We start from the raw sequence: 224333 nt of genomic DNA, 5'->3' as shown, positions 1-224333 counted from the left end.
CTGGTTCAACTTGAATTCTTCCTTGAGCAGGTAGCGCAAGCCGTCGAGCAATTTGCGTTGCAGCGCATGCTTGGGCGCCGCCAGCGCCTTGCTGGGATCGCCGCCGAGTTCTTGGGCGACCGATGCCTGGTCGGCCTGCACGACCAGCTCGCCGAGCGTGCCGGCGTGCTCGTACTGGCCGGCCAGCACGTACAGCAGCGCGGCCCAGAGGTCGGGATAGCCGCTGAGCCAGTCGAAGATGTCCCGATCGAGAAGGCGCGCGTAGAGCAGCCCGGTGGCGGCGCTATGCAGGCGGTACTCGCGCTCCTTTCGGTAACGGAAGCGGTAGGGCTTTCGCAGCGGGCCGTGCCAGGGATGCCAGACGCTGCCGTCGGCATGCTCGACGTGCAGATCGACCGCAATCTTGCCGATGTCGTGCAGCAGGGCCGCGTAGGCCGTGCCTGCGGTCCAGGCTTCGGCCTGGGCTGCCTGTGCCTCCGGCGTGACGCCCGCAGGCAGCAGGTATGACTGCCGCAGCTTCAGCGCATAGGCGACGATCTCCAGGCCGTGGTCCAGCATGCCGCCCGGATAGGCATGGTGGTGGTTCTCGGAGGCCGGGAACTGCTGGACCAGCTCGGCGTAGCGCTCCAGTGGGGCGAGGTAGAGCGTGGCGAACTGCCGGCGCGAGAGCGATGTGCGCTGCCAGATGTGTTCCAGCAGTTTCTGCCGGCGCGGCGTGGCCAGCAGCGATGCGGCCGACTCCGGCCGCATCGACCCTTTCGGAGTTTCGATGGCGGAGGTGGGCGGCGTGCCGGCGGTGGGTGGCACCCTTTTGCGCTGGAACAGCGAGAGCATGGCGAACCCCGGATGACGGGCTGCTCGGGGGCGCCTTTTGGCCTTTTCAGGATAGGGCCTTTCCCCTTGGCGCCCTTCCTTTGCCCCTTCCCAGCCCTTTGGCCTTTGTCGGAAGCCTTTGGGTATAGGGCCGCTGCTTCGTGGATGCCACGATGAATGCGGCATGGGGCAATCCCGGCAAGTGGGGCGCTGCGGGATGTTCGTCAGCTCTGGCCCAAGCCGGTGTCGAGGGCGGCGGATTGCGCTGCGAAGTCGTCGGGACGGCGCTTGCGGAAGGTTTCGAGATTGGCGAGCTTCCAGCGCAGTGCCGGCAGTTGAGCGGCGTGCTGGCACTGCACCAGCGACCAGTCTGGTTCTGCGCGCGCCAGCCCGCTCAGAAACTGCTTGTGCGCGGTGCTCAGTCGCTGTGGCAGTTCGCGCCGCAGCCTGGCGCGAGCATCGAGCAGCATCTCCAGGGAGCAGTCCACTTCGGTCATGCCGACAAAGGCCCGCTCGTACTCGCCGGCGATGTCCTTGTCGTTGCCGAACAGCACTTCGTGGGGCGGCCGGTTGTGGCCCGCCAGATAGATCACGAAGCACTCGACCATGCCGTCGCTGATGTCGCCCGATTCGTAGAGCTGCCACACGTCGAACAGGTCGCGGGGGTGCTGTCGATCCAGCGCGGCCACCAGCTTGCTGGCGTACAGCTCGTCCGGTGCCAGAACCGGCAGCTCGAACTCGACGCCGAACAGATCGCTGGTCTTGACGCTCAGCGGCCGCCGCTCGACGGGCAGCACGCTGCCGCGGAACACGACATTGACCTCGATCTTCACCTGGCTGGCGTCGTTCTCGACGATCAGCTTGGTGTCTCCCAGGTCCTTGGCGCGAACCAGGCGTGTCTGCACGCCCAGTGGCGCAACGCGCGTGGCGATGGCGGCCAGCTCCTGGTTGATGGCTTGCAGCGCTTCGTCGCGCGGCGAATGCCAAGGGAGGTACACCACGTCGATGTCCACCGACAGGCGCGGCATGTCCCGCACGAAGAGGTTGATGGCCGTGCCGCCCTTCATGGCGAAGATGTCGTTGGCGAACACGTCGGGCGCGACGGCCAGCAGCAGGCGAACGGTGTCCGCGTAGGTCTTATCCATGAGGTCGGAGGCTTAGCAGGGTGCCGTCGTCGAGCCGGCTCATCCAGCGCGTGTTGCTGCCGGTGCGAACCGGGTACTGCTCCAGCAGGGCATCGACGTCCACGAGGATGGTCTCGCGCGCCCAGGTGAGGAACAGGCGCACGGCCTTCACGCTGGTGCAGCAGGAAAGCAGTTGCCCGAGCAAGTCCTTGCGGGGGGAACGCAGTCCGTCAAAGAGATTGCGGGCCTCTTCGAGGCTCTGCCTGACGCCGGCTTCGTACAGCAGCTCCAGCACGGCACGCTCGGAGGTGGCCACCTGCAGATCCTCGGGCAGGCCAGGCGGCGTGCTCAGGGTCTTGCTGGCCAGCGCCGTGTCCGGCCAGTCGAACAGGCGGGCGTGGACGTAGCGGGCCGGGAAGCGCGCGGTGAACCAGGCCGGCAATGCGAAACGACCGTCGCCCCACAGCACCAGCGTCTCCCGGCTCCCCAGGTTGTGGCGCACGCCCTGCAGGGCCAGGGCGCTCTTGCCGCCGATGTGCAGGCCGGGCACACGCTGTTGCAGGAACTTCAGCGCACCGTAGACCCCGAACTCATCGTTCGGGAAGGCATAGACGCCATGGGCCAGGCGCACGAGCCACCCGGCGTCGGCATAGTGGGCGGCGAGCTGGGGCGACACCCCGAACTGGCTCAGGGTGGCAAGGTCGAACGGCGCCCCGCGGGGGAGTCCCGCCTGCAGCCGCTTGATTACCTGGTGCCTAGAATTTCCATCCATGTTATAAAGATAGCACGGAATCAAATCAGCCCTTAGAGCTATCGCAAGAGCGCGCAGAGAAAGTAGCATGAGGTTTGATTTTTAATGCACAATCTAATCATCCTGCGACCCAAGCCAACCCGGCTCGGCCAGCCGCAACTTCTTCGAACGGGGGCCTGATGCCTGAGCCGCTGTGCGCAATCTTGCTGGCATCGCTCCAAGGGCCGGCGCTCCCAGTCGAGGGGCGCGATGAGTAGCCTTGCCGATGGATATGGCAGCTATGCCGACTTGGCCAGCGCGCAAGCCGAAGGAACGGACTACAGGGTGCATGTACGCCCGTTCGCCGGATCATCCATCGCCGTCATCGCACCGCATGGCGGAGGTATTGAGCAGTTCACGTCGGACATCGCGCGAGCCGTCGCTGGCACGGACATCAATCTCTATCTGTTCGAAGGAATTCGTCAGGCTGGCAACTACGCTGCACTTCATCTGACCAGCCACAAATTTGATGAACCGCGCTGCCTGGCACTGCTATCCGCCTGCGACCACGTGGTCGCGATCCACGGCTGCGGCGGCAAGGCACAGCGCGTCCTGATGGGCGGCCTTGACTACCCATTGAAGATATCCATCGGACAAGCCATTGCTCGGCTTGGTGTGGAAGTCGATCTGAAGGGGCACTCGTTCCCGGCAACCGATCCGAACAACATCTGCAATCGGGGACGGCGCGGTGTTGGCGTGCAAGTTGAATTGACCCTCGGTCTCAGGCTGGATGGGCCGCGTGATGCGGTGTCCGCAGCTATCCGCTCCGTACTCTTGAACTTGCCAAACGAACTGCCAGGGGGAGATCAACGCCGATGATTCTGACCGACAACGAAACCCGGGTCGACCTGCTGAACAACGAGGCCATCGCGACCACGATCATCGAGTTGCTTCGCGCCAGGCCCGACCATCCGGTGACGATCGGCGTGCATGGCGACTGGGGTGCGGGCAAGTCCAGCGTGCTCGAAATGATCGAGGCGGGGTTCGCCGACAAGGACGAAGTCCTGTGCCTCAAGTTCAACGGATGGCGCTTTCAAGGCTTCGAGGATGCCAAGATCGCCCTGATCGAGGGGATCGTCACGGGCTTGGTCGAGAAGCGTCCGGCCCTGAACAAGGCCGCGGCCGCGGTCAAGGATGTCTTCCGGCGCATCGACTGGCTGAAGGTGGCGAAGAGAGCCGGCGGCCTCGCCCTGACCGCGTTCACAGGCATTCCGACACCCGATCAAATCGGAGCCATCGTCGGCTCGCTCGAAGCGGTGATAGCGGATCCTGCCAAGCTCGCCACGAAAGAAACCCTCTCGACGGCGATCGACGAGGTGAAGGCCGTGCTGAAGCCGGGCGAAACAAAGAATGTGCCCGAGGAAGTGGAAGCGTTCCGCAAGGCCTTCGACCAGCTCCTGAAGGACGCGGGGATCAAACAGCTCATCGTCCTGATCGATGACCTCGATCGCTGCTTGCCAGACACCGCCATCGAAACGCTCGAAGCGATCCGGTTGTTCGTGTTCACCGCCCGGACGGCGTTCGTCGTCGCGGCCGACGAGGCGATGATCGAGTATGCGGTGCGCAAGCACTTTCCCGATCTGCCGGACAGCACCGGACCGCGGGACTACGCACGCAACTACCTCGAAAAGCTCATCCAGGTCCCATTCCGTATCCCGGCGCTGGGCGAGACCGAGACACGGATTTACGTCACGCTGCTGCTGGCCGGCGCCGAAATCGGTGAAAACGACGCCGACTATGCGAACTTGATTGGAGTGGCGCGTGAGAAGCTGAAGCGTCCTTGGACCAGTGGCGGTTTGGATGCGGCGACCGTCAAGACGGCGCTCAGCAAGCAAGCCGAAAAGGCGAACAACGCGCTTGCCCTCAGTGACCAGATTGGCCCCATCCTGGCGAGCGGTACGAAGGGCAACCCGCGTCAGATCAAACGCTTCCTCAACACGCTGCTGCTGCGTGAGCGTACTGCGGCCGCGCGCGGATTCGGGGACGATATCAAACTGCCCGTGCTCGCGAAGCTCATGCTCGCTGAGCGCTTCATCCCGAGGCTGTTCGAGCAGATCGCGTTTGTCGCCGCGGTCCACCCGCAGGGGCTATGCGAGGACCTCGATACGCTTGAAAAGGGGCTGGCGACGGCCGACGGTAAGGAATCGCAGGCCGGCGAGCGGAAGGGACAGAGAGCCGGCGAGCCAGGGCCCGCGCTTGACAACGCCGTATTGGCTGAATGGCGGTCGTCAGAGACGGTATGCGACTGGGCGCGCCTGTCACCCAAGCTCTCGGGTCTCGATCTACGCCCCTACTTGTTCGTGACGAAGGACAAGAAGGACTACTTCGGCCCGGTGTCCGTGCTGGGTCACTTGGCCGGCGTGGTGGAGAAGCTGTTTGGCGGCAAGATGACCGTCCAGGGCTACGAGGCCGAGTTGAAGCAGCTCGTGCAGCCCGAAGCGGAGAAGGTGTTCGAGGCCGTGCGCACCAAGATCATGAGCACGGGCACCTTCGACACCAAGCCAGCGGGTGTTGATGGGCTTGTCGTCCTCGTGAAGGCGCAACCTGGCTTGCAGGGCCGGTTGATGGATTTTTTGGAAGCATTGCCAAGTGGCAAGTGTGGCCCATGGACTGTCAGTGGCTGGCAGGGTGTCATCAAAGATGCCGAATGCGCCACTCGTCTGACAAAGCTGCTGGGCGAGTGGAGCAAGGTCGCCAATAACCCCGGCCTCAAAGCAAGCGCCGAAGCGGCCCTCAAGGACGTAAAGGGAGGACGCTGATGGGGACTTCGACGGCTTACGGTGGCCCTGGCGGCGGTACTCCGCTTGTTCCGTCATGGCTCGGCGGCGCTGATGGCGGTGAGGCTCCCGCTGCTCCCGCAGGCACGGGAGCTGGGCCGGACGGCCAGCCGCCGGCCGACGGCGGCGCGCCGCCTGTGCCGCCAAATCGCCTGCCCATTCCAAGAACGGCAGACCCGCAGCGTTTCTCCGGAGCCCGCAATTGCTTCACGCGATTTGCTGGTTCCGGCGGCACTGACAGGGCCAACCTTGGCCGAGCCGTCTCAAGATACGTCTCCACATCCGCCGGCGGTGCCCGGCAGGCAGCCCAGCGAATGGGAGCCTCTCGCAGTGCCGGCGCGCGCCTTCTCGGCTTCCTGGTTGACGCGCAGGCGCGGGGGGTGCGCGAGGCCTTGCGCGCGCTCGACTTGGAGTCCCTGGCAGGTCGCCCGATCACCGAGATTTTCGTGGGCCTGGCCGACTACATCTGCCCAGGCGCAGGCACCGTCGATGAAGGCATCGCCCGTGAGGCTTACATCGAAACCGTCGTTGAACTGGCCAGCGAAGGGTTGACTGACCTGACCACCTTCACGCCGGATCAGATGCAAACGGTCTTCGAGCTGTACGCCACGCATGCGATCGAAGCGCGGATCTGCAATGACATCGGCACCAAGGCCGTGACCATGCCAGTGGACGCCCAATCGGCACACCGCGTCGAACAGCAGTTGCGCGACTTCATTCGGGGCGGGGTGAGCGACGCGCTGACCCGGGCCCGGGCGGAGTCACCGAATCTCACGCCCGAACGGATTCAAACCTTCGTGGACACCGTGTACGAGTCCGCGTTTGCGATCCTGCAGACCCTGGGGGATGCGGAGGCCAACCAATGAAGCGACAACTCTTGGCGGGGCGCTTCGGTCCCGATGACCACGTTGACGTTCCGGTCGGTGTGGATGAACAGAGGACCTACTTGCAGCTCGTCGCCGGCGAGAAGTCCCTGGACCATGGCATCGGTGGTGCGCTAACCAGCTTGAAGAAGATCGGCGTTTTTCCCTCGGAGATTGGCGTCGACCTGCTAGTGCTGGCTGCTCACGTGCATGCCGCGGACACGCGCATCTCGCGAGCTGAGCAATCGCAAGACTCCTGGACGCGCGAGATTCGTCTGGTTGTTCCGGTCAGTGATCCGGTTCGTTGGGGAACTGCGACAGCGACGCTGAAGAAGTCGCTGGATTTCTTGACGGGAGATCAATGGACGATCGGGTTCAGGGCGCGTCCGGCTCGGTTCGAGACGATCGCTGAGGAGGCGCCCCCGAGTCTTATCTGTCCACCCTTCGACTCCCTGAGCCTCTTTTCGGGCGGGCTTGACAGCCTTATCGGCGCCATAGACCTCTTGGAGGACGGCGCGACCCCATTGCTGGTCAGTCACTTCGGTGAAGGCGCCACCAGCGACGCGCAGGGCAAGTTGCTTACGGGCTTGAAGAAGCACTACGACAGGTCATCCTTCGAGCGGCTACGCGTCGGAATGACCTTCGACGATGGCCTCGTGGAAGGAGTCGGCTCGGAGAACAGCACGCGGGGAAGATCGTTCCTGTTCCTCGCGCTCGGGGTGTTCGCTGGTACTGGACTGGGACGACGCTTCACGCTGCGGGTTCCCGAGAACGGGCTGATCGCTCTGAATGTGCCTCTGGACCCACTGCGGCTGGGCTCGAACAGTACCCGCACGACGCACCCGTACTACATGGCAAGGTGGAACGACCTGCTCGGCGCACTCGGCATAGACGGGGAGATCCTGAACCCCTATTGGGACAAAACGAAAGGGGAGATGGCCGCGGGCTGTCGCAACCCAGCACTCTTGAAGAAGTTGGCGACGGACTCTCTGTCGTGTTCCTCCCCCACCAAGGGTCGGTGGCAGGGACTCGGAATCGAGCACTGCGGGTATTGCTTGCCGTGCCTGATTCGCCGTGCGGCGCTGATGGCGGCATGGGGTAACGGAAACGATGCGACTACGTACACCGTGCCGGACCTCCGCGCGCAGCCACTGGACACGCGCGAGTCGCCCGGAAAGCAGGTCAGGTCGTTTCAGTACGCAATCGAGCGCTTGAAAGGGCGACCGGAGCTTGCGAACCTCTTGATCCATAAACCCGGCTCGCTTGCTGACGAAGCCGCGCACCTCGATGAACTCGCCGATGTCTACCGGCGCGGCCTTGATGAAGTCGCCCGGCTCATCGATGGCGTCGAGGCGCGGCCGAGTTGACTAGGGTGCGCGCATGATCGCAACAATCGGTCTCGTGGACTTTCACTGCCACTTGGACCTTTATCCGGACCATGCCGTGGCTGTTCGGAACGCGGACGCGGCCGGGGTGTTCACGCTTGCGGTGACGACGACACCTCGCGCCTGGCCTCGCAATCACGAACTCGCACAGTGCACGAAGCATGTTCGAGCGGCGCTCGGGCTGCACCCCCAGTTGGTCGCAGAGCGCGAGAACGAAATCGAGCTATGGGACCGGTATCTTTCAGAGACTCGCTATGTCGGCGAGGTCGGGTTGGACGCCGGTCCTCGGTTCTTCAAGTCGCTCGATGCCCAGAAGCGCGTGTTTCAGCACGTGTTGCAACGTTGCGCTGAGGCGGGTGGCAAGATCATCACGACCCACAGCATTAGGTCGGCCAAGGCGGTGCTCGATCTTGTCGAGGCGCATCTGCCGCCGGAACGTGGCAAGATCGTTCTTCACTGGTTCACGGGAACGCAAAGCGAGGCGAAGCGAGCGTTGGAACTGGGTTGCTACTTCTCGATCAATGCGGGAATGCTGGACAAGGAGAGACACGCCGCGATGGTTCAGACCATCCCCTTGGATCGGATACTGACTGAGACAGATGGGCCCTTCACCCGCACCGGCGAGCGACCCTCGCAACCGGTCGATGTGGCAATCGTGGTGGAAGCTCTAGGCCGGTTGCGCGGTATGCAAGCGGCCGAAATGGCGGACGTCATTCGCGGCAACCTTCGAGCCCTTTTGGCATAACCCTGGTAGTCATCATGAAACCCGTTGTACAGACAACTTTCGCGGAACGCCTGGGCCGGATGTTGGGTCGGGCATGGCGAGGTTGCGTGGGTTTGGATCGCCGGGCGAATGGATGGCTGGTGGCTCAAGGATGGACGCCGAACGTTGCCAAGGTCGTTCTCGCGGTACTCAAGCTCACGGCGCTCGGGATACTGCTCTACGTCGCGTTCTGGCTGGCGTTGCTGATTGGGGGCATCTTGGCTGCGGCTTGGATCGCAAGGCAAGACAACACGGAAAGCGATTCCGATTTTCTCGGTCGCAAGGCAGAGGAGCGCGATCACCGCGAAGGTCTGTTCTATCACCCAACGATGCACAACGACGATCCAGACCCGCGGTTTGAAGACGACTGATGTACGGCAAGCTACTTTTTGGCAGCGCTGATCAATAGATTCGATCCCTTGCCACCTGCTTGCCCTGCGTCCCTGGTCCCGTTTGCCAAACCTTGAAGCATGCCGCCAGCACGAACACCTACCCAGCCTAGTGCGGTAACCCACAAGCTCGGCAGTACGAGGAACATTGTCGCCATGACGAAGTTCAGCAGCATGTCCCCGAAGGCGTTGTTCAGGCCGATCAGGGGATCGAAGTTGGTGTGCGGCCGATTTGCCCCGAATCCCCAGCCATAGAGGGCATCGAGGATCGTGCTGTCGATCCAGCGCGCGAGCTGGAACCAGAAGTCCACGAAGAACAGCGCGAACTGGACGCAGCTCACCGTCATCACCGTCTTCAGGTCGTAGGTGCCGATCAGCAGCACCAACGGGATGCAGATGACGAGCGCCATCTTGAGCATCGTCAGCACCATCGGCAGCGCCTGGCGCACCACGTCCATCGCGGGAAAGAAGGCCAGCGAGCCCACGGTCAGCCCCAGGTCGCTCGCGCCGCGCGTGACGATGTTCGGCAGCGTCTTGTCGATCTGGCCGCCGTAGTCGGTGTAGACGGCGCCCTGGTTCATCTTCTGCTGCCGCGGTGAGACGACGGCGCGGATCACCGAGTCATTGACCTCGCTCTGCGACAGGAAGCCCACCCAGCGCCCGATGCGGGTCAGCAGATCCGGGGCGACCTGTGCCAGCAGCCGGCTGCGCAGTCCGTGGTCGCCATCGGCCCACCACTGCCGGCAGGACGGATAGCCGCCGCCGCTGTTCACCTGAGCCAACCCCGCATCGCGGGTCGCGTCGTAGGGCCAGGCCGTGCGTGGGGTCTTGGAGCGATAGGTGTCATAGAAGCCGGGCGTGTCGAGGAAGTAACTCGATCCGATCCAGGTGACGTCGTTCATCTGCTCATCGGAGAGCGTCGGCCGGCTCATGAACAGCTTGGCGCGCGACGGCCCGTAGCAGTCATGCGTGAAATCGGCGACCTCCTGTGCCAGCACCGGATCATCGATCCGCGTGGCATCGACATCCATGCGAATCTGACGCAGGTCGTTGCCGCAGGGAATCGCTGCCACCGCGGCGCCCGTGACCGCCTTCGAGACGGAATGCATGAAGAACCACCACACCGGCACCAGTGCACTCTGGTTGTCGAGCGTGGTGTAAACATTGGCCCAGCCCGTGTCATTGGGTAGCGGGACGCTGACCTGACATTGCGCGGAGCGCGTGGTGTCGAACTTGATCGTGGCGAGATCCACCGGGACGAACGGGATGCCGGCGAACAGGATGACCACGAACGCCACCCACACCCGGTTCTCGATCCGCATCGACGACAGCACGCCCTTGTTCCCCTCATCCGCGCCTTCGCTGCGGGCCTTGAGCCATTCCTGGATCACGATGGCCACGAAGGGCAGCGCGAACACGCCGCTAGCCACGAGGATGTTCCAGATACCGTTGCTGACCACCCAGGCCAGCAGGGTCAGGTAATACTCCAGGTAGTCCGTGGTGTAGAGCGTCATGCCCGCCTCCTGCTCTCAACCGTGCCGCAACGCTTGGCTGGCTTCCAGTGCGACCACGGCAATCACCACAGCGATCTCCGTCCGGAGCAGGCGCTGATGCGTCTCGCGGGATGGCTCCCGCCGCAACAGGCGCCGACGCATCCACCACCAGCCGTACGCCGTCGCCCCGTAGAGGCCAAGCCGCCACACGAAGAAGTGGCCGGTGTGCGCCTGCAGCCAGTGCTGCCAGTCCTCGACACCGCCAATCATGTGGATGCCGGCGATGTTCACCGCCGCCGCAACAGCCACCACCAGCAAGGTCCACAACAGCGCCACGCCGACGCGGCGGTTGAACAGCCATGGCAGCCGCAGCCAAGCCAGCCGGCTCATGGCGTACCGCTCCGCGGCTTCTGGACTTCCCGCAGACGGTCGCGCGTGGTGTCGCCCTCGAAGATGCCGCGCGAGCCGGCGGCGCGGGTGCTGTGGCGCTGGATGATCGCCATCGCCGAGTTGCCGGCCAGCGTGCGCCGCAGCTCCAGCTCAGTCTTGAGGTTGTTGATCTCCTGCTCCAGCGCGCTGTTCTCCTGGTCGACCGCCCGCACGGCCAACTCGTTGGCGGCGACGTTCGGCTCCTTCTTGCCGGTGAGCAACGTGCGTTGCAGCAGCAGAGCCTTCTCCAGCACGCTGGACAGCGCCGCCTCGGACGCCAGGCGCTTGCCCAGCACGTCCTGGTCGGGTTCATCACGCAGGGCCTCGATCACGCCGCGGGTGATCGGCAGCGAGCTGCTGCCGGCCGCGTCGAGATTGGCCGGCGTCGTCGGCCGGGTGCCCGTCACCAGCTCCTGCAGCACCTGCAGCTTGGTCTCGTACTCTTCCTGGATCACTGGCGTGAGCCCGACGCCAGGCGTGGTCTGGGTCTTCGTGCAGTTTTCGCAGGTGCGTTGCTCGCGTTCGCCCAGCACGCGGTTCGCAAAGGCCGCGGCCGCGCCAGGCGACGACCAGGTCTGGCAGGTCAGGCGGTTGCCGCAGGCGCTGCGCGCGATCGACGAGGTATCGGTGACGCTGCGCCCGTTGAGCAGGTTGTAGCCCGCTCGCGTCACATCGCCGACCACCTTGATCGAACTCTGGCCGGAGCCGCCCGCGTTGCCGCCGCCGACCCATGGCACGCCGTTGTTCCCTTTGTTGGACTCGGCCTGCTCGATGGCGGAGACGGCATCGGTGCTGCTGACCGCATCCCGCAGCGCCATCCCTTCGGCGAGCTGGTCCCAGCCGGCCTGGCCGCCGGCCATGTCCGCCATGCGATTGGCGATGGCGCGGCAGGTCATCTTCGAGCGGTCGAAATCCAGGCGCGCCTGCAGGATGCCGTTGGTGAGCAGGTTGTACAGGCCCGGGTCGGCGCGCTGGATGATCAGGGCCGGCAGCGAGGCCACGGCGCTGGTGGCGTTCTGGATCACGTTGCTCATGATCGTCTGGAAGCCGTTGGTGATGCCGTTGAGCTGGTTCTGCAGCGTCGTGGTGATGCTCATGTCGCCGCAGATCAGGTTGCTGTTCCAGCCGACGCCGACGCCGATGCTCTGCATGTTGCCGGCACCACCCATCGACACGGCCCGGCCGCCGCCGATGCTGTAGAGCACGTCGTCGCCGATCACGCTGCCGCTGACGTTCACGCCATTGGGGTCGATGCGGGTCTGCGCCCAGGCGACGCCGACGACCAGCGTGATGGCCGGCACAAGCAGCGTGGCCCGCAGGGGCGACTTCGCCCGGCGCAGGAAGTCAGGGAGGGAGGCGTTCATCGTGGGTTCCTCACATGAAATCGACGCTGCCGAGGAAGACCTGGCCACGGCGCCGGCAGCAGGAGTACGGCCGCCACAAGGCCCAGGCGTAGTCGCCCTGCTGGGCCTGCACGCGGGTGCGGCTGTGCGGGAAGACCACGCAACTGTTCGAGAGCGTGGGCGTCAGCTCCTGCCACTTGCCCGTCGAGGCGTCGGTCTCCATCAACGCGCCGGCCGGCCAGTACCCGTCGCGGGCGTTGGCCAGCAGTGGCTGGTACACGTGAATCTGGTTGCGGCGCGTCACGATGTCGCCCGCGCGCTGCGCGACCACGGCGCCGCTCTTGTGATCGTCGGTCTGGTGCAGGAAGCCACCGCGGGGATACACGTTGCCCCAGAGGTTCAGGCCGGTGCGCGTACCGATTTCGCGCCGGCCGGGGATGAGCGCTTCGGGGTAGAACGCTTCCGGGATGTTGTAGCGCCAGGCGATCGTGTCGAGCGTGCTCAGCAGATACGGCATGAAGGCCGTGCCAGCGCCTTCGCAGGTGTAGCCGGAGGCGCTGGCGAACTGGCTGAACACCATCCCGGCCGGATGGCCGATGACATCGGCGTTCTTGAACTTGGCGACGTTGTTCTCGTTGTCGTGATTGGTCGTGCCGTCACCGCCAGCCTTGGCGGTCGGGTTGGGCATGCTCATCGCCCTGACTTCCAGCCACGGGTTTTCGCCGGTGTTCGAGTAGCTCGACACCACCGCATCGGGGACGTAGTGGCGCACCTTGACGGAAGTGCGCACCGAGCAGCCGAAGGGCGTGCAGTACAGCCAGTAGCAGATTCCGACCACGCGGTATTCGAGGCAGTCGGGGGACATCGCCGACGAGACGATGGTGGCGGTGTCCAGGGCGAACGTCGACGTGGCCGTGCCCAGCAGCAGCGAGGCGGCGGTGGCGCGCAGGCGCCGGCGTGCCAGCGGGAGGCTCATGGCTGCGTGCTCCGGTAGGCATCGATGCGCGCGACGGCACGGGACACGTCGGGCTCGCCATAGACCACGTAGCGTCGATCGACCACCACGGCGGGAATCTTGGCGATGCCCAGTCCCCAGGCATCCGCGACACCCTGATAGGCATGGCCGATGCGGCGCTGCAGGGCCTCGCCGCCGTCATGCAACCGCTGCCGCACCACGGCTGCGGCCTGTTGCGGGTCGGCCGGCAGGTGCGCGGCGAGTTCGACCTCGATGCGCGTGGCCTGGTCAAGCTCGATGACCCGCACGCCGGCCGGGGCCTGCACCGGATGACGGCTGTCGGTGACGACGAGCACATCGGCGGCCGCCGCGATGGGACCGAGCAGCGCGGCGCACAGTCCAGCGGCCAGCCTGGCGGCCAGGGGGCGCCGCGAGACAGCAGGAAGGTTGAGGGAATGAGCCGGCATGTCGCGCCTCCGCGGAGTCGATGCAGACTCGTAGTCGAGCGCAACGCAGATCAGGGAACGACAAAGAAACCGAAACCGGTCAGTCCCGATTTCCTGCGCACCGGCGAAAAGAAACGGGAGCCAAGGGCTCCCGTGGTGATGAAATGAATGCGCATGGGGTGGTGCTGCTACAGCAAGCCGGCTTCGGCGAACGAGTACGGGCTGCCCTTGCCGACGATGAAGTGATCCAGCACCCGGACATCGACGGTAGCCAGGGCACTCTTCAGCCGCTCGGTTATCGCACGATCAGCGGCCGAGGGCTCGGTGTTCCCCGAGGGGTGCTGATGCGCCAGGATCAGCGCCGAAGCGTTGAGCGCCAGCGCACGCTGGACCACCACCCTCGGATACACGCTGGTCTGGTCGACCGTGCCCTTGAACAGCGGTTCATAGGCGAGCACCTGGTGCTGGTTGTCGAGAAACACGACGGCGAAGATTTCGTTCGGCTCCGCGACCAGTTTCAGGCGCAGGTAGTCGCGCACGGCGGCGGGACTACCCAGCGCCGGACCGGCCTTGAACACGCGGTTCTCCAGCAGGGTGATGGCCTGCCGGATGATCCAGTCTTCATGCTGGGCGGCGATCAGGGTGAGCGACTCCGGGCAGGAGTCGGCGATGACAAGAGACATGGCGAACCTCCAATGGATGAGATCGGAGGGCGCCTGCCCCTGGAGGGCAAACCCTCCTGGGGACGATGGGGATGGAACGGGTGACGAGCGGGCATCCACCACCGCGGATGCGGTGGCTGTTCGCGTCAAGGGATGCGATGCGAACGGGTTTCGATCAACGCGGACAAGCCGCGCCGCAGCCTTGAAGATCGATGGCTACCTGGGCATGTCACCGGCAACGCCGGCGGGCATGTCTGGGGAATGGGCGGGTTCGGCTACGGTCGTGCTGCCGGCGGCGAGCAGGTCGATAGCCGACAGCAAGGCATCGCCTTCGACGGGACCGTGCAGCAGGAGGGTCTTGCCGGACTCGCGGTCGCGCAGTTGCAGGGCCGGCGTGGCCGCGATGCCCTGTTGTGCTGCTTCCACCGCCTGGGCACGGATGACGGCATCGGGGCGCTCGCTGTCGAGACAACCCTGCATGGCTGGTGTGAGGTCGGGATAGCGCAGGCCTTCCGGCGGGCCCTGGCCGTCGCCACGGGTGTTCGAGTAGAGCCACGCCACGGCCTGCCAGAACGTGGCATGTCCGCCCGTCTCGCCCGCGCACTCGGCCAGGCGTGCCCCGGCAGTCGCGGCCGGCTCGTGCATGGACAGCGGCAAGTGATGCCACTGCCAGTTCACCTCGGGATGGGCGTCGATCCAGCGCTTGAGCGCGGGGAAGTAGGCCCGGCAGTACGGACACTCCAGGTCGGCGTACCCGACCACCGTGAAGCGCGCATCGGCACGGCCATACAGCCAGGGCGGGCCGGCCGGTTTCGGCGCTTCGGACCCGGCGGCGGCCAGGGGCATGGGCTCGGTCGCCGGATGCGACACACGCAGCAGCATCCACGAGGCCACCGCAATCGTCACCACGATCAGCAAACCGATCCAGGGATGACGGCGGGCGAATGAAGGCATGCGCATCGCGTCGCTCCCGTCAGGCCAACGTGTCCAGCGCCAGAGGTTCGATGCCCCGCGCTCGGTCGATCTTGTCGGCCACGCGGAAGGCGGCATCCAGCTCGCTGATGCCGTGCTGCTGCATCAACTGGAAGCGTTCGGCCTTCTCCTCGGGCTCGGTCATCGCCATCGCCAGGTAGAGGCTGGGCGGCACGGCGCGGAACAGCACTTCCATCGACTTGGACAGGATGACGCCCTCGCTGAACTTGCCGGTCTCCTTGCGGGCGGACAGCATCAGCGCCTTCTGCGAAGCGTTGAGTTCGCGGAAGCGCGCGATCTTCTCGACTTCATCGGGCGGCATCGACAGGCAGATCCACCACTCGATCATGTTGAGCATGGGCTCGGCCGCTTTTGGCAGGTCGTCCAGGTTCTGCGTAGCGAGCCAGAACCAGGCGCCGAGCTTGCGCCACATCTTGGTGATCTTGACCACGTAAGGCGCGAGTAGTGGGTTCTTCGTGATGATGTGGCCTTCGTCCGTCACGTTGATGATCGGGCGACCCAGGAACTGGTCGCGCTCGGCGATGTTGTTGACGGTGTTGATGAGCGAGATGTAGGCAATCGAGAGTTGGGCGTTGTAGCCCTCGCGCGCGAAGGTGGCGAGGTCCACGATGGTGATGTCCGCCTCGGGCCACGGCGTGCCGGACCGGTCGAACATCTCGCCGTCCACGCCCTGGCAGAACATATCCATGGCGTCGGCCATCTCCAGCAGCCGTGCGCGCCGCATCTCCGGCAGCGTGGCGTCGCGGGCGCGCTCGCGCAGCGCGTCGCGCACATCGCGCGTGAGCACCGTGCGCTTGTCCGCCACGCAATGCTGGGCCGCATCGAGAATGCACTGACGGATCAGGCTGCGGTCGGCGCGCGTCATGCGCGCCTCCTCCTTGTCCTCGCCGCCGGTAATCATCAGCCGTGCAGTGATCTCCAGCTCGCCGAGCACGTCGCGCTGCTCGTCGCCTTCCACCGCCATGCCGGCATCGGTCTGCTCTTCGTCGAGCGCATCGGCGTCCAGCGTCTGTACCTGGCTCGGCGTATCGACTAGGCGCCAGGCGTCGGCGAACGGCGCCAGACTGACGCCCGCGCCCGGCGCGAGCTTCACCCGATGCACGGTGAGGCCCAAGCGTGCCGCGAAGTCGCCGAACAGGCCGAAGCTGTTGCCCGCCTCGACGATGAACAGGCGCGGCCGATAGATCGCCGTGACTTGGTTCAGGATGTTGTTGAGTGTCGCGCTCTTGCCCGAACCCGTGGGGCCGAACAGGAACAGGTGCGCGTTCATCTGCCGGTCGAGGCGGTTCAACGGATCGAAGGTGATCGGGCCGCCGCCGCGGTTGAAGAACGTGATGCCCGGATGCCCCGTGCCCTGACTGCGGCCCCAGACCGGCGCCAGGTTCGCCGCATGTTGCGCGAACATGAGCTGGGTGTACCACTGGCGCTTGTCGGCCGCCGGATCGAACACGCACGGCAGCCAGCGCAGATAGCTGTTCAGCGGCGCCACCTCGTCCTCTTCGCGTACCGGTTGCAGACCGGCGTTGAGCATCACGTTGACGAGCTGCAGGCCGCGCGCATCGAGCTGGGCCAGGTCGCGGCCGCGCAGGTAGAACGCCAGCGTGCCGCGGTAGAGCTTGTGCGCGCTGCCGATCAGGCCGCGCGCCTGCTGCACGTCCTGCCGGGTCTGCTCCGAGGCCAGGGTCTCGCCGACGGCCTTCCTGGCGAGGTGGTTGAGGTGCGCCTCCAGCACGTCCTGGGGCGTGGCGACCAGCGTCAGGCACATCACCGTGTCCTCGGGCATCTGGTCGAACAGCGCGTTCATGGCATCGCCGCCCTTGCGCGTCTCGCCCGTCAGATGGCCCGTCACGGGTGGCGTGCGCAGACGATCCATCACGATCACCCGATGCGGCATGCCGTCGAAGAACCACAGGCCGTTGGGCACGTCCGAGCGCGGTTGGCCGAAGAACAGGCGCTGCGCGAAGTCGGTGCCGCTGGCGAGTTCGATCTCGCCCTCCTCCCGCTCTTCCGGGTAGCGGGTCAGCGCGTAGAAGCGTTCCCGATCTTCGGCGGTGGCGCCGAGCAGGGTCGGATTCGGGTTGAACCAGCGCAGCAGCCAGGCGTGGATGTCCGCCGCGCCGAGACGCCGAGCCTTCACGCCGGCATTCGCCAGCCCGCCGGCGAGGCGGTCGCAGATCGTCGTCAGCGCCTGCTCGGGCAACTGGCCGCGCCGCGGGGTCGGGGCCGCGGACGTGCGGCGGTAGACCACCATGCGCACGCGCCGCACCTGGCCGCGCCACGGCAGGCGCGTCACCGTGGTGTCCTCGAACAGGCCACCCGGCTTGGCGATGGCCCGCAGGTGATGGGCGAAGAAGCGCAGGTAGAAGTCGCTGAACGCGCTGCCCTGCGCACGCGGCTGCAGATAGTTCGCCAGGGAGCGCAGATAGTTGTCCCAGTCGGCCTCGTCCTGGGCGTAGAGCTGCACCACCCAGGGGTTGTCGTCCAACTCGTCGAAGGAGTCCTGCAGGGCGTTCTCCAGCGCATCGCGCGCCTGCCATAGCCAGGCCATCTCGCGGCCCTCGGTGCCGACCGGCGCCAGTTCGAAGAAGGCCGCCACCGACTGGCCGTCTTCCAGCAACATGCACTTGCTGCCGGGCAGGTACTCGACCCAGGGCAGCAAGTCCGCGAACGACGGCGCGACGCCATAGAGCGCATCGTGGTCGGCCTGGGTGGCCGGCCTGCGCCGGCCCCGGCCGAGCGCGCTGCCCGGCTCGGCGACACCCTGTGCCGCCAGCGCCGTCACGTGCCGTGTCCAGGCATCATCGGCCGCATCCACGGCGTCAGCGTCGGGCTTGCGTGACCACGGCAGCGACCAGGCCATCAGTAGTCCTCCACGCGCTCGCCCGGCATCGCGTACTGCACGCGCTGGTAGAGCGGGAATACCGTGCTGTAGCCGGGCACCGGCACCGGGTCGGTGCCCGCCAGGTGCGGGAACACGTACATCACCAGGTCGGGGTTCGGCAGACGGTAGAACTGGCGGTAAATCTCGTTCTGCGCGGTACGGGTGTAGCGCGCCTGCACGCCGGGCGCCGCCTGCCCATCGGCCTCGGTCAGCGGCCGGCGCAGGCCCTGGCGCGCATCGAGCAGTTGCCGCGCGGCCTGGCCGCCGCCCGCGCTGCCGCCGGTCTCCTGATGCCAGATGTCGAGCATGGTGCTGTCGCCGTGCAGCAGCAGCTTCTCCTTGCTGGTGGCGCAGCCGCCGAGCAGGGTGGCCGCCAGCAGCACGGCGGCCGCGTCAATCCAGATCCGAGGCATGGGCTTCTCCGGTGCGGTGGTGGACCCGACGCCCCTTGGCGTCGTAGTCGATGTCGAGCGGCTGCTCCAGATGCACGGCCACCTTGGCGCCGGGCTGCACGTAGACCGCCGCGAAGGCCTGGCCGTAGAGCTTGTTGACCCAATCGGCCATGTCGCGCACGCCGCCCGCGAGGATGCGGCCCATCGCTTCGTTGCCGCTGATGCCGACGGTGCCGAGCGAGCCGTTGCTGTTGGCGACCACGGCCACGCTGCCGCTGTCGGACTTGATGAGCGAGGCCGCGCCGGCACCGGCCGCGGTGATGAGCGCCTGGCTGCCCAGGTACTGCTGGGCGTTGCTGCGCCGCTCGCCGCTGACGCAGGGGATGCCGTAGGGGTCGCTGATCCAGCCCAAGCCGCCCTGGATGCTGGCGCCGTTGTGCCCCGAGTTGCCGCCGCTGCTACTGCCCTTGCTGCTGTCCTCCGGCACCGTGCGGATGGTGCCGTCCTGGAACACGAACGTGACCGAGCGGATTTGCCCGCGCACGCACGAGAGCGTCCAGTCGCCCGAGGCCGTGCCGCTGACCACGGCGCCGGCCACGTCGGGGATGTCGATGCCGTTGGCCGTGAGGTTGTCCGGGCCGATCAGCACCTTGAACGGGTACGGGTCGTTGACGGTTCCATCGATCGGCACGCGCCCGATCAGCGCCGTCATGGCGATCGACCCCATGAGCGTCGAGTTCGACGGCACGGTGTAGACCGCCTTCGTGGATGCGCCCACGGCGCGGCTGCCGACGTCGGCGACGGATTCCACTGCGGCCGACAGGCTTTTCTGGGCCGGCCCGAAGCTCAGGGGAAAGCTCGGCTCCTTGCTGGCGTTCTTGGCGTCGACCTTGGCATCGTCGGGCTCGACCCACTGCGTGCCACCGACGCCGCGGTTGAAGCGCTTGCCATCACCCTCTTCCAGCCCCAGCCCGACGGGCAGGTCGGACGGGCCGCCCTTGCCGGAAAGGCCGTCCAGTTGCCGCTGCAGATCCTGCAGCAGCCCCTGGGTCTGCTGCCTGTCGCTGGCCACCTGATTGCGTTCCTGCTCCAGGCGGTTGCGTTCGCCTTCCAGCGCGCTCTGGATGCGCTGGTCGATCGCGCTTTCCCGCGCACGCAGGCGCTCGTTCTCGGCCTTGTGCTGCTTGTTGTCGCCGAGCGCGCTCTGCAGCTCGGTGCGCAACTGCTTCACCTGGGCCACCAGCGTGGCAACGGTATCGCGCGGCGTGTCGCCTGCGATGCCCAGGGCTTTCATCTCCTCGGGCGTGAGCGTGCTGGCCGCGCCCTTGGGGGCGGGCTGGCCGCCGGGGGCGCCGGAGAACAGCTTGATGCCGACGAACACTAGCAGCAGCGCCATCGGGATCAGCAGCCACTTGAGCAGCGGATTACTTTTCATCGCGCGCTCCTCCGGTCGAGCCGGCCGCGGCGGCCGGCGGCAGGTTCACGCTGGCGTCGATCGGGCTCAGCGCCGGCAGCAGCGACTCGGCCAGGCCGTGGCCGCGCGTGACCAGGTAGAGCACCGTGGTGTCGGACGCGGTGCCGGCCGGCCCCAGGTTCGGATGCTGGAAGGTCGCCGCCACGAAGTTCCCCTGCAGGGCGCGCGGGTCGAGGTCGAGCCAGCGCGCCGAGGTATTGGTGAGTCGCACGGCCGTCACCCACTGGTCTTCCAGGCGCCACGCGGCCAGTGCCCGCGCGTGCACCGGCAACGTCGGCAGCAAGGTGTCCAGCGCGAGGCCGCGGCGCAGGTTCACGCGCCCGATGCCGGCGACCGGCTCGACGGTGCGCAGTGGCGCGTACAGGTTCTGTGCGGCATGGCGCGTCAGCACGACCGGTACCGGCGTTTCGCGCCGGGGAACGGATTTGTCCGCGGGCGCATCGGCCTGCTCGTCCGCGCCGCTTGCTGCACCGCCGCCGTAGCGCTTCGCGGGGGCTTCCGCTTCCACGATGCGCACCGGCTCCAGCGGCGCCTGGCCGTCCTTCGCCGGCTCGGCGGCGATGTCGAGCAGGATCAGCGCGCCGGATTCCACGTCCTGCAGTTGCAGCCGCGTGGGCGGAATCGGCTCGCTCGCCCGCAGGTAGATCGCGCCGCCCGCACTCTGCACGCGCAGATGGTCGCCGACGCTGGCCGGCACGCCGACGCGCACATTGCGGTCGATGAAGACCACGCGCTCCTGGCCGACCACCAGCGGCACCGGCAGGGGCAGCCGCTCCCAGCGCAGGATTTCCACGGCCTGGCTGGCCGGCACGAAACCGAGGATCAGCAGGACGGCGGCCAGGGCCGACCAGTTAACGGGCTTCATGGGGAGTCTCCCTGCAGATGGCCGGAGGCATTGGCGGGCACGCCGGCCTGGGTCGGCGTCGGCGACGGTTCGATGCGCTGGGGTGCGCTGGCGTAGCAGTCCAGCGCCAGGCCGAAGGGGTTGTGCTCGGGGTCGATGTCCAGCCGGACGACCTTGATGGGGTAGCGCACCAGGGCGCGCTTGACCTGCTCGGAGCCGTAGTATTCGTCCGCGCTCACGTCGAGCGTGACGATCCAATCGCGGTCGGAAACCACCTTGACGCGCGTGGCCGGATCATCGCCGTAGCCGCGGCCGGGAATCTCGTAGATGCCGCGCACGCGCTGACGCAGCTCGCCACTGGCACGCCGGTACTCGTAGTCCTGCTGCAGGAAGGCCCGGCAGCTCGGCGTCAGGTAGGCCGACAGCGCGCGCAGGTTGCGCGGGTAGTCTTCTTCGCCGTTCGTGGGCCAGCGCTGTACCTGCTGCCAGATGTAGAAGGAGAAGGCATACACGCTCTCGGGCGGCACGTCCCACCACTTGCGCGTGCTGCCCGAGCGCAAGTCCGGCGGCACATGGATGGTCAGACTCTTCGGCGCACTCCACCAACCGAAGCCGAGCAGCAGCGCCACCACGAACAACGCGCCGGCCCCCAGACGCAACGTCTTCACGTGCGCCTGCAGGTGCGCAACCTCGTTCTTGAAACGGCTCATGGCGTACCTCGATCGGCATTGCGCCGGGTAGTCCAGTAGCCCGAGCGGGTGATGAGGCGCTGGCCGCCCAGGAGCGCTGCCAGCGCCGGGTGCCGCAATGCCAGCCGCCACTGGAGCTGCCGGTAGAGCCAGGTGTCGGGCCGGCCGCGCTTCTGCGCGCGCAGGAAACCACCGCCGACGAAGACGCCCAGCGCGATGCCGGCGACGATCAGCGTGGGCACCATGGCGATGCTGTGCGTGAGCCAGGCCAGCGGCAGGCCGAGCGCGAACCCGGCTGCGGCCGACAGGCCGGCGCAGATCCACAACTCGTCGGCGGTCAGCCCGCGCACGACCACCGGCTGGCGGTTCAGCCGGTGCGGCAGGAACGTCACCAGCGTGTCTTGCGGGGTCTCCGAAGGGACGGCCATCGCTTGCCGCCCTCACAGCACGCCGGTGGCCTTGGTGAGCAGCCAGATGCCGACCACCAGCAGGATCGCGCCCACGGCGACCGTCAGGCCGAACTGGCCCCAGGTGGCGCGGCCGGTGTGGATCTCCGAGTAGCGCGTGTAGGCGTGATAGCAGACACCGACGAACATCGAGGCGACCACGAGCAGCGCGATCAGCAGCACGATGTCGTAGCCGTAGTTCTGCAAGGTCTGCAGGATGCCGCTGCCCTGGCCGCGCGATGGGTCTTCCATGGTCGGCAGGCCCTGCGCGAAGGCCGACAGCGGCAGGCCTGCGAGCGCCAGCGGCAGCAGCGGTGCGGCGATGCGGGACGAAATGCGATGGGGTGTCGGTGGCATGTTCATGGCGTATGGCCTTTCGTGACGGTCAGGAGAGGAGGAAGAAGGTCAGCACCAGGTACATCGCCACGAAGCGCACGACGACGGCGAGGAACTGACGTTCAGTGATGCGGTGCTCGGCCCAGCCGACGTAGGCGGTGCGCATGGCCCACACGCCCCACAGCAGCAACACGGCGAACACGAAGCCCAGCACCACGGCAGAGACGGCCGAAGGCGCAAAGCCGCCGTTGGCCTGGAAGGCGGCGACCTGATCGGCAGAGGGCGTCATGGCGACGGCTCCTCGTCGTCGGCGCGGTCGCGGTGGACGTAATCGCCGGCCAGCGGGACGGGATCGCGCGGCTGGGCGCGCTGGGGCACGAGGTAGTCCTGCAAGCCGGCGCGAACGCGCTTCAGGTCGGCGCGCAGTCGGGCGTAGTCGAAGTGGTAGCGGGCGCGTTCCTGCGGAGCGGTATTGGCGGCGTGCTCGGCGAGGCGGTCGATCAGGTCGAGTTGGCGGGCGAGCGCGGTGAGCTGCTCACGCTCCATGGCGACGCCGTCGGCGGCGACGGCAGGCTGCAGGGCCGAGAACGACACGGCCAACAGCACGGCCAGCGAAGGCCATGCGGATGCGCGGCGTTTGGTCTGTCCCATCGTGCCATTCCCCGTTGAAGCGGATGGCCAGATGCTGTGGCGCGCTCTCGCTTTGCGCCGCAGGGAATGGGAACTCCGGCATGACCGGATTCCCGGGGCGAGCTGGCGATCAACCGTGCAATGCTCCCGGGATTGCGGAGTTGGCCAGCGCCTACCGCAGCTTGGTAGAATTGGCTAAACTTGGCAATCGTAATCTACGAAAGGCCAGATCGGATGGTTTCCGGATGACTGAAGTCGAGAGCGAGATCCTCACGCTTGAGGAGGTCGCGGCCTACCTCAAAGCCGGGAAACGGACGGTCTATCGCCTTGCCCAGAAAGGCGAGATTCCGGCGTTCAAGCTTGGAGGTACCTGGCGCTTCCGCCGCTCGGAGCTGGATCGGTGGATCGCCGAAAGCATCAGCAAGAAGAAGCCGGAGGCAGAGTGAGCGTGCACCAAATCGGCAACCGAATCACGTTCGGGAAAGAACCAAGGGGAGGATTGCTGGCGTGCCAGTTCCCATAATTGATCTTTTTGCTGGCCCAGGAGGGCTCGGGGAAGGATTTGCTTCCCTGCAGGGCCACAAGCGGCAGCCATTCTTCGAGATCGCCCTTTCCATTGAAAAGGATGCTGTCGCACATCGCACGCTGACGCTCAGGGCAGTGTTCAGGCGTTTGCGTGGCACCAAGGACGTCAAACACTACTACAGCTACATACGGGGCGAGATCGATGAGGCCGCTTTCCGCAGGATCCCTGCCGTGGCCAGCGCCTTCGAGCATGCTGCCGCCGAGGCGAGGTGCCTGGAGCTTGGCAAGTCCGACGAAGCCAGTATCGACAGGGAAATTCGTGCTGCACTGAAGGGGCAGGAAACCTGGGTGCTGATCGGCGGCCCGCCCTGCCAGGCGTATTCGCTGGCGGGGCGCTCCAGACGCGCCAACGACAAGGACTTTCACAAGGATGAAAAGCACTTCCTCTACAGGGAGTACCTGAGAATCATCCAGGTGCACAAGCCCACCATCTTCGTGATGGAGAATGTCAAGGGTCTGCTTTCCTCGAAGCACTCCGGCGACCCGATGTTCGAGAAGATCATTGCGGATCTTTCGATGCCGACCGAGGGGCTCGAATATGAGATCCGATCCTTCACCAAGAAGGGCGACGGCAGTTCGCTGGAACCCACCGACTACCTAATCCATTCTGAGCGCCATGGGATCCCGCAAAGCAGGCATCGCGTGATTCTGCTCGGAGTGAGAAAGGGGCTGGACATGCCTCAACACCAGTTGCTGGCACCAGTAGCAAGGCCTGTCACGGTCAAACAGGCCATTGACGATCTTCCCCGAATTCGCAGCAAGCTGTCGCGTGGCGATTCAGTGGACGCATGGCGCAAGGCTGTTCAGGCTGCCCCCTCTTACGTCAAGGGATGGGGGACAGAAAACGAGTCCGTCATGATCGGGACAATGCGTGCCTTTGCCGCTGCGGCAACCAGCACCACGACCGGTGGCGCCTTCATTCCACGAGGCTATAGAAGGCCGAAGAAGCCGACCGAGCTTCAGCAATGGCTTCACGACCGAAGCCTGGGTGGTGTCTGTCAGCATGAAGCGCGCGCGCACATGGCATCCGATCTTGCTCGCTATCTTTTCTCGGCCAGCTTCGCTCATTTATGGGGATATTGCCCACGGCTGGATGTGTTCCCTCCCAAGCTGCTTCCCGATCACATCAATGTGCATGTCGATCGGGAATCCGAAGCGATCCCGTTCAAGGATCGGTTCCGCGTGCAGTGCAGGAACGAACCGTCCACCACGGTGGTGGCTCACATTGCCAAGGACGGGCACTACTACATCCACTACGACCCCTCCCAATGCAGAAGTCTCACGGTCAGGGAAGCAGCACGGCTCCAGACGTTTCCCGACAACTACGTCTTCGCGGGCAACCGCACGGAGCAGTACACCCAGGTCGGCAATGCGGTGCCTCCGTTGCTTGCCCACAAACTGGCCAAGATCGTTCGTAGTCTTCTGAACGAGATGAGCAGGAGAAGGCGGAGGCAGGCTAGTGATGCCGTACAGAAGAGGCCGGCGGGAAGCGTGCCGCGAAACCTGCCAGAACAGCGTCCGGTGCTTGCCGAAGCGGGCTAGTCAATGCTCTGACCAATCACCAAGACATCTTCATCGCCATGCAGCCACTCCTCAACCGCTTGCGCAGTCTCCTCGACCGAGTGCCTCAAGGCGCACTCCCAGACGACCGCCACGCGCCAGCCGAGAGCATGGAGCATCTCCGCATGGCGCCTGTCGCGAGCGACATTTCCCTGGAATTTCTGCCGCCAGAAATCTTCATTGGTCCTGGGAGTGGTTGTGTAGCGGCAGCCTTCATGTCGGTGCCAGAAGCAGCCATGGACGAACACCACTGCTCTGCGCTTCGGGAACACAAGGTCGGGGGAGCCGGGCAGCCCCCGCACATGAAGTCGATATCGAAAACCCCTGGCGAAAAGGAGGGAGCGAAGTATCCGTTCCGGCCGGGTGTTCTTTCCGCGAATGCTCGACATCATGCGGCTACGTTGCGGAGTGGTAGGAACGCGCATGGTCTTGAGCATCTTCCGCCTGAATGTCTGCAGAAATGGCAGCTCCGCGCTTCCACTTGGTAATGCGAACGGATGAAGACGACACCCGAAGCAGCAATTCGGAGCTTACCATGCACGTGACTCACGAGAAGACGCAAGAGGAAGCCGATGGCTCGTGATCGCAGTCATCCGCCGAGCGCGGCCTGCCTTTCCGAATCGATGCGGGACCTTGGGTACTCGCTCGAAACTGCGATTGCCGATCTGATCGACAACAGCATTTCCGCTGGCGCGGACACCATCGACATCATTTGCGATGTGTCCGGTGAGCATCCTGTGATGGTCATCCTCGACAACGGCAGGGGGATGACGGAAGACGAGCTGCTCGATGCGATGCGTCATGGGACCGGCAACCCCAGGCAGCATCGGTCGCCGAAGGATCTTGGGCGCTTCGGCCTTGGCCTGAAGACAGCCTCGTTTTCCCAATGTCGCTCGCTGACCGTTGTGAGCACGCGCGATGGAACTGTCTGCGGAGCCGAATGGAATCTGGATCGCATCGATGCTGCCGACGACTGGATTCTTTCCATCCTGGATGATGCGGACATCCATGGCTTGCCTTATGTCGAACGGCTCGGCGCCCGGGGCACGGCCGTCATCTGGCGAGAGCTCGACCGATTGATGGAGGACGAGGCCGGGGATCGTCGAGACGAGATCGTCAATGAGAAGCTTGAGGTGGTGGGCAGACATCTGTCACTTGTCTTCCACCGGTTTCTCTCGGGTGAGATCAAGGGACATGCCAAGATTTCTCTCACCGTCAATGGTCGTCCGATTACGGCATTCGACCCCTTCTGCAGGAAGAATCCTGCCACCCAGGTGCTTCCGGAGGAGATCGTCCGCATCGGCGAGGCCGAGGTGCGCCTGCAGCCTTACGTGCTTCCACACCACAGTCGTCTGTCCGCGTCCGAGTACGACTACTACCAGGATCGCAGTGACTTCATCTCCAATCAGGGGGGCTACGTCTATCGAAACGGCCGCCTGATGGCCTGGGGCGACTGGTTCAGACTCGTGCCGAAGGGTGAGGCCACCAAGTTGGCGCGGGTACAGATCGACTTTCCCAACAGTCTGGACGAAGCCTGGACCATCGACATCAAGAAATCGCGTGCCCGCCCGCCGCATGCGGTGCGGGAGCGCCTGCGTCAGATCATCAACAGGATCACTGCCCGCAGCGTGACGGTGCATCGGGGACGCGGGCAGAGGCTTTTTCAGGAAAGCCAGGCCCCGTTCTGGGAGCGCTACGCCGATCACGGCGGCATCCGTTTCGCAATCAACGAGCAGCACCCGCTCATCGCATCCCTGGGCACAAGACTCTCGCCCGAGAATGCGGATCTGCTTCGTGTCCTGCTGGATTCGATTGCCGCCTCCCTGCCGGTGGAGATGATCTATTCCGATTACTCGACCCATCCGCGCGAGATCAACCAGAGGGCGGTGGATGAAAGTCAGACTTTGGAGCGCCTGAAGAGTCTCAGGAAGGTGCTCTACGGCGACGGGCCGGGCGATCCGAATGCCTTTCTCCAGATCGTGCGCTCGACGCACCTTTTCGATGGCCAGATCGAACTGGCCGAAAAATTCATCAGCGAGACCTTTGCATGAGCCTCACAGTCATCACGGAAGAACGGAACATCGCCAACGCGCTCATCTCGGGCCTTGCCAACATGGCCGAGACGCCGACGCGCGAGCAGGTGGAGGAGAAGGCGAGACAGATCGCCGCGATCTTCGGCTATATGGGTGATCTCCGCAATATCGTCACCGAGGCGATGATCTCGGTCGACACGCGCATGGGCGCCGGTGTTTCGCTGGTGGATGTCACTGCGAAGCATGATGATCAGTGGGTCCACAAGCGTGAGGATGTCGCCTGGACCTATGCGGAATCCTATGGAAACTTTCTTCTCAAGGAAGGTTGGCCACCGCAGATGGTCCAGTCGCTGAGCGATGTGACGACCCGCATTCTCGGCCACCTGCAGGACCCGTTGAGCGAGGGCACAACTTGGAACCGTCGCGGACTTGTCATCGGTCATGTGCAGTCGGGCAAGACGGCCAACTACACCGGCCTGATAGCACGCGCCGCCGACGCTGGCTACAAGTTCATCATCGTCGTCGCCGGCATTCACAACAATCTGCGCAAGCAGACACAGCAGCGCATCGATGAGGCTTTCATCGGCCGATCCAGCGATCCCGAGGATCGTCGCAACATCGGTGTCGGCCTCGCGCCGGGCTATCCGCATCCGGCCACCCTCACCAACATCAACGAGGACTTCAACAAGAACACGGCGGAAAAGAGCGGCTGGAAGATCAACGACTTCAGCAAGCCGATCATTCTGGTCATCAAGAAGAACGTCACGACGCTCACGGCTCTTCACAAGTGGCTGAAGGAGCTGAACGCCGAGGGCGATGGCCGGATTTCCGACGTGCCGATGCTGCTGATTGACGACGAGGCCGACAACGCGTCGATCAACACGAACAAGGAGGATCTGGATCCGACCCGAACGAATGCGATGATCCGGCGCATCCTCGGGCTGTTCGCGAAATCGTGCTATGTCGGCTACACGGCGACACCGTTCGCCAACATCTTCATCAACCCCGACGCCTATGGCGATGATGTGCGTGAGGAGCTGTTCCCGCGCGACTTCATCTATTGCCTGGACGCGCCAACGACGTACTTCGGTGCCGAGAAGGTTTTCCTCGACGAGGCGACCAGTCAATCGATCGTGAGGCCGATCGACGATTGCGAGGATCTCATCCCGTACGCCCACAAGCGTGACGATCCCGTCCACGAGTTGCCCCCCAGCCTCTATCGCGCACTCGACGAATTCATCGTCGCCCGCGCCATCCGGAACCTGCGTGGGCAGACCAGCAAGCATTGCTCAATGATGGTCAATGTGTCGCGCTTCGTGCCCGTTCAGAAGGCCGTGCGTGACTTCCTGAGTCTCAGGGAGAAGAAGATCAGGGAAGCGGTTCTCGCCAACTACGCGATGCCGGAAGAGGTTTCCTCAAGAAACGCGTACATGCAGGGCCTGAAGCATGCCTTCGATGCCGAGTATGCCGATGCTGGATTTACCTGGGCGGAAGTGAAGACTGCCCTCAGCGGCGTCTTCGAGCACCTCCACCTCTATGTCATCAACAGCAAGAGTGACGAGGTGCTCGACTACGCCCGCTACGCGAAGGAAGGAGTCGGGTTGACCGCGGTCGCGGTCGGTGGTCTGAGCCTCTCCCGAGGCCTGACCATCGAGGGGTTGACCGTCAGCTACATGTACCGCAATACGAAGATGTACGACACCCTCATGCAGATGGGCCGCTGGTTCGGCTACCGGCCGGGCTTCGAGGACCTCTGCCGCGTCCATCTCTCGCGCGACTCGATCAACTGGTACTCCCACATCGCCGATGCCGCCGAAGAGCTTGTACAGCAGGTCAAGCGCATGCGGCGCGATCGCCTCAGCCCGAAGGATTTTGGCCTGTACGTCCGCTCGCATCCGGACAGCCTGCTGATCACGGCGGCGAACAAGATGCGATCGGGCCAGGAGGTCACGGTCGAGCAGAGTTTCAGTGGGCGACTGCGGGAGAGCTACATTGTCTCCACCGACCCCGACGTGAATGCCAGGAACCTTGCGCTGATCGCCGATCACTGGCGGAGTGGATTCGGCGGACGACCGGAGGAGTCCACCGAAAAGGGCGTCATCTTCAGGGACGTGCCCGTCGAGGTGATCGACGACTTCCTCACCCGGTTCGAATGCCATTCGACCTTTGCCGGACAGAAGTCGGACGTGGTGAGCTATCTCGAACGGATTGCGACAAAGCGCCCGCTGGCCGATGTTCTGCTGATTTCCCCTTCGGGTGGCTCAGGCGGTGAAAACCCGTTCACCCTGAGGAATCAGGTGCGCGTCGTCGGGAAGGATCAGCCGAACGGCACTTCGTGGCGCCTGAACAAGGACAGGGTTGCCTCGCGTGGCGACGAGAAGCTTGGGCTCAGCGACGCACAACGCAATGAGGCCAGGACGCTGGCTGGCGGCGAAGATGGCTCAGGAGCGGTATCCGACACACATTACCGTATGGTCCGGAACAAGCCGCTCCTCATGATTCACAGCCTGGAGCCCAAGGGCGAGGCCGTGACGGGACCGATCGCCGCCTTCGGCGTCAGTTTTCCCTACGGGGACTATTCGACGACCATCAATGTCGTCGTGAACAAGGTCTGGCTCCAGCAGATGCAGGGTTACGCCGACGATCCTGACGAGGAGGATGACTACGATGCCTGAGTCCTCTCCGTGGGATGACATCGCCGTTCCGGGAGCGGACTTCAATGTCCGCCAGGTTGCGGCGGGAACGGCCGTGCCCTGTTTCTGGGGACGCGATGCCAGTGGCGCCTGCCTGTTCATCGTGGAGCTTCAGGGCGACCACGCAGCCCAGTACCGGATGAACGCGGTCACGGTGAACGGCATCGATGTCGATCTTCGTGCCGGAGATCAGGGGCAGCAGCACTTGGTCCTCGCTCTTGAAAGGCAGGTCGACCGCGATCTCTTCGAAGGACTGTGCCGCACCCTTGCATCCTCGCTGGAGCACGCCACCGACTCGGCGAGTTCTCTCGCGGTCTCTCTGGCACACATCCGCCGTTGGAAGACCTTCCTGTCAGGCCGGAGTCAGCACCTGTCCATCGAGGAAGTCCGCGGTCTCTTCGCCGAAATCGTCTTTCTGACGGAACTGATCGATCGGCAGATGTCGAGCAGTGACGCCGTCGAGGCCTGGCTCGGTCCGGAACGATCACATCAGGATTTCATCTTTGGCAACACAGCCGTCGAGGTCAAATCGCTCTCTGGCGCAGAGCGGAGCAGCGTCCGCATTTCATCGGAAGACCAGCTCGAATCCCTGAACGATGCGCTGTTCCTGCGCGTGTACCGGCTGAGCAGTCTGACCGACGCGGCAGGAGCTCGATCGCTCAACGAGATCGTCACTGCAGTCCAGGCACGGCTCGGCGAGGCGGACGCCGTCGATGCCTTTGACCGGAAGCTGGTTGCGCACGGCTATGCGCCGCTCCCTGACTACGATGAGCCTCGCTTTGTCGTCAGCGACGTGCGCAGCTATCGTGTTGGTGACGGATTTCCGCGTCTGATGCGGTCGCAACTGCCGCCAGGGATTGACAACGTGGCCTACGACATCAGGCTGGAAACGATTGCTCCGTACAAGTGTGACGAAGCATCCATCTTCGGGGAGGATTGATGGAGCAGACCGACGAAGAGTTCTTCCACGACTTCCGACAGGAACTTTTGGCGGGCGCCGAAGCCAATGGCAGCTTCCAGCTCTCCGAATTCATGGAGGCCATCGCGAACGACCTTGTCGAGACAGGCTTCACGGAAGGGTTCGAACTCTGCCATTTCCGGGCGCAGCGTGGTATGCGCGTGGACGGCTACTGGTTCAATGACGAAGGAGTTCTGGACCTCTTCATCGCGGACTTCGACTCCCGAAACGAGCTGGCATCGCTCACCAGAACGGAAGTGGCCGCGGCATTCAAGCGTGTTGCCAACTTCTTCGAGGCCAGCGCCAACAAGGGCCTGGCCGGCGAACTGGAGGTCACATCGCCGGAGTACGGCCTTGCCAGGCAGATTGCGGATCGCAAGGACGCCATTCGGCAGGTCAACCTGGTTCTCTTCTCCGAGCGCACGCTCAGCGAGAAAATCCAGGCCCTTCCCGATACGGAAGTGGCAGGTGTTCCGGTTGCTCACCACATCTGGGACATCTCACGACTTCATCGTCAGCGAAGCTCCCGCAGCCACAAGGAGCCACTCGACCTCGACTTCGAGCAGATGTTCGGCAAGGGCATCGCCTGCCTTCCCGCACACCTGGGGACCGATGCCTATCAATCCTATCTCATGGTCATGCCTGCCGAGGTGCTGGCGACCCTGTACGAAAGATTCGGAGCGCGTTTGCTTGAGCAGAACGTCCGTACGTTCCTGCAGGCGCGCGGCAATGTGAACCAGGGAATAAGGGCGACGATCCTGAACGAACCTGGGATGTTCTTTGCCTACAACAACGGGATTACGGCTACTGCACAGAGTGTCGAGACAGGGATGACGGATTCCGGTCTGGCGATCACGAGGGTTGTCGATCTCCAGATCGTCAATGGTGGCCAGACCACGGCATCGCTGTTCCACACACGGAAGCGGGACAAGGCCGATCTTTCCCAGATATTCGTCCAGTTGAAGCTGTCCGTCATTGACAGCCTGCAGAGCGAAACGGTCGTTCCAAGGATATCGGAGTATGCGAACACCCAGAATCGGGTGAATGCCGCCGACTTCTTCTCGAACCACCCGTTCCATGTGCGGATGGAAGGGTTTTCCCGACGGATCTGGGCACCCGCGCAGAAGGGCGCCCCGCGCGAGACGAGATGGTTCTATGAGCGCGCGCGCGGCCAGTATGCTGATGCACAGTCGAAGCTCACACCCGCGGAGCAGCGTCGCTTCAAGGCGGAGCATCCCAAGCCACAGATGTTCACGAAGACGGACCTCGCGAAGTTCGAGAATGTCTGGGATGACCACCCCAGGTGGGTGAATCTTGGCTCCCAGAAGAACTTTGCGCGCTACGCCGCCCGAATCGGCAGCGAGTGGGAGAAATCATCCGACGCGTTCAACGAGTTCTATTTCAAGAGGGCTGTCGCACGTGGTCTGATCTTCCGCGCCACGGAGCGCATCGTTTCTGCGCAGCCTTGGTACAACGGCGGGTACCGAGCAAACATCGTGGCCTACACGCTGGCGGTACTCGGTGACATCACGAAGCGCAGGAAGGAGAGCATCGACTTTCTGGGCATCTGGAATGCACAGAAGGTCGATCCGGTGCTCGAAAGTGCCATCGCTGTCGTGTCGGGGGTCGTGAACGACGACATCATCAGACCACCGCAAGGCATTTCCAACATTTCCGAGTGGTGCAAGAAGGAGGCGTGCTGGACGAGGATACAGGCTCGTACCGACGCCATTGCCAATCTCCTCCCGCCCGAGTTCTACGATCGACTTGTTCCGCAGGATGATCAGGCAGCGATCGTGAAGACTGCGAAGCAGACGCAGAGGATCGACAACGGCATCGAGGCGCAGCGAAAAGTGCTGGCTGTTCCCGCTGCGGAATGGGCTCGCATCCATCAGTCGCTGCTTGAGAAGGATCTGCTCACGCCGAAGGAAGACGGCGTGCTTAGGGTCGCCATGCAGATTCCCTCCAAGCTCCCGACAGAAAAGCAGAGTGTGGTGTTGCTGGATATTCTCGACAAGGGGCGTCTCGAAGGCGTGGTTGTGAGCGAACCCTGAGCGCCCAAGATTGGCGGTCACAAGTTCTTGAAGCGCCCCGCCGAGAAGTTCGATTCGGACACCGAGCGGCGCTTTGCCATCATCCTGGAGCGCGACGGAGGAACAAGAAATGCAGAAACCCGCCGCACAGCAAAAGACCGTCCTGGAAACGATTCTGGACTGGTCAAAGGATCGTCCACTCTGGCAGCGTGACGCCCTGCGCCGCATCATCGCAAACGGCCGTCTGACGGACGCCGATATCGGCGAACTCGTGGACCTTTGCAAACAGGGCAAAGGTGCCCCCGTAGGCGCGCTGAAAGCGGTACCGCTGGAGAAGGCCCACCTTCCGGCCAACCCCGGTCAGACCGCCGCGGTATCGCTTCTGTCGATCGCCGACGTGACCGGCGTGAACAACCTTGCCGCCGGTCAGACCCTCGGCTTCGAGCCGAATGGAATAACGATCATCTACGGCGACAACGGTGCGGGCAAGTCCGGCTACGCACGCATCCTGAAGCGCGCATGTCGTGCAAGGCATGCCGGAAAAATCGAACCCAATGTGTATGCCGATCAGCCCCCGAAGCGCGTCGGCGCGAACATCGCGTACGGGGTCGGCGGTGTGCCGCAGCCGGTCGAGCAGTGGCAGAACGGCGCAAATCCGCATGCAACGCTGTCTGCAGTGAGCGTGTTCGATAGCGACTGCGCCTCCGTGCATATCCGCGAGAAGAACGAAGTTGCATTCCGGCCCTTTGGTCTGGACGTACCGGATGAGCTTGCTGCAGCCTGTCAGGCGGTGAAGGATGCCCTCGCAGCTGAACAGAAGCAGCTTGAGAAGGCCCGCAATCCGATCTTTGCGGCGCCGACCTGGAAGGCCACCACGGCCGTGGGGAAGACGCTTGCCGCGCTGAACGCCAATACTGACGCAAAGAAGATCGAAACCCTGGCGGCGCTCTCGGCAGACGAAAGCGCCCGTCTTGAGCGTCTGCGGGCAGACCTGTCGAAGAATCCGACCAAGGCAGCGGCGGAACAGACCGTCAAAGCCGACAACGTCATGCGGCTGATTACCGCGGTGAACAGCGTTGCAGCCAAAACCACCGATGAGGAACTGCTGGCAGCCGCTGCCCTCGCCAGGGACGCACGGTCGAAACGGGGCGCCGCACGTCTTGCCGCGGAGAAGGCCTTCACGGGGGAACCCCTTGCCGGCGTCGGCGGCGAGACATGGCGGGCGCTTTGGGATTCCGCCCGACGCTACTCGACGGAGATCGCATACCCCGGACAGCCGTTTCCGCCGTCGGCCGAAGACGCGCATTGCATGCTTTGCCAGCAGCCATTGGAAGCTGAGGCACGTGCACGGATGGTGCGTTTCGAGGATTTCATACAGAAGGACACGGAACAGCTTGCACGCGAGGCAGAGAAGGCAGCTCAGACCGCACGTCAGACCATAGCTGCCGGGGCAATCGGCACGCGGGCGGTGAAGGCCAGTCTTGACGAGCTGGGCCTTCAGAATGAAGTGCTGCAGCAGCAGACGCGCCGCTTCATCGCCGCAGCCCGGCTGCGGCGCCACGTTCTGCTCAAAGCCCTGGGCGGAAACGGCGAGGTACAGCTTCCGCCCGTTCCACCGTCGCCGCTGCCTGATCTCGGCCAGCTTCAGACTACGATCCGCGACTACGCCGCGGAGCTGCGCAAGTCGGCTGACGCAGATGAACGCAAGAAGCTCGAAGCCGATTTCGCCGAGCTGAGCGACCGGGCGCTGCTCGCCGGCATGCTGCCGGTCGTCACTGACGAAATCCAGCGGCTGAAGACCATCCGGTTTCTGACCGAGTGTGCGGGCGACACGGCGACGAACACAATCACCAAGATGGGCAATGACATTGCCGACACCGTGATTACGCCTCGGCTGCGCGACAGATTTCAGGAAGAGATTGTCAGGCTTGCGGCGTCGAAGGTTCGCGTCGAAATCGTGCGCTCCGGCGGCAAGTACGGCTCACCGCAGTATCAGGTGCGCCTCTTCGCCAAGCCGGATGCCAAGGTCCACGAAATCCTGAGCGAAGGGGAAAAGACCTGCGTGGCGCTGGCCGCCTTCATGACCGAGCTTGCCACCGCGATGCACCGCTCTGCTCTGGTCTTCGATGACCCGGTGTCCTCGTTGGACCATCGCTGGCGTGGGCAGGTGGCCAAGCGTCTCGTGGAAGAAGCGGAAAACCGTCAGGTCATCGTCTTCACGCATGATTTGGTGTTCGTGAACGATCTGAATGACCACGCGACGAAGACCGGGCGGGCAGTGCGACTCACGACGCTCAGTCGTGGCGCCGCGGGAGCCGGTATGGTGGCCGACGGCCTGCCCTGGAAGGCCCAGAGCGTCGAAGATCGCATCGACAAGCTGGAGAAGGCGGCACGTGCGGCAAAGCTGCTGCATGACAACAACCAGGAAGACGAGTACGCCGTTGAGGTGGCAAAGCTCTACAACGCGCTGCGCGCCACATGGGAGCGCGGCCTGGAGGACATCGCTTTCGTCCGCGTTATTCAACGCCACAGGGACTACATCAACGCCAAGGACCTGAAGAAGGTCAGTGCGCTCACCGAGGCTGACTGCGATGCTTTCGCCGCCGGATTCAAGAAGTGCTGCGACATTGTTGACGCACACGATCCATCCAGCGGTAGGAATGCCGCGCCGCCACCACCTACTGATCTCTTTCAGGACATTCAGGCTTTGAAGGACTGGGCCGCGTCTCTGCGAGACAGGCAAAAGAAGATTGCTTGAAACGTATTTGCTATGGCTTCGTTCACCTGACCTGGCGCAGGGCAGCTACAGATACTTCTTGAACGTCGCCGCCGCAATGCACACCGCCACGCCGAGCAATGCGGCACTGGGCAACAGGATCAGCAGCGGGTTCACGCTGACCGGCAATGCCAGGTAAGTCACCCACGGCAGCACGGCCAGCGGGATCAGGCTGGCCCTGGCGCGGTGATAGATGAACCCCGACTCGCGTCCCGCGCCGAAGCGGCGGATGTCCCGGCGCACCAGGCCGTCCACCAGCCCGACGAAGGCGGCCATCAGGAACAGCGGCAGGGTCAGGCACAGCACCAGCAGCCGCACGAGGAAGACCAGCGTCGTATAGGCCGCCGCGATCAGGTAGCTCTCCACGTTCACATAGACCAAGCCGATGTAGTAGCGGAAATCCTTGGTCGGACGATGGCTGCCGGCGCTGGCCTGCGCCGAGGCGTCGCGTATCCAGTCCAGCAGACCGCTTTTCACGAACAGCCAGTCGTAGCCCTGCTCGACCAGCCGGTGCGCGGTGCGCCCCGGCTCCTGCACCAGCGCGCTGCGGGTGAAATGCGTGGAAAGCTGATCCAGCTCGTAGTGCAGCATGCCCTGCGCGTGGCGCCAGCCCTGCTCGGGCCAGAAGAAGTGCATGCCGACGCATTCGATCAGGATGCACAGCAGCAGCGCGCCGCACAGCACGCCGAAGAAGCGGAACGGCAGCGTGACCAGGCCGGCGATCAGGCCTTGCTGTCGTTGCTGCTGGCGTTGGGCCGCGACGGCCGGATCGCTCATGCTTCGGCCTCTTCAGCCGCGGCCATCTGCTTGAAGTCGTCCAGCAGGTCGTCGGGCAGCGCCTTGTCCTGCAGGCCGGGGATGCCTTGGTTCTCCCACCAGTCTCCTGCCTCGACGTAGTGCTGTCGCATGTAGCCGGCCAGCTCCTGCAGATCCTTCGGCATGGCTTCGTCGGGGTCGGGCGCAGGCAGCGGCATGCGGACTTTCCAGAGGTTGCCGCCCTCGGTCAGCGCGAAGCACTGCCCCTTGGGCAGCGCCACCACATGCGCCGGCTCGATCAACGGCACGCTGTTGCTGCTGATGCGGTCCTGGGTGTTGGACGTGAACGCGGTATTGCCGTGCGGATCGGAGCTGTCGGTGGCGCCGCTCATCAGCGCCGTGGCGTACACCTCGACCTTGGGCAGTTGTCGCGTCAGCAGCTCGGCGGTGGCGGTCTCGCGCACGCGCAGCATGAACAGGTTGTTGAAGTTGCCGACCACCTGGCCGGCCTTGGCACGATTGCCGATGCGGGCCTCGATGTCGCTCAAGGTCTGCGTGTAGGCCGTCACCTGCACGCCGGCACCGCCGCCCTTGTTGACCATCGGAATGAACTCGTCGCCCATGAGTTCGTTGAATTCGTCGGCGTGGACGTTGATCGGAATCTTGGTGCCCGCCGCGGCGCCGGGTAGCCCGTCGTCGATGCCGAACTTGTAGATGTGGCCGGCGACCGAGACCAGATCGCTGAACATCGAGTTGCCCACCGCCGCCGCGACTTCGGCGTCGGACAGCGCATCCAGCCCCACGTAGACCACCGCGCGTTTGCGGATGACCTGCATCCAGTCGAAGATCGGTCGCGGGTCGGACAGGTCGGAATAGTTCGGTGCGAGCAGTTGCGCGATCTTGCCGGTGGTGAGCTTCTCCAGCAGCGGCAGCAGCGAAGCGACGATCTTGTCGAAGTAGGTCCGGTCGTAGCGCACGGCGCTGCGCAGGCCGTCGAGCACCGGGTCATAGATGCGCACTTGGGACAGGTACTGTTCGAGGGCCACCACGCGCTTCTCGCGCCCGATCATGTTGCGCGGGATGTTCTTCTCGTTCAGCTTCGCTTCGAGCTGGACGATGACCTCCCAGGCCTTCGGCTCGTTCTTGGCGAAGTAGTGCTGGGCGTACTCGATGAACAGCGCGTCGATGTTGATGACGTGGCGCTGGATCAGCAGGTAGTCCGGCCGCTGCCCCAGCTCGACCAGGGCGCGCGCGATGATGTTGACGAAGCGCCAGGCGAATTCGCGGAACGCGGCGCTGTTGCCTTCGCCCGAGAGCTGTCCGGCGATGCGCGTGGCCACCTCGGAGATCCGCCCGAACCGGCCCACCGCGTTGTAGCGCGCCGAGATGTCCGGCCAGCCCAGATGAAAGACGTAGAACTCGCCTTCGCGCCCGGCGCGCTTGGCTTCGACGTACATGCGCTTCAACAGGTCGGCATCGCCCTTGGGGTCGAAGACGATGACCACCTCGTGCTCGCCGCGGACCTTGCGGCGGATGTCTTGCATGACGAACAACTCGGCCAGCCGCGTCTTGCCCACGCGCGTGGTGCCCAGCACCAGGGAGTGGCCGACGCGCTCGCCCAGCGGCAGGGTGACGTCGACCTCGTGCGGCTCGATGCCATGCAGGCGTGGCAGTCCGCCGACCGGCGGCAGCGGCCGCGCCGGGTTGAGCGGGCTGTCCCAGGCCAGCGCGCGCGCCAGCGTCGAGACGGGAAACGGCGCGAACTCCAGCCGCTCCTCCAGCCGCCGGGCGGCCCGGTAGATCGCCGTCGGCTCGACATAGCGGCGGAACTCCGGCCGGTAGGTCTGCATCAGCCGGTGCGTGTGCCGCTGCTCCCAGCGAAAGCCCCGGCCGACGAACAGCCGTTGCTGACTCACCGGTACGTCGCGGCTGGTCATCACGTAGCGCGGCAGGCGGCGGATGTTGCGGCGATAGCGCAGGATCGCCCAGGCATCGCGCAGGCGAATCGCGCCGAAGGTCAGGAAGGCCAGCGCCGAGCCCAGGCCGAGCAGCGGGTTCAGCGCGAGCGACCACGGTGCCACCAGGCACAGAATCGCGGCGCCGGTGCAGACCGCCACGGTGTAAAGCTCCACCGCTGGCCGCAGCAGCACCTCGACCGCATGCGGTTGGGCCATTTGCGCACCTACTGCTCGATGCCGGTGGACGTGATGAGCACCGGGTAGTGGCGCAGGCCCAGGCGCTGGGCCAGGTCGTCGCCGGAGGCCGGCGAGAGGGTCAGGCCGGGAGCCAGCCTGCGCAGCGCCGTCAGCGCGGCCATCGACTCCACGTTGACCACCAGGCCCACGGCCTGCAGCTCGCGCAGCGCCGCCTGCCGCTGCCGCAGCCAGGCGCGCGAACGCTCGTCGTCGCCGATCAGGAACAGCGCCGTCAGGCCCGGCGCCCGGATGACGCGGCGCTGCACCTCGCCCGGCGACAGTTGCGTCGAGCGCACCGGCAGCATGGCGGCTTCGGCGTCGGCCGCGTTGCCCACGCGCGGGGCTGGCATCGGGGCCGGCGGCGTGGCCTGGTCCGGCTGAGGATTCAGCGACTGGTAGTACGGCAGCGCGGAGTCGCCGCCGCGGTCTTCGACGACGATCAGCGGCGCGGAGGCGATCTGGGCGAAGACCGTGGTCGTGGGCAGCAGCGCGATGGCGGCGATGAGGACGATGTGGTTCATGGCGTGGTGACCTGAAGGGTTGGAACGGGACCGCCGGGGTCGAGCACGCGGTTCAGGTGCCGATGCACACTGCGCCGGTAGCGCGCCGCGGGTGCCCCGCCGGCGGGCCGGTGGTAGCGGCCGATGGCAAGCAGCCAGTCCTCGCCCGGCGTGTGCTGTTCGCGCAGGATTTCCGCAGCGATGGCGAGGTTGCGGTACGGGTCCAGCAGCTCGCACGGCTGCGTGTAGCGATGCGTGTGGTAGCCGAGATTGACCTGGCCGAGGCCGGCGTCGATGCGATTGGCCGGCGTGTGGGCGAGCGCACGGTGCAGCCCCGCGCAGGCCTCGGCGCGGGTGGCGTAGCGCTGCGGCGTGCCGGCGACGTTGAGCGTCCACGGCCAGGGGATCAGGCGCCCGCGCAGCATGGCGCCGCTCTCCTGCAAGGCCACCGCGTAAAGCACCGCCGCCGGCACGTCTGCACGATGCGCCGCCAGTCGATAGGCCGGCGGCGGCACTTCCCGCGCCAGGGCGGCCAACGCCCAGCCGCCGGTGGCGAGCAGCAGCGCGACGCTGGCGCAGCGGATGGCGACGCGGGATGGCCGACGCTTCCGGCCCGGGGTACCTATTGCCGCTGCCATCGGCCGTTCACCTCGCGCACCACGGCCGGCAGATCGCCGGACAGGCCGAGCGACAGCCAGCGCCCCGCATCGTGGTTGAGCGTGATGGTGCGGGCGCGCACCCTGGCCGGGTCGATGCCCGCCTGGGTGGCCCACTGCCGGATGCGCGCGTCGTCCTGACGGCTGCCGACCATGTAGAGATCGAAGGCCGTGCCGGCCGCCTGCAACTGCTGCACGCGCTGCGCGCACGGTGCGCAGTCGGCCTTGACGAAGACCGCCAGGCGCCCGGAGCCGGTGTTGCCGGCACCCTGCGCCTTGGCGCCGGGCAGGCTCACGCGCGGCTGGCCGGGAAACAGGCGCTGCCACGCCGCGTCGTAGGCGCGCTGGTAGGCCAGCGTCTTGCCGACGCGCTGGGCCTCGGCCTGCACCTGCAACTCCGCGTAGCGCCTGCGCTCCTCGTCGCTGCGGGCCTCGATGCCCAGCGCCGTGAGCGGATCGAGCTGGGGCGAATAGACCCCGAGCGGCCCCTGCATCAGTTGCCGGTAACGCGCCCACTCCTCGGAGCGAAGCCCCCACTCCCGCGCCTGCCTCTCGTCGAGCGCGGCATCAGCGCCCGGCTGCACCTGGGCGGGCACCATGCGCGAGTTCGTCACCGGGGCCGGCTGGGCGGATGCGCCGAAGGCGGCGAACAGGACGACGGCAGCGAGCAACGACCGCAGGATCATGGTCAGCCTCCGCCGAGCCGCCTCAAGGAGGCTGAAGCCCCCTCGGGGGGCAGCGAACGAAGTGAGCGTGGGGGTCATGACACCTCCTACGGCACCGCGATGCGCTGCGTCTGGCCGTTCACCTGGAACACGCCCGCCTGCGCCTCGATGGACTGCAGTTGCCAGCCGCCCTCGGCATCGCCCTCACGCAGCAGCCGGGCGCCCGCGAGCGAGGCCGCGGCGGTGGAGGTGATCGACAGAAAGCGCTCGCCTCCCCGCAGCTCCACGCCGAGCACCCGGAACGGCGGCTCCGGCACCTTGGGCTTCGTCGCAACCGGAGCGCGCGCGCGAGCGGCGGATGCCACCTGCCGGGTCTTCTCCAGGCGGGTTTCGATTCCGCTCACGCGCGCCTGCAGCGTCTGCAGGACGACGGCCAAGGCCCTCGTCTCGTCGGCCTCTTCGAGGCGCGTCATCCGCTCGTCCAGCGCCTGCCGCGCGTTGGCGAATTCGGCCTGGCTGATCGGCACCGGCCGGCGCTTGTCCGCATTGGCCTGGTGTTCGAGATCGGCCACGCGCAGGCCCAGCGCCTTGACCTGCGCATCCTGTGCGCTGCTCTGGGTCTGTTCGGCGAGCCGAGACAGGCCGACGCTGTTGATGAGTGCCACGGCACTGATGAGCAGCAGCCAGAAGGCCGCGGCGATCTTGAGCCAGCGCGTGCGGGAATTGCGCTCGGATGGCGCCTTGGGAAAGGTCATGGCTGCATCTCCTCGGGCCGGTCGGCGTCCGGCACGGGCGTGGCGGTGCCGGGCGGGTTGGCGGAAAGGAAGGTGGGAGTACCGTGCCGGCTGAAGCAGACCTGGCGGGTCAAGTCATCGACCGACAGCTCCCAGGCGGGGCCGGCAAGGGTCAGCAATGCATCGCGCAGCATCAGCGGGCCCAGGCGCAGGTGTGCGGCAGGCAGCGGCAGCGCGTAGAGGGTGGCGGCCTCGGCCGCATCGCAGAGCCGATAGCCGGAGCGCAGCAAGACGTGGCGCATGGCATCGCCCACGCTGGCATCGAGCATGGGCGGAATCGAGACTTCCACCGCCTGCTGCAAGAGATCACGCTGCGCAGGTTCCGGTACCAGCTCGACCAGGGTGTAGCGGCCGTAGCGGGCCACCGGAACCAGCCCCTGGTCCACCACCGAAGCTATCTCGTCGGGTGGCGCTTCTAACTGATCAGGGGTGGCCGGTGTCGTCGTGCAACCGGGCAGTAGGCCGCTGAGCACGGCGAAGATGCAGAGGAAACGAGGCAGAGACGGCAGCATGTGGCACCCCACTGTGACGGGATGCCTTCACCTTTGCAGAAACGTGCTGCGCGGGATGCCGAAAATCCGAAACGCGCGGCGCCCCATTTCCCAAGGGAGGGGCACATATCAATCAGCCAGCGTGACTGGCTCGCTGCTGGGCCGGAACTGCGACGATGGATCTATAGAGGCTGGAAAGTGCTGCCGGGGCTGGCAGCTCGGTGGGAGGCAGGGCAACGCTCTTTCTCACATGGACGGAAGACAGGGGTCATCGAATCATCGCCAAGAGGCCAATTGCGACAACAACGCCAATGACACCGGAAGCGGCAACAGCCCCCCATGTTCCCAGCTTTGGTTTCAGCCAGTAATAGCTGCCAAAGGCAACCAACCCGCCGACAAGGCCAAACAGCTTGACGATGATAACGGCCAGAATGGACGGCCAAAGCCAGTCCCATGAACCAGACTTTTTCTCGGTCGTAGCTGGTGCTGGCGTAGCCGCTGGCGTCGTTGTGGGCGCCGGCGCAGATGACGGTGCGTTCGGATCTTCGTAAGCCATTGTCTTCTCCTGTTGTGGTTATCGATTTCCTACGGCGTTCAATGCGCTCATCAAAATCAGCACAGCAAAGACGGCGGCGGTACACACAAGCGCGCGAACCACCCCCCATTTTTTGTGGAGTACCACTGCGCCGGCAGATGTATCCCACAACGTCGTGCCCGTTTTCGTGAGCCGCCGATACGCAAACAGTTGCGTGAACAATGCGACGAACGGAATGCCCAGACCGACACCCTGAATAAAGACAAGAAATGAGCGGTTCAGCGCCTCTGAAAAGTTCAGCAGGTCGCCGCCCGGATGTGCGACCCTGATGCCAAACAGCCACTTCGCCGGAGTCGTCCCGAACAGCGAGAGAAGCAGAGCCTCGGCGGGCAGCCAGATCAGATACAGCACGACACTGGCGATAATGGGATTTTCGATTGCCTTTGCGAAGCCCGCTGCCTGTTCGGGCATCGTCGCTCCGAAAGCAAATATCAAAAGAAGGAACAGCACGAAGCCCGCGGTGCAAATGTCGACCGTGCGCGCAAACAGTCGCCGCCACGGGTGATGCTGCCCTCCAAGAAAGGTCTTGCTTTGATCGACGGGCGAGGTTGATTGTTGGGCGTAGCCGCTGGTGGCAGGCGACGGGGCGTTGGGGTCTTCGTAGGCCATTGGCTGTTCCTGTTCTTCTTATCGAATCACGATGCTGCTCTTCAATCGGTTGTGCGCCGCCGTTGCCTGCGGATCGCCCTCAATGTACGAAAGCGTGATCAGGGCTTTCTCAGCGCCCAGCGGCACATGGTATTGAGTCACCCGCATCGTCTCTGCCGAGTTGGCCGACGATGTGCGTCCGTAGCGAATGATCAGGGCGGTCTGGCCTCCAATTTGTTCGACGGCAAAGCTCGGGCGTCCAACTTCCTTCATGCCGTACTTCGCCATGCCCGCCCACATCGTTGGGGACTCCTCGCGCCACACGTCCGCCAAGTCCTTGAGCACCTGCTGCTTGTTGGCCAGAACCTCCTGCCGGACATCCGCTTGAGTAAGCGGCGGCTCCATCGGGATGAACGACACCCGGACAAAGACCCGCGATGGTGCTGGATAGGACTGCGCCGAAAGCGATGCCACATGCTCAGTGGCAACCCCGGTGACCTTCTCCGCAAACTCCTTGACGCGCCTGCGCTGTTCCGCATCGCTGATCGTCCAGTCGCTCGGAACCTCAAGCTGGACTCGGCCTTTGACGTTGAGCTTGGTGTAACCGGCCGACTGCGCGGCAACCGACAAGGCGACCGAAGCCAACAAGCAGAAGCACAGGGCGGAGAATATTGTTCTTACTTTGTTCATCATCAGTTCTCGGTGAGGAGGCTGTTCAGCAGCTCCTGCTGGACAGCTTGCAACTGACCACGGCTCTGCGGCGAGCCGGTACCTTCGTAAACATTGATCGAGAGCGGGAGGGAGTTCAGGAGCGTGATCCCGCTGATCCCCGTGACCGGTCGGCTGGTTTCCCCAACGCTCATGTTCATCCGCATGGAAAAATAGACCGCGTTCCCGTCCCGCCCAATCGGCTCAAACTTCATATCAGACAGGCTGATGTCGCTGTTCTCGAACGACGCTTTCAACCGTCGATTGAGTTCGGCTGCGTTCACCCGCGGACTCGACTTGGAAAGACTGGAAAGGAATGCCTCTCGTGGCATTTCGATTCGCTGGAAATTCCCCTTCGGGCCGATGAGCTGGATCTGCAGCCAGTGATCCAGCATTTCCCTCCGGCCCTCGCGGTAGTCCTCCAGCTCGGTACAGCGGACTGCCGCATGCACGAGGCGGGAACCTTCTCCGAGGGAGCGTCGTGCCAAGTCCATCAGATCCACTTCGCGCGCCGATTTTCCTGGCGTGCAATAGCCACTCGGATTTGAGAACACGATCTGCTGGCCGAGCACGTTCACGGATTCCGTGGCTGCGTTCCGGTGGCTGAATGCCTCCGGAGCAGGCTGCTGTCTCGGTGTGACTGGCGCAGCAGTCGGCGGTGGATAGGCGGCGACAGCCGTGGTGGGTGCTTGCGCAACCGGAGCCGTCGTCGAAGGGGTGGACTCGTTCTTGGTCGCGTTGACGAAGATGATGAGCAGAAGCCCGATTCCCAACCCGATGCCGACCATCCACTTGCCGGTGGTCACATCGGAAGAAGTGTCGCCCTTTCCCGTTGGCGGCTGAGGCGTGGCGGAAGCAGCCGGGCTTGCCTCGGCCCGCATGGGAGGGGGCTCTGGAGGTGGTGGGGCGCTCGGCGGCGGGGCGACTTCCGGAACAGGTTTGCTGGCAGGACGATCCTCTTCTACATCCGAGACGAGTGTCGAGAGGCCGGAGAAGCCCGTGGCGTTTCCTTGTTGTTTGTCGTCAGCAGCAGCCACGGCTCCTCATCTCCATCTCATAGCCGCAGCTTGGTGTAGACGCCTTCGACCATGCAGTCGTCGCCATCCTCAAACCGCAGCCTTCCGGAACCGGAAGGCGAAATCGTCAGGTATGCCTCCTCGCCGAGCGCGAGGGACAGGCAACTCGATGTCTTGATGTACGAGTTCGTCCCGAAGACCTCATACCAGTCATCGTCCTCGTGACTGACCGTCACCACGTATTTCCCCGGCTCCTGCTTCGACAGACCAAAGACCGCCTTCACATCGCACTTGTCCTTGCTGTCGAAGAAGATGACCTCGCCGCCATAGCCTGACGTCTTGAGGATGGCTTCCTCGGAGTAGGCGTAGACATAGCAGTAGCGCGTCTGGATGATGATGTCCTTGCCGTCGATCTTGTAGACGTTGCTGCCCTTGCGGGTCAGGTTCACCTCGTAGTTCTCGGCCAGAGCAGGCGCTGCCTGAAGGCTCATCAATGTCGCGAGCGTCGCCAGAAGTGACTTCTTCATCGGCGTCACCTATTGGGATTGGACGCTCGACAAGCGGCTCTTCACGAGGTCGAGCTTGGCCTTGTGGGCCAACGGCCTGTTGAAGACACGGTTCTGGATTTGATCCGACACCTTGCTGATGGCGATGTACGCCATGCTCAGGCCCGACTCGCGCTCGGACGCCTTCTTCTCGATGAAGTCGTAAGGGAAGTTCTCGCAAAACTTGTGGAAGCCGGAGAACTGGGCGACTTCCTTCGTGAACCGAAAGCCGTCCGGGGTGAGGCGCGAGCGCCGGGGATGGTAGAGGTCGACGAACAGGATGAACCACTCGGCTCCGTTGAACGACACGGCCTCGAACACGTCCACCGTGCCGATGGCTCCGAGGCGGTGGAAGAGGATGCGCTGTCCGGACTGGGTTTCGAGTCTGGACAGATACGCCAGTTGGCCGATTGGCCCGTTGACGGGGATGGGATTGGTTTCGGTGAAGCCGAACGGGCCGGTGCCGTTCGGGTCTCTGTCGTAGGCCGGAGCGGACTCCAGCATCGCCTTCATTGCCGGATGCACGAGTTCCAGTTGAAACGCCTCGTCATCGAGGATGCGGTGGATGTGGGCCAACGCCTCGCGCAGCGCCTTGTCCTCCTTGTTGCCTCCGAATAGGTTGGAAAGAAATCCCATATCGCTGCTCCGCTGAATTCTTGGACTAAATCACTGCAACAAATCGCTCAAACGGCGCATTCCCGGCTTCTTGAAAGCCATGCGAATGAGCTGCTCCAGAATGTGCGTGTTTGCGACGTGAATGTAGGAAATGCCGACATTGGTTTTCTTGTCGTCCTTGGACCCGATGCAGAACGATCCATCAGCATTCCATATCTGCACCTGCCCCCACGTGCACCGCACCCTTTCATTGGCACCCAGAAATTTGTGCCTCACCAGGGTGATGCCATCGTCGTGAAGGAGTGCGTCGCCGAAGTACAGGTCCCGCCCATCCTTCAGCGCTTCCAGCATCTCACCCAGCAGGCGAACGCACACGGCTCGCCAGAGCTTGTCGATAAACTTGCTGTAGATGTCCTCTTTCTTTAGCTCGACAACCGCCTCCGAGCGCTTGTCTCCGAAGGCAATGGTGTAGGTCGTCCCCGTCGGCACGCCGTTGACGGAGTGGCGCACACCACCCCAGCGAACTCGAGTGATCGAATCCAAAGAAAAACTCTGCCCTTTCCATGAGATTCCATCGGGCGAAATGCTCAGGGTGTCCTTGAACATCACACCAATTTCAGCGCGATAGGTGATCTCACGCGCCCATTCGTCTCTGCGTGCTACCGCCTGCTTCCGCTCATGGAAGATATCGGCAAGCGCATCCGCATCCTGCTCAACGCGCTCAGATACTTCAGGTAGCTCGGCAAACAACTCTTGAAGCAGGCCAGTCAGCCGTTGGGCCTGCGTCAACATGTCATGCGTGTTGAACAGGTCGATGGCGAGGCTACGTATCTCGTAGGCCAGGTCACGGCTTGCTTCATGATCGATGCCGCGCGCTTTGGCACTCAGCTGGATAGGCTGTGCGACCTTGTCCCAATTACGTGCCACGGCATCAAGCTTGTCCACATACGGCTTGACGGCTGCTTCACCCGAGTTCGCCGAGTCACGGGCGGCTTTGATCAGCTTGTGGACGTTCTCAGCTTCCTTCTGCAGAAAGCCCTGGGTTTCCACTTCGTAGCTATCGACGAGGTCATCGATCAGTTCGGGCGCGTGATCCTCGCCGCCCAACGTAACCCCCTCCACTGTGTCCGTCATGACCTGGACGAGCGTCGTAGGTGGCAACCTGTCGAGGGCGTCCTTGATGGCGCTGCGATAGTACCGTTTACGTTCCGCCAGTTCGGCTTCGATTTGGTCAAGTGCCCGGACCTCCGGGAAGCCGGAGACGGCACGGTCTTCATTGATGTCGCGCAAGACATCTTCGGGATCGATCTCATCCACGAGGTAAGCAACCTCCTGAATGAAGCTCGCCAGATCTTCCGCATCGTGTTCGCTATCCACCGCCTCGAAGGCGGCGGCAAGCAAATTCAAGTGTGCAAGCGTGGGCAAGCCAGACTCCTCCCTGACCGTCATAGGATCATGGAGCAGGTTTTCAACGAGCTGGGATGCCTTTCGCGGAGAAACGCCGGGAAGCCATGCGATCTCCGCGCTCAACCTGGTGCGTGGATTCGTTAGATCAGAGCGTGCCTTCTGGCAGACATCGTGGTCCAGCTCCAAAGACTTCTCTTCAGCCAATTCAACGATGCGCCTGCGGTCGTCGCGGGTCGTCACGCCCAAAACCGCGAATGCCGACTGATGCAGCGCGGTCGTGGTGAGACGGGGTTCCGGTTTGACCGGCGGTGGTGGTGGCGCAACCCGCTGCGGGGCTGCCGGAGGAATGGGCGGATGCTGGCGAACCGTTGCGGGTGCTTGCGCAGGATCTGCTGGTTGGGGCTGCGCACCGAGCATCGCCAGAAGTTGCGGGTCTTTCAGCGCATCAAGCGCCTGCACGAGTGCTTCACGCGGCACGGACAGCTTCTTGCCATTGCGCAACTCGTGGCTGTATTGCGCGAGTTGATCTTTGGACGACACGTGATCGGACAGGGCGAGCGAAACGGCGTACTCGCTGTTCGCGCGCGGGGCAGCATTGCAGCTCCGGCAGGCAACCAGTGCGCCGGACTTCGCGGAACCACATTTGAAGCAGATTGCCATTGTCATATCGAAGCTCTATCACCTGCCTAATGCGCGAAGCTCCGCGACTACACATTTGTTGTAGCTAGCGGCGCCATTGGATTTTTTCAGGATGCAAGCCTGCTGTATCGCAGATCGTTCTGCATAGGCCAATTTCGACAGATCTGGCAGCCGTGGCGCGTTGGCCAATTCATTGAGTTGAGCGGCTACGCATCTGTTGTAACTGGCAGCACCATCAGACTTTTTCAGGATGCACGCCTGCTGTATTGCAGATCGTTCTTCATAGGCCAGTCTCGACAGGTCTGGCATCCGTGGCGCGTTGGCCAATTCATCGAGTTGGGTTGTTACGCATCTGTTGTAACTGGCGGCACCATCAGACTTTTTCAGGATGCACGCCTGCTGTATTGCAGATCGTTCTGCATAGGCCAATTTCGACAGATCTGGCAGCCGTGGCGCGTTGGCCAATTCATTGAGTTGAGCGGCTACGCATCTGTTGTAACTGGCAGCACCATCAGACTTTTTCAGGATGCACGCCTGCTGTATTGCAGATCGTTCTTCATAGGCCAGTCTCGACAGGTCTGGCATCCGTGATGAATTGGGTAGTGCCGGCGGAGAAGATTGCGTCGAAGGAGTGGTCTCGGCCGTGGTTTGGCGCGAAGGCGCACGCTGGAGCTGAAGCAGCAACGCTTGATCTGCCACGCCGGTCGCGGCCAAGCCTCTGTCCTGCTGGAAGGCAATGACGGCGGCACGAGTGCCCCTTCCCATCAGCCCATCGGCGGGGCCGGCGCTGTAGCCAAGCTCATTGAGCTTCTGCTGAACCGCACGTACCGTCTCATCCGCAGCAGGACGCGCTGGTGCTGGTGCCGACAGGGAGCCCGTGGATGGACTGCGAGCGAATCGGCTCCGGCCTTCTGCCTGGAGTTGGCTCCGGTACGGCTCAACGTCGCGGCGCGCGCTTTCCAGTGCGCCGCTTCTATAGCGGAAACTGCCGCAGCGGCTGTTGTAGTCCGCCACCATGGCGTTGAAACGATCGACATCGGAGTCGCTGTAGTTGTTGACAGCGGCCTTCGCGCCCTCCATACGGATGTCTTCGGCCAAGCAATACCGAATCTGAGCCGTTGAAAACACCAAGTCCTGACCAACTGGCGGCTTTGATTCTTGTGGCCCGGAGGGGGCTTGCGGTGGAGCAGGCGGCGAATAGCTCGGCGCTGCACTCTGCGCGGGCGGTGAGTAGGCGGGAGCCGGTGACGGAGTGTTCTTATCGGACTGGCCGATGAGCCAAAGCAGGCCAACGACGGCAGCTATGCCCAGTATCCATTTGCCCCCAGACGAGCCAGAAGACGGTTGCGGAGGCTCTTGATACGCCTGACGCTGAGTCGGCTGCTGCGATTGCGGTTGAGCAGCCTGCGAGGCTGGGCGTCCGGTGGATGTCGTAGAGCCGGCGGATTCCGTCTTGGGCGCAGGGGGTGGCGGTGTCGTGTCCACGTCGGACACGAGCGATGAAAGGCCGGCGAAGCCCTTGCCTTCATTTTTCTTGTTGTTTTCTTCCTCCGCTGCCACCAGTGTCTCCCTTAGATAAATCCTATGCGCCGCTTTTCGCCGCCTTCACGTTCCCGTGCAGGTGTCGTGCGCAAAGCCGCCAGCAGACTGGCCTGGTCCAGCCTTTCCTTGCCAGAGCGTGCTGCGAGCCTTGCACCTTCCCGCACAACGAAAGCAACGTCGGACAACGGTCGTCCAGCGAGTTCTTGCGCCAGCGGCTTGGAGTCCACGTCTGACTCCTTCGGCAAAGCTGACAGCAGCTTGTCCAGCAGCGACAGCACCTCGAGCTCGCTAGCAAAGTCCACCTTGATGACATGATCGAAGCGTCCCCGGCGCTGGATGGCGGGGTCGATCATGTCAATCCGGTTCGTCATCGCGATGATCAATACCTCGTTCTTCACAGCCTCCGGGATGCGCCGCAGGAACTCAGCCACCTCTTCGACGCGGTGATGGCCCGATCCCATTTCGCGGTCAGCAAGAAACGCCTCCATCTCGTCGATCACGAGCACTGATGGCGCGTTTTCCATCGCTTTATCGAACACCTGGGCGACCTTCTTGCTGGTCTCGTGGATGTACGGGCTGGCCACGCTGGATGCGTCGATCTGGAAGCTCGGCCACCCGAGGAAATCAACCAGTCGCTCGACCGCAAAGGTCTTGCCGGTGCCTGGAGGGCCGTACAGGATCACGGCTGATGGGAATTCGATGCCAAGCGCCTTGTAGCGGTCGCGGTGCAGAATGATGTCAACGATGTGCTCGTTGAAGAAGGTCGCCAGTTCGGGACGCCCCGCGAGTTCGAAGACCTTGTTGGGCTCCGGCTCGGCGCGCTTGACTTCCTCCACCTTCTCGGCAGGAGCAGCTTCCGTTTTCTCGGCAGGCGCCGCTGGCTTGCGCTCCAACGGAATGATTTCCGCGACGTCGAAGCCCGCTGCCTGCACGACATCCTTCAGATGGCTCGCGCCCAGCCAGCTCATGGTCTGGCGGAGACGGCGGAAGGACGTGGCCGGAATGCTGGTGCCGCCCGTCAGCCAGTAGCCGAGTACGACATCATCGCCAGTTCTGGAGCTGATGCTGTAGGTTGGCAGCAGCCGCGTGATCTTCTCAACGTAGAGCGCATCCTGAAGCGCCGAATCCGCATCGATATCGCGTGTTGCCTTCAACGCAAGAGCAAAGGCGAGCGCCTCAGCCTTGGTGTCGGGTGATTTCGCCTCGCTGACCGGGCACAGCGTCTGGCTCGGACCACACGAGATGGACCGAAGCTGCTGATCGCCGAACAGGAAGACGTTGAAGGTCCCATCATCGATCAGCCCGGCATCTACCCAATGCTGAGCTAGCGCCTCGCGTACAACGAGCGCCCGCCCACCACCCTGGGTCTCAAGGATCTGCCAGTCCGCCCCTTCAAACAGGGCGACGCGCGCCTTCGCACCGTCGGGCAACGTGAAACCGATGGGAAGCCACGCGTCGAGTGCCATGGGTCAACTCCGCACGATGTTCGCGCCAGCAAGCATGTCGTCCTCACCCGCAGAACCGATGCGGATGGAATCGAGATGGGCTACTACAGCACGAAGCTTGTCGATGTCATTGGCCTTCAACGCCTCCGCTCCCGCAGCCACCAGCTGGGCATGCTCGCGGGCATCTGGGAAGAGGTAGGTATCCTCGGCCAGCCACTTGAAGCGCTCGATGACGAACCAATCCTGACGCCACAGGATCATGAAGTTGCGACCGCGCAGATCATCCAGGTGCGACTCGAAGTCGCCACTGTTGTTGTCAATCGCGAGCTGCGCCGTCTTGACCAATTTGTCGAAAGACGAGGCTTCGGTGGGTCTGGCGTGCTGGCGCACCACCTTGTCGAAGAAATCGACTGCCTTGTCCAGTTCCAGCTGGCGAATGTCCTTCAGATGCTCCTTGCGGGTCAGCGCCAGCAGCCGTTTGGCCTCCTGAACGTGATCCATCGCCTGCTTGGCCGTCTCGGGGTCGGCTTCGTCAGTTTTGATAGTGCCCGCCTGCTCCAGCTTCTCCCGAGCCTGCTCCAGACGTGGGTCATCGACCTTGGATGCCATCTCGTCAAGCCGCTGCAAGGTGTGGTCCGACTGCTCCTGGATGTTCTTCGCCTGGTTGGTGTAGTCGACCTTGCCTTCCTGGCTGGAGTAGAAGTTACGCCCGCTCTGGAACGAACCGCTGATTGAAGGGACTGAAACCTCCAGAACGATGTTGCCGGAGTCGAGCACTTCGTACTCGCAGATCAGCTCCGCGCCAGCGGCGATGACACCGTCGTCGAAATCCGTTCCCTTGATCTCAAACATGCCGATGAATCGGTTGTCGTTGATGGGGTCGGAGATGTCGCCCTCCCACAACTTGAACTTGATCGACCCAGCACTTCCAGCCTTGAGAGACTCGCCCGCCTTGAAAGTCTTCTTGCCTTTCTTGGGTAGCTGATCGCCCTCCCGAACGAGATAATCCAAGCTCAAGCGACCACCCACCTTGTCGCGCGCTTCCACGCCGACGGAATGCGATGCCGGGATCGCATCGATGCTGGAGGCGGTGCGTGCGATGACAATCTTGTCTTCACGCAGCGATACGGGCCCGCCGTTGGAATCGAACACAAACACCTTGAAGGTGTTGTCGCCAGGCTTGGTCAGGTTGAGTTCGATACCTGCGCCATCCTTCAGGGCGATGCGTCCGGAAGACCACCCGGTGTCCAGACTGTCAATCTGAAACTCGACTCCAGCCGGAGCAGAACTTCCCAGTTTGGCGACGATCTTTGCCTTCGAGTCCGGCGTGCGCGCGATGTAGTTGAACGACAGATCAAGCGCGCCACCGGCGCTGATGGCTCCTCGGGCGCTCTTGCGTCCACGGCTTTGCGACGCCCAATCGATGGACTCGGCGAAGACCGCTGCGCCTTCCGCAACGGCGGTCATCGGGTTCACATCGGTGGACGGCGCGATACCGAGCTCGAAGGCCACCTTGTCACGCAAAGGCTTGTAGTGGGTTGGGCCACCCACAAAGACAACACGCTCGACGTCGTGTGGGCTCAATCCAGCCTTTTCGAGGGTTTCGCGGGCGGACACTATGGTCTCTTCCACCTTCGGCCCGATCAGACCGTCGTATCGTTTGCGATCAATGGTGATATCGATGTAAATCTCCTCACCCGCCTGATCGCGGACACCGAGTTCGGTCTCGGGCAGACTGACGACGGCCTCTTCCTTCTGCGACAACTCGATCTTTGCCTTCTCTGTCGCCCATGTGGCCATACGCAGCAGGGACTTGAACTGTGGATTGGTCGTCAAGTCTTCCGGAAGATCAAAGTTTTCCAGCAGCCACGGCTTCACGATGTTGTCGAACAGAATCCGGTCGAAGTCGCGACCGCCACACATGGCGATGCCACCGTGCGCGAGAAGTGTCACGCGACCGGAAATACTCTCTGCAATTGCGATGTCGAGCGTTCCACCGCCGAGGTCATAAACGACAAACACGCCGTCATTCTTTCGCTGCCGCATGACGCTCATCACGGCGGCCACCGGTTCTTGCATCAAGGCCACTCGCCCGAGCCCAGCCGCATCAGCGGCAGCCATCGTCGAGTCCTTCTGCATCTGGTTGAACGCGGCTGGAACCGTAATGACGGTACCGGTGTCGCCATCGCCCCGGATCTCTTCCGGCAGGTAGCCGTACAGCGCACGCAGCACCTCGGCAGAGCATTCCTCTGGTGTCATGGTGAGGTTCACCGCCGGCAGCTTGACCGGCGTGCTCGTACCCATGAGCCGCTTGAACAGCACCGCCGCGTTGTCGGGGTTGCGGGCAGCATTGTTGTAGGCGCGCGAGCCGACGTACTTGTTGCCACGCCGGTCAATGAAGATGGCCGACGGCGTGACGTCGTGCTGTTCTGGACTCTTGTAGAGCCGGATCGACTCGCCGTCGAAAGAGCAGATGGCACTGTTGGTCGTGCCCAGGTCGATACCGACGTACTTCATGCTTCCACCTTCCTGAGCATTACCGTGCCTTGTTTGCGCAGGCCGTTCGGCCCCATGATGATTGGCTCCACCATCTGATCGACGAGTAACACGTCGTCAGGGCCGAAGTCCCCGAGGTTCAAAGCAGATGCCGCCATACCCGCGTCGTAGTGCTGCCCCTCGACGTTGACCAGCTTGAGGCCACTCGAGTCGAGGCTCTCCTCGACCTTCTTCTGGAAGTAGCGGAGCTGATTGACATAACGGCCCGACTCACCCGCATCGAGTTTGCTGACGACCTTTCCGAACAGACGCGAGAAACGCCAACTCTCGACAGCGATGTCGATCAGGGATTGCTCCATCTGCTCACTGCTTTCGGCCTGCTGGGTCATCAAATCCTCCTGTGGTTACGTCTTATCGGCTTTTCCGCCCTGCGTTTGCTGCTGAATCCATTCAGTGATCTCCGCCTTGGAGAACCGCCATGTCCCACCAACCTTGAACGCGGGGATCTTCTTGGCTGCGGCCAGCCTGTAGATCGTCCGGTCCGTGACCTTCAGGAACTCTGCGACCTGCTTGAGGGTGAGGATCTCGCCCTCGCTGGTACTTGTAGGCATGGTGATGGCCAGTCTAGGTAAAACTATGACAGAATAGTGCAGAATTTTCAGGGCAGCAATGACATACGTCACGGCGGTCACCCCGCTGTGTGCTGCCCGAGGGCTTTGCTGTAAAAAGGAAGCGGCCCCCGAAGGGGCCGCCAAGTTCAGCAACGCTCAATGCACCAACTGCCGGGCCAGTGCCACCTCCACCGAGTCGCCGTCCTGGTTCAGGACATCGAGTCCGGATTCGGGCACGTCGCCCGATGTGCTCTGCGACACCATGATCTTCTTGGCCATCAACCCCAGGCAGGTCATCTGCGAGGAATTGGCGTAGCCGAGGTAGACCACGCGCACCGGCTGCTTCTGGCCGATGCGCCATGAGCGCCGGGCGGCCTGCTGCAGCGAATACACGTTGTAGCCGGACTGGAGGAACACGATGGTCGGGAACTCCAGCAGGTCCAGGCCGGTTTTCACCAGCTCGGGATTGGTTATGAGCACGTCGATGCCACGGTCCAACTGCTCGGCGATCCAGTCTTCGCGGCGGGAGGCATCCACGCTCGCGCGCAGTACCGCCACCTTGAAGCCTTCCTGCTCCAGCAGCACCTTCAAACGCGACGTGGTATCGCGGGTGCCGGTGTAGACCGAATAGACCAGGGTCTTGCGACCTTCTGCTTTCTCCTGCTTGCAGATCTCGATCAGCTCGCGTTCCTTGGGCATCACCTCCAGCTCGTTGAACTGAGCCGGGACGAAGGCCAAGGTGTTGCGCGTGCGCGGATGCACCACCGTTTCCGACCGGAAGCAGCAGTCCGGCCAGGCCAGCAGCACGTTGAGGACCACACCGAGCAGCGTCGTGTCGCGCTTCGCCAGGGCCTGCTTCAGCTCCTGGGTCAGGCGACCCGCCAGATCGCGGTAGGCCGCGGCTTGCGCCGTGTCCATCGCGACTTCGCGGAACTCCTCGTCGTAGGGCGGCAGCACGTTGCCACCGATGTCCTTCAACTTGAGGAAGACCGTGAACGGCAGGACGCAACGCAGTACGCCCTTGGGACCGAAACCCGGCGCCTTGACCGTGCGCACCGATACCTTGGTGCCCTTGGCCGTCTTGTGCGCCGTGCCGGTGCTCTCGGAGTAGATGTCCTTCAAGACACCGTGATCGCGCATGAACGCCATCGCGGCCGAGGTCATGCTGCCGCTCTTCGTCGGCCGGTAGCCGTCTTCGATCATCCGCCCCGGCAGGGCGCGGAACAGCAGGTGGAACAGGTCGTCGCCGTAGCCGCCCATCAGCGTGCCGGTGAGCAATAGCGTCTTGCGCGCCTTGGCCGCCAACACCCCCATGGCCTGGCCCTGTGCGGAGCCGCCGTTCTTGTACTCGTGCGCCTCGTCGGCGATGAGCAGGTCGAACGTGCCTTGGGGAAGCTGCCTCTTGATGAACTCGGACGGCTGGTAGCCGCCCTCGCCGAAGCCGAACTCCATGTTGGCCATCGCGCGTTCCATCCGGTGGGCTTGCCGGTCCGAGAAGACCAGCTCGCCGTTGCCATCCATCAGGTTGATGAACTCGTGGATGTTGTCCCCGAGCATCGACGCGAGGAAGGCGTCACCGAACTTCTGCATCAGCTTCTGCGCGGTGACTTCGCCAATGGTTGGAATGCGCTTCAGTGCCTTGAGCACGGTCGAGGACTGGTCGCTGGCGGACAGGCCTCTGGGACGGATCAACGACCACAGCGGTGCACGGCAGTGGCTGCACTTGCGGCGGGACTCCTCGGCTTCGAGCGCGACCGGGTTGATCGGCTCGCCGTCGAGGTCGGTGATGACATGCCCGCAATCCGGGCAGGCCCCCACGTCGCCGTGAGGCGTGCGCCGCCGAACGAAGACAGGCTTCCAGTGGAACCCCATCCGCATCCGCACGCGGCCCAGGACGAAGAACTCCTGGCCCTGGGCCGGCACGCCCAACTGCTCGCGCAGTTTCAGCAGCTTGACCAGCGTGTCCGGGCCATTGAGCACCCAGACCTTGGCACCGGCCACCGTCTCCTGGATTTCGCGCCGCCACTTGTAGACCAAGTGGGGTGGCGAGAGCACCAGGGTGCGGCGGTAGCCCTCGGCGTTGAGCACGGCGGCCGTGGCGATGCCGACGGTCGTCTTGCCGCAACCCATCTCGCCATTGACGATCGCGGCGCGTTCGCCGCGGTCTACCAGTAGCTCGGTGACGGCATGGACCACATCGGCTTGCGCCGGGAACAGCTTGCGCTTGAGCGCGGCGAGGATCAGTTGCCTATGCACCCGCACCTGGCCAGTGTAGACCGGAGGATTGGCGCGGTTCAGCGAATCGAGCAGCTCGTCGCCGAACTCCGATACGAAGTCCTGCAGGCTGAGCGTGAGGGGTGAAGCAGCCGTTTCGAGCAGGTCGCCCTGCACAGCGGTTTCGGGAACGGTTTCGAGATCGAGGGACATGGTGATGCTCCAAAGCAATGGGGCATGCACCTCCCCCACGGGGCGGTGACATGCCCCTGGGTGGGAAGAAAGAAGCGGCGCGAGGCCGCTGGATGTGGATCAGTATTCGCTGGGCAACAGCAGCGTGGTGACGCTGCGATCCCATTCGGTGATGATCCAGAGCTTCAGGTCGCGCGTGACCTGGTAGGACGAGAACAGACGATCCTCGCCGGACTTCAGCGCGGCGTCGTTCTGCCGCCGATCGCTGTCGCTCAGATCGCCCCATTCGCCATGAAGATGGCGGCGCAGGTACGGCGTGGGGTTGAGCCGGCCCTGTCGGACCAGCTCGTCGACGCCGGCGGTCATGACCACCTGCCCGGGCGAAAAGCGTGCTTGTGACGCGAGGTTGAGGACTGCGAGTGCCATGGTGGTATCTCCTTCTGGAAGAAGGGGCCACGGCACCCCATCGGGGCAACGTGACCCCGGTGGGTGGATGAAAGCGACGGCGAACCGTCAGGGAACAGCGATCAGCGGATGGTCAGCACTTCGCCCCACGTGGGCGAGCCCAGCGTCAAATCCCATGCACGAATGACCGGCACGAACTTGTCGGTGAGGATGCGCGTCTCGGCCACGGAGCCGTCGTCGCGCTCGGTGTACTCCGTCTGGAGGGTCTTCTCCTTGTGGGTATCACCTTTGACGACCAGCACGCGCCCGCTCTTGGACGTCACCACGCCGGAGATCGCGCCTGCGGCCAAGGCCAGGGCGAGATGCCAGTGCGACAAGGCCCGCGCGGGCGGACGCAGCGACTGCTGCGCGGCCCCCAGGTGCGTATCGAGCGCCGGCCAGAGTCCTTGCAGCCGGCCGACTTCATCGGCGAACTGCTCGGGCTCCATCGTCACGCGATAGAAGTGCTCCGGCTCGGCCGGGCTGGCAGGGACGGTGTACGGCAGGAACGGCCATTCGAGCGGCAGCTCCTCGGCTTCGGCGTCGCCCTGTCCGATCTGCAGCAGCAGACCACGCACGGCCTTGACCGACTCCGACGCCTGGTCGCGCTGACGAATCCTGCGGCCGAAGATCACCACCTGCTTGAACTGCGTTTCCACCGCACGGTAGATGCGTAGGTCGGCGAAGTGGCGCGTCAGCCATCCGACCAGCTCGGCGTCGAGCACGTAGTGCGGCACGATGAAGATCAGCACGCCACCGTACTGCAGCAGCGGCAGCGCGCGCTGATAGAACAGCTTTTCCAGCCGCGCACGGCCCTGGCCTTGATAGCCGATGTTGCCGTTCACGTCCTTGCTCAGGTCGCCATACGGCGGGTTCAGCCACAGCAGCCCGAATGACTGGCGCGAGATCAGCGTGTCCATCAGGTCACCGTGGATGCAGCGATCGACCAGTTGCCGTGCGTGGCGGGCACGCTCGGCGTCGTACTCGACGACGAAGGCCTGGACCTGCTCGCGCCCGAGGGCGTGGGCGGCTTCGGCAATCGCCACGCCTTCGCCGGCGCAGGGATCGAGGATGGACATGGAGCCGGGAGACGGCGCCAGTGCGGACAAGGCCCGCTCCAGCGTCGGTTCGTCGGTGGGGAAGTAGCCGTTACGGATGAAATTGCGCGCCAGGCGCGGAAACATGAGTGCCATGGATTTCTCCTGATGATGGATGAGGGAAGGCGGGCACGCGCGGCGCGCATGCCAGTGGGGATGGCTCACGCCACACGCCGAAGCGGTGCGTTCGCGGCCAGTTCGTACTGCGTGGCACCGAGGGTGCCGTTGCGGATCAGCTCGCCCAGCGCCTTCGTCAGTGCCGGGACATCAAGGGCCAGCCGAAGGCCTTCCAGCGGCCCGAGGGCCAAGGGAAGACCGGTCAGCATCCGCCGTGTCTGCAACAGCTCCAGCACGGTGTCGCGCCAGTGGTCGAGCAGTGGCAGCGGGCAGGTGTCCTGCACCAGCGTCCACAGCCGGTCGAGCCGGTGAGCGGAATCCCTGGGCAGAAGCGCCAGCGCGCTGGCGTTGGCCTTGTCTGGCTTCACGCAGCGACGATCGAACAGCCACACATTCGTCAGCGAACCGAACAGCGTTCGCCGATAGGCGCGGGTGATGCGCTTTTCCAGGTTCTCGACGTTGCCGACGAAGACCGGGATGGATGCGCCCTGCTCGGTGATGACGTGGAACTGATCCAGTCCCTGTTCATCCCGGCCGAGGGTCAGGCGGGCGAGGAACTCCTGAACGGCGGTGTCGCGCGCCCAGATCGAGAGAAAGACGAGATTGCCCTGCTCGTCACCGACGCAACCGTCGGCCATGAGGTCGGGGCATTCGTCGATGCGGTACAGCGGTTTCGCGGAAGAAGGTGCAGGCATGGTGATGTCCTCTTGGAAAAGAAGGAGCAACCACAGCCCGCGGGGCCGTGCTCGCCCCGGTTGGGTGAAGGAAGATGCGTGCCGCTAGACAGCGCGCCCCGCGTGGAAGCGGTGAACCCGCTCGCGCCACTCGGAGCTTTGCACCGGCGCCATGTCGAGATAGCGCAGCGGGCACGAGTAGTAGTACGGATGCACGGACTCATCGAGGGACTTGTAGCCCCAATCGCCGCCCGAGCTTTCCAGCAGATGGCAGCCGATGTAGCAGACGGACTCACCGGCCGTGAGGCCCATGACGCCCGCCTGCCTGGCGGTGACGCGAACCACGGTCCACAGAACGTCGCCGTCCAGCGTGTGGTCGATGACTTCGCAGCAAGCGCGTTCGGACGCCTGCGGAGCGATCAGCTCGCGGATCAACTGATCGCGCGTCTGACGAACGAAGGTCCAGCCCATGAGGGTCTCCTTGAAGAAAAGGCCGGAGCCCTCCCCGTCGGGGGAGAACCCCGGCGGGTGGCGGAATGCCGCGCAAGGCGGCGGATGGATCAGGCAGCTTTGAGGTGCCAGTCCTGGGACAACGGAGCGAACTCGTAGCCCAGCTTGTCGAGACGGTCGCGCTGCTGACGCAGCACACGACGATCCACGGTCGCATCGAGCTTTACGGTCTCGCCCAGGGGCCACAAGGCACCGAACAGCGGCGCGTCGTCTGCCTCGGCCGAGGCCGCAGCGGACACGGGAGCCGGTTCGCTGCCGAACGGCGTGGTATCGACCAGGGGATCGCGCGGACTGCGCGGCTTCGCCTTCGGCTTGGCCGGGGGCGTTGCCGGCGCGGGCGCCTGCGCTTCCTCGTCGATCGGATCGACTTCCTGCGGACTCAGCCGGCGGGCTTCGTCGCGGCTCAGGGCGTCGATGTTGGACAGCGTCATCCCGCCCAGATGGGCGCGGATCTCGATGACCATGCGGCCGTTGGCGTTGTACGTGGAGGGGCGAATCTCGACGATGACGAAATCACCGTCGTACTTGCCCTCGCGGTACTGATCGAGTTCGGCGTTCTTCACGACGAACTCGCCGATCGAGGTCGCCAGGCGGCCGACGTTGAAGTCGCCGTTCCTGCCGTGGATGGTCTTGATGGCCAGTTGGCCGGGGATGGTGATCATGAAGGTCTCCTGCGGACGAAGAGAAGACAAGGCCCCGGGGATGGGGCCTTGCGGATCAGAACGACTCGGCAACGGCCAATGCGGGGGCATCGGCAGCGTCGTCGGCAGCATCGGCGACGGGCCTGGAAGGCTCCGGTGCCGAGGCTTGCTGCGCGGCGGGCGCGTCGGACGTCACAGGGACTTCCGGCTCCCGCTCGTCGGTCTCGGTCGGCTTGGGTTCGGCCTTGTAGACGAGCTTGCCGTCGACCTTGATCCAACTGACGAACAGCAGGCGGGCCTTGAGGCTCACACCCTGCTCGCCGGCACGCTTGCCCTTGGAGTAGGTGAAGGTGTCGGTCCACAGGTCGCCCAGGCGAAAGCCGATCATCACCTTCTTCTCGGCGTCGACCGCCTGAATGCAGCGGCGCACCAGGTGCTGCGCTTCCGAACCCGATACGCGCGTGTCGAAGCGCACATACGAGACGTCATCGCTGGGACCGTTCAGGGCTGCGATGTCGCAGGCCAGGAACGCATCGCCTTTCTTGGGCTTCACTTCGCGGATGCGATTGAGATACCCGAGGCCGGTGATGTGCAGATCGAAGTAGGACTTTTCGGTGGAAGTGGTCATGGTGAATCTCCTGGGAACAATGAGGCGGAGACACACCCGACCCAAGGCGGGGAAGGTGTGGAACCCCCGCGTGGGTTGATGGAACAGCTTGGAGGCATCGCCATCGAGAACCGATGGCCGTTCGCGCATGGATGCCGGTGCGAACTGGAGTGATCAACGCGGTCGGAACCGCGTCGCAGCCTTGAAGATCGTGGCTGCCTGGGCATGTCGCTGACGGACGTCAGCGGAACATGGCCGGAAGCGTGGCGCCAGGACGGCGCGCATGCGAGCGGCAATCGGCACTCCCTGATGCCCGCATTGCAGGAGAGGTGCCCAGCCGCACGCTCACGCTCGACGGCGCACGCGCCTGAAACGGTGGCACGACTCGCCGAGCTGCGCTCACCGGCCAATCAGGGGCGGCCGGGCCGGCCGTGCTGACCTGTCCTTCAAGGTGCCACCCCCCACGCCGTAGCTAATTGGTCTTGACTTTGGAGTGCACTCAAAGGTCTAGCATGAAATCGTTTCCGGCAGATCGCGAGGGCGCCATGCAGACATTGACCTGGAAGATCGACGGCATGCACTGCGGCGGCTGTGCGCAGACGCTGCAGGCGCTGCTCGCCCGCTTGCCTGGCGTGCGGCGCGTCGAGGTTTCCTGGCCGGACGCGCGCGCGCGGTTGCTCCTCGATCCGCAGGAAGCTTCGCCCGAGCGGGTCGTCGAGCTGATCGAAAGTGCGGGCTATCGGGTCGTCGCCGGAGAGCCTTGAGGAGATCGCTATGAACCAAGCCACAACGCCCGAAGCATTGAAGCTCTGGAGCGAGGAGCCGGCCGCCCGGCCGGACCGTGCGCGCATCCGGGCACGCATTGGCGGGCTGCATTGCTCGCTGTGCACCGGCACGATCGAGCGGGCCCTGGGCCGGCTCCCCGGCGTCGAGAAAGTCGCCGTCAGCCTCACCCATGAGCAGGCGCTGGTGGAATACGACCCGCAGCGCATCGAGCCGCAGGCCGTCATGCAGACCTTGCGCGATATCGGCTACACCCTCCACGACCCGCGCAAGCTCCGCGCCTTCGAGGAGGAGGAAGCCGAATTGGTGCAGGAGGGGCGGCGCTTCGTCTTCGCCGTGATGCTCAGCCTGGCCGCCATCGCCCTCATCGCCGATTGGAGGAACGCCTGGTCCGTCGCCATTGCCGGTACGGCGACAGTGAGCCTGATCGCCTTCGTGGCGCTCACCCTGTCGTCCCGGGGCCGCCGCATCGCCTTCGGGACGGCAGCGGCCCTTGCGGGCACGGTCTTCGCCGTCGCCGCCGCCCGTCAGTCGGGCATGCTGGCCGGGAGCGTCCCGCTGATCGTCGCCGGGCTGGCGCTGGCCACGGTGTTCGGCTGCGCGCGCCACATCATGTACATGGCCGGCCAGTCACTGCGCCGGGCCATCCTCAACCAGCACGTGCTGCTCGCTTTCGGCGCCTTCGCCGGGCTGGCCGGCGGTGCGATCGGGCTCGCGCTGGACCGGCCGGGCTATCCGACGGCACCCTTCTTCGCGGTGGCGGTGATGGTCTCCACCTACCACCTGTTCTCCGAGTGGCTGTCACTGATCGTCAAGACCCGCAGCTCCCAGGCAGTGAAACGCCTGCTCGACCTGCAGCCGGACACCGCGCGGGTCGTGCGTGAGGGCGGCGAGACCGAGCTGCCGATCGAGGCAGTGCGGGTCGGCGATCTCGTGCGCATCCGGCCCGGCGAGCGCGTTCCCGTGGACGGCACGGTGATGGAGGGGCACTCGGCGGTGGACCTCTCGCTCGTGACCGGCGAACCGATCCCGGTGGAGCGTGCAACAGGAGATACGGTGATCGGCGGCTCGATCAACGGGTTGGGCACACTGCTGGTGCAGGTGACCCGCGTCGGCGAAGAGAGCTTCCTTGCCCGCGTGGCGCGGGAGGTGGAGGACGCAAGGGCGCTCAAGCCAGGCGTGCTCCACCTGGTTGATCGCGTGCTGCGCGTCTATGCGCCCGTGGTGGTCGCGGCGGCGATCCTGGCCGGCCTTCTCTGGGGCGTGGCTGCCCCGCTGCTCGGGTTCGGCGGCGGGCTGGAGCGTGCGGTGTTCGCGGCGCTGTCCGTCCTGGTGATGGGCTATCCCTGCGCGGTGGGGATTTCGGCGCCGCTTTCCATCGTGCGCGGCGCGGGCGAGGCGGCCGGACAGGGCATCCTGATGCGCACCGGTGAGGCCTTCCAAACCCTGCGGCTGGTACGTACCGTGGTGTTCGACAAGACCGGCACCTTGACCGAAGGCCGCCCGGTGCTGTTCGAAATCGATCCGTTGGAAGGCACGGAAGATGAGCTCCTGGCACTGGCGGCGGCGGCCGAGGCGGCTTCCGAGCATCCCCTGGCCGGCGCCATCGTCGATGCCGCCTTCGCTCGCGGCCTGGCGTTGCCCCAGGTGGCGAGTTTCGAGGCGGTCGCCGGCCGGGGAGTCGTGACCCACGTCGAGGGCCAGGCGATCCTGGTCGGCAGCCCGCACTTTCTCGTCGAGCGGGACATCACGCTCGGCCCGCTCGAATCCCGCGTCGCGGCTCTCGAAGGCGCCGGCCGCACGGTGGTCGGCGTGGCCTCCGAAGGACGGCTGCGGGGTGTGCTGGCGCTGGGCGACCGGGTGCGGCCCGAGGCCCGCGCCACGGTGGAGGCGCTCACCCGCGCGGGGGTGACGAGCGTGCTGGTCACCGGCGACAACGAGCGCGCTACGCGCCGCATCGCCGAAGAGGTCGGCATCACGGAGCTGCGTGCCGGGCTGCTGCCGGGCGAGAAAGCCGAGTTGCTTCGCGACCTGCAGCGGCAGGGCAAGGTCGCCATGGTGGGCGACGGCATCAACGACGCCCCCGCCCTGATGCAGGCCGACGTGGGTATCGCCATGGGCGGCGGCACCGACATCGCCATCGACGCGGCTGATGTCGTGATCCTCAACAACCGCCTCGACGCGGTCGTGACGGCGCGGGAAGTGAGCCGCTGGAGCTACCGCAAGCTCTTGCAGAACGTGGCGCTCGCCTTCCTGTTCAACGGCGTCGGCATCCCGCTGGCGGCCACCGGGCTGCTCTACCCGGTCTGGGCCATGGCGGCGATGGCGATCTCCGTCACCAGCATCTTCTTCAACTCCCTGTGGGGGCGGCCGCGCCTGTTTTTCGATGCGGTGGTGAGCGTCGGCCGCGGCGTTCCTCCGCGCCCTGCCGCAGCCGCCGCGAGGTAGCGATGGGCGCCGTGCTGCGGGGCATGCGCAATCCGTTTCGCCACCGGGCGCGGGCCGTGGTGGTGATCGCGCTGCTCGCCCTGGTCATCAGCCTGCTCGCCCTGCTAGTCCAGGCGGCGCTGGCCGGTCGCCAGCAGATCGCGGGGATGGAGGCGCGCGTGCGTACCCTGATCGAGCTGCGCGAGGCGGGGGCCTTCGGCACTGGCGGGTTCGGCGGAGACAAGCCGGTCGGGGAGGAACATTTCTCGGTCGATACGCTGGCGAACGTGCGGAGCATCCCCCACGCGCGCCACCTCGCCCGGGTGGACGAGTACGTCTACAAACCCGACATCGATCCTTCGCGGCGCAACGCCTACGCGATGGTGATCGGCTTGCACCCCGGCGCCGCACTGCGCGCCATCGGCGAGGTGGATTACGAGAACGCGCGGATCGTTGCAGGTCGCGCATTGAGCGCAGCGGATCAGCACGAGCGGGTCGCCGTCGTCGGGCGCCTGTATGCGCGGCAGCGTCTCGGCATCGATGATCCTGCGGTGTTCGCCCGCACCGAGCGGCAGGTGGTTCTCAACGGCCAGCCCTTCCGGGTGATCGGGATCTACACCACCGGCAACGACTTCGGCGACAACCATGTCTTCATTCCGATCGAATCCTTCCGCGCGCTCTACCGGCCTGGCGGCAAGCTCTCGAAGATCTTCGTCACGGTCGATTCCGTCGCCCATGTCGAGGCGGTGGTCGCTGACCTCAAGCGTCTGCCGGAAGCGGACGTAGTGACGACACCGGAGGCGGTCTCCACCGCCCGCACGACCCTGGGCGGGCTGGCGGCCACGAGCGCCTACGCCGCCGCCCTGCTCTTCGCGGTGGGGGCGGTACTGGTGGTATTCGTGATGGTCCTGAGCCTGCGCGAGCGGGTGCGCGAAATCGGCACGCTGAAGGCGCTGGGCGCCTCGACCGCGGAGGTGGTCGTCCAGTTTCTCGCCGAAGCCGCCACCGTGAGCGGCCTTTCCGCCTTGGGCGCGCTGCTGCTGGCGGCCCCGATGGCCGGGACGCTGGCCCGCCTCCTCGATCTGCCCGTCTCCTTCGATGGGCGGGCGATCGTGCTCATCCTGGGCGGCGCGGTCGTCTTCGCGGCGCTCGCCAGCCTCTATCCGGTCATCGGCGCGGCGCGCCTGTCCCCGGTCGAGGCGATGCGGAGGCAAGCATGATCCGCCTGGGCCTCAGGAATCTGCTGCGCAGCAAGACGCACCTCGTCCTGGTGGCGGTGCTGATCGGCATGCCGTGCTTCCTGCTGCTCATGATGCAGGCCATCGGCAGTGCGGTGGAGAAGCAGACGGCGATCCTGCAGCAGAACGTGGATAACACCCTGCAGCTTCGCGCCCGCGGTTCGATGGGGCACGTGAACATGGTGGGCAACGAGGACATCCTGCCCCAGGACGCCCTGGAGCAGGCCCGGGCGATCGAGCACGTGGCTCGGGTGGAGCCCTATCTGCTGGCCATGACGCCCACCGAGGGGCACAACTTCGCAATGGTGGTCGGGGTCGAGCCGGGCGACGCGCGGCGGCTGGAGTCCCACGGCGAGGCGGGCAACCCGCGGATCATCGCGGGGCGGGATCTCACCGAGGCCGATCGGGGCCAGCGCGTCGCCATCATCGGCCAGGGCTTCGCCCAGTGGGTCGGCATCACGGCGGACAAGCTCGACGGCGCGACCTTGACCCTCGATCTCAAGAAGACCCACCCGGTCATCTTCGCCCTCGACCGCCCGAACGCCACGCTCCGGATCGTGGGCATCTACGCCAGCGGCTACGTCTTCGGCGACATGCAGCTTTTCATGCCGCTGGACACCTTCCGCGACATCTACGGAGTTCCGGCGGGCATCTCCTGGCTGTTCGTCCGGGCGGACTCGGCGGCACATCTGCCACGGGTCGAACAGGCGCTGCGCGCCCGGCTGGGCGATACCGCCGACATCATCGCGCCCACCAATGTCGCCGAGTTTCAGAGCACGGCCACGCGCGCCGTGCGCATGCTCGCCGCCGGCGGTATCGCCCTGTCGGCCGTGCTGATGGCGGTGATCGTCTTCTTCGTCATGCTGCTGCTCGTGCGTAGCCGCGCGCGGGAGATCGGCACGCTGAAGGCGCTGGGCGCATCCGACGGGGGCATCGTCGCTGGATTCCTCACCGAGGCGGTGGCCCTGTGCCTCGCCGGGGCGCTGCTGGGCACGCTGCTCTTTGGTGCAGGCGGCGGTGCCGTCCTCCAAAGGGCCTTCGGGCTGGGCGTGGCGCCCTTCCTCCCGGCCCAGTACAAGGACACGCTCCTCGACGCGCTTGCCCTTTCCCCGGATCTCGGTCCCGGCACCCTCGCGATGCTGATCCTGATCAGCATCGCGGCGGCGTTGGCCGGAAGCAGCTGGGGCATCCGGCAGATTCTGCGGCTCTCGCCCATGGAAGCCATACGCAATGAATGACCGCAGCGAATTGATCACGCTCCACGGCGTGAGCAAGATCTACCGCAAGGGCCACGAGACCGTCGTTGCCCTGGATGGCATCGACCTCGTCCTGCCCGCGCAAGGCATGTTCGCCATCGTCGGCCCCAGCGGCAGCGGCAAGTCCTCGCTGCTCCACATCGTGGGCGCGATGGATCATCCGACGGAGGGCGAAGTCGTGGTCGCCGGTCAGTCGTTGAATACGCTCCCCGCGGCCGGACTGACGCGCTTTCGCCGCAAGACCGTGGGCTTCGTGTTTCAGGGCTTCAACCTCATCCCCAACCTGAGTGCGCTGGAGAACGTCATGCTGCCGATGGAATTCGACGGTGTGGCGGCCGCCGAGCGAAGACAGAGGGCGGGTGCGCTGCTCGACCGGGTGGGCCTCGCCGCGCGGCTCGCCCACCGGCCGGGTGAGCTCTCCGGTGGCGAACAGCAGCGCGTGGCGATCGCCCGGGCCCTGGCCAACGATCCGCCGCTGGTGCTGGCCGACGAGCCGACGGGCAATCTGGACTCCAAAACCGGCGGCATGATCTACGAACTGCTGAAGGCGATCTCCCGCGAACGCACCGTGGTGGTGGTGACCCATGCCGAAGCGCTGGCCGCCCTGGCCGACGGCATCCTGCACTTGGCGGACGGCCGACTCGCCGCGAACGACCTCAGGAGGACGAGCCATGTCTAAGTTGATTGCAGTCGGGGGCATTGCGTTGGGGGTGCTCCTGGTGATCGCCCCTGCGCCGGGATTCGCGCAGCAGGCGCTCGAAGGCAAAGTGGTGGGCAGCAAGTTGACCCATTGCGACTTCAAGCCGGGCGGCTGTGCCGGCAGCTTGAAGCTGCAGACTGCGACGGGCGAGGTCGAGATCGACGTCCCGCTCGGCACTCCGATCCGGCAGGGCAGCGAATACGTCTACCTGCCGACCCTTCGGGGCAAGGTGGTCAGCGTGGTCCTCGCCGCGGACAAGCCCGGGAAGACGGCCCGCTCGATCGATGTGAAGGCAGTGAAACCATGAAACGCGCGCAGTGAGAGCCGTTGCGCCAGGAAATGGGACGCCCCCGGAGCGGGGGCTGGGAATGTGGGACGGTCAGGTGCCTTTCCGCGTCGGCGTCACTGCCCGCAGCGACAGGTGCGTTGCAGTGGCGGACACATCGAGGTCGCCCTCGCCGCTCAGGATGAGCGCGAAAACGCCATCGTGCGGATCGAAGAACTCGCCGAAGTCATCGCCGCCGAACTCGGCGCGCGCCAGCTCCCACCAGTCATCGAACGCATCGACATCCGGGTTGCAGCCGGCGGCATAGGCGATGGTCTTCTGGCGGCCATCGGGCCGGCGCTCGCCGCGCTCGGCCAGGAAGTACACGCCCTGATCCTTGACCAGGATGACGCGGCATTGATTGACCACCGCTTCGGCGAGCACGGGCCGCAGGTCGGTGCCCTTGAATCGAACAGACATGGATGTGATCTCCAGGGAGGCAAGAAGAGAGGCTTCCCGCCGCGAGGGCGGGAAGCTGCTGGGAGGTCAGTGCCGGACAGCCTTGCGACCCGACAGGCACTGCACGCGGATGCGTCTCCAGCTCCCGTCGTCGATCAGCCGTTCCAGCGTCTCGCCGAGGGTGTCGAAGAACACATCGTCGACCCGTTCGATCGGCTCGCCGTCGCGGTGCAGCTCCACCGCGTAGAGGTCGAGGCCACGCTCATACAGCACGGTGACGCGACCCTGGAACTTCGTCGTGGCGACGGTGAAGCCGAGGGCCGGCGGCGTGCGGATGATGTCGGCGGGCAGCGGATCGACCCAGGTGATGTCCCGCGCACCGGCATCCACCAGCATGTGGGTGATGCGCCGGAAACCATCGGGAGCGGGCAACTGCTCCAGTTGGTCGACCAGCTCCTGCAGCTCGGGGCAGCGCGGCTCGGGGATCGGCAGCTTCGCCGGTGCGGACCCGAGCACGAACCGCTTCACCGTGTAGGGCTGGCCGTAGCCGGTGAACTCGGTGTGCTCCTCGGGCGTGTCCGCTCGCTGACCGTCGAAGCGGCGTCTGACATAGGGTTCGACCTGCACCTTGGCGCCCTCGTCGGGCACCTCAGTCACGAGCGCCCGGTCGAGCACCGCGAACTCGGCCCGCCCCGTCTTGACGACGATGGCCTCGTCGGTGGTGGCGATGACCTTGCCCTCGAAAGGCTTCGGGTCGATGTGAAAGCCCAGCATCGAAACCTTGGGCTGGCCGTCGAAGATGTTGAACTTGAACGAACGGACGTTGGAAGGCACATGACCGACGACAAGCGTTGGCATCTGTGCACGGATGGCTTGGGTATCCATGGGGAGACTCCTTGTGGCAACCAAGGGACTCCCGCCCGCAAGGGAGGTCTGTCCCTTGAGGGTGAGGTGGATGGACGCGGGTGCGCCCGGAGAACGAAACAACCAGCACGGCGAACCGCGCCGCAGTCTCGAAGGTCTCGACTGCCTGGGCATGCTGCCGGCAACGCCAGCGAACATGCGGGAAGCGTGCGGCAGACGTGGGAGCCCGTCGTCCGGGAATCGGCGACGCGCCGTCACCGCCTTCCATGAAAAGGAAGCGTCCCGCGGGGGGCACGCAACGGGGGGCTACTCGCCTTCGTACAACGGCAATCCGGGAACTGAACCCACGTTCGCGCCAATCCAGACGGTATTCCTCGACCTTGAAAGCGTGGATTCGATGATGCGTCCGACCGTTCTGCTTGACTCTTGAGTGCACTCCAAGGTTTATCCTTAAGTCGTGGGGTAGTACGCATCCGCGTGGCTGCAACGCATCACGAACATCAACAGGAGCCTTGAAATGACTGCCAAACGCAAAGTCGAGGTGTTCAGCGCCGGCTGCCCAGCCTGCACCGATGTCGAAACCCTTGTAAAAAGCCTGGCCTGCTCCTCGTGCGAAGTCGATGTGCTCGACATGCGCGACTTGGCCGTCGCACAGCGCGCAAAGGCGCTTGGCGTGCGCTCGGTGCCGGCAGTGGCGATCGACGGCCGGCTCGCCGGCTGCTGCACTGATCGCGGTGTCGATGAGGCGAGCCTGCGCGCCGCCGGCCTCGGCCAGCCCTGATGCTGACCATCGGCAAGCTGGCAAAGGCCGGGGATATCAGCCCCGACGCGCTGCGCTATTACGAGCGCGAGGGGCTGCTCGCCCCGGCGAGCAAGACCGACGGCGGCTATCGCCTCTATGGCGAGGATGCGGTGCGGCGGGTGCGCTTCATCCAGCACGCCCAGGCTTGCGGCTTCACGCTCGCGGAGATTCGCGAACTCTTGCATCTGCGCCAGGCCGACGGCGCATGCTGCGATGACGTGAAGAGCCGCGCCGTCGAGAAGAAGCTCCAGCTCGCCGCCAAGATTCGCGCCATCCAGGCGATGTCGGCGGCGCTCGACGTGCTGATCGCCGAGTGCGCCGGAGGGGCACTGCCGGTCGATGACTGCCCGATCCTGGCGGCCCTGGAAGCGGTCAGCGGTGAAGCGGAGCGCATGCCATGAAGATCGAGCTGTTCTACACGCCTGGCTGCGCCAAGTGTGCCGGGACGACAACGGCGCTCAAGGCGGCTGCGGTTGTCGCCGTGCCCAGCGTCGAGTGGTGCGAGGTCGACGTGCTCGATGATCTCGACCGCGCGGTCGATCTGGGCGTGCTGACGCTGCCGGCGCTCGCCATCGATGGCGAGTTGGCGTTCGCCACGCTGCCGACCGTCGAACAGCTCATTGCCGAACTCCATCGGCGCAATGAGGGGCGTGGCCATGGAGCTTGAAACGCTGGCGCAGCTCGCGTCCCGAAGTGTAGGTGTCGCCAGCGGCATCAGCCTGCTGGCCGGGCTGCTGTTCAGCGTGAGTTCCCTGGCAATCGCTGCGCTGCCGGTGTCGCTCGCCTATGTGACCCGCGCCCGCGAGCCACGAGAGGCCGTCCGTTACGGCCTGGCCTTCCTTGCAGGGCTGGTCGCCGCCCATGCGATGCTGGGCGCCGTGGCGGGACTGGGCGGTCAAGGGGTACAGCAACTGGCCGGACGTTGGTGGGGGCTGCTGCTCGGCCCCTGGCTGATCGTTCTGGGACTGCTGTGGGCAGGGTGGATCAAGCTGCCCTTGCCCAGTATCGGGTTCAGAGCCAAGCGCGTCGGGAGTAGCTGGGGCGCGTTCGCGCTTGGCATCCCGTTCTCGGTCGCCGTCTGCCCGTCGTGCACTCCGGCGCTTGTCGTGCTGCTGGGCGCGGCGGCGGCCAGCGGCTCGCCGTTGTTCGGCGCGGCGATGTTGACCAGTTTCGCCATTGGTCGCGCCATTCCCCTGGCCCTGGCGGCAGTCGCGCTGGAGTGGATCGAGGAGATGAAGCCGCTCGGGCGGTTCCGCCGCGCCTTCGAGCTAACCGGCAGCCTGCTGCTGGTCGTCTCCGGCCTGTATCTGCTCAATGGCTACTTCGCCTTTTTCCCCTGGCTCACCTGGTAGGCGCACGCGATGAAGACCGATTCGTCGCAGCTTCGGCAAAACGCCGTCAGTTGGCTGACGCTTTTCACCTCAGCCGGCACGCTGGTCTGCTGCGCACTGCCGATCGTGTTCGTCATGCTGGGCCTGGGCGCCGCCGTGGCGGCCGTCACGAGCGCCGCACCGTTCCTGGTCACGCTGGCCCTGCACAAGGCCTGGGTGTTCGCGGGTTCCGGACTGATGCTGCTCGTTTCCGGCTGGCTGCTCTACCGGCCTGGGCGAGCCTGTCCGAGCGATCCCGAGTTGGGGCGCCTGTGCGAGAGCGCCCAGCGCTGGAACCGGCGGATTCATGGGGTCTCGGCCATCCTTTGGGGCGTCGGCTTCTTCGCCGCCTATCTGGCGCTGCCGATCCGCATCTGGCTCGGGGTCTGAGCGTCCCATCATCGAAGGAGATCATCGTGATGCAAAGATATCTGAAACACTTGGCAGCAGCTTTGGCGCTGTGCCTGCCACTGATGGCCTTCGGCGCGGAGCGCCTGGTGGTGGACATTGCCGTCAAGGGCATGACCTGCCCGTTCTGCGCCTACGGGCTGGAGAAGAATCTCGGTAAGGCACGCGAGGTCGATCATGCGAGCGCGAGCCTGAAGGGGCAGAACGTCCGCATCGTGCTCAAACCCGGCGCGCAGGCCGATCTCGACCGCTACAAACAGCTCATCCATGATGCCGGCTTCACGCCCGGCGAGGCGAAGGTATCCAAGGAAGAAGCCAAATGAACGTCCCGCCCGGAAACATCCTGGCGCTGACCATGCTGTGCGCCTGGGCGGGGGCCGCCAATGCCGCGCCGCTGACCTTCAATACGGCCTTGCCCATCTCCAAGGACGAGTGGATTCTGCGCGAGCAGTTCGTCTACATGAAGAGCACCGACGACCCATCGTCGATGAACCGCCGCATGGAGGTTTCCGGCCTGATGTCCGTGCTGGGTTACGGGGTCAGCCGCGACTTTGCGGTCTTCGCCGTGCTGCCTTATGCCGACAAGCGGCTGTCGATGAACATGGGCGGGGCGGACGTGACACGCAGCCAGGCGGGTTTCGGCGATGCGACATTCATGGGCCGCTACACGGCCTTTGAAGTCAACGCGACAGGGCATACCTTCCGCATCGCGCCGTTTCTCGCCGTCACGGCGCCGACCGGCGATGACCGCGCAACCGATCGCCTGGGACGGTTGCCGCCGATGCTCCAGCCAGGCTCCGGCTCATGGGACTGGCTGGGCGGCGCGGTGGCGTCCTTTCAATCGCTGGACTGGGGCGCGGATGCCCAGCTTGCCTATCAATCGAATGGCGAAGCCAACGGCTTCCGGGCTGGTGCGGTCACTCGCCTCGACCTGTCGGTTCAGCGCCGATTGTGGCCCGGCACGCTGGGCGAAGGTGTCCCCAGCTTTCTTTACGGCGGGCTGGAAGCCAACCTCATTCACGGCGCCAAGGATCAGGTCAACGGGACTGACGATCCAAACTCGGGCGGCACGACGCTGTTCCTCACCCCCACCGTGCAGTACGTAACACGCAAGTGGGTGCTCGAAGCGGGCATTCAGATACCGGTCTCGCAGCGCCTGAACGGCAGCGCGCTCAGGAACGACTACATCCTGACCACCGGCTTCCGGCTCAATTTCTAGCCGGCGCAGCAGGACAACGCCTTCACATCCTTCTTGAATGTCTGCGCCGCCAGCTTCAGCCCCTCGACCATCGTGAGGTAGGGGAACAACTGGTCGGCCAGTTCTTCCACCGTCATCCGGGCACGGATCGCCAGCGCGGCCGCCTGGATCAGTTCGCCCGCCTCTGGCGCGACCGCCTGCACGCCGATCAGCCGACGCGTGCCTTCCTCGATCACCAGCTTGATGAAGCCGCGGGTATCGAAGTTGGCGAGCGCGCGCGGCACGTTGTCGAGCGTGAGCGTGCGGCTGTCGGTCTCGATCCCCTTGAGGTGGGCCTCGGCTTCGGACAGCCCGACGGTGGCGACCTGCGGGTCGGTGAAGACCACGGCCGGCATTGCGGTGAGATCGAGCGCCGCCTCCCCGCCGGTCATGTTGACGGCGGCGCGCGTGCCGGCCGCCGCCGCGACATAAACGAACTGCGGTTGGTCGGTGCAGTCGCCGGCGGCATAGATATCCGGCGCGCTGGTGCGCATGTGGTCATCGATCACGATGGCGTCCTGCTTGTTCACTGCCACGCCGGCCGCTTCGATGTTCAGGCTGCGCGTGTTCGGGCTGCGGCCGGTGGCGATCAGCAGCTTGTCGGCGGAGAGCTCGCCGTGCCCGGTCGTGAGCACGAATTCGCCATCCCGATGAGCGACCTGACTCGCCTGCGTGTGCTCCAACACCTCGATGCCCTCGGCACGGAATGCCGACGTCACCGCCTCGCCGATGGCCGGGTCCTCGCGGAAGAACAGCGTGCTGCGCGCCAGGATCGTGACCTGGCTGCCCAACCGGGCGAAGGCTTGCGCCAGTTCGACGGCCACCACCGACGAGCCGATTACCGCCAGCCGCACAGGGATCGTGTCGCTCGCCAGCGCCTCGGTCGAGGTCCAGTACGGCGTGTCCTTCAGGCCGGGGATCGGCGGGATCGCCGGACTCGCGCCGGTCGCGATCAGGCAGCGGTCGAAACTCACTTCGCGCGTGCCGCCGTCTGCGGTCGCCACGGTCAGCGTGCGCGCGTCCTTGAACCGGGCCTCGCCCGCCAGCCGCGTGATGGATGGATTGCCGTCCAGAATGCTTTCGTACTTGGCTTGGCGCAGTTCCTCGACGCGCGTTTGCTGCTGGGCAAGCAGCCGCTCGCGCAGGATGGCCGGCGTCGCCGATGCGATGCCGTCGTCGAACGGGCTCGCCGCGCGCAGATGGGCGATGTGCGCGGCGCGGATCATGATCTTGGACGGCACGCAGCCGACATTGACGCAGGTGCCGCCGAGGGTGCCGCGCTCGATCAGCATCACCCGCGCGCCCTGCTCGACGGCTTTCAGCGCCGCGGCCATCGCCGCCCCGCCGCTGCCGATGACGGCGATATGCAGCTTGCCGTCGCCGTGGCCGGTCTTGTCCATGCCGCCAACCCATTCGCGCACCTTGTCGAACAGCCCGCCACGCGGCGGCGCAGTCGGCGAATCAGCCAGCGCGGCCCGGTATCCGAGTCCGGCGACGGCGGCGAGCAGAGCGTTGGTCGAAGTCTCTGTGGTCATGGCCAAGGTTGCATTGCCCTTGGCGTAGGACACCTCCGCCGAACGCACGCCGGGCACCCGCTCCAGCGCTTCCTTGACATGGGCCGCGCACGATTCGCAGGTCATGCCGGTGATTCTCAGTTGTGTCATGGTCGCATTTCTCTTGTCGTGACCGCTTCATCCGTGTTTAGGGGGGAGTGCGCACTCTTCCGGCCCGCAGCGGCGGTTGGCCGGTGACACCAGATCCCAGATCGACACACCGACCATCAAGGCATTCCCGTGTAGACCAGGGGCCGCATCCACGCGGTGCCAAGCAGCCAGACCGTGCCGACGATGACGATGGCTGGGCCGACCATGCCGAGCAGACTGCGGTGCCATTGCCGGTGGCGCAGCCAACCCAGCGCGTTCGCCACCAGCGCCAGGGCGGCGAACAGCGGCAGCAGCCGTGAAATGAACAGGCCTTCGTACTGCTGGAGGAAGCCCAGCCCGATGGCCGCACCCAGACTGGCGAGCGCCGGAAAGCAGGCCGCGCAGCCCATCGCGGAAACGACGGTACCCAATGCCCCGGCCTTGTTGGCGATACGCGCAATCGGTGTCATGGGGCTACTCCATGCTCAACGCTTGACGCTGGACGGATAGCCGGCGTTCTCGGTGGCCTGGGTCAGTTTCCGCACGGAGGTCTTGGCGTCGTCGAACGTCACGACCGCTTCGCGCTTGTCGAAGCTCACGTCGACCTGGCTGACGCCCTCGACCTTGGAGAGCACCTTCTTCACCGTGATCGGGCAGGCAGCGCAGGTCATGCCGGGCACGGCGAGCGTGATGGTCTGGATGGCGGCCCAGGCGGGCGTGGCGACGATGGCGGCCAGGGCCACGAAGGCGGCAAGTTTCTTCATGATGATCTCCTGTCAGTAGAACAGCGGAAGGACGTAGGGGAAGGCGAGCGCGACCACCACCAGCGCGGTCACGATCCAGAAAATGAGCTTGTAGGTCGTGCGGACCTGCGGAATCGCGCAGACCTCGCCCGGCTTGCAGGCATGTGCTGGCCGGAAGATGGCGCGCCAGGCGAAGAACAGCGCGACGAGCGCCGAACCGATGAAGATCGGCCGGTACGGTTCCAGCACGGTGAGGTTGCCGATCCAGGCGCCGGAAAAGCCGAGCGTGACCAGGACGAGCGGGCCGAGGCAGCAGGTCGAGGCGAGGATGGCGGCGAGGCCACCGGCGGCCAAGGCGCCGCGACCGTTCTTGGGTTCAATCATGGAAATCCTTCCGGGTCTTGGTCTGATGCGATAACGTTACTTCCGTAGTCAACTACGGAATCAAGCACCATGAACCATGATCCTGAAAGCCTGACCATCGGCGCCTTCGCCAGGGCGGCCGGGGTCAACGTCGAGACGATCCGCTTCTATCAGCTCAAGGGGCTGCTGCCGAAACCGGACCGGCCTTACGGCAGCATCCGCCGTTACGGCGAGGCGGACGTGGCGCGGGTGAGGTTCGTGAAGGCCGCCCAGCGGCTGGGCTTCAACCTGGACGAGATCGGGCAGCTTCTGAAACTGGAAGACGGCACCCATTGCAGCGAGGCGGCGGAACTGGCTGCCTTACGGCTGGACGACGTGCGCGCCAAGCTGTCCGACCTGACCCGGATCGAGGCAGCCTTGTCCAAGCTGGTCGGCGAGTGCCATGCGCACCAAGGCAATGTGTCCTGTCCGCTGATCGCCGCCCTGCATTGCCGATAGGTCGCGGATTGGCCTGGGCATCAGGGAAGCGCCATGGACGTCAGATATCTCGTCTTCTGAAAACGGCGGCCGCCACCGAGTTCGATGAAAAGGAAGAGCCCCGACATGGGGGCTCGAATGGGTTGCGGGTTACTCGTCGTCGTAGAGCGTCAGCCCGTCCAGCACGGGCGCGTCGGCATCGAAGATCAGCAGGCGCACGTCGGCGAGCGCAGCCAGGTGGAGCACCTCGACGAGGGACTCCGGCATGCCTTTCCGGCGATGCTCTCGCCGCAACCGCTCGGCGGTGATGCCTTCGACCCGTTGCAGGTTCTCGTCCGTCCAGGGCGTGGCGATCAGCTTCACGCCGACCGCCGGGCTGTAGGGAATGCGGAAGGCAACGAACAGGAAACGGGTCGGCGTGTCGATGTCGGCCAGGTTGGCCAGATAGCGGCCGGCCTCCTCGGTGATGTGCGCCGAACTGATTTCCCAGGCACGGCTGTAGAAGCCGGTCTCGAAGCGCAGGCGGCGCACCACCTCGCGCGCGGCTTCCTCGGAGTAGGTATCGCCGACGTGCAGCGGCTTGCCGGCTTCTTCGGCCATGACGGCGTAGACGAGGTTTCGGGCGATGCCGTGGCTGCGGCATTGCGTGTCCAGCTCGGGCGGCACGTTCTGGCCCTCGGTGATCAGCGCGAAGTCGTCGCAGAAGATGCAGGCATGGCGCTCGACCTGGCTGTCCGGCAGGTGCGACTGCGAGGCGTGCAGCGGGAGGTAGCTCAGCGGGCAGTCGTCGTCGTAGGAAATGGCGAGGAGCCGCTGCACGGACAGGCCGTCGTAGCCGCGGACGAAGGGGTTGTTGGAATGGGACATGGGATTCCTCCAGCAGAGGATGGCCGAGGCAATCCCCTGCCGGGGATTGAACCCCAGCGGGTGGATGAAGTGGCAGCCGGTCAGCCGGCTGCGGCGTCGGACCGCCCTGGTGGCGGGCGGTGCAGGTCAGTGGAAGATGTTGATTCGGGACATGGCCGCTCCTGCGAAAAGAAGGAGGGACATGGCCCCGAACGGGGACGCATGTCCCTCGTGGGGTGGGATGAAAGGACGGTGGGTTGCCAGGGCGCGGCTCACCAGCCGTTGTAGTGCAGCGTGAGGTCAGCGATGACCTGGCGCCGTTCCAGATCGAGGCCGCCGAAGTCGGACAGCCCCTCGAAGCCGCAACGCTTGAGCATCGCGCCGCCCTCGCGGGAGTTGTAGAAGCTCACCATCGCGGACAGGAACATGCGTTGACCGCTGCTCAGCACGCCCAGGGCGTCGTTGAGCATCAGCATGTTGGGCCGCAGGTCCCACTTGGTGGTGGCACGCTGCAGACCTTCGCGTGTGCCGTCGCCGAACCACTCGTGGCCGGCGATCTGCGCGCCGCGCTTCCAGGCCTCGAAGAAGGCCTGCGGTGCAGCGTCGAAGTGCGCCTGTTCCAGCGCCATCTGATCGAGCACGTCTTCGGGTAAAGACAGATTCATGAGAGAACTCCTTGAAGGGTGGGAATCAGGGGTGAGCGCGCTGTGTCCAGGCATGGGTATCCAGGGCGCGCTGTGCTGCGAGGTGGTTCGGGAAATACTCGACGGACTCCCGCGATACCGGGCCTTCGTCGTCTTGCGTGCCGATGTAGTGGCCGGCCGCGCTGCGCAGCACCTGTAGCGGCAGACGCTTGCCGGTCCAGGCCAGCGCACCACTGCGCACTGCGGTTGCAGAGGAAGATGCGGAAGGTTCAGACATGCCGTGCTCCTTGGTGGGTCGGGGAGCACGCATCCCGCAGGGGATGGGGTTCCCCTCGGGTGGTTGAGAAAAGTGCATCGTCGCCAGGCCGGCGAGCGTCCGCGGTGGGCGATGCGAAGCGGACTGGATCGGTCAACGCGGCGAACCGCGTTGCAGTCTTGAAGACCGAGACTGCCAGGGCATGCCGCTGACGACTGTCAGCAACGCATGGCGTGAGGATGGGCGCGAGGCATGGCTGCCGTCGCAGGGAAAACCGAATCGCGGACGGCCCGCTTTAGGGCAGGCCCGCGTCACGGGACAAGGCAAGGACCAGGGCGCCGAAGGCCACGCGGGCCTTCGGCTGGAGAGGAAGGAAAACCACCTGTGGGCTGCGTCAGCGCAGGCCGTCGTCAAAGCCGTTCGCTGCGTCAGCAATCGCACCCGGCCCGTTTCGTGGCTGGGGCCGGAAACCTCTGGCGTGCATCCACACACAAAGGGAGCCCGTTGTTCCGCCGGCGGGCACCGGCACGGAATACCCTCGGCCCAAGGGGCCTCCTCACGGCTCGCGCGGCGGCAAGGCGTCAGGAAGCCCCTCGTGGCCGAGGCAAGGCACACCGATCAAGGGAATGGCGGCGGGCGCGATTCGTGGAGCAATGACCTTCTCGCCCCGTCGCCCGATGGCGGGCAGACGGGGCGCGCACACCGTTGCAGAAGGAGACGCGCGCTTTGGAGTCCCGCGCGGTGCGGGACGTTTGCCTCGCCGCCAGTGAAGTGGCCGGCGCGGCAGGGGGGAAGCGAGGATCAGGACGCCTTGGAGGCAGCGCGCCGCTTGCGCGGTGCGCTGCGCCGGCCCGTCGGGGACTCGATCGGCAACGTGCCCTTGCAATCCGGGTAGCGCGAACAGGACCAAAACGCGCCGCTCTTGCCCGTGCGCTGCTGCATCGGTGCGCCGCACTGCGGGCAGGCCGGCGCCGGCGGCAGCTTGAGCGAGAGCGTCGCGCCGCGGTACTGCTGCACGAGCTGACCGACCCACACGGACTGCTTCTCGATGAAGGTGTCCAGCGCCATCTGGCCGGCCTCGATCATGTCGAGCGCCTGCTCCCACACCGCCGTGGTGCCGGGGTCGGCGATGGCCGAGGGCACCGCGTTGATGAGCGTGAATGCCGTGTCGGAAGCGCGGACGGCGCGGCCTTTCTTGACCAGGTAGCCGCGACCGATCAGACCGTTGATGATGTTGGCGCGTGTCGCCTCGGTGCCGATGCCGGTGGTATCTCGCAGCTTCTGTTTCAGCCGCGGGTCGGTCACGAACTTGGCGACGGTCTTCATGGCCTTGATCAGCTCGCCCTGCGTGTAGGGCTTGGGCGGCAGGGTCTTCAGTGCCTTGAGATCCACCTTTCCGACCGGGCAGGACAGGCCCGCATGCAGGGCGGGCAGTAACTGACTGCGCTGCGCATCCTCGCCATCGGCATCGTCCGGCCCCGGCGTCGCCAGCACCTCGCGCCAGCCGATGACGGCGATCTGCTTGCCCACGGCCGCCAGCGACTGACTGCCGCACGAGAACTGCGCCACCGTCCGGTCGAACTCATGGTGCGGGAGGAACTGCGCGAGGTAATGAGCGCGGATCAGCCGGTAGACGGCCAGTTCCTTCTCGTTCATGGCCGACAGGTTGGCGGGCTCCAGCGTCGGGATGATGCCGTGGTGAGCTGATACCTTGCCGTCGTTCCACGCACGCGAACGCTGGTTGCGGTCGAGGCGGTCGATCAAGGGGCGCAGGCCGGGATCGGTCTTGGCCAGACTGTCCAGCACCGTCGGCACTTCGGCAAGCATGTTCTCGGGCAAGTAGCCCGAGTCAGAACGCGGGTAGGTCGTGGCTTTGTGCGTCTCGTACAGCGCCTGGGCAATGTCCAGCGTCTCCTGTACGTCGAGGCCCAACTGCTTGGAGCACACCTCCTGCAGCGTGCCCAGGTCGAACGGCAGCGGCGGTGCCTCGCGCACGCGCTCGGTGTCCACCGACACGACCTGCGCATCGCGTGCCGCGCGAATGCGATCCGCAGCCTGCTGCGCCACCGGCTGCTGAAGGCAGCGACCCGTTGCATCCGTGCTGCCTTCGGGCGGTATCCAGCTCGCGGTGAAGGACTGGCCGGCATGGGATAGCAGCACGTCCACGGCCCAATACGGCACGGAGACGAAGCGCGCGATCTCGCGATCACGATCCACCACCAACTTCAGTGTCGGCGTCTGCACGCGCCCCACCGACAGCACGCCGGTATAGCCGGCCTGGCGCCCCAGCAGTGTGAACAAGCGGCTCAGGTTCATCCCGATCAGCCAGTCGGCGCGCGATCGGGCGAGTGCGGAGAAATACAGCGGCAGCGTCTCGGCGGACGGCTTGAGCGCACCCAGCGCTTTGCGGATCGACGCATCGTTGAGCGCCGACAGCCACAGGCGCTGAATCGGCCCGCGGTAGCCGCATAGGTCGATGATCTCGCGGGCGATCATCTCGCCCTCGCGGTCGGCGTCGGTCGCTATCACCAGCTCGCCCGCCTTGGCGACGAGCTGCTGCACGACCTTGAATTGCGCCGCGGTCGCCGCCTTGGGCTCGACACGCCAACGCTCAGGAAGAATAGGCAGTTGCTCGATGGCCCAGCGCTTGTATTGTTCGCCGTAGCCTTCGGGCGGAACCGCCTCCACCAGATGACCGATGCACCAGGTCACGACGACACCCGCGCCGCTGTAGCAGCCGTTGCCGCGTTGGCCGGCGCCCAGCACACGGGCGATGTCCTTGCCCTGGGACGGCTTCTCGCACAGAAACACGCGCATGAAGCCTCCTTGGAAATGTGCGGTTCATCGGATGGGCGTCAGCTTGGCGGGGCCAGGAGATGCCGGCAGCAAGGAAGCCGATTGATGCAGACACCGCTTTGTGATCGGCAGGCGGTCCGTTGCCGCAGCGGTGTGCATAGATCGCAGGAGCTGGCACAGCAAGAGCGTCGTTTCGGGAGGGCGGCTGGAACGCTGTGGACGACCTTGGAGCTATCCCCTGGGGATAGCTCGCTGGTGCATCGCGGGCGTATGACGGTTGCTACAGCCGCCCTCGGGGGAACGGCGATGGGCGAATTACTGTCCGCCGGCCGGCTTGGTGCTGAGCGCCACCGACTCGATGCGGTACGGCAGGATGCCCACGCGCCGCGCCTCGACCTTGAACGTCACGCGCTCGTTCTCGTCGGCGTCCTCCCATTCGTCGCGCACGGTGCGGCCCTCGACCAGCACCCGCATACCTTTCTGGTACAGCGTCTTCCAGTGCTCGGCATCGCGGTGCCACAGCTCCACGGGCGCCCAGAAGCCACCGCGATCTTCGTACTCGCCGTCCTTCTTCGGGATCGGGTTGTCGAAGTAGACGTTCAGGCGAAGCAGCCGGCGCGGCTCGTCGTTGCCGTTCGGAAATTCGCGGTAGTCCGGCGCAGAACCGATGTTGCCCTCGCCGACGAAGTGCGTGCTCATGGTGACTCCTTGGTGGTGGGTGGAACGGCCGCGGTATGTCCGTGGACACGTCGCAGGTAGGCCGCTTCGGCCTGGGCGGCCTTGCTGGCGCATTCCAGGGCTTGGCGAGCGATGCTGTGGGTCAGGCTGATCTGCATGTTCAGCACGATGCGCTGCAGTTCCATCGCGTACAGCTCGTCGATCAGCGAGGCCGGCGTCGCGGGGTTGGCAAGCAGGGCCTCCCACAACGCCACGCCCATGGAGGAATGGTCGAGGTTGCGCCAGCGCAGGAAGGTCGTCCCTGCGCCAGTGGCCTGCTGGGCCAGTTGCACGTCGAGCAGGCTGAAGGGGTAGGCGCGCGCCTGGGGCAGCACGCGCCGCTGCGCCAGGCCAATCACGTCGTCGCGCAGCGCTGCGCACTGGCTGGCCCAGGCCTCCAGACTCCCCTTACCCTTAAAAGGCTGTAAAAGGCCTTTTAGGTAGCCTGCGTGTTCCAGCCGCTGGAAGTCCGCCTGTTCCAGCGCCACGAAGCGCGTGGAGTGGCTGATGGGGGGCGATGCCGTCATGCGTCAGCACCCTCATTACCCGTCGCTGGATTGGCTGCGCCATCCGTGTGAGCCGGCGCGTCGGGCTCGATGGCGGGCGAAGCAGGCGGCGTGCCGGGCTTGGTCGTCCGCCGCGCGATCGGTGGCGCGAAGCGCGAGCGACGCGTGCCTTCCAGCACGTCCTGCGGCAGCTCGCCGAACTTCTCCAACGCCGCTCGCGCCGCGGCGTTCTTCGCCGCGAAGTCGTCGCGCGTCGTGCCCGAGTAGCGGTACTGCTGGGCCAGCGAGAACAGGCTGCGCAGCGCGTGCGCGCCATCATTGAGCCAGCGCTCCAAGGTGCTGCGGTCGATCAGCGCCGTGTGGTGCGCCAGGATGAGTTTGCGCGCCAGGTCGTCGTAGTCGGCCAGCAGGTACACCGCCATGAAGCCGAGCTGCGCATTCACGAACAGCGGCAGCTTCACCGGCTGCACATTCATGTTCTCGCCCAGCGATAGCGCCGGTGGCACGTCGGCCAGGGCCTGATCCACCTGGTCGCGCAGGGTCTGCAGGCGGGTCTTGGTGTCGGCGAGCTTGTCCTCGATCCGCAACATCCACCAGTCCGAGTACGGGTCGTCCTGCTCGGCGCCGCGCTTCATCTTGTTCATGGCGCCGATGAAGCCGTTGAGACCGATGATGCCTGGGCGCCCCTCGGTCGGCGCGCGGCCGTGCCAGATGCGCGAAGCGTGGTGCGTGTGCAGCGTCAGCGACATCGCGCTGCGCAGCGATCCGAGATTCAGTTGCAGGGGTTCTGTGCGTTCGTTGGCCATGGGAGCGACTCGCGGTGAATTGGCGAGTCGCCAGCATCGGCATCGGCCGGAAGGCTGTCAGTCAACAAACCGCAGCCCATGCGCGCCCGGTTTGTTCCGCGCGGAAGGTTGTGTGTGCCGGCTATCCCCTGGGGATAGCTCGGCGGATGTGTTCGCGGCTCGCGCGGAGGTGAGACCGCGTTGCGGGGCTATGCTTCGCGAGGTCTGTACCAGGCGGCCCGTTGCCCCTCCACCTCACGGTAGCGAAGCTCGAACAGGCGGCACTCATGCACCACCTGCCGCCAACTGCTGCAGCCGTACTTGGCTGGAAGCTGCTCGGGATGCCGGTCCGCGATCCAGCGGCCAGCGGCGGCGATGGGTGTCCAGCCCTCGACGGCCAACTGCGCGGCGGCCTCGCGCAGCGCGCGGACGATGCCGGCGGCCGGCCAGTCCACCGTGCCGTCCGGCGCGATGCCATTGACCACCAGGTCGTGGAACACATCCGACTGGACGAACTCCGCTGCCAGGCGCCGCGCCTGATCCATGTGCTCGGCCCAGCCGCGCAGCTGCTCGAAGTGTTGATCGATGCGCGTGTAGGCGGAACCGAGTTCGTCCTGTGCAACGCGGCACCCGTCCACGGTCCATAGATCGTGCTGATCGATGAAGTGGTGCACCAGGGTGTTGCGCAGCGATACCAGGTCTTTGAGGTCGGCCTGGGTGTTGGCGTAGTCCTGCGCAGACAGGCTCAGTTGCACGCGCGTGCGAAAGGAAATCACGTCGCCGGGAAGAGCGTCGTCGCGTTCCTCGCCGCCATTTCCATCGGTGACGACATACGAACCAAACAGTTGTCCGACCAACGTGCCCAGGGTCTTGGTCGCGGCATCTTCAATCCGCGCTGCGCGAATGGCCTCCAGCGAATGCGCCGGGCCTGAAATCTCGTGGTGGGCCACGATGGCTTTCATGAGGCGCTCGTATTGTTGAAGGCGCAGCAGGCATCTGCCCAGCAAGCGCTGAACGTCTTGCTGTAGTGGTTGCAGTGCGTTTGTGGCGGGGGAAGTCGTCATGTCCATCGTCGGCCGGGCTCGTGCGTGGCTGTCCTCGTCTGATTCACAGGCGACAGTTTCGCCTGTCATTCGGCGGGCGACAATCGAGCGCGGCGGAAAGATGTCTGTTCCAGCTATCCCCTGGGGATAGTCAACATCAGCGATCACGCAAGGCTTCTCGGAGCTGAGCCAGGTAGGCTCGTGCGACCTCGGGGTCAGCCGCACGGGATGCCGGCGGTGACGAGGGCGCAGGTGACGGGGGCGCTGGCGGTGCCGATGCACTTTCTCCGGCCCAGGCCTTGAACTCCCCGCGGATCGCCTTCTGGATGATGCCAAACAGGTAGCCGGCTGGGTTGCGTACCGCGCTGTTGTGGCAGCGTGCCGCCCACTCGTCGAGAACGGCCTGCCTCTGCGCCTCGTCCACCTGCTGCAGCGCCACCAGCGCGCCGGCCTGCTGCTCGTCCTTCAAGCGCAGGAAACGGTCCGGCAGCCGCAGGTTCTGCAAGGCCCTCGCGCGCGGTACTGTACGTACTTCATTTATACGATCATTACGTACTGTACGGTCCTCCTTCGGAATCCGAAGGGAGCCGTCCGGCGCGGGTTTCGGCCCTGCTTCGGATTCCGAAGACGGGCGCGCAGCATTCCGAAGAAGGGCTTCCTGGCCTTCTTCGGATTCGTGGTCCGCACCCTCCTGTGGATAACCTGGCGTCGTCCAGCCATGCCGCGCCATGCGCTGCGCCAGCACTTGCAGGCGGGTCGGCAGCGTGCGCCCGCTGAGCAGCGGGTCTTCGGCGATCTCCCGCAGCGTGTTCATGCCCACGACCTGCACCGCCTTCGCCGCGTGCGTGAGCGCCTGACTGACCAAGCCCAGGTAGTCCGGGTCGAGCTGCATCGCCTCGAAGGGCGACAGCGGTTCGTCGTGCAGCACGTAGAGGTTGCCTTGGATACGGCCGGTCCTGGGATCGCGCCGCCGCCGCACCAGGCTGAGCCAGCGTGTCAGCCGCAGCAGCGTCAGGGCGCGCGCCACGGTCTCGTGCGAGGCTTGTGCCGCGCAGGGCATCGAGGCCAAGTAGGGGCGCAATTGGTCGTAGGTGGGAAAGGCGGTCACGCCGTCGTCGTTGAGCTGCAGGCGGAACACCTGCCAGGCATTGCGCTCCAGCGGCGTCAGGCGCCGGTCGAGGAACAGCGCGCGCGGGACGCTCTCGTGCCGGTTGCCGCTGTAGAGAAAGCAGTCCTGGCTCGGCGCCGTGCCCTGCGCCGGTTCCTTCGGCTCAAGGTGCCGCAGCGCCTCGTCGAACAACGCCGACAGCGCAACCGGGCCATCGCGCCGTGGTGCGCTGCCCGTGGTCATGGCTACACCAGCCCCTGGTCGATCCAGTTCCGTATCGCCGACCAGATCACCGACATGGGCAGGGTCATGGCCTCGGCCAGGTCCATGGTCAGCGCCAGCATCGCCATGTCGTCGGTCAGGGCGATATGGCGCTCGGTGACGCCGGCCTTCCAGCGCTCCCACAAGGCCACGTCCTGCGCCTCGTCGAGTACCGGATGCCGGCCCTTGCGCTTGGGCAGCCCGAGGATGTCGCGGCGCAGCGCCACTTCCTGATGCGTGAGGCCGTAGAACTTGCTGACCATCTCCGTGCTCGCCCCCAGGCGCAGCATGCGGTCCACCGTGGCGATCTCCCGCTCCACGTCGTGCACCTGGCTCAGCAGCCGCTTCAACACTTCCCGGTTCACCGACACCGAGCACCACGACACCGTGGCATTCACCAGCATGCTCACGAGTTCGGGGTGCTTTAGCGCATCCAGCTCCTCCTCGCCGAAGCCCATCGCCTTGCAGCGGCGCAACTGCCCGTTGCGCAGGTCATGCAGCGCCTGGGCGATCACGGCCTGGTTGAGCGGGTGCGGTGCCGACATACGGGAGCCTCCTGCGCTCAGGAATCCTGGCTCGCTACGCCGGCTTCCAGATCCAGCAGCCGGCGCGCCAGGCGCAGCAGACGGAACAGCTTCACCAGCGCAGCATCGCTCAGGCGTGTAGCCGAGCCGCCATGGCCATGCAGCAGCGCAGCCAGCTCGTCGGCCAGCCGCGCGCGGTCCACTCCGTTCGCGGAGGGCGGCGCCGCACTCAGCACATGCAGCAGGGTCAACACCGCCCGCGCGAACGCCGGCAGCGCCTGCGCCTGACCCACGGCCGGCGCCACGCAGACGAAGCCGATGCCGCCGTCGATGGCCTCGATGTGGTCGGCCACCGCCGCGTCCCCGGCAATCTCGCGCGCGAACTGCGCGATGTGCACGCGCAGGCGATCCGGCGCGTCCAGCCCCGGCTCGATGTACCAGACGTCCGAGATGGGATAGAGCCCGCCAGCCTGCACGGGGATCGCACGCAGCGCGTCGACCTCGAAGTCGGGCAGCTTGTCGCCGAGCTGGTCCGCGACCATCCGCTGGATGGACTGCAGGCGCTCGGTGGTCGGTGCCGGTGTCACGATGTGCCCTTGCAGGCGCTCGTCGCGTTGCCCGTGCTGGTCCTCCGGCGCTTCGGGCGATGCAAGCGGTGTCGCTGCTGGCGCCGAAGGCGCGACCGGCGTGGTGTCGCGCGGCACAGACGAGGCGGGTGGCTGCCGAGGCGCGGAGACCGGCGGGGGAGGGCCAGCAGGCACGACAGGCGCTGCCGGTGGCGTCGGTGCCGCCGGTTCGCTGGTCAGCGCACGCTGGCGGCTTTCGCTGTCGTTGATCTCCAGCGCCAGCGTGTCGTAGTCCGCCTCCAGCAGCTCGGCCATCTGGCCGACCAGCTCGTCCTGCACCCGCTGCGGCGAGAAGTCGTCCGGCTGTGTGTCGAACTGCGTCAGCACGTCCTGAAACAAGGTGGCGAAGTCCACAGTCACGGTGCGGCCCAGCGCACGCCGCTCCCAGGTGCGCTCGCACGCCTTGCGCAGCACCGCGAGCCGGTCCACCTGATGCCGGCCCAATCCGCCGTACAACAGCGTCGGGATCGCCGGCAGTAGATAGCGCACCGCATCGTTCATGCGGCTGATGTGTGACTGCGGCACCGGATAGCCGTCGGCAGTCAGTCGCCGCGCGAGTTCGCTCTGCGACAGCGCCTGGCCGCTTTCCTGCTCGTAGAACTCGCGCGCCTTCTCGATGCCCAACGCCCGCTCGATGAAGGTCAGCCCGCCGCGCAGCTCGTTCTCGGCCAGATGCCCGGTCAGCGCCACGATTTCGCCGCGCGCCGGCCACGGGCGGAACAGGCACGCAATGCGGAAAAAGCGCTCCTCCTTGGTCTCGCTCCACAACTCGCGCAGGATCGCCAGCCGCGTGTTGCCGCCGTTGCGAATGATGTAGTGCGCCTCGCCCGGCCTGCGCGTGATCGCGGGGGGCGCGTCCAGCCCACGTTCGCGGATGGACGCCTTGATCTCCGCATAGGCCGGGTTGCGCGTCACGCGTGGGTCGTGGTCGTAGGGCCGCAACTGGTCCAGCGTCACCACCATCGGCGTGTCGGCGATGGGGTCGCTCAAGGTCGCGGCCGAAGGGCCGCTGCGCTCGAAGCCGGTGGCCAGCAGCTTGGCAGCCATGTCCTGCGGCGTCAGCTCAGCCACGGCCATTCTCCTGCGCTTGCCGGTCGGCGCGGCGAAGCTGTGCGCGGGCATTGCGGTCGGCACGGTTGTCGCTCGCCGTCGAGCTGGTGTAGATCGACGCGCAGCCTTGCTTCGTGAATTTCAGGTGCCCGCCGGACGTGCGAACCACGCGCCAGCCTTCGCCCAGCGCGAACTCGATCAGCGCGCGCAGCCGTTCGCGGCCGCGCGCCAGTTCATGCGCGCTCGCCATGGCCGGCCCCTCCCGCATCGGCCCGACCGGTGACCAGCGCGAAGCGCTCCCGCCACACGGGGAACAGTTCGCCGGCCAGCGTGCGCATGGTCTCCAACGCCGCGGGCGCCGTGCGCCCAGCCGGCTGCCGGTACTCCACCCGGTGCACCGGCAATCCTCGTGTCGCAGCGCGCGGATAGGCTTCGATGGCCGGTACGTCGGTGCCCAGCACCTGCACGCCGGCCTGTTCCTGAAACACCTGTCGCAGCGCCTGCTGGACCAGCCGCGCATTCGACGACACCGGATGCACACGGTTGATGAGCAGACGCAGCGGCGGCGGCTCGATGCCCAGGTGCCGATACGGCGCGATGTCCTCGATCAGCTGCAGCGTGCCGCGCCGCAGCTCGCGCGCCGCGAGGATCTCCGGCGTCACCGGCGACAGCGCCAGGTCGGACGCCAGCACCGCCATCTCCAGCAGCACGCTGCGCGCGCCCTGGGTGTCGACCAGCAGCAAGTCATAGTGCGTGCGGAAGACGGGAAGCAAATGGCGCAGTCGCAGGCGCCCATCCGGTGCGTGCAGCAGCAGCGTGTTCAGTTCGCCGCGGTCGTCGTTGGAGAGCACCAGGTCCAGGCCCGCGATCGCGGTGCGCGACACCAGTTGCTCGATGCGCCGTTCGTTGAAGGCCAGCATCTCGTAGATGCCGCCGGGCGCGCGCACGTCCAGCGTGAAGTAGCTCGACAGCGTGGGCTGCACGTCCAGATCCAGCAGCAGCACGCGCAGCCCGGCATCGGCGATGAAGCCGCCCAGGTTGGCCGCCGTCGTGGTCTTGCCCACGCCGCCCTTGGTCGAAATGATGGACACCACCTGCATGAGCTTCTCCTCGTCGAATGGCATGAACCGAGAAGAAGCGTCAGGCGCGTTCTTTGAGGCGATCAGCGATCCACTGTTCGATCTCCACCGAGTCCCAGCCCACCGCGCGCACGCCCAGGCGCAGCGCCTTGGGGAACTTGCCTTCCTTCATCAGGCTGTAGATGTGCGCGCGCTTGAAGCCGGTCTTGGCTTCGACCTCGGCGCGGCGCAGGATGCGGTGCTCGGGCGGCAAGGCCGGCGCGATGGTCTGCGAAGACATGAGAGGCACTCCTTGACGCTCGATGGCGTTGTTCAGAAAGTGCCTCGCATTCCACATGCTGCTGCTGCGGAATTCACTGCAACTGCAGAACACGCAACTGCAATTGCAGTCTGCTGTTACAGGCTCAGCGCGATGCCTCCAGGTGGCGACGCGCCTGTGCCAGCTTGCTCCACAGCGTCCGCTCGCTGATGCCGGGCCGCCCTTCATGGTGGGCCAGTAGCGCACTGACCACCGCATCCATGTTGCGGAAGGACGAGTAGGCAGAGCCCGCGGGGGACTTGCCCAACAGCAATGTCAGCAGGCCGCCGATGATGTTCAGGTAGGTCGATTCGCTGCGCAGGCCCGGCTCACGCGCATCGCCCTCTCGGATGCGAATGGCATGCTCCTTCGCCAACGCTTCGTGCTGCGCCTTCAGCGCCGTATGCAGTTGTGCGAGTTCGGCAAGCTGCAGCTTGGCGGCCTCGCGATCGGCCAGCAACACGTTCAGCATGGCGACGCTCACCGCAGGGTGCAGTTCGCGCTCGATGCCGTCGAACAGGAACGGAGGCCGCTCACCGGGGTAGTAATGCGACATCCACGCCTTCAGGTCGACGTGGCGCACGATCAACGCAGGATCGTCGAGTGCGGGGCGCTGAGATTCCTGCGCCATGCCTGCCTTGCCATAAGAAAGTTCATCGTGTGCCAGTGCGTCGAAGATGCGCTCGGAAAAAAGGCGCAGCAAGGGCCAGCGCGGAAAGTCGTTCGGCTCGGGCATGGCCCGTGGCCCGAGCGTTTCAAGAATCCGCGGCTCAAAGCGCAACAGGCCCGCCCAACGGATGGCCGCCTCGATCGGGCGGTAGTAGATCCTGGCGCCAAAGGCAAGGCAACTCGATTTCTCCATGTCGCGTGCGTCCCATCGTCGGATCGAACTCCGGCAGACGCGCACCGCCCAAGTGGGCGAGGCGATTGCCCAGAAATCCGGATGAAGCGCAGGGCCGGCCGGCATCGTGGAAGGAGGCGTTGCATCGGCGCTGACGGCCGGCCAAGGGCAAACTACATCTTGCTACGCTTGAAACTCCTCAACCATAATGCGGGCGCTTTGCCTTTGGACCGGCACGCGGCTTGGTGGTCGCGCTCCCCTGGAATCAAGCATGGGTGCCGCGCTTTACCCGAAACCTGGTCAAAGTTTTCCGTAGGAATTCCAACGGCGTAAAGTGCCAATGCGTCAATCGGATGAGCCGGTTTGCAACCAGCAAAAGCTCATGCGTTCCGCGTCAGTGAAATGACCGCGGCGGCGAGCCCGCAGGCGGGTGCTGGAGTACAGAAGGGCGCAGCAATTGCGTCGAAACTGGAATCAGTACAGCGCATGAGCCATGCAGATCGGGTCAGCCGCAAGACCAAAAATGAATCGCGCAATCCGAGAAAACTAGCCGCGCACCTTCCGATAGATCCGCGTCAGATCGCGCGTGATGTGCTTGCGTCCTGATGGCATACACGTTCGGCGCGTTCGATGAACCGCTGCAACGGCTCCGTCATACCACCCTCGGTTCGTAACAGATAGGTGGTTATCGATGCGCTCTGATCGGCCAACGGGCGGACAACAACATCCGCCGGCTGGCAAGTTGCCAAGTGCGCGGCAGTGGAAAAACCTAGCCCGTACCCTGCGGCCACCAACGTCAGCATCAGCCCGTGAGAAGCGGCGTACTCGGCCACAATCGGTTGGACATCGACAGAGCGGAACAGTCGTTCGCTCTGCCGACCGCAACCTTGGCATGCCCGTGGATCACAAAGTACCAGCGGATAGCTCACCACTTCCTGCAACGGCACTTCCTTGAAGGCTACAAGCGGGTGCCGTGCGGGCAGGAGCACTACCAAGGGGTCGGCCCACAACGGCTGAGCAATGATCCCGGCCTCCACTTCATCGACCATTGCAAAGCCGGCGTCGAACAGATCCGCGTTCAGCCCCTGCACGAGTTCGGTCAGCGGTACTTCGGAGAGCCGGATGTTTACCTGCGGCGACTCTTCGCGGCACAGCGCAAGCAGTGCTGATAGCCTCGCCCGCCCTATGTCTCTCGACAGCGCGATGCGCAAAGTGCCCTGAAAACCGGATGCAGCAGCCTTCGCTCTGGCCACTGCCTGCTCAACGCTCAACATGACGCGGCGGGCGTCCTCCAAGAAGACTCGCCCTGCCCAGGTCAGGGTTGCGCCACGCGGCGTGCGACTGAGCAACGTCACGCCTAGAGTTGTCTCCAGCTTGCGGATCGTGCGTGATAGGGGAGATTGTTCTATGTGCAGCCGCCGAGCGGCTCGACCGAAGTGCAGTTCCTCGGCTACAGCAATGAAACAGCGAAGATGACGTAAGTTCATGCGCAGTCCCTCGTGACGTGACCAGTCCTTATGATCGTAGGGAGCCGCATGCGTGCGGAGAAGAGGCCGGCATGTCTTGCAGCGGCTGTCGTCGCCGGCTCACAGCACGCGGGCAATGGTGTCCGGAGTTATTGCAACGCTGCTTGAACGCGGGCGGCGGTCATGGCGGATGGCTAGCTAGAGCACTCGCGCCAGCGCGCCTCGGCTAGTCTTCTGTGGCCGCAGCGACCCGAGGAAGACAGTCGCGGCGTCTTACGTCACTCCCCGAGGGCGAGCGATTTGGTCTGTCGACACGGGCGGCGGCGCAGCGTCTGAAGCTCGCGCCAGCGGGCATCGCGCCGGATGAACTGTCGATGGGCATGTTCGGCGACTTCGAGATCGCCACCTGTAACCGCGCTGCTGAAGCACTGCGACCGGAGCAGCCGCAGCAAGCGGCTGACGCGGGCGGACAAGCAATTCCTGGAACATGTGCCGCGCATCTTCACTGCCTTGCAGCAAGCCCGCGACAGCGTGAGGGCAGCGGCCAACGGCTTTCACGGTCAGCAACGCATTGCGCTGTCCGATGGCATCACCCCGTCGCGCTTGCCGACCTTGCTGGCGCTATGCCGGCAGGAGGAGCCCGAAGTCGAGTTGCGCCTGTTCGAGGTGCCACTGTCGCAGCAAATCAAGGGGCTGCATGACGATCTGTATGACCTAGGGCCCAGTCTGGTGAAGTGGGTGACGGCATCGTGGCTAAGGTGCTTTGGAGCGACCCCCTCATGGTCGCGGTGCCGGCATGGCATCCGCTGCTCAAGCACAAACGTATCTCACTGGACGAGGTGCTGCGTTATCCGATGGTGCCGTGTGACCCACATGCATGCGGGAGTCATGCACGTCAGATCCAACGAGTGCTGCGGCGGGTGAAGCAGGAACCCGTGATCGCTGAACGGGTGGCTTCTTGGGAACCTGGAACTCGTCGAGGTATATCGATTGGATAGGGGCTAGTCTTCCGTCAGCAGGTGTAGCCATCCCCTGCTAGCGACTTCCATAGAACTTTTCCACGAACGAGCGACGGTAACTCTGGTGGCAGGCTAGGCAGCTTTGCTGGGTCTTGGAGAAAGCCGCGATGACTGCTTGGCCGTCACTCCGCTTTGCGGCCTCGCCCATGGCGGTCGCGGCGTCATGCACCTGTCCATCAAGACCCCGAAACTTTCCAGCGTCTGCCCCAAGCCAGGCAAGGATGCGCATCTTTTCCGACATGGGCGGCTCGGCATGCTTGGCGATTCGTGGTGCTAGCTCGGCGACCAGTGGCCAGTCTTCTTTGGAGATCGCGCCCGTGACGACTTGCATGTCGCGCCCGAGTCTTTCCATTATGGTACGAAGCGCCATTGGCTTTGCCGCCTCTGCGGACTGCGCACCGAGTGCCGTGGCGAAGGTTGCCAAGAGCACGGACAGCGAGACTGTGAAGAACGATCTGGGTTTCAAGGGCTGGTTCACGAATTTCTCCATTGATGTTGTGACGAATGCTTTGGGTCTAACGAATGGTTGCAGGTGTCCTCAAAATTCCAAGCTCAGCGCGATCGATCCGAATGCGTGATGGCCCGCCTGCTGGTCGAACTCGCGGGTTCTCCAAACGCGCATCACGGCAAGCCGCACGCCACGTCCAGCAACGATCCATTGGCTGCTGATGCCGAGAGCTGCTTGCGCGACCCAAGGCCGCCGGCTGACATGGTGGCTATTCCGGAACATGTTTCCGTCGAGTGAGAAGTCCCAGGCGACGGCTTTACCCTCCAGGTTCAGGAAGACATGTGCCCCAGGTTTGGGCGCCAGGACCGATTGCGGCGTTGTCGTGCGCAGATCGGCAACACCAGAGGGCGGGCGGTTCTCCGCGCCAGGGCGGATCGGATAGCTGCCGAAGTCGTTCGGTATGTTCCAGCCCGCGCGAAACTCCACGCCGGTACTGGCGGCGGTTTCGATGTTTCCGACCCGCAGGGCATAGCTGCCGATCACGTCGCTGCCCCATCCAGGGCGGACCGCACCCTCCGTGTACGGCTTGAACTTGCGTTCCATGGCCATCTGAAATGCCGGCTCGTTGCGCAACTGGTTGTCCCAGCCGCGAAATCGCTCGATGCCACGCACCCGATGCACCAGATCCTGCGACTTCTCTGCCAGCGACCAGTGGCCGATCAAGCCCAGGGTTAGTTCGCGTACGTCCAGCATTTCATAGCTGGCAGCCTGTGGGTGGATTCGGCGATTCCACGCCAGGCTCAGGTAGACCAGGCCAGCGTACGGCCGATCGTCGGGAATCAGATCGGTGCGCGTCTTGTCCTCGGGTGTGTACATAGACTGGCCAAAGCGAACGACGAGGTTCTGCGATGCCGGTTGGTCGCCGGTATCGCGCCAGAAGCCGGGATCGGCCCAGCCGATGAAGCGGGCGTACAAACCAATCGGCTGTGGCAGGCACTCGGGACGGAGCTCGCCTTGCAGATCACGTGAGACTGCTGTTAGCGCGACACCGTTGGTGTAGTTGCGGTCGGAGCCGGTGAATAGATCGTTCTCCAGGCGCAGGGTGCCACCCCGCCAGCGCAGGGATTGCCCTGGCGAGCAGGAGGGAGGATCTGCAGAGAGCGAGAAGTCGGAACCGAAAGCAGAAATCGGGCTGAACAATGCACAGGCAATCAACAAGGTGGCGCACTGCATCGACTGCTGCACCTTGGTGCCGCACAGGCTCCGGCAATACCCGTCGACGCCGATCATGTCGCCCCATCGCCTGCTGCCCTGTTGACGTAAAAGCGTTCGAGGGCACTGACGATTTCCTCGGCTTCGTCTACGCAGGTGAACAAGTCGAGATCGGATGGAGAGACATAGCCTTCGTCGAGCAGAAGATCGAAATCAACTACGCGACGCCAGAATGCACGGCCGACCAGCACCACCGGAATACGCTGCATCTTTCCGGTCTGGATCAAGGTGAGCACCTCGAACAGCTCATCGAGCGTTCCATAGCCACCGGGGAAGGCCACCAAGCCCTTGGCGTGCAACAAGAAGTGCATCTTGCGCAGCGCGAAATAGTGGAATCGGAACGCCAAATTTGGGCACATGTAGGGGTTGGGTGCCTGTTCGTGGGGCAGCGTGATGTTGAGGCCAATCGAACGTGCGCCGACCTCGAAAGCACCGCGGTTGGCGGCCTCCATGATGCCGGGCCCACCCCCGGTGACGACGACGAAATCACGGCGGTTTTGCTGCTGGAAACGCGCCGAAATAAGGCCCGAGAAACGCCTCGCTTGCTCGTAGTGACGTGCCTGTTCGACCCGGCGATTGGCTCGGGCAAGCTCTTGCCTCAGCCCGACATCCTCCGGAGTGACGCGCGCCTGACGCTCCAGCGCGCCAAGACGGGCTTCTGCCGTCTCGGCATCGCTCACGCGTGCGCTGCCGAAGACTACTACCGTCGAGCGAATGCCTTGCTCGTGCAGGATGCGGTCAGGCTTGAGCAGTTCGAGCTGCAGTCGCAGCGGCCGCAGTTCTTCCTGGCCAAGCAGCTCGATGTCTTCGTACGCAAGACGGTACGTTGGCGACTCGCGGATGGCGCGCAGGCGTTCATCGAGATCTTCGGCGGGCTTCATCACTCGTGCGCCAGAAAGTCCGGCCAGCGCAGCGCATGACCATACTCAGGCACCGTGACCTGCCAGCCGAGTTGCTGTTGCAAGAGTTCGGCGAAGGTCTGGGCGGCGGACAGTTCCCCATGCACCACGAAGGTTTGCGCCGGGGGGTGAATAAAACCCCGAGCCCAATCCAGCAACGCCTTTTGGTCGGCATGCGCCGAGAGGCCATCCACGCTGTGGATCGCAGCACGTACCGGAATGTCCTCACCGAAGATGCGCACGCGTTCGGCCCCCTCGATCAGGCGCCGGCCAAGCGTCCCCTGCGCCTGGAAACCGGGAAACAAGATGCTGCATTCGCGGCGTGGCAAGTTGTGCCGCAGGTGGTGCCGGATGCGTCCCGCATCGCACATGCCGCTGGCAGAAATGATGATGGCTCCGGAGCGGATCCGGTTCAGCGCCATGGACTCCTCAGCGCTCGCTGTGAAACTCAGGTATGGGAGGTTCTCGCCGCGCGCGTGCCAGCCGGCCAACCGCTTCGCCTGTTCGTCGAACAATTCGAGATGCTCGCGCGTGATGCGCGTGGCCTGCGTGGCCATCGGCGAATCGACGAATACCTTCGGTTGCCGCAGCCGCCCCTCGCAGGTGAGTCGGTGCAGGTGATAAAGGATTTCCTGGGTTCGGCCGACCGCGAAGGCCGGCACGATGACATTGCCGCCGCGTTCGAACAATGTCTTTTCGACGATGCCGATCATTTCCTCTTCGGTCGCCGAGAAATCCTTGTGCTGGCGGTTGCCGTAGGTGGACTCGATGACGAGGATGTCGGCGTCCTCGATGGTTGTCGGGTCGCGCAGTATCGGGCGCCCCGGCTGGCCGAGGTCGCCACTGAAAACGAGCTTTGTCGGGTAGCCATATTCGGTGACCCAGACCTCGATGATGGCCGACCCAAGAATGTGCCCGGCATCGCGGAAACGGGCGCGCACCCCGACGCGGGGCGCGAACTCCCGGTCGTATTCGATGCCTCGCACCTGCTGCAAGCAGTCGCTGGCATCCTGCAGCGTATACAGCGGCGGCAGTGCGTCCTTTCCGCGGAGTCGCTGCGCATTGCGTTTTGCATCGCTCTCCTGGATGTGGGCACTGTCGGGCAGCATCACGCCCAGCAGATCAACCGTGGCGGGAGTGGCGTAGATGGCCCCCTTGAACCCGGCGCGCGTGAGTTTGGGCAATAGCCCACTATGGTCGATATGGGCATGGGTCAGGAGCACGAAATCAATCGACGCCGGGTCGAACGGGAATGGCTCATGGTTGCGCGCCGCCGCCGTGCGGCCGCCCTGAACCATGCCGCAATCCACCAGGAAGCGTACGTTGAGCGCTTCCACCAAGAAACACGACCCGGTGACTTCGCGCGCAGCGCCCAGAAAATGCAGTTTCATGGGATGCTCACTCCGGTTTTTTCTTTTGTATCGGGCAAGTGCTCAGGCCAAGCAGACGGTAGCCCGGACAGCGGCCAGCCAGGCCGGTGATGAGGGGCATGATTCCGATGAGTCCCAGCCAACGCCAGGATGAATCCAGCCACAGCGGGAGGCTGAGCAGAACCAGTCCGACGACGATGCGGACAATGCGGTCGAGACTTCCAACGTTGATTTGCATTACGGTCTCCTTGTGTTGAGTCAACGGCTTGAAAACGCGACGGGGGCGGCAGCGCCCCGCAGCGGATGGGTTGCGGTCGATGCCGTCGTGGATACGTCCCAGCCGCCACCAAGGGCCTTGTACAGCGCCACCAGTTGCACGGCGGCGTTGGTATGCGCGCGTGCGGCTGCGGTTTCGGCCTCGTGCAGGCTGCGCTGGGCAGCCAGCAGTTCGACCAGCGCAATGTCGCCTGCCGCATAGCGCGCCTTGGCGTGGCCGTAGCTGGTGCGCGCGGCATCCAGTGCCATACCGCGGCGCTCAAGCGTGTCCAGCCCGCCGTGGTAGTCGCCCAGCGCGCGCTCGGCGTCGCCCAGCGCCGTCAGCACCGCCTGCTCATAGGCCAGCGCGGCCTGCCGCTCGGCCGCCTCGCGTGCCCGAATTTCGGCTCGCACACGGCCACCGTCGAACAGGCGCCAGGAAATCAGCGGCAGGATGGAAAAACGCGAGCTGGATGCATCGAACCAATCGCCCGTACTGAGCGCTTGGAACCCGCCGCCGACACCGATGGAGAGTTTGGGGAACAGTTCGGCCGTGGCCACGCCGATGTCGGCGGAACTCGCTGCCAGGCGACGTTCCGCAGCCAGCACGTCCGGGCGCCGGCGCAGCATCTCTGCGCGCTCGCCCACCGGCAGCACCGGCAGCGCCCGCAGCGTGCTCGGCGTCAAGGGGCCATCCAGCAGTGCCAGCTCCCGCTCCGGCGGCGCGCCCAGCAGCACGCCCAGGCTGAGTATCGCGGCGCGCTGTCGCGCCTGGATATCCGGGATGAGCGCGTTGACTGCTGTCCATTGGGCGTACGCCGCGTCCACGTCGGCGGCCGACGCGTCGCCCAGCGCATGCCGCAGGCGCACCAATTCCAAGGTCTGCTGCAGCGTATCCAGTGTGGCCTGTTGTGCGTGCAACTCGTAGCGGGCGCCGACGGCGGTGAACCAGGTGCGCGCGACCTCGGCCACGACGCGCATGCGTACGCCCTGTGCCTCGGCTTCGGTCGCCTGCAGGCGGGCGCTGGCGCCTTCCAGCGCGCGCCGCCTGGCCCCGAACAAGTCAGCCTCCCAGGCCGCGTCGAAGCCCGCGTCGTAGATGGTCTGCGTGGCGTCAAGGCCGGGGATCGAGCCTACGGGCAGGGGTCCGTTCTCGCTTTGACGGCGCCGGTTGACGCTCGCGCCAGCGGCGGCGGTGGGCAATGCCTCGCCGGCCACACGATCGCGCAGGGCGCGTGCCTCATCGATGCGTGCCGCAGCCTGGCGCAGATCCAGGTTCTGTGCCAGCGCCGTGGCCATCAGGCGATCGAGGATGGGATCGTCCAGTGCAGACCACCATTGGCTCAAGTCTGCGGACTGGGATTCGCTTGCCAACGGCAAGCTCCAGCCGCTGCCGACGTCGACCGGCGGCGGCTCGCGGTAGTCGGGGCCCACGCTTGCGCAGGCAGTCAGCAGCACGCAGGACAGGGCCAGCGCGAGCGGACGCGCGCGCCCAGGGGTCAGGCCGGTGACGGTTGCGCGAAGAAAGGGAGTGCGGGGCTTGGATTTCATTGCAGGCGTCCTCGGACGAATACGGTGGCCATCGTCAGCGTGGCCAGGGCGATGACCGCCAGCGGCCACAGGCTGGCGAGAATGTCACCGGGCGGCATGGCCTTGAGAAAGCTGCCTTCGACGATGATGAGGAAATGGGTCAGTGGAATGGCCTGAGCCAGCCATTGCAGGACGACAGGCATGTTTTCCACAGGCGTCGCAAAGCCGGACATCAGCACCGCCGGCACGCCGACGGCGAACGCCCCCAGGATGGCCTGCTGCTGCGTCATGCTGACCGCGGAAATCATCAGACCGATGCCGACCACCGACAGGATGAACAGCACCAGACTGGCGAGCAGGAGCGCAAACGAGCCCGTAAACGGGATGCCGAACAGGAATACGCCCGCGCTGATCATGAACAGGCCCAGCGCGGTGCCAATTGCGAGTGCCGGCAGTGATTTGGAAATGATGATCTCTGGCGTCGAGGTGGGCGACACCAGCAACTGGTCGAAGGTGCCGAGTTCACGTTCGCGCGCAATCGACAGCGAGGTGATGAGCAGCGCGCTGAACAGCGCCAGGATGCCCGTCAGGCCGGGCACGATGAACCAGCGGTAGACCAGATTCGGGTTGAACCAGTGGCGCACGACCACGGGCGTTGGTGCCTGGGCGTCGGGCACGACCTCGGCGCCGACATCGGCGGCGATGGTGGACAGATAGGCCACGGTGATCTGCCCGGAGTTGCTGCGCCGGCCATCGACCAGTACCTGCACGCGGCCGCTGTCACCGGCGGCGATGGCGCGCGAGAAATCGACGGGAATAGCGAGCGCGGCGATCACCTCGCCACGGTCGATCAGCTCGTGCAGCTGCTGCTGGCTGTCGACATGCCGGACGTGGGTGATGAAGCGGGCGCTGTCCAGGCGCTGTACCAACTCGTGCGACCACCGCCCCGCATCCTGATCGTAGACGGCGATATCGACGTTGCGCACTTCCAGCGTCGCGGCAAAGGCAAACACCAGCAACTGCAGGATCGGCGGCACGAACACCACCATGCGGCTGCGCGGGTCGCGCAGGACGCTGAGCACTTCCTTGATGAACTGGGCGCGCAGGCGGGTGAACGAGAATGCGGAAGTCAACATCGCGTCACTCCAGGTTCTTGCGCGTGGCGCGCTTGGCGATCACGAAGAACAGCCCCCCGATCGCCGCCATGGCCGCCAGGTTGGGCAGGAACACGGCCCAGATGTCGCCGGCCAGGAACACCGTCTTCAGCGAATCGACGAAGTAACGCGCCGGAACCAGCCGGGTGATGGCCCGGATCGGCGCGGGCATCGCGTCGATCTCATACAGAAAGCCCGACAGCATGAAAGCCGGCAGAAAACCCGTGAACAGCGCGATCTGCGCTGCCAGGAACTGGTTGCGTGCCAAGGAGGAAATCAGCAGACCCTGACCCAGCGCCGGCACCATGAACACCGCCGACAGCAGCAGCAGCGCCGCCAGCGAGCCCCGCATCGGGACCCCGAACACGAACACCGCCAGCGCCGCCGCACCCAGCGTGGACAGCATGCCGAGCACGAAGTACGGCAGCAGCTTGCCGATCAGGATTTCGGCCACCGAGGCCGGCGTGGACAGCACCGCCTCCATGGTGCCGCGCTCCCATTCACGCGCCACCACCAGTGCAGTCAGCATGGTGCCGATGATGGTCATGACGATGGCGATGGCACCGGGAATCAGTGCGCGGCGGCTTTCCAGCTCGGGGTTGAACCAGTAGCGCGGTTCCAGCATGACGGCCTGCGCTGGTGCTCCGACGTCCAGTCCGGCACGCCAGGACTGGACCACGCCGCGGGCGTAGTTCTCGACGTAGTTGGCGGTATTGGGGTAGGAGCCGTCGGTGACGATCTGCACCAGCGGCTCGCTGCCACGCTGGGCCAGCCGCTGCTCGAAGTCCTGCGGGATCACCACGTAGCCGCGCAGGTCGCCTGAGACCAGCTGGTCGGCCACTTCGCGCCGGTCATGGGCGAAGTGGGCATCCAGGAACTTTGTGCCGGCAAAGGCCGCCGCAAGCTCCTGCGCTGCAGCGCCGGGCGACTCCAGCACCACGCCGACGCGGACATCCTTCGCATCCAGCGACACCGCATAGGCGAACAGCAGCAGCAACACCACCGGCAGCACGAACGCGATCAGCAGCGTCGAGGGGTCGCGCAGCGCCTGGTAGCTTTCCTTGGTGACCAGGGCGATCAAGCGCCGCAGATCAAAATGGCGCAGGTCGGTCTGCTGTGGTCCATTCCCGTCCTTGTGCTTTGTGGTGCCGTTCATGTGGCGGCCTCCAGCTCGCGGTCCGCCGACTCCACCAGGTGAATGAAGGCGTCCTCCATCGTCGGGTCGGGTCGTTCGGGGCTGACCGCCGAACGTTTGAGCGCGTCGGGCGTATCCAGCGCAATCAGTTGCCCACGCGAGAGTATGGCCACGCGGTCGCAGTATTCGGCCTCGTCCATGAAGTGGGTGGTGACCACGATGGTCACGCCCTTGCGGGCCAGTCCGTTGATGTGGGTCCAGAATTCGCGCCGGGTGATCGGGTCCACGCCCGAAGTGGGTTCATCCAGAAACAGCACGGGCGGCCGGTGCATCAGCGAACAAGCCAATGCCAGGCGCTGCTTGTAGCCCAGCGGCAGGGAATCGGGCGTGGCGGACAGCCAGTCGCCCAGATCGAAGGTTTCGATCATCTCGGCAATGCGCTCGCGCCGGGTGTTGCCTTCCAGTCCGTAGACGCCGGCCGAGAATTCCAGGTTCTGCTGCACCGAGAGCAGGCCGTAGAGCGAAAACTTCTGCGCCATGTAGCCGAGCCGGCTCTTGGCTGCGCCGGTGGCGCGGCGCAGATCATGGCCCATCACATGCGCTTCGCCAGCAGTTGGTTTCAACAGGCCGCACAACATCTTGAAGGTGGTGGACTTGCCGGCGCCGTTAGGGCCGAGCAGGCCGAAGATTTCGCCCTTTTGCACCTCGAAGCTGACGTTGTCGGTGGCGGTGAACTCGCCGAAGCGCTTGGTGAGGTTTCGGCACGACACGGCAATGTCGGAACCCAGCTCAACCGGCGGCAGACGCTCGGCCAGCGTCGAAGTGCCGCCGGGGCCGCCACCGAGCAGATCGATGAAGGCGTCTTCGAAGCGCGCGGGCACCTGCGCCAGCTCCACTCGCGTCTGATCGGCCAGGGCCTGGAGCTGCTCCGCTTGAGCGCCCTCGCGCAACACCACGCGCACGCCGGCGCCCTGGATCACGCCATCGCTCACGCTGGGCAGGTCGAGTGCCTGGGTCAGGACCGCTCGGCGCTCGGCACCGACGTCTTCCAGACGGAAACTGCGGCCTTCGAGCTGTGCGGTCAGCTCCTGCGGCGGGCCATCGAACAGGAGCTGCCCTTGGTTCAGCAGCAGCACGCTCTCGCAGCGCTCGGCTTCGTCGAGATAGGCGGTGGACCAGACCACGGCCATGCCTTCATCGGTCAGCGCCTGCACCATGCGCCACAAGTCCTGGCGGCTGACCGGGTCGACACCCACGCCCGGCTCGTCCAGCAGCAGCACCTTCGGCCGCGCCATGAGCGCACAGGCAAGGCCCAGCTTCTGCTTCATGCCGCCGGAGAGCTTGCCGGCCAGGCGTTTGGTGAAGGGTCCGAGCCGCGTGAAGTCCAGCAGCTCAGCAAACAGATCGGCGTTGCGGTCCGCATCCATGCCGCGCAACTGCGCATACAGGCGCATGTTCTCCATCACCGTCAGGTCTTCGTACAGTCCAAAGCGTTGCGGCATGTAGCCGCTGACGACGTGAATGGCGTCGTTGTCCTTGACCACGTCATAGCCTGCCAAGGTGACGTGGCCGGCGTTCGGCACCAGGAGGCCGGCCAGAATCCGCATCAGCGTCGTCTTGCCAGCGCCGTCGGGGCCGACCAGACCGGTCAGCCGCCCATAGTGGATGCGCGCGCTCAAGCCCCGCAGCGCCTTTATGTCGCCGAAATGCTTGTCCACGCCCTCGATGACGACGGCAGCGTCTTCGCCCGCACCCGCAGGCACGGCGGCGATAGCAGAGCTTGCCTGCATTTCAACGCTCCCCCGCCGGGATACGGGTGCCGGCTTTCGTATCGACCTCGATCGTCACCGGCATGCCCTGGCGCAAGGCACTGTCGCTGTCGGCTTCGTCGATGACGATGCGCAGGCGGTACACCAGATCCGTGCGCAAATCCGTCGTCTCCACCGTCTTGGGGGTGAACTCGGCGCGCGGCGAGATGAAGCCGATCTGGCCGCGATAGACCTTCTCTGATGAATCGCTTTTGACGCGTACCACAGTACCGGGCGCGATGCGCCCCAAGTCCGACTCGCCCACGTAGGCGCGCACGTAAACCGGCTTGTCCAGGCTCAGGCTGTAGACCGCGCTCTGGCTTGCAACCATGCTGCCGGGCTCGCGCACCCGTGCGATGACGGTGCCACTACTGGGCGCCACCAATTCGGTGTCCGCCAAGGCTGTCGTGGCTTGCGCTGCGGCAGCCTGTGCGGCCGCAAGGCGAGCTTCTGCCGCGGCGATGTCTTCCTTGCGAAAACCTTCTAATGCTTGCGACAGGGCCGCCTTGGCCGCTTCGACGCCAGCGGCTGCCTGGTCGCGCGCCGTGCGGGCGGCATCGACCGTGCGCTGGCTGCTGGCGCCCGATGCCAGCAGGCGACTCTGGCGCTGGAAATTGCGCTCGGTCTCGGTGGCGAGCGCCTGGGCCTGCCTGAGGGCTTCGCGCGCCTGGGTGATTTCCTGCGGTCGCAGGCCGCGGCGCAGCTTGGCCAGTTCGGCCTGCGCGACCTGCACTTGGGCTTGCGCGGCGGCCAGCGCATCTCGGTAGGGCTGCGCGTCCAGCGTGGCCAGGCGATCGCCGGCGCTGACGGCATCGCCCTCATCGAAAAACATTTGCATCACGCGCCCGGGCTGACGGAAGGCCAGTTGCACCTCGCGGATTTCGACGTTGCCGTAGAGGCGCAATACATCTTGTTGTCCATGGTCGCGCGACAACCAGAACGCCAGTGCGCCGCCAAGAGCGAGCACGACGACGGCGATCACGACCCAACGGGTTTTCTTGAAGAGGAGGTTTGGAGTTTTCATCGATGGGTTTCCGCTGGATAAAGGTGCTCAGTGCTCGCGTGCGACCGGCGCATTCGCCGCTGACCGGCGCCAGGCGATGGCCGCTATGCCAGCCCACACCAACGTGCGCAGCGTCATGGCGACCACCGTGCGTCGCTCCCAGGCGCCACCCAAAGCCACATGCACTCCGAAAGCGAGGAACACGAGTGCGGTCGCCACCGTGATGACAATCGCCAACCACGCGGCCCAGCGCCGGCGCATCCACAAGCCGACGCCGGCGACGATGTAGGCGAATCCGGCCAGAAAATTGAACCAGAGCACGAAGGGCACATAGTGGCCGGCGGCTTGGCGCGCCGCGCCGTCGACAAACAGAACGGCGCCGCCCTCCCGAAGAGTGAGCAGGCCGAAGCCGATCGCGAGCGGGGAGATCAGCCAGTGCCAGATGCTGCGTTGTGGATGAGTGGTCATCTTCATGGCCTTTACTTGATCGCGGAAACTCCCAAGCCTTCGCCGTCGTCGCGGTGTGCGTGTGCGTTCCGCCGGGCGGTCGGGCTGAGTGTTGAATGACGCGGATTCGCGCTGGAGGCGCAACGCGATCGCATGACCGTGGTGTGCCTCTCGGCCGACCGGGCAACTGCGTGGCGGCAGGATGGAAGGCGTTTCATCGGGTGTGCGTGATGCCACGGAGATAGATGGCAAACACGGCTGGCGCGTCGCGGCGGATGCGTGCTACATCGCCCGCCAGCAACGACTGCATCACCAGCCCTTGAATTGTGCCGATGAACAAGACGACGGCCGCGTCCACATCCAGTTCTGAATGCAGCTCGCTTCGCGCCTTACCGGCTTCGAGCAGTCGACGCAACCGCTCACCATATTGACGGGTCAAGGTCTGCACCATTTGCTTGGGCAGGGTCTCCCCCGGCCGCTGTAATTCGCCGAAGAGCATCCTCGGCACCCCCGGGTGCTCGGCCACGAAGTCGATGTGCGTCTTGAAGATCGCTTCAAGAGCTGCGAGGGGGGACGTAGCACCTTCTGCGGCCTTGTCTACTCGAGCCAGCAGGCGTTCCGTAACCCAGGACATCACCGCCTGCAGGATTGCGTCCTTAGTCGGGAAGTGACGGAACAGTGCTCCCTGGGTCAACCCCATGCGCTGCGCGATGGCCGTGGTCGTGATGTCGCTGGGGTTCTGTTCGGCAGCCAAGTCGACCACTGCCTCGACGGTGGCCGCGCGCCTCTCATCAGCCGGTAGATGCCTGGAGTGTCCGCTCATTGCTTGCATCCCAAAAAGTGAGTAATCTATTACTATCTTACCACTGTGCAGCCAGACCGCAAGAGGGGAAGCACGAAAAAGAGGTCTCGATGAACAGCAGAACTGCTATCTCAGACGGCTGCCAACGGTCGATTTCTGGCGGGCGCAAACGTCGCCCTCCGCACCTCATTGGCGGAAGGGCGCCGGCACATCGCAAGCCTGGCGGGGCGTAAGTGGGCGGGATGTGGATGGAGATGCTGGCGCCCGAGAGGCCGAACCAGAAGAAGACGAACAGGAGGTGGCCTTGGATTTCAGATTGCTACGCTATTTCGTTGCAGTCGCGGAAGAGCTGCATCTCGCCCGCGCGGCCGAGCGTCTCGGGATCGAGCAATCTCCCGTATCGCGAGCAATGCGCGACCTGGAAAGCCAGCTTGGCGTGCAGTTGTTCGACCGCAGCACCCGCCTGACGCGGCTGACCTGGGCCGGCCAGGTGTTCCTAGGCGAATGCCGACGCGTGATGGCCACCGTGGAGCAGGCAGTCAAGAGTGCCAAGGCGGCGGCACAGGGCTACCAGGGCCATCTGCGCATCGCGATCTGCGACGGCCTGGCGCAGCCCCGCATCGCCACCTTGCTGGCACGCAGCCGCGAGGAGGAGCCCGAGATGGAGATTCGCGTCTTCGAGCTGCCGTTCGCGCAGCAGCTCAAGACGCTGCACGACGATCTGCTGGACATCGGCTTTGCGTTGTCAAACGCGGTACATGATGGCCTCGTCGCCGAGCCGGTGTGGACCGATCCGCTGTCGGTGATCGTGCCCGCACGCCACCCCTTGCTGGCACACGTGCAGGTGCCGCTGGCCGAAGCCCTGAAGTTCCCGCTGGTTCTGTGCCATCCCGAATCGGGATCGGGCTGCCGCCATCAGATTCAAGCGCTGCTGCAGGACGCAGGCACGCCGCTCAAGCTGGTCGATGAAGTGACCAGCCTGGGCGTGATGCTGACCCTGGTCGGTGCCGGCTACGGCATCGGCTTCGCCATCGCCTCGCAGGTGCAGACGCTACAGCGCCCGGACATCTCCATTCGTCCCTTGGCCGGCAGCCCACCGGTGCTCTCTACCTACCTGCTGCGCCGCCGGGGCGAACCCTCGGAGCCCATGAAGCGGTTCATCGAGCGGGCGAAAGGCGGGCGGGACCGGGCCTGTCGATGATGAGTCAATCCTTTGAGGACGCAGCTCACCTGTCCGTAGCGGCCTGTGGCGTGATGTGCCAGTGGACAGATAGACTTCGGTATGAAATCCGATGCTCTGGCTGTTGATGGATGTGCTTGGCTCGCTTTGGATCACCCGCAACGGCCTGCGTTGACCAGGCCGAAGACTTGAGTCCACAATCGAGTCCATTCCGTGACGCTTGGATCGGAAAAAACGTTCGTAATAAACGAGTTAGCGACCGGGTGCTGTTCCCTTCACCCGCTCCAGCCCCATTCCTGCACAAGGCCAGTCCCGCACCGGACTGGCCTTTTTGCTTTTGCACGCCCGCCCTCGCTCACAGCTCGGGCGGCAGGTAGAGCGACTCCTTCACCTCCTCCATCACCACGTAGCTGCGCGACTCGGTCGCCGAGGGCAGCTTGAGCAGGATGTTGCCGAGCAGGCGGCGGTAGTCGCTCATCTCGGCGATACGCGCCTTGATCAGGTAGTCGAAGTCGCCCGACACGAGATGGCATTCCATCACCTCCGGCACGAAGGCGAGCTCCTTCTTCACCCGGTCGAAGGCATCATTGGACTTGGCCGACAGCTTGAGCTCGACAAACACCAGCAACGCCCGGCCGAGCGCGTGTGGATCCACGCGCGCGTGATAGCCCGTGATCACACCCTCGCGCTCCATGCGCCGCACGCGTTCGGTGCACGGGGTCGCCGACAGGCCGACGCGCTGCGCCAACTCGGTCATCGAAAGGCGCCCGTCCTTTTGCAGAAGATCGAGGATTTTCAGGTCGATACGGTCGAGTTCGCGCATTTCACTCCCATCCCTACCAAGGCACCACCTGATTCAGGCGTTATCGCTATTTAACCGCCAATAATAGGTGACTTTCTCTGCACAAGCATTCCTACACTGCCGATATTCAACCTATATCCGGCAGGAGACCTGAAATGCACGTCATCGTACTCGGCAGCGGCGTCGTCGGCACCACGACAGCATGGTATCTCGCGCAGCAAGGTGCACAGGTCACCGTGATCGACCGCCAACCTGGTGCAGCCCTCGAGACCAGCTTCGCCAATGCCGGTCAGGTATCACCCGGCTACTCCACGCCCTGGGCCGCACCCGGCATCCCGCTCAAGGCGCTCAAGTGGCTGTTTCAGCGCCACGCCCCACTCGCCATCCGCGCCGATGGCAGCCTCTTCCAGTTGCGCTGGATGGCGAAGATGCTGGCCAACTGCTCAGGCGCACGCTACGCGGTGAACAAGGAACGCATGATGCGCGTCTCGGAATACAGCCGCGACTGCCTGCGCACGCTGCGCGAAACGACCGGCCTGCACTACGAAGAGCGCAGCCGCGGCACCTTGCAAGTCTTCCGCACCCAGGCGCAGCTGGACGCGGCGGCACGCGACATCGCCGTGCTCGATGAGTGCGGCGTACCCTATGAACTGCTCACCGGCGATGATGTGGCGCGGGCGGAGCCGGCGCTGGCGCAGCGTCCCAGCAGGCTCGCAGGTGGCCTGCGTCTGCCCAACGACGAAACCGGCGACTGCCGCCTATTTACCGAGCGGCTCTCACAGATGGCAGAGCAGGCGGGGGTGCAGTTCCGTTTTGGCGTGGAGGTGCGCGAGTTGGTGCAGCGTGGTGGCCACATTGCGGGCGTACGCATCGCCGGCAATGACGCTCAGGCGGAAAACGAGCTGCTTACCGCTGACCGCTACGTGCTCGCCTTCGGCAGCTATTCGCGCCCAATGGCTGCCAGCCTCGGGCTGGATCTCCCGGTGTACCCGGTGAAGGGTTATTCGCTGACCATTCCGCTCATCGACGCAGCCCGGGCGCCGGTATCGACCGTGCTCGACGAAACCTACAAGGTGGCCGTGACCCGCTTTGACGACCGTATCCGCGTCGGCGGCATGGCTGAGCTGGGCGGCTTTGATCTGCGCCTGAACCCGCGCCGCCGCGAGACCCTGGAATTGGTGGTAAGCGACCTCTTCCCGGGCGGCGGCGCGGTGGACAAGGCCGAGTTCTGGACCGGCCTGCGTCCGATGACGCCCGACTCGACACCAATCATCGGCGCCACGCCCTTCCCGGAGCTGTTCCTGAACACTGGGCACGGTACTCTGGGCTGGACCATGGCCTGCGGCGCCGGCCAGCTCGTGGCCGATCTGGTCACCGGCCGCCAGCCCGCAATCCGTCACGAGGACCTGGGCCTCACCCGTTACCACGGCGGGAACGCCGGACGGCAACCCCGGACGGAAGGCGGCCGCATGCTAGGCACCGCCTGATTCCGGGCGCCCCGCCCCAGCGGCATTGCAGGCGAGCGCGTTTCCCCGCACCATCACGCGTTTACCCGTATCGCCCCGCCCCCGGAAGCCCACATGCGACCTGCACGCGCCCTCGTCGACCTCGCTGCGCTACGCCACAACTACCGCATCGCCCGCCACCTGCATGGCGGTCGGGCGCTTGCCGTGGTAAAGGCGAACGCCTACGGCCATGGGGCCACGCGCTGTGCGCAGGCGCTTGCCGATGAAGTGGACGGTTTCGCGGTGGCCTTTCTAGACGAAGCCCTCGCGCTGCGAGAGGCCGGCGTCGTCGCTCCCATCCTGCTTCTTGAGGGGGTCTTCGACGCCGCTGAGCTGACGCAGGCGGCCGCACACCGACTCTGGATCGTCGTGCACCACGAAGCACAGCTGCGCATGCTGGAGACGACGCCGCTCGACCATCCGCTGCAGGTCTGGCTGAAGGTGAATAGCGGCATGAACCGCGCCGGCTTCACGCCCGAAACCACCTCGGCCGCCTGGCAGCGCCTGCGCGCCTGTGAGCGGGTGGGCGAAATCACGCTCATGACCCACTTCGCGCGCGCCGATGAGCCTGGCGAGCAGGCAACGCTGGAGCAGATCGCACGCTTCGACGCGGCGACAGCCGGCCTGCCCGGCGCGCGCAGCCTAGCGAACTCTGCGGCCGTCCTGGGCTGGCCGCAGGCAAGACGCGACTGGGCGCGACCCGGCATTTTGCTCTACGGTGCCGACCCGATGCCCGACGCCGCACACGGCCTGCAGCCGGTGATGACGCTCGAGAGCGCAGTCATGGCGACACGGGAGATCGGGTCGGGCGAGCCGCTCGGCTATGGCGGGCGCTTCGTGGCCCAGCGACCGACCCGCATCGGCCTGGTCGCCATGGGCTACGCGGACGGCTATCCGCGCGTGGTGCCGGACGGCACGCCGGTCACGGTGGACGGACGGCCGTCTCGCGTGATCGGGCGGGTGTCGATGGACATGCTTACGGTCGACCTCACGGACCACCCCGGCGCACGCATCGACAGCCGGGTGGAACTATGGGGCAATGAGGTTGCGGTCAACACCGTGGCGCAGGCCGCAAGCACGATCGCCTACGAGCTGCTGTGCAACGTGAAGCGCGTACGCTTCGAGTACCGCGACTGAAGGTATTCCGGAATGACCGTGCCGGCGACGGCGCGGCCATCCCGGCAGGCATCACTGCCGCACGCGGTCGATGACCACCGTCACTCCGGAGGCGTCGGGGGCAACCGGCGCACTCTCCCCTTCGAGATCACCCGCACGCGCAGTGGCGTCACCGCCCTTGGCCACCCGCGCCGCGATCACCACGCGCTCGGGCACCGCTGCATCGCCCATCATGAGTGTGGCGCCGTCGAAGTCGAACGCCAGGGGCAACTCCCCGCCGGTGAAGCGCAGCGCAGCCAGCGGCGGACCGCCCGCCTCGCCGCGCACGAAGACGAACACTGTGTCCCCAGCCGCAACCTGGTCCGCCAGCGCCCCGGCGAGTTCGAGCCGTCCGGCAACTCTGAGCGCGGAGGCACCGACCGCCGCCGGCGCTGTACCTTCGTTCTCACCCAGCGGCGGCATCCCGGCCTTGGCGCGCGCGTCGTTGATACTGGCACGCACGCCAGCCGCGGCTTCGTCACCGGAGGGGATCTGAACCAGGATCCGCTCCCAGTACTCCGCCGCCCCCTTGAAGTCCTTACGCTGGTAGGCGGCCGTGCCGGCCAGTGCGAGCGCCTTGGGATGGCCGGGAGCGGCCGCAAGCGCGCGCTGAACCAGTTCGGCCGCCTTGCCATCGAAGCCTTCCATCGCGGCCACCACGTCCGCCCAGTCGGCGAGTACATTGGGATTGTTCGGCACCACGCGGTCGAGCTGCTCATAGGCAGTGGAGGCTTTGGGCAGGTCCTCGAGCACCAGATAGGTGCGGGCGAGCATGGCCCAGCCTTCGGCGTTATCCGGCTCTTCCTTCAGGCGCGCCTCGAGCGAGCCCACCATGTCCTGGATCTGGTCCTGCGTGAAGCCTTGCTGGGTGGCGACGTTCTCGGGGTTCAGCGCATCGGGCTCGCCGATCACCAGGTAGGCGCCGATGGCCGCAGCAGGAATGGCCAGGCCCACCATCACCGCCCAGGCGCGGCTTGGGCGGGTATCTGCGGCCTCCGCTACCTCGACCGCGGCCTCACCCTCTTCCAGCGCGCGGCGCTCGAGTTCCTCGCGGCTCTTGGCGTGGCTGGCGGCATCGATTTGTCCTGCGACCAGTTCGGCGTCGAGTTCGGCAAGCTGCTCACGCAGCACCCTGAGCGCCACGGTACTCTGGCGCGCCTCCTCGCGGCGGCGTCGCGCGCCCACGCCCAGCAGCGGCGGCAGGACCAATAGCAGAGCGCCGGCCAGGAGCAGGCCGGCAAAGACGATGAAAGCGGTCACGAACGGGACTCCGGAGATGCGTTATCTTGCTCGTCGGCGCGCTCGAGCAGCGCACGCGCGCGCTCACGGTCGGCTGCCGACAGGCCGCGGTCGGCCGCAAGCTCGACGCTACGCCTACGCAGCCGGTACGCCAGCCAAGCGGCGCCGCCGATGAGCAGCGCGAGGGGACCAAGCCACAGCAACAACGTGGTGCCCTTGAAAGGCGGCTCGTAGAGCACGAAGTCGCCATAGCGCTCGACGAGATACTCGACCACGTCATCCTTGCTCTTGCCAGTGGCGAGCTGTTCACGCACCTGGTTGCGCAGATCGACGGCGAGCGGGGCGTTGGATTCGGCGATGGACTGGTTCTGGCACACCAGGCAGCGCAACTTGTGCGACAGCTCCATGGTGTCTGCTTCCAGTTGCGGATCGGCAGCCACCGTAGGCGCTACCGAGGGATCAGCGTCGGCCGCGTGGCTCGCGGGAGCGAGGCCCAGCGCGGCGCCCAGCATCAGCCAGGCGAGGGAACGACGCAGGAAGGACGGCATGTGCTCAGCCCGCACGGCGCAGCTCCTCGATCTTGGGCATCAACACGTTCTGTAGCGAATCAGGCGTGATCGGACCGATGTGCTTGTATCGGATGCGACCTTCGCGGTCGATGAGGAAGGTCTCGGGCACGCCATAGACGCCAAAGTCGATACCGACCCGGCCATCGATGTCCATCACCGAGACCATGTAGGGATTGCCGTGGTCGCCAAGCCAGCGCTGCGCGCGCTCCACGGCCATGGAGGTCTCGGCCTCGAGCGACAGACCACGAGCGTTGATCGCGCCGTCACCGCGCACCTCCTTATAGTTCAGCCCCACCACCGGCACGACCTTGTCCTGCGCCATGCGCACCAGCAGCGGGTGCTCCTGCCGGCAGGCCACGCACCAGGATGCCCACACGTTGAGCAGCCACACCTCGCCGCGCATCTCCTCGAGGGAGAACTGGGTCTCGGGGGCATCGAGGCGTGCGAGGCTGAATTTCGGTGCAGGCTTGTCGATCAGCGGCGAGGGCACCTCGCGCGGATTGAGGGTGAGGCCGAAGGCGAGGAAACCGGCCAGGCCGAAAAAGAGCAGCAGAGGAACGAGAAACTTGGCTTTCATGGAAGTCCTTGCAAATCGCGCTCAGGCCGAGGCCGCAACGCGTTGTCCCGCAACCGCCCCTGCATCACGCGCGGCAAGGCGACGGTAGCGGACGTCCGCGGCGGCGAAGATCCCGCCCAGACCCATCAGCACGCAGCCCAGCCAGATCCAGCTGATGAAGGGCTTGTAGTAGAGGCTGACGATCCAGGCGCCGTCCTCGAGCTGCTCGCCGAGCGAGACATAGACGTCGCGGAAGGGACCAATGTTGAGCGAGGCCTCGGTCATCGGCATGCCCTGCGCCCAGTACAGGCGCTTTTCAGGCGTCAGGGTGTCCATGACCTCGCCGTCTCGCACCAGCTCGATCCGCCCGCGCGCGGCGGTGTAGTTCGGCCCCTCGATCTCCTCGGCGCCGCGGAAAACGAAGGTATAGCCAGCAAGTTCGGCATGCTGGCCTTCGAGCATCTTCACGTCGATGTGACGATCCAGGCTGCCGACCATCGTCACGCCGATGATGAACACGCCCACACCCAGGTGCGCCAGCCACATGCCCCACCACGACGCGGTGATCAAGCGCAGGCGCACCCCGGCGGATGCGCCGGCGCGGTCCTTGAGCCGGCGCGCGAGCAACTGGAGGCTGGCAAGCACGACCCAGGCCGCAAGCGACAGGCCAAGCGCCGTGCGCCAGGTCAGATGATCCACCGCCACCGCCGTGCCGACGCCGATGATCACGCTGGCGATGAATGCCGGCGCCACCTTGCGCACGGCAGCAAGCAGGTCGTCGTCCTTCCACCGCAGGAAGGGGCCGAACATCATCAGCACCACCACCGGTGTCATCAGCGGCACGAACACCGCCTCGAAATAGGGTGGGCCGACCGAGATCTTGCCGAGGTTGAGCGCGTCAAGGAAGAGCGGATAGAGCGTGCCGAGCAGCACCGATGCCGAGGCCACTGTGAGCAGCACGTTGTTCGCCAGCAGCGAGGTCTCTCGCGACACCAGGGCGAAGCTGCCACCGCCGGTCAGTTTGTTCGCGCGCATCGCGTACAGCAGCAGCGAAAAGCCAATCACGATCACCAGCAACGCGAGGATATAGAGGCCACGCTTGGGGTCGGTTGCGAAGGCATGCACGCTGGTGATGACGCCCGAACGGACAAGGAAGGTGCCGAGCAGCGACAGCGAGAAGGCGCCGATCGCCAGCAGCACCGTCCAGCTGCGGAAGGCCCCGCGCTTTTCGGTGACGGCGAGCGAGTGCATCAGCGCGGTGCCGAGCAGCCAGGGCATGAAGGAAGCGTTCTCCACCGGATCCCAGAACCACCAGCCACCCCAGCCGAGCTCGTAGTAGGCCCAGCCGGAACCGACCGCGATGCCGGCGGTGAGGAACACCCACGCGATCGTGGTCCACGGCCGCGACCAGCGCGCCCAGGCGGCGTCGAGCCGGCCCGAGAGCAGCGCCGCGATCGCGAACGCGAAAGCCACCGAGAAGCCGACGTAGCCCATGTAGAGCAGCGGCGGGTGGATGATCATCCCCGGGTCCTGCAGCAGCGGGTTGAGGTCGCGCCCCTCGCCCGCACCCGGGAGCAGGCGGTCGAAGGGGTTGGAGGTGACCAGCGTGAAGGAGATGAAGCCCGCGCTGACCCAGCCGAGCACGCCGAGCACGCGCGCCATGAAGGCTTCGGGCAGGTGGCGTGAGAACACCGTCACCGCCACCGTCCACAGCGCCAGCGACATCGCCCACAGCAGCAGCGAACCCTCGTGGTTGCCCCACACGCCGGTGATCTTGTACATCAGCGGCGTGGCGCTGTGCGAGTTGGTCGCCGCAAGCTGGACCGAGAAGTCGCTGGTGATGAAGGCCCAGGTCAGGCAGACGTAGCTGAAGACGATGAAGAAGAACTGGCCCTGCGCTGCCGGGCGACCGACAGCCATCAGGGCCATGCTGTTGCGATGCGCGCCGACCAGCGGCACCACCGCCTGCACCAGCGAGAGCACCAGCGCGAGGATGAGGGCGAAATGTCCGAGTTCGGGAATCATGTCACTGGCTCAGCGTCTGTGCGGCTTTCTGCGCCTGCTCCACGGCGTGCGCAGCTTCGGGCGGCATGTAGTTCTCGTCGTGCTTGGCGAGCACCTCGCTGGCGCGGAACACGCCGGCCTCGAGCTTGCCCTGCACCACGGCGCCCTTGCCCTCCTTGAAGAGGTCGGGGAGCGTGCCCTTGTAGGTCACCGGGATGACCTTGGCAGTGTCGGTGATGGCGAACCGCACCGTGACGCCATCGGCCTCGCGTGCGATCGAGCCATCCTCGACCATGCCGCCGATACGGAAGGTCTTGCCCACCGGCGCCTTGCCTTCGGCAACCTCGGACGGCGTATGGAAGAACACCAGGTTCTGCTGGAAGGCGCTCAGCACGAGGGCCACCGCGGCGACGAGCAGTGCGACGCCTCCACCCACGAGCATCAGACGCTTGCTACGAGCTTTCATTGTTCCGACTCCATGGCGGGCACGAGGCCTTCGCCGTTACGCTTTGCTGAATCCTTGCCGACCGCACGCCGCCAGCGCAGCAGGCGGCGAACCGTGTCCTTCCGACGCTGGAACACGAGCACGAGTTCCAGCGCGATCAAAGCAAAAGTGACGCCATAGCTGCCCCAGACGAAAAAGGCGGCGCCATCCATGTCCCAGAACGCGGACCAGCTCTCCCACTGCCACTGCATCAGGCACGTCCTCCGCTGTTGAGGGCACCGGCCGGCGCCAGCCTGTCGAGCTCGGTCGCCACCCATTCGGTGTGGCGCTCACGCTCGAGGATCATCGGCCGCACCCGCCACAGCACCACCGCGATCGTGTACATCCACGAAGCGATCGCCATCACCAGCATGCCGGCAAGCATGGTCGCGGCCATCGACGGCGCCTTGTTCAGGCTCACCGAGGCGCCCTGGTGCAGGGTGTTCCACCACTGCACCGAGAAATAGATGATCGGCACGTTCACCGCACCGACCAGGGCGATGATGGCGCCAGCGCGGTCGCCGCGGCGCGGGTCCTCGATGGCACGCGTGAGCGCGATGAAGCCGAAATAAAGGAAGAGCAGCAGCAACTGCGAGGTAAGTCGCGCGTCCCACACCCAGTACGCGCCCCAGGTGGGCTTGCCCCACAGCGCTCCCGTCCATAACGCGACGAAGCAGAACATGGCCCCGGTGGGCGCCAGCGCCTGGCTCATCACGAAGGACAACCGCGTGTTCATGATCAGCCCCACCGCCGACCAGAAGGCCATGATCAGGTAGATAAACATGGACATCCAGGCCGCCGGCACGTGGATGAAGATGACGCGATAAACCTGCCCCTGCGTCGCATCGGTGGGAGCGACGAAGAACCCCAGCCACAGACCCACGAGCGTGAGCGCCACCGCGAGCGCAGCGAACCAAGGCGCGAGACGGCCCGCGAGGGGATAAAAGTGTTGCGGCGCGGCGAAGCGCCAGAGGCTGCGGCCGCGTTCGGGTCTTGTCATGCTCGGATGCTTCGCTCACTCGGTCGGTCGGGCCGCCTCGGCGCCCCGACCCAGTCGTCAATCGGTCGATATTCTCAATGCAGCGGCACAGGCTAGCGGTGCCAGTGCCAGCGCACCCGCAAGTCCACCTCCCAAGAGCAGCAGGTGTGCCGCCGCGCCCGTACCGGAAAGCTCCGCCTCAACCGCCCCAGCGCCGAAGATCAGCACTGGCACAAACAGCGGCAGCACCAGCAACGCCAGCAACATGCCGCCGCCACGCAGGCCCAGGGTCAGCGCCGCGCCCACCGCACCCAGCAGTGCGAGGATCGGCGTACCGAGCGCCAAACTTAGTACCAGCACTGGCAAACCGCCTTGCTCCAGGTCAAGCAGCAAAGCCATGCCCGGCGCCACCGCCACCACCGGCAGCCCAGTGCTGACCCAGAAAGCCAACACCTTGGCCATCACCCACAGGGCAGCCGGTTCCCTGGACAGGAGAAGTTGCTCCAGAGTTCCGTCCACGTAGTCCTGGGCGAACAGCCGGTGCAGCGACAGCAAGCAGGCGAGCAGTGCAGCAACCCACAGCACGCCCGGCGCAATCGCGCGCAGCTGGTTGGGCTCGGCGCCCACGCCGAAGGGAAACAAACACACCACGATGACGAAGAAGGCCAGCGTCACCAGCACGTCGGCACGGCCGCGCCAGGCGAGCAGTAGGTCGCGGCGCAGCACCGCAAAGAAGGTGCTCAGCATGCGAAGGCCCCCACGTCGAGCACCTCGGGCGGGCGCGCGAAGGGCGCATCCTGATGCGTGGTGAGCATCACCATGCCACCCGCAGTGCAGTGATCCGAAAGCGTCGCGGCAAGGTCGGCCACCGCATGGACGTCGAGTGCGGTGAAGGGCTCGTCGAGCACCCACAGCGGACGGCGGGCGGACAGAAAGAGTCGCGCCAGCCCCACGCGCCGGCGCTGGCCTTGAGACAGCACGCGAGCGGGCAGGTCGAGCTGGTCCTCCAGCCCGATGCGCACCAGCGCGTCGATGCAGGCCTGCGCTTCGACCCGGTCACCCGATGCGGCACAGGCAAAGCGGAGGTTCTCGAGCGGAGTCAGCAGGTCGTTGAGCGCGGGCGCATGTCCGAGATAGAGCAACTCGCCATGAAAGGCCTCTCGCTCGCGGCGGATCGAAGCGCCACGCCAGCACACCTCCCCCGCCTCAGGCATTGCGAGCCCGGTCACCAGTCGCAACAGACTGGTCTTGCCGACGCCGTTGGGACCGGCGACGCGCAGCAACCCGCCCGCCTGCAGGCGGAAGGCGAGTTCGCGAAACAGCAGGCGGTCACCCTTCAGGCAGGCGAGATCAGCGACTTCGAGCATGGGGACGGATTGAACCACAGGCGTGGCCGGTCGCGCCATCCTGCCGGCCCTGCGGGGAGCGGGAACATGGCCTCACACCCGCATCCGCTCCACGGCCCACACCGCCGCCTCCACGCGCGAACGCAATGCCAGCTTGCGCAGGATGTGCTTCACATGCACCTTCACTGTGCCCTCGGTGATGTCGAGTTCGCGGCCGATCTCCTTGTTGGACAGGCCCGTGGCGATTTTCTCGAGGATACGCGTTTCCTGCTCGGTGAGACCCGCAGCCTCGGGCGACTGCGGGCGCGATTCGCTGCGCAGCGCGGCAACGAGAAGCTGATTCAACTGCTCGGGAATCACCACCCGCCCCTCAACTATCGCCCGCAGCGCCTCAAGCATGGCTTCCGGCGCCATGTCCTTCAGCAGGTAACCGTCCACTCCGCAGCGCAGGGCCGCAACCACGTCCTCACCCGAGTCCGAGGCGGTAACGATTACGACCTTCGCCCTCAGTCGCGCTGCGCGCATGGCCCGCAGGGCCTCGAGACCGCTCAGTTCCCGCATCGCGAGGTCGAGCAGGACGAGATCCGGATCCAGAGACAAGGCAAGGTTCAGGCTGTCCGTACTGCCGGCGGCCTCGGCCGCGACATGCATGTCAGGAGCCTGATGAAGGAGTTGCACCATGCCCTGCCTGAACAAGGGGTGGTCGTCGAGGATCAGCACGCTTCTGCAGCGGAGCATCAGGCGAGGCCTCCAGCGTCCATGGAACGACGGCCGGTACAGGACGGGACCTTCGCGCAGTGGCATACGACCCTTTTTGCTGGCGCTGTAGACATACCCCTTTCACCTGTTCAGGCCGGCTCATGCGCCTGCCAAATTGTATAAACGCCAATTATTCATAGTCTTGACTTTACATATACATACCTCCAAAGAGGTATGCATTACATCACGCTCTGCTTTTATACCAATCGCATTTGACGTACACGCAAGCGATGGTCGTCTAATCTACAGAGAGTTCGTAGCCGTCCGCAGGAGACCCGCATGGCACAGACCGTCCCCTACATCGACACGACCGACCTTCTCGCACGCTGCGCGCCCTTCAACATGCTCGACAGCCAGGAGCGCGCCCGCATCCAGGCCGCGACACGCCCGATTCATGCTGCGCGCGGCGAACTGCTCACCCAACAGGAGTCCTGTCCGCGCGGCATCCACATCGTGCTTTCCGGCAGAGTGAAATGCTTCATCCTGTCACCGTCCGGTGGCGAGAAGATTGTTCGCCTCGCTGAGCCGGGCAGCTTTTTCGGCGAGGAGGCGGCGTTGCTCAACCGTCCACACCTCGCCAACGCCCAGGCCATGTGCACAAGCGAGCTTCTGCTCGTACCTACCGCATCGCTGAGAGAGGCGATGGTGACCTCGACGGCCTTCTCGGTGTCCATGGCGGCTCATCTCGCCGCTGCGAGCTACGACCTCATGTCCACGATGCAGGTTCAGTTCCAGCTCAGCGGCACACAACGGGTAGCGCACTACCTGACCCGGCTGGCCCCGGACGACGCTGAGTGCTGCGAGATCCGGCTCGACACCGACAAGCAGACCATCGCCGCGCAGCTTAACCTGACCCCGGAGACCCTCTCGCGCATCCTCGCCCAGCTCGCGCGCGACGGCATGATCCAGCAGCGCGGTCGACGCAGCATGGTCCTCAACAAGTTGTCGGCGCTGCGCGACTGCGCGGCACACTGAACGACAATCTGGAGCACAGCACGCCTCAGCGCGCCACCGCGGACGGCTCGAGCGGCCGGACCTGAGCCAGGTGTGCCGGCACGGCGAGCCAGCGAGCAAACATGCGCCACAGGTCGACATCGAAGCAGCGCGGCGTGGTGACAGCGCGCTCGCGTAGTGCGACTTCGCCCGCTTCGGCATCCACGCTGCCCAAGTGGCACCAGCGGTCGAACAACTGAAGTCGGTGCCGCCCGCTCACTGCATGCGTCTCCTCGACCGCCACTGCTCCACCCCACGGCCAAGCCCTCGGCCCGACCCCTTCGAGGGCACCTGCCAGGCGCGCGTCGTGCTCGGCGGCGCTTTCACGCCGTGCACAAACGCCCGCACAGCGCCGGGACCCGTGCGCGGAACACGGCCCCGTCCCGCCCTCCAGGCCCAGCCTTTGCGGGCACAGGCGGTACAGCATCGCAAGCTCGCGCAGCACATTGTCCGCTTCGCGCCGATTGCGGAACACACCATATTGACCACTCCATGCGGCCGGATCCGTGCCGGCCACCGGCACGGCCTCGAAGATCGGCGGACGCTTCCGGTTGGGCAGCAGGCGAAGCGCAAAAGCGCCATCCGCGGGCTCATGCGGGCGGTTGAAGCGGGGCTGGAAATTGCGCAGCAGAGCTGCTTCGCGCAGCGACGTGTCGAGCTCGCCGGCCGTCTCGACCCACTCGACGCGACGCACCCGCGCAGCCAGTTCCGCGTCCCGACCCTTGCGCGCCGCCGCACCGAAATGCTCGCGCACCCGTGCGCGCAGGCTCTGCGCACGTCCCACGAACAGCGGCACCTCGCGCCGCCCGGCCATGGCTTCAGGCTCGGCGTAGAACAGGTACAGCCCGGGCACGTCGGGTATGGCCTCCAACTCGCCTTCGGCCAGCCCCGGCGGCTGGGCAGGCGCCTTCATGGCTCGCGCCACTGCACGCGCGAGGATCTCCTCCGGAAACGCCGCCTGCACCTGACGGACGAACTGCCACAGCACATCCACATCGCCCATCGCACGATGGCGGATCGTACACACCAGCCCGTGACGCTCGATGAGTGCGTCCAGTCCGTGCTTGTGATGCTGTGGGTATAGCGCGCGCGAGAGCTTCACCGTGCACAGCACCTCGGCGTCGAAGCTCCGACCGATGCGCTCAAACGCGTTCTTGATGAAGCCAAAATCGAAGCGTGCACTATGGGCGACAAAGACGCAGCCCTCGAGTAGTCCTGCAACCTTGTCCGCCACCGTATCAAAGGTCGGCGCATCGGCGACCATGGCATCGGAGATACCGGTGACTTCCTCGATCAGTGGCGGAATCGGCTGGCCGGGCGCGATCAGGCTTTCCCAGCGCGCACGCACCTCTCCGTCCTCCACGCGCAGGATGGCGATCTCGGTGATGCGGTCGCGCACCGGATGCGCACCGGTGCTCTCGACATCGATGATGGCGAATCGCCGCGGCAGACTCATGCGTCAGGGCCGCAGACGGAATCGAACAGCCGCAAGCGAATCCTTCAGGCCGCGGCTCAGTGGTTGGCGTCGTAATAGTACGACTTCACCGGCACACGCGCGGCCGCCAGGCGCTCCTGCTCCTCGACGCTCTGCGGCTTGTCCCACCACAAGGCACGGCCCGTCTTCTGCTCTGCGCGCTCTTCGGGATGCTTCTCCATCCATTCGCGCATGAATTTGGTGTGCTCGGATTCGTACATCGCCATGATCGGGTCCTCGAGGTTGGACCGCGATTTTAGCAGCACGCAGAAGGCAGGGCACGGGATACCGGCTTGATGATAGGCTAGTTATATTCGACCCAGCGCATACTGCGCCGCCACGCGGACAGCATGCTCCAGCGCCACGCCTCACGGACCTGGCCGGATCCAACAGCGCCCGTCACGCCACAGACTTCGCATACATGAACCTGAGAACCCGATTCCTGCTGCTTACCGCGCTGCTCATGCTGACAGCGTCAGCCGTAGCCTTCGCGTTGTTCCAGCGCGCGGCCGAGCGCATCATCGAGCACTGGGGCGTCCGCCTGGCCGAGACCCAGGTGCGCTACGACAGCGCGCGCCTGCTGCAGCCGATCGGGCGTGAGATTGCGCTTGCCCGCCAGATGGCGCACTCACAGGTGCTGCGCCGCTGGGCGCAGAATCCGGACGATGTCGCGCTATACACCGAGGCTCTGGCGGAGATGGAGAGCTTCCGCAACAACTTCCAGGACCGTAGCTATTTCGTCGCCCTGCGCAAAACGGGGGCTTACTACCACAATAATGCGGCCAACGAATTCGGGGAGGCGCCGCTGCGCTACCACCTCAAGGAGAGCGAGCCGGCCGACGCCTGGTTCTTCACCCTGATCCGCGAACAGCGCGACTTTCACCTCAACATCAATCCGGACGTCCCGCTCGGCGTCACCAAACTCTGGATCGATGTGCTGATCCGCGGCGATGACGGCCACATTCTCGGCGTGGTCGGTACGGGCCTGGAGCTCGACGGCTTCATCCGCGATGTGATCGACGTCTCGCCTCCGGGCGTCAGCACGCTCTTTGTCGATCATAGCGGGGCCATCCAGCTCTTCCGCGACCGTGAGCTGATCGACTACGCCAGCATCGTCAAGCAGGCAGCAGAGAAGAAGACGGTGGACCGGCTCCTCGAGCGCGAGGAGGACCGCGCACAGCTGCGTGCGATGATGGCGCAGCTGCGCGCAAGTGGAGCCCTGCCCATGACCGTCCTGAGCCACTTCGTCAAGGTGGGTGGCGAGCGCAATCTGGCGGGGATCGCCTACCTTCCCGAGCTCGACTGGTTCGAGATCACGCTGCTCGACCTCGACGTACTGATGCCGGTCAGCAGCCTGAACGTGGCGGCGCTCGCCTTCAGCGCTGCGCTGCTGGTAACGCTGGCCATCGTGCATCTGAGCATGACCCGCCTGATCTTCAGACCCATCGGCGCACTCGAGCGCGCAATCCTGCAGGTACGCGACGGCGACCCGGACCCCGTCGCCCTTCCCTCGGGCAAGGGCGAGGTCGGCAAGCTGATCCAGCATTTTGAGGCCATGGCCAACGCGGTTCGCAGCACCCACGCCGAGCTCGAACACCGGGTGCAGGAAAGGACCGAGGCGCTCAACCGCCTTGCGCGCATCGACGACCTCACCGGCCTGACCAACCGGCGCGGCATGACCGAGCTGATCGTCGAAGAGCTTAGCCGCAGCGCTCGCCAGCACAGCGCGCTCGGCATCATCTGGATCGACGTCGACCACTTCAAGCAGATCAACGACATGCTGGGCCATGCAGAGGGTGATCGTGCGCTGACCAGCGTCGCCCAGCTCCTGCGTAGCCAGATCCGCCCCTACGACAGTGCGGCGCGTTGGGGTGGCGACGAGTTCCTGGTGCTGCTGACGCCCTGCGATCGTACGGCGCTGGTCACGTTGAGCGAACGCATACGCGCCGAGGCCGAGCACACATTGAGCCTGGCCAATGGCCGGCCAATCACGCTCAGCATCGGGGCCTATCTGGCCCAGCCGGGTGAAAGCGACGAACACGCCCTGCTCCGCGCCGACGAGGCCTTGTACCGGGCAAAGAATCAGGGACGCAACCGGGTCGTGGTCAGCGGCTGAAACAGCCGACGGGGACGCTCGCGCAGGATCAGCCCACGCGACCGTCGCCCTTCACCCTACCGATTCGCACCACATCCGGCAGCCGCCGCACCTCGCGCATCACCCGCGCCAGGTGCATGCGGTCGCGAACCTGGACGGTAAAGCTCAGCGCCGTGTAGTCGCCCTGCTCGCTTTCCATGGACACGCCCTGGATATTGCAGTCTTCCTCGGCGATGGCGTTGGCCACGCGCGCGAGCACACCACGCGCATTGCGGCTGAGCACCCGGATGCCGACGTCGAACAGGCGGTCGTCGGTCAAGTGCTCCCATTCGACATCGACCCAGCGTCCACGGTCGCCACGCAGGCGCGCCACATTGGGGCAGTCGTGCGTATGCACCTCAAGGCCCTGCCCCTTGCGCAGGGTGCCGATGATGGGATCTCCCGGGATCGGATGGCAGCAGCGCGCCAGCTGAACAGCCACCCCTTCCGAACCACGGATGGTGATCGCCCCGGCGGGCTTGGGCTTGACGACGTCCGGGCGCCCCGACTCCATGTCCTGCGCCTCGGCAAGGCGGCGGGCGATGATCGCAGGCAGGCGCTTGCCCAGACCGAGATCGGAGAACAGGTCACGCTTGTGCCGTACGCCCCGGTCGCGCAGGAAGCGGTCCCAGGCAAAGGTGGAAATCTGCCCCAGCGTAAGCCCATGCGGACGCAGCGCCTGGTTGAGCAGGCGCTCGCCAAGCGCAACCGCCTCGTCCTGCTGCGCGTTCTTAAGGAAATGGCGGATCTGCGCGCGCGCCTTGCCGGTACGGGCATAGGCCAGCCAGGCCGGGTTGGGGTTGGCATGCGCTGCGGTGATGATCTCGACCTGGTCTCCGTTGCGCAACTCGCTGCGCAGGGGCATGAGGTCGCCGTTGACGCGACAGGCCACGCAGCGGTTGCCCACGTCGGTGTGCACCGCGTAGGCGAAGTCGACCGGGGTCGAGCCCTTGGGCATGGAGAAGATCTTGCCCATCGGCGAGAACACGTATACCTCGCCCGGGAACAGGTCGATCTTTACGTGCTCGAGGAATTCGGTGGCCTCGCCCGACGTGGACTGCAACTCGAGCAGGGACTGCAGCCAGGAGTGCGTCTTCTGCTGCAGTTCGGTGAGGGTTTTCTCGTCTTCCTTGTACAGCCAGTGCGAGGCCACGCCGGTCTCTGCGATGTGGTGCATCTCGCGGTTGCGGATCTGCACCTCGACCGGCATGCCGAAGGGGCCGATCAGTGTCGTGTGCAGGCTCTGGTAACCGTTTGCCTTGGGGATCGCCAGGTAGTCCTTGAACTTGCCCGGCACCGGCTTGTACATCGAGTGCAGCGCGCCCAGCGCCAGATAGCAGCTGGGCACATCATTGACGATGACGCGGAAGCCGTAGATGTCGAGCACCTGCGAGAAGGACAGGTGCTTCTCGACCATCTTGCGGTAGATGCCATAGAGGTGCTTCTCGCGCCCCTGCACTTCCGCGGCGATGCCCCACTGCGCGAGGCGCTCCTCGATGCTGGAGAGGATCTTGCCTACCACTTCTCGGCGGTTGCCGCGTGCGGCGCGGATCGCCTTGGCGAGCACCTCGTAGCGCAGCGGGTACTTGTTCTGGAACGACAGTTCCTGGAGTTCGCGGAAGAGGTCGTTGAGGCCGAGCCGGTTGGCGATCGGCGCATAGATCTCGAGCGTCTCGTTGGCGATGCGGCGACGCTTGGCCGGACGCATGTGGTCCAGCGTGCGCATGTTGTGCAGGCGGTCGGCGAGCTTGATGAGGATGACGCGCAGATCGCTCGCCATCGCCAGCAGCATCTTGCGGAAGTTCTCCGCCTGCGCCTCCTCGTGCGAGCGAAACTCGATCTTGTCGAGCTTGGAGAGCCCATCGACCAGTTCGGCGGCGATCTTGCCGAAGCGTTCGGCGATCTCGGCCTTGCTGATGTGCGTGTCCTCCATCACGTCGTGGAGGAGCGCCGCAATCAGCGCCTGCGAGTCGAGGTGCCAGTCCGCCACCAGCGAGCACACCGCCACCGGGTGGCTGACATAGGGCTCACCGCTGACGCGGAACTGCCCGGCATGGGCATCGGCGGAAAAATGATAGGCCGCTTCGACCCGGCCAACGTCCTCGGGCTTGAGGTAGGTCTGCAGCTTGGCCTTGAGTTGCTGGAAGTCGAGCGCGAGCACGCTCGACACCGGCGGGCGGAAGGATTGGGGGGCTGGGCTCGCGTCTGCGGCTTTCATGCAACCCCCGGGCGGAATCAGGCCTGACCGCGGTTGAGCATCTCGAGGCCGACCTTGCCTGCCGCCACTTCACGCAGTGCGACGACGGTGGGTTTGTCCTTGTCCTGCGGGTCGAGCTCGATCTGCGGCGTGCCGCCGGCGGTGAGCTGGCGGGCACGGTAGGTCGCCGCCAGCGTGAGCTGGAAGCGGTTCGGAATCTTCTTCAGGCAGTCTTCTACGGTGATGCGGGCCATGTTCAGTCCTGTTCGAGAAAGGCGAAATATTCGGGATGCCGCAAATGCTGGTTCGCATAACGCAAACGCGCAGCGCGCACTACGGCGACCAGATCGTCGAGCGCGGCATCGATTTCGTCGTTGATTATAACGTAGTCGAATTCGGCGACATGGCGCATCTCTCCGCGCGCACCGAGCAGGCGGCGGCTGATGACCTCGTCGCTGTCGGTGTTACGCCCGCGCAGGCGGGACTCGAGCGCCTCCATCGACGGCGGCATGATGAACACGCCCACCGCATCGGTGAAATGCTTGCGAACCTGTTGCGCTCCCTGCCAGTCGATCTCGAGCAAGGTGTCACGCCCCGCCGCGATCTGCTCCTTCAACCAGACCTTCGACGTGGCGTAGTAGTTTCCGTGCACCTCGGCCCACTCGAGGAACTCCCCGCGATCGCGCAGGCTGCGGAAGGTCGGCACATCCACGAAGTGATACTCGCGCCCATCGTGCTCGCCCGGCCGCGGTGCGCGCGTGGTGTAGGAGATGGACAGCTGCACGCGTCGATCGCGCTGCAGCAGGCCGCGCACCAGCGTGGTCTTGCCGGCGCCCGACGGTGCGGTGACGATGAAGAGGGTTCCCGGCATGGTGCGTGTCCTCGTTTGGCTTAGGGCGGTCGCCCGCGCGCGCTGTGCGGCGCGGTCTGGCTGGAGCGCGAGCGCTCACTCCAGGTTCTGCACCTGCTCGCGCATCTGCTCGATGAGCACCTTCATCTCCATGGCGATGCCGGTGATGTCGGTCGCAGGCGATTTGGAGGCCAGGGTGTTGGCTTCGCGGTTCAGTTCCTGCATCAGGAAGTCGAGCCGTTTGCCGGCTGCGCCGCCAGCCTTGAGGATGCGCTCAACCTCGTCGAGATGCGTCGCAAGCCGGGTCAGCTCCTCATCGACATCGATACGCTGGGCGTAGAGCGCGACCTCCTGGCGGACACGCTCCTCGTCCAGGCTGGCGACCGCGTCGCGCAGTCGTGCGGTGAGGCGCTCCTGGTATTCGGCGACCACGGCCGGCATGCGCGGCGTCGCCTGGGCGACCAGCTCGCGCATGCGCGCCACCCGCTCACGGATCATGTCAGCGAGCTTCTCGCCTTCGCGACGACGCGTCGCCACCATGTCGTCGAGCGCGGCTTCGACGAGTTGGACGATCGCCGGCAGCATCTCGTCGAAGCCGAGGCTGTCGTCAGCGAGCATGCCAGGCCAGCGCAGCAGTTCGTTTACGCTGAGCGGCGCGGCGTCGGCGAAGCGCGCGCGCAGGGTCGCCTGGGCCTCGGCCAGTTGATCGAGGAGCGCGGCATTGAGCGCCATGCTGCGCGGCGCACTGTGCCCGGCCTGGAGATTGAGCCTGCACTCGACCTTGCCGCGCCCGAGGCGGGCCGTGATCCGCTCGCGAATGGCCGGCTCGGCCGCACGCAGATCGTCTACGATGCGGAATCCCAGGTCGAGATAACGCGAATTGACGCTGCGCAGCTCGAGATGAAGGCTGATACTGCCCAAGTCTCGCGTCTGAACCGCGAAACCTGTCATGCTTTGGACCATTGAAGCGCTCCGGGAACACCGCCCCATCGATTAAACTGGGCGTTCCTCTGTGAAATGAAACCGCGAAGGTTCCGATTCTAGCGCCCCCGAAGATGCCGCCTCAAGCCAATTGCGCGCTGCCACAGGGCTTCCAGCTCGACCAGTACCGCATCGAGCGACAACTGTCGCTGGGCGGGTTTTCCATCGTCTACCTCGCCTACGACACCGAAGGCACCCCGGTCGCGATCAAGGAATACCTACCCAACTCCCTTGCGCTGCGCAAGGAAGGCGAGACCGAACCGCAGGTCCCGGAGGAGCACCGCGCGGCCTTCCGCTACGGCATGAAGTGCTTCTTCGAGGAAGGCCGCGCCCTCGCCAAGCTGATGCACCCCAACGTCGTACGCGTGCTCAACTTCTTCCGCGCCAACGGCACGGTGTACATGGTCATGCAGTTCGAGCGCGGCCGCACGCTGCACGAGTACATCCAGAAGCACCGCGGCGAGATCAAGGAAGGCATGCTTCGCGCGGTGTTCGCGCGCATGCTTAACGGCCTGCGCGAGGTGCATTCGCACAAGCTGCTGCACCTGGACATCAAGCCTTCGAACATCTACCTGCGCACCGACGGCACCCCGGTTCTGCTCGATTTCGGCGCCGCCCGCCAGACCCTGCTCACCGACCAGCCCGTCCTCAAGCCGATGTACACGCCGGGCTACGCCGCGCCCGAGCAGTACGAGAAGGGCGCCCAACTCGGCCCCTGGACCGACATTTACAGCGTGGGTGCCAGCCTGTACGCCTGCGTCACCGGCAGCGCCCCGCCGCGCGCCGACGAGCGTACCCAGCACGACACCTTGCAGCCCCTGGTCCGCACCCACGCGGGCCGCTACCAGAACCAGCTGCTCGAACTGATCGACTGGACCTTGCTGCTTGATCCGCTCAAACGCCCGCAAAGCGTATATGCGCTGCAGAAGGCACTGGTTCACCGTCAACGCGGAGCGGACCGGCCGGAGAAGTGGTTTTCGGACCTCGGCAGCCGCCTGAAGTCCTTCATCGCCCGCAACTGAGGCCGTGTAACCATGCGCTTCACCATCTATCAGGAAAGCCGAGTCGGCCAGCGCAGCAACAACCAGGACCGCATCGCGCACTGCTATTCGCGCGATGCGCTGCTGCTGGTGGTAGCCGACGGCATGGGCGGACACCAGCACGGCGAGCTGGCCGCCCACGTCGCGGTACAGCACATCGCGCTCGCCTTCCAGCGCGAAGCGCGGCCCATGCTCGCCGACCCCTCGCTGTTCCTGTCACGGGCGCTCACCAACGCGCACCATGCCATCCTTGACCATACGCTCGATCGCGGCCTGGCCGAGGCGCCCCGGACCACCATCGTCGCCTGCGTGATCCAGCACGGTGCGGCATTTTGGGCGCACGCGGGCGACTCCCGGCTGTACCTGCTGCGCCGCGGCCACATGGTCACACGCACGCGCGACCATTCGCGCACGCAGATGCTCGTGGATCAGGGTTTGCTGCGCCCCGAGGACGCACAGCACCACCCGGGCCGCAATCGGGTCTACTCCTGTCTGGGCGGCACGCACCAGCCCCAGGTCGAGCACTCGCCGCGCACGCCACTGTGCGATGGCGACATCATCGCCCTGTGCAGCGACGGCGTGTGGGGGCCCGTGGGGGACGACCGCCTCGTCACCGGGCTCACCAATGGCCCGCTCGGTCAGGCTGCACCTCAGCTCATGGACCAGGCTGAGCATATCGCTGGCCCGAGTGCAGACAATCTCTCCATGGTGGCGATGTGCTGGCACGACGAGAACAACCTCGGCCCGGCAACGGTAGACGCAATTTCCACGCGCACCATGGAGATGGACATGTTCAGCACCCGCCTCGGCTCGGGCAGCGCCAGCAACGGCGGCGCCGATCTCGACGAGGACGAGATCGAGCGCGCCATCCGCGAGATCAACGAAACCATCCGCAAGTTCGACCAGAATTGACAGGAATCCCCATGCGACCCAGCCAGCGACACCCCGACCAGCTCCGCGACGTCCGCCTCACCCGCGGTTTCACCTGCCACGCCGAAGGCTCGGTGCTGGTCGAGTTCGGCGCCACACGCGTGCTGTGCACCGCCAGCGTCGAAGAGAGCTTGCCCCCCTTCCTGCGCGGCAAGGGCCAGGGCTGGGTAACCGCCGAATATGGCATGCTGCCGCGCGCCACCCACACCCGCAGCGCGCGCGAGGCCGCCAAGGGCAAGCAGAGCGGGCGCACCCAGGAGATCCAGCGCCTGATCGGTCGCAGCCTGCGCGCAGTGGTTGACCTGGTCGCGCTAGGTGAGCGTCAGATCGTCGTCGACTGCGACGTGCTGCAGGCCGACGGGGGCACCCGCACCGCCGCCATCACCGGCGCCTGTGTAGCCGTACATGACGCGCTCGTCGGCCTGATCACCGCCGGCAAGCTCGCCCACAACCCGATGCGCGAGCTCGTCGCCGCAGTGTCGGTGGGCATCCACCAGGGTGTGCCCGTGCTCGACCTCGACTACGCCGAGGACTCCGACTGCGACACCGACATGAACGTGGTGATGACCGAGAGCGGCGGCCTGATCGAAGTCCAGGGCACCGCCGAAGGCGCGGCCTTCTCGCGCACCGAACTCAACGCCCTGCTCGACCTCGCCGAACGCGGCGGGCGTCAGCTTTTCGAACTGCAGCGCGCGGTGCTGCACGCCGCCATCCCCAAGGCCTGACCCCCTCGCGCCAGGAGCACCATCGCATGAGCAAACGACTCGTCCTCGCAAGCAACAACGCCAAGAAGGCCGCAGAGATGCAGGCCCTGCTCGCCCCGCTCGGCATCGAGGTCGTCCCGCAGTCCGTGTTCGGCGTGGGCGAGGCCGAAGAGCCGCACCCCAGCTTCGTCGAGAACGCACTCGCCAAGGCCCGCCACGCCGCGTCCACCACCGGCCTGCCCGCGGTGGCGGACGACTCCGGCCTGTGCGTCGAGGCGCTCGGCGGCGCGCCGGGCGTGATCTCCGCCCGCTTCGCCGGCGAGCCCAAGTCGGACGCGCGCAACAACGCCCTGCTGCTGGACAAGCTCGCCCATCTCACCGAGCCCGCCCAGCGCCGCGCCTACTTCTACTCGGCGGTGGTGCTGGTGCGCCACGCCGAAGACCCACGCCCGCTCATCGCCGACGGTGAATGGCATGGCGAGATCCTCACCGCCGCGCGCGGCGAGGGCGGCTTCGGCTACGACCCACTGTTCTGGGTCCCCGAACTGGAGCAGACCGCTGCCGAACTCGACTCCGCGCTCAAGAACACCCTCAGCCACCGTGGCGCCGCCATGCGCCACCTGCTCGACCGCCTTGCCGCACATCCGCTCTGACCCCGCCGCCGTGACCACCCGCCGCACCATCCCGCTGACGCCACTCACCACGCCGGCGCGCGCCCTGCCGCTGCCCGAACGCCCACAACTCGAGGCACCGCCGCCGCTGTCCTTGTACGTGCATTTCCCCTGGTGCGTGAAGAAGTGTCCCTACTGCGACTTCAACTCGCACGCTCCACGCGAGGGCGGCATCCCCGAACAGGCCTGGCTGGACGCAGTGCTCGCCGACCTGCAGCACGCCCTGCCCCAGGTGTGGGGCCGACGGGTGCACGGCGTCTTCATCGGCGGCGGCACGCCCAGCCTGATGTCGGCGCAGACACTCGACGGCCTGCTCACCGGCATCCGCATGCTGTTGCCGCTCGACCCGCTCGCCGAGATCACCCTGGAAGCCAACCCCGGAACAGTGGAAGCCGAACGCTTCCGCGACTACCGCGCCGCCGGCGTCAATCGCCTGTCGCTCGGCGTCCAGAGCTTCGACGACACCATGCTGGCAAAGATAGGCCGCATCCACGGCGGCCTTGATGCGCGGCGTGCGATCGACGCGGCGTGCACCCACTTCGAGCGCGTCAACCTCGACCTGATGTATGCCCTGCCCGGCCAGACCCTGGACAGGGCGCTCGCCGACCTGGAGACCGCGATCAGCTTCGGCGTGCAGCACCTGTCCTGCTACCACCTCACCCTCGAGCCCAACACCCCCTTCGCGCACAACCCGCCACCGCTGCCCGACGACGACAGCGCCGCCGACATGCAGGAGGCGATCGAAGCCCGCCTGGCCGAGGCCGGCTTCGAACACTACGAGACCTCCGCCTTCGCCCGCCCGCACGAGCAAAGCCGCCACAATCTCAACTACTGGGCCTTCGGCGACTACCTCGGCATCGGCCCCGGCGCCCACGGCAAGCTCTCCAGCCACGAGGGCATCCGCCGCGAGATGCGCCACAAGCACCCCGGGCGCTACCTCGAAGGCGCGGCGCGCGGCGACTTCATCCAGGAAGCGCGCGAGGTGTCGGTGGCGGAGTTGCCCTTCGAGTTCATGATGAACGCGCTGCGCCTCACTGAAGGCGTGCCGGCGAAGCTGTTCGCAGCACGCACCGGCGTGCCGATCGAGGCGATCGCCGACGAGCTCGCGCAGGCGCGCGAACGCGGGCTGCTGGAGAGGGTGGCGGGACGGCTGCAGCCGACGCTGCAGGGGCGGCGGTTTCTGAACGAATTGCTGCAGGTGTTTCTGAAGGATTGAACACCCTGCAGCGTGCGAGGGGAGCGTCGAGGAATATTTCCTTGCCCAACAGCCTGAAATCCCGCGCCGATGAGCAGGTCGGCGAGCGGGGGCGCTGTCGCCCTACCCCAACCTCGTCTTCTGCATCGAACGACCGGATCACATCGATGTCTGGCGCGTAATGCACGGCCAGCGCGCCATTCAGGATACCTACTAGAATTTCGGTTTGAAGAGAGCCAACAGCCCAAGGCAGCCCGTTGGATCGTCGGCAAAGCTCTCTGCAATCAATCTGCTATTCATGAACTGCGAGAATCCCGGCGTCGCTTGTACGGCTGGATCAGACAAATCTCGAAATCCCATCGACCAGTCCGAAAACATCCGCGCATCGGCCTCGCCGTCCAGAAGCATTGTCGCACCGTGATGGCGAGGGTCCCTTAAAATAGTCTGATACAGCGCCTGCACGACGGTTCGCTCACCCTCAAGCAACTGAATGAAATCCCCGTCTTTATAAAGAAGCATCCCGGTCACGCCCAGGCGATTGTTCTTCTCACGGGCCTTTGAAAGCAACTCAAGCAACGCCGACTTACTGAACAGCTCCGAGGCTGCACTCACATATACAACGCGATAAATTGGAGTTGGCATAATTTTCGCTTTCTGAGTGTTAATTTTTTATGCGCCTATCGTGCATCCGGGGGCCGGAGACGATGATAGACAGCTTCTGGTCGAATGTATGAGTTCGCTGCAAGCGCCGCAACCAGCCCTACGTGGCGACGAAGGACCGGACCATGGCGACGACGTCCGCCTCGCGCTCACGATGCGGGACGTGGCACGTATCGGCCATCAACTCCAGCCGCGCCGGGCCGGCGCTGAGTTCGGTGATCAGCTGCGGGTGAGCGGGCGAACCGTATTCGTCATCGACGCCGTGAATGACCAGGCTCGGGCAGGTAACCTGCGGCAGCACGGCGCGCAGCGACCAGGCCGCGAAGTCCGGGTGCAGCCACGATTCGATCCAGGCGTCGAGCACCCAGCGCGCCTTGTCCCCGTGGTAGCGCTTGAGACGCTCAACCTGGCCCGGGTCGCTGAACAGGGCGCGCGCATCCTCCAGCCCGGCAACGGTACGGTCCTCGACGAAGGCCTGGGCCGATTCGGTGATCAGGGCGACGCAGGCCGCGCCGTGGCGCGCGGCGCAATTCACCGCCATTCCACCGCCGACGCTGTGACCAAAGACGATGAAACGCGCGATGCCGAGCTGGTCGATGACGGCTGCGAAGTCGCCCTCCGCCTCGCGGGCGATGAAGTCGAGCGCGAGCGTACCGGGATGCGGGTCGGAATGGCCGAAGCCGCAGCGGTCATAGGCCACCACCCGGCGCCCGGTGGCCTTGCACAGCGCTGCGGGAAACCCGCGCCAGAGCTCGACACTCCCCAGCGAGTCGTGCAGCAGCAGAATGGGCGCCCCCGGCAAGGACTCGGTCGGCGTCCAGCTACGGACGAAAAGGCGGCCGTGGAGGCCCTCGACCCAGGCGTCCTGGCTGGTGGTGTGCGGCAATCGGGTGTTCATGCGAGGAGGCTTGGGGCGGGTTGTCAGGGCTTCGGCTCGACGCGATTGCCATCATCCATGCGGCGGATCGCCTGCTCGCCCTGGCTGGCCAGCGCGGCGAGGCGGTCGATCTGGGCATCGAGCTTGGGCAGGGCGTCCTGGCGGTAGCGCGACAGGTCATCAATGGCACCGATCACGTCGGCGAAGGCCTGCTCAAGCTGGCCCATGTCTAGCATGGTCGAGGCCGCACGCTTCTGGATATCCACGCCCTGGGTGCGCAACGCCTGCGCGGTGCCGGCGATGAGCGCGGAGGTGGTCTCGTTGAGCGCGGCGACGCGGTCGAGCACCAGGCGCTGGTTGGCCAGGCCGAGCGCCACGGTGACGGCGACGTTGAGCGCCGACACGGTGACGTTGATGGCGCGGTCCACGCCGCGGATGAGCTCGCGGTTGTTGCGGATGACGACCTCGAGCGCGAGCACGCCTTGCTGGCTCACCGCCACCTGTTGCTGCAGGTCGACGATGCGCTGCCGCAGCGGAAAGAGGAGCTCCTCCTCGACGAAGGCGCGCCGCGGCGCGGGCAGGCTGGCGGAGGCGGCCTCGCGGGCCAGGCGGCGGTCGATCATGCGACCGAGTTCGACCTGGCGTTCGAGCTGCGCGAGGATGGCGCGCAGCGACTGCTGATCGTCGGCGAGGGTAAGGTTGTCGCGGCGCAGCATGTCGGCGCCGGCCTGCAGGTCGCGAATGATTGCGTCGAGCGCGTCCTGCGCCTTCTCGTACTTCTGGAAGTAGCGCTGCATCGGCTTGCCGACGCCGGGGATGAAGGACAGCGCGCGTGACAATCCTTCGCCGCTCAGCTGCTGGCGGGCGGGGTCGAGGTCCTGCATCTTGTCGCGCAGTGCGATCAACGCCTGCGCCACCGGACCGCCTTCGTCGCCCTGGTGGGCAAGCTTGCGGATCGGCGCCTGCAGCATCTCGCTGCGCCACGCCGCCTGGCGCTGCAGCTCGACGCCCATGGTGTCCACCGCCTCGCGCTGGCGCTGGAGTTCGGCCTCATCGGCGGCAAGGGCATCGCGCACGAAGGCGTCGGCGGTGACCGCAAGCTCGGGGTCTTCGGGCCTCTCCACAGGCTGCGGCGGAACCGTTTCGCGCGCGATGTCCTCGATCGGGGGCAGTGACAGGCTCATTGCAACATTCCTTGTTCTACGGCTTGCGGCCGTACAGGCCGGCGCGCTCGGCGAAGCGGCGCAGTTCCTGCAGCGCCTGCTCCATGTTGCCGGCGGCGGCACCCTGGCTGCGGCCGGTGTCGATACGGGCGACGGCGACCGCGACGTCATCGAGCGCGGTCAGCGCGGCTTCGTTGCCAGCGGCGATCTCACCCAGCCGGCGCTCGGTCTCGTCGGCGATCGCCAGCCGGCGCCGCAGCGCCTCGCGCTCGGTGGGGTTGAGGCGCGCGGCCTCACCTTCGAGCCGCGCACGGACGAAATCGGCATCCAGGCCGGCGCTGCCGTGCACCAGCTCGACCATTGCGCCCAGCCCGGCGGCCGCCTCGCGCCCAACCTCGCCGACCAGCCCGCGGGCGCGCTCGTAGGTCACTTCGCGCGCGTCGAACTTGTCATCGAGCACGTCGAGCGCGCGCTGGTAGCGGGTGAACAGGCGATCGGCCTGCACCGCGAGGTCCGGGCGGCGCAGATCAACGAGTTCGCGCTTGACCTCCCACAGCTGGAGCACCACCACATCGGCATCGGTCGGCGCGAGGTCGGGGTCCAGCGTCAGCAGGTTGCGCTCGCGGCGCGCGTTGGCGACCTCGTGGCGCTGACGTTCGCGGGCGGCGGCACGTTCACGCCCGGCACGCGCGGCACGCCAGCGGCGCCAGCGCTTCTCCACGGACAGCTCGATCGGCACCGCGGCCAGCCCGACGAGCCAGCCGCCGAGGCTGGCGCCGAAGCCACCCCAGAAGGACGTCATCAGCAACAGCATCGCCACCGTGGGCATCGCTACCGCGTAGCGCAGGATCACCTGCCAGCGCGAGGCCACCTCCTCGGGCACGACCAGCCGCGGGTCGTACAGCCCGGCCATGAACCAGGGCATGAACGACACCAGCAGCCCGAACGCAAGCCCTTGGAGGAAATCGAACATTACGTGGCGCCGAGCGCCGGGTTGAGCGTGTAGGTGCCGGTGAGCTTCGCCTCGCCGAGCACATGGCCGGCGATCGCGGCGCGCACGTCCTGGCCGGTGAAGCGACCTTCCACCGCGCAACGCGGCACGTCCAGCGCGTACAGCGTGAACACGTAGTGGTGGATGATCGAGTCATTCCACGGCGGGCAGGGGCCGTCGTAGCCGTGGTAGTCGCCCTTCATCGCATCGTCGCCGGCGAACCAGGCGGTGTAGTCGTTGACGCCATGGCGCGCGCCGAGCGCCGTCTCCGGCCCGGGCTTGCCGCCGGGCGTGACCTCACCGGAGAAGTGGCCAGCGTCGATGGTGCGCAGGTCGGCGGGCAGATCCACCACCACCCAGTGGAAGAAATCCACCCGCGGCAGGCTGGCCGGCACCGTGCGCCCCTCCTGGTTCACGTCGTCGCCCTTGCTCGGAACATCGGGGTCATGGCAGATGAGCACGAAGGACTGCGTGCCGGCGGGTACGTCGCTCCACGCCAGTTGCGGGTTGCGGTTCCCGCCGAGGCAGACGTGACCTTCCTCTGCAGGAATGCAGAAGGCGAATTCGCCCGGGATGCGGGCGCCGTCGGTGAAGCTCTGGCTGGTGAGTTTCAAGGCATTCTCCTCGCGGATTGAACGGGACGTGGTCGAAGCCTGCACGGCAGCCCGATCAGGGCGTCTCGCACAGGCAGTGCAGATACAGGTGACGCGGGTCGTTCCAGCGCAGCAGATCGGCGGTGGAGCGTTGCACCTCGCCGACCAGCCCAGCGAGCGGACCGGTCGCCAGGCCTCGGGTGGCAAACTCCAGGCCGAGATCCTCGCCGGTACGCAGCAGCCGGCGCAGCAGGCGCTGTTCGAGGGACTCGATCGCCTCGGGCCACACCACCTCATAGTCGGCGAGGCCGGCGCGGGCGGCCGCAGCATCGATCGCCCCCTGCAAGCCACCAAGTTTGTCCACCAGGCCCAGGCCAAGCGCGGCCTCGCCGGTCCACACCCGCCCGCGCGCAACGGTATCGACCTCGTCCACCGTCATGTTGCGGGCCTTGGCGACGACGTCCAGGAAGCGGCGGTAGCCATGCTCGATACTGAGCTGCATGGCCTCGGCCGCTGCAGGGTCGAGCGGGCGACGGGGATCGAGCGCCCCGGCGAGCGGGGCGGTGGCCACGCCGTCGACACCGATGCCCAGCCGCCTCAGTGGCTCGGAGAACTCGGGGAAGAGTCCGAAGATGCCAATGGAGCCGGTCACCGTGGCCGGCGCAGCCCAGATCTCGTCGGCGCCGGAGGCGATCCAGTAGCCCCCCGAGGCCGCCACCGAGCTCATCGACGCGATCACCGGCTTACCGGCCTGGCGAGTGAGCTCGAGCTCGCGGCGGATCAGCTCGGACGCCCACGCGCTACCGCCCGGGCTGTCGATGCGCAACACCACGGCCTTGATGCGCTCGTTCTCGCGCGCCGCTCGGATCAAGTGGGCGAAAGTGTCGCCAGCGACCACGCCCGTGGGTTCGGCCCCGTCGACGATGGTCCCTTGGGCGACAATCACCGCCACGCTCGCGGGCGAGGCCTCCTGCTGGCCGGCGACCACCGCCAGATAGTGGTCTATGTCGATGCGGCGCGGCTCTTCGCCATCCGGGGCCTTGCCCACGGCCTCGATCAGGCGCGCACGCCATTCGTCGCGAGTGCTGAAGCGGTCGACCAGGCCCGCATCGAGCGCGGCCTTCGCAGCGTCCCCCCCGGCAGCGGCGAGGGCGCCGCGGATGTCGTTGACGTGCGCATCGACCGCCTCGGCCGGGAGCTTGCGGCTGGCGGCGATGTCGTCGCGCATGATGCGCCACAGGCCGCCGAGCAGGTCGCGCGTGGCCTCGCGGTCTTCGTCGGACATGTCGTTGCGGGTAAAAGGCTCGGAGAAGGACTTGTATTCGCCGACGCGGAAGACGTGCATCTTCACGCCGAGCCGGTCGAGCGCATCGCGGAAATAGGTTCCGTAGCGTGCCAGGCCGCGCAGCAGGACGAAGCCGTCGGGTGACAGGTGCACCTCATCAGCCACCGAGGCGAGGTAGTACTGCGACTGGGTGAAGCGTTCGCCGCGCGCCAGCACTGGCTTGCCCGAGGCCTTGAAGTCGGCGATCGCGGCACGCAGCTCGGCGAGCTTGGATAGACCGCCACCGATGAGCTCGTCCGTCTCGATCACCAGCGCCGCGATGCGGTGGTCGTCGCGCGCGCTACGCACCGCCTCGACCAGGTCGGCAAGGCGCACATGCCCAGCGGGCGCGCCACCTGCGCGCAACAGCGCGAGCGGCGGCTCGAGTTCGGTCTGCTCGACGAGCGTGCCAACGGGGCTCAGTACCAGCGCAGACCCGGCCAGCACCTCGGGTGCGGGCCGGAAGAACAGCGACACCAGCACGCCGAGGCCGAAGATCAGCGATGCGTAGAAGACGCCGCGCACGAGCAGGTCGAACAGGCGCACAAACATGCGCAGCACGTTGTAGATGAAGCGGAACAGGCCTCGGATCACGCGGCGGTTTCCTCGTCGGTCAGGCGGTGGTCAATCGGTACGGCGGCGGAACACCAGGTCCCAGACACCGTGTCCGAGCCTGAGACCGCGGTTTTCGAATTTCGTCAGCGGGCGGTAGTCCGGGCGCGGCGCAAAACCGTCAGCGGTATTCTGCAGCAGTGGCTCGGCGGAGATCACTTCGAGCATCCAGTGCGCGTAGTCCTCCCAGTCGGTGGCGCAGTGGAAGTATCCGCCCGGGGCGAGTTTCTGTGCGACGAGGGCGACGAAGTCGGGCTGGACGATGCGACGCTTGAAGTGGCGCTTCTTGCGCCAAGGGTCGGGGAAGAACAGATGTACGCCGGCCAGGGCACCGTCGGCAACCATGTCGCGCATCACCTCGACGGCATCGTGCTGCATGATGCGCAGATTGGACAGATTGCCCTCGGCGATCAGCTTGCACAGCGCACCCACGCCGGGGGTATGCACTTCGATGCCGAGGAAGTCCTTCTCGGGCATTGCAGCAGCGATCCGCGCCGTGGTCTCACCCATACCGAAACCGATCTCGAGGATCTTCGGTGCTTCGCGACCGAACGCGACGTCGAGGTCGAGCGGCGCGACACGGTAGTCGATGCCGACGCTGGGCAGCACTTCATCCAGAGAACGCTGCTGAGCCTCGGACATGCGCCCCTGGCGCAGCACGAAGCTGCGGATGCTGCGGCTGGAGAAGCGGTGCTCAGGGCTGTCGCGACCGATGATCTCGGCCTGCGAGCTGACTTCGGCAGACACCGGCACGCCTGCTCCGCCCGCCCGTTCCCGAACCTCTGGCGCGGCCATGGCTTCGTTGCGAACCTTGGTCATGAACCGATCAGCCCCTGGGTCGGCGAGCTCGGGTCGGCCGAATAGAACTTGCGCGGCATGCGCCCGGCGAGGAAGGCTTCGCGGCCGGCCTCAACCGCCTTGCGCATCGCGCCCGCCATCAGGACCGGCTTGCCGGCGGCGGCGATCGCAGTGTTCATCAGCACGCCGTCACAGCCCAGCTCCATCGCGATCGCAGCGTCCGAGGCAGTGCCCACGCCGGCATCGACCAGCACCGGCACCTTGGCGTTATCGATGATGAGGCGCAGGTTCCACGGGTTGAGGATGCCCATGCCGGAGCCAATCAGCGAAGCCAGCGGCATGATCGCGCAGCAGCCGATCTCCTCCAGCATCTTCGCCTGGATGGGGTCGTCCGCGCAGTACACCATGACATCGAAGCCATCCTTCACGAGAGTCTCTGCGGCCTTGAGCGTCTCGGGCATGTTGGGGAACAGGCTCTTGGGGTCGCCGAGCACTTCGAGCTTGACCAGCGGGTGACCATCAAGGAGTTCGCGCGCCAGGCGCAGCGTGCGAACCGCATCGTCGGCGGTGTAGCAGCCGGCGGTGTTGGGCAGGATGGTGAATTTCTCCGGTGGCAACACGTCGAGCAGGTTGGGCTCGCCCGGGTTCTGGCCAATATTGGTGCGGCGGATGGCGACAGTGACGATCTCGGCGCCGCTGGCGTCGATGGCTTCGCGTGTCTCGGCGAAATCCTTGTACTTGCCGGTGCCGACGAGCAGGCGCGAGCTATAGGCCTTACCGGCGATGACCAGGGGGTCGTTCATGTTGGGAACCTGTTGTGCGGGGTTGTCTGGAAGGAAGGTGCGTCAGGGGGGCGACCCTGCGGGAACGGATTTGGCGGGAGCGGGCGATCCCGCTTCCACCATACCCGCATCCACCGAGATGGCTTCAGCCGCCGCCGACTGCGACGACGATTTCGAGTCGATCGCCATCGGCGAGTTTCACGTCGGCATGGCGGGCCTTGGGCACGATCTCGCCGTTACGCTCGACCGCGAGCCGTTTGCCGACGAGGCCACGCGCCTCGAGCAGCGCAAGCACGGTGAAATCGGGTGCCAGCGTCTCGGGCTGGCCGTTGAGAATGACCTGGATCATGGCGTTCGGGGCTGTCCGTAGGCGAAAAATCTTATCATGCCGTGGGTTTGACTTTTGCCCGGCGCGGCGCTAACTTCCTGCCACCTAGCGCCGATTTGATCAACAGCTTGCGGGCGCTCAACAAATACGGCTAAAGCGAGGGCACCCAGTCCGCGTTTGTAGCCGACTGGGTTTTTTGTTTGCAGATGACGAAATTGATCCCACCCCAATCGGTCGGCGTCGTCGCGCCGCAGCGGGCCGAGTTCACCGAGCCGCTCGCGCTGCGTAGCGGGGGTACGCTGGACAAATACCATCTCGTCTACGAGACCTACGGAACGCTCAACGCCGATGGCAGCAACGCGGTGCTCGTCTGCCACGCGCTGTCGGGCTCGCACCACGTCGCCGGCACCTACGCCGACGCGCCGCACAACGTCGGCTGGTGGGACAACCTGATCGGCCCGGGCAAGCCGCTGGATACGCGCAAGTTCTTCGTGATCGGGGTGAACAACCTCGGCGGCTGCTACGGCTCCTCCGGACCCAACCAGATCAACCCCACCACCGGCACGCTGTGGGGGGCGGACTTCCCCTTCGTGACCGTGGAAGACTGGGTGGAGTCGCAGGCGCGCCTGGCTGATCGCCTCGGCATCCAGCGCTTCGCCGCGGTGGTGGGCGGCTCGCTTGGCGGCATGCAGGCGATGTCGTGGGCGCTGCAGTTTCCCGAGCGCGTGGGCCACGTCGCGGTGATTGCCGCCGCGCCCAAACTCACCGCGCAGAACATCGCCTTCAACGAGGTCGCCCGCCAGGCCATCCTCACCGACCCCGAGTTCCACGGCGGCCACTACTACGCGCACGGCGTGGTGCCGGCGCGCGGGCTCAAGCTGGCGCGCATGGTGGGGCATATCACCTATCTGTCCGACGACTCGATGGCGGAGAAATTCGGTCGCAGCCTGCGTCATGGGCGCAACACCTACAGCTACGACGTCGAGTTCGAGATCGAGTCCTACCTGCGCTATCAGGGCGACAAGTTCGCCGGCTACTTCGACGCCAACACCTACCTGCTGACCACCAAGGCGCTCGACTACTTCGACCCTGCCTTCGAGTACGGCGGCAACCTCGCCGCCGCCCTGGCGCGTGCCACGGCGGACTTCCTCGTGGTGTCCTTCACCACCGACTGGCGCTTCTCGCCCGAGCGCTCACGCGAGATCGTCTACGCGCTGCTGCACAACACGCGCAACGTCAGCTACGCGGAGATCGACTGTCCGGCCGGACACGACTCCTTCCTGCTCGACGAGACCCGCTACCACAAGCTGCTGTCGGCCTGGTTCGACCGCATCGAGGTTTGAATGACAACCCCCACGCTCACTGCGTTCACGGCCCCCCGAGGGGGCGCCAGTACGCTTGAGACGGCTCGGCGCATACTGACATGACCTCCTACCGCTACGACTATGAAGTGATCACCCAGTGGATCGAGCCCGGCGAAAAGGTGCTCGACCTCGGCTGCGGCGACGGCGATCTGCTGCGCCACCTGATGCAAGTGCGCCAGGTGCAGGGCTACGGCGTCGAAAACGACCCCGACAAGCTGCTGGGCAGCGTGAAGAACGGCGTGAACGTGATCCAGATGGACCTCGAGAAGGGCCTGGTGGGCCTGGAGGACGGCTTCTTCGACCACGTGATCATGAGCCTGTCGCTGCAGGCCATGCACAACACCCAGGGCATCCTGCACGAGATGCTGCGCGTGGGCCGCGAGGCCGTGGTGAGCTTTCCCAACTTTGGCTACTGGCGCCACCGCCAGAGCATCCTCAACGGCCGCATGCCGGTGTCGGAGAGCCTGCCCCACCAGTGGTTCAACACCCCCAACGTGCGCTTCTTCACCATCGCCGACTTCGACGCGCTGTGCGAGATGAATGGCATCGCAGTGCACGAACGCCTCGCCTTCGACGAGGGCAAGCTGGTGCTGGACGAGCCGAACTTCCTCGCCAGCGTCGCGGTGTATCGTCTGGGAAGAGCCTGAAACCGGCCTGGGTGCGGGCCGGCAGGCGAGCCCGGGGGGACACCCCCGGGCATGGCGTCAGCCGACGACGAAGGACGAGACGTCCACGCGCACGGCCGGGCGCTCGAGCGCTGCAGCAGTCACGATAGCGAATTTCTTCGCCCATTCAGCGCCCTGCTCGAAGCGACTCTCGCCGCCGTATTTGGCGACGTTGAGGATCATGTCGAGCACCAGTACCTTGCCCATCGGGTTGGAAGGCGAGCACTCGAGCTCATCGAACTCTTTCGCGAGCCAGCTACGCGCCTGCTCCTTGGTGGTCGAGGCAACCTCGGCGTCGTGCAACGCGAACTCGTACTCGCGGTCACCGCCGAATACCACGGTCACGGTGTAGGACATGGAAAACAACCTCCTCGATTGGGGGATCTTTGCTTTGCCCGCATTGTTGGCGCAGAGCGCAGCGGATGCAAGCAAAGTATCGAATTGTGTAAACGGAAGGGGGTGGCGATGATCTGCGATAATGCGCGGCTCCGCAACGCCCCGGCCCCGCATCTTGTCCTCGCCCTCCGCAGCCCCCCGGACGCCCGCCTGGCTCGCCGCCCTGCTCAACCGGCGGATGCTGATCTGCATCTTCACCGGCTTCGCATCCGGCCTCCCGCTGTACCTGCTGCTCAACCTGGTGCCGGCCTGGCTCAAGACCGAGGGCCTATCGCTGAAGGCGATCGGCGCCTTCGCGCTGATCCAGTTCCCCTACACCTGGAAGTTCCTGTGGGCGCCGCTGCTCGACCGCTACGGCATTCTCCCCTGGCTGGGGCGAAGGCGAAGCTGGATGTTCGTGTCGCAGCTCGGCCTGCTGGCGGCGATCGCCTGGCTGGGGCAGGTGTCGCCAGTCGATCACCTGCCGATGGTGGTGGGCCTGACCGCGACGATCGCGCTGCTGTCGGCCACGCAGGACATCGCGCTCGACGCCTTCCGCCGCGAGATCCTGCCCGACGCCGAGCTGGGGCTGGGGAATGCGATTCATGTGAATGCATACCGGATCGCGGGGCTGGTGCCGGGGTCGCTGTCCCTGATCCTGGCGGACCACCTCCCATGGGCGCAGGTCTTTCTCATTACTGCGGCGTTCATGATCCCCGGCCTGGCGATGACACTGCTGGTGAAGGAGCCGCTCGCCGATGCCGGCACGCCGCGCACCCTGCGCGACGCGGTGGTCGAGCCCTTTCGCGAGTTCTTCGGCCGCCACGGCGTGCAGTCGGCGCTGCTGGTGCTGGCTTTTCTGTTCTTCTACAAGCTGGGCGACTCGCTGTGCACCGCGCTCGCCACACCCTTCTACCTCGACATGGGCTACAGCAAGACCGAGATCGGCGTGATCGCGAAGAACGCCGGTCTGTGGCCGATGGTGATCGGTGGCATCCTGGGCGGCATCTGGATGCTCAAGCTCGGCATCAACCGCGCGCTGTGGATCTTTGGTGTGGTGCAGTTCGTCACCATCCTCGGCTTCGTGTGGATGGCCTGGCTGGGCCCGGGGGATTCGACTCCGGCACGGCTCGTGGTGCTCGCTACCGTGATCGCCGGCGAAGCAGTGGGTGCAGGACTGGGCACCACCGCCTTCGTCGCCTTCATGGCGCGCACCACCCACCCGGCCTACACCGCTACCCAGCTCGCGCTGTTCACCAGCCTGATGGCGGTGCCGCGCACCTTCATCAACGCAACCGCGGGCTGGCTGGTAGAGGCGCTGGGATGGACCAACTTCTTCTGGCTGTGCTTCGTGCTCGCGGTGCCGGGCATGGTGCTGCTGCTCAAGGTCGCGCCGTGGAACGGGGAGCGTACCCAGACATGAGGCACGCACGCCTGCCCGCCATCGCCGGGAGGGCGCGCACGCCGCACGCTCGCTCAGCGGGCGTCGGCCAGACAGGACGGGCGCGTTGACCGATGCGCAATAGTCCAAGACTGACGGAGTTCCTCGCCGGCTGTCGCGACGAATCACCGCTGCTGCTCGGCGTCGCACCCTTCGGCATGATCTACGGCATCGCCGCGCTCGCCGCGGGTGTGCCCGCCTGGCTGGCACAGCTCGCCTCGGCCATCGTCTTTGCCGGCGCGGCGCAACTGGTGATCGTACAGATGCTCGCTGCCGGGGCCGGCTTCATGCCGATCGCACTGACTTCGGGCCTGCTCAACCTGCGCCACGTGCTCTACAGCGCCTCGATGGCCGAGTACGTGAGCCACCTGCCGCGACGCTGGCGACTGCTGCTGGCCTACGTGCTGACCGACGAGGCCTACGCGGTGGCGGTGCTGCGCTACCAGCGGCGCGGGCCGGAGCCCGCTGCCGCCCAGGCCGGAAACCCTGACGAAGCGCCCCCATCCGCGGCAAGCACGGCATGCAGCGCCAGCGATGCGGCCATCGGGGCTCGAGCGCCTGCCGAAGACCTGCGCCACTGGTACTTTCTCGGCGCCGGCTTCACGCTGTGGGCAGGCTGGCAGTTGTCCACCGCGGTCGGCCTGCTGTTCGGCGCCACCATCCCACCCGAGTGGGAGCTGGATTTCGCCGTCCCGCTGACCTTCATCGCGTTGCTAACCCTGCTCTTGCGCGAGCGTGCGGGCCAGGCCGCAGCACTGGCCGCGGGGCTCGGTGCGCTGGTCTTCGCCGCCCTGCCCTACAAGCTCGGCCTGGTCGCAGCGATCCTGCTCGGCCTGGCCGCAGGCGCGTGGACCGTGCACCGCCTGGAGCGCGCATGATGAGCACGACAAGCCTCGTTCTGCTGCTGGTGCTGGTCGGGGTGCTGACCTACCTGTACCGCTACGCAATGATCGGCCTCTTTGCCAGCCGCAGCCTGCCCGGATGGCTGCATGCGCTGTGTCGCCACATCGCACCGGCGAGCTTCGCCGCACTGACCGCGAGCGGGCTCTTCGTCGCCGGCGGGGAAGTGGTGTTCGCCTTCGACACGCCACGCCCCTGGGCCGCGCTGGTCGCGGTGCTGGTGGCCTGGCGCACACGCAGCGTGCTGGCCACCATCGCTGCCGGCATGGCGGCGCTCTACCTCTTCAAGCTGCTGTTCTGACCGATGACCACACAAACCCTGATCGACGCCGCCCGCACACTCTCCGATGCAGTCGATGCACTGCCCTTTGCGCCTCCCGTCACCCACGTCTACAACCCGCTCGACTACGCCTGGAACGTGCACCGCCGCTATCTGGAACGCTACGGTGCGGGGCACAAGCGGGTGGTCTTCATCGGCATGAACCCCGGCCCCTTCGGCATGGCGCAGATCGGCGTCCCCTTCGGCGAGATCGCCAGCGCACGCGACTGGCTGGGGCTCGAGGGTCCAGTCGGGCAGCCGCGCATCACCAACCCGAAGCGCCCCGTGGAAGGCTTCGCCTGCGCCCGCTCCGAGGTCAGCGGCCAGCGCCTGTGGGGCCTGTTCCGCGCCCGCTTCGGCACTCCCGAAGCCTTCTTCGCAGAGCATTTCGTGGCCAACTACTGTCCGCTGGTGTTCTTCGAGGATGGCCGCAACCTCACCCCCGACAAGCTGCCGGTCGCCGAGCAGCGCCCCTTGCTTGCCGCCTGCGACACCCACCTGCGTACCCTGATCGGGGCCCTGCAGCCCGAGTGGGTGATCGGCATCGGCAACTGGGCAGAAAAGCGTGCCACCGAAGCGCTCGCGGACCTGCCCGGACTGAAGTTCGGCCGCGTGCTGCACCCCAGCCCTGCCAGCCCCACCGCCAACCGTGGCTGGGCCGAGGCGGCAACGAAGCAGCTGCTGGGGCTGCAGGTCTGGAAGGACTGAAGGCGCCGCCGCTCAAGCGGCCGGTGATACCTGGCCGCCGGCTTCGGACATCAGGCTGGCAATCAGGCCTCTAAGCCAACGGTTGCCTGGGTCGTGGTGAAAGCGCTCGTGCCAGTGCTGCTTCACCGTGTACTCCGGCAGCGTAAAGGGTACCGGCAGGATGCTGAAATCACCCCGCCCGCGCAACAATTCGCCCAAGCGGCGCGGCACCGTCATCAGAAGGTCGGTGCGCTCCACCACGAATGCGGCACCGAGAAAGTTGGGGATGTCGAGCACGATGCGCCGCTTGATACCCTGACGGGCGATCTCCTGCTCGATGATCTGATGCCCAGTTCCGGTTGCACGGAAGGCGGCATGCCCCTCCGCCTCGAACTGCGCCAGCGTGAGTCCGCCCCGGATGCGTGGGTGATCCGCGCTGGCCAGGCAGACGTAGTGCTGACGGAACAGCGCCTGCTGGTAGAAGCCCGCCTCAAGACCGGGGATGAAGCCCACTGCCAGATCGGCCTCCCCCGACTCCAGCTGGCGGCCCGCGCTGTCGTCCAGCGAGGCGATATCGATACTGACCCCTGGCGCAGCCGCGCGTAGCGCCCCCCACAGCCTCGGCAGCAGGACGAGGTGCGTGATGTCGGTCATGCAGATGCGAAAGCGCCGCGCTGAAGTCGCAGGGTCAAACACGCTGCGGCGCCCGAACGCGCCCTCGAGCGCATCGAGTGCATGACGGATCGGCTGAACCAGCTCCTCCGCCAGGGGCGTCGGCGCCATGCCTCCAGAGGTCCGCACGAACAGGGGATCCGAAAAATGCTCGCGCAACTTGCCCAACGCCACGCTGACCGCAGGTTGGCCGATCTCGAGCAGTTCGGCCGCACGACTCACGCTGCAGGTCTTGTAGACCGCATCGAAGATCTGCAGCAGACGCTGGTCGGGATTGCCCATCGGCACACCTCTATTCGAAATCCGAATTAACTCTATTCTCCGGCCTGCGTAGACGCAATATTTATCGCCCTATAAATTGGCTCTCACCACAACACGTCGTCACTTGCTTTGATCTAACGCAAAAGCTTTGATCGAGGGGCGACGAGTCCAGAACGGAGGAGTCAGAAATGCAGGAACTCGGTCGTCTCGATGATCTACCGCTCGCCTACCGCGAGTCTCTCGAAGCGCAGAATCTTGTGCCCTTGTGGCCCAGCCTGCGTTCGGTGCTCCCTCCGGGCACGCCCGCACGGCGCACGCAGGCCGTCAAATGGTCGTACGCGGCGCTGCGCCCGCTGCTGATCCAGGCTGGCGAGCTCACGCCGATCGAGAAAGCCGAGCGCCGCGTGCTGGTGCTCTCCAACCCCGGTCACGGCCTCGAAAAGATGCAGGCCAGCGCCGCGATCTATCTCGGCATGCAATTGCTGCTGCCCGGCGAGTGGGCGCCTGCGCACAAGCACACCCCGAACGCAGTGCGCATGATCGTCGAAGGGGAAGGTGCCTACACCACGGTCGACGGCGAGAAGTGCCCGATGCACCGCGGCGACCTGATCCTGACCCCGACCGGCCTGTGGCACGAACACGGCCATGACGGTGAGGATCCGGTCGTATGGCTCGACGTGCTCGATCTGCCGCTGGTGTATTACACGGAAACCTCCTACGCAACCGAAGGCCAGGAACAGGCCGTCACGGGCACGCGCCTGGAGCGCAACTACGCTCGTGGCGGCGTCGTGCCGTCGCCCGTGTTTACCCGCGGTAGCGCCCGCACCTACCCAATGCTGCGTTACCCGTGGGCCGACGCCCGCAGCGCGCTGCTGAACCTTGCCGAAGCGCAGCCCGACGTGGAGGCAGTCCAGGTCGCATACGTCAATCCCGAGAGTGGCAACGACTGCCAGAACATCCTCGGTTTCTCGGCCCTGATGCTGCGCCCGGGCGAAACCCTGCCGCTCCCGGCGCGGTCGCCTGCGATGGTGTTCCATGTCATCGAGGGAGGCGCCGAAGTCTGTGCGGACGACAAGACATTCTCCCTTGCCCCCGCGGACACCTGCTGCACGCCGGGCTATGTGCCGGTCACCCTGAAGAATCCGTCCCCGTCCGAACCCGCCTTCATCTTCATCGCCGACGAAAGCCCGCTGCACAAGAAGCTCGGCGTCTACGAAGTTCGCGCCTGACCCCCGACCCCAACAGACCCAGAGAACAAACGATGTCCGACAATCAATACCTCTTCCCGCCCGCCCCCATCTACTCCCTGCCGGTACGCGGCATCGAGCCACGGTATCCGGTCAAGCGCATCTTCTGCGTCGGCCGCAACTACCACGCGCACGCCGTCGAGATGGGCCGTCCGGTCGACAAATCCACCGCACAGCCGTTCTACTTCACCAAGGCCGCTTCGACCCTGGTCGAATCCGGCGCCACCGTGCCCTACCCGACCGGAACCTCAAATTACCACTACGAGATGGAACTGGTCGTTGCCATCGGCGCACCGGGCTTCCGCGTCGCCAAAGCCGACGCTGAGCGCCTGATCTACGGTTACGCCGCCGGCCTCGACATGACCCGCCGCGACCTGCAGCTGATCGCCCGCGAACAGGGCCGCCCCTGGGATCTGGGCAAGGACTTCGAGCTCTCCGCCGTATGCACGGAGATCGTGCCGATCGGCGACCTGGGCATCCTCGACACCGGCACGATCCACCTGCAGGTGAATGGAGAGACCCGGCAGTCCGCCGACCTGTCACAGCTGATCTGGAGCATCCCCGAACTGATCGCCGACCTGTCGAAGTTCTACCACCTCGAGCCCGGCGACCTGATCTTCACCGGCACGCCAGAAGGCGTGGGCGCAGTCAAGAGTGGCGACCGCATCACCGGCCATGTCGACAGGGTCGGCGACATCGAACTGACGATCGGCGCCGCCGAATAAGGCCCGCGTGGCGGGGCAGCAAACGCTCCGCCGCCACCCATCGAGCAGGAGGAGACATTCATGACTGAAAAACTACCCGTAATCGTCGCCGGCGGCGGCATTGGCGGCTTGGCTGCCGCGCTCGCACTGGTGCGCCAGGGATTCAACGTTCTAGTTCTGGAGCAGGCCGACGAGATCGGCGAAATCGGCGCTGGCATCCAGTTGGGGCCCAATGCCTTTCACGCCTTCGACGCACTCGGCGTCGGCGAGAAGGCGCGCGGCCGCGCCGTGTATACCGACGAAATGGTGATGCATGATGCGCTCGACGAAAAGCTGATCGGCCGTATCGCCACCGGCGAGGCCTTTCGCAAGCGCTTCGGCAACCCTTATGCAGTCATCCACCGGGTCGACGTGCACCTGTCCCTGCTCGAGGGCGCGCAGGAAACCGGGCGCGTCGAGTTCCGCACCTCGACCCGCGTCGAACGCATCGAACAAGATGCCAGCAGCGTCACGGTGCACGACCAGCACGGCAACATATTCCGCGGCATCGCGCTGATCGGAGCCGACGGGGTGAAGTCGGTGGTTCGCGCGCAGTATGTGAATGACCCGGCACGCGTGACCGGCCACGTGGTCTACCGCGCCGTGGTCGACAGGCAGGACTTCCCGGCGGATCTGCAGTGGAACGCGGCGAGCCTGTGGGCCGGGCCGAACTGCCACCTCGTGCACTACCCGCTGCGCGGCGGCGAGCAATACAACGTCGTGGTGACCTTCCACAGCCGCCAGCAGGAGGAATGGGGCGTCACCGAAGGCAGCCGCGAGGAAGTGCAGAGCTACTTCCAGGGCATCTGTGCCAAGGCCCGCCAGTTGATCGACCTGCCCAAGACCTGGAAGCGCTGGGCGACCGCCGACCGCGAACCGATCAGCCAATGGACTTTCGGCCGGGTCACGCTGCTGGGCGACGCGGCACACCCGACCACACAGTACATGGCGCAGGGCGCCTGCATGGCGCTGGAGGACGCGGTGACACTCGGCGAAGCGCTCCGGATGCATGACAACGACTTCGAGAAGGCTTTCGACCTCTACCAGCGCTCGCGCATTGCCCGTACCGCACGCATCGTTCTGTCGTCGCGCGAGATGGGCCGCCTGTATCACGCCAAGGGTGTCGAGCGCCTGGTGCGCAACGACCTGTGGAAGGGCCGTAGCCAGGAGCGCTTCTACGATGCCATGGAATGGCTGTACGGGTGGAACGTCACCAACTGCCTGAGCAAGGATTGAGCCGCCCCATGGAACTGCACAATTTCTTCCGCAGCGGCACCTCGCACCGGCTGCGCATCGCATTGAACCTGAAGGGCATCGACTACGCCTACGTGCCAGTCGACCTCCGCACCGAGGAGCACCTCGGCACGGCCTTCCGGGCGCTGAACCCGCAGGCTCTTGTGCCTGCGCTCACCGACGGCGAGATGATCCTGACCCAGACTCCGGCGATCATCGAGTGGCTCGAGGAGCGCTATCCGGACCCGGCGCTGCTGCCGGCGAACACCGAGGACCGTGCGCGCGTGCGCGCGCTGGCTGCGATCGTGGGTTGCGACATCCACCCGATCAACAACCGCCGCATCCTGGAGTACCTGCGCAAGACGCTGCACTGCGACGAAGCGGCCGTGCTCGCATGGTGCAATACCTGGATCCGGGCCGGCTTCGACGCGCTGGAGGCGATGCTGTCGGCCGACGACAAGCGCGGCGACTTCTGCTTCGGCAATGTGCCCACGATCGCAGACGTGTATCTGATCCCCCAGATTGAAAGCGCCCGCCGCTTCAACGTCGATCTGAGCGCATACCCGAACATCGTCGCGATCGACCGCGCATGCAGCGAGCTCGATGCGTTCCGCCGCGCGACCCCCGCCGCACAACCGGATGCGAAGTGAATCGGCCATCCGGACGGATTCAGAACACATATACAGCCCCCCGAGGAGACACCCAATGAAATCCCAGTGCAAGAAACTCACCCGCGGCCTGATCACCGGCCTCGTGCTGTCGGTCGCCGCCGTCGGCGCCCATGCTCAATCGCTCAAGCTCGGCCACATCACCCCGCCGACCCACGTCTGGCACCAGGTGGGCGAGAAGATTTCGGCCGATCTCGCCGCTGCCACGGGCCGCAAGATGAAGCTCGCGGTCAGTCCGCTGCAGAAGCTCGGCAACGAAGCGCAGATGATCAACCTGATGCAGGCAGGCGCGCAGCAGTTCGGCATCTTCACCGTCGGCGGGCTATCCAACCGCGAAGAGTCCTTCCTCGCCTGGTCGCTGCCCTATGTGTTCCAGGACGTTGCCCACGCCACCCGCGCCGCGAACACGCCTGCAGCGAAGGAGATGCTCAAGCGCCTCGAGGCACACGGGCTGGTCGGTCTGGGCTATGCGTTCGCCGGCATGCGCCACGTGCTCTCGCTCCAGCCGGTCGCCTCCGCCGCAGATCTCGCCAACAAGAAGATCCGCTCCTTCCCGAGCCCGGTGTACAACGACTGGTGGAACGCAAACGGCGCGGCCCCCACCGCCCTGCCGCTGTCCGAAGTCGCGCCATCGCTGACGACCAAGCTGCTCGATGCCGTGGATATCGACCTCGATGCCCTCGTCGGCCTCAAGTTCCATCAGCAGGCGCCCAACCTGACCCTGACCCGCCACATGGCCTTCCCGTCGGTGATCGTGGTATCCAAGAAGTGGTGGGACAGTCGCAGCCAGGCGGATCGCGATCTCATCCTCAAGGTCGTGGCCGACGCCGAGCAATGGGGCTACCAGACCGCAATCGATGCTGACGAGAGCAATCTCGCGAAGGCCAAGGCGGATGGTGCGATGATCATCGAGGCGGACATCGGCTCCTTCCAGGCCGTGGCAGAGAAGGTCCGCGCGCAGTACATCGCCAGAAACCCGCTCATTGCCGACTTCTACGGGCAGGCGAAGGGCCTCTGACCGCACTGCCTGACGCACGCGCGCCAGATCCGTGATGTACGGTGCGGAGCGGGCCCGCCGGGCACGCTCCGCACGATCGCACCCCCTCGGGAGTTCTCGCGATGTATGCCCAGATACAGAAAATCGACCGCAGCCTGGCCACGATCGAGCGCTGGCTTGTGATCGCGCTCACCGGCGGAATCGCCTGCGTCATGACCACGCAGGTGTTCATGCGCTATTTCCTCAGCGCCCCGCTGTTCTGGGCCGAGGAAATCTCGGTCCAGCTGCTCGTGTTCGCGACGCTGTTCGGCCTCTCGCTGCTCGTGCATCACAGCCAGCTCGTTTCCATCGACTTTCTGCCGCAGGCCCTGCCCGAGCGCATGCGCCACCTGCTGCTTGCGCTCGCCGGCGTGGTGATGCTGGGCCTGTTCGCATTCCTGTGCTGGCTAGGCGTGGAGTGGGTGAGCCGCCCGGACGTGCGCATGGAGTTGGGCGCCACAACCCAGCTGCCGCGCTGGTACAACTATTCCGTGCTACCTGCCGCGATGGCAACGATGACCTTGCATCAGTTCGCCGCAGTCCTGCGTGAGACGCGTGCAGCCTTCACCGGAGCCGCCAGATGACCACCCTGATCGTCTTCTTCATCCTGCTTTTCGCAGGCGTGCCCATCGTCGGCACGATCCTGATCTCGGCGGTGGTCTTCATGGCGACCAGCGACCTTGCCGTGCTGTTCGATTCGATCCCGATCCAGCTCTATGGCGCGCTCGAGATCAACAGCCTGCTCGCCATCCCGCTCTTCCTGCTCGTGGGCGAGATCATGAACAGGGCCGGTCTTACCCAGCGCCTGATCGCCGTAGCCGAAGTGCTGGTCGGGCGCCTCAAGGGCGGCCTGGCGTACGCCAACCTGTTCACGAACGCCATGGCCGCATCGATTCTCGGCTCCGCAGTCGCCCAGATCGGCGTGATGAGCAAGGTCATGATCCCGGCGATGGAACGCCTGGGCTACGACCGCGCATTCTCCGGCGCCGTCACCGTTTCGGCGGGCCTGCTCGGTCCCATCATCCCGCCCTCCATGCTGATGATCATCTACGGTGTGGTTGCGGTGCAGCCGATCGCGCCGCTGTTCATCGCCGGAATCGTGCCCGGCATGCTCCTGATCGCAGGGCTTGCATTCGTCATCCTGATGTTCGGCTTCTTCGGGCCCGGCCTGCCTGCTGGCGAACGCAGCGGAAGGGCGGCCTCGATACGGATCCTCGTCGAGGGTCTGGTACCAGGACTGATTCCGCTGGTGGTGATCGGCGGCATCATGGCCGGCGTGATGACACCGACAGAATCCGGTGCGGTGGCTGCTGTCATGGCACTCACCCTTGGCCTGTTCTACCGCGAGATCAAGGTGGGGGACCTCGGCAAGATCCTGCTCGACGTCGGCGTCAACACCGCAACCATCACCGGCCTGATCGCCGCAGCTTCGGTACTAAGCTGGGTACTCGCCTTCCAGGGCGTGCCGGACATGGTCGTCGAATTCATGCAGGGCCTGACCGATTCACCCTTCGTGTTCCTGCTGCTGGTGATTGCGCTGATGATGCTGCTCGGCATGTTCCTCGAGAGCATCAGCGTGCTGATCGTGGTCGTCCCCTTGCTGATGCCGGTGGTGACCAGCCTGGGTATCGACCCCATCCATTTCGGTGTGGTGTGCACGGTGGCCACGGTGATCGGTCTCGTGACGCCCCCGGTCGGCCCCGGCCTTTACATCGCCATGGTGCAGGCCGACATCCGCATGGGTCCCTTGTTCAAGGCGACCGCCCCCTTCCTTCTGGTCGTGCTGCTGGTTCTGGTGCTGATCGCGGCCGTGCCGGAGATCTCGACCTGGCTGCCGAACCTGATGACGCGCAACTGACCGGCCAGGCACGGCTGGCCACCACGACCCGACGAACTCTGGGGAGACCCACATGACCACCCCGTCCGACGCTGCAAACAAGCAACCGATCAACGAATTCGCCGAATGCCATTCCGGAATTCTCAAGAAACTGGACATGCTGGGCGAACTGCCCGCACTGCTCGATGCCGCATCGCGCGCACGCGAGATCGCAGCCAGGGCACTGGAGTTCTTTCGCGAAGCCATCTTCGAGCACCACCAGGACGAGGAGCGCGAACTGTTCCCGGCCGTGCTGGCAAGCGCCGAAAAGGGCGCGGAATACGATCAGGTGAAGGCGCTCGCAAAGCGCCTCACCGACGAGCACCGCGAGCTGGAAGCGAGCTGGAAACGCCTCGAGCCGGAGCTCAAGCGTGTCGCCAAGGGTCAGGACAGCCGCCTGGAGATCGCCGAGGTGGAACGCCTGGTCGCACGCTACAAGGCCCACGCGGAACTGGAGGAGAACGAGTTCCTCCCGCTGTCCAAGACCATTCTGGGGCGCAATTCACATCACATGGCGGCCCTCGGCCTCTCACTGCACATGCGCCACGCGCCCAAGCGACCAGCCACCTACATCTAGCGCACAGCGTCGTCCACGAGCCGCCACAAGCGTCGTCACGCGCAAACGAACCATCACTCGACCGACCGTCCCTCGCCCGTCTCCTCGTGCGTGCGCCCGTCCCGGATGTGATAGATGCGGCGGAAGGTGGGGATGATCTTCTCGTCGTGGGTGACGACGACGATGGCGGTGTCGTACTCGCGCGCCATGCGGTTGAGGATGCGGATCACGCTCAAGGCGCGTTCGCTATCGAGCGGCGCGGTCGGCTCGTCGGCCAGGATCACCGGCGGGCGGCTCACCAGGGCGCGGGCAATCGCTACGCGCTGTTGCTCCCCTCCGGAGAGTTGCGAGGGCATGGCGCGAGCGCGATGGCCGACGTCCAGCGCCTCGAGCAGCTCCACCGCACGCCGCCGTGCCTCGGCGTTCGGCCGCCCGGCCAACATCGGCAGCAGGGCAACGTTGTCGGTTACGTCGAGGAAGGGGATCAGGTACGGCGCCTGGAACACGAAGCCGATGCGATCGCGGCGCAGCGCGCGCAGATCGCCGATCTTCCAGCCGTCGTCGTAGATCGTCTCCTCGCCCAGCGTCATGCGTCCCGCCGTGGGCTCGATCACCGCACCCAGGCATTTGAGCAGGGTGCTCTTGCCGGACCCCGACGGCCCGATCAGGCCGACCACCTCACCGGGCGCGACCGCCATGTCGACCTGCCGGAGTGCATCCACCGCAGTGTCGCCGCTGCCGTAGCGCTTTCGCAAGCCTTCGATGCGGATCCCCCGCGCGGCCTGGATATCCTGTTTCATGTCAGCCTCCGATCGCCTCGGCCGGATCCACCCGCAATGCGGCCCGGATCGCAAGCACGCTGGCGAGCACGCAGATCACCACCACCGCGACCAGCGCGCGCACCGTGTCGCCGGTCTCGAGCAGCACATGCTTGGGAAACGCCGGTGCCCAGAAGGTCGCCGCGATCTTGCCGACCACGAAACCGATCAGGCCCAAGCCCACGGCCTGCTGCAGGATCATGGCGGCAATCGTGCGATTGCGCGTGCCGATGAGCTTGAGCACCGCGATCTCGCGGATCTTGCCGAGCGTGAGCGTGTAGATGATGAAGGCCACGATCGCCGCGCTGACGACCGCCAGGATCACGAGGAACATCGCGATCTGACGCGCCGAGGTTGCGATCAGCTTCGCGATGAGGATCTCTTCCATCTGCGCCCGCGTATAGACCGTAAGCCGCTGCCAGCGCCGGATCGGCTCGGCAACGCGCTCGGGCAAGTGGCCGGGCGCCAACTGCACCAGCACTGCGTTCACGTAGGGATTCGTGCTTTGCGAGTCGATCACCGCGTCGAGCAGGCCGGGCACGCCTGGGCGGTTGAGCGCCGGATTCTGTTCGGTGCGCGCCCGCTGGCGCACGATGGCGTCATTGTCCTTGAGGAATTGCGCCTCCTGCGCGTCCTTGAGCGGAATGAAGACCATCGGGTCGCCCCCCGAGGACACCATGCGCCGGGTGAGCCCCACCACCGTGTAGTCGTTGCGGCGGATACGGATGGTGTCGCCGAGCGCGAAACCGGTCGCGACATCGGCCACCGCCTCGTAATGGCTGCGCGTGATATGACGCCCTGCAACCAGATGCACCGGCTGCCCCGGATGGCCGGGGCCGTCGGGGGTGACGCCCACCACCATGGCGCGCACGTCGCGCGCACTCGGCCCGGTCAGCCGCACCTGCATGGTGAGGTAGGTGATGTTGGCCACCCGCGCCACCCCTTCCATGGCGGCGATGCTGCGCCAGACGTCGTCCTGCACGCTGGAAGATTCGGCATAGGGGCCGAGCGTGTCCTGCTGTACCACCCAGAGATCCGCCCCGCTGTTGTCGAGCAGCACCCGGGCGTCGTCGACCATGCCGCGATAGACACCGGCCATGGTCAAGGTGACGCCGATGAGCAGGCCCAGGCCGATGCCGGTGAACACGAACTTGCCCCAGCCCTGCAGGATGTCGCGTCCGGCGAGGCTGATCATGACGCGAGCCCCGGAATGCGTTCGACAACCTCGATGCGTGTGCCTGCAGCAAGCGCCTTCTGGCTGTAGACCACCACACGCTCACCGCCCGACAAGCCCTCGAGCACCTGTACCCGGCCATCGAGATCGCTGCGGCCGAGGCGAACGGGCGCGAACTGCAGCACCCCCGCATCATTCACCGTCCACACCCCCAGCCTGCCGTCCACGCGATGCACCGACGCGTTCGACACGACCGGGCGCTCGGGGAGCGGCGGCAGCGACACGGTAAGTTCGGCGAGCTCGCCCAGCGGCGGCAACGGCGTGGGAAGACGCTCGAAGCCGATGCGGGCGAGCACCTCTTCGGTCACCGCATCGGCCATCGGCTCGACACGAGCGACCGTGCCCGGCAATGCTTCATCGGCACGCGAGCGCAGCACGATGCTCGCCGGCAGCGTGGCGGCGAGGCCGCTCGCGCGTTGCTGGTCGAAACGCGCACTGATCCACACCTGATCGGGCTCCACCACTTCCACCACCGCCTGGCCTGCAACCACGGTGGTACCTGGGTCCGCCTCGCGACGCACCACGAGACCGGCAACCGGCGCGAGCAGGCGCAAATTGGCGCGCTGCGTGCGCAGCGCATCGCGCTCGGCACGCAGGCGGTCGAGCTCGTGCTTGGCTGCATCCAGCCCGGCCTGCGCCGCCTGATGGCCGGCACGGGTGGCATCCGCCTCCTGGCGCTTGGCCGCCGCAGCCTCGCGGCTGACGCTGCTCGACTCGAGCAGCCGCGCATAGCGGGTCGCCTGCGCTTCGGCGAAGGTCTTGCGTGCCGCCGCCTCGCGCAACTGCGCTTCGGCGCTCAACACCCCGGCCTGCGCCCGGCGCAGCGCCGCCTCCTGGGCAAGCAGGCGCTCGTCCAGATCAACCGGGTCCATCTCGCCCAGCACCTGTCCGGCGCTGACCATATCACCGGGCTGCACCGCCACCGTGCGCAGGCGGCCCGCGAAGGTCGGCCCGATGCGGTGCGTGAAGCGCGCCTCCACCGTACCGATGCCGAACAGGGCCGGCGCCAGGGGCTGCGCATCCACTTTCGCCACCGTGACCGGCACCGCGGCGAGCGGCCCCGCGCGCAGCGCCACGAAGGCCAGCAGCGCGATCAGCGGCACCAGCACCGCGAGCAGCCCGAGCAAGCGGGCGTGGCTGGAGAACCAGTTCTTCATGATCCGCTCCGGATGGCGCGCAGATAGAGTTCGAGCACCGCCGGCGCCTGGCGGTCGATGTGCCCATGGTCATCGGCGAGCAGCGACTGCATCACCAGCCCCTGGATGGTGCCCACGAAGAGCGTGGCAGCCGCATCGAGGTCGATACCGTGCGCCACCTCGCCCGCCTGCTGTCCCGCCTCAAGCAGTGCGCGCACACGCTCACCGTAGCGCCGGATCAAGGCCTGCGCCATGCGCTTGGGCGCACTCGCCTGGGCACGCTGCAATTCGCCGAACATCATGCGCGGCACACCCGGGTGCTCAATCACGAAGCCGACATGGGCGAGGAACATCGCACGCAGCGCCGCAAGCGGGCCGGGCGCCTGCTCGACAGCACGTTCGATACGCGCCATCAGCCGATCGGCCACCCATTCCATCACCGAGGTCCACAGCGCCTCCTTGGTGGGGAAGTGGCGGAACAGGGCGCCCTGGGTGAGCTGCATGCGCTCGGCGATCGCGGCGGTGGTGATCTCGCTGGGGTTCTGTTCCGCGGCGAGCTCAATCACGGTTTCGACCGTCATGCTACGGCGCTCGTCTGCAGGAAGGTGTCGGGAGCTCATGGGCGGTACTCGGCATCGGGTTCGTAGTGAGTGAGCATTTACTCACTTTTGGAGCCGGTATGCAAGTGGCCTCGACACTCCTGTGTCACATCGGGGTGGGAAGGTGCAGCACCGCACGCGCCCCACCCGCCGGCGAGCGCTCCAGATGAACCTCGCCCCCGTAGAGTTGAGCGAGGTCACGCACGATCGAAAGCCCCAGGCCGAAGCCGGGGATGTGCTCATCGGCTCGCACGCCACGCGCGAACACGGCCTCACGGACCGCTTCGGCCAGACCCGGGCCGTCGTCATCGATGCATATCCGCAACTGCCCCCGGTCCTCATCCGCGCTGATCTCGACCCGGTGTGCTGCCCACTTGGAGGCGTTGTCGATGAGGTTGCCGAGCATCTCCTGCAGGTCCTGGGCCTCACCGCGGAAGGCGAGTGACGCATCGCAGCGGGAAAGCCCTATCTCCAGGCCCCGCTCGGCATGGACCTTCGCCATCAGGCGCAACAGACCTTCGAGTACCGGACGCAAGGGCGTGCGCTGGCCGGTGGCCCCGACCGCAGCCGCGGCGCGCGCACGCGCGAGGTGGTGGTCGACCTGGGTGCGGGCCAGCGCGACCTGTTCGGCCACCAGGCGCGCGAGCGCCGTATCACCGCGCTCATGCGCCGATGACGTGGCGGCGTTGGCGAGCACCGTGAGTGGCGTCCTGACCGCATGGGCGAGGTTGCCGGCCTGGGTGCGGGCGCGCTCGACCACCTCGGCATTGCGTGCGAGCACGGCATTGAACTCCTCAACCAAGGGCTGGACCTCGGCCGGGAAGCTGCCCTGGAGGGCCGCACTACGCCCTGCACGCACCGCGGCCAGGCCGTCGCGCAGGCGCACCAGCGGACGCAGGCCGACCCGTACCTGCACCAGCGCCGCAAGCACGAGCCCGCCCGCAAGCACACCGAGAGCAATCGCAAGCAGGCGATTGAAGCGCGCCACGGGTTCCTCCACGAGGGCGGCGTTTGCCGCGACGATGACGCGCAGCGTCATCTCGGGCTGCTCCGCTGGGTACAGCACCTGCTCGATCAAGCGCAAGGGCTCGCCATCCGGCCCCTCGATCCGGTGCGAATGAAACACCCCTGCGGCAGGCAGGTCCTGCGGTACGGAAAGGACGACGTCCCACAACGACCGCGAACGCAGCACAGCCTGCCGTGACTCGGGCACTAGCACATCCACCTGCCAGTACAGGCCGGAAGAGGGACGCACGAAGCGCGGGTCGCTGAGCGGGGTCCGCAACGCCGGGCGCCCTTCGGCGTCGATCATGAGCTGCGCAGCAAGCTGTGCCAGGTGCATGCGCAACTCAACCCGAAACTGGCGGTCGACATGCTCATCGAACAGCCGCCCCAATGCCCAGCCTGCCACGACGACGGTGAGCAACACCCACACCAGCGTGCCTGCAAGCAGGCGCAAACGCAGAGAGCCAGCTGCCGCGGACGACACGCCCCTCACTCCGGCACCGCGATGCGATAGCCAAGCCCGCGCACGGTCTCGATCAGGCCGAGCGGCAGCTTCTTGCGAAGGCGGGCCACGAACACCTCTATCGTATTGGAATCGCGGTCGTAATCCTGCGCGTAGATGTGCTCGGTGAGCTCGGTGCGCGAGACGACCTCACCCGCGTGGTGCATCAAATAGGCGAGCACGCGGAATTCGTGGCTGGTCAGGCTCAAGGGCTGGCCCTCGACGGCGACACGTCCGCTGCGCGTATCGAGCACCAGGGGGCCGCACCGGATCTCGGCGCTCGCCTGACCCACCGCACGACGGATCAGCGCGCGGATACGGGCAAGCAACTCTTCCATGTGAAAGGGCTTGGTAAGGTAATCGTCCGCACCGGCATCGATGCCCGCCACCTTCTCGGCCCAGTCACCACGAGCGGTGAGGATCAGCACGGGCATCGTGCGCCCTTCCGCGCGCCAGCGCTTGAGCACCGTGAGCCCGTCGATCACAGGCAGTCCCAGATCGAGGACGATGGCGTCGTAGTGCTCGGCCTCGCCCATGTAGGCCGCTTCGCGTCCGTCAGCCGCCCTGTCGACCGCATAGCCAGCCAACACCAGCGCGGTGGAGAGCTGCACGGCCAACGTGGGTTCGTCTTCGACGACCAGGATGCGCATCAGTCGTCGTTCCGGTTTCTGTCACCCGGGCGCACGTCGCGTCCACGTACCCCCAAGACCCGCCCATCACGCGCATCGAGCTCGAGTTCGAGCACATCACCGGATTTGCGCAGCAGCTTGATCTCGTAGGCCCAGACGCCTTCCTCACGATCGAGCTCGACCTCAAGGATCTCGCCCGGATAAGCGCCCTCAACCCGCTCGAGCACGGCGCGCAGCGGCATCACCTCGCCCGCTTCGAAGGCCTGGCGGGCGCGCTCATGGTCATCATCGCCCGCATACAGCGCACCCCACGGCAGAAGCGCCGCGAAGGCGGCCGCGCACGTCCCGTGCAGGGCTCGGCTGCGTACCCACGGATGCGGCATCAGCGGCGTCCGTGTTCAGCGGCTGCGACCCGGCCCCATCGGCCCTCTGCCATCCCCGGGACCAGCGCCCTGACGAGGTCCCATGCCCTGCCCCGGCCCCATGCCTCGGCCAGGGCCGACACCTGCTCCGGCACCCGGATCAACGCCTTGCGCTGCGGCCCGACCCGGCCCGCGCGCGGGGCCCTGCGGGCCGCCACGCCCGGGCCCCATTCCGGCGCCGACCGCGGGCGGCACTTCCGGCAGGCTCACACCGCGCTCTGCGGCACGGGCACGCATCTGTTCGTGGTGCTCGGCACGGATCGCTGCGCGCTCCTCGTCACTCTGCGCCGCCCACATGCGCCCGCGATACACGGTGCGCTCCTGCTCGGTCATCAGCTGGCTACCGAACATCGCCTCGGGCACTGGCTCGGCAGCCAGCACACTCGAACCCGAAGCCAGCAGGGTTACGAGCAGCACGGACAATCCAATGGTTCTTCTGAGCATGATCCACTCCTGCATGAATCGCTACACGTCACGATCACGGCGGCCGTGAAGCCACCCGCGATCACCTGCCTCGAATATAGCCCTCCGCATCTGAACAGGACATGAACGGATCGAGCACAGGCCGCGCTATCGTCCACGCAGCTCGGCGGTCAGCTGCCCGAGGTCCAGCGTGCGCGCGCGCTGTGCGATCTCGGGCGCGTAGCGCGCCTGCAGCGACCGCGCCTGTGCGTACACGTCGGCGAAGGACTGCTTGAGCCCTGCTGCGTCCAGGGTTCGCCCGCCAGCGTAGTATTGCCTCGCCACCTTGCCGATCGCCCAGGTGGTCGCGAAGGAGAACGCAGAACCGGTCGCCTGGCTACCGATCGCGCGCCCTGCACCACCCAGCACCTTGCCGAGCAGGCCGCCGATGAGCTTGCGGCCGAACTGCTCGACGTACTGCCCGGTCATGCCGACGCCAATGGTGGCAAGAAAGTCCTTGATATGGCCGCGATCGAGTTCCTGACCGTGCGCCTGCCCGATCCGGTACACGAGCCGGACCTGCAGCGGAATGATCGCCATTGAGGCCATGGATTGCGGCAGCAGTTCCAGCGCGCCATTGAGGATGGCGGCGTTGAGGATCATGCGGTCCAGTTTGGCCTCGTCGGGCGCGTCGGCAGCGGCGACGCGTGGTCCGGCTCCTTCAGCGTCGGGCCTGACCTGCAGGTCGAAGCCGGGCAGCTCGATCAACGCCCCGGTTTCGGGCGCCTCGGCCACCGCCTCGGCCTCGTGGATGAAAGCCTCGGCGCTGCCGGCCGCCAGTCCAAGCGCCGCGGACAGGCGGCCAAGGAAAGCGGTTTCCTCTGCACTGTGGCGGCCATCCGCCTCGCACACACCCACCGCAAGTTCGAACGCGAGCTGCCGCAACCCCGGTTCGTCCAGCTCGGCCACGACATCTTCCAAACTCACGCGGCCAAGCAGCACCGCCTGATACAAGGGAATGAAATCAATCTCGATGTCACGACCGAGCGACTCTGCCACCTTGCGTACATGTTCGCGTTCACCCGTGTCCTGGCGACCATCAGCAAAGGCCGCCATCAGGCAGATGGCGACGAGGGAACGGGCGTGTCGGATGTTCATGCGTAGGCTCCTGGGTGACGTGTTCTGGAAAGGGGTCGGGGTGGGGGTGGGGGTGGGGGTCAGCACTTTCGTGCATTCAGCGACCAATGTGAAGCATCGTTATCGGTCATGGACCGGGCCAGGTGCAGATCCGTTCCGGCACCACGGATCCGGCACGGCTGGCTGGCAAGACCACAGCGACTTCTTCATAATTATGAATAACCCAATTCACCCGCTTTTCTCCGAGCCCGAGATGCCCAAGACGATCGAACACCTCTTCGCCAACAACAAGCAATGGTCCGAGCACATGCGCGAGGAAGATCCGGAGTTCTTCAGCCGGTTGGTCAAGCAGCAATCACCCGAGTACCTGTGGATCGGCTGCTCGGACAGTCGCGTACCTGCAAACCAGGTGGTCGGACTGGCGCCGGGCGAGGTGTTCGTGCATCGCAACATCGCCAACGTGATCGTGCACACCGATCTCAACGCGCTGTCGGTGATCCACTACGCGGTCGACGTGCTGCGCGTAAAGCACATCCTGATCGTCGGCCACTACGGCTGCGGTGGCGTCAAGGCAGCGATCAACGACGTTTCCACTGGCCTGACCGACAACTGGCTGCGCCACATCCAGGATGTACGTGACCGCCATCTCGACCAGCTGGGCCAAATCGAAGACAGCGCGATGCGTGCCGACCGCCTGTGTGAGCTCAACGCCATGCACCAGGTCGTCAACGTATGTCAGACCTCGATTCTCCGCGAGGCTTGGCAGCGTGGCCAGGACGTCAGCGTGCACGGCTGGTGCTACAGCCTGCAGGACGGCCTGGTGCGGGATCTGGGTGTAACCTCGCGCAGCAGGGAAGAGGCGATGGACCGTTACGCGGAGATCTCCGCCTCCTCCTGCTGAGGGCACCTTGAACATGCGGCCCGCGCGCATCGGCATTGATCTGGGCGGAACCAAGATCGAGATCGTCGTCCTGCGTGAGGACGGCGAGCCATGCTGGCGCAGGCGCGTTCCCACGCCGCAAGGGGACTACTCCGCGACCCTGCGGACCATCGCCGCCTTGGTCGAGGAGGCCGAGCACAGCACGGGCAGGAGGGCGACCGTCGGCATCGGCATCCCCGGTTCGCCCTCCCCGGTAGACGGGCGGATCCGCAATGCCAACTCGACCTGCCTCAACGGCAGGCCCTTGCAGCAGGACCTCGAAGCCCTGCTCGCCCGTCCGCTGCGCCTTTCCAACGACGCCAACTGCTTCACGGTGTCCGAAGCTGCCGATGGGGCAGGTGCCGGGCTCCGCACGGTGTTCGGGGTGATTCTCGGCACAGGCGTGGGTGGCGGCATCGTGCTGGATGGGCGGCTGCTCACCGGTGCGAACGCGATCGCCGGCGAGTGGGGGCACAATCCCTTGCCGCTTCCTGCCGGCGACGACCTCCCCCTGCCCGCCTGCTATTGCGGGCGCCAGGGCTGCATCGAAACGTATCTCTCGGGACCGGGAATGGCGGCCGATCATCTGCGCCATGGCGGCGAAGCGTTCGATGCACCCACAATCGTTCGCGCCGCCGAAGCCGGCGACCGGCTGTGCGCATCCACCCTCGCCCGCTATGAGGACCGGCTCGCGCGCGCGCTGGCGGGGGTGATCAACCTGCTCGACCCGGACGTAATCGTGCTGGGCGGCGGCCTGTCATGCATCGGGCGGCTCTATCGCAATGTGCCGGAGAAGTGGCGCGTGCATGTGTTTTCCGACCGCGTGGACACGCGCCTGCTGCCGGCACGGCACGGGGATGCCTCGGGTGTGCGCGGTGCAGCCTGGCTGTGGCCGGCAGCACGCGCCTGAGTCAGACGTCCAGCGGATCGACGTCGAGCTGCCAGCGCAGCGCACGCACAGTTCGCTGTCGATAGAGCACGGCTACCCAGTCGGCAAGAAAGTTCTGCAGCACACCGCGGCCATCTGCCTCGAGCAGCAGCTGTGCACGCTCGCGCCGTGCGAGCCGGGTCATACGCATCGGCACTGGATCGTAGATGCGCAGCCCTTCCGGCGCACGCTCTTCCGCCAGGCGGCGGGCATGACGCAGGAACTGTACCGCCTCCTCCAGCGCCGGCGCATCCGCGCGCAGCATGGCCTGGTGCGTGAAGGGCGGGAAGCCCGCCGCGCGACGCTCCTGCAGCGCCATGCGCGCGAAGGCGTCGAAATCGTGGCGGGCGAGATGCTGATAGAGCGGCTGCAGCGGGTACTCGGTCTGGATCAGCACCTCGCCCGGCAGGGCACCCCGGCCCGCACGCCCACCCACCTGCATCAACTGCTGAAACAGGCGCTCAGGGGCGCGGAAATCGGCGGCATGCAGCGAGGCATCGGCGCCAATCACACCCACCAAGGTCAGCTTGGGGAAATCGTGCCCCTTGGCCATCATCTGCGTGCCTACGAGGATGTCGGCCTCGCCGGCAGCGATGGTGTCGAGCAGTTTTTCCCATTGCGCGCGGGTGCGCGCGGCATCTCGGTCAACCCGCAACACGCGCGCCTGCGGGAACAGCTCGGCCAAGCGCGCCTCAATGCGCTGCGTGCCGCGGCCAAAGGGCTGGATATCCTGATTGCCGCAACTCGGGCAGACATGCGGGATGGGCCCGTCACAGCCACAGTGGTGGCAGCGCAGGCGGCGGTCGGCCAGGTGCACGACGAGGTTCGCAGTGCAATGAGGACAGCGGCTGACCCAGCCGCAGGATGGGCATGACAGCACCGGTGCGTAGCCGCGGCGGTTGAGGAACACCAGGCTCTGTTCACCCCGCGTCAGGCGCTGTGCGATCGCTGCCTGCAGTGCGGGGCTCAGGCCCTCGTCAAGCTTCAGCCGCCGGGTGTCGATGCACCGCACCACCGGCAATGTAGCCGCCACCGCACGCTGACGCAGCGTCTGCAGGGCATAGCGTTCGCTTCTCGCGTGAAACCACGTCTCCAGCGAAGGCGTCGCCGAACCGAGCACGACCGGGACGCCGCGCTGACGCGCACGCCACACGGCCACGTCGCGCGCAGAGTAACGCACGCCCTCCTGCTGCTTGTAGGAGGCATCATGCTCCTCGTCCACCAGGATCAACCCGAGCCGGGGCAATGGGGCAAACACCGCCAGGCGGGTGCCGAGCACGATATCGGCGCGTCCGCTCAGCGCCTGCACAAAGCCGCGCGAGCGGGCACCATCGGCCAGCGCGGAATGCAGGCTGACCACGTTGGCAGCCGCGAAGCGCTGGGCGACCCGCTGTTCGAGCTGCGGCGTCAAAGCAATTTCTGGCACCAGCATCAGCACCTGGCGGCCCTGCGCCAGGACCTGCGCGGCCAGGCGCAAGTAGACCTCCGTCTTGCCGCTGCCCGTGACCCCATGCAGCAGCCAAGGCCGGAAGCCCGCCCCGCCACCGAGGATCGACTCGACCGCGCACGACTGCTCGGCAGTCAGGGCCGGCAGGACGCCTGTGCCATGAGCCGGTGCGGCACGCTCGGGCACGACGGGCGCCAGCCACCCGCGCCGCAGCAGCTCACCGATCATTTCCCCGCCGGCCATGGCGCGGATGACGCTACGCCGCCAGGGTCCCTCGCTGCCCACCAGCGACTGCAGCAGCGCAAGCGCCTTGCTTGCACGCCGCCCGCTGTCAAGTGCGGACTGGCCCTGGGCAGCGATATCGAGCAGCGGGTCGTCGTCGGCATCACTCACCCCATCGGCTCGACGCAGCCCGGGCGGCAGCGCAAGCGCGACCACTTCGCCCAGCGGGGCGTGATAGTAGCGCGCGACGAAGCCCACGAGTTCGAGCCAGTCGGGCGGCAGGGGTGGCACGCCGCGCTGGATGTGATGGACCGCCTTCAGGCGGGCCGGATCGACCTCCGCCTCGTCGCAGAGTCCGACGATCAGCCCGCTACGATCTCCACGCCCGAAGGGCACCTTCACGCAGCGTCCGATATCCGCGACGGTCGCTTCCGGTGCCAGGTAATCGAACGCCTGTGGCAGCGGAATCGGCAAGGCGACGCGGACGATGGCCATGGGTGGATCTACAGGGGGAGGAAATTGCCTTTCGATCAGCTGTTTACGCGCATTTCGTAAGGCGGCGTGGACGAAACAGCGGTCAAGTCTCTGGGCAACAAAGGCGCTTTGCCCTTGTCCACAAAACCTGTGGACAAGTATGTGGGAAAGCTGGGTGAATCCGCCTGAAAGTGGCGTGGCATAAGGCTTTCAGTCACATTGCCTTAACATTATGCGAAATATTATCTATTATTTTTCAATGGCTTATAAATTCATACGCATAATGCTTGAATATCGGACTGCAGCCGGTTACGGAACGCACGGATGTGCATAAGTCAAGTTTCGAAAGCACGATTTCTTGCTTGACAGGCGGCGTTCCGCATCTGCGAAACGCCGCTGCGCAGACTCACCCGCGAGCGCGAATCTCGCGGCTGTACGCGTGCACCGTGTCGACCAGCACGTTCACGTTCTCGGGCGGCGTGTACTGAGAAATGCCGTGGCCGAGGTTGAAGACGTGGCCAGAGTGGTTGCCGAAAGCATCGAGCACGCGGCGCGTCTCGGCTGCAACCGCCTCGGGCGGCGCGAAGAGCACGTTGGGGTCGAGATTGCCCTGCAGCGCCACCTTGTCGCCCACGAGGCGACGCGCGCGGCCGATGTCCATGGTCCAGTCGAGGCCGACCGCGTCGCAGCCGATCGCAGCGATCGACTCCAGCCACAGGCCACCGCCCTTGGTGAAGACGATGCTCGGCACACGCTGACCGTCGCGCTCACGGATCAAGCCGGCGACGACCTGCTCGAGGTAGCGCAGCGAGAATTCGCGATACGCCGCCTCGGACAGCACGCCACCCCAGGAGTCGAACACCATCACCGCCTGGGCGCCCGCCTCGATCTGCGCGTTCAGATACTTCACCACTGCCTGCGCGGTGACGTCGAGGATATGGTGCATCAGGTCCGGGCGGCTGTAGGCGAGCGACTTGACCTTGCGGTAGTCGTCGGAGGAGCCGCCCTCGACCATGTAGCAGGCAAGCGTCCACGGGCTGCCGGAGAAGCCGATCAGCGGCACGCTGCCGTCGAGCGCACGGCGGATCTCGCTCACCGCATCCATCACGTACTGAAGCTCGGCATGCGGATCCGGCGCAGTGAGGTTGCGGATCTCCCACTCGTCCTTGAGCGGTCGCTCGAAACGCGGCCCCTCGCCCTCGGCAAAATACAGGCCCAGCCCCATTGCATCGGGCACGGTGAGGATGTCGGAGAACAGGATCGCTGCATCCAGATCGTAGCGCGCCAGCGGTTGCAGCGTCACTTCGCAGGCCATGGCCGGGCTCTTGCACAGATTGAGGAAATTGCCGGCGCGACGGCGCGTTTCGCAGTACTCGGGCAGGTAGCGGCCTGCCTGGCGCATCAGCCAGACCGGCGTGTATTCGGTGGGCTGACGCAGCAAGGCGCGCAGGAATGTGTCGTTTTTCAGGTTGCTCACGTCGAGTCCTCTTTGTTCTGCAATCGGGCTGAAGGCGTGATTATCGCCGCTCTGGACGCATCCGGGGCTTGTCGCGAGTCAATCGGACGGGTTACTGGCGTTCAGCGGCGCCAGAAGGTCGGGGTCAGCACGACCAGAAAGGTGAAGATTTCCAGTCGCCCGAGGATCATGGTGAAAGACAGCACCCACTTGTGGAAGGCGTCAAGCGACTGGTAGTTCGACGCCGGTCCCACCATGTCGAGGCCAGGTCCGGTGTTGTTGAGGCAGGCCACCACCGCGGAGAAGGCGGTGACCAACTCGAGCCCACTCGCCGACAGCACCAGGGTCAGGCTCACGATGCTGACCATGTACATGAAACTGAAGCCCAGCACCGCGTGCAGGATGTTCTCGGATACCGGCGTACGGCCCAGGCGCACGGGTCGCACCGCGTTCGGGTGCAACGAGCGCACGATTTCGCGGAAGACCTGGTTATACAGGATGATCGCCCGCATCATCTTGATGCCGCCGCCGGTGGATCCGGAGCAGGCAATGAAGCTGCCGAGAAACAGCAGCCAGAGCTGGGCGAACATGGGCCACAGCGTGTAATCGTAGGTCGACAGGCCAAGGGAGGTGGAGATGGAGACAACGTGGAAGGCGACGTAGCGTAGCGCCTCACCGATCTCGTTGAACTCGCCCTCGGCGAGCAGGAACGCGGTCAGCATGGCGACGCTGACGCCAAGCACGCCAAAGTAGAAGGGGATTTCCGGATCGCGGTAGTAGGGCCGGATCGAGCGCCGCACCAGCGCCATGTAATGGGTCGCGTAGTTCAGGCCCGCCAGTAGCGCGAACACGATTACCACCACCTCGATGCGCAGACTGTCGAAATGCCCGATCGAAGCGTCCTTGCTCGAGAAGCCACCCAGTCCTGCGACCGTGAACGCGTGGATGACGGCATCCCAGGTATCCATGCCCACCCACCACAGGCTGAAACCGCAGGCCACGGTCAACAGCACGTAGGAGAGCCACAGGCCCTTGGCCGTCTCGGCGATGCGTGGCGTGAGACTGGAGTCCTTCATCGGCGTGGGCACTTCGGCCTTGTAGAGCTGTCGTCCACCGATACCAAGCAGCGGCAGGATTGCAACCACCAGGACGATGACCCCCATGCCGCCCACCCAGTGCATGAAGGTGCGCCACAGGTTGATCGACACCGGCAGATCGTCCAGCCCGGTGAGCACGGTCGCGCCGGTGGCCGTGAGTCCGGAGACGGCCTCGAAATAGGCGTCCGTGAAGCCGAGCTCAGGGAGGTAGGCGAGTAACGGCAGCGCCCCGAACAGGGGTAGCACCACCCAGGTGGCAGCGACGAGCAGGAAGCCATCGTGCACGCGCAGGTCGCGCCGGTGAGCACGCGTGGACGCCCACAGGAGCAACCCGCACACGAAGGTGACGAACAGCCCCTGGTCATAGGCGAGCGTCGCCCCATCTTGAAGCCAGGCCGATACCGCGAGCGGAAAGCCCATCAGCAGACCGAAGATCATGATGATCAGGCCCAGCGCGTTGAGCGCGGGATTGTAGGCACGCATCTGGGCAGGCATGTCAGAGGAAGTGGAATCCCACCTGGAAGAGTTTCTCCACCTTCTGCACCAGCTTCTTGCTGGTGCAGAAGACGATGACATGGTCGTCTTCCTCGATCACCGTATCGTGGTGCGGCATCAGCACGGCACGGCGCACCACGCGTCCCTCCTCGTTCTTCTCATCGCGCACGATCGCACCGATGCTGGTGCCGCGCGGCAGCGCGATCTCCTCGATCGCACGCCCGACGACCTTGGAGTCCTTGCGACTGCCGTGCGCGATGATCTCCAGCGCCTCCGCGGCACCGCGCCGCAGGCTGTGCACCGCCACCACGTCGCCACGCCGCACATGTGCGAGCAGTGTCCCGATCGAGGTGTGCGCGGGCGAGATGGCAATGTCGATCGGTCCGCCCTGCACCAGATCGACGTAGCTCTTGCGGTTGATCAGGGCCAGCGTGCGCCGCGCACCCATGCGCTTGGCCAGCGACGCCGCCATGATGTTGTCTTCTTCGTCGTTGGTGAGCGCGACGAAGAGGTCGGTTTCATCGATGCCTTCGTTCTCGAGCAGCTTTTCGTCGGTCGAGTCGCCACGCAACACCAGCGCATGCGATAGCTGCGAGGCGAGCATTTCTGCACGCGTGCGGTTCAGTTCCAGGATCTTGACGTGATAGTTTTCCTCGATCGACTGGGCGAGGCGGAACCCGATGTTGCCCCCGCCGGCAATCATCACCCGCCGCATCGGTCGATCGGAGCGGCGTAGTTCGCCCATGACCTTGCGGATGTGCACCGTCGCCGCCAGGCAGAACACCTCGTCACCAGGCAGGATGATGGTGTCGCCCTCGGGCATGATCGGGTTGCCGTTACGGTAGATCGCCGCGATGCGGACCTCGACGTTGGGGAGGTGAAAGCGCAGCGCCTTTAGCGGGTGGCCGACCAGCGGCCCCCCCTCGAAGGCACGCACGCAGATCAGGCTGACCACACCATCGGCGAACTCCAGTACCTGGAGCGCCTCCGGAAAGGCGATGAGCCGCTTGATGTAGTCGGTGACCACCTGCTCTGGGCAGATCGAAAAATCGACCGAAAAATTCTGCTCGCCCAGCAACTCCGGGTGATCGACGTAATCCGTCGAACGCAGGCGAGCAATTCGCGTGGGCAGGTTGTACAACGCCTTGGCGATACGGCAGGCGCACAGGTTGGTCTGATCGGACTGCGTCACCGCAATCAGCAAGTCCGCGTCGTCTGCGCCCGCCTCTCTGAGCACGCGCGGAGATGCTGCATTGCCGCACACGGTACGCACCTCGAGGCGTTCGCGCAGTGCGGCGAGGTACTCCTCGCTGGTGTCGACGAGCGTGATGTCGTTCGCCTCGGACACGAGGTTTTCGGCCACGGAGGCACCGACCTGGCCAGCACCGAGGATGATGATCTTCACGCGAAGGGATTCCGGATCGTCTGCAGGAGGCCAATTCTACGCGCGCGGCGGGGACGGAGCCACCATATTGTTGCAGCGCAGCAAAAAGTACTGCGCAGAGCTCCTTCAGCTTTCCTCATGGCGGCGGCCTGCCTGCAAGCCAAGTTGCTTGAGCTTGCGGTACAGGTGGGTGCGCTCCAGCCCCGTCTTCTCAGCCAGGCGGGTCATGTTGCCCCCCTCGAGGCGCAGATGATGCTCGAAATACATGCGTTCGAAGGCTTCTCGCGCCTCGCGCAAGGGCTGGTCCAGCGACACCCCGCATCCACCGCCGGCAAGATCCGGCGGCAACAGTCGCCGCACCTCTGCAGCACCGATCTCTTCCTCCAGGGTGCCGAGCGCAAGTGATTTCACCGCGGCACGCAGTTCGGGATAACCGCCGGGCCAAGGCAGATTGCGCAGCTGGTTCAGGGCCGCCGTGGAGAAGCGGCGCAGCGGTACTTCGCCCGCCTCGACCAGGTGCAGCAGGAGCTGGCTCGCCAGTTCGGGAAGATCGTCACGCACGTCGGCAATCGAGGGCGGTGCAAGGCTGACCTCGAACAGGCGGGCAAGCAACCCGTCCTCCCAGCCCTCGCCGGCAAGCGCATCGTGGCTGCGCTCGGTCGCCACCACCAGGCGCTGGTCATAACGGTCAAGCCGATCCAGCGCGAAAGCGAGGTTCTTCTGCTGCGCGCGCGACAGCCGCGCAAGCTCCGGGACGAACAGGATGCCACCATGCGCGGATTGCAGCTGGCTGATGTCCAGCGGCGCAGTGACAAGAGACAGGTCCAGCCATGGGGCGTTTGTCGCCTGAACGCTGCGGGCAACGAGCTCTGCGAGGCTGCCAGTGCCAACGCGGAGCAGCAGCACGCGCGAGCTGCCAGAAATCTGCTCCACCCTGCGTCGCAGTTCACGCAGCGGCACCGAGCGTGTGAAGGCTGCCAGCGTGAGCGGTGCGGGAGCCCCCGGCGCCATCGGACGTTGCAGCCCGCGCTTGACCGCCGCGAGCAGCTTCTGCAGCGCAATCGGCTTCTCGAGATAGTCGATCGCACCGATCCGGGTCGCCTCCACAGCAGTGTCGATGGTGCCGTGCCCCGACATCATCACGACCGGCATGTTGAGCTGTCCGTTCGCGGCCCATTCCTTGAGCAGCGTGATGCCATCGGTGTCCGGCATCCAGATATCGAGCAACACCATGTCGGGCCGCACCGCATTGCGTGCTGCGCGTGCAGCAGCGGCATTCTCGGCCAGGAGGATGTCGTGACCTTCGTCGCGGAGGATCTCGGACAACAGTTCGCGGATGCCGACTTCGTCGTCAACGATGAGTATTTTTGCCATTGTGTTCGTCAAGCTTCTTTGTTTTCGGCACTACGCAACCGGATGCGCACTTCCGCACCACCGTCCTCACGGTTGGTGAGCCGGACATCCCCCCCGTGCTCATCCACGATCTTCTTCACCATCGCCAGCCCCAGGCCGGTACCGCGCGACTTGGTGGTGAAGTACGGCTCGAAGGCACGGGCGAGCACCTCGGCAGGAAACCCCGGGCCATTGTCGCGGAAGAGAAGCACAACGCGCACACCGTCGCGTCGGGTGGCGACCGTGATCACGCCATCATCCCGTGCAGACAAGGCATCCTGTGCATTCTGCAACATATTGTGGATCACCTGTCTGATCTGGGTCGGGTCACCCTGCACCAATGGCAGGCCGGACGCCAGTTCGGTGCGGATCTGGACCGCCGCGCTCTCGTACAGATGGAGCACCTCGCGGATGAGCCCGTTGAGGTCGATCGGCGAAAGGTCGGGCGCAGGCAGGCGCGCATAGTCACGGAAGGCGTTGACGAGATTCTTCATCGCCTCGACCTGATTCACGATCGTCGTGGTCGCCCGCTCGAGCATCTCGCGCCCGCTGTCATCCAGCCGGTCGGAGAGCTTGAACGCGAGCCGCTCTGCCGAGAGCTGGATGGGGGTGAGGGGGTTCTTGATCTCATGGGCGAGTCGCCGGGCCACCTCGCCCCACGCGGCGGTGCGCTGCGCCGTCACCAGGCTGGAGATGTCATCGAACACGACCACCAGGCCCCCGCCAGTTCCGGCTGGAAGCCGGGAGCCGCGGATGAGTAGCGTGCGCGGCGTGCTGTCCTTCACCGGCAGGTCCATCTGCGTCTGCCAGTCGCCTTCGTGGCGGGCGAAGCCATCGCGCAGCACCTCACGCAACGCAGCGTGACGCGGCCAGTCCGCAAGTGCGAGGCTCTCGAAGCCGGCCAGGTCGTCCTCCAGAATCTGCAGGGCGCCGTGGTTGGCTGCACGCAGGAAGCCGTCGGCCGAAAAGGCGAGCACGCCGGTCGACAGGTTGGCGAGCACCGACTCCAGGTACGCGCGCGCGGACTCCACCTCCGAACGATGGCTATCGGCCGCTGCGCGCGCTTCCTGCAGTTGGCGGGTCATGCGGTTGAAGGACTGCGTGAGTACCCCCAGCTCATCGCTCGCGGGCAGCGCCTGACGAGGGCGGAAATCACCCTGCGCCACTGCCTGCGTGCCTTCGGCGAGGATCAACAAAGGCGCCGCGAGCCGGCGCGCGATCAGCACCGCGACCGCGAGCGCGCCGAACAGTGCGAGCAACAGCGCCAGACTCAGCGTGACGGTGTAGATCCGCTTGAGCCCACTCCGCCCCAGGGTGAGTTGCTGGTACTCGCGATAGGCTTCCTGCACCGCCTCCGCGTTCCGTCCGAAGGACTCCGGCACAGGCTGGCGCAACATGAGCAGGTTGGCCTCGCCCGCAAGCGTTCGCAGTGGAAGCGGTGTCACCACGCTGATGACCAGGCGGCCATCGGCCTCGCTGCTCACATGCTGATAATGGCGGCTCTGCCGCGCCTGGCGCAGGGCATAGCTGTCGGGTACAGCCGGAATCAGGTCCTGCCCGCTCTCGGCCGCAGTGGCAAGCACCTGGCCGGTCGGGGAGAGAATGGTCGCACTGCTGATGCCCGCCTGCTCACGCAGCCGGTTCAGACGAGTGGCTGCGCCCTGCCCCGCACCCTCGAGCTCGAGGGCCATCTCGTCCGCCTTGTCGCGCACCTGACCACTGAGGTAGTCGAGCGCGTTCTGCCCCAGTCCGATCCCCCCCTCGAGCGCAGCGTCCACACGCACGTCGAACCAGGACTCGATCGAGCGCACGACGAACTGCATCGAAACGCCATAGATGACCAGCCCTGGCACCAGCCCCATGAGGGCAAACATCAGCACGAGCCGCATCTTGAGCCGCGAACCGAACTGTTGCGCACGGTACTCGCGCAGGAGCTGGCGCAGCTGCAGGCCCACGAGCGCAGCCAGCACCACCACCATCGCGCCATTGAGCGCGATCAGGAAGGGATAGCTGCTGGCGAAGAACTCGGTGTTGGCGCTCGCGGAAGTGAGCAGGAACAGCGAGATCCCTGCCAGCGAGGCCGCGACAACGAGCAGTATGCGTTTCATCGGAACCCCGGGACGCCTGGCAGGAAGGTCCACCGGAGCCACTCGGTGCCTACGTTCCAGTCGCTGCTGCCAATGGCCGTCACCTGAAAAGGCTTGGGTAGTTGCGAGGTATCGAGGCGGAAGCGGATCGCAACCTCGTGCGAGACACCCGCCTCAAGCACATCAAAATCGGCAACATGCCAATTGCGAATACGCGTCATCGTGCGGACCGCGCTCTCGAGGTCGTCGTAGCTCTGATGGATGCTGCCAACCGAGAGCCGGTAGCTTCGCGTGATCGCATGGTAGTACAAGCGGTAATCCAGGCTGCGGTCCACCACCGCCTTGTTCAGCCAGTACCAGCGCGGCCGCTCGATAACCAGCTCGGTGGTGAAGTACAGCGAAATTCCGCGCGACACCGCATCAAGCAGACGCGGGTTGAGGTCGAGCTCGATGTCGGCGTTCAGCACATAGCCCGTATCACCGCGCACGATCTCACCGCTGCGCATGCGCGTCTCTGCTTGTGCGCCCCAGGGCAGCAGCACGAGCAGGGCGGCAAGCAAAATGCCCGCGAGCAGGCGCTCAGGCCTGCTTGCGGAGAAGCGCGTAATAGAAGCCGTCATGTTCGGCATTGGGCAGCAGCTGCAGATCCGGTCGTCCCTGGATGGGTTCGCGCTGCACATCGCCGTGGCGTGCACAGAAGCGGGCGATCTGCCCGGCGTTCTCTTCATCGAAGACCGAGCAGGTGACGTAGAGCATTCTGCCACCCGGAACCAGGGTCTGCCAAAGCGCTTCGAGGATTTCGGACTGCTGCGCAGCGAACTGCGCAATGTCGGTTTCGCGGCGCAGCCACTTGATGTCCGGGTGTCGGCGAGCGACGCCAGAGGCGGAGCAGGGCACATCGGCCAGGATGAAGTCGAACGGCTTGCCGTCCCACCACCGCTGCAGGTCGCGACAGTCCGCAACCTTGACCTCTGCGTTCAGCCCGAGCCGCTGCAGGTTGTGCTCGATCCGGCGCGCACGCGCCGGATCGAGTTCCAATGCGAGCAGTTGGACATCCACGGATTCGAGCAGATGCGCTGCCTTGCCTCCGGGTGCCGCACAGGCGTCCAGTACGCGCGCCCCCGGGGTCGGAGCAAGCAGCTGCGCAGCCCATTGCGCGCCCGCATCCTGGACCGAGACCCTGCCCTCCGCATGACCGGGCAATACACCGACCGCGACCGGGTCGGCGAGCAGGAGCGCCTGGTTGCCGAGCACCCGAGCCTCGACGCCCGCTGCACCAAGGTCAGCGAGACAGGCCTTGAGCGTCGTGCGCCGCAGGTTCACGCGCAGCGCCATGGGCGGGCGGATATTGCCAGCGGCCAGCGCAGCCTCCCACGCATCGGCCTGCGTTGCCTGAAGCCGACGGATCCACCACGATGGCACGCCATGGCGTGCCTCGGGATCGGCCGCGATCCAGCCCTCCCATTGGTCGTGCTGGCGCAGCGCATTACGCAGCACACCATTGACCATGCCCTTGAGTCCCGGCATCAAAACCGCCGCCGCCTGTACCGCTTGGTCGACGATGGTGTGCGCCTGCTCGGGACGCTGGCGCAAACGATTCAGCGCAATCAGGAGCAATGCGTGTATGGGCGGGGCAGGCAAGGTGTGCATCAGCCGGTCGAGCACCACAGAGCCACTGCGGAAAGCCCGCAGGGTGCTCCACGCCAGATCCCGGATCGCACCACGGGCCGCATCCGACCAGTCACGCTCCTCATCCCGCATGCGTTCATACGCATCGGTCAGATTGCCACCTTCAAGCACCACTGCCACCAATCGTGCAGCACGGGTGAGCGCGTAGGCGAGGCTGTCGGGCGCAAGGCGCGGCATAGCCGAGTACGGATCACGACTGAGATTACGAACGGAATGGGGTGGGCGCGCCGGGTGGCGACCAGTTCGGGGGAAGTGGGTCACGATGACTCGCGGAGAAAGGGGCCGCCGCAGGCGCCCCGCAGCGGCTTAGCCGAGCAGGGCGCGCAGATGGTTGGGGAGTGCGAACTGCGCGCAGTATACGTCGCCGTTCAGGTACTGCAGGCCTTCAATGCCCCGTTCGCACAGCCGATGATCCACGTCAGCCGATGTCAGTGCTGTCGGATCGACGTGATCGGAGGCCGTCGCCAGTCCCCACAGCGAACCATAGAGCGGAATGTACAGGAAATACGGGCGTACGTAGACAAATACGCTGCGCAGCCGGCGCACGAGCGCCTGCACGCGCTCGGGTTGATACACCGGCGTGCCGATGTGCAGGGTCAGCGCCCCGCCCTTGGCCAGCAGAGCCCGGCACGCCGCAAAGAAGTCGGCCTGATACAGCGCCTCGGCTGGCCCGACCGGATCGGTCAGGTCGAGCACGATGAGGTCGTAACGGTCGCCGGCTTCGAGGCCGTCCTCATGGACGTACTTCATGCCGTCCCCGATACGAATCTCGACACGTGGATCGTCCAGTGCACCACCGTGTACGGTCTGCAGGTGACGCCGCGAGATGTCGATTACCTTCTCATCCAACTCGGCGAGCAACACCTTTTCCATCGAGGGGTACTTGAGCAACTCTTCTGCCGAACCACCATCCCCCCCACCGATGATCAGAGCACGACGTGGAGCCGGATGCGCAATGCCGGGCACATGAACGATGTTCTCGTGATAGTGGAACTCGTCACGCTCCGAAGTCATCAGGCAGCCGTCGAGGCGGAACAGCCGCCCGAAGCGCGGCGTCTCCCATACCTCATAGGCCTGCCACGCAGAATGCCCGCGCTCGAGTAACCGACCGCCCTGCAGGAAATAACCGGCATCCTCGCTCAGAAACTCGGCAATCATTCCCTCGGGGAGGCAGAACGGGCTCGCGCTCATGCTCAAGCCTCCACTGGGGCGCGACCGCGGATGACCTCGTGTTGGACGATCTCGTCCGGAGCAAGGGCATCGATGACGCGCTGAAACACCTGCCGAGCCCGTTCGCTGTTGTCGCGGGAAAAATTGCACACGTAGACATCGAGCGTCACATCGCCGGTCTCAGGCCAAGTGTGAATAGCGAGATGCGACTCCGCGAGGACCACCGTGCCGGTGACCCCGGCATCGCCGCCCTGTTCATCCAGGAACTGATAGAAATAAGCCCCCAGCGGGGTCAGCCCCGCCTCCCTGCACTCTTCGACACAAAGCGTCTCGAGTCGGCCACGGTTTACAAGAAGCTCGCTCGCAGCCCGGCAACGATAGATGTCGGCAATCAGATGGAGTCCGTTCATTTCCCCGGCAATATTAGAAGATGAATGAAGCGGTGCATTCTATCACGAGCGACTAATGCAATATTTCCGCAAAGATATTGTGACGTGTTCCACGTGAAACAGCGGAACCCCCAGACCGTGCCCGACACCACGCCTACAACCACGTGACAGCATCTCAGCGCAGGAACGTATCGTAGGCGAGCTTTGCGATCAGCACCGAAACCACGGCCAGGAACATCCTGCGCACGAATCCGGTTCCATGCTTCAGGGCCATTCGGGAGCCCAGTACTGAGCCGATCAGGTTGCACAGTGCCATCGTCAGCCCCAACTTCCACATCAACTCAACGTTTCCAGCAAAAAAGCTGATGGCGGCCAGGTTCGTCGCCACATTGAGAATCTTTGCCGAGACTGAGGCACGGAGGAAATCCATTCCGAGCACACGGATGAACAGGAAGATCAGGAAGCTCCCCGTCCCTGGACCGAAGAACCCATCATAGAACCCGATTCCCCCGCCGATCGTGAGTGCTACCACCACCGAGCGTGCACCATGCTCAGGCTCTTTCGATACCGCGCCCAGATCCTTGCGTACGAAGGTGTAAACCGCGACGAGGACGAGCAGCACCAGGATCAGGGGGCGGAGGATCGCGGGATCCAGATAGGCCACCGCTTTCGCCCCATACCAGGCCCCCACCAGCGCCGCGGCTGCACCGGGCGCTGCGACTCGCCAGGGAATCCGCACGCGCCGACTGTACTGATAGGCTGCCGTACTCGTGCCCACGATGCTCGCGACCTTGTTCGTACCGAACAGTGTCGCCGGCGCGCTCGTTGGGTAGGCACTGAACAGCGCTGGCAACTGAATCAGTCCACCGCCGCCAACAATCGAGTCAACGAAGCCCGCGAATAGCGCTGCCAGTCCGAGGGCGAGAAAAACAAAATCCAGATCCATGACTGATGTTTCACGTGAAACAGGGGAGCAATCCGACGGCGGCGAGCGCGTGCACTAGCTCGCTCACACAGTGACTGCGCTATCGCGCACCACTGGTCGAACGGCTCACTTGCCGATACAGAATCGGGAGAAAATGACACCGAGCAAATCGTCCGGTGAGAACTCCCCGGTGATCTCGCTCAATCGTTCCTGCGCCAGACGCAACTCCTCCGCAAAAAGCTCGAGCGCACCCAGCAAACTTGCTGCCTTGCCCATATGCACCATCGCCTCCCGCAAGGCATGGAGATGCCTCTCGCGCGCCAGAATCACGTCCTCACCATGCGAATGCCAGCCCGCGATGCGAAGCAACTCTGCGCGCAGCAGATCGATACCCTCGCCGCTGTGCGCAGAAACGCGCAGCACGACGGCACCTTCCGTTTGCAGCCGTGCAGCGGGCTCACCCAGCAGATCAATTTTGTTCACCACCGTCACCCGCTCTACGCGCGACGGCAACCGCTCGTCAATCGCGCTTCCGGCACAACGAGGCGCCCCCGCGTCAACCAGCCGCAGGATCACGTCGGCGCGCTCAATCTCTCGCCAGGTACGCGCGATCCCCATGCGCTCAACCGTATCGCCGGTCTCTCGCAAGCCCGCGGTGTCAATGATATGCAGCGGAATGCCTTCGATCTGGATGGTCTCGCGCAGGGCGTCCCGCGTGGTCCCGGCGATCTCAGTCACGATTGCGCGCTCTTCACCTGCAAGCTGATTCAGCAGGCTAGACTTACCGACATTGGGCTCTCCGACCAGCACCACGTTGAGCCCGCTGCGCAGCAGCGCCCCCTGGCGCGCTCGGTCGAGCAGAGCCTCCAGTTCCCGCTGAAGTGCGGCAAGGCGCGGCATCGCCTGCGCGCGTTCAAGAAAATCGATCTCTTCTTCCGGAAAATCCAGCGTAGCCTCGACCAGCATGCGCAAGTCGATCAGGCCATCGACGATGCGATGCACCTCTTCGGAGAATCGCCCGGACAGCGACCGCACCGCCGAACGCGCCGCCGCCGCCGTCGAGGCCTCGATCAAATCGGCGACACCTTCAGCCTGAGCGAGGTCGAGCTTGCCGTTGAGGAAGGCGCGCCGGGTGAACTCACCCGGCTCGGCCAGGCGAGCGCCCAACTGCAGGCAGCGATCAAGCAGCATCTGCATGACCACCGGACCGCCATGGCCCTGCAGCTCGAGCACATCCTCGCCCGTGAAGGACGCCGGCGCAGCGAAGAAAAGGAGGAGCCCTTCGTCGATCACCCGCCCCTGCTCATCCAGGAAGCGGGTGAAGTGTGCGGTACGCGCCTTCGGATCGCGCCCGGTCAGCGCAAGCGCGAGATCCTTGAGACCGCTTCCCGAAACGCGAACGACACCGACGCCGCCCCGACCCGGTGCCGTCGCAATCGCGGCGATCGTGTCAGGCGGGCTTGCCGGCCGACTTTGCACTTTCGATCATCCGCGTGATCTGCCACTGCTGGGCGATCGACAGGATGTTGTTCACCACCCAGTACAGCACCAAGCCGGACGGGAACCACAGGAACATGAAGGTGAAGATGATCGGCATGCCCATCATCACCTTGGCCTGGATCGGATCCGGCGGAGTCGGATTGAGCTTCATCTGGATCAGCATCGAGGCGCCCATGATGATCGGCAGGATGAAGTAGGGATCCTTCGCCGAAAGATCCTGGATCCAGCCGAGCCACGGTGCATGACGCATCTCGACGCTGCCGAGCAGCACCCAGTACAGGGCAATGAACACCGGAATCTGCACCAGGATGGGCAGGCAGCCGCCGAGCGGGTTGATCTTCTCAGTCCGGTAGAGATTCATCATCTCCTGCTGCATCTTGGCCTTGTCGTTGCCGTACATCTCCTTCATGCGCTGCAGGCGCGGGCCGAGCACGCGCATCTTGGCCATCGACTTGTAGCTCGCGGCCGAGAGCGGGAAGAACACTGCCTTGATCGCCACCGTCACCAGGATGATCGCCCAGCCCCAGTTGCCGGTGAGGCTATGGAACCACGACAGCACCCAGAACAGCGGTGCGGCGATCACGGTCAGCCATCCGTAGTCGACGACCAGATCCAGCCCTGGAGCGATCGCTTCAAGCTTGTCCTGCTCCTGCGGGCCGGCGTACAGGCGGGTGCCGACGGTAGCGACAGCCCCCGCTTCGACCTCGGCCACGGGAAGGATCACGCCCGCCGAGAACAGGTTGTTGCCCAGCGCACGCGCGAAGAACTCGCGCTGCACGCCCTGCTCTGGCAGCCAGGCGCTCACGAAGTAGTGCTGCACCATGGCCACCCAGCCATCGTTTGCCGTCTTTGCAAACTTGGCGCTGCTGTCGGTGATGTCCTCAAAGCTGACCTTCTGGAACTTGGCCGCCTCAGTGAAGAAGGCCGGTCCCGTGAAAGTGTTGACGCCGAAAGCCTCGATCTGCTCAGCCGGGTTGCCATCGCGGGTGATCTGGAAGTAGGCATGCGGAGCAATCGCGTGTGCGGACCCATTGCGGATCTCGTACGACACGTCGATCAGGTAGCTGCCGCGCGTGAAACGCATCACCTTCGTCACGGCTACCCCGTCCTGCTCGGGCGCCTGCAGGCGCAGCTCAAGCGCATCATCGCCATCCTTGAGTCGTAGCTCGCGCGCGGAAAGCTCGAACAGGGTTTTGTGCGTCGGCAGCCCATCGCCGATCAGACCCGACTGGGCGACGTACTGATGGATCGAACCGTCGTCCAGCAGCACGAAATTCCCCTCGGCGGCGCCGCTGGCCTTGTGCTGCTTGAGCTCCAGGCGAACGACATCCCCGCCCTGCGAGGACACCTCGGCACGCAGCAAGTCGGTCTCGACCACCGCCCGCGCGGCCGCAGCCACTGCGGTTCCCTGCTCGCCCGGAACGGCGGCCTGACCGGTGGCCGCGCCGATCGTCGGCGTGGGCACGGCGCCGTCCTGCGCTGAGGCACTACCTGCGGGGGTCTGCTGCGCCACGGGCGCCGGGGGCTGGTTGTGCTTCAGCCAGCCGTCCCACAGCATGACCAGCGCAAAGGAAAAAACCAGGAATAGGATGAGGCGGCGTTGATCCATCGGAGTCGTTCTGTCTCAGGTCAGGGAACGGGATCATACCCGCCCGGATTGAAGGGATGACAGCGCCCCACCCGCTTGGCAGCCATCCAGCTGCCACGCAGCGCACCGTGGCGCTGGATCGCTTCGATCGCGTATTCCGAACAGGTCGGATGAAAACGGCAATTGCGCCCAAGCATGGGACTGATCGCGTAGCGGTAGAAACGGACCAGCGCGATCAATACGGATTTCATGAGCGGGGAAGCCTTTGCAACAAAGCAAGCAGGTCGAGGTTCAGTTCTGCGCGCGTCGCCTTGGCGACCGGTGCATGCAAGCGCACGACGAGATCCATGCAGGGCAGGGACTCGCGATGACGCCGGAAGATCTCGCGCGCGATGCGCTTGACCAGGTTGCGCAAGTTTGCACGTTTCGCAAGCTTCTTCGCTACCACGACACCCAGCCGTGCAGTGTCGCGGTCGTTCGGCCGGTAATGCACGATGTAGAACCGCCCGCGCAAGGCCCGCCGAAAAGCAAAAACGGATGAATACTCATCCGTTTTGTGCAATCTGTGAGCGCTGCGGAACCCCTGGTCAGCGCCCGTGGGCAGCGTCACCTCAGACGGCGAGGCGATGACGGCCCTTGGCACGACGTGCGCGGATGACCGCACGGCCGCCACGGGTCTTCATGCGGACCAGGAAGCCATGGGTGCGCTTGCGGCGGACAACGGAGGGCTGATAAGTGCGTTTCATGATCGGACTGCCAGTGTTAGGTCAAACGCGAGAGTTAAATGGATAATCCCATGTTTGTCAATAAGAATTTTTGGCCAAGCCTGTGGATAAGTCATGCTTGCGGGGTTAGAATGCGAGGCTCGAGTGCTCGCCGCCCGAAGGCGCACCCACGGTGCGTAGCGCATGCCGAGAACCGGCTCCGGGTGTTCAGCAGGCACCTTACCCCAATGCGCGGCCCCGCAAGGCCGCAGCGCAGTCCGATGCGTGCCCACCGCGCGTCACGGGGCTGTGCATCGTGAAACCCGACGAGATCCGTTCGCCCTTGCCCGATCGCCCCGACACCGTGAGTCAAGATTTCTGGTCCTTCTGCCTGTCGCGCCTTGAACAGGAGCTGCCGCAGCAGCAGTTCAACACCTGGATCAAGACCCTGCGGGCCGAAGCAGGCGCAGATGGGGCATGGACACTGCTGGCGCCCAACAGATTCGTGCTGCAATGGGTGCGCGAGCGCTACCTGCGCCGCATCGAAGCCCTCGGCGAGGAGTTTGCCGGCACCCCGCTTGCGATCGAACTTCAGCTACCGCCCGCCGGCGCAGGGGGGGGAGCGCGCAACACCTCACGTGCCCCAGCCGAGGCGCCTGCCTCCGCTCCTCGGGCAGCGGCGCCCAGCGCTGCACTTGTAACCGAAACCGCCAGCACCGCAGATGACCCGGCTGCGGACGGCGACGGCGCCCCCGCTCAGGATGTGCTCGTGGCAGCGCCGGTCCGCAGCCGCCGGTCTGCGCCTTCTGCTGCCGGCCGCGACCCGGAATCCGCCACCGGCCTCGAGCTCGCCTACGAGAAGACCCGCCTCAACCCCGACTTCACCTTCGACACCCTGGTCACCGGCCGCGCCAACGACCTCGCTCGCGCCGCCGCCATGCAGGTGGCGCAGAACCCGGGCACATCCTACAACCCGCTGTTCGTCTACGGCGGCGTCGGCCTCGGCAAGACCCACCTGGTGCACGCCATCGGCAACGCGGTGTTCCGCCACAACCCGCGCGCGGTCATCCGCTACGTGCATGTCGAGGACTACTACGCCGACGTCGTGCGGGCCTATCAACAGAAGAGCTTCGACGCGTTCAAGCGCTACTACCGCTCGCTCGACATGCTGATCATCGACGACATCCAGTTCTTCAATAACAAGAACCGCACGCAGGAAGAGTTCTTCCACGCCTTCAACGCCCTCACCGAGGCGCGCAAGCAGATCGTCATCACCTGCGACACCTACCCCAAGGACATCCAGGGCCTCGAAGACCGCCTCATCTCGCGCTTCGACTGGGGCCTGACCGTGCAGATCGAGCCGCCCGAGCTCGAAATGCGCGTCGCCATCCTGAAGAAGAAGGCCGAGGCCCTGCGCGTGCTGGTCGACGACGACGTCGCCTTCCTGATCGCCAAGAACCTGCGCTCGAACGTGCGCGAGCTCGAGGGCGCGCTCAACAAGGTGGTCGCCTACGCGCGCTTTCACGGCCGCCAGATCGGCCTGGAGGTCGCCAAGGAGGCGCTCAAGGACCTGCTGCACGCCCACAACCGCCAGCTGTCGATCGAGCACATCCAGAAGACGGTCGCCGACTACTACAAGATCAAGGTTGCCGACATGCACTCCAAGAAGCGGACGCGCGTCATAGCGCGCCCGCGCCAGGTGGCGATGTGGCTGGCCAAGGAACTCACGCCGATGTCGCTGCCGGCCATCGGCGAAGCCTTCGGCGGACGAGACCACACCACCGTGCTGCACGCATGCCGCACCATCACCGAGCTACGCCTCGGCGACGCGCAACTGAACCACGACGTGCACGTGCTCACCCAGGTTCTGCGCGGCTGAACCGACTGAATCCCTCCGATCAACCCATCGACCCGATCTGACGCCATGCTCCTGCTCACCACCACCCGCGATGCGCTCCTGGCCCCGCTGCAGTCGGTCGCCGGCATCGTCGAGAAACGCCACACGCTGCCGATCCTGTCCAACGTGCTGATCGAAAAGCACGGCGACCAGCTCACCATGCTGGCCACCGACATCGAGATCCAGATTCGCACCACCACCGGCGGCCACATCGGCGGCGAGGACGTCGCGATCACCGTCGGCGCGCGCAAGCTGCAGGACATCCTGCGCGCCCTGCCCGACGCCAACGAAGTCAGCCTCACGCTCGACGACAAGCGCCTCACGGTCAAGGCCGGCCGCAGCCGCTTCCAGCTGCAAACCCTGCCCGCCGCCGACTATCCGAGCCTGAACCCGCCCGCCGACGCCAATGCGCGCCTGTCGATCAGCCAGCGCGCCTTCAAGCGCCAACTCGCACAGGTGTCCTACGCGATGGCGCAACAGGACATCCGCTATTACCTCAACGGCCTGCTGATCATCGCCGACGGCGGCGAACTGCGCATGGTCGCCACCGACGGCCACCGCCTCGCCTACGCCGCCTCCGACCTCGACGCGCCGCTCAACTCGCAGCGCAGCGAGGCCATCCTGCCGCGCAAGACCGTGCTCGAGCTCGCCCGCCAGCTTGCCGACAGCGACGACCCGCTCGAGATCATGCTCGCCGGCAACCAGGCCGTGTTCCGCTTCGGCGCCATCGAGCTCGTCACCAAGCTCATCGACGGCAAGTTTCCCGACTACGAGCGCGTGATCCCGCAAGCCCATCCCAATCTGATCACTTTCGAGCGCCAGCCCCTGCTCGCCGCCCTGCAGCGCGCTGCCATCCTCACCAACGACAAGTTCCGGGGCGTGCGCATGGTGCTGGAGGACGGCCTGCTGCGCATCGTATCCAGCAATGCCGAGCAGGAAGAGGCGCAGGATGAGCTCGAAATCGACTACCACGGCGACAAGCTCGACATCGGCTTCAACGTCACCTATCTGCTCGACGTGCTCAACAATCTCTCCTCCGAGACGGTCGAGTGGCGCTTCAACGACGGCAACTCCAGCGCCCTGATCAGCCTGCCGGACAACGACAAGTTCAAGTATGTCGTGATGCCGATGCGCATCTGATCGAGCAGCAGGCGAAGGCTTCACCGCAGCACCCCGTTCTTTACGAATCACCGAGATGACCATGTCCGAACCGCAAAACACGCCGGCCCCGCAAGGGGGCAACGACTACGACGAATCCAGCATCCAGCAGCTCGAAGGGCTGGAAGCCGTGCGCAAGCGCCCCGGCATGTACATCGGCGACACGTCCGACGGCACCGGCCTGCACCACATGGTGTTTGAGGTCGTGGACAACTCCATCGACGAGGCTCTGGCCGGCCACTGCGACGACATCGTCATCACCATCCACGCCGACAACTCCATCTCGGTCACCGACAACGGCCGCGGCATCCCGGTCGGCGTCAAGATGGACGACAAGCACGAACCCAAGCGCAGCGCCGCCGAGATCGTCATGTGTGTCCTGCACGCCGGCGGCAAGTTCAATCAGAACAGCTACAAGGTGTCCGGCGGCCTGCACGGCGTGGGCGTGTCCTGCGTCAATGCGCTGTCCAAGTGGATGCACGTCACCGTCGCCCGCGACGGCAAGCGTCACCTGCTCGAGTTCGAGCGTGGCAAGCCGCAGAACCGCGTCATCGAGCGCGTCGACGGCGTCGAGGTGAGCCCGCCGCGCGTCATCGGCGAAACCACCAAACGCGGCACCAAGGTGCACTACCTCGCCGACGAGGAGATCTTCGGCACCGTCGAGTACCACTACGACATCCTCGCCAAGCGCCTGCGCGAACTCTCCTTCCTCAACAACGGCGTCAAGATCCGTCTGGTCGACCAGCGCACCGGCAAGGAAGAGGACTTTGCCTTCGCCGGCGGCGTGAAGGGCTTCGTCGAGTACATCAACCGTGCCAAGACGGTACTGCACCCCAACGTCTTCTACGCCACCGGCACCACGCGTATCCCCACCGGCCAGGGCCACGACGCCGAGCTCTCGGTCGAGGTCGCCATGCAGTGGAACGACAGCTACCAGGAGCAGGTGCTGTGCTACACCAACAACATCCCGCAGGCCGACGGCGGCACCCACCTTACCGGCCTGCGCGCGGCGATGACGCGGGTCATCAACAAGTACATCGAAGAAAACGAGATCGCCAAGAAGGCCAAGGTCGACATCACCGGTGACGACATGCGCGAGGGTCTCGCCTGCGTGCTGTCGGTCAAGATGCCCGACCCCAAGTTCGCCAGCCAGACCAAGATGAAGCTGGTGTCCTCGGAAGCGCGTCCGGCGGTGGAAGAAGTCGTCGCCAACAAGCTCGGCGACTTCCTGCTCGAGAACCCGATCGACGCCAAGACCATCTGTAACAAGATCGTCGAAGCCGCCCGTGCCCGCGACGCCGCGCGCAAGGCGCGCGAGATGACCCGCCGCAAGGGCGTGCTCGACGGCGTCGGCCTGCCCGGCAAGCTCGCCGACTGCCAAGAAAAGGACCCCGCACTGTGCGAGCTCTACCTCGTCGAGGGTGACTCCGCAGGCGGCTCGGCCAAGCAGGGCCGCGACCGCAAGTTCCAGGCGATCCTGCCGCTCAAGGGCAAGATCCTCAACGTCGAGAAGGCGCGCTTCGACAAGCTGCTGCAGAGCCAGGAGATCGCCACGCTGATCACCGCACTCGGCACCAGCATCGGCAAGGACGACTACAAACCCGAGAAGCTGCGCTACCACCGCATCATCCTGATGACCGACGCCGACGTCGACGGCGCGCACATCCGCACCCTGTTGCTCACCTTTTTCTATCGGCAAATGCCTGAGCTGGTCGAGCGCGGGCACATCTACATCGCCCAGCCGCCGCTGTACAAGATCAAGCACGGCAAGACCGAGATCTACATCAAGGACGACCACGAGCTCAACGGCCATCTGCTCAAGCTCGCGCTCGACGGCGCCAGCCTGACCCCGCGCGAAGGTGCAGCGCCGATCACCGATGAAGCGCTCGGCGGCCTCGCCCGCAGCTACCTGCTCGCCGAGGCCGTCATCCGCCGCCTGGCCAGCTACATCGACCCCGAAGTGCTGCAGGTGATGCTCGCCCACGACCTCGAGGTCAGCCTCGAGGACGAGGCCGCCGCCCGCGCCTCCGCCGAGCGCATCCAGCCCCACCTGCCCGAAGGCCTGCAGATCTACGCCGAATACCACGAAGAATCCGAAGGCTGGCGCCTCACCATCGAGCGCCTGCACCACGGCAACCGCAAGTTCGGCTGGGTCGAGCACGACTTCCTCGTGTCCGGCGATTACCGCAGCATCCGCAACGCTGCAGAAGCCATCAGCGGCCTCATCGGGCCGGGCGCCGAGATCCGCCGCGGCGAGAAGCGCCAGGCGGTCACACGCTTCTCCGACGCGATCAGCTGGCTGCTGAGTGAGGTCGAACGCGGCCTCAGCAAGCAGCGCTACAAGGGCCTCGGCGAAATGAACCCCGAGCAACTGTGGGAAACCACCATGGACCCCGCCGTGCGCCGCCTGCTGCGCGTGCAGATCGACGACGCCATCGCAGCCGACGAGATCTTCACCACACTGATGGGCGACAACGTGGAGCCAAGAAGGGCATTCATCGAGGGCAATGCGCTGTACGCGCAGAACATCGATGTCTGATAGTCCCTCCAGCCGAGCGTAGCCATCCCCACCGTCCTCCACCTCGACCCCGACCTCCTCGTCGTAGACAAGCCCGCCGGCCTGCTCTCGGTGCCCGCACGCGGTGCCGACCGTCAGGACTGCCTCGCAGCGCGCGTCCAGGCCCTCCACCCGGACGCGCTGATCGTGCATCGCCTGGACGCGGCCACCTCGGGGCTGGTGCTGTTCGCACGCGGCCTTGAGATGCTGCGCCGCATGAGCCTTGCGTTCGAGCAGCGCATGGTGGGCAAGGAGTACCTGGCGGTCGTGCAGGGGCATCTGGCACACGACGCAGGGGAGATCGACCTGCCGCTGGGCGAGGACGCCGCACACCGCCCACGCCAGGTCATCGACCCGCTACACGGCAGGCGCTCGCTCACGCGCTACCGGGTACTGGCGCGCGTGGGCAAGGGCGCCGAAGCACGCACGCGTGTGGCGCTGAAACCGGTGACAGGGCGTGCACACCAGTTGCGCGTTCATCTGCAGGCGCTCGGCCACCCGATCCTCGGCGATCCGCTGTACGCACCACCGGACCAAGCCGCGCATTTCGCACGCATGCATCTGCACGCCACGCGCATCGCCTTCATCCATCCGCGCACTCGGATACCCCTGACGTTCGAGAGCCCCGTGCCGTTCTGAGCATCCCGCATCGACAGGGGGGCGCAGGGGGGGCCCACGTGCGACACACCCCACGCTGTTCTCGTACGCTCTCAACGCTTTACGCGCTGCTGTCTAGAGACCGGCCCCAGACCGCTTCTGCGAACCTGCCAGGCCCCGCCCCCTTCTCAGGCAAACGCGAGTTCGACCCGGTTGCGCCCTAGGCGCTTCGCGTTGAGGAGGGCTCCATCGGCTGCCTCGGTGAGCGCCGAGGCCGCGCTGATCTCGGGATACACCGAAATTCCGGCGCTGAACGTGGCGTAGAGGGAGCCTCCGGAATGTGCATGCGGGAGCACCGCGAAATCGCCCCGGATCCGGTCGATCACGGTTCTTGCCACCTCGGTGTCAGCACCCGGCAAGGCCACGATGAACTCTTCGCCGCCATAACGACCGATCAGATCAGTGGCGCGCAGACGTCCCTTCAGCAGCCACGCCAAACCGCGGATCACCTGATCGCCAACCGGATGTCCATAGGTATCGTTGATCGACTTGAAATGATCAATGTCGATCATCGCCACCGTGATTCGGGTCGGCTCGGCGGCGCTGGCGACCATCGCCTGCAGGCGCGCCTTCGCTGCGGTATGGTTGAGCAGACCGGTCAGCCCGTCGACCTGGCTGGAACGCTGCGTTTCGCGGAAGCGCGCGATCTTCGTCTTCACCACAGCAGCCAGCAGCACCGGGTTGAAGGGCTTGATCAGGAACTGGTCGCCACCGAGTCGCAGCGCCTCGACCTGCATGCCAACATTGGACTCCCCGGACAGATACACGATCGGGATCGACTGATACGCAGACATCTGGCGCAGCACCCGCGTGGCCTCGACGCCATTGAAGCGCGGCATGTACATGTCCATCAGGATGAGGTCCGGGCGGTACTGCTCCAGCACCTCCAGCAGCGTGCCCGGATCGCCGATCGCCTGGCTGTCGATACCGTGCTCGGCCAGCGTGCGCTGGATCAGGGCGGTGGCCACGCGGGAATCCTCCACCACGAGCACCCTGTGCCTTACCTGCTCATGCGCCTGCACCAGATCAAGAATCCGGCTGAGTACGGCGGACGACTGCTCCTCGGCAGGGATCGCGACATCGATGCCTGCGCGCATCAGCACCACGATCGGATCGATGTCAGAGCGTACACCAAGGTAAAACAACTGGCTCGCCGGGCAGGCCGTGCGCACGGCCTCGATGCGCTCAAGTTCCTGTGGTTGCGCCACGGCGTGGCTGGGCACGAACAACACCGCAAGCGGCCCCTCCGTCCCGGGGAAATCGCTCTCCCAGCCGATCAGCGCCACCTTGAAGCCAAAGAACTGCAACTGGCGACTCAAGCCTTCACCGAGCTCGCGTCCATTGGGATCTGCCACGATCCAGACCGACCTGGGCTTCACCCAGTCGATCTCCTTCCGTGCAGGCGCATCCGGTTTGGCCCGGCACGCCGGCACCGGCGTCCGCGAGGTGTTCACCGAACCCAGCAGGGTGTCGAGCTGACGCTGCAGGGACGCGATGTCCTGCTGCGGCAAGGGATGTGAGGACTGGTCGCCGAGTCGCGCAAGCGCGGCGTTCTCCAGCCCCTCGCATAGCCGCACGAGCCCAGGCAGACGAATACGGCTGAAGTGCTCGGCGAGGCTGTTGATCGCCACCGCAAACTCGATGAACTGCTCGAATCGCCCGTCCTCGACATACCGATCCCAGCGCCTCCGAAGCGCATGAAGACGGTCCTCGACAGAACTGGGCGGCAGACTGGACATGACGGGCTCCGCGTGTGCGATCGGGCATTCTCCCCTTCCCGGGAGCGCAACACAAGGCCTGAATATTCCAATCGGATGCCTTCGCAACCCGGTGAGCAACCTGTGTCCGAACGATGGCAAGACCGCAGCCCTCGCCACACGACCAACGGGGCACATCCCGGAGCAAATGATGCAAACACGCCACAAACCGTCCAGAAGGTCCCGGGCGATGAGAGAATCCGCGCCCCGAACGCGCCAGCCCATGGCGCTACCCCCTGTTTACAAAACAATTCCAGTACAAAGGACAAGATGATGTCGAAGAAGTTGGCAGCCCTGATCGCCCTCGGCCTCGCGACCGCAACGCCGGTCATGGCCGGACAGGCCGATGCGAAGGGTTTCGTTGAAGACAGCGCGCTGAACGTGCTGTTGCGGAACGCTTACATCAATCGCGACTACAGCGACGGCCGCCAGGACAGCGCCGAATGGGGCCAGGGCATCGTCGCCAACTTCGAGTCGGGCTTCACCCAGGGCACCGTCGGCTTCGGCGTCGACGCGTTCGCTGCCTACGGCCTGCGCCTGGACAGCACCCGCCGTCGCAGTGGCAATGGCGGCATCGACTTCTTCATCCAGGACAGCAATGGCAACCCGGAGCACGACGTCGCAAAAGGTGGCGCCTCGCTGAAGGTGCGCCTGTCCAGCACGGTGCTCGCCTACGGCGACCTGCGCCCGAGCCTGCCCGTGCTCAACCACGACGACTCGCGCCTGCTGCCGGAGAGCTTCACCGGCACCATGTTGACCTCGAACGAGATCGAAGGCCTCGAATTCGTTGCCGGCACCTTCCACGCCCAGTCGCGCAAGAGCGACGAGGGTCGTGACAGCGGCGGCCTGAAGGGCATCGACGTGATCGGCGCAAGCTACGCCTTCAGCGACGCCCTGAGCGCTGCGCTCTACGCCTCCGACGTCGACAACGTCATGCGCGCGAACTCGTTCAAGCGCCAGTATCTCAACCTGAACTACACGCTGCCGATCGCCAGCAACACGCTGAACTTCGACTTCAACGGCTACCGCACCGAGTACGACGTCAGCAACGACAAGAACCGCATCTGGAGCCTGGCCGCAACCTACGCCACCGGCCCGCATGCGTTCACGCTGGCCTATCAGCGCAGCACCGGCGATGTCGGCTACGACTATGGCTGGTACCAGAACGCGGGCGGCACCGGCAACGGCGGCGGCTCGATCTGGCTGGCGAACTCCTACTGGTCCGACTTCAACGCCAAGGACGAGCGGTCGTGGCAACTCGCCTACTCGGTGGACTTCGCCCAGTACGGTCTCCCCGGCCTGAAGTACCGCGTCGCCTATGTCCGCGGCAGCGACATCGACGTCGGCACCACCACCGATGGCAAGGAACACGAGTTCTTCAATCAGGTCTCCTACACCGTGCAGAGCGGCGCCGCCAAGGACCTGAGCCTGCGCCTGCGCACCTCCTCGCTGCGCGTTTCGAGCGATGCGATCGGCTATAACAACAGCGGCAAGGAAGTCCGCGTGTTCGTCGACTACCCGTTCAACGTGTTCTGATCCGCAACGCACAGGGGAAAAAAACGGGAGCCGAGGCTCCCGTTTTGTTGGCCTTTCACCGCGGCCAGCGGGCGTTTTCAAACCCGCCAGCCGAAAACCCGAACTACTCAGCCAAGATCGAAGCGGTCGGCATTCATGACCTTCGTCCACGCGGCAACGAAGTCACGCACGAACTTTTCCTTGCTGTCGTCCTGCGCATACACCTCAGCGTAGGCGCGCAGGATGGCGTTGGAGCCGAACACCAGATCGACGCGGGTCGCGGTCCACTTCTTCGCGCCGCTCTTGCGCTCGACGATGTCGTAGCTGTTACGCCCGGTGGGCTTCCAGCTGTAGGACATGTCGGTCAGATGGACGAAGAAGTCGTTGCTCAGCACACCGACCCGGTCGGTGAAGACGCCATGCTGGCTACCGCCGTGATTGGTACCCAGCACGCGCATGCCACCGATCAGCACCGTCATCTCCGGGGCCGTCAGGCCGAGCAACTGGGCGCGGTCGAGCAGCATCTCCTCGGGCTGGACCACATAGTCCTTCTTCTGCCAGTTGCGGAAGCCGTCATGCAGCGGCTCGAGCACTTCGAAGGACTCGACGTCGGTCTGCGCCTGCGTAGCATCACCACGACCCGGGGCGAACGGCACCTCGACGCTGAAGCCCGCGGCCTTGATCGCCTGCTCCAGGCCGACGTTGCCGCCCAGCACGATCACGTCCGCCACGCTGGCACCGGTCTCGGCGGCGATCTTCTCGTACGCCGCCAGCACCTTGGCCAGGCGGGTCGGCTCGTTGCCTTCCCAGTCCTTCTGCGGCGCAAGGCGAATACGCGCCCCGTTGGCACCGCCGCGGTAGTCAGAGCCGCGGAAGGTGCGGGCACTGTCCCAGGCGGTGGCAACCATGTCGCTCACCGACAGCCCGGCGGCGGCGATCTTCGCCTTCACCGCGGCAACGTCGTAGTCCTTGCGGCCGGCCGGCACGGGATCCTGCCAGATCAGGTCCTCAGAAGGCACGTCGGGGCCGATGTAGCGCGTCTTCGGGCCCATGTCGCGGTGGGTCAGCTTGAACCACGCACGGGCGAAGACTTCCTCGAAGTAGGCCTGATCGTCGCGGAAGCGCTCGGCGATCTTGCGGTACTCGGGGTCGAACTTCAGCGCCATGTCGGCGTCGGTCATCATCGGCTTGCAGCGGATCGACGGATCCTCGACGTCGACCGGCATGTCTTCCTCGGCGATGTGGACCGGCTCCCACTGCCAGGCACCGGCGGGCGACTTCTGCAGCCACCAGTCATGCTTGAACAGCATGTCGAAGTAGCCGTTGTCCCACTTGGTCGGCTTCGACGTCCACGCGCCCTCGATGCCGCTGGTCACCGTGTTGCGGCCGATGCCGCGGGTCGTGTGGTTCATCCAGCCGAAACCCTGCTCTTCAAGATCGGCGCCTTCCGGTGCCGGGCCGAGATTGGCCGCGCTACCGTTGCCGTGCGCCTTGCCGACCGTGTGACCGCCAGCGGTGAGCGCGACGGTTTCCTCGTCGTTCATCGCCATGCGGGCAAAGGTCACGCGCATGTCCTGGGCCGTCTTGAACGGGTCGGGCTTGCCGTCGACACCTTCCGGGTTCACGTAGATCAGGCCCATCATCACCGCGGCAAGCGGGTTCTCCAGGTCGCGCTGACCGGAGTAGCGCGAGCCCTCGCTGCCGCTCGGGGCAAGCCATTCCTTCTCCGAGCCCCAGTAGATGTCCTTCTCGGGATGCCAGATGTCCTCACGGCCGAACGCGAAGCCGAAGGTCTTGAAGCCCATCGACTCGTAAGCCATGTTGCCGGCGAGGATGATGAGGTCAGCCCAGCTGACCTTGTTGCCGTACTTCCGCTTGATCGGCCACAGCAGGCGGCGGGCCTTGTCGAGGTTGCCGTTGTCCGGCCAGGAGTTGAGCGGCGCGAAGCGCTGGTTGCCGGTGCCGCCGCCACCACGGCCGTCGGCCACGCGGTAGGTGCCGGCAGCATGCCAGGCCATGCGGATCATCAGGCCGCCGTAGTGGCCCCAGTCGGCCGGCCACCATTCCTGGCTGTCCGTCATCAGGGCCTTGAGGTCGTTCTTCAGCGCGTCGACGTCGAGCTTCTTCAGTTCCTCGCGGTAGTTGAAGTCCGGCCCCAGCGGGTTGGTCTTGGTGTCGTGCTGGTGGAGGATGTCCAGGTTCAGCGCCTTGGGCCACCACTCCATCACCGAGTTGCCGGCGGCCGTGTTGCCACCATGCATGACCGGGCACTTGCCCGCGGTACTCGTGCCGTTTCCACTCATCTCGTTCTCCTTCTGTGGATTTGCTTGACCTTGATCCTGAATGACGGCCGTGCAGCGACGCGTGCCCTGTCGCGCCGGCTCTCAGCGACTGCTGCCCCATCCTGTGGGACAGATTCATTGCCCACGGACTCAGCGTAGCAAACATCGCGCAGGAGTGAAGCAATTGCGATGATTTATTCAGGCTATCGTAAAATACTCCTTAAAAGTTTTTGCGTATCAAAATGCTTCCACAAGAAGCACATACCGCCGACTCCACCTTTCCGCCGCGGCAAGGCCAGGGCGCGGTCGCCGTGCAGGTTCCGGGCTGCAAGGCTCCACTCAGCGCCACCTTCTCCAAGCACACCATCTCCGGCCCGGTGCTCGGTGTGGGCGTGGCACAACTGTCCGCCCACCGCGACGCCCTGATTTCAGCCTGGCAATCAGCCCTGCAGCAATCGGCCCGATAGCCCCCCGAAGGCTGTTTTTGAAGGAAAATGCCGTACTCGCCCGCTGGCCGCAATGTACGGCAGGGCCGCGGATTCATCCTTCAGGAAGCAAGCATGCTGCAAACGTTCCCCGCCTTCGCCGGCGTGAAAGGCCCCGTCGTCGTCGTCGTCATGGATGGCTACGGCATTCCGACGAACCCGACCGGCAGCGCCATCGACGCGGCGCGCAAGCCCACCCTCGACCGCCTGTTCGCGCAATACCCCAACATCACGCTGCGCGCGCACGGCACCGCGGTGGGCATGCCGTCCGACGACGACATGGGCAACTCCGAGGTCGGCCACAACGCCATCGGCGCCGGCCAGGTCTATGCGCAGGGCGCAGCCCTGGTCGCCAACGCCATCGCCGAAGGCGCAATCTGGCAGGGAGAGGCCTGGCAGCAGATCGTCACCGGCGCCAAAGAAGGCCGAGGCGTCCTCCACTTCATCGGCCTGTTCTCCGACGGCAACGTGCACAGCCACATCGACCACCTCAAGGCGATGGTGCTGCGCGCCAAGGAAGAGGGCATGCCCACCGTGCGCATTCACGCCCTGCTCGACGGCCGCGACGTGCCCGAGACCAGCGCGCTCGACTACGTCGTACCCTTCGAGGCCTTCCTGCAGGACGTGAGCACCGCCGGCTTCGACGCCCGCATCGCCTCCGGCGGCGGCCGCCAGACCATCACCATGGACCGCTACGACGCCAACTGGCCGATGGTGGCGCGCGGCTGGCGCACCCATGTGCTGGGCGAAGGCCCGCAGTTCGCCAACGCCGCCGAGGCGGTGCACGGCCTGCGCACGAAGCACCCTGGCACCATCGACCAGGATCTGCCCGAGTTCGTCGTTGCTGAAAACGGCAAGCCGATCGGCACCATCGAGGACGGCGACTCGGTCGTGTTCTACAACTTCCGCGGCGATCGCGCGATCGAGATCACCCGCGCCTTCGTGGAAGAGGATTTCACCGAGTTCGACCGCGTGCGCGCCCCACGCGTGACCTACGCCGGCATGCTGCAGTACGACGGCGACCTGCAGTTGCCCAAGCGCTTCCTGGTCGCCCCGCCGGCGATCAAGGACACCTCGGGTGAATGGTTCAGCAAGTCGGGCCTGGCGCAGTTCGCCTGCTCCGAGACACAGAAGTTCGGCCACGTCACCTATTTCTGGAACGGCAACCGCTCGAACAAATTCGACGGCGAGACCTGGCAGGAAGTCCCCAGCGACGTCGTGCCCTTCGAGCAGCGCCCGTGGATGAAGGCTGCCGAGATCACCGACGCGATGATCGCCGCGCTGCAGTCGGGCCAGTACAAGGTGCTCCGCTGCAACTACGCCAACGGCGATATGGTGGGCCACACCGGTAACTTCCGCGCGGCGACCATGGCGATCGAGGCGGTGGACCTGGCACTGGCGCGCCTGCTACAGGCGATCGACGCCGCCGGCGGCGTGGCGCTGATCACCGCCGACCACGGCAATGCCGACGAGATGTTCGAACTCGACAAGAAGACGAAGCAGCCCGCGCTGAACCAGGACGGCAGCTACAAGGCGAAGACCGCACACACCCTCAACCCGGTGCCGCTGATCCTCTACGACAACGTCAGCGGCGGCAGGCTGGGCCTCGCGCACACGGAAACCGCCGGCCTGTCGAACATCGCCGCCACGGTGGCGAACCTGCTCGGGCTGGAAAAGCACCAGAAATGGGATGAAAGTCTGCTGGTCGTGAAGTAACTCCGGCGGCAGAGACGCCGCTGCACCTCGTCGCCACACCGCGCCACGACCGGCTCAACGCCGGTCGCCAGCGCCGATCAGACGAAGAGGTTCAGCGCATCCCCGCCCGCCAGCGCGGGCTCAGCGGCCGAGAGCACCGCCCGCGCAGCCTCTGTTTCGCGCGCCGCACACCCGAGCGGGTCGTCGACGCCGAAGCGCCGTGCATCCTCGGCCTCGGCGAGCAGGCTGTGGGCCGTACCCACATGGTGGCCAAAGGCCGCCAGCGCACTGCAGCTTGCGGCATCGGCGCCGTGCAGCATTGCCATGCACTGCACGCCGGCCTCGAACAGCGTGGCCCGGCGGCGGCGCACGATGTCCAGACAGTGATCCGCATCACACCCACCCGCGTCACGCGCCACCCGGTACATCACCTCACCCTCCGCAATCCGGTTGGTCGCATCCGAAAGCACACGCATGACGGCCATGTCGTCGAGATCCACGATCATGCGAAACGCTCCCGTGTAGAGCAGGTCACCCAGCAGGATGTTGCCCGCATTGCCAAACAATGCGCCCTCACTGTGCGCATCCGCGCCGCCCCCGCTCGCCTCGGTGACGCCATCATGCAGCGCGAGCGAAATCTGGATCAGTTCCACCGCCGCAGCCAGCGCATACTGCCGCTCGCCGGCATACCCCAGCCCGCGCGCGGCGGCCACCACCAGCGCCGGACGCACCCGCTCGCTGCCATGCAGGATCAGGTCGACGACCTGGCGGATCAGCACCACATCGCTGTTGAACTGGGCGCGAATGCGCGCATCAACCCGCTCCATGTCGCTCTGGAGCCAGTCGGGAAGGGGATCGGGTAACTGGAGCATGTTCAGACAGCCTTTGGGGCCGCGGATTTCGGCCGTTTGCGGTTCGCCCGCGAGTCTATAGCCGCACCGCCGTGCTGACCAGCCACCGGGCGCAAAGACCACGCTCGGAACCGCCTACAAACCCATACACGCCCGATACATGCTGTGGCGCACAATTCTCCGTGAACGAACCCGTCTCGATCGGTCACGCGTTCTGCAGGAGCCCATCATGAAACGAATCAAACACACGCTCGCCACCATCCTCGTCCTCCTCAGCCTGCTTTGGCTTTGGGCCGATCCGCTCACGCTCGAGGGCGGGTCCTTCTTCGCCGTCCGCAGCATCGCCGTCCACTACAGCGGGGTGCTCGCCATGGGTGTCATGAGCATTGCCATGATCCTCGCGCTGCGCCCAGTGGCACTGGAGCCTCTGCTCGGCGGCATGGACAAGGCATATCGGCTGCACAAGTGGCTGGGCATCGCCGGCCTGTCGATCAGCGGCCTCCACTGGCTATGGGCGCAGGGGCCCAAATGGGCCGTAGGCTGGGGTCTGCTGGAACGCCCCCAGCGCGGCCCGCGTCCAGAGCAGACGGTGGAGCTCTTCCGGTTCTTCCAGGAACAGCGCGGGCTGGCGGAAACCATCGGCGAATGGGCCTTCTATGCCTTCATCGTGCTCGCGGCGATCGCGCTGATCAAGCGCTTTCCCTATCGCCGCTTCTTCCAGACTCACCGCGTGATGGCCGCGGTGTATCTGGCCCTCGTCCTGCATGGCGTGGTGCTCTTGCCCTTCGCCTACTGGAGCACCCCGCTCGGCGGCGTCATGGCCTTGCTGATGGCGGCCGGCAGCTACGCCGCCGTGCTCTCGCTGACCGGGCGCATCGGCCGCTCGCACCGCGCGCTGGGCACGGTAGAGCGCGTCATGCAGCACCCCGGCAACCAGGTCCTCGAAGTCGCTCTGCAGATCGACTCCTCCTGGCCCGGGCACCAGACCGGCCAGTTCGCGTTCGTAACCTTCGATGAGCGAGAAGGACCGCACCCCTTCACCATCTCATCCGCCTGGGAGGGCGACGGCCACATGACGTTCCTGATCAAGCCCTTGGGCGATTACACCCGCAGCCTGCCCGCCACGCTGAGGGCCGGCGACCCGGTTCGGGTCGAGGGGCCTTACGGACGCTTCGACTTCACCGGCACGCAAGCACACCAGATCTGGGTGGCCGGCGGCATCGGCATCACCCCCTTTATCGCCCGCCTGCAGGCGCTGGCCGCGCAGGGTGGCGACAAGCCGGTCGATCTGTTCTACAGCACCGCGGCGCCGGACGAGGGTTTCATCGCCCGCCTGCGCGAACTCGCCGCCCAGGCCCGGGTGAAGCTGCATGTACTCGTCACCGCGCACGACGGCCGCCTGGACGCCGAACGCATCTGCCGCAGCGTGCCGGCCTGGGCACAGGCAGGCGTGTGGTTCTGCGGGCCGGCAGGGTTCGGAAACACCTTGCGCGAAGCGCTTGGTGCGCGCGGCCTGGCGCCGGAGCGCTTCCATCAGGAGCTGTTCGAGATGCGCTGATGGCGCACGCCAATCGCCCCCGCAACAGCGCCCTGGAGCCTGCCGCAGGCCATGCTCTTACTGCGGGCCGTGCGCGGCCATCGCCTCCTCGCAGTAGACCGGCTTCATGTCCTTGGTGCAGAACGCCTTGAGCTTGCCCAGCGACTCCCGGTAGAACACGTTCCACTCCTCCTGGGTGGTGAAGCGGGCCGACAGGGCGTAGTTGCAGCGCGAATGCAGATGGTTGAGCTCGCCAACGGTCATGCCGTACTGCTCGGCGAAGATGGTCCGCAGTTGCTGCGCCGGCACCGTGCTGTTCATTGCAGCGGCGTCGTAGAGCGAGAACAGCTCGAAATCCTCGGCCGTGCACGGCGGGAACCCGGCCTGCGCGGCCCCCGCGAACACCAGCGACAGGCCGAACAGGGCAGACTTGAGAGGCTTCATGACAATTTCTCCAGGAGGAACGGATGCCGCGCCATCGGCCCGGCAAGGACAAGCGACATCAGGGCGCTAGCTTCTGCGCCCGGGCGGATCATTTCAAGCCCTGCGCGAGCACGGTCGCGGGCAGGGCGCGGCGGGAGACGAGCATCAGCCCGATCGCGCCGAAGTTCATCGTGAGCGCATAGACCACGCCCGCCACCGCCAGCTCGGGCTGGCGCAGGAGTACGATGGCGACGAAAATCGCCAGGCCGGCATTCTGCAGGCCACACTCCATCGCCACCGCCACCGCATCGCGGCGCGCAGCGCCCACCAGCACCACCAGCCCATAGGCGCAGCCCATGGCGAGGAAATTGAGCGCCAGCGTGGCCGGGCCCACTGCATGCAGGTTGGCGAGGATGGTGTCCTTGTGGGTAAAGAAGGTCGCTGCAACGATCACTGCGAAGAACAGCGTCGCCAGCCGGCCAATCGTCTTTTCACTGCGCGCGGTGAAGCCGGGCGCCTTGTGGCGCAGCAGCATTCCGGCCACGATCGGCAGCGTCGTCACCACCAGCACGCTGCCGATGAGCTTCCCCACCGGCAGCTCGGTCAGCTGCGCCGCGCCCTCGCCGAGCAACCCTCCGCCGAGCCAGGCCAGCACCCCCTTGACGAGCAGCGGGAAGCTCACCAGCGCCGCAAGACTGCTGATCACCGTCAGGGTCAGGGACAGGGCCGCATTGCCGCGCGCCAGATGGGTGAGGAAGCCCGAGCTTGCGCCGCCCGGACAGGCGGACAGGATCATCAGGCCGATGCCGAGCACGGGCGGCAGTTCGAACAGCATCACCACCGCCAGCGCGGCGAGCGGAACGAGCACGAGCTGGCCGAGCAGGCCCACGAGCAAGGCCTTCGGTTGCACGAACACTCGACCAAAATCGCCCGCCTGCAGCGCCAGCCCGACCGAGAACATGATGAAGGCCAGCGCCGCTGGCAGCAGGAAGTCGAGATTCATTTACGCAAGGGGAGGAAAGCAGTTCAGCAAGGAGATACCCACCGCGGCGAGCACGCCAGCCCGGGTGCCGGTTCGCGCGCTGTCAACAAGCACGCCATTGAAGGCTGCGCCGTCAGCCGCAGCACGGAAGCGACGTACCAGTTCGGGCAGCGCCGGCGCAGTCAGCAGCGCAAGCAGGGCACCGGGCAGGCCCGCCAGCGCCAGCGCCAGCAGCATCACCGGTGTGGCCAGCATCAGCACTGCGTAGCCCTTCCACGCGTGCTGCAGGCCCAGGACGGCAGCCAGCGTGCGGCGGCCGGCGCGCAGGTCGCTGTCGAGGTCGCGGAAGTTGTTCACCAGCAGCACCGCTGCAGCCGGCGCGCCGACCGTGATCCCCGCGAGCACGTCGCGCACATCGACGGTGCGCGATTGCAGCCAGTCGCTGCCGAGTACGGCGAGCACACCGAAGAACAGCAGCACGAAGATCTCGCCTAACGGCGAGTGCGAGATCGGCCACGGCCCGCCCGAATACGCCCAGCCGGCGAGCAACGCGGCGAGGCCAATGGCGAGAATCATCACGCCGCCGACGGCGCTGAGCCAGGCACCAAGGCCAAGGGCCACCAGCAGACAGAGCAGGGCACCGCGCTTGACCTCGGCCGCACTCGCCCAGCCCGCGAGCGTGACCCGCAAGGGTCCCCTGCGCTCTGGCCGGTCGGTGCCACGCTCGAAATCCACGGCATCGTTGTACAGATTGGTGCCGATCTGGATCAACAGCGCGCAGGCCAGGGTCGCGAGCAACACCATCCCGTCAAGCGCGCTGCCGCGCGCGACGGCGAGCGCCGTGCCCAGCGCCACCGGGGCCACCGCCATGCCGAGCGTGCGCGGACGGATCGCCGTCCACCAAACCCTCAGCGCACCCGGGCGGACGGCAGGGGGATGCGTATTCACGAGCAGCTCCTGCGCGGGGCAGGGCGGCATGCGAGGGCACGACAGGGTGCGAACGACCTTGCGGCCGCAAGGTACGCGATCTCTCTCATCGGGGAAGCTTGGTTCGGATTTGCGCCGGATTATCGCACAGCGGCCGGGCGCACCCGCGCCACGGCCCGGTAATCGTGAACGCAGGAAGGGGCAGAAGACCCTCGGGTCGATCTGCCCCTTCCCGGCTTGCCGGCCCCCGCCAAGGCGGGCCGGCACTGCATCATCCGCCTCAGGCGGCGCGTGCAGCTGCAATGATGGCGTTGAACGTGGCGCTCGGGCGCATCACTGCCTCGCACTTCTCCACGTCGACCTTGTAGTAGCCGCCGATATCTGCGGCCTTGCCCTGAACTTCGGTGAACTCGGCAACGATCTTCTGCTCATTGTCGGCAAGCGCCTTGGCGAGCGGCGCGAACGTGCCCGCCAGTTCGGCGTCCTCGGTCTGGCTCGCCAGGCGCTCGGCCCAGAAGCGGGCGAGGTAGTACTGGCTGCCGCGGTTGTCGAGCTGACCCGTCTTGGGCGAGGGCGACTTGTTCTCGTCGAGCAGACGGCCGGTAGCCTCGTCCAGGGTCTTCGCGAGCAGCTTGGCGCGGGCGTTGCCGGTCTTGATCCCAAGATCCTCCAGCGACACCGCCAGGGCGAGGAACTCGCCGAGCGAATCCCAGCGCAGGTGGTTCTCCTGGGTGAGCTGTTGCACGTGCTTGGGCGCCGAGCCGCCGGCGCCGGTTTCGTACATGCCGCCACCGTTCATCAGCGGCACGATCGACAGCATCTTGGCCGAGGTGCCCAGTTCCATGATCGGGAACAGGTCGGTCAGGTAGTCGCGCAGGATGTTGCCGGTGACCGAGATGGTATCCAGGCCGCGTGCCACACGCTCGAGCGTGAAGCGCATCGCACGTACCTGCGACATGATCTGGATGTCGAGGCCAGTCGTGTCGTGATCCTTGAGGTAGGTCTTCACCTTCTTGATCAGCTCGTTCTCGTGCGGGCGGTAGGGGTCAAGCCAGAAGATCGCCGGCATGCCCGAGTTGCGCGCGCGGGTGACGGCGAGCTTGACCCAGTCGCGGATCGGCGCGTCCTTGACCTGGCACATACGCCAGATGTCGCCTTCCTCGACGTCCTGGCTCAGCAGCACTTCGCCGGTGGCCAGGTCGGTGATGTTGGCCACACCCGCATCGGGGATCTCGAAGGTCTTGTCGTGCGAGCCGTATTCCTCGGCCTTCTGCGCCATCAGGCCGACGTTCGGCACCGTGCCCATCGTGCGCGGGTCGAAGTTGCCATGCCATTTGCAGAAGTTGATCATCTCCTGGTAGATGCGGGCGAAGGTGGACTCCGGCATGACCGCCTTGGCGTCGTACTGCTTGCCGTCGGCGCCCCACATCTTGCCGCCCTGGCGGATCATCGCCGGCATGGAGGCGTCGACGATGATGTCGTTGGGCGAATGGAAGTTGGTGATGCCCTTGGCCGAGTCGACCATGGCCAGTTCGGGCCGGTGCTCGTGGCAGGCGTGCAGGTCGCGGATGATCTCGTCGTGCTTGGACTCGGGCAGGGTCTTGATCTTCTCGTAGAGGTCGACCATGCCGTTGTTGACGTTGATGCCCAGCTCGTCGAACAGCTTGCCGTGCTTGGCGAAGGCGTCCTTGTAGTAGATCTTGACGCAGTGGCCGAAGACGATCGGGTGCGAGACCTTCATCATCGTCGCCTTCACGTGCAGCGAGAACAGGATGCCCGCCTCGCGGCAGTCGTCAAGTTCCTTCTCGTAGAACTCGCACAGCGCCTGCTTGCTCATGAACATCGAGTCGATGATCTCGCCGTCCTGCAGTGCGACCTTGGGCTTGAGCACGATGGTCTTGCCCGACCGGGTGATCAGTTCCATCTTCACGTCACGCGCCTTGTCCAGCGTCATCGACTTCTCGCCATGGTAGAAGTCGCCATGGTGCATGTGCGAGACGTGGGTCTGCGACCACTGCTTCCATTCACCCATGGAGTGCGGGTGCTTCTTGGCGAAGTTCTTGACCGCGGCGGGCGCGCGGCGATCGGAGTTACCCTCGCGCAGCACCGGGTTCACCGCCGAGCCGAGGCAACGGCCGTAGCGGGCGCGGGTGTCCTTTTCCTCGTCGGTCTTCGGATCCTCGGGGAAATCCGGAATCTTGTAGCCCTTTTCCTGGAGCTCCTTGATGCAGGCCTTGAGCTGTGCGACCGAGGCGCTGATGTTCGGCAGCTTGATGATGTTGGTGTCGGGCTCGAGGGTCAGGCGGCCCAGTTCACCGAGCGTGTCGGGCACCCGCTGCGCTTCGCTCAGGTATTCGGGGAACTCGGCGAGCACGCGGGCGGACACCGAAATGTCGGCCTTCTCGATCTCGACGCCTGCAGGGCCGGTGAAGGTGCGGATGACCGGAAGGAAGGCGCAGGTCGCGAGCAGCGGCGCCTCGTCCGTGAGCGTGTAGATGATCTTGGATTTCCCTGCAGACATTGGTTTCCCCTAGATGTTTTAGATCTTGTCCCGACTACCCGATGGCGACCCCCTGTCGCCGGTGCGGCGCCAGGTCCGCACGATCGCAGTCGCCCGGAAAAATACCACTTATCGCCCTTCCCTACATCGAAACCTTCGTTCACATTGCGAAATGTGCCCGGATTCAGCTCGCCCCGCCGGGGGTGCGTGCGAGCGCGGCGGCGCTCGCATCGCGACGCTCGACGCCTTTCAGCATCACCAGCAGGAAGGTGCCCACCACCATGGCGCCCGCCGCGAAGTACAGGCCACCTGCGTAGCTGCCCGACACCGCGCCGAGCCAGCCGGTGACCGCCGGCCCCAGGATCTGCGCGATGCCATAGGAGATGGTCATCTTCCCCATCATCTTCGCGGGGCGCGTCGGGTAATACCGCCCGGCCATGGTCAGCACCAGGCTCACCATGCCGATGAAGGTGCCGCCGAACAGCAACGCGCCCGCGATGCTGCCGACCAGCCCGCCCACCACTACGGGTAGCAGGATGCCGACGATCTGCAGCACCGCAGCCAGGATCAGCGCGTTGAGCTCACCGGTGCGGCGTGCGATGAAGTCCCACACGATGCAGGCCGGCGCCGCCGCCAGGCCAATCGCGAGAAAACTCCAGCTACCCTTGCCCTCAAGTCCGGGAAGCTGGTTGACAATGGCGACGATGAAGGTCGCACTGACCACGTAGCCCACACCGGCGCAGAAGTACGAAGCCATGAACAAACGCATGAACAACGTACTGGGCGGCCGGTCGTGCATGGGCGCACCGCTGCGGGTCAGCCCACTGGTGTCGGGCGCAGGCAACCACGACAGTGCCGGCACCAGCAGCACGCAGGCGATGGCAGTGAAGGCGAACCATTGCGCACGCCAGTCCAGCCCCAGGCTCATCAGCGCCACCGCAAGCGAACAGCCCGCGATGCCGAGCCCGATGCCGGCGAAGTGGATGCCAAGTTCGCTGCGGTGGTTGTGGCGGATCAGCCAGTTGAGGATGAGGCCCGTGCCCAGCAGCATCGCCGCCGCGCTCGACAGGCCGGCCAGGTAGCGTGATACCGCCCACACCCAGAAATCGGTGCTGAGCCCCATCATCACGGTCGTCAGCACCGCCATCACCATGCCGACGCGGAACAGGCGGTCCTTCAGGATCAGATTGCTGATCGAGGCAGCAATCAAGGCGCCGCTGAGATAGCCCGCATAGTTGATCGCGGCCAGCCAGCCGCCCTCGGCCAGGCCCAGTCCGGCCTGGGCCTGCATCAGCGGCAGCAGCGGGGTGTATGCAAAGCGTGCCACGCCAAGCGCAAGCACAAGGCTGAAGATGCCCGCACCGAGCACCTTCAGACGCTGGATCTGTTCGTCCATTCTCGTTATGTCTCCTCCGGGAGGCGTCAAGTTAGACGCTGGGCGGGCGGCTTACAAGCGAATTCTTCGCCCTCACCTCCCGGCGCGGTACCCGGCGCGGAGTCACGGCAGGCTAGAATTCCAGCTTGCCGAAGCCCTGCGGGCGCGGCCCGATGCGCCCCCTCCCAAGCCCCGACCATGCACCTGTTCCGCCTCTTCGCCCTGCTGTTGCTCCCGTTTCTGGCCCAGCATGCGCTTGCCCAACAGCCGGCGGCACCGGCAGCAGGGGACCTGCGCGCACGCCTGGACGGGCTGGCCGAGCGCAAGCTGGCCGAAGCCGAACAGCGCGCCGCACAGCAGGCACTGGAGCAGGCGCTCGCTGCGCTCGTAAAGGCCGAGGAGCACCGCACCCGGCTGGAGACCCTGAAGAAGACTCTGGAAGGTGCCCCTCGGAACATCGAGCGCGCGCGGGCCGAGCTCGCCAGCCTGCAAGGCACCGCGCCGGGCGGCACCGACATCCCGGACGCCACCACCACGACCGAGCTCGAGGTGCAGCTGACCGCGGCGAACGAGGCGCTGGGCACCTGGCGACAGCGCCTGGATGAGGCCAATGCACTGCTGATCGGCGCACGCACCAGCCCCGAGCGCGCACAGACCGAGATCGGCACGGGACAGATCCGCATGCGCGAGATCGAAACCGCGCTCGCCACGCAACACGAACCCGGTCGCGAAGGCCGCCCGCTCAGCCCCGAGCGCGCATCGGCCATGGCGGCGGAATGGTACGCCCTGAACGCCCAGATCGCGCTGCGTCGCGAGGAACTCGCAGGCAACAGCCTGTTGCTCGACCTCGGCCAGGCACGCCAGGATCTGGCCGCCGCGCGCATCGCCCTTCTCGACACGCGCATCCAGGCGCTGCAGGCGGCGATCAACGCCCGTCGCACTGCGCAGGCCACCGAAACGGCCGACGCGGTGGCGCGCGAGGGCGAGGAGAACAAGACGACGGACAGCCTGATCGCGCGGGAAGCCGCCGCCAACCAGCAACTCTCCGGCTACCTGCTGCGCGCCACCAACCAACTCAACACCCTCACCCAGCGCAATCTCGCGGTCCGCCAGCAGCTCGACAACCTGAACCGCAGCGCCAGCCTCATCGACGAGCAGATCAACGTGCTGCAAGGCAGCCTGCTGCTGTCGCGCATCCTGCTCGAACAGAAGCGCGAGCTACCCAGGCCCAGCGTGGACAAGGCACTGGCCGACCAGATCGCCGACATCCGCCTCTACCAGTTCGAGCTCAACAAGCAGCGCGAACAGCATGCTCGCCCGGCCGCCTACGCCGAACGCCTGCTCGCCGAAGCGCCCGCCAGTCAGGCCGACGAATCGGTACGCATGACCCTGGTGTCGCTGCTCACGACCCGCGTGGAGCTGTTCGACCAGCTCAACCGCCAGCTCAACGCCGTGCTCAGCGAGTCCATCGCCCTCCAGCTCAACGAGCGCCAGCTGCAAGAAAGCGCCGACCGCCTGCGCTCGACCCTCGACGAGCAGATGTTCTGGATCCCGAGCAACCGTGCGCTCGGACTCGACTGGCTGCAGGCCGCACCCCAGCGTCTTTCAGCACAGCTGTCCGCCATCCCGTGGGCCTCGATCGGTCGCGAGATCTGGGCCGGCCTGCAGGCGCGACCGCTGCTTTTCCTGCCGGTGCTGCTGATCAGCCTCGGACTGCTCTCGCGCCGGCGCTGGCTGCGCGACAAGCTCGACGGCCTGCATGCGGACATCGGGTACGTCCGACGCGACAGTCAGCTGCACACCCCGCTCGCAGTCCTGTTCACGCTGCTGCTCGCCCTGCCCGGCAGCCTGCTGCTGTGGCTCGCCGGACTCGCCCTGCAGATGGACGCCCGCGGCCAGAACGCCAGCCTGGGGACCGCACTGATCGAGATGGCCCAGGCATGGCTGGTGTTCTATACCGCCTACCGCATCCTGATTCCGGACGGCGTAGCCGAACGCCACTTCCAGTGGCCTGCCGACGGCGTGCGCAGCCTGCATCACAACCTGCGCAAGCTCGGCATCGTGGTGCTTGCCGTAGTCGCGGTGGTGGCGATCGCCGAGCAGCAGCCCGACATGCTCGGCCAGGACGTGCTCGGCATCGTGATCCTGTTCATCGGCTACGCCTTCATGGCCTGGCTCCTCGGGCGGGGCATGCTGCACGCCAGCCTGGGCAGGCGCCCCTCGCCACTGCATGTGCTGATCGGCATCGCCCTGGTGCTGATGCCACTCGCGCTCATCGGCGCGCTGGCCATGGGCTACTACTACACCACGCTCAAGCTCACCGAGCGCCTGATCGACACCTTGTCGGTGCTGATCCTGTGGCGCGTGCTCGAGGCCATGCTGGTCCGCGCCCTCGCCGTGGCGGCTCGGCGCCTCGACTACCAGCGCGCGGTGGCCCGCCGCGAGGCAGCAGAGCGCGAAGGGCGGGGCGAGGCCGACGGTGCCACGGATCCACAGGTCGAAACACCCCGGCTGGAGTTGGCACAGATCAACCAGCAATCCCTGCGCCTGCTCCACCTCGCGCTGCTGGGGGCTCTGGCCGTGGCCTTGTACTGGGTCTGGTCCGACCTGCTCACGGTGTTTACCTATCTCGAGAACATCACCCTCTACGAGTACGCCAGCGGCAGCGGTGACACTGCCGCCACCGTCCCGATCAGCCTTGCCGATCTGCTCGGCGCACTCGTGATTGCAGCGATCGCCTTCATGCTCGCGACCAACCTCCCCGGCCTGCTGGAAGTGCTGGTGCTGTCCCGCCTCAAGCTGGCGCAGGGCAGCGCCTATGCAATCACCACCCTGCTCTCCTACATCATCATTGGCACAGGCATCGTGAGCACGCTCGGCACGCTCGGGGTGAGCTGGGACAAGCTGCAGTGGCTGGTGGCGGCGCTGTCGGTGGGCCTGGGCTTCGGCCTGCAGGAGATCTTCGCGAACTTCGTGTCCGGCCTGATCATCCTGTTCGAACGCCCCGTGCGCATTGGCGATGTCGTTACCATCGGCAACGTTTCGGGCACCGTCACCCGCATCCAGATCCGCGCCACCACGATCACCGACTTCGACCGCAAGGAGATGATCGTTCCCAACAAGGCCTTCATCACCGGCCAGCTCACCAACTGGTCGCTGACCGACACGGTTACACGCATCACGGTGAAGCTGGGCGTCGCCTACGGCTCGGACCTCGAACTCACCCGCAAGCTACTGCTGCAGATTGCAGACGAGAACGCGCGCGTGCTCAAGGAGCCGGAGCCGCTGGTCTTCTTCCTCAGCTTTGGCGCCAGCACGCTCGATCACGAACTGCGCGTACATGTCCGCGAACTTGGCGACCGTAATGCCGCAATCGACGAGATCAACCGCGAAATCGACCGCCTTTTCCGTGCGCACGACATCGAAATCGCATTCAATCAGGTCGATGTTCACATCCGCAGCATCGACGGCAAGGAAGCCCGGCTGCACACGCTCGCACAAGCGGCTGCGGGCGATCCCGTTTGAGCGACGAATGCGCCACCGCGCTTGCCGGACCCCACACCCCGTGCCACACGGCCACCGAAAAATGGCAGTTTCGCAGGTAAAGGCTAGAATTCCGCTTCCGGACGCTCACGCCCGATGCCGATAATCACGATCATGCCTGCCAGCGCCCGCACTTCCATCCGCGTCTCTGCCCGCAAACCGGGACTGCTCACCACACCGCGTCGGCTTGCCCTGACCCTGTGCATGCTGTGTGCCGGCGGCACGGCCCATGCGGCCGGGCATCTTGCGGAACTGTCCTTCGAGCAGTTGCTCGACGTCGAGATCAGCGGCGCATCCCGCTTCGTGCAGCCCAGCCGGGAAGCGCCCTCGGCGGCCACGGTCATCACGCGCGAACAGATCCGCGACCATGGCTGGCGCACGCTGGCGGAGTTGCTGGACGCCGTACCCGGGCTGTTCATGGCAAGCGACCGGGTGTATTCGTTCGCGGGCATCCACGGCTTCCAGCAACCGGGGGATTACAACACCAAGTTCAAGCTGCTGCTCGACGGCATCCCGCTGAACGACCCGGCCTACGGACAGGCGCAGATCGGCGAGGACGGACCGGTCGACCTGGCCCTGCTCGAGCGCGTCGAGTTCATCCCCGGCCCGGGCTCGTCGGCCTACGGCAGTAACGCCTTCCTCGGCGTCATCAACCTCGTCACCACGAGTGCCCGTCCGATGCAGGGCACGACATTGGACACGGCCTTCGCCGACCAGCGCGGACGCAGCATCGCCCTGCGTCACGGTCATGCCAGTGACCGCCACGAGCTGCTGGTGTCTGTCAGCGCATGGCGCAGCGACGGCGACGACATCACGCTCTCCGACATCGGCAGCGCGCGCTACGGCGCGGCCTCGGGCGTCGAGGCACCGCGTGGGCACCGCCTCACGCTACGCCACGCCTGGGACGAGTTCGCGCTGACCTTCACCCATGCGTCTCGACGCAAGGGCTACGCAGGCGCACCCTACGACACCGTGTTCGGCGACCCCCGCACCCGCGCCACCGAGGCGTTGTGGACACTCGGCCTGAACCACCGCCACGAGTGGCTGCCCGGCCTGACGCTGGCGACACGGCTCGACCTGGGGGGCACCGAATACCGTGGCGACTGGGCCTACGACACCGAGCTTGGCCGCGACGAAACCACCACCCGCTGGTGGGGCGCGGAACTGCAGGCGACCGACATCCGCTTCGCCAGCCACACCTTGCTCTACGGCGCCGAGTATCGGGCCCATCCCGTCTTGCGCCAACGCAACCGCACCCTCGGTGCCCAGGACCAGATCCTGCTCGACGACCGGCGCAGCAACCACCAGGCCGGACTCTACGTCCAGGACGAGTGGCGCAGCGACAACTGGCTTCTCAACACCGGCCTGCGGCTGGACCACTACAGCAGCTTCGGCACCAGCCTCAATCCGCGGCTGGGCCTGATCCAGCTGCTGGGGCCCTCCACCGCGCTGAAGTACCTGTTCGGTACGGCCTATCGCGCCCCGTCGCCCTACGAGCAGCACTACCATGACGGCGAGCTGACGATGAAGGCCAACCCGGCGCTCGATCCGGAACGCATCCGCTCCTTCGAGATCGTCCTCGAACACAGCGACGCCCACGGCTGGGACTGGAATGGCAGTCTGTTCCACAAACGCATCACCGACCTGATCGTGCAGGAGGCCGATCCAGCAGATGGCCTGCTCGTCTACCGCAACCGCGGCAAGGCCGAGCTGCGCGGCGCGATGCTCTCGACCCAAACCCGCTGGGAGGACGGCACACGCTTCGCCGCCTCCTGGAGCTGGCAACAGGCGCGCGACCCCGATACCGGCAGCCGCCTGCTGCACGCGCCACGCAACGTCGCCAAGGCTGACCTCACCCTGCCGCTGTCCGCCCACTGGCACGCCACGCTGGAAGGCCGCTTCGTCTCCGCCCGCAAGACGGCTGCCAGCGAGGTCGGCAGCCAGTTCTGGGCGAATGCAGCCATCGTCTCGGTACGTCCGGTCCTCACCGGCGCACAGTTGCGCATGCGCATCGACAACCTCTTCGATCGCAGCCTGCACGACCCCGTAAGCGAAGAATTCGGGCACGAAGCCCTGCCACGGCCCGGGCGCAAGCTCGAGCTCGGGCTGACATGGGCGTTCTGATGCACGCGCCCGCCGTACGGCGTCGACCCACCGCATCTGCACGCTGGCTGCTGGTGCTGGGCGCGAGCTTCGCACTCAGCCTCGCCAGCACGGCGGGCGCGGCGGCACCCACGGCCAAGGAATCGAGCCTGCAGGCCGCGCTCGTGTTCAACCTGATCCGCTTCACCGCCTGGCCGGCCTCCATCGCGGACAATGCGCCGCTCACGGTGTGCACCATTACCGAGAATCTTGAACTGGCCAACGCCTATCTGGACTACCACGGCCGCAAGGTCGGCGAGCACACCTTGCAGATCCAGCGTCGCGGCATCCTTGCGCAACTGGATGACTGCGCAGTGGTTCATTTCGACCAGGTCGACATTCCGCTCCTCACCGAGCGGCTGCACCGTCTCGCGGGGCGGCCGGTACTCACCATCTCTACGCCACCGCATACCGGGTCCATGATCGGACTGGCGCGCGACAACAACCGCGTGGCCTTTCAGGTCAGTCTCGAACCCCTGCGCCAGGCCGGCCTCAAGCTCCCCGCCCAGGTGCTGCAACTGGCGCGCAGCGTGCAATGACCCACCGCGAACCCCGCGACCACGCAGCAGCCAGCCGCTTCCAGCTTCTGGCGGCCGCCCTGTCTTTGCTGATCCTGGTCCTGGTTCTGGCCGCCCTGGAGTACGCCAAGGAGCGGGACAGCCTGATCGACAGTCTTCAGGCACAGGCGAGATTGCTCGGCGAGGCGAGCATCCCGGCGCTGATCTTCGACGACGAGGAGGCCGCACACAGCAACCTGGTGTCGATCACTCGTGCAGCGAACATCGAGGAGGCCGCGCTCTACCGAATGGACGAGGACGGCACCCCGCGGCGGTTCGCCCACGGCACGGCCTCGGGGCAGGCACCCGCCTTCCTGGGCGCACGTGCGCCAAACGTGCCCTTCATCGTGCCCTCGACCCGCCTCGACCTGCGCTTCGAGAACGCCACCATCGGCACCATTCACCTGGTCGCCAACAACGCGGCGCTGATCAAGAAGGTCGGCCTCTACCTGATCACCGTCGGCAGCGTGGCCCTCGGCGCGCTGGGCATCGCTGCCTTCCTCACCGCACAGTTGCGGCGCCGGGCCACCGCCGCCGAACGTCAGCTGGAGACGCGCACCAAGTTCGACGAACTGACCGGCCTGCCGAACCGCAGATCCTTCAACAGCCGTCTTCGCCGCGCCACCGAAGATGCCCACGCGAGCACCCAACCACTTGCCCTGCTGCTCTGCGACCTCGACAACTTCAAGCTCATCAACGAAGGCCTGGGCCACACCGCTGGCGACGAACTCCTCCGGCAGGTGAGCGAGCGCCTGGGCAAGGCCGTGCGCCAAAGCGACACCCTGTGCAGGCTGGGCGGCGACGAATTCATTGCCATCCTCCCCAACACCGGCGCCGAAGCGGCCGCCAAGGCGGCACGGCACATCCTGCAGGCCATCTCGGACCGCTACGTCCTCGGCGAGCGGACCGTCTCCATCGGCACCAGCATCGGTATCGCGCTGTTCCCCGCGGACGGAGAGACACCCGGCCAACTGTTGCGCGCAGCCGACGCCGCACTGTACGCGGCCAAGAGTGCCGGGCGAAACAGCCTGCACTTCTTTTCACCCCTGCTCGATGCGCAGGTGCACGAACGGATGGACCTGGAAAACGGCCTTCGCCAGGCGATGGAACGGAACGAGCTCGAGGTGCACTACCAGCCCCAGTTCTGCCTTGGAACCGGACGCCTGACCGGCGCCGAGGCCCTGCTGCGCTGGCACAGCGCAGAATTCGGCAAGGTGCCTCCGGACCGCTTCATCCCGATCGCCGAAGCGGCCGGACTGATCGGCCACCTGGGCACGTGGGTGCTGGAAGAAGCCTGTCGCCAGACCGCCGCATGGTTGCCTCACGCGCCCGACTTCCTGATGGCGGTGAACCTATCGACGCGACAGCTCGAGGACCCCGAGTTGCCGCAGCAGATCCGTTCCGCGCTGGAACGCCACGGTCTCGACGCCCGCCACCTCGAACTGGAGATCACCGAAAGCGCGCTGATGCGCCAGGCCGAATCGAGCTTCGCGGCCCTGGCCGCAATCGACACGCTGGGGGTGAGGATGAGCCTGGACGACTTCGGCACCGGCTATTCCTCGCTGAGCTATCTGAAGAGCCTGCCCATCTCGGCGCTCAAGATCGACCGCAGCTTCGTGCAGAACCTCCCCGACGACCCCGACCTGGTGGGAATCACGCAGGCCATCCTGGCCATGGCGCACGCGCTGGACCTGAACACGGTCGCGGAAGGCGTGGAAACGGAAGTGCAGCGCGACTTCCTCGCGGCGCGCGGCTGCAATTTCGCACAAGGCTGGCTGTTCGACCCCGCCCTGCCGGCCGCAGCGTTCACCGAACGCTACTTCGGCGCCTGACGCCCACTCAGCCGCGACGACCGGATGCCGGCCCAGCCTCGTCTTCCGGCACCTCACGAATCACTTCGCCCTCGATGACCAGCGTCGCAGCCTCGTGCGGCGCACCGGAGCCCTGCTCCTGGCGCGTCGCCTCCATGTGCTCGCGCATCGCCTTGCGCACGGCACGCGTCTTCCACCACAGGTAGCCCCACACCACCACACCGACGGTGATCACCACCGCGAACAGGGCCACCGAAAAGGTCAGCGCGAGCGCAAACACGCCCAGCGCCGCCACACCGCCGACGATCTTCTGCCACAGCGAAGGCGCCTGCGCGCCGCTGCGGTCGAGGTTGAGGTAGAGCCCGGAGAAGCGGGGATCCTTGTGCATGATCGTGTCCTGGTGAGTGGCGCGGAGCGTCCGCGCCCCGTCGCAAGGGTCAGAACCGCGAGCGACGAAAAGATTCCGCGTATGGATCGCGCGTGCAGACCACGCGAGCGACCGTGCTGCATTGTCGCCCGATTACATGGCGACCGCGGTCACCAAATGCAAGGTGCCTCCGCGGCGGTGCGCGCCAGCTGCGTCTTTGTCGCCTCGTCCCGCCACCGCCATTGAAAACCCGCCCCGCGCGCGGGAAGATGCGGGCCATGTCCGCGCTCGTCCTGCAACAACTCCGCACCCACCACGTCGGCCCCGTCGACCTCGAGATCGCCGCCGGGGAATGTGTCTGCATCCGCGGCGCCTCGGGCAGCGGCAAGTCCCTGCTGCTGCGGGCCATCGCCGACCTCGACGCGCACGAGGGCGACAGCCTGCTCGACGGCTGCAGCTGCAGCGCGATACCCGCGCCCGCCTGGCGGCGGAAGGTGGCGCTGATGGCGGCCGAGAGCCAGTGGTGGGCCGAGACCATCGGCGAGCACTTCCCCACCGGCTGCGACCCCGTCTGGCTCGAGCGCCTCGGGCTGCCCGCCGCCGCCCTCGCGTGGACCGTGGCGCGCTGCTCCACTGGTGAGCGCCAGCGCCTCGCGCTCCTGCGCACCCTCGCCCGCCACCCCGATGCCGTGCTGCTCGATGAACCCACCGGCAACCTCGACGAGGATAGCACCGCGCCCGTCGAGGCCCTGCTTGGCGACTACCGGCGCGACCATGCGGCCGCACTGCTGTGGGTCAGCCACGACCCGCGCCAGGCAGCACGGGTGGCGCAGCGTCGCTTCGTGCTCGCGGACGGCCGTCTGGTGGAGGAAAACGCAGGGGAGGGCGCCACATGGTGATCGAACTGTCGGTGCTCGACCTCTCGCTCGCAGCCCTACTGATCCTCGCCCTCGCCGGCGTGTCGCTGCGCCTGGGGCTCGGGCTCGAGCAGCGCCTCGTGGTGTCGGCGGCGCGCACCACGATCCAGCTGCTGCTGATCGGCCTGGTGCTCAAGCTGCTCTTCAACAACGCGCGTTTTCTCTGGGTCGCGGCGATGGCGGCGGTGATGATCGCCGCGGCCGGGCGGGAGGTGATGGCGCGGCAGAAGCGCCGCTTCATCGGCTGGTGGGGCTTTGGCCTGGGCACGCTGTCGATGTTCGTATCCTCCTTCACCGTCAGCGTGCTGGCGCTGCTGGTGGTGATCGGCAACTCGCCCTGGTATGCGCCGCAGTACGCCATCCCGCTGCTCGGCATGGTGCTCGGCAACACCATGAACGGCATCGCGCTCGGGCTCGACCGCCTCACCCAGGAGGCGAGCGCGAGGCGCGCGGTGCTCGAGACCCGGCTCGCGCTCGGCCAGGACTGGAACGAGACCATCGCCGACACCCGGCGCGAGGCGATCCGCGTCGGCATGATCCCGATCATCAACGCCATGGCCGCCGCCGGCATCGTCAGCCTGCCAGGCATGATGACCGGCCAGATCCTCGCCGGCACCGCACCGGTCGAGGCGGTGAAATACCAGATTCTGGTGATGTTCCTGATCGCCGGCGGCACCGGCTTCGGCACCGTGGTGGCAGTGAGCCTGGGCGCGCGCCGGCTGTTCGACGCCCGCCAGCGCCTGCGCCTGGACCGGCTGCGCATCGGCGCCGATCGATGCTCCCGCCGCTGATCCTGTTCGGCGCCTTCGACCGCCACAACCTCGGCGACCTGCTGCTCGGTCGCATCGCCGCCGCCATGGCGGCCCGCCTCGCCCCCGGGCGGCCCCTGGCCTGGGCGGGACTCGCCGGGCGCGACCTGCGGGCGGTGGGCGGGGCACAGGTCGAGACACTCGAAACCATCGCCGGGCGTTGCATGCAGCAGGCCCCCGGCCTCGCGCCGCCCGATCTCCTCCAGGTCGGCGGCGAGATCCTCGGCTGCAGCGCCTGGGAGGCCGCGGTCATGCTCGCCGAGCCCGGGCAGGTGGTCGCGCTGATCGCCGCCCACGACAGCGATCTCGCGGGCCGTGACGCCTGGGCGCGAGGGCGTCTTGGCATCGCGCGCACGCTCCCCTATCTCTCGCCACGGCACCTGTTCCCGCCCGGCGCGCGCGTCGCCCATGCCGGCACGGGAGGGGTGGCCTTCGAGCACCTGCCCGCCGCGGCCCGTGCCGAAGCGCTCGACGCGCTGCGCACCGCCGCAGCGCTGCACGTGCGCGACCGCCGCACGCAGGTCGCGCTCGCCGCCGCCGGTATCGACGCCGCGCTGGCGCCCGACCCGGCCGCGCTCGTCGAACGGCTGTTCGGCGACGAGATCGCCCGCCACACGGCACAAGGTGAACCCGCGGCGATTCGCGCGCGCTTCCCGCAGGGCTGGATCGCCACCCAGCTCAGCGCCGAGTTCGGCGACGACGCAAGCCTCGACACGCTCGCCGCAGATCTCGACCGCCTGCACCAGGACACCGGTTTCGGCCTCGTGCTGTTCTGCGCCGGGCGCGCGCCCTGGCACGACGACCCGGCGGTGTTGCACCGCCTGCGCACGCGGCTGAAGCACCACGCGGAATGCATCGTCGCGGACAGCGAACACCTCTTCGCGCTCTGCGCACTCATCGCCGGCGCCCACCTGTGCCTGGCCAGCAGCCTGCACGTGCGCATCGTCGCGGAAGCCTTCGCCCGCCCCGCGATCAGTCTGGTGCAGGCCTCTGCCCAGGGCGAGAAACTGCGCGCCTACCTGGACACCTGGCATGGCGACGCGCCTCTGGTCCATGAGCTCGGTACCGGACCATCGATCCGGCTCACCCGATCCGCACTCGTCCGCAGTGCAGTTAAATGCGCATCGCATAATCGCGAACTCGCAAGCCTTGCCGAAACCGCCCTGCAACGCTGCTTCGCGGCCTTGCATCGCAGCTGAATATCGTCGACCGCGTCTGGAAGACCTATGACGTTCGTCAAATTTACAGCGCTCCACGATGCGGCGATACTGCGCCCACTGGAGCCGCCATGCCGCATCGACCGCGCCGTTCAAACCTCATACTTTTGTTGCTGGCGTGGCTGACGCTGCTGGTGGTCGCTGGCTTCCTGCTCATCACCTCCGAGCTCCGCCGGCTCGAACAGCAGTTCCTCCAGACCACCGGCGCCCTCGCCGCCGACATCCGCCACACGCTGTACACGAACGAAGCCGTGCTCTCGGGCCTGTCGGCCTTCCTGCTCGCCGTCGAGCGCGACGACTACGCTGCGACCGAACGCTACGCGGCCACGGTGGCCGCTGCCTATCCGCACATCTACCAGATCGAGATCGCCCGCCGCGTCGCCACCGCAGACGCCGCCGTGCTGGCCGAGAACCTGCGCCGCAACTGGCGCGCCGACTTCCACCTCAAGTCCTTCAGCGCACTCACCAGCCGCGAGCCGGTCAGCGCGACATCCGCCGTCGACACCTGGCCCATCCTCTTCATACATCCGGCGCTGCCGGAGACCCTGCCCATCTTCGGCGTGCAGCTCGAGACGGTGGATCACCTCACAGGCACGCTGGCACGCGCGCTCGGACAGCCGCGCGCGGTGGCTTCGCCGGTGTTCGAGCTCTACGAGGGCGAAACCGGCTACCTGCTGCTGCAGACCGTCGAGCGTCCGCGCGCAGGTGCCGAGGGCAGGGCGGCCGATTTCTTCGGCGACACGATGGCGGCGATACTGCTGATCAAGAGCGCGGCCCTGCTGCCGACAATGCCCGCCAAGGTGCGCGGCGCGAGGATCGGCATCCGTACGACGCTGGTCGGCAGCGACGGCATCGAAGGCCTGCTCGTCGAGCAGCCCATGGAAGGCGGCTCCCGGCTCGACCGCTGGCTGTTTCCCGTGTACATGCACGCCGAACATGTGCAGGGAACCGCGCAGAAGGTGCTCGTGCGCTTCACGCAGCAACAGCGCCTGCGCGACGTGTTCGCCGCCGAGACCGCGGCGGTCCCGCTGTTGCTGCTCGCCGCCGCATTGGCGACCCCCTGGTTCATGCTACGCCACTACCGGGCGCTGATGCGCGCTAGCATCGAGCACAAGCAGTCCGCCTATCTCGCCACCCACGACGTGCTCACCGGCCTCCCCAACCGCTACCTGCTCGCCGACCGCTTCGACGCCGCCCTGCACGCCTGGCAGCGCCACGGCACCCGCTTCGCCGTGATCCTGCTCGACCTCGACCACTTCAAGGACATCAACGACCGTTTCGGCCACGAAGCCGGCGACCGGGTGCTGTGTGTCACCGGGGAACGAATGACCACGCAGCTGCGTGCCAGCGACACCGTGGCACGCTACGGCGGCGACGAGTTCGTGATCCTAGTCGGCAGCATCCTGGATGCCGAGGACGCCCTCCGCATCGGCGAGAAGCTGCTCGCCGCAGTCTCGCAGCCGGTAGAAACCTCCGTCGGAGCGCTCCCGCTCGCCTGCAGCATCGGCATCGCCATCTGCCCGGATCACGGCACCGACCTCGACAGCCTGCGCCGGCGCGCAGACATGGCCATGTATGCGGCCAAGCAGTCCGGTCGGCGCGCGGCCGTGCTGGCGCCGGTGAGCACGGCCTGAACCCCGCACCGGAAACGATCTGCGGTGTGCCCGGTCACAGACGCTCGCGACAACAGGAGCGGCCAAGCGGCACCGGCGCACCGCGCTTCCGCCACCGCTCGCCCCCTATCGATAGGAGGAATCCCGACCGATGACCAATCTCTTCGATACCTCGCCCGACCTCGCCGCCAGCCTGCGCTTCGACGCCGTACTCGATGCCGATGGCACCCTGCGCCTGCTCGACTTCGCCGCCCCCACTGCGGGCGCGGTGCAACTCGAAGGCCTGCGCGGCTCGCTCGCGCTGCACGAGGGCTGGCGCGAAGATCGCGCACTCGGCTCCCTGTTCCACGCCGCCACCGGGAGCCTCACCGAGGTCGCGCCGGTGCAGTGCCGGCGCTTTGAGCAGGAGTAAGCCTGCGCCCTCAGGGCCGCAACACGAACAGCAGCGCCGACAGCGTCCCCACCGAGACCACCGTGGACAGGAACACCGCCGAGGCCACAGTGGACTGTCCGGCCCCATAGCGCTGCGCGAACAGGTAGGGCGTGATGCCCGCCGGCAGCGCCGCCAGCAGCACGCCGGTCGCAACCCACAGTGGCGGCACGTCGAACACCTGGGTAGCGAGCAGCCACACGATGAACGGATGGATCACGGTCTTCAGCGCCAGCAGCAACGCCGGTTCGCGCAGGTTTCCGCCCAGGCTGTAGCGCGTCAGCGAAGCCCCGAGCGCGAACAGCGCGCACGGCGTTGCCGCACTGCCCAGCCCCTTGGCCACCGCATCGAGCGGGCCGGGCAGGGCGATGCCGAGCAGCGCGAACGCCAGCCCGCAACTCAAGCCCCAGATGATCGGTGTTCCCAGCACGCTCTTCGCCAGCTTCAACAGCATCGCCATGCGCCCTTCGCCCTTGCCCTGTGCAGCCTCGATCAGCGCGGTGGTCGGCGGCAGCATCAGCAGGCTATGACAGGCGATCATCACGAACAACGGTAGCGCGGCAGACGGGCCATAGGCGGTCATCACCAAGGGGATGCCGAGCATGCCTGTATTGGAAAAGCCCGCCCCCAGCCCCAGCACCGCCTGCTCGTCCAGCCGCCGCCCGAACAGGATGCGGCTGGCCGCCATCGCAAGCGCATACACACCAAAGGCGCCGATGTAGTACGACAGCAGATAGCCCCAAGGCATCGCGTCGGGCAGCTCGGCCTGAGCGATCGCACGGAACAACATCAGCGGCAAGGCGAAATTGAAGACGAACAGCGACAGCCCGCGATTGGCCGCCTCGTCGAACACACCGAAGCGCGCCGCCACATAGCCGAGGCCGAGTGTACCGAAGACCGGCAGGATGATGCCGAAGATGATGTCCATGATGTTCCACGAAACGCAGGGGGCCGGCACACGCGTCCGGCCCCCATGATGCGGCGGGCGCGAATACTCGCCAACTCCCGCTCGCGCTGCGCTCCTCACCCGCTGTTGCGCAGCCCCGCGGCGATGCCGTTGATCGAGAGGTGGATGCCGAGCCGGATACGCTCGTCGGTGCCACCCGCCTCAGCCACCTCGCGATGACGACCCAGCAGCTCGACCTGCACGTGGTTGAGCGGGTCCAGATACGGGAAGCGGTTACGGATCGAGCGCTTGAGCAGCGGGTTGCCGTCGAGCAGCTCGGCCTGACCCGTGATCCGCAGCACGGCCTCGACCGTGGCCTGGTGTTCGCCACGGATGCGGCCGAAGATCGCGTCGCGCAGCACCACGTCCTTCACCAGCTCGGCGTAGCGGCTGGCGATCGCGAGGTCGGTCTTGGCCAGCACCATGTCCATGTTCGACAGCAGGGTCTGGAAGAAGGGCCATTCGGCGTTCATGCGCTGCAGCAGCGCGAGGCCGTCGTCCGGATGTGCGGCGAGGAAGTCCTCCACCGCGCTGCCGAAGCCATACCAGCCCGGCAGCATCACGCGGCACTGCGACCAGCTGAACACCCACGGGATCGCGCGCAGATCCTCGATCGCGGTGGTCTTCTTGCGCGAGGCAGGCCGGCTGCCGATGTTGAGCGCGGCGATCTCGCTGATCACCGTCGACGCCCAGAAGTAGCGTTCGAAGCCCTCGGTGTCGTAGACCAGGCCGCGGTAGGCCGTGAAGGCCGCGTCCGACAGGGTCTGCATGGCATCGAGAAAAGCCTGCGGCGTGGGCGCGGCACTGGCCGGGCGGAGGCTGGTCTCGAGCGTGGCGGCGACCAGCACCTCGAGGTTGCGCCGGCCGACTTCCGGGTTTCCATACTTGGCGCCAATCACCTCACCCTGCTCGGTGAGGCGGATCTGCCCCTGCACCGCACCCTCGGGCTGGGCGAGGATGGCCTGGTAGCTCGGGCCACCACCGCGGCCCACCGAACCGCCGCGGCCATGGAACAGGCGCAGGCGCACGCCATGGGCAGCGAAGGCCTCGACCAGTTCACCCTCGGCCTTGTACAGCGACCAGCCCGAGGTGAGGAAGCCGCCGTCCTTGTTGCTGTCCGAGTAGCCGAGCATGACCTCCTGCGTGTGGTCGCGCGCGCCGAGCAGGCCGCGATAGCGCGGGATCGAGAAGATGCGCGCCATCACGCCGGCAGCGTTCTCGAGGTCGCCGATGGTCTCGAACAGCGGCACGATGTTCACGTCGAGCGCGTTCTCCAGCGGACGCAGGATGCCAGCCTCCTTCAGCAGCACCGCCAGCTCGAGCAGGTCGGAGACATCGTCGGTCTTGGAGATGATGCAGTTGCGGATCGCGGCCGTACCGTAGCGCAGGTGCGCCTGGCGGGCGGCGCGGAAGATCGCCAGCTCGCCCTCGGTCTCGTCCGAGTAACGCACGTGCGGCGAGGCGAGCGGGCGCGCGGTATCGAGCTCCTCGAGCAGCAGCGCGCAGCGCCCCGCCTCGTCGAGCGCGGCATAGGCGCTGCCCGGCCGCGCGACTTCGAGCAGCTCGGCGACCACGCGCTCGTGCACGTCCGAGTTCTGACGCAAGTCGAGCGGCGCGAGGTGGAAGCCGAAGACCTTCACCGCGCGGCGCAGGTGGCGCAGCCGCCCGCGTGCCAGCGCCGCCGAACCATTGGCCACCAGCGAGCGGTGCAGGGTGTCGAGGTCCTCGGTCAGCGCCGCCGCGCTGGCGTAGGGCGCAGCATCGGCCACCGCATGGCGCACAGGCGCGTGGCCGAGCAGTGCCAGATGGGTGGCGGCCAGGCGTGCGTAGATGCCGGAGATGGCGCGCCGGTAGGGCTCGTCACTGCGATGCGGCGAGCGGTCGGGCGAGGCCTCGGCGAGCGCGAGCAACGCATCCGAGGCCGACACCAGACCAATCCCGAGCGAGAGCTGCGAGCCGAGGATATGCAGCTCGTCCAGGTAATAGCCAAGCGCCACCTCGCAGTGCATGGCAAGCGCCTTCTCCAGCACCCCGGCAGTGACGAAGGGGTTTCCGTCGCGATCGCCCCCGATCCAGCTCCCAACCTGCAGGAAGGCGTCGAGCTCGGGGCTGCCGAGCATCGGATCGGCCTTTGCTAGGCGATCCTCCAGCCCGGCGTACAAGCGTGGCAGTTCGCGCAGGAAGGTGGTCTGGAAGTAGGACAGACCGTTGTTGACCTCGTCGATGACCGACAGCTTGGCGGTGCGCAGCATGCGCGTCTGCCACAGCGTGAGCACCGCGCGCTTGAGCGCCTCGTGGTTGGCCTCGGCCTCCTCCGGGGTAAGTTGCATGCGGTCACGCTCATCGAGCAGACGCGCGACCACGGTTTCGCAGTTGAGGATGCTCTTGCGCTGTACCTCGGTGGGATGGGCGGTGAGCACCGGCGAAACCAGCGCACTATCGAAGAAATCCACCAGCACCCCGGCGTTGGCCGTACCGGCCTCGAAGGCATTCTGCACGGCACGCGCCAGGCTGCCTTCGCGCGGTGCCGAGCCGGCGATCAGATGCGCACGGCTACGCCGGATGTGGTGCTGGTCCTCAGCGATGTTGGCCAGATGCGAAAAATAGCTGAAGGCGCGCACCACCTGGATGGTCTGCTCGCGCGACAGGGCGTCGAGCATACCCTCCAGCTCGCGGCGGGCGGCAATATCGTCGTCGCGTCGAAAACGCACCGAACACTGACGGATCTGCTCGATGCAGTCGAACACCGCCTCGCCTTCCTGTTCGCGCACACTATCCCCGAGCAGGCGCCCCAGCAGGCGGATGTCCTCGCGCAGCGGGTGGTCCTTGGCGAGCAGGGTGTCTTGGTTCATCGTGTTCTCCATGTCGGGGACAGGTTTCATCGCGACACCCCGATCGAGGCGCCTATGCGCAGGCTGGCCGCCAGGTTGCGGGCCGCCACGCGCAGGTTTTCCGCTGCATCGTACAGGGCTTCGTCCAGGGTGCAGGGCCGCGCGAGCACGCTGAACACGGCGTCGATCCCATGCGCGTACACCGCGTCCACCCCACTGCCGAGCGAGCCCGCGATGCCGATCACCGGCCGGCCATGACGCTTGGCCACACGTGCCACACCGATCGGCGTCTTGCCATGCACGGTCTGGAAGTCGATACGCCCCTCTCCGGTGATCACCAGGTCGGCATCACGGACATGGGCGTCGAGCCCGACCGCGGCGGTCACGATCTCGATGCCCGGCCGAAGCGTAGCACCAAAAAAGGCCAGCATCGCCGCCCCCATGCCACCCGCCGCGCCCGCACCCGGCACCGGGTCCACCGTGACGCAGAGATCGCGCTCGACGATGCGGGCGAAGCGGGCGAGGTTCTCATCCAATACCGCCACCATCCCTGGCGTGGCGCCTTTCTGCGGGCCGAACACCGCCGAGGCGCCGCGCACGCCGGTGAGCGGGTTGTCCACGTCACAGGCGACCTCGATGTGCGACGCGGCCAGGCGCGGATCAAGGGCCGAAACGTCGATGCGGTCCAGTGCGGCGAGTGCACCACCGCCCGGGCCGATCTCGCGCCCCTGCGCATCGAGCAAGCGCGCGCCCAGCGCCTGCACCATGCCGGCACCGCCGTCGTTGGTGGCGCTACCGCCGATGCCGAGGATGAAGCGCCGCGCGCCGGCGTCGAGCGCAGCGCGGATCAGCTCGCCGGTGCCACGCGAGCTGGTGACGAGCGGATTGCGATCCGCCGGCGGCACCAGGGTGAGGCCGCTCGCAGCCGCCATCTCGATCACCGCGGTCATGCCATCGCCGGTAAGCCCGTAGCGCGCCTGGACCGTATCGCCCAGCGGTGCCGTCACCGCCGCGCTGCACAGCTGACCTTCAGTCGCAGCCACCATTGCTTCCACCGTCCCCTCACCGCCATCGGCTACTGGTACGAGCACGTATTCGGCTTCAGGGAAAACCTCTCGGAAGCCGGCCTCCACCGCCTGCGCGACCTGCAGGGCGGACAGGCTTTCCTTGTACGAATCGGGGGCAATGACGATCTTCATGCCAGGAGTCTCCAGTGCGGGGCAATCCTCATGCCGTGCGCGAACCAGGCCGCCAGCGTACGACGGAGCAGCCACATGCTGCCGCGCAGCGTGCGGCGGAACAAGGGCAGGCGCAGAATCGTCACATCAGCGCAAGGCCACCAGACCACTCATCCGATTGAGGACGCTCGCCATGCACCGCATCGAAACCGACAGTCTCGGCCCAGTGGAGGTCGATGGCCGTGCCTACTGGGGAGCGCAGACGCAGCGCTCGCTGCTCAACTTTCCGATCGGCGGCGAACGCATGCCGATCGCGATCATCCACGCCCTGGCGCTTATCAAGAAGGCGGCCGCACGCGTGCATGCGCGTAGCGGCGCACTGCCGCCCGAAATCGCAACGCTGATCGAAAGCGCTGCGGACGAGATCCTTGCCGGCCACCACGACGAGCAGTTTCCGCTCGTGGTGTGGCAGACCGGCAGTGGTACGCAGACCAACATGAATGTTAACGAGGTCATCGCCGGCCGTGCCAACGAGCTCGCCGGCCGCGGTCGCGGCGGCAAGGCGCCAGTGCACCCCAACGACCACGTCAATCGCGGCCAGAGCTCCAACGACTGCTTTCCGACCGCGATGCACATCGCCACAGCGCGCGCGGTGCATGAGGACCTGCTGCCCGCAGTCGCCGAGCTCGCACAAGGGCTCACTGCCCAGGCCGAGCGTCACGCCGGCCTCATCAAGACCGGGCGCACGCACATGATGGATGCCACGCCGCTCACCTTCGGGCAGGAACTGTCGGCCTTCGTCGCGCAGCTCGACATCGCGACGCATGCGATCGAGGCCAGTCTGCCAGCCGTGCATGCGCTCGCCCAGGGCGGTACCGCGGTTGGCACCGGACTCAATGCCCCACCGGGCTTTGCCAATGCCATCGCCGCGGAGCTCGCCGCGCTCACCGGCCTGCCCCTGGTCAGCGCACCCAACAAGTTCGCCGCGCTTGCGGGGCACGAACCCCTGGTGGCGCTGTCTGGCGCCCTGAAGACGCTCGCGGTCACGCTGATGAAGCTCGCCAACGACCTGCGCCTGCTTGGCTCCGGGCCGCGTACCGGCCTCGCTGAAGTGCAACTGCCTGCCAACGAACCCGGTAGCTCGATCATGCCCGGGAAGGTCAACCCGACCCAATGCGAGGCGTTGTCCATGCTCGCCTGCCAGGTACTCGGCAACGACGCCACCATTGGCTTTGCGGCCAGCCAGGGACATCTGCAACTGAACGTGTTCAAGCCGGTGATCGCCTACAACCTGATGCAATCCATCCACCTGCTCACCGACGGATGCCGCAACTTCCAGCGCCACTGCGTGGCCGGCTTGATGCCAGATGAGAAGAACATGGCAGCGAAGCTAGAGCGCAGCCTGATGCTCGCCACCGCGCTCAACCCGCACATCGGCTACGACAAGGCCGCAGAGATCGCAAAGAAGGCCTATGCCGAAGGCAGCACCCTGCGTGCGGCGGCAATCGCGCTTGGCCACGTCACGGCCGAGCAGTTCGACGCCTGGGTGCGACCCGAGGACATGCTGGGCGGCTGATATCTGCACCGGGATGGGTCTGGACGCGTGCAAGGCGGAGAAACAATTCGACACCTCGCCACGGGATCTTCATCCCCGAGTCGCGCTCATACTCCACGCATCCGGCAGGCGTGGCGTGCAATGCGAAGTGATCATCGAATCCCCTCCGTTCCACAACTGCAGCCGCCCCATAGCCCGACAAGGAGGCCACCATGAAGACCCGTACCCGTACCCTCATCCCCGCCCTGCTCATCACGTTCGCGCTCACTGGCTGTGCAACCTGGGACAACATGTCCTCGCGCGAGAAGAGCGCCACCACAGGTGCTGCGGTAGGCGGTGTGGCCGGCGCCGTGATCAGCAACGGCGGCATCCTCGGCACCGTGGGCGGTGCTGCCATCGGTGGCGTCATCGGCGACCAGATCGGCAAGCAGAAGTAAGCCGGAGCGCGGTAGCCATCCCGGGGATGCCGCCGGCAACGCACGGCATCCCCCTGATTCCTTGATAGAATCCCGCTCGTCCCGCCACGCCCGACCTCGGGCGGGCGGTTTTGTTTTTGCCGACGAGCCCCGATGACCACCACGCCCTTCCCGCCCGAGCTGCTGCGCGACGTCGAAAAGCGCCGCACCTTCGCCATTATCTCCCACCCCGACGCGGGCAAGACCACGCTCACCGAGAAGCTGCTGCTGTTCGGCGGCGCGATCCAGCTCGCCGGCACGGTGAAGGCGCGCAAGTCCGCCCGCCACGCCACCTCGGACTGGATGGAAGTGGAGAAGCAGCGCGGCATCTCGGTGACCAGCTCGGTGATGCAGTTCGAATACCAGGGGCACACCATCAACCTGCTCGACACCCCGGGCCACGAGGATTTCTCGGAAGACACCTACCGCGTGCTCACCGCGGTGGACGCCGCGGTGATGGTGATCGATGCCGCCAAGGGCGTCGAGGCGCAGACGATCAAGCTGCTCAACGTGTGCCGCCTGCGCAACACGCCGATCATCACCTTCGTGAACAAGCTCGACCGCGAGGTGCGCGAGCCCTTCGAGCTGCTCGCCGAGATCGAGGACGTGCTGAAGATCACCTGCGCGCCGGTGACCTGGCCGCTGGGCATGGGCAAGGCCTTCCGCGGCGTGTATCACCTGCTGCAGCAGCAGGTGCTGACCTTCACCCCAGGCCAGGAACGGCGCAGTGACGGCGAAATCATCAAGGGCCTGGACAACCCGGAGCTCGACAAGCGCTTCCCGCTGGAGATCGGTCAGCTGCGCGAAGATGTCGAGCTGATCGACGGCGCCTCGCCGCCCTTCGACCTCGACGACTTCCTCGCCGGCAAGCAGAGCCCTGTGTTCTTCGGCTCGGGTATCAACAACTTCGGCGTGCAGGAGATCCTGCAGTCGCTGATCGACTGGGCGCCGCCGCCGCAGGCGCGCGATGCTGGCAGCCGCATGGTGCAGCCGGCCGAGCCGGCCTTCACCGGCTTCGTGTTCAAGATCCAGGCCAACATGGACCCGAAGCACCGCGACCGCATCGCCTTCTTCCGCATCTGCTCGGGCCGCTACAGCGCGGGCATGAAGGTGAAGCACGTGCGCGCCGGCCGCGAAATGAAGCTCGCCAATGTGCTTACCTTCATGGCCAACGAGCGTGTGATCATGGAAGACGGTGTCGCGGGCGACATCGTCGGCATCCACAACCACGGCCAGCTGCAGATCGGCGACACCCTGACCGAAGGCGAGAACCTCGGTTTCAAGGGCATCCCCTACTTCTCGCCTGAAATGTTCCGCGCCGCACGCCTGCGCGATCCGCTCAAGTCAAAGCAGTTGCAGAAAGGGCTGCAGGAGCTGGGCGAAGAAGGCGCGATCCAGGTCTTCGAGCTCGAGGGCGGCCAGATGCTGCTCGGCGCGGTCGGCGTGCTGCAGTTCGAGATCGTGGCGCAACGCCTGAAGGACGAGTACAAGGTCGATGCGATCTTCGAGCCCGCCGACATCCACACCGCGCGCTGGCTCACCTTCCCGGACGACGTCACGCGGCGCAACTTCGAGCGCGAGCAGGCGCTGCGCCTGGGCAAGGACATCGACGGCAACCCGGTGTATCTGGCCACCAGCCGCTACAACCTGGAAGTGACGGCCGAGAAATGGCCCAAGGTCACCTTCCACGCCACGCGCGAGCACGGCGAAGTGCTGGGCTGAAAGCACGACGGCAGCCAAAGCTGCCGTCGTTTTCCTGAAGGCCTCGGAGGCTCAAGCCACCTTGCGACGGCGCGCAGCCAGACCCGCCAGGCCGAGGCCCAGCAGTGCCAGCGTGGCGGGTTCCGGAACGGGGTTCACCACCTGGCCGCTCCGCACCGAGAAGAGATACTGCCCTGCGGTCTGCGAATTGAGCGACCCGCTGACCAGCGCATTCGGACCACCATCCAGCAACGCACCATTCACAAGCGAGCCGGCAAACTGGAACGAAGCACCGCTTCCGTTGGTCCAGCCCGCTGCGGCCGAGGTGCCACCGAGACCATTGACGCCACCGCTGGCCTCACCGGTTTCCCACTGGATCGTGTCGTAGTTGAACTCGAAATCGAAGTCGCCCAGCGCAATGTCGGAGCGGTCGGTGATGATCAACTGGAAACTGTTGAGCTTGTCCGTGCGGGCACCGTAGTAGCCCACATCAATCCAGTTCACACCGAACACGTTACGACCCCCAAGGGTGCTCTGGCCGTACTGGACGAGTCCGCTGCCCGCGCCACGGGTATCGACGTCGGCAAAGAAGGGGGCCAGCACAGGGTCATCGCACTCGAAAGTCATAACGAATGAATCCCCAGCATTTTCATACGG

The 224333-nt window shown here is 65.7% G+C and carries 220 protein-coding genes and 1 pseudogene (1 of these 221 running past the window's edge); 75 read left to right on the top strand and 146 right to left on the bottom strand.

The features are described 5' to 3' along the window. The 3 genes from mobH to ACUH78_RS04505 all read right to left on the bottom strand — a co-directional run. Positions 1–834, bottom strand: the beginning of a protein-coding gene (mobH, locus tag ACUH78_RS04515; protein ID WP_445332817.1) for a MobH family relaxase. Its footprint begins 1005 nt before the window's first position; only the first 834 of its 1839 coding nucleotides appear in the window; its start codon is at positions 832–834; the stop codon falls past the left edge of the window. Positions 835–1037: 203 nt separating this feature from the next. Then, the gene (locus ACUH78_RS04510; RefSeq protein ID WP_445332816.1) at positions 1038–1958 is read right to left on the bottom strand and encodes a nucleotidyl transferase AbiEii/AbiGii toxin family protein; all 921 of its coding nucleotides are present in this window, start codon (positions 1956–1958) and stop codon (positions 1038–1040) included. Then, on the bottom strand, positions 1951–2709 hold the full coding sequence (locus tag ACUH78_RS04505; RefSeq protein ID WP_445332815.1) for a type IV toxin-antitoxin system AbiEi family antitoxin domain-containing protein: 759 nt from the start codon (positions 2707–2709) through the stop codon (positions 1951–1953). The genes ACUH78_RS04510 and ACUH78_RS04505 overlap by 8 nt, the downstream gene beginning before the upstream one ends. 228 nt (positions 2710–2937) lie before the next feature. Here ACUH78_RS04505 and ACUH78_RS04500 point away from each other — a divergent pair, with 228 nt between their 5' ends. Genes ACUH78_RS04500 through ACUH78_RS04475 form a run of 6 tightly spaced genes read left to right on the top strand, consistent with a single transcriptional unit; the run spans position 2938 to position 8886 of the window. Beyond that, the gene (locus tag ACUH78_RS04500) at positions 2938–3546 is read left to right on the top strand and encodes a poly-gamma-glutamate hydrolase family protein (RefSeq protein ID WP_445332814.1); all 609 of its coding nucleotides are present in this window, start codon (positions 2938–2940) and stop codon (positions 3544–3546) included. Next, positions 3543–5486 (top strand): Qat anti-phage system ATPase QatA, encoded by a 1944-nt coding sequence (qatA, locus tag ACUH78_RS04495; RefSeq protein WP_034037634.1) that lies wholly within the window; start codon positions 3543–3545, stop codon positions 5484–5486. The genes ACUH78_RS04500 and qatA overlap by 4 nt, the downstream gene beginning before the upstream one ends. Beyond that, positions 5486–6370, top strand: coding sequence for a Qat anti-phage system-associated protein QatB (gene qatB / locus ACUH78_RS04490; RefSeq protein ID WP_124189375.1), 885 nt, complete (start codon positions 5486–5488; stop codon positions 6368–6370). The genes qatA and qatB overlap by 1 nt, the downstream gene beginning before the upstream one ends. Next, the gene (gene qatC / locus ACUH78_RS04485; RefSeq protein WP_445332813.1) at positions 6367–7734 is read left to right on the top strand and encodes a Qat anti-phage system QueC-like protein QatC; all 1368 of its coding nucleotides are present in this window, start codon (positions 6367–6369) and stop codon (positions 7732–7734) included. Before qatB ends, qatC begins: the two co-directional genes overlap by 4 nt. A gap of 13 nt (positions 7735–7747) precedes the next feature. Continuing rightward, complete coding sequence (gene qatD, locus ACUH78_RS04480) at positions 7748–8497, top strand: Qat anti-phage system TatD family nuclease QatD (RefSeq protein WP_445332812.1); 750 nt, start codon at positions 7748–7750, stop codon at positions 8495–8497. Between the two features lie 14 nt (positions 8498–8511). Beyond that, positions 8512–8886, top strand: coding sequence for a DUF3742 family protein (locus ACUH78_RS04475; protein ID WP_034037642.1), 375 nt, complete (start codon positions 8512–8514; stop codon positions 8884–8886). Between the two features lie 11 nt (positions 8887–8897). Here the strand turns inward: ACUH78_RS04475 and ACUH78_RS04470 are convergent, their stop codons facing one another. From ACUH78_RS04470 to ACUH78_RS04395, 16 genes are all read right to left on the bottom strand, one after another. After that, entirely contained in the window at positions 8898–10418 is a 1521-nt protein-coding gene (locus ACUH78_RS04470; RefSeq protein WP_445332811.1) for a conjugal transfer protein TraG N-terminal domain-containing protein, read from the bottom strand. A gap of 15 nt (positions 10419–10433) precedes the next feature. Then, positions 10434–10787, bottom strand: coding sequence for a hypothetical protein (locus tag ACUH78_RS04465; RefSeq protein WP_445332810.1), 354 nt, complete (start codon positions 10785–10787; stop codon positions 10434–10436). Further along, positions 10784–12190 (bottom strand): integrating conjugative element protein, encoded by a 1407-nt coding sequence (locus ACUH78_RS04460; protein WP_445332809.1) that lies wholly within the window; start codon positions 12188–12190, stop codon positions 10784–10786. The genes ACUH78_RS04465 and ACUH78_RS04460 overlap by 4 nt, the downstream gene beginning before the upstream one ends. A gap of 10 nt (positions 12191–12200) precedes the next feature. Continuing rightward, positions 12201–13145: a TIGR03756 family integrating conjugative element protein gene (locus ACUH78_RS04455; RefSeq protein WP_445332808.1), complete on the bottom strand. Its 945-nt coding sequence runs from the start codon at positions 13143–13145 to the stop codon at positions 12201–12203. Next, positions 13142–13591 (bottom strand): TIGR03757 family integrating conjugative element protein, encoded by a 450-nt coding sequence (locus ACUH78_RS04450; protein ID WP_445332807.1) that lies wholly within the window; start codon positions 13589–13591, stop codon positions 13142–13144. The genes ACUH78_RS04455 and ACUH78_RS04450 overlap by 4 nt, the downstream gene beginning before the upstream one ends. A 167-nt stretch (positions 13592–13758) precedes the next feature. Continuing rightward, positions 13759–14253: a RadC family protein gene (gene radC / locus ACUH78_RS04445; RefSeq protein WP_034005105.1), complete on the bottom strand. Its 495-nt coding sequence runs from the start codon at positions 14251–14253 to the stop codon at positions 13759–13761. 195 nt (positions 14254–14448) lie between these two features. Next, positions 14449–15192, bottom strand: a complete 744-nt coding sequence (locus tag ACUH78_RS04440; protein ID WP_445332806.1) for a DsbA family protein — start codon at positions 15190–15192, stop codon at positions 14449–14451. A gap of 13 nt (positions 15193–15205) precedes the next feature. Continuing rightward, a complete protein-coding gene (locus tag ACUH78_RS04435; RefSeq protein ID WP_445332805.1) occupies positions 15206–18085 on the bottom strand; it encodes a conjugative transfer ATPase in 2880 nt (959 codons plus the stop codon). Next, entirely contained in the window at positions 18085–18519 is a 435-nt protein-coding gene (locus ACUH78_RS04430) for a TIGR03751 family conjugal transfer lipoprotein (RefSeq protein ID WP_115759310.1), read from the bottom strand. The genes ACUH78_RS04435 and ACUH78_RS04430 overlap by 1 nt, the downstream gene beginning before the upstream one ends. Continuing rightward, on the bottom strand, positions 18500–19933 hold the full coding sequence (locus ACUH78_RS04425; protein ID WP_445332804.1) for a TIGR03752 family integrating conjugative element protein: 1434 nt from the start codon (positions 19931–19933) through the stop codon (positions 18500–18502). The genes ACUH78_RS04430 and ACUH78_RS04425 overlap by 20 nt, the downstream gene beginning before the upstream one ends. Then, positions 19923–20837: a TIGR03749 family integrating conjugative element protein gene (locus ACUH78_RS04420; protein ID WP_445332803.1), complete on the bottom strand. Its 915-nt coding sequence runs from the start codon at positions 20835–20837 to the stop codon at positions 19923–19925. The genes ACUH78_RS04425 and ACUH78_RS04420 overlap by 11 nt, the downstream gene beginning before the upstream one ends. Beyond that, positions 20834–21526, bottom strand: a complete 693-nt coding sequence (locus ACUH78_RS04415) for a PFL_4703 family integrating conjugative element protein (RefSeq protein ID WP_003294217.1) — start codon at positions 21524–21526, stop codon at positions 20834–20836. Before ACUH78_RS04415 ends, ACUH78_RS04420 begins: the two co-directional genes overlap by 4 nt. Next, on the bottom strand, positions 21523–21933 hold the full coding sequence (locus ACUH78_RS04410; protein WP_076471932.1) for a TIGR03750 family conjugal transfer protein: 411 nt from the start codon (positions 21931–21933) through the stop codon (positions 21523–21525). Before ACUH78_RS04410 ends, ACUH78_RS04415 begins: the two co-directional genes overlap by 4 nt. Before the next feature lie 12 nt (positions 21934–21945). After that, complete coding sequence (locus ACUH78_RS04405; protein ID WP_019484549.1) at positions 21946–22314, bottom strand: TIGR03745 family integrating conjugative element membrane protein; 369 nt, start codon at positions 22312–22314, stop codon at positions 21946–21948. 22 nt (positions 22315–22336) lie between these two features. Continuing rightward, positions 22337–22576, bottom strand: coding sequence for a TIGR03758 family integrating conjugative element protein (locus ACUH78_RS04400; RefSeq protein WP_010792128.1), 240 nt, complete (start codon positions 22574–22576; stop codon positions 22337–22339). Then, positions 22573–22938: an integrative conjugative element protein, RAQPRD family gene (locus ACUH78_RS04395; protein ID WP_019484548.1), complete on the bottom strand. Its 366-nt coding sequence runs from the start codon at positions 22936–22938 to the stop codon at positions 22573–22575. Before ACUH78_RS04395 ends, ACUH78_RS04400 begins: the two co-directional genes overlap by 4 nt. 224 nt (positions 22939–23162) lie before the next feature. On the opposite strand from ACUH78_RS04395, the gene mads1 reads away from it, so the two are divergent. Together mads1 and ACUH78_RS04385 are read left to right on the top strand one after the other, a co-directional pair. Then, the gene (gene mads1, locus ACUH78_RS04390; protein WP_009397209.1) at positions 23163–23363 is read left to right on the top strand and encodes a methylation-associated defense system helix-turn-helix domain-containing protein MAD1; all 201 of its coding nucleotides are present in this window, start codon (positions 23163–23165) and stop codon (positions 23361–23363) included. Between the two features lie 61 nt (positions 23364–23424). Further along, positions 23425–25044 (top strand): DNA cytosine methyltransferase, encoded by a 1620-nt coding sequence (locus ACUH78_RS04385; RefSeq protein WP_445332802.1) that lies wholly within the window; start codon positions 23425–23427, stop codon positions 25042–25044. Here the strand turns inward: ACUH78_RS04385 and ACUH78_RS04380 are convergent. Next, positions 25041–25499 carry a very short patch repair endonuclease gene (locus tag ACUH78_RS04380; protein WP_048940592.1) on the bottom strand — a complete coding sequence of 153 codons (459 nt, stop codon included), beginning with the start codon at positions 25497–25499 and terminating at the stop codon, positions 25041–25043. The genes ACUH78_RS04385 and ACUH78_RS04380 overlap by 4 nt on opposite strands. A gap of 135 nt (positions 25500–25634) precedes the next feature. Here ACUH78_RS04380 and ACUH78_RS04375 point away from each other — a divergent pair, with 135 nt between their 5' ends. From ACUH78_RS04375 to ACUH78_RS04355, 5 genes are all read left to right on the top strand, one after another. Continuing rightward, entirely contained in the window at positions 25635–27113 is a 1479-nt protein-coding gene (locus ACUH78_RS04375; protein ID WP_311181642.1) for an ATP-binding protein, read from the top strand. A gap of 62 nt (positions 27114–27175) precedes the next feature. Then, positions 27176–29770 (top strand): Z1 domain-containing protein, encoded by a 2595-nt coding sequence (locus ACUH78_RS04370; protein WP_445332801.1) that lies wholly within the window; start codon positions 27176–27178, stop codon positions 29768–29770. Continuing rightward, the gene (locus ACUH78_RS04365; protein WP_445332800.1) at positions 29763–30728 is read left to right on the top strand and encodes a PD-(D/E)XK motif protein; all 966 of its coding nucleotides are present in this window, start codon (positions 29763–29765) and stop codon (positions 30726–30728) included. Before ACUH78_RS04370 ends, ACUH78_RS04365 begins: the two co-directional genes overlap by 8 nt. After that, positions 30728–32800: an AIPR family protein gene (locus ACUH78_RS04360; RefSeq protein ID WP_023101508.1), complete on the top strand. Its 2073-nt coding sequence runs from the start codon at positions 30728–30730 to the stop codon at positions 32798–32800. Before ACUH78_RS04365 ends, ACUH78_RS04360 begins: the two co-directional genes overlap by 1 nt. Positions 32801–32909: 109 nt before the next feature. Continuing rightward, positions 32910–35537 (top strand): AAA family ATPase, encoded by a 2628-nt coding sequence (locus ACUH78_RS04355; RefSeq protein ID WP_057386208.1) that lies wholly within the window; start codon positions 32910–32912, stop codon positions 35535–35537. A gap of 45 nt (positions 35538–35582) precedes the next feature. Here the strand turns inward: ACUH78_RS04355 and ACUH78_RS04350 are convergent, their stop codons facing one another. The 26 genes from ACUH78_RS04350 to ACUH78_RS04225 all read right to left on the bottom strand — a co-directional run bounded on the left by ACUH78_RS04350 (position 35583) and on the right by ACUH78_RS04225 (position 60336). Beyond that, complete coding sequence (locus tag ACUH78_RS04350) at positions 35583–36332, bottom strand: TIGR03747 family integrating conjugative element membrane protein (RefSeq protein WP_003141008.1); 750 nt, start codon at positions 36330–36332, stop codon at positions 35583–35585. Continuing rightward, a complete protein-coding gene (traD, locus tag ACUH78_RS04345; RefSeq protein ID WP_445332799.1) occupies positions 36329–38485 on the bottom strand; it encodes a type IV conjugative transfer system coupling protein TraD in 2157 nt (718 codons plus the stop codon). The genes ACUH78_RS04350 and traD overlap by 4 nt, the downstream gene beginning before the upstream one ends. A gap of 8 nt (positions 38486–38493) precedes the next feature. Beyond that, the gene (locus ACUH78_RS04340; protein WP_043496618.1) at positions 38494–39027 is read right to left on the bottom strand and encodes an integrating conjugative element protein; all 534 of its coding nucleotides are present in this window, start codon (positions 39025–39027) and stop codon (positions 38494–38496) included. Then, the gene (locus tag ACUH78_RS04335) at positions 39024–39644 is read right to left on the bottom strand and encodes a lysozyme family protein (RefSeq protein ID WP_445332798.1); all 621 of its coding nucleotides are present in this window, start codon (positions 39642–39644) and stop codon (positions 39024–39026) included. The genes ACUH78_RS04340 and ACUH78_RS04335 overlap by 4 nt, the downstream gene beginning before the upstream one ends. Beyond that, positions 39629–40348, bottom strand: coding sequence for a TIGR03759 family integrating conjugative element protein (locus ACUH78_RS04330; protein WP_445332797.1), 720 nt, complete (start codon positions 40346–40348; stop codon positions 39629–39631). Before ACUH78_RS04330 ends, ACUH78_RS04335 begins: the two co-directional genes overlap by 16 nt. 86 nt (positions 40349–40434) lie before the next feature. Then, on the bottom strand, positions 40435–41082 hold the full coding sequence (locus tag ACUH78_RS04325) for a hypothetical protein (protein ID WP_445332796.1): 648 nt from the start codon (positions 41080–41082) through the stop codon (positions 40435–40437). Next, on the bottom strand, positions 41079–41633 hold the full coding sequence (gene pilL2, locus ACUH78_RS04320) for a PFGI-1 class ICE element type IV pilus protein PilL2 (RefSeq protein ID WP_203328726.1): 555 nt from the start codon (positions 41631–41633) through the stop codon (positions 41079–41081). The genes ACUH78_RS04325 and pilL2 overlap by 4 nt, the downstream gene beginning before the upstream one ends. Before the next feature lie 247 nt (positions 41634–41880). Beyond that, a complete protein-coding gene (locus ACUH78_RS04315) occupies positions 41881–42168 on the bottom strand; it encodes a hypothetical protein (RefSeq protein WP_445332795.1) in 288 nt (95 codons plus the stop codon). An 18-nt stretch (positions 42169–42186) separates the two neighbouring features. Continuing rightward, positions 42187–42816, bottom strand: coding sequence for an RDD family protein (locus ACUH78_RS04310; RefSeq protein WP_445332794.1), 630 nt, complete (start codon positions 42814–42816; stop codon positions 42187–42189). 18 nt (positions 42817–42834) lie between these two features. Beyond that, positions 42835–43488 carry a hypothetical protein gene (locus tag ACUH78_RS04305; protein ID WP_033980421.1) on the bottom strand — a complete coding sequence of 218 codons (654 nt, stop codon included), beginning with the start codon at positions 43486–43488 and terminating at the stop codon, positions 42835–42837. Beyond that, entirely contained in the window at positions 43488–44540 is a 1053-nt protein-coding gene (locus ACUH78_RS04300) for a hypothetical protein (protein WP_152993186.1), read from the bottom strand. The genes ACUH78_RS04305 and ACUH78_RS04300 overlap by 1 nt, the downstream gene beginning before the upstream one ends. Positions 44541–44557: 17 nt before the next feature. Then, a complete protein-coding gene (locus ACUH78_RS04295) occupies positions 44558–45046 on the bottom strand; it encodes a hypothetical protein (protein WP_033980418.1) in 489 nt (162 codons plus the stop codon). Between the two features lie 9 nt (positions 45047–45055). Next, positions 45056–45700: a hypothetical protein gene (locus tag ACUH78_RS04290; RefSeq protein ID WP_052158521.1), complete on the bottom strand. Its 645-nt coding sequence runs from the start codon at positions 45698–45700 to the stop codon at positions 45056–45058. Positions 45701–45730: 30 nt separating this feature from the next. Continuing rightward, entirely contained in the window at positions 45731–47746 is a 2016-nt protein-coding gene (locus ACUH78_RS04285; RefSeq protein WP_445332793.1) for a hypothetical protein, read from the bottom strand. Between the two features lie 18 nt (positions 47747–47764). Further along, entirely contained in the window at positions 47765–49285 is a 1521-nt protein-coding gene (locus tag ACUH78_RS04280; RefSeq protein WP_445332792.1) for a peptidoglycan-binding domain-containing protein, read from the bottom strand. An 11-nt stretch (positions 49286–49296) separates the two neighbouring features. Continuing rightward, positions 49297–50733, bottom strand: coding sequence for an ATP-binding protein (locus ACUH78_RS04275; RefSeq protein ID WP_203787902.1), 1437 nt, complete (start codon positions 50731–50733; stop codon positions 49297–49299). A gap of 3 nt (positions 50734–50736) precedes the next feature. After that, positions 50737–53229, bottom strand: a complete 2493-nt coding sequence (locus ACUH78_RS04270; RefSeq protein ID WP_445332791.1) for an Hsp70 family protein — start codon at positions 53227–53229, stop codon at positions 50737–50739. After that, the gene (locus ACUH78_RS04265; protein ID WP_138411749.1) at positions 53226–53597 is read right to left on the bottom strand and encodes a hypothetical protein; all 372 of its coding nucleotides are present in this window, start codon (positions 53595–53597) and stop codon (positions 53226–53228) included. The genes ACUH78_RS04270 and ACUH78_RS04265 overlap by 4 nt, the downstream gene beginning before the upstream one ends. A 15-nt stretch (positions 53598–53612) precedes the next feature. Continuing rightward, positions 53613–53900, bottom strand: coding sequence for a helix-turn-helix domain-containing protein (locus ACUH78_RS04260; protein ID WP_343928355.1), 288 nt, complete (start codon positions 53898–53900; stop codon positions 53613–53615). Between the two features lie 75 nt (positions 53901–53975). Continuing rightward, on the bottom strand, positions 53976–56246 hold the full coding sequence (locus ACUH78_RS04255) for a helicase-related protein (protein WP_263468088.1): 2271 nt from the start codon (positions 56244–56246) through the stop codon (positions 53976–53978). A gap of 99 nt (positions 56247–56345) precedes the next feature. Then, positions 56346–56651 (bottom strand): hypothetical protein, encoded by a 306-nt coding sequence (locus ACUH78_RS04250; protein ID WP_016851994.1) that lies wholly within the window; start codon positions 56649–56651, stop codon positions 56346–56348. A gap of 101 nt (positions 56652–56752) precedes the next feature. Continuing rightward, positions 56753–57931, bottom strand: a complete 1179-nt coding sequence (locus ACUH78_RS04245) for a DUF6094 domain-containing protein (protein ID WP_445332790.1) — start codon at positions 57929–57931, stop codon at positions 56753–56755. Further along, positions 57928–58578: a hypothetical protein gene (locus tag ACUH78_RS04240; protein ID WP_013982124.1), complete on the bottom strand. Its 651-nt coding sequence runs from the start codon at positions 58576–58578 to the stop codon at positions 57928–57930. The genes ACUH78_RS04245 and ACUH78_RS04240 overlap by 4 nt, the downstream gene beginning before the upstream one ends. Positions 58579–58662: 84 nt before the next feature. Then, positions 58663–59028 carry a hypothetical protein gene (locus ACUH78_RS04235; RefSeq protein ID WP_445332789.1) on the bottom strand — a complete coding sequence of 122 codons (366 nt, stop codon included), beginning with the start codon at positions 59026–59028 and terminating at the stop codon, positions 58663–58665. Positions 59029–59117: 89 nt separating this feature from the next. Next, positions 59118–59729 (bottom strand): DUF3275 family protein, encoded by a 612-nt coding sequence (locus ACUH78_RS04230; protein ID WP_445332788.1) that lies wholly within the window; start codon positions 59727–59729, stop codon positions 59118–59120. A 55-nt stretch (positions 59730–59784) separates the two neighbouring features. After that, positions 59785–60336 carry an STY4534 family ICE replication protein gene (locus tag ACUH78_RS04225; RefSeq protein WP_263092840.1) on the bottom strand — a complete coding sequence of 184 codons (552 nt, stop codon included), beginning with the start codon at positions 60334–60336 and terminating at the stop codon, positions 59785–59787. Positions 60337–60860: 524 nt separating this feature from the next. Between ACUH78_RS04225 and ACUH78_RS04220 the strand changes: the two genes are divergently transcribed. From ACUH78_RS04220 to ACUH78_RS04195, 6 genes are read left to right on the top strand one after another with little or no spacing between them, the layout of a single operon-like run. Next, positions 60861–61079, top strand: coding sequence for a heavy-metal-associated domain-containing protein (locus ACUH78_RS04220; RefSeq protein ID WP_445332787.1), 219 nt, complete (start codon positions 60861–60863; stop codon positions 61077–61079). A 10-nt stretch (positions 61080–61089) separates the two neighbouring features. Next, complete coding sequence (locus ACUH78_RS04215; RefSeq protein ID WP_445332786.1) at positions 61090–63546, top strand: heavy metal translocating P-type ATPase; 2457 nt, start codon at positions 61090–61092, stop codon at positions 63544–63546. A 2-nt stretch (positions 63547–63548) separates the two neighbouring features. After that, entirely contained in the window at positions 63549–64745 is a 1197-nt protein-coding gene (locus ACUH78_RS04210; protein ID WP_510497550.1) for an ABC transporter permease, read from the top strand. After that, positions 64742–66001, top strand: coding sequence for an ABC transporter permease (locus ACUH78_RS04205; RefSeq protein WP_445332784.1), 1260 nt, complete (start codon positions 64742–64744; stop codon positions 65999–66001). The genes ACUH78_RS04210 and ACUH78_RS04205 overlap by 4 nt, the downstream gene beginning before the upstream one ends. Next, positions 65994–66698, top strand: a complete 705-nt coding sequence (locus ACUH78_RS04200; protein WP_445332783.1) for an ABC transporter ATP-binding protein — start codon at positions 65994–65996, stop codon at positions 66696–66698. The genes ACUH78_RS04205 and ACUH78_RS04200 overlap by 8 nt, the downstream gene beginning before the upstream one ends. Beyond that, positions 66691–67026 carry a hypothetical protein gene (locus ACUH78_RS04195; RefSeq protein ID WP_445332782.1) on the top strand — a complete coding sequence of 112 codons (336 nt, stop codon included), beginning with the start codon at positions 66691–66693 and terminating at the stop codon, positions 67024–67026. Before ACUH78_RS04200 ends, ACUH78_RS04195 begins: the two co-directional genes overlap by 8 nt. Before the next feature lie 72 nt (positions 67027–67098). Here the strand turns inward: ACUH78_RS04195 and ACUH78_RS04190 are convergent, their stop codons facing one another. Both ACUH78_RS04190 and ACUH78_RS04185 read right to left on the bottom strand, forming a co-directional pair. Then, entirely contained in the window at positions 67099–67464 is a 366-nt protein-coding gene (locus ACUH78_RS04190) for a DUF3085 domain-containing protein (protein WP_445332781.1), read from the bottom strand. 66 nt (positions 67465–67530) lie between these two features. Then, positions 67531–68328 carry a GTPase gene (locus tag ACUH78_RS04185; RefSeq protein WP_445332780.1) on the bottom strand — a complete coding sequence of 266 codons (798 nt, stop codon included), beginning with the start codon at positions 68326–68328 and terminating at the stop codon, positions 67531–67533. A gap of 496 nt (positions 68329–68824) precedes the next feature. On the opposite strand from ACUH78_RS04185, the gene ACUH78_RS04180 reads away from it, so the two are divergent. From ACUH78_RS04180 to ACUH78_RS04150, 7 genes are read left to right on the top strand one after another with little or no spacing between them, the layout of a single operon-like run. Further along, on the top strand, positions 68825–69088 hold the full coding sequence (locus ACUH78_RS04180) for a thioredoxin family protein (RefSeq protein WP_445332779.1): 264 nt from the start codon (positions 68825–68827) through the stop codon (positions 69086–69088). Next, positions 69088–69510: a heavy metal-responsive transcriptional regulator gene (locus tag ACUH78_RS04175; protein WP_445332778.1), complete on the top strand. Its 423-nt coding sequence runs from the start codon at positions 69088–69090 to the stop codon at positions 69508–69510. The genes ACUH78_RS04180 and ACUH78_RS04175 overlap by 1 nt, the downstream gene beginning before the upstream one ends. Further along, positions 69507–69776, top strand: a complete 270-nt coding sequence (locus ACUH78_RS04170; protein WP_445332777.1) for a thioredoxin family protein — start codon at positions 69507–69509, stop codon at positions 69774–69776. Before ACUH78_RS04175 ends, ACUH78_RS04170 begins: the two co-directional genes overlap by 4 nt. After that, positions 69766–70461: a cytochrome c biogenesis CcdA family protein gene (locus ACUH78_RS04165; protein WP_445332776.1), complete on the top strand. Its 696-nt coding sequence runs from the start codon at positions 69766–69768 to the stop codon at positions 70459–70461. Before ACUH78_RS04170 ends, ACUH78_RS04165 begins: the two co-directional genes overlap by 11 nt. 9 nt (positions 70462–70470) lie before the next feature. Continuing rightward, complete coding sequence (locus ACUH78_RS04160; RefSeq protein WP_445332775.1) at positions 70471–70869, top strand: hypothetical protein; 399 nt, start codon at positions 70471–70473, stop codon at positions 70867–70869. Positions 70870–70895: 26 nt separating this feature from the next. Next, the gene (locus ACUH78_RS04155; RefSeq protein ID WP_445332774.1) at positions 70896–71210 is read left to right on the top strand and encodes a heavy-metal-associated domain-containing protein; all 315 of its coding nucleotides are present in this window, start codon (positions 70896–70898) and stop codon (positions 71208–71210) included. Next, a complete protein-coding gene (locus ACUH78_RS04150; RefSeq protein WP_445332773.1) occupies positions 71207–72106 on the top strand; it encodes a transporter in 900 nt (299 codons plus the stop codon). The genes ACUH78_RS04155 and ACUH78_RS04150 overlap by 4 nt, the downstream gene beginning before the upstream one ends. Here the strand turns inward: ACUH78_RS04150 and merA are convergent. The 4 genes from merA to merT all read right to left on the bottom strand — a co-directional run bounded on the left by merA (position 72103) and on the right by merT (position 74894). Then, positions 72103–73788: a mercury(II) reductase gene (merA, locus tag ACUH78_RS04145; RefSeq protein ID WP_445332772.1), complete on the bottom strand. Its 1686-nt coding sequence runs from the start codon at positions 73786–73788 to the stop codon at positions 72103–72105. The genes ACUH78_RS04150 and merA overlap by 4 nt on opposite strands. Positions 73789–73904: 116 nt before the next feature. Further along, positions 73905–74237: an organomercurial transporter MerC gene (merC, locus tag ACUH78_RS04140; protein ID WP_445332771.1), complete on the bottom strand. Its 333-nt coding sequence runs from the start codon at positions 74235–74237 to the stop codon at positions 73905–73907. Between the two features lie 15 nt (positions 74238–74252). After that, entirely contained in the window at positions 74253–74531 is a 279-nt protein-coding gene (gene merP / locus ACUH78_RS04135; protein WP_445332770.1) for a mercury resistance system periplasmic binding protein MerP, read from the bottom strand. 12 nt (positions 74532–74543) lie between these two features. Further along, complete coding sequence (gene merT / locus ACUH78_RS04130; protein WP_445332769.1) at positions 74544–74894, bottom strand: mercuric ion transporter MerT; 351 nt, start codon at positions 74892–74894, stop codon at positions 74544–74546. A 69-nt stretch (positions 74895–74963) separates the two neighbouring features. On the opposite strand from merT, the gene merR reads away from it, so the two are divergent. After that, positions 74964–75371: a mercury resistance transcriptional regulator MerR gene (merR, locus tag ACUH78_RS04125; protein WP_445332768.1), complete on the top strand. Its 408-nt coding sequence runs from the start codon at positions 74964–74966 to the stop codon at positions 75369–75371. A 129-nt stretch (positions 75372–75500) separates the two neighbouring features. Here merR and ACUH78_RS04120 read toward each other — a convergent pair whose 3' ends face one another. The 16 genes from ACUH78_RS04120 to ACUH78_RS04045 all read right to left on the bottom strand — a co-directional run bounded on the left by ACUH78_RS04120 (position 75501) and on the right by ACUH78_RS04045 (position 90217). Continuing rightward, the gene (locus tag ACUH78_RS04120) at positions 75501–76217 is read right to left on the bottom strand and encodes a DUF5983 family protein (protein ID WP_445332767.1); all 717 of its coding nucleotides are present in this window, start codon (positions 76215–76217) and stop codon (positions 75501–75503) included. Positions 76218–76468: 251 nt separating this feature from the next. Continuing rightward, entirely contained in the window at positions 76469–76861 is a 393-nt protein-coding gene (locus ACUH78_RS04115) for a hypothetical protein (RefSeq protein WP_003141051.1), read from the bottom strand. A gap of 25 nt (positions 76862–76886) precedes the next feature. Beyond that, positions 76887–77117 (bottom strand): hypothetical protein, encoded by a 231-nt coding sequence (locus ACUH78_RS04110; RefSeq protein WP_445332766.1) that lies wholly within the window; start codon positions 77115–77117, stop codon positions 76887–76889. A gap of 780 nt (positions 77118–77897) precedes the next feature. Next, entirely contained in the window at positions 77898–79913 is a 2016-nt protein-coding gene (locus ACUH78_RS04105) for a DNA topoisomerase III (protein ID WP_445332765.1), read from the bottom strand. 294 nt (positions 79914–80207) lie between these two features. Next, positions 80208–80591, bottom strand: a complete 384-nt coding sequence (locus ACUH78_RS04100) for a single-stranded DNA-binding protein (RefSeq protein WP_003141056.1) — start codon at positions 80589–80591, stop codon at positions 80208–80210. Then, positions 80588–81136 carry a DUF3158 family protein gene (locus tag ACUH78_RS04095; protein WP_445332764.1) on the bottom strand — a complete coding sequence of 183 codons (549 nt, stop codon included), beginning with the start codon at positions 81134–81136 and terminating at the stop codon, positions 80588–80590. Before ACUH78_RS04095 ends, ACUH78_RS04100 begins: the two co-directional genes overlap by 4 nt. After that, a complete protein-coding gene (locus ACUH78_RS04090) occupies positions 81133–81921 on the bottom strand; it encodes a PFL_4669 family integrating conjugative element protein (RefSeq protein ID WP_445332763.1) in 789 nt (262 codons plus the stop codon). The genes ACUH78_RS04095 and ACUH78_RS04090 overlap by 4 nt, the downstream gene beginning before the upstream one ends. Before the next feature lie 188 nt (positions 81922–82109). Further along, on the bottom strand, positions 82110–82862 hold the full coding sequence (locus ACUH78_RS04085; protein ID WP_166737323.1) for an OST-HTH/LOTUS domain-containing protein: 753 nt from the start codon (positions 82860–82862) through the stop codon (positions 82110–82112). A 238-nt stretch (positions 82863–83100) separates the two neighbouring features. Beyond that, on the bottom strand, positions 83101–84294 hold the full coding sequence (locus tag ACUH78_RS04080; protein WP_445332762.1) for an STY4528 family pathogenicity island replication protein: 1194 nt from the start codon (positions 84292–84294) through the stop codon (positions 83101–83103). A gap of 2 nt (positions 84295–84296) precedes the next feature. Continuing rightward, complete coding sequence (locus ACUH78_RS04075) at positions 84297–84857, bottom strand: DUF2857 domain-containing protein (protein WP_011829928.1); 561 nt, start codon at positions 84855–84857, stop codon at positions 84297–84299. Between the two features lie 17 nt (positions 84858–84874). Then, positions 84875–86533, bottom strand: a complete 1659-nt coding sequence (locus ACUH78_RS04070) for a ParB family protein (RefSeq protein ID WP_445332761.1) — start codon at positions 86531–86533, stop codon at positions 84875–84877. Beyond that, a complete protein-coding gene (locus tag ACUH78_RS04065; protein ID WP_023124360.1) occupies positions 86526–86762 on the bottom strand; it encodes a hypothetical protein in 237 nt (78 codons plus the stop codon). The genes ACUH78_RS04070 and ACUH78_RS04065 overlap by 8 nt, the downstream gene beginning before the upstream one ends. Further along, positions 86746–87612 (bottom strand): ParA family protein, encoded by an 867-nt coding sequence (locus ACUH78_RS04060; protein WP_012584780.1) that lies wholly within the window; start codon positions 87610–87612, stop codon positions 86746–86748. Before ACUH78_RS04060 ends, ACUH78_RS04065 begins: the two co-directional genes overlap by 17 nt. A 40-nt stretch (positions 87613–87652) precedes the next feature. Further along, the gene (locus tag ACUH78_RS04055; protein WP_004255100.1) at positions 87653–87871 is read right to left on the bottom strand and encodes an AlpA family transcriptional regulator; all 219 of its coding nucleotides are present in this window, start codon (positions 87869–87871) and stop codon (positions 87653–87655) included. A gap of 124 nt (positions 87872–87995) precedes the next feature. Then, positions 87996–88751 (bottom strand): hypothetical protein, encoded by a 756-nt coding sequence (locus ACUH78_RS04050; protein WP_017244805.1) that lies wholly within the window; start codon positions 88749–88751, stop codon positions 87996–87998. A 554-nt stretch (positions 88752–89305) separates the two neighbouring features. Then, positions 89306–90217 carry a LysR family transcriptional regulator gene (locus ACUH78_RS04045; RefSeq protein WP_017244804.1) on the bottom strand — a complete coding sequence of 304 codons (912 nt, stop codon included), beginning with the start codon at positions 90215–90217 and terminating at the stop codon, positions 89306–89308. A 342-nt stretch (positions 90218–90559) separates the two neighbouring features. Between ACUH78_RS04045 and ACUH78_RS04040 the strand changes: the two are divergent. Continuing rightward, a pseudogene (locus tag ACUH78_RS04040) lies at positions 90560–90856 on the top strand (hypothetical protein); the annotation flags it as partial. 119 nt (positions 90857–90975) lie between these two features. Continuing rightward, positions 90976–91194 (top strand): type 2 periplasmic-binding domain-containing protein, encoded by a 219-nt coding sequence (locus ACUH78_RS04035; RefSeq protein ID WP_291988092.1) that lies wholly within the window; start codon positions 90976–90978, stop codon positions 91192–91194. A gap of 37 nt (positions 91195–91231) precedes the next feature. On the opposite strand, the gene ACUH78_RS04030 is transcribed toward ACUH78_RS04035, so the two are convergent. The 12 genes from ACUH78_RS04030 to ACUH78_RS03975 all read right to left on the bottom strand — a co-directional run bounded on the left by ACUH78_RS04030 (position 91232) and on the right by ACUH78_RS03975 (position 103359). Then, entirely contained in the window at positions 91232–91693 is a 462-nt protein-coding gene (locus ACUH78_RS04030) for a cytochrome c (RefSeq protein WP_023125210.1), read from the bottom strand. Positions 91694–91753: 60 nt separating this feature from the next. Beyond that, complete coding sequence (locus ACUH78_RS04025; RefSeq protein ID WP_445332760.1) at positions 91754–92953, bottom strand: lipid A deacylase LpxR family protein; 1200 nt, start codon at positions 92951–92953, stop codon at positions 91754–91756. Next, positions 92950–93816 (bottom strand): LOG family protein, encoded by an 867-nt coding sequence (locus ACUH78_RS04020; protein WP_023125212.1) that lies wholly within the window; start codon positions 93814–93816, stop codon positions 92950–92952. Before ACUH78_RS04020 ends, ACUH78_RS04025 begins: the two co-directional genes overlap by 4 nt. Next, positions 93816–95225: an MBL fold metallo-hydrolase RNA specificity domain-containing protein gene (locus ACUH78_RS04015; RefSeq protein WP_065086171.1), complete on the bottom strand. Its 1410-nt coding sequence runs from the start codon at positions 95223–95225 to the stop codon at positions 93816–93818. Before ACUH78_RS04015 ends, ACUH78_RS04020 begins: the two co-directional genes overlap by 1 nt. Before the next feature lie 7 nt (positions 95226–95232). Then, complete coding sequence (locus ACUH78_RS04010) at positions 95233–95442, bottom strand: YgaP family membrane protein (protein WP_017244801.1); 210 nt, start codon at positions 95440–95442, stop codon at positions 95233–95235. Between the two features lie 20 nt (positions 95443–95462). Further along, on the bottom strand, positions 95463–97010 hold the full coding sequence (locus ACUH78_RS04005) for an efflux transporter outer membrane subunit (protein ID WP_445332759.1): 1548 nt from the start codon (positions 97008–97010) through the stop codon (positions 95463–95465). Further along, positions 97007–98125 (bottom strand): ABC transporter permease, encoded by a 1119-nt coding sequence (locus ACUH78_RS04000; protein WP_445332758.1) that lies wholly within the window; start codon positions 98123–98125, stop codon positions 97007–97009. The genes ACUH78_RS04005 and ACUH78_RS04000 overlap by 4 nt, the downstream gene beginning before the upstream one ends. Positions 98126–98129: 4 nt before the next feature. Next, positions 98130–99299: an ABC transporter permease gene (locus tag ACUH78_RS03995; protein WP_445332757.1), complete on the bottom strand. Its 1170-nt coding sequence runs from the start codon at positions 99297–99299 to the stop codon at positions 98130–98132. Further along, complete coding sequence (locus ACUH78_RS03990) at positions 99296–101068, bottom strand: ATP-binding cassette domain-containing protein (protein WP_445332756.1); 1773 nt, start codon at positions 101066–101068, stop codon at positions 99296–99298. The genes ACUH78_RS03995 and ACUH78_RS03990 overlap by 4 nt, the downstream gene beginning before the upstream one ends. Position 101069: 1 nt before the next feature. Beyond that, on the bottom strand, positions 101070–102110 hold the full coding sequence (gene hlyD, locus ACUH78_RS03985) for a secretion protein HlyD (RefSeq protein ID WP_445332755.1): 1041 nt from the start codon (positions 102108–102110) through the stop codon (positions 101070–101072). A gap of 27 nt (positions 102111–102137) precedes the next feature. After that, positions 102138–102563: a hypothetical protein gene (locus tag ACUH78_RS03980; protein WP_102895105.1), complete on the bottom strand. Its 426-nt coding sequence runs from the start codon at positions 102561–102563 to the stop codon at positions 102138–102140. 187 nt (positions 102564–102750) lie between these two features. Continuing rightward, positions 102751–103359 (bottom strand): TetR/AcrR family transcriptional regulator, encoded by a 609-nt coding sequence (locus ACUH78_RS03975; RefSeq protein WP_023443938.1) that lies wholly within the window; start codon positions 103357–103359, stop codon positions 102751–102753. Positions 103360–103642: 283 nt separating this feature from the next. Here ACUH78_RS03975 and ACUH78_RS03970 point away from each other — a divergent pair, with 283 nt between their 5' ends. Then, positions 103643–104539, top strand: a complete 897-nt coding sequence (locus tag ACUH78_RS03970) for a LysR family transcriptional regulator (protein WP_172600382.1) — start codon at positions 103643–103645, stop codon at positions 104537–104539. A 334-nt stretch (positions 104540–104873) separates the two neighbouring features. Here the strand turns inward: ACUH78_RS03970 and ACUH78_RS03965 are convergent, their stop codons facing one another. Then, the gene (locus tag ACUH78_RS03965) at positions 104874–105341 is read right to left on the bottom strand and encodes an Lrp/AsnC ligand binding domain-containing protein (protein WP_418364011.1); all 468 of its coding nucleotides are present in this window, start codon (positions 105339–105341) and stop codon (positions 104874–104876) included. A 134-nt stretch (positions 105342–105475) separates the two neighbouring features. Here ACUH78_RS03965 and ACUH78_RS03960 point away from each other — a divergent pair, with 134 nt between their 5' ends. Together ACUH78_RS03960 and alr are read left to right on the top strand one after the other, a co-directional pair. Further along, positions 105476–106807, top strand: a complete 1332-nt coding sequence (locus ACUH78_RS03960) for a D-amino acid dehydrogenase (protein ID WP_418364012.1) — start codon at positions 105476–105478, stop codon at positions 106805–106807. Positions 106808–106900: 93 nt separating this feature from the next. Further along, a complete protein-coding gene (alr, locus tag ACUH78_RS03955; protein WP_418364013.1) occupies positions 106901–107962 on the top strand; it encodes an alanine racemase in 1062 nt (353 codons plus the stop codon). A gap of 51 nt (positions 107963–108013) precedes the next feature. Here alr and ccmI read toward each other — a convergent pair whose 3' ends face one another. From ccmI to narL, 10 genes are all read right to left on the bottom strand, one after another. Then, positions 108014–109240: a c-type cytochrome biogenesis protein CcmI gene (gene ccmI / locus ACUH78_RS03950; RefSeq protein WP_418364014.1), complete on the bottom strand. Its 1227-nt coding sequence runs from the start codon at positions 109238–109240 to the stop codon at positions 108014–108016. After that, positions 109237–109731 carry a cytochrome c-type biogenesis protein gene (locus ACUH78_RS03945; RefSeq protein WP_418364093.1) on the bottom strand — a complete coding sequence of 165 codons (495 nt, stop codon included), beginning with the start codon at positions 109729–109731 and terminating at the stop codon, positions 109237–109239. Before ACUH78_RS03945 ends, ccmI begins: the two co-directional genes overlap by 4 nt. A 40-nt stretch (positions 109732–109771) precedes the next feature. Further along, positions 109772–110365 carry a DsbE family thiol:disulfide interchange protein gene (locus tag ACUH78_RS03940; RefSeq protein WP_418364015.1) on the bottom strand — a complete coding sequence of 198 codons (594 nt, stop codon included), beginning with the start codon at positions 110363–110365 and terminating at the stop codon, positions 109772–109774. A 21-nt stretch (positions 110366–110386) separates the two neighbouring features. After that, entirely contained in the window at positions 110387–112369 is a 1983-nt protein-coding gene (locus tag ACUH78_RS03935) for a heme lyase CcmF/NrfE family subunit (RefSeq protein ID WP_418364016.1), read from the bottom strand. 1 nt (position 112370) lies between these two features. Then, complete coding sequence (ccmE, locus tag ACUH78_RS03930; RefSeq protein ID WP_418364017.1) at positions 112371–112814, bottom strand: cytochrome c maturation protein CcmE; 444 nt, start codon at positions 112812–112814, stop codon at positions 112371–112373. Continuing rightward, positions 112811–113044, bottom strand: coding sequence for a heme exporter protein CcmD (gene ccmD, locus ACUH78_RS03925; protein ID WP_418364018.1), 234 nt, complete (start codon positions 113042–113044; stop codon positions 112811–112813). The genes ccmE and ccmD overlap by 4 nt, the downstream gene beginning before the upstream one ends. After that, positions 113044–113832: a heme ABC transporter permease CcmC gene (ccmC, locus tag ACUH78_RS03920; protein ID WP_418364019.1), complete on the bottom strand. Its 789-nt coding sequence runs from the start codon at positions 113830–113832 to the stop codon at positions 113044–113046. Before ccmC ends, ccmD begins: the two co-directional genes overlap by 1 nt. 57 nt (positions 113833–113889) lie before the next feature. Next, complete coding sequence (ccmB, locus tag ACUH78_RS03915) at positions 113890–114558, bottom strand: heme exporter protein CcmB (RefSeq protein WP_418364020.1); 669 nt, start codon at positions 114556–114558, stop codon at positions 113890–113892. After that, positions 114552–115178, bottom strand: a complete 627-nt coding sequence (gene ccmA, locus ACUH78_RS03910) for a cytochrome c biogenesis heme-transporting ATPase CcmA (RefSeq protein WP_418364021.1) — start codon at positions 115176–115178, stop codon at positions 114552–114554. Before ccmA ends, ccmB begins: the two co-directional genes overlap by 7 nt. Before the next feature lie 72 nt (positions 115179–115250). Beyond that, the gene (narL, locus tag ACUH78_RS03905) at positions 115251–115895 is read right to left on the bottom strand and encodes a two-component system response regulator NarL (protein ID WP_418364022.1); all 645 of its coding nucleotides are present in this window, start codon (positions 115893–115895) and stop codon (positions 115251–115253) included. Positions 115896–116195: 300 nt separating this feature from the next. Here narL and ACUH78_RS03900 point away from each other — a divergent pair, with 300 nt between their 5' ends. Continuing rightward, on the top strand, positions 116196–116891 hold the full coding sequence (locus tag ACUH78_RS03900) for a Crp/Fnr family transcriptional regulator (protein WP_418364023.1): 696 nt from the start codon (positions 116196–116198) through the stop codon (positions 116889–116891). A 25-nt stretch (positions 116892–116916) separates the two neighbouring features. Here the strand turns inward: ACUH78_RS03900 and ACUH78_RS03895 are convergent, their stop codons facing one another. Continuing rightward, positions 116917–118365, bottom strand: coding sequence for an exonuclease domain-containing protein (locus tag ACUH78_RS03895; RefSeq protein ID WP_418364024.1), 1449 nt, complete (start codon positions 118363–118365; stop codon positions 116917–116919). A 56-nt stretch (positions 118366–118421) separates the two neighbouring features. Next, positions 118422–118610 (bottom strand): DUF3460 family protein, encoded by a 189-nt coding sequence (locus ACUH78_RS03890; protein WP_418364025.1) that lies wholly within the window; start codon positions 118608–118610, stop codon positions 118422–118424. Between the two features lie 194 nt (positions 118611–118804). Between ACUH78_RS03890 and ACUH78_RS03885 the strand changes: the two genes are divergently transcribed. After that, the gene (locus ACUH78_RS03885; RefSeq protein ID WP_418364026.1) at positions 118805–120499 is read left to right on the top strand and encodes a GGDEF domain-containing protein; all 1695 of its coding nucleotides are present in this window, start codon (positions 118805–118807) and stop codon (positions 120497–120499) included. A 28-nt stretch (positions 120500–120527) separates the two neighbouring features. Here ACUH78_RS03885 and ACUH78_RS03880 read toward each other — a convergent pair whose 3' ends face one another. From ACUH78_RS03880 to ACUH78_RS03865, 4 genes are all read right to left on the bottom strand, one after another. Then, positions 120528–122735 carry a RelA/SpoT family protein gene (locus ACUH78_RS03880; RefSeq protein WP_418364027.1) on the bottom strand — a complete coding sequence of 736 codons (2208 nt, stop codon included), beginning with the start codon at positions 122733–122735 and terminating at the stop codon, positions 120528–120530. 17 nt (positions 122736–122752) lie between these two features. After that, complete coding sequence (gene rpoZ, locus ACUH78_RS03875; RefSeq protein ID WP_418364028.1) at positions 122753–122968, bottom strand: DNA-directed RNA polymerase subunit omega; 216 nt, start codon at positions 122966–122968, stop codon at positions 122753–122755. Positions 122969–122970: 2 nt separating this feature from the next. Then, positions 122971–123585 (bottom strand): guanylate kinase, encoded by a 615-nt coding sequence (gmk, locus tag ACUH78_RS03870; RefSeq protein WP_418364029.1) that lies wholly within the window; start codon positions 123583–123585, stop codon positions 122971–122973. Positions 123586–123660: 75 nt separating this feature from the next. After that, complete coding sequence (locus tag ACUH78_RS03865) at positions 123661–124527, bottom strand: YicC/YloC family endoribonuclease (protein WP_418364030.1); 867 nt, start codon at positions 124525–124527, stop codon at positions 123661–123663. A gap of 92 nt (positions 124528–124619) precedes the next feature. On the opposite strand from ACUH78_RS03865, the gene ACUH78_RS03860 reads away from it, so the two are divergent. The 5 genes from ACUH78_RS03860 to hemW are packed head-to-tail and all read left to right on the top strand — an operon-like array spanning position 124620 to position 129106. Further along, the gene (locus tag ACUH78_RS03860) at positions 124620–125567 is read left to right on the top strand and encodes a serine/threonine protein kinase (protein WP_418364031.1); all 948 of its coding nucleotides are present in this window, start codon (positions 124620–124622) and stop codon (positions 125565–125567) included. Positions 125568–125579: 12 nt separating this feature from the next. Continuing rightward, a complete protein-coding gene (locus ACUH78_RS03855; protein ID WP_418364032.1) occupies positions 125580–126497 on the top strand; it encodes a PP2C family protein-serine/threonine phosphatase in 918 nt (305 codons plus the stop codon). Positions 126498–126508: 11 nt separating this feature from the next. Next, entirely contained in the window at positions 126509–127240 is a 732-nt protein-coding gene (gene rph / locus ACUH78_RS03850; protein ID WP_418364033.1) for a ribonuclease PH, read from the top strand. Positions 127241–127266: 26 nt separating this feature from the next. After that, positions 127267–127872, top strand: a complete 606-nt coding sequence (gene rdgB / locus ACUH78_RS03845; RefSeq protein ID WP_418364034.1) for an RdgB/HAM1 family non-canonical purine NTP pyrophosphatase — start codon at positions 127267–127269, stop codon at positions 127870–127872. A 10-nt stretch (positions 127873–127882) separates the two neighbouring features. Beyond that, positions 127883–129106, top strand: a complete 1224-nt coding sequence (gene hemW / locus ACUH78_RS03840) for a radical SAM family heme chaperone HemW (protein WP_418364035.1) — start codon at positions 127883–127885, stop codon at positions 129104–129106. 192 nt (positions 129107–129298) lie between these two features. On the opposite strand, the gene ACUH78_RS03835 is transcribed toward hemW, so the two are convergent. From ACUH78_RS03835 to thiS, 9 genes are all read right to left on the bottom strand, one after another. Beyond that, complete coding sequence (locus tag ACUH78_RS03835) at positions 129299–129727, bottom strand: BLUF domain-containing protein (RefSeq protein ID WP_418364036.1); 429 nt, start codon at positions 129725–129727, stop codon at positions 129299–129301. Positions 129728–129845: 118 nt separating this feature from the next. Further along, positions 129846–130643, bottom strand: coding sequence for an alpha/beta fold hydrolase (locus tag ACUH78_RS03830; protein WP_418364037.1), 798 nt, complete (start codon positions 130641–130643; stop codon positions 129846–129848). Positions 130644–130666: 23 nt separating this feature from the next. Further along, a complete protein-coding gene (locus tag ACUH78_RS03825) occupies positions 130667–131806 on the bottom strand; it encodes a toxic anion resistance protein (RefSeq protein WP_418364038.1) in 1140 nt (379 codons plus the stop codon). A 16-nt stretch (positions 131807–131822) separates the two neighbouring features. After that, positions 131823–132758 (bottom strand): cobyrinic acid a,c-diamide synthase, encoded by a 936-nt coding sequence (locus ACUH78_RS03820; protein WP_418364039.1) that lies wholly within the window; start codon positions 132756–132758, stop codon positions 131823–131825. After that, positions 132758–133390: a YbhB/YbcL family Raf kinase inhibitor-like protein gene (locus ACUH78_RS03815; RefSeq protein ID WP_418364040.1), complete on the bottom strand. Its 633-nt coding sequence runs from the start codon at positions 133388–133390 to the stop codon at positions 132758–132760. The genes ACUH78_RS03820 and ACUH78_RS03815 overlap by 1 nt, the downstream gene beginning before the upstream one ends. A 55-nt stretch (positions 133391–133445) precedes the next feature. Next, positions 133446–135287: a signal peptide peptidase SppA gene (gene sppA, locus ACUH78_RS03810; RefSeq protein ID WP_418364041.1), complete on the bottom strand. Its 1842-nt coding sequence runs from the start codon at positions 135285–135287 to the stop codon at positions 133446–133448. A gap of 30 nt (positions 135288–135317) precedes the next feature. Next, the gene (trmB, locus tag ACUH78_RS03805) at positions 135318–136124 is read right to left on the bottom strand and encodes a tRNA (guanosine(46)-N7)-methyltransferase TrmB (protein WP_418364042.1); all 807 of its coding nucleotides are present in this window, start codon (positions 136122–136124) and stop codon (positions 135318–135320) included. Next, the gene (locus ACUH78_RS03800; protein WP_418364043.1) at positions 136121–136906 is read right to left on the bottom strand and encodes a thiazole synthase; all 786 of its coding nucleotides are present in this window, start codon (positions 136904–136906) and stop codon (positions 136121–136123) included. The genes trmB and ACUH78_RS03800 overlap by 4 nt, the downstream gene beginning before the upstream one ends. A 124-nt stretch (positions 136907–137030) precedes the next feature. Continuing rightward, positions 137031–137234 carry a sulfur carrier protein ThiS gene (thiS, locus tag ACUH78_RS03795; protein ID WP_418364044.1) on the bottom strand — a complete coding sequence of 68 codons (204 nt, stop codon included), beginning with the start codon at positions 137232–137234 and terminating at the stop codon, positions 137031–137033. A gap of 194 nt (positions 137235–137428) precedes the next feature. Here thiS and metX point away from each other — a divergent pair, with 194 nt between their 5' ends. Then, positions 137429–138556, top strand: coding sequence for a homoserine O-succinyltransferase MetX (gene metX, locus ACUH78_RS03790; protein ID WP_445332754.1), 1128 nt, complete (start codon positions 137429–137431; stop codon positions 138554–138556). 80 nt (positions 138557–138636) lie between these two features. Next, complete coding sequence (gene metW, locus ACUH78_RS03785) at positions 138637–139224, top strand: methionine biosynthesis protein MetW (RefSeq protein WP_418364046.1); 588 nt, start codon at positions 138637–138639, stop codon at positions 139222–139224. 57 nt (positions 139225–139281) lie between these two features. On the opposite strand, the gene ACUH78_RS03780 is transcribed toward metW, so the two are convergent. Beyond that, positions 139282–139599: a hypothetical protein gene (locus ACUH78_RS03780; RefSeq protein ID WP_418364047.1), complete on the bottom strand. Its 318-nt coding sequence runs from the start codon at positions 139597–139599 to the stop codon at positions 139282–139284. Between the two features lie 154 nt (positions 139600–139753). Between ACUH78_RS03780 and ACUH78_RS03775 the strand changes: the two genes are divergently transcribed. The 4 genes from ACUH78_RS03775 to ACUH78_RS03760 all read left to right on the top strand — a co-directional run bounded on the left by ACUH78_RS03775 (position 139754) and on the right by ACUH78_RS03760 (position 142985). Then, positions 139754–141040 (top strand): AmpG family muropeptide MFS transporter, encoded by a 1287-nt coding sequence (locus ACUH78_RS03775; RefSeq protein WP_435750099.1) that lies wholly within the window; start codon positions 139754–139756, stop codon positions 141038–141040. A 92-nt stretch (positions 141041–141132) separates the two neighbouring features. After that, positions 141133–141936 carry an AzlC family ABC transporter permease gene (locus ACUH78_RS03770; RefSeq protein WP_445332753.1) on the top strand — a complete coding sequence of 268 codons (804 nt, stop codon included), beginning with the start codon at positions 141133–141135 and terminating at the stop codon, positions 141934–141936. After that, positions 141936–142259 carry a branched-chain amino acid transport AzlD family protein gene (locus ACUH78_RS03765; RefSeq protein ID WP_445332827.1) on the top strand — a complete coding sequence of 108 codons (324 nt, stop codon included), beginning with the start codon at positions 141936–141938 and terminating at the stop codon, positions 142257–142259. Before ACUH78_RS03770 ends, ACUH78_RS03765 begins: the two co-directional genes overlap by 1 nt. A gap of 3 nt (positions 142260–142262) precedes the next feature. Next, positions 142263–142985: a single-strand selective monofunctional uracil-DNA glycosylase gene (locus ACUH78_RS03760; protein ID WP_445332752.1), complete on the top strand. Its 723-nt coding sequence runs from the start codon at positions 142263–142265 to the stop codon at positions 142983–142985. 12 nt (positions 142986–142997) lie between these two features. Here the strand turns inward: ACUH78_RS03760 and ACUH78_RS03755 are convergent, their stop codons facing one another. Then, entirely contained in the window at positions 142998–143918 is a 921-nt protein-coding gene (locus ACUH78_RS03755; protein ID WP_445332751.1) for a LysR family transcriptional regulator, read from the bottom strand. Positions 143919–144085: 167 nt separating this feature from the next. On the opposite strand from ACUH78_RS03755, the gene ACUH78_RS03750 reads away from it, so the two are divergent. The 8 genes from ACUH78_RS03750 to ACUH78_RS03715 all read left to right on the top strand — a co-directional run bounded on the left by ACUH78_RS03750 (position 144086) and on the right by ACUH78_RS03715 (position 151277). Next, positions 144086–145126 (top strand): cupin domain-containing protein, encoded by a 1041-nt coding sequence (locus ACUH78_RS03750; RefSeq protein ID WP_445332750.1) that lies wholly within the window; start codon positions 144086–144088, stop codon positions 145124–145126. A gap of 32 nt (positions 145127–145158) precedes the next feature. After that, positions 145159–145869 carry a fumarylacetoacetate hydrolase family protein gene (locus tag ACUH78_RS03745; RefSeq protein ID WP_445332749.1) on the top strand — a complete coding sequence of 237 codons (711 nt, stop codon included), beginning with the start codon at positions 145159–145161 and terminating at the stop codon, positions 145867–145869. 60 nt (positions 145870–145929) lie between these two features. Then, positions 145930–147123 carry a 3-hydroxybenzoate 6-monooxygenase gene (locus ACUH78_RS03740; RefSeq protein WP_445332748.1) on the top strand — a complete coding sequence of 398 codons (1194 nt, stop codon included), beginning with the start codon at positions 145930–145932 and terminating at the stop codon, positions 147121–147123. An 8-nt stretch (positions 147124–147131) separates the two neighbouring features. After that, positions 147132–147770, top strand: coding sequence for a maleylacetoacetate isomerase (maiA, locus tag ACUH78_RS03735; protein WP_445332747.1), 639 nt, complete (start codon positions 147132–147134; stop codon positions 147768–147770). 55 nt (positions 147771–147825) lie between these two features. Next, complete coding sequence (locus ACUH78_RS03730) at positions 147826–148806, top strand: TRAP transporter substrate-binding protein (protein WP_445332746.1); 981 nt, start codon at positions 147826–147828, stop codon at positions 148804–148806. A gap of 101 nt (positions 148807–148907) precedes the next feature. After that, positions 148908–149408: a TRAP transporter small permease gene (locus ACUH78_RS03725; protein ID WP_435750104.1), complete on the top strand. Its 501-nt coding sequence runs from the start codon at positions 148908–148910 to the stop codon at positions 149406–149408. After that, a complete protein-coding gene (locus ACUH78_RS03720) occupies positions 149405–150682 on the top strand; it encodes a TRAP transporter large permease (protein ID WP_435750105.1) in 1278 nt (425 codons plus the stop codon). Before ACUH78_RS03725 ends, ACUH78_RS03720 begins: the two co-directional genes overlap by 4 nt. Positions 150683–150734: 52 nt before the next feature. Beyond that, on the top strand, positions 150735–151277 hold the full coding sequence (locus tag ACUH78_RS03715; RefSeq protein ID WP_435750106.1) for a hemerythrin domain-containing protein: 543 nt from the start codon (positions 150735–150737) through the stop codon (positions 151275–151277). A 53-nt stretch (positions 151278–151330) separates the two neighbouring features. Here ACUH78_RS03715 and ACUH78_RS03710 read toward each other — a convergent pair whose 3' ends face one another. From ACUH78_RS03710 to ACUH78_RS03670, 9 genes are all read right to left on the bottom strand, one after another. After that, the gene (locus ACUH78_RS03710; RefSeq protein ID WP_445332745.1) at positions 151331–152056 is read right to left on the bottom strand and encodes an ABC transporter ATP-binding protein; all 726 of its coding nucleotides are present in this window, start codon (positions 152054–152056) and stop codon (positions 151331–151333) included. Position 152057: 1 nt separating this feature from the next. Further along, positions 152058–153269, bottom strand: coding sequence for an ABC transporter permease (locus tag ACUH78_RS03705; protein WP_445332744.1), 1212 nt, complete (start codon positions 153267–153269; stop codon positions 152058–152060). Beyond that, positions 153266–154465: an efflux RND transporter periplasmic adaptor subunit gene (locus tag ACUH78_RS03700; RefSeq protein WP_445332743.1), complete on the bottom strand. Its 1200-nt coding sequence runs from the start codon at positions 154463–154465 to the stop codon at positions 153266–153268. The genes ACUH78_RS03705 and ACUH78_RS03700 overlap by 4 nt, the downstream gene beginning before the upstream one ends. Next, positions 154462–155064 (bottom strand): TetR/AcrR family transcriptional regulator, encoded by a 603-nt coding sequence (locus ACUH78_RS03695; RefSeq protein ID WP_445332742.1) that lies wholly within the window; start codon positions 155062–155064, stop codon positions 154462–154464. The genes ACUH78_RS03700 and ACUH78_RS03695 overlap by 4 nt, the downstream gene beginning before the upstream one ends. Before the next feature lie 85 nt (positions 155065–155149). Then, the gene (locus ACUH78_RS03690) at positions 155150–156532 is read right to left on the bottom strand and encodes a sensor histidine kinase (RefSeq protein ID WP_445332741.1); all 1383 of its coding nucleotides are present in this window, start codon (positions 156530–156532) and stop codon (positions 155150–155152) included. Between the two features lie 5 nt (positions 156533–156537). Then, positions 156538–157200: a response regulator transcription factor gene (locus ACUH78_RS03685; RefSeq protein ID WP_418364066.1), complete on the bottom strand. Its 663-nt coding sequence runs from the start codon at positions 157198–157200 to the stop codon at positions 156538–156540. After that, a complete protein-coding gene (locus ACUH78_RS03680; protein WP_418364067.1) occupies positions 157200–157562 on the bottom strand; it encodes a PepSY domain-containing protein in 363 nt (120 codons plus the stop codon). Before ACUH78_RS03680 ends, ACUH78_RS03685 begins: the two co-directional genes overlap by 1 nt. 15 nt (positions 157563–157577) lie before the next feature. Beyond that, positions 157578–158045 carry a hypothetical protein gene (locus ACUH78_RS03675; RefSeq protein WP_445332740.1) on the bottom strand — a complete coding sequence of 156 codons (468 nt, stop codon included), beginning with the start codon at positions 158043–158045 and terminating at the stop codon, positions 157578–157580. Positions 158046–158171: 126 nt separating this feature from the next. Continuing rightward, positions 158172–159161: a YcjF family protein gene (locus tag ACUH78_RS03670; protein WP_445332739.1), complete on the bottom strand. Its 990-nt coding sequence runs from the start codon at positions 159159–159161 to the stop codon at positions 158172–158174. Between the two features lie 232 nt (positions 159162–159393). Here ACUH78_RS03670 and can point away from each other — a divergent pair, with 232 nt between their 5' ends. Beyond that, positions 159394–160041 (top strand): carbonate dehydratase, encoded by a 648-nt coding sequence (can, locus tag ACUH78_RS03665; protein ID WP_445332738.1) that lies wholly within the window; start codon positions 159394–159396, stop codon positions 160039–160041. A gap of 13 nt (positions 160042–160054) precedes the next feature. Continuing rightward, positions 160055–160969, top strand: coding sequence for an ROK family protein (locus ACUH78_RS03660; RefSeq protein ID WP_445332826.1), 915 nt, complete (start codon positions 160055–160057; stop codon positions 160967–160969). 1 nt (position 160970) lies between these two features. On the opposite strand, the gene ACUH78_RS03655 is transcribed toward ACUH78_RS03660, so the two are convergent. From ACUH78_RS03655 to rpmH, 16 genes are all read right to left on the bottom strand, one after another. Further along, positions 160971–163151 carry a primosomal protein N' gene (locus tag ACUH78_RS03655; protein WP_445332737.1) on the bottom strand — a complete coding sequence of 727 codons (2181 nt, stop codon included), beginning with the start codon at positions 163149–163151 and terminating at the stop codon, positions 160971–160973. A gap of 385 nt (positions 163152–163536) precedes the next feature. After that, positions 163537–164607 carry a uroporphyrinogen decarboxylase gene (gene hemE / locus ACUH78_RS03650; RefSeq protein ID WP_445332736.1) on the bottom strand — a complete coding sequence of 357 codons (1071 nt, stop codon included), beginning with the start codon at positions 164605–164607 and terminating at the stop codon, positions 163537–163539. A gap of 101 nt (positions 164608–164708) precedes the next feature. Further along, positions 164709–166166, bottom strand: a complete 1458-nt coding sequence (locus ACUH78_RS03645; RefSeq protein ID WP_445332825.1) for a TrkH family potassium uptake protein — start codon at positions 166164–166166, stop codon at positions 164709–164711. 13 nt (positions 166167–166179) lie between these two features. Beyond that, complete coding sequence (gene trkA / locus ACUH78_RS03640; RefSeq protein ID WP_445332735.1) at positions 166180–167583, bottom strand: Trk system potassium transporter TrkA; 1404 nt, start codon at positions 167581–167583, stop codon at positions 166180–166182. A gap of 105 nt (positions 167584–167688) precedes the next feature. Then, positions 167689–168936: a sigma-54-dependent transcriptional regulator gene (locus tag ACUH78_RS03635; RefSeq protein WP_445332734.1), complete on the bottom strand. Its 1248-nt coding sequence runs from the start codon at positions 168934–168936 to the stop codon at positions 167689–167691. A gap of 8 nt (positions 168937–168944) precedes the next feature. Continuing rightward, positions 168945–171062: a sensor histidine kinase gene (locus ACUH78_RS03630; protein WP_445332733.1), complete on the bottom strand. Its 2118-nt coding sequence runs from the start codon at positions 171060–171062 to the stop codon at positions 168945–168947. Continuing rightward, the gene (locus ACUH78_RS03625) at positions 171059–171670 is read right to left on the bottom strand and encodes a DUF4390 domain-containing protein (RefSeq protein WP_445332732.1); all 612 of its coding nucleotides are present in this window, start codon (positions 171668–171670) and stop codon (positions 171059–171061) included. Before ACUH78_RS03625 ends, ACUH78_RS03630 begins: the two co-directional genes overlap by 4 nt. Next, positions 171621–172907, bottom strand: a complete 1287-nt coding sequence (gene rsmB / locus ACUH78_RS03620; RefSeq protein WP_445332731.1) for a 16S rRNA (cytosine(967)-C(5))-methyltransferase RsmB — start codon at positions 172905–172907, stop codon at positions 171621–171623. The genes ACUH78_RS03625 and rsmB overlap by 50 nt, the downstream gene beginning before the upstream one ends. Positions 172908–173036: 129 nt before the next feature. Continuing rightward, positions 173037–173921 (bottom strand): polyamine aminopropyltransferase, encoded by an 885-nt coding sequence (gene speE / locus ACUH78_RS03615; RefSeq protein WP_445332730.1) that lies wholly within the window; start codon positions 173919–173921, stop codon positions 173037–173039. 2 nt (positions 173922–173923) lie between these two features. After that, positions 173924–174310 carry an adenosylmethionine decarboxylase gene (speD, locus tag ACUH78_RS03610; protein WP_418364079.1) on the bottom strand — a complete coding sequence of 129 codons (387 nt, stop codon included), beginning with the start codon at positions 174308–174310 and terminating at the stop codon, positions 173924–173926. Between the two features lie 154 nt (positions 174311–174464). Continuing rightward, a complete protein-coding gene (locus tag ACUH78_RS03605; RefSeq protein ID WP_445332729.1) occupies positions 174465–175235 on the bottom strand; it encodes a sulfite exporter TauE/SafE family protein in 771 nt (256 codons plus the stop codon). A gap of 105 nt (positions 175236–175340) precedes the next feature. After that, entirely contained in the window at positions 175341–176693 is a 1353-nt protein-coding gene (gene mnmE, locus ACUH78_RS03600; RefSeq protein WP_445332728.1) for a tRNA uridine-5-carboxymethylaminomethyl(34) synthesis GTPase MnmE, read from the bottom strand. Beyond that, entirely contained in the window at positions 176665–178323 is a 1659-nt protein-coding gene (yidC, locus tag ACUH78_RS03595) for a membrane protein insertase YidC (RefSeq protein ID WP_445332727.1), read from the bottom strand. Before yidC ends, mnmE begins: the two co-directional genes overlap by 29 nt. Before the next feature lie 20 nt (positions 178324–178343). Further along, entirely contained in the window at positions 178344–178553 is a 210-nt protein-coding gene (gene yidD / locus ACUH78_RS03590) for a membrane protein insertion efficiency factor YidD (protein ID WP_418364083.1), read from the bottom strand. Then, positions 178550–178912 carry a ribonuclease P protein component gene (rnpA, locus tag ACUH78_RS03585; RefSeq protein ID WP_418364084.1) on the bottom strand — a complete coding sequence of 121 codons (363 nt, stop codon included), beginning with the start codon at positions 178910–178912 and terminating at the stop codon, positions 178550–178552. Before rnpA ends, yidD begins: the two co-directional genes overlap by 4 nt. 1 nt (position 178913) lies before the next feature. Then, on the bottom strand, positions 178914–179048 hold the full coding sequence (gene rpmH, locus ACUH78_RS03580; protein ID WP_002926183.1) for a 50S ribosomal protein L34: 135 nt from the start codon (positions 179046–179048) through the stop codon (positions 178914–178916). 322 nt (positions 179049–179370) lie between these two features. Here rpmH and dnaA point away from each other — a divergent pair, with 322 nt between their 5' ends. The 4 genes from dnaA to ACUH78_RS03560 all read left to right on the top strand — a co-directional run bounded on the left by dnaA (position 179371) and on the right by ACUH78_RS03560 (position 185257). After that, positions 179371–180885 carry a chromosomal replication initiator protein DnaA gene (gene dnaA, locus ACUH78_RS03575; RefSeq protein WP_418364096.1) on the top strand — a complete coding sequence of 505 codons (1515 nt, stop codon included), beginning with the start codon at positions 179371–179373 and terminating at the stop codon, positions 180883–180885. A 45-nt stretch (positions 180886–180930) separates the two neighbouring features. After that, entirely contained in the window at positions 180931–182043 is a 1113-nt protein-coding gene (dnaN, locus tag ACUH78_RS03570) for a DNA polymerase III subunit beta (protein ID WP_418364085.1), read from the top strand. A 61-nt stretch (positions 182044–182104) separates the two neighbouring features. Then, a complete protein-coding gene (gene gyrB, locus ACUH78_RS03565) occupies positions 182105–184600 on the top strand; it encodes a DNA topoisomerase (ATP-hydrolyzing) subunit B (RefSeq protein ID WP_418364086.1) in 2496 nt (831 codons plus the stop codon). Between the two features lie 24 nt (positions 184601–184624). Then, positions 184625–185257 carry an RluA family pseudouridine synthase gene (locus tag ACUH78_RS03560; protein ID WP_445332824.1) on the top strand — a complete coding sequence of 211 codons (633 nt, stop codon included), beginning with the start codon at positions 184625–184627 and terminating at the stop codon, positions 185255–185257. Positions 185258–185403: 146 nt separating this feature from the next. On the opposite strand, the gene ACUH78_RS03555 is transcribed toward ACUH78_RS03560, so the two are convergent. After that, entirely contained in the window at positions 185404–187014 is a 1611-nt protein-coding gene (locus ACUH78_RS03555; RefSeq protein WP_418365317.1) for a GGDEF domain-containing response regulator, read from the bottom strand. A gap of 291 nt (positions 187015–187305) precedes the next feature. Here ACUH78_RS03555 and ACUH78_RS03550 point away from each other — a divergent pair, with 291 nt between their 5' ends. After that, positions 187306–188568 (top strand): OprD family porin, encoded by a 1263-nt coding sequence (locus ACUH78_RS03550; RefSeq protein WP_445332726.1) that lies wholly within the window; start codon positions 187306–187308, stop codon positions 188566–188568. A gap of 107 nt (positions 188569–188675) precedes the next feature. Here the strand turns inward: ACUH78_RS03550 and katG are convergent, their stop codons facing one another. Then, the gene (katG, locus tag ACUH78_RS03545) at positions 188676–190850 is read right to left on the bottom strand and encodes a catalase/peroxidase HPI (RefSeq protein WP_445332725.1); all 2175 of its coding nucleotides are present in this window, start codon (positions 190848–190850) and stop codon (positions 188676–188678) included. Between the two features lie 221 nt (positions 190851–191071). Here katG and ACUH78_RS03540 point away from each other — a divergent pair, with 221 nt between their 5' ends. Then, positions 191072–191296, top strand: coding sequence for a hypothetical protein (locus tag ACUH78_RS03540; protein ID WP_418365314.1), 225 nt, complete (start codon positions 191072–191074; stop codon positions 191294–191296). 93 nt (positions 191297–191389) lie between these two features. Continuing rightward, positions 191390–193030 carry a 2,3-bisphosphoglycerate-independent phosphoglycerate mutase gene (gene gpmI, locus ACUH78_RS03535; RefSeq protein ID WP_445332724.1) on the top strand — a complete coding sequence of 547 codons (1641 nt, stop codon included), beginning with the start codon at positions 191390–191392 and terminating at the stop codon, positions 193028–193030. Between the two features lie 77 nt (positions 193031–193107). Here the strand turns inward: gpmI and ACUH78_RS03530 are convergent, their stop codons facing one another. Then, the gene (locus ACUH78_RS03530) at positions 193108–193881 is read right to left on the bottom strand and encodes a polyprenyl synthetase family protein (protein WP_445332723.1); all 774 of its coding nucleotides are present in this window, start codon (positions 193879–193881) and stop codon (positions 193108–193110) included. Positions 193882–194089: 208 nt separating this feature from the next. On the opposite strand from ACUH78_RS03530, the gene ACUH78_RS03525 reads away from it, so the two are divergent. After that, complete coding sequence (locus ACUH78_RS03525) at positions 194090–195418, top strand: ferredoxin reductase family protein (RefSeq protein WP_445332722.1); 1329 nt, start codon at positions 194090–194092, stop codon at positions 195416–195418. Positions 195419–195475: 57 nt separating this feature from the next. On the opposite strand, the gene ACUH78_RS03520 is transcribed toward ACUH78_RS03525, so the two are convergent. The 5 genes from ACUH78_RS03520 to ACUH78_RS03500 form a co-directional block, all read right to left on the bottom strand. Next, the gene (locus tag ACUH78_RS03520; RefSeq protein ID WP_445332721.1) at positions 195476–195841 is read right to left on the bottom strand and encodes a hypothetical protein; all 366 of its coding nucleotides are present in this window, start codon (positions 195839–195841) and stop codon (positions 195476–195478) included. Positions 195842–195929: 88 nt separating this feature from the next. Beyond that, positions 195930–196823 carry a bile acid:sodium symporter family protein gene (locus tag ACUH78_RS03515; RefSeq protein WP_418365309.1) on the bottom strand — a complete coding sequence of 298 codons (894 nt, stop codon included), beginning with the start codon at positions 196821–196823 and terminating at the stop codon, positions 195930–195932. Beyond that, positions 196824–197750 (bottom strand): 1,4-dihydroxy-2-naphthoate octaprenyltransferase, encoded by a 927-nt coding sequence (gene menA, locus ACUH78_RS03510; protein ID WP_445332720.1) that lies wholly within the window; start codon positions 197748–197750, stop codon positions 196824–196826. A gap of 259 nt (positions 197751–198009) precedes the next feature. Continuing rightward, complete coding sequence (locus tag ACUH78_RS03505) at positions 198010–200250, bottom strand: NADP-dependent isocitrate dehydrogenase (RefSeq protein WP_445332719.1); 2241 nt, start codon at positions 200248–200250, stop codon at positions 198010–198012. Positions 200251–200413: 163 nt separating this feature from the next. Further along, positions 200414–201625, bottom strand: coding sequence for a YbfB/YjiJ family MFS transporter (locus ACUH78_RS03500; RefSeq protein ID WP_435751214.1), 1212 nt, complete (start codon positions 201623–201625; stop codon positions 200414–200416). Positions 201626–201802: 177 nt separating this feature from the next. On the opposite strand from ACUH78_RS03500, the gene mscK reads away from it, so the two are divergent. The 4 genes from mscK to ACUH78_RS03480 all read left to right on the top strand — a co-directional run bounded on the left by mscK (position 201803) and on the right by ACUH78_RS03480 (position 209678). After that, a complete protein-coding gene (mscK, locus tag ACUH78_RS03495; protein ID WP_418365305.1) occupies positions 201803–205129 on the top strand; it encodes a mechanosensitive channel MscK in 3327 nt (1108 codons plus the stop codon). 132 nt (positions 205130–205261) lie between these two features. Further along, a complete protein-coding gene (locus ACUH78_RS03490) occupies positions 205262–207271 on the top strand; it encodes a TonB-dependent receptor plug domain-containing protein (protein WP_445332718.1) in 2010 nt (669 codons plus the stop codon). Next, positions 207259–207828 carry a YfiR family protein gene (locus ACUH78_RS03485; RefSeq protein ID WP_445332717.1) on the top strand — a complete coding sequence of 190 codons (570 nt, stop codon included), beginning with the start codon at positions 207259–207261 and terminating at the stop codon, positions 207826–207828. Before ACUH78_RS03490 ends, ACUH78_RS03485 begins: the two co-directional genes overlap by 13 nt. Then, positions 207825–209678, top strand: coding sequence for a putative bifunctional diguanylate cyclase/phosphodiesterase (locus ACUH78_RS03480; RefSeq protein ID WP_445332716.1), 1854 nt, complete (start codon positions 207825–207827; stop codon positions 209676–209678). Before ACUH78_RS03485 ends, ACUH78_RS03480 begins: the two co-directional genes overlap by 4 nt. 7 nt (positions 209679–209685) lie before the next feature. Here the strand turns inward: ACUH78_RS03480 and ACUH78_RS03475 are convergent, their stop codons facing one another. After that, positions 209686–210045: a hypothetical protein gene (locus ACUH78_RS03475; RefSeq protein WP_445332715.1), complete on the bottom strand. Its 360-nt coding sequence runs from the start codon at positions 210043–210045 to the stop codon at positions 209686–209688. 257 nt (positions 210046–210302) lie between these two features. Between ACUH78_RS03475 and ACUH78_RS03470 the strand changes: the two genes are divergently transcribed. The 5 genes from ACUH78_RS03470 (at position 210303) to ACUH78_RS03450 (ending at position 214992) form a co-directional block, all read left to right on the top strand. Beyond that, positions 210303–210923, top strand: a complete 621-nt coding sequence (locus ACUH78_RS03470) for an ABC transporter ATP-binding protein (protein ID WP_445332714.1) — start codon at positions 210303–210305, stop codon at positions 210921–210923. Beyond that, positions 210917–211732, top strand: coding sequence for an ABC transporter permease (locus ACUH78_RS03465; RefSeq protein ID WP_445332713.1), 816 nt, complete (start codon positions 210917–210919; stop codon positions 211730–211732). The genes ACUH78_RS03470 and ACUH78_RS03465 overlap by 7 nt, the downstream gene beginning before the upstream one ends. Continuing rightward, entirely contained in the window at positions 211717–212949 is a 1233-nt protein-coding gene (locus ACUH78_RS03460; protein WP_445332712.1) for a polysaccharide pyruvyl transferase family protein, read from the top strand. The genes ACUH78_RS03465 and ACUH78_RS03460 overlap by 16 nt, the downstream gene beginning before the upstream one ends. Before the next feature lie 89 nt (positions 212950–213038). Then, positions 213039–214601, top strand: coding sequence for a diguanylate cyclase domain-containing protein (locus ACUH78_RS03455; RefSeq protein WP_445332711.1), 1563 nt, complete (start codon positions 213039–213041; stop codon positions 214599–214601). Between the two features lie 130 nt (positions 214602–214731). After that, positions 214732–214992 carry a hypothetical protein gene (locus tag ACUH78_RS03450; RefSeq protein ID WP_445332710.1) on the top strand — a complete coding sequence of 87 codons (261 nt, stop codon included), beginning with the start codon at positions 214732–214734 and terminating at the stop codon, positions 214990–214992. A gap of 10 nt (positions 214993–215002) precedes the next feature. Here the strand turns inward: ACUH78_RS03450 and ACUH78_RS03445 are convergent, their stop codons facing one another. The 3 genes from ACUH78_RS03445 to ACUH78_RS03435 form a co-directional block, all read right to left on the bottom strand. Then, positions 215003–215938, bottom strand: a complete 936-nt coding sequence (locus ACUH78_RS03445; protein WP_445332709.1) for an AEC family transporter — start codon at positions 215936–215938, stop codon at positions 215003–215005. Positions 215939–216033: 95 nt separating this feature from the next. After that, positions 216034–218808, bottom strand: coding sequence for a phosphoenolpyruvate carboxylase (gene ppc, locus ACUH78_RS03440; protein ID WP_445332708.1), 2775 nt, complete (start codon positions 218806–218808; stop codon positions 216034–216036). Positions 218809–218834: 26 nt separating this feature from the next. After that, positions 218835–219986: a glycerate kinase gene (locus ACUH78_RS03435; RefSeq protein ID WP_445332707.1), complete on the bottom strand. Its 1152-nt coding sequence runs from the start codon at positions 219984–219986 to the stop codon at positions 218835–218837. 172 nt (positions 219987–220158) lie between these two features. Here ACUH78_RS03435 and ACUH78_RS03430 point away from each other — a divergent pair, with 172 nt between their 5' ends. The 3 genes from ACUH78_RS03430 (at position 220159) to ACUH78_RS03420 (ending at position 223697) form a co-directional block, all read left to right on the top strand. After that, positions 220159–221541, top strand: a complete 1383-nt coding sequence (locus ACUH78_RS03430) for a class II fumarate hydratase (protein WP_445332706.1) — start codon at positions 220159–220161, stop codon at positions 221539–221541. Positions 221542–221732: 191 nt separating this feature from the next. Next, the gene (locus tag ACUH78_RS03425; protein ID WP_418365288.1) at positions 221733–221957 is read left to right on the top strand and encodes a YMGG-like glycine zipper-containing protein; all 225 of its coding nucleotides are present in this window, start codon (positions 221733–221735) and stop codon (positions 221955–221957) included. 132 nt (positions 221958–222089) lie between these two features. Beyond that, on the top strand, positions 222090–223697 hold the full coding sequence (locus ACUH78_RS03420; protein WP_445332705.1) for a peptide chain release factor 3: 1608 nt from the start codon (positions 222090–222092) through the stop codon (positions 223695–223697). A 51-nt stretch (positions 223698–223748) separates the two neighbouring features. Here ACUH78_RS03420 and ACUH78_RS03415 read toward each other — a convergent pair whose 3' ends face one another. After that, on the bottom strand, positions 223749–224303 hold the full coding sequence (locus ACUH78_RS03415) for a nidogen-like domain-containing protein (RefSeq protein ID WP_510497549.1): 555 nt from the start codon (positions 224301–224303) through the stop codon (positions 223749–223751). Between the last annotated feature and the right edge of the window lie 30 nt (positions 224304–224333).

The organism is Thauera sp. ZXT1-4, from assembly GCF_052598215.2.
Note: the sequence above shows the minus strand (reverse complement) of the source record. Positions and strands in the feature narration are given on the sequence as shown.

Excerpts from the sequence above, each read along its gene's own strand:
- ACUH78_RS03685 (WP_418364066.1), bottom strand. The coding sequence starts at position 157,200 with ATGCGCATCCTGGTCGTCGAAGACGAACCCACGTTGGCCGTGCAGCTC.
- ACUH78_RS03940 (WP_418364015.1), bottom strand. The coding sequence starts at position 110,365 with ATGAAAGCCAAGTTTCTCGTTCCTCTGCTGCTCTTTTTCGGCCTGGCC.
- qatB (WP_124189375.1), top strand. The coding sequence starts at position 5,486 with ATGGGGACTTCGACGGCTTACGGTGGCCCTGGCGGCGGTACTCCGCTT.
- ACUH78_RS03480 (WP_445332716.1), top strand. The coding sequence starts at position 207,825 with ATGACCCACCGCGAACCCCGCGACCACGCAGCAGCCAGCCGCTTCCAG.
- ACUH78_RS03490 (WP_445332718.1), top strand. The coding sequence starts at position 205,262 with ATGCCTGCCAGCGCCCGCACTTCCATCCGCGTCTCTGCCCGCAAACCG.
- ACUH78_RS03450 (WP_445332710.1), top strand. The coding sequence starts at position 214,732 with ATGACCAATCTCTTCGATACCTCGCCCGACCTCGCCGCCAGCCTGCGC.
- ACUH78_RS04435 (WP_445332805.1), bottom strand. The coding sequence starts at position 18,085 with ATGGCCTGGTCGCTGCCGTGGTCACGCAAGCCCGACGCTGACGCCGTG.
- ccmB (WP_418364020.1), bottom strand. The coding sequence starts at position 114,558 with ATGCTGAGCACCTTCTTTGCGGTGCTGCGCCGCGACCTACTGCTCGCC.
- ACUH78_RS04375 (WP_311181642.1), top strand. The coding sequence starts at position 25,635 with ATGGCTCGTGATCGCAGTCATCCGCCGAGCGCGGCCTGCCTTTCCGAA.
- ACUH78_RS04285 (WP_445332793.1), bottom strand. The coding sequence starts at position 47,746 with ATGGCAATCTGCTTCAAATGTGGTTCCGCGAAGTCCGGCGCACTGGTT.
- ACUH78_RS04360 (WP_023101508.1), top strand. The coding sequence starts at position 30,728 with ATGGAGCAGACCGACGAAGAGTTCTTCCACGACTTCCGACAGGAACTT.
- ACUH78_RS03515 (WP_418365309.1), bottom strand. The coding sequence starts at position 196,823 with ATGAATCTCGACTTCCTGCTGCCAGCGGCGCTGGCCTTCATCATGTTC.
- ACUH78_RS03820 (WP_418364039.1), bottom strand. The coding sequence starts at position 132,758 with ATGTTCGATTTCCTCCAAGGGCTTGCGTTCGGGCTGCTGGTGTCGTTC.
- ACUH78_RS04405 (WP_019484549.1), bottom strand. The coding sequence starts at position 22,314 with ATGAACATGCCACCGACACCCCATCGCATTTCGTCCCGCATCGCCGCA.
- merT (WP_445332769.1), bottom strand. The coding sequence starts at position 74,894 with ATGATTGAACCCAAGAACGGTCGCGGCGCCTTGGCCGCCGGTGGCCTC.
- ACUH78_RS03960 (WP_418364012.1), top strand. The coding sequence starts at position 105,476 with ATGCACGTCATCGTACTCGGCAGCGGCGTCGTCGGCACCACGACAGCA.
- ACUH78_RS03505 (WP_445332719.1), bottom strand. The coding sequence starts at position 200,250 with ATGTCTGCAGGGAAATCCAAGATCATCTACACGCTCACGGACGAGGCG.
- ACUH78_RS03540 (WP_418365314.1), top strand. The coding sequence starts at position 191,072 with ATGCTTCCACAAGAAGCACATACCGCCGACTCCACCTTTCCGCCGCGG.
- ACUH78_RS03780 (WP_418364047.1), bottom strand. The coding sequence starts at position 139,599 with ATGTCCTACACCGTGACCGTGGTATTCGGCGGTGACCGCGAGTACGAG.
- pilL2 (WP_203328726.1), bottom strand. The coding sequence starts at position 41,633 with ATGCTGCCGTCTCTGCCTCGTTTCCTCTGCATCTTCGCCGTGCTCAGC.
- ccmE (WP_418364017.1), bottom strand. The coding sequence starts at position 112,814 with ATGAAAGCTCGTAGCAAGCGTCTGATGCTCGTGGGTGGAGGCGTCGCA.
- ACUH78_RS04005 (WP_445332759.1), bottom strand. The coding sequence starts at position 97,010 with ATGAAATCCAAGCCCCGCACTCCCTTTCTTCGCGCAACCGTCACCGGC.
- ACUH78_RS03680 (WP_418364067.1), bottom strand. The coding sequence starts at position 157,562 with ATGCCGCATCCGTGGGTACGCAGCCGAGCCCTGCACGGGACGTGCGCG.
- ACUH78_RS04235 (WP_445332789.1), bottom strand. The coding sequence starts at position 59,028 with ATGGGCTGGACCTTCGTTCGTCAGACGCGCGATCAGTTGATCCGCGAG.
- gpmI (WP_445332724.1), top strand. The coding sequence starts at position 191,390 with ATGCTGCAAACGTTCCCCGCCTTCGCCGGCGTGAAAGGCCCCGTCGTC.
- qatD (WP_445332812.1), top strand. The coding sequence starts at position 7,748 with ATGATCGCAACAATCGGTCTCGTGGACTTTCACTGCCACTTGGACCTT.
- ACUH78_RS03425 (WP_418365288.1), top strand. The coding sequence starts at position 221,733 with ATGAAGACCCGTACCCGTACCCTCATCCCCGCCCTGCTCATCACGTTC.
- ACUH78_RS04105 (WP_445332765.1), bottom strand. The coding sequence starts at position 79,913 with ATGCGCGTGTTTCTGTGCGAGAAGCCGTCCCAGGGCAAGGACATCGCC.
- ACUH78_RS04310 (WP_445332794.1), bottom strand. The coding sequence starts at position 42,816 with ATGGCCTACGAAGACCCCAACGCCCCGTCGCCTGCCACCAGCGGCTAC.
- ACUH78_RS03720 (WP_435750105.1), top strand. The coding sequence starts at position 149,405 with ATGACCACCCTGATCGTCTTCTTCATCCTGCTTTTCGCAGGCGTGCCC.
- ACUH78_RS03740 (WP_445332748.1), top strand. The coding sequence starts at position 145,930 with ATGACTGAAAAACTACCCGTAATCGTCGCCGGCGGCGGCATTGGCGGC.
- ACUH78_RS04470 (WP_445332811.1), bottom strand. The coding sequence starts at position 10,418 with ATGACGCTCTACACCACGGACTACCTGGAGTATTACCTGACCCTGCTG.
- ACUH78_RS04060 (WP_012584780.1), bottom strand. The coding sequence starts at position 87,612 with ATGCAGGTGGTGTCCATCATTTCGACCAAGGGCGGCGTGGGCAAGACC.
- ccmC (WP_418364019.1), bottom strand. The coding sequence starts at position 113,832 with ATGACAAGACCCGAACGCGGCCGCAGCCTCTGGCGCTTCGCCGCGCCG.
- ACUH78_RS03860 (WP_418364031.1), top strand. The coding sequence starts at position 124,620 with ATGCCGCCTCAAGCCAATTGCGCGCTGCCACAGGGCTTCCAGCTCGAC.
- ACUH78_RS04415 (WP_003294217.1), bottom strand. The coding sequence starts at position 21,526 with ATGAGCCGTTTCAAGAACGAGGTTGCGCACCTGCAGGCGCACGTGAAG.
- ACUH78_RS03715 (WP_435750106.1), top strand. The coding sequence starts at position 150,735 with ATGACCACCCCGTCCGACGCTGCAAACAAGCAACCGATCAACGAATTC.
- ACUH78_RS04460 (WP_445332809.1), bottom strand. The coding sequence starts at position 12,190 with ATGAACGCCTCCCTCCCTGACTTCCTGCGCCGGGCGAAGTCGCCCCTG.
- ACUH78_RS03935 (WP_418364016.1), bottom strand. The coding sequence starts at position 112,369 with ATGATTCCCGAACTCGGACATTTCGCCCTCATCCTCGCGCTGGTGCTC.
- ACUH78_RS04295 (WP_033980418.1), bottom strand. The coding sequence starts at position 45,046 with ATGAAGAAGTCACTTCTGGCGACGCTCGCGACATTGATGAGCCTTCAG.
- ACUH78_RS03755 (WP_445332751.1), bottom strand. The coding sequence starts at position 143,918 with ATGGGCAATCCCGACCAGCGTCTGCTGCAGATCTTCGATGCGGTCTAC.
- ACUH78_RS03745 (WP_445332749.1), top strand. The coding sequence starts at position 145,159 with ATGTCCGACAATCAATACCTCTTCCCGCCCGCCCCCATCTACTCCCTG.
- ACUH78_RS04185 (WP_445332780.1), bottom strand. The coding sequence starts at position 68,328 with ATGGATACCCAAGCCATCCGTGCACAGATGCCAACGCTTGTCGTCGGT.
- ACUH78_RS03635 (WP_445332734.1), bottom strand. The coding sequence starts at position 168,936 with ATGGCAAAAATACTCATCGTTGACGACGAAGTCGGCATCCGCGAACTG.
- rsmB (WP_445332731.1), bottom strand. The coding sequence starts at position 172,907 with ATGCCGCGCCTTGCGCCCGACAGCCTCGCCTACGCGCTCACCCGTGCT.
- ACUH78_RS04150 (WP_445332773.1), top strand. The coding sequence starts at position 71,207 with ATGAACGTCCCGCCCGGAAACATCCTGGCGCTGACCATGCTGTGCGCC.
- ACUH78_RS03415 (WP_510497549.1), bottom strand. The coding sequence starts at position 224,303 with ATGACTTTCGAGTGCGATGACCCTGTGCTGGCCCCCTTCTTTGCCGAC.
- ACUH78_RS04120 (WP_445332767.1), bottom strand. The coding sequence starts at position 76,217 with ATGTCCCATTCCAACAACCCCTTCGTCCGCGGCTACGACGGCCTGTCC.
- ACUH78_RS04305 (WP_033980421.1), bottom strand. The coding sequence starts at position 43,488 with ATGATGAACAAAGTAAGAACAATATTCTCCGCCCTGTGCTTCTGCTTG.
- ACUH78_RS04215 (WP_445332786.1), top strand. The coding sequence starts at position 61,090 with ATGAACCAAGCCACAACGCCCGAAGCATTGAAGCTCTGGAGCGAGGAG.
- ACUH78_RS04330 (WP_445332797.1), bottom strand. The coding sequence starts at position 40,348 with ATGATCCTGCGGTCGTTGCTCGCTGCCGTCGTCCTGTTCGCCGCCTTC.
- speD (WP_418364079.1), bottom strand. The coding sequence starts at position 174,310 with ATGAACGGACTCCATCTGATTGCCGACATCTATCGTTGCCGGGCTGCG.
- ACUH78_RS03760 (WP_445332752.1), top strand. The coding sequence starts at position 142,263 with ATGACCACACAAACCCTGATCGACGCCGCCCGCACACTCTCCGATGCA.
- ACUH78_RS04115 (WP_003141051.1), bottom strand. The coding sequence starts at position 76,861 with ATGAATCTGTCTTTACCCGAAGACGTGCTCGATCAGATGGCGCTGGAA.
- thiS (WP_418364044.1), bottom strand. The coding sequence starts at position 137,234 with ATGATCCAGGTCATTCTCAACGGCCAGCCCGAGACGCTGGCACCCGAT.
- ACUH78_RS04455 (WP_445332808.1), bottom strand. The coding sequence starts at position 13,145 with ATGAGCCTCCCGCTGGCACGCCGGCGCCTGCGCGCCACCGCCGCCTCG.
- ACUH78_RS04015 (WP_065086171.1), bottom strand. The coding sequence starts at position 95,225 with ATGAAACTGCATTTTCTGGGCGCTGCGCGCGAAGTCACCGGGTCGTGT.
- ACUH78_RS03945 (WP_418364093.1), bottom strand. The coding sequence starts at position 109,731 with ATGCTGGGCGCCGCGCTGGGCCTCGCTCCCGCGAGCCACGCGGCCGAC.
- ACUH78_RS03465 (WP_445332713.1), top strand. The coding sequence starts at position 210,917 with ATGGTGATCGAACTGTCGGTGCTCGACCTCTCGCTCGCAGCCCTACTG.
- traD (WP_445332799.1), bottom strand. The coding sequence starts at position 38,485 with ATGGCCCAACCGCATGCGGTCGAGGTGCTGCTGCGGCCAGCGGTGGAG.
- metW (WP_418364046.1), top strand. The coding sequence starts at position 138,637 with ATGACCTCCTACCGCTACGACTATGAAGTGATCACCCAGTGGATCGAG.
- rpmH (WP_002926183.1), bottom strand. The coding sequence starts at position 179,048 with ATGAAACGCACTTATCAGCCCTCCGTTGTCCGCCGCAAGCGCACCCAT.
- ACUH78_RS04230 (WP_445332788.1), bottom strand. The coding sequence starts at position 59,729 with ATGATCACCATCCCCGGCCAACTGGCCATCAAGACCATCCACGGCAGG.
- ACUH78_RS04090 (WP_445332763.1), bottom strand. The coding sequence starts at position 81,921 with ATGGCCAACGAACGCACAGAACCCCTGCAACTGAATCTCGGATCGCTG.
- ACUH78_RS04200 (WP_445332783.1), top strand. The coding sequence starts at position 65,994 with ATGAATGACCGCAGCGAATTGATCACGCTCCACGGCGTGAGCAAGATC.
- ACUH78_RS03470 (WP_445332714.1), top strand. The coding sequence starts at position 210,303 with ATGTCCGCGCTCGTCCTGCAACAACTCCGCACCCACCACGTCGGCCCC.
- ACUH78_RS04475 (WP_034037642.1), top strand. The coding sequence starts at position 8,512 with ATGAAACCCGTTGTACAGACAACTTTCGCGGAACGCCTGGGCCGGATG.
- gmk (WP_418364029.1), bottom strand. The coding sequence starts at position 123,585 with ATGCCGGGAACCCTCTTCATCGTCACCGCACCGTCGGGCGCCGGCAAG.
- ACUH78_RS03520 (WP_445332721.1), bottom strand. The coding sequence starts at position 195,841 with ATGAAGCCTCTCAAGTCTGCCCTGTTCGGCCTGTCGCTGGTGTTCGCG.
- ACUH78_RS03835 (WP_418364036.1), bottom strand. The coding sequence starts at position 129,727 with ATGCCAACTCCAATTTATCGCGTTGTATATGTGAGTGCAGCCTCGGAG.
- gyrB (WP_418364086.1), top strand. The coding sequence starts at position 182,105 with ATGTCCGAACCGCAAAACACGCCGGCCCCGCAAGGGGGCAACGACTAC.
- ACUH78_RS04100 (WP_003141056.1), bottom strand. The coding sequence starts at position 80,591 with ATGAGCACGCACTTCGTCGGCGAGGGCAACATCGGTTCTGCGCCGGAC.
- ACUH78_RS04220 (WP_445332787.1), top strand. The coding sequence starts at position 60,861 with ATGCAGACATTGACCTGGAAGATCGACGGCATGCACTGCGGCGGCTGT.
- ACUH78_RS03725 (WP_435750104.1), top strand. The coding sequence starts at position 148,908 with ATGTATGCCCAGATACAGAAAATCGACCGCAGCCTGGCCACGATCGAG.
- ACUH78_RS04180 (WP_445332779.1), top strand. The coding sequence starts at position 68,825 with ATGACTGCCAAACGCAAAGTCGAGGTGTTCAGCGCCGGCTGCCCAGCC.
- ACUH78_RS04365 (WP_445332800.1), top strand. The coding sequence starts at position 29,763 with ATGCCTGAGTCCTCTCCGTGGGATGACATCGCCGTTCCGGGAGCGGAC.
- ACUH78_RS03865 (WP_418364030.1), bottom strand. The coding sequence starts at position 124,527 with ATGGTCCAAAGCATGACAGGTTTCGCGGTTCAGACGCGAGACTTGGGC.
- ACUH78_RS04465 (WP_445332810.1), bottom strand. The coding sequence starts at position 10,787 with ATGAGCCGGCTGGCTTGGCTGCGGCTGCCATGGCTGTTCAACCGCCGC.
- ACUH78_RS03890 (WP_418364025.1), bottom strand. The coding sequence starts at position 118,610 with ATGGCGATGTACGAATCCGAGCACACCAAATTCATGCGCGAATGGATG.
- ACUH78_RS04355 (WP_057386208.1), top strand. The coding sequence starts at position 32,910 with ATGCAGAAACCCGCCGCACAGCAAAAGACCGTCCTGGAAACGATTCTG.
- radC (WP_034005105.1), bottom strand. The coding sequence starts at position 14,253 with ATGTCTCTTGTCATCGCCGACTCCTGCCCGGAGTCGCTCACCCTGATC.
- ACUH78_RS04025 (WP_445332760.1), bottom strand. The coding sequence starts at position 92,953 with ATGATCGGCGTCGACGGGTATTGCCGGAGCCTGTGCGGCACCAAGGTG.
- ACUH78_RS03455 (WP_445332711.1), top strand. The coding sequence starts at position 213,039 with ATGCCGCATCGACCGCGCCGTTCAAACCTCATACTTTTGTTGCTGGCG.
- mscK (WP_418365305.1), top strand. The coding sequence starts at position 201,803 with ATGCACCTGTTCCGCCTCTTCGCCCTGCTGTTGCTCCCGTTTCTGGCC.
- trmB (WP_418364042.1), bottom strand. The coding sequence starts at position 136,124 with ATGACCAAGGTTCGCAACGAAGCCATGGCCGCGCCAGAGGTTCGGGAA.
- ACUH78_RS04000 (WP_445332758.1), bottom strand. The coding sequence starts at position 98,125 with ATGTTGACTTCCGCATTCTCGTTCACCCGCCTGCGCGCCCAGTTCATC.
- ACUH78_RS03895 (WP_418364024.1), bottom strand. The coding sequence starts at position 118,365 with ATGAGTCTGCCGCGGCGATTCGCCATCATCGATGTCGAGAGCACCGGT.
- ACUH78_RS04085 (WP_166737323.1), bottom strand. The coding sequence starts at position 82,862 with ATGAAAGCCATCGTGGCCCACCACGAGATTTCAGGCCCGGCGCATTCG.
- mads1 (WP_009397209.1), top strand. The coding sequence starts at position 23,163 with ATGACTGAAGTCGAGAGCGAGATCCTCACGCTTGAGGAGGTCGCGGCC.
- merC (WP_445332771.1), bottom strand. The coding sequence starts at position 74,237 with ATGACACCGATTGCGCGTATCGCCAACAAGGCCGGGGCATTGGGTACC.
- maiA (WP_445332747.1), top strand. The coding sequence starts at position 147,132 with ATGGAACTGCACAATTTCTTCCGCAGCGGCACCTCGCACCGGCTGCGC.
- can (WP_445332738.1), top strand. The coding sequence starts at position 159,394 with ATGCCCAAGACGATCGAACACCTCTTCGCCAACAACAAGCAATGGTCC.
- ACUH78_RS04380 (WP_048940592.1), bottom strand. The coding sequence starts at position 25,499 with ATGCTCAAGACCATGCGCGTTCCTACCACTCCGCAACGTAGCCGCATG.
- ACUH78_RS03880 (WP_418364027.1), bottom strand. The coding sequence starts at position 122,735 with ATGAAAGCCGCAGACGCGAGCCCAGCCCCCCAATCCTTCCGCCCGCCG.
- ACUH78_RS04170 (WP_445332777.1), top strand. The coding sequence starts at position 69,507 with ATGAAGATCGAGCTGTTCTACACGCCTGGCTGCGCCAAGTGTGCCGGG.
- ACUH78_RS04095 (WP_445332764.1), bottom strand. The coding sequence starts at position 81,136 with ATGACGGCATCGCCCCCCATCAGCCACTCCACGCGCTTCGTGGCGCTG.
- ccmD (WP_418364018.1), bottom strand. The coding sequence starts at position 113,044 with ATGCAGTGGCAGTGGGAGAGCTGGTCCGCGTTCTGGGACATGGATGGC.
- ACUH78_RS03750 (WP_445332750.1), top strand. The coding sequence starts at position 144,086 with ATGCAGGAACTCGGTCGTCTCGATGATCTACCGCTCGCCTACCGCGAG.
- ACUH78_RS03965 (WP_418364011.1), bottom strand. The coding sequence starts at position 105,341 with ATGCGCGAACTCGACCGTATCGACCTGAAAATCCTCGATCTTCTGCAA.
- ACUH78_RS03885 (WP_418364026.1), top strand. The coding sequence starts at position 118,805 with ATGAACCTGAGAACCCGATTCCTGCTGCTTACCGCGCTGCTCATGCTG.
- ACUH78_RS04410 (WP_076471932.1), bottom strand. The coding sequence starts at position 21,933 with ATGGCCGTCCCTTCGGAGACCCCGCAAGACACGCTGGTGACGTTCCTG.
- ACUH78_RS03555 (WP_418365317.1), bottom strand. The coding sequence starts at position 187,014 with ATGTCCAGTCTGCCGCCCAGTTCTGTCGAGGACCGTCTTCATGCGCTT.
- rpoZ (WP_418364028.1), bottom strand. The coding sequence starts at position 122,968 with ATGGCCCGCATCACCGTAGAAGACTGCCTGAAGAAGATTCCGAACCGC.
- ACUH78_RS04350 (WP_003141008.1), bottom strand. The coding sequence starts at position 36,332 with ATGAGCGATCCGGCCGTCGCGGCCCAACGCCAGCAGCAACGACAGCAA.
- hlyD (WP_445332755.1), bottom strand. The coding sequence starts at position 102,110 with ATGAAAACTCCAAACCTCCTCTTCAAGAAAACCCGTTGGGTCGTGATC.
- speE (WP_445332730.1), bottom strand. The coding sequence starts at position 173,921 with ATGAGCGCGAGCCCGTTCTGCCTCCCCGAGGGAATGATTGCCGAGTTT.
- ACUH78_RS04335 (WP_445332798.1), bottom strand. The coding sequence starts at position 39,644 with ATGGCAGCGGCAATAGGTACCCCGGGCCGGAAGCGTCGGCCATCCCGC.
- ACUH78_RS04395 (WP_019484548.1), bottom strand. The coding sequence starts at position 22,938 with ATGGGACAGACCAAACGCCGCGCATCCGCATGGCCTTCGCTGGCCGTG.
- ACUH78_RS03530 (WP_445332723.1), bottom strand. The coding sequence starts at position 193,881 with ATGCTCCAGTTACCCGATCCCCTTCCCGACTGGCTCCAGAGCGACATG.
- ACUH78_RS04065 (WP_023124360.1), bottom strand. The coding sequence starts at position 86,762 with ATGGCGAGCGCGCATGAACTGGCGCGCGGCCGCGAACGGCTGCGCGCG.
- ACUH78_RS03670 (WP_445332739.1), bottom strand. The coding sequence starts at position 159,161 with ATGAACATCCGACACGCCCGTTCCCTCGTCGCCATCTGCCTGATGGCG.
- ACUH78_RS04265 (WP_138411749.1), bottom strand. The coding sequence starts at position 53,597 with ATGACCCAGCAGGCCGAAAGCAGTGAGCAGATGGAGCAATCCCTGATC.
- qatA (WP_034037634.1), top strand. The coding sequence starts at position 3,543 with ATGATTCTGACCGACAACGAAACCCGGGTCGACCTGCTGAACAACGAG.
- ACUH78_RS03655 (WP_445332737.1), bottom strand. The coding sequence starts at position 163,151 with ATGGCCATCGTCCGCGTCGCCTTGCCGATTCCGCTGCCACAGGCGTTC.
- ACUH78_RS04075 (WP_011829928.1), bottom strand. The coding sequence starts at position 84,857 with ATGTCGGCACCGCACCCGCTCAACCAGGCCGTGATCGCCCAGGCGCTG.
- ACUH78_RS04240 (WP_013982124.1), bottom strand. The coding sequence starts at position 58,578 with ATGCCTGCACCTTCTTCCGCGAAACCGCTGTACCGCATCGACGAATGC.
- ACUH78_RS04165 (WP_445332776.1), top strand. The coding sequence starts at position 69,766 with ATGGAGCTTGAAACGCTGGCGCAGCTCGCGTCCCGAAGTGTAGGTGTC.
- ACUH78_RS04270 (WP_445332791.1), bottom strand. The coding sequence starts at position 53,229 with ATGAAGTACGTCGGTATCGACCTGGGCACGACCAACAGTGCCATCTGC.
- ACUH78_RS04160 (WP_445332775.1), top strand. The coding sequence starts at position 70,471 with ATGAAGACCGATTCGTCGCAGCTTCGGCAAAACGCCGTCAGTTGGCTG.
- ACUH78_RS04425 (WP_445332804.1), bottom strand. The coding sequence starts at position 19,933 with ATGAAAAGTAATCCGCTGCTCAAGTGGCTGCTGATCCCGATGGCGCTG.
- dnaN (WP_418364085.1), top strand. The coding sequence starts at position 180,931 with ATGCTCCTGCTCACCACCACCCGCGATGCGCTCCTGGCCCCGCTGCAG.
- ACUH78_RS03705 (WP_445332744.1), bottom strand. The coding sequence starts at position 153,269 with ATGATCAGCCTCGCCGGACGCGACATCCTGCAGGGCTGGGGCAAGTTC.
- ACUH78_RS03525 (WP_445332722.1), top strand. The coding sequence starts at position 194,090 with ATGAAACGAATCAAACACACGCTCGCCACCATCCTCGTCCTCCTCAGC.
- ACUH78_RS03645 (WP_445332825.1), bottom strand. The coding sequence starts at position 166,166 with ATGCGTGCCTACAATCCCGCGCTCAACGCGCTGGGCCTGATCATCATG.
- ACUH78_RS04035 (WP_291988092.1), top strand. The coding sequence starts at position 90,976 with ATGGTCGCGGTGCCGGCATGGCATCCGCTGCTCAAGCACAAACGTATC.
- ACUH78_RS03630 (WP_445332733.1), bottom strand. The coding sequence starts at position 171,062 with ATGAAACGCATACTGCTCGTTGTCGCGGCCTCGCTGGCAGGGATCTCG.
- ACUH78_RS04110 (WP_445332766.1), bottom strand. The coding sequence starts at position 77,117 with ATGTCTGAACCTTCCGCATCTTCCTCTGCAACCGCAGTGCGCAGTGGT.
- yidD (WP_418364083.1), bottom strand. The coding sequence starts at position 178,553 with ATGAAATCCGTATTGATCGCGCTGGTCCGTTTCTACCGCTACGCGATC.
- ACUH78_RS04050 (WP_017244805.1), bottom strand. The coding sequence starts at position 88,751 with ATGGAGAAATCGAGTTGCCTTGCCTTTGGCGCCAGGATCTACTACCGC.
- ACUH78_RS03460 (WP_445332712.1), top strand. The coding sequence starts at position 211,717 with ATGCTCCCGCCGCTGATCCTGTTCGGCGCCTTCGACCGCCACAACCTC.
- ACUH78_RS04500 (WP_445332814.1), top strand. The coding sequence starts at position 2,938 with ATGAGTAGCCTTGCCGATGGATATGGCAGCTATGCCGACTTGGCCAGC.
- ACUH78_RS03855 (WP_418364032.1), top strand. The coding sequence starts at position 125,580 with ATGCGCTTCACCATCTATCAGGAAAGCCGAGTCGGCCAGCGCAGCAAC.
- ACUH78_RS04010 (WP_017244801.1), bottom strand. The coding sequence starts at position 95,442 with ATGCAAATCAACGTTGGAAGTCTCGACCGCATTGTCCGCATCGTCGTC.
- ACUH78_RS03550 (WP_445332726.1), top strand. The coding sequence starts at position 187,306 with ATGTCGAAGAAGTTGGCAGCCCTGATCGCCCTCGGCCTCGCGACCGCA.
- ACUH78_RS03475 (WP_445332715.1), bottom strand. The coding sequence starts at position 210,045 with ATGCACAAGGATCCCCGCTTCTCCGGGCTCTACCTCAACCTCGACCGC.
- ACUH78_RS03485 (WP_445332717.1), top strand. The coding sequence starts at position 207,259 with ATGGGCGTTCTGATGCACGCGCCCGCCGTACGGCGTCGACCCACCGCA.
- rdgB (WP_418364034.1), top strand. The coding sequence starts at position 127,267 with ATGAGCAAACGACTCGTCCTCGCAAGCAACAACGCCAAGAAGGCCGCA.
- ACUH78_RS03825 (WP_418364038.1), bottom strand. The coding sequence starts at position 131,806 with ATGAGCCTGTCACTGCCCCCGATCGAGGACATCGCGCGCGAAACGGTT.
- ACUH78_RS04290 (WP_052158521.1), bottom strand. The coding sequence starts at position 45,700 with ATGGGATTTCTTTCCAACCTATTCGGAGGCAACAAGGAGGACAAGGCG.
- ACUH78_RS04340 (WP_043496618.1), bottom strand. The coding sequence starts at position 39,027 with ATGAACCACATCGTCCTCATCGCCGCCATCGCGCTGCTGCCCACGACC.
- ACUH78_RS04020 (WP_023125212.1), bottom strand. The coding sequence starts at position 93,816 with ATGAAGCCCGCCGAAGATCTCGATGAACGCCTGCGCGCCATCCGCGAG.
- ACUH78_RS03765 (WP_445332827.1), top strand. The coding sequence starts at position 141,936 with ATGAGCACGACAAGCCTCGTTCTGCTGCTGGTGCTGGTCGGGGTGCTG.
- ACUH78_RS03675 (WP_445332740.1), bottom strand. The coding sequence starts at position 158,045 with ATGCTCAGAAGAACCATTGGATTGTCCGTGCTGCTCGTAACCCTGCTG.
- ACUH78_RS03445 (WP_445332709.1), bottom strand. The coding sequence starts at position 215,938 with ATGGACATCATCTTCGGCATCATCCTGCCGGTCTTCGGTACACTCGGC.
- ACUH78_RS04430 (WP_115759310.1), bottom strand. The coding sequence starts at position 18,519 with ATGCCTCGGATCTGGATTGACGCGGCCGCCGTGCTGCTGGCGGCCACC.
- ACUH78_RS03660 (WP_445332826.1), top strand. The coding sequence starts at position 160,055 with ATGCGGCCCGCGCGCATCGGCATTGATCTGGGCGGAACCAAGATCGAG.
- ACUH78_RS04175 (WP_445332778.1), top strand. The coding sequence starts at position 69,088 with ATGCTGACCATCGGCAAGCTGGCAAAGGCCGGGGATATCAGCCCCGAC.
- ACUH78_RS03800 (WP_418364043.1), bottom strand. The coding sequence starts at position 136,906 with ATGAACGACCCCCTGGTCATCGCCGGTAAGGCCTATAGCTCGCGCCTG.
- merR (WP_445332768.1), top strand. The coding sequence starts at position 74,964 with ATGAACCATGATCCTGAAAGCCTGACCATCGGCGCCTTCGCCAGGGCG.
- yidC (WP_445332727.1), bottom strand. The coding sequence starts at position 178,323 with ATGGATCAACGCCGCCTCATCCTATTCCTGGTTTTTTCCTTTGCGCTG.
- ACUH78_RS04195 (WP_445332782.1), top strand. The coding sequence starts at position 66,691 with ATGTCTAAGTTGATTGCAGTCGGGGGCATTGCGTTGGGGGTGCTCCTG.
- ACUH78_RS04510 (WP_445332816.1), bottom strand. The coding sequence starts at position 1,958 with ATGGATAAGACCTACGCGGACACCGTTCGCCTGCTGCTGGCCGTCGCG.
- ACUH78_RS03980 (WP_102895105.1), bottom strand. The coding sequence starts at position 102,563 with ATGAAGATGACCACTCATCCACAACGCAGCATCTGGCACTGGCTGATC.
- ACUH78_RS04255 (WP_263468088.1), bottom strand. The coding sequence starts at position 56,246 with ATGTCCCTCGATCTCGAAACCGTTCCCGAAACCGCTGTGCAGGGCGAC.
- ppc (WP_445332708.1), bottom strand. The coding sequence starts at position 218,808 with ATGAACCAAGACACCCTGCTCGCCAAGGACCACCCGCTGCGCGAGGAC.
- ACUH78_RS04440 (WP_445332806.1), bottom strand. The coding sequence starts at position 15,192 with ATGCGCATGCCTTCATTCGCCCGCCGTCATCCCTGGATCGGTTTGCTG.
- ACUH78_RS04325 (WP_445332796.1), bottom strand. The coding sequence starts at position 41,082 with ATGACCTTTCCCAAGGCGCCATCCGAGCGCAATTCCCGCACGCGCTGG.
- ACUH78_RS03625 (WP_445332732.1), bottom strand. The coding sequence starts at position 171,670 with ATGCCGAACATGACGGCTTCTATTACGCGCTTCTCCGCAAGCAGGCCT.
- merP (WP_445332770.1), bottom strand. The coding sequence starts at position 74,531 with ATGAAGAAACTTGCCGCCTTCGTGGCCCTGGCCGCCATCGTCGCCACG.
- ACUH78_RS03770 (WP_445332753.1), top strand. The coding sequence starts at position 141,133 with ATGCGCAATAGTCCAAGACTGACGGAGTTCCTCGCCGGCTGTCGCGAC.
- ACUH78_RS04225 (WP_263092840.1), bottom strand. The coding sequence starts at position 60,336 with ATGACCACTTCCACCGAAAAGTCCTACTTCGATCTGCACATCACCGGC.
- ACUH78_RS04315 (WP_445332795.1), bottom strand. The coding sequence starts at position 42,168 with ATGGCTTACGAAGATCCGAACGCACCGTCATCTGCGCCGGCGCCCACA.
- ACUH78_RS03830 (WP_418364037.1), bottom strand. The coding sequence starts at position 130,643 with ATGAACACCCGATTGCCGCACACCACCAGCCAGGACGCCTGGGTCGAG.
- katG (WP_445332725.1), bottom strand. The coding sequence starts at position 190,850 with ATGAGTGGAAACGGCACGAGTACCGCGGGCAAGTGCCCGGTCATGCAT.
- alr (WP_418364013.1), top strand. The coding sequence starts at position 106,901 with ATGCGACCTGCACGCGCCCTCGTCGACCTCGCTGCGCTACGCCACAAC.
- ACUH78_RS03435 (WP_445332707.1), bottom strand. The coding sequence starts at position 219,986 with ATGAAGATCGTCATTGCCCCCGATTCGTACAAGGAAAGCCTGTCCGCC.
- ccmA (WP_418364021.1), bottom strand. The coding sequence starts at position 115,178 with ATGCTCGAAGTCGCTGATCTCGCCTGCCTGAAGGGTGACCGCCTGCTG.
- ACUH78_RS03500 (WP_435751214.1), bottom strand. The coding sequence starts at position 201,625 with ATGGACGAACAGATCCAGCGTCTGAAGGTGCTCGGTGCGGGCATCTTC.
- ACUH78_RS04420 (WP_445332803.1), bottom strand. The coding sequence starts at position 20,837 with ATGAAGCCCGTTAACTGGTCGGCCCTGGCCGCCGTCCTGCTGATCCTC.
- ACUH78_RS04250 (WP_016851994.1), bottom strand. The coding sequence starts at position 56,651 with ATGGCACTCGCAGTCCTCAACCTCGCGTCACAAGCACGCTTTTCGCCC.
- ACUH78_RS04080 (WP_445332762.1), bottom strand. The coding sequence starts at position 84,294 with ATGACCACGGGCAGCGCACCACGGCGCGATGGCCCGGTTGCGCTGTCG.
- narL (WP_418364022.1), bottom strand. The coding sequence starts at position 115,895 with ATGCTCCGCTGCAGAAGCGTGCTGATCCTCGACGACCACCCCTTGTTC.
- ACUH78_RS04450 (WP_445332807.1), bottom strand. The coding sequence starts at position 13,591 with ATGCCGGCTCATTCCCTCAACCTTCCTGCTGTCTCGCGGCGCCCCCTG.
- ACUH78_RS03975 (WP_023443938.1), bottom strand. The coding sequence starts at position 103,359 with ATGAGCGGACACTCCAGGCATCTACCGGCTGATGAGAGGCGCGCGGCC.
- ACUH78_RS04055 (WP_004255100.1), bottom strand. The coding sequence starts at position 87,871 with ATGTCTTCGCAGACCATCGCGCCGGCCTTGCCGCCCGAGCACCGCATC.
- ACUH78_RS04505 (WP_445332815.1), bottom strand. The coding sequence starts at position 2,709 with ATGGATGGAAATTCTAGGCACCAGGTAATCAAGCGGCTGCAGGCGGGA.
- qatC (WP_445332813.1), top strand. The coding sequence starts at position 6,367 with ATGAAGCGACAACTCTTGGCGGGGCGCTTCGGTCCCGATGACCACGTT.
- ACUH78_RS03990 (WP_445332756.1), bottom strand. The coding sequence starts at position 101,068 with ATGCAGGCAAGCTCTGCTATCGCCGCCGTGCCTGCGGGTGCGGGCGAA.
- ACUH78_RS04400 (WP_010792128.1), bottom strand. The coding sequence starts at position 22,576 with ATGACGCCCTCTGCCGATCAGGTCGCCGCCTTCCAGGCCAACGGCGGC.
- ACUH78_RS04275 (WP_203787902.1), bottom strand. The coding sequence starts at position 50,733 with ATGGCACTCGACGCGTGGCTTCCCATCGGTTTCACGTTGCCCGACGGT.
- ACUH78_RS03710 (WP_445332745.1), bottom strand. The coding sequence starts at position 152,056 with ATGAAACAGGATATCCAGGCCGCGCGGGGGATCCGCATCGAAGGCTTG.
- ACUH78_RS03700 (WP_445332743.1), bottom strand. The coding sequence starts at position 154,465 with ATGAAGAACTGGTTCTCCAGCCACGCCCGCTTGCTCGGGCTGCTCGCG.
- ACUH78_RS03995 (WP_445332757.1), bottom strand. The coding sequence starts at position 99,299 with ATGAACGGCACCACAAAGCACAAGGACGGGAATGGACCACAGCAGACC.
- rph (WP_418364033.1), top strand. The coding sequence starts at position 126,509 with ATGCGACCCAGCCAGCGACACCCCGACCAGCTCCGCGACGTCCGCCTC.
- ACUH78_RS04370 (WP_445332801.1), top strand. The coding sequence starts at position 27,176 with ATGGCCGAGACGCCGACGCGCGAGCAGGTGGAGGAGAAGGCGAGACAG.
- ACUH78_RS03900 (WP_418364023.1), top strand. The coding sequence starts at position 116,196 with ATGGCACAGACCGTCCCCTACATCGACACGACCGACCTTCTCGCACGC.
- ACUH78_RS03730 (WP_445332746.1), top strand. The coding sequence starts at position 147,826 with ATGAAATCCCAGTGCAAGAAACTCACCCGCGGCCTGATCACCGGCCTC.
- ACUH78_RS04045 (WP_017244804.1), bottom strand. The coding sequence starts at position 90,217 with ATGAACTTACGTCATCTTCGCTGTTTCATTGCTGTAGCCGAGGAACTG.
- ACUH78_RS03605 (WP_445332729.1), bottom strand. The coding sequence starts at position 175,235 with ATGGATCTGGATTTTGTTTTTCTCGCCCTCGGACTGGCAGCGCTATTC.
- ACUH78_RS03695 (WP_445332742.1), bottom strand. The coding sequence starts at position 155,064 with ATGAGCTCCCGACACCTTCCTGCAGACGAGCGCCGTAGCATGACGGTC.
- merA (WP_445332772.1), bottom strand. The coding sequence starts at position 73,788 with ATGACACAACTGAGAATCACCGGCATGACCTGCGAATCGTGCGCGGCC.
- ACUH78_RS03420 (WP_445332705.1), top strand. The coding sequence starts at position 222,090 with ATGACCACCACGCCCTTCCCGCCCGAGCTGCTGCGCGACGTCGAAAAG.
- ACUH78_RS04210 (WP_510497550.1), top strand. The coding sequence starts at position 63,549 with ATGGGCGCCGTGCTGCGGGGCATGCGCAATCCGTTTCGCCACCGGGCG.
- ACUH78_RS04205 (WP_445332784.1), top strand. The coding sequence starts at position 64,742 with ATGATCCGCCTGGGCCTCAGGAATCTGCTGCGCAGCAAGACGCACCTC.
- ACUH78_RS04190 (WP_445332781.1), bottom strand. The coding sequence starts at position 67,464 with ATGTCTGTTCGATTCAAGGGCACCGACCTGCGGCCCGTGCTCGCCGAA.
- ACUH78_RS03430 (WP_445332706.1), top strand. The coding sequence starts at position 220,159 with ATGCACCGCATCGAAACCGACAGTCTCGGCCCAGTGGAGGTCGATGGC.